Raw genomic sequence first — 226026 nt, forward strand, 5'->3', positions numbered from 1 at the left:
CATCGTGCTGACGCGCGACCCCAGCTGGAATGCACCGGGTGCCGAGGTGGCGCATGATCCGGAGGCGGCGCTGGCGCTGGCCGGCGATGGCGAGGTGGCGGTGATCGGCGGGGCCGAGGTGTTCGCGCTGTTCCTGCCGCAGGCGGACAGGATCGAGCTGACCGAGGTCCATGCCGCACCCGAGGGGGATGCGGTGGTGCCGACGTTCGAGGGCTGGCGGGAAGTGGCGCGGGAAGAATTTCCGGCCGAGGGCGAGCGGCCGGGTTGCAGCTTCGTAACACTGGTGCGGTAGCAAGGCCGCGAACGGTAGCACCCGGTGCCCTGGGTTCCTGCCTGCGCAGGAGCACGGTAGAGTTGGAGCGCGGCCGCCGTTGACGCGCACATGGTTTGCCTGCGCGTCGGCTTTCCCTATAGCGCGGGGCATGGAGCGGCTGGACGGCAGCTCGGCGGTCCCCGCAGGGTTGCGCGGCGGGATCGTCGCGCTTGGCAATTTCGATGGTTTCCACCTCGGGCACCAGGCGGTGGTGCGCCGGGCGGTGACGCGCGCGCATGCCGAGGGCCGGCCGGCGATCGTCGCCACCTTCGACCCGCACCCGATTCGCCACTTCCGGCCCGATGCCGCGCCGTTCCGCCTAACGACGCTCGACCAGCGCGAGCGGCTGTTCGCCGAAGCCGGCGCCGATGCGATGCTGGTGTTCCGGTTCGATGCCGCGCTCGCGAGCCTGTCGGCCGCGGCGTTCGTCGAAGAGCGGCTGCGCGGGCTGGCGGGGATCGGCGGGGTGGTTACGGGCGCCGACTTCACCTTTGGCAAGGGGCGTGACGGCGATGTCGCGGTGCTGGCGGCGCTGGGCGCGGTGCAGGGCTTCTCCGTCGACACGGTGGCACCGGTCGAGGACGGGGGCGAGCCGGTCTCGTCCAGCCGCATTCGCGCGCTGTTGGAAGCGGGCAAGCCGGCGGAGGCCGCAGCGCTGCTGACCCGGCCGTTCGCGATCCAGGGCGTGGTGGAGCCGGGCGCGCGCCTGGGGCGGGAACTGGGCTTCCCGACCGCCAACCTGACGCTCGGCAGCTATCTGCGCCCCGCCTATGGCATCTATGCGGTGCGCGGGCGGCTGGCGGACGGGCGCGTGCTCGACGGGGTCGCAAACCTGGGAATCCGGCCGATGATCGAGCCGCCGCTGGAGCTGCTCGAGCCGCACTTCTTCGACTTCTCCGGGGACCTGTATGGGCAGCGGATCGAGGTCGACCTGATCGAGTATCTGCGGCCGGAGTGGCGGTTCGACGGGCTGGATGCGCTGAAGGCGCAGATCGCGCGCGATTGCGAGGACGCGCGGGCGGTGCTTGCGGGGACGGCGCGCCCATAGCGCGCACCGTGCTCCTGCGGAGGCAGGAGCCTAGAGGTATCCGCCGTTGCGCTTTGCTGCCCTGGGCTCCTGCCTGCGCAGGAGCACGACCGGGGCACAAAGATCCCGCGAAGGCAGCTGGCCAGTATCGGTGATTCCGAAGCGGAGCGCGCCCTCTCGTAGCGCTCCCAACTGGGCCCCGGCCTTCGCCGGGGTACGAGCGCGGTGATGACGCCCTTAGGCGGCGCGGCGCATTTCCAGGCGACCCCAGATTTCGACCAGCGCGTCGGTGAGTTCGCGCATCATCGACTCGTCATGGGCGGGGCCGGGGGTGAAGCGGAGGCGCTCGGTGCCGCGGGGCACGGTCGGGAAGTTGATCGGCTGAACATAGACGCCGTACTCGGCGAGCAGGATGTCGCTGACGCGCTTGGCCTTGACCGGATCGCCGACCATCAGCGGCACGATGTGGGTGGTCGAATCCATCACCGGCAGGCCGGCGTCGCGGAACATCGCCTTGAGCTTGGCGGCAGCGACCTGCTGCCCCTCGCGCTCGGCCGAGGAGGCCTTCAGGTGGCGGACGCTGGCGAGGGCGCCGGCGACCAGCACCGGCGACAGCGAGGTCGTGAAGATGAAGCCGGGCGCATAGCTGCGGATCACGTCGATGATCGTGCGATCGGCCGCGATATAGCCGCCCATCACGCCGAACGCCTTGCCGAGCGTGCCCTCGATGATGTTGAGGCGGTCGGCGACGCCGTCACGCTCCGAAATGCCGCCGCCGCGTGCACCGTACATGCCGACGGCATGGACCTCGTCGAGATAGGTCAGGGCGTTGTACTTGTCGGCGAGGTCGCAGATCTCGGCGATCGGGGCGATGTCGGCGTCCATCGAATAGACGCTTTCGAACGCGATCAGCTTGGGCGCCTGCGGATCCGACTCGGCCAGCAGCTCCTCAAGGTGCTCCAGGTCGTTGTGGCGGAAGACTCGCTTCTCGCAGCCCGAGTTGCGGATGCCCGCGATCATCGAGGCGTGGTTGAGCTCGTCCGAAAAGATGATGCAGCCCGGCAGCACCTTGGCCAGCGTCGCCAGCGTCGCCTCGTTCGAGACATAGCCGCTGGTGAACAGCAGCGCGCCTTCCTTGCCGTGCAGGTCGGCCAGCTCGCTTTCGAGGTCGATGTGATAATGGGTGTTGCCACCGATGTTGCGGGTGCCGCCGGAGCCGGCGCCGACGTCGTGCAGCGCCTCTTCCATGGCGGCGATCACCTTGGGGTGCTGCCCCATCGCCAGATAGTCGTTGGAGCACCAGACCGTGATCGGCTTGGGCCCGTTATGCCCGGCGAAGCAGCGCGCGTTGGGGAACATGCCCTTGTTGCGCAAAATGTCGATGAAGACGCGGTAGCGCCCCTCGGCATGGAGCCTGTCGATCGCCTGGTTGAAGACGCGGCTGTAATCGACCGCGCGAACGGTTTCGTCGCTGGACATGCCGGTCTGCATAACGACAGGACCCTTGTTTTTCTACTCTCAAAGCCTCGTTTAGAGCGAGCGTCGCGTTCGATTACAGCAGTTTGATCTGGGTCAAGCCGAAGCGGGCGAGGGCAGGCCGGAGCAACTCGATCCCCGGATCGGCGCCGGTGAACACCGCCGTGCCTTCGCCCGGAGCGTCGGGCCAGTCGGCGCCATCGAGGAGATGCGCGACGCGACGGGCGATGCCCTCGCCGCCATCGACGAACTGCACCGGGCGCCCGGCGGCGGCCTCCAGCCGGTCCGCGACCAGCGGGAAATGGGTGCAGGCGTTGACGACCACGTCGATGCGGTCGCCGTCGGGCTGATCGAGCAGCCCTGCGAGCACGACGCGATAGGCGTCGTCCTCCGCCTCCTCGCCGCGCAGGCGTGCCTCGGCGAGGGCGACCAACGCGGCGGAGCCGTGGCGCAGGACGCGGCAATCGGCGGCGAATCGGGTGGCCAGGTCGTCGACATAGGGTTGGCGCACCGTCGCCTCGGTCCCGAGCACGCCGATGACGCGCGTGCGGCTCAACTCGGCCGCGGGCTTGATGGCGGGAACGGTGCCGACCACGGGCAGGTCGAGCGCGGCGCGCACCGCCGGCAGCGCGATGGTGGAGGCGGTGTTGCAGGCGATCACGATCAGCCGGGGATGAAAGCGCTCCGCCAGCCGCCCCAGCAGTGCCGGGACGCGTGCGGCGATCTCCGCCTCGCTGCGGGTGCCATAGGGGTAGCCTGCCGAGTCGGCTGCGTAGACGATCGGCGCCTGTGGCAGCAGCCGCTGGGTGGGGGCGAGCACCGACAGACCGCCGACGCCGGAGTCGAAGAACAGGATCGGGCGGGAGTCGGGCATGCGGGGCAGATCCTTGCGCGCGGAGAGACGTTCCCGCTTTGATCGAGGTTGTTGCGCCCCGATACCGAAACGCCTAGCGTCGGGGCAACAGGGGTACGAAATCAGTCTTGCCAACCGACTTCTCATCGGCGCCGGCGCTTTGCGCAATGTTGCTCGGCTATCTGCTGGGCGCGATCCCGTTCGGGCTGCTGCTCGCGCGGTGGTTCGGCGCGGGCGACCTGCGGGCGATCGGATCGGGCAACATCGGCGCGACCAACGTGCTGCGCACCGGGCGCAAGGGGCTGGCGGCGGCGACGCTGCTGCTCGACGCCGCCAAGGGCGCGCTCGCAGTGGTGTTGGCCGAATGGCTGTTCCCCGGCCATGGCCCGTTCGCCGCGGCGACGGCGTTTCTGGGCCATTGCTATCCCGTCTGGCTGCGGTTCCGCGGTGGCAAGGGCGTCGCGACGATGCTGGGCGTGGTGCTCGCGCTCCATTGGCCGAGCGCGCTGGTGTTCGCGGTCGTGTGGTTGGGGCTGCTCGCGCTGCTGCGCATCTCCTCGGTGGCGGGCATGACCGCCTGCATCTCCGCACCGGTGAGCGCCGCCTGGTTCGGGCAGTTCGACCTGGTCCTGCTGCTGCTGGGAATGGCCGCGGTGGCGCTGTGGAAGCATCGCGAGAATCTGGGCCGGTTGCTCGACGGCACCGAACCCCGCGTCGGCAGCCGCAAGGGTGGCTGACGCCGACCCGCGGATCGATCGGCTCCGGCTGATCCGTTCCGCGAACGTCGGCCCCATCACCTATCGCCAGCTGGTTGCGCGCTTCGGCAGCGCGACCGCCGCCTTGGAGGCCCTGCCGCACCTGGCCGCGCGCGGCGGCGGGCGCGCGCCGGTGATCGCGTCCGAGGACGCGGTGATGCGGGAGATCGCGCGGACCGAGCGGCTGGCCGCGCGCTATCTGTTCCTGGACGATGCCGACTATCCGCCGCTGCTGGCGGAGATCGAGAATGCGCCGCCTGCGCTGATCCTGCGCGGGAGGCTGGAGCTGGTTGCACGGCCGTGCGTGGCGATGGTCGGCGCGCGCAATGCGTCGGCTGCCGCCTGCCGATTCGCACGCCAGCTGGCCGAGGCGCTGGCAGGCGAGGGAATCACCGTCGTCTCCGGCCTGGCGCGCGGGATCGATACCGCGGCGCATGCGGGATCGCTTGCCGGCGGGACGGTGGGGGTGATCGCGAGCGGGATCGACATCGCGTTTCCGCCGGAGAATGCCGCGCTGCAGGAGTCGGTGGCGGAGCGGGGCCTGCTGGTGGCGGAGCAGCCGCCGGGAACGGAGCCGCGCGCGCGGCACTTTCCGTATCGCAACCGGATCATCGCTGGCCTGTCGCAGGGGACGGTGGTGGTGGAGGCGGCGCCGAAGTCCGGATCGCTGATCACCGCACGACTCGCGGCGGAAGCAGGGCGCGAGGTGATGGCGGTGCCCGGCAGCCCGCTAGACCCGCGGGCGCAGGGCTGCAACCTGCTGATCCGGGAAGGGGCGACGCTGATCCAGTCGGCAGCCGACGTGGCGGAGATGCTGCGCCCGATCGATCCACGCAGCGTCCGCTCACCGAGCAGCCGGTATGCGGCCGAGCCGGTCGCCGAGGATGCCGGCGAGGCAGAGCGGCGGCGGGTGACGGACTTGCTCAGCCCCGTGCCGGTGCCGGTGGACGAGCTGGTCCGCCAATCCGCGCTTCCCGCAGCCGTGGTGCAGATCGTGCTGCTGGAGCTGGAGCTTGCCGGGCGGCTGGAGCGGCATGCGGGCGGGCGGGCGAGCCTGGCGGGCTGAGGCAAGGTCAGCGACGCCGTCGCCGGGCGCGGGAGTGTCACATCAGGAGCGAGGACGGGGGGCGTCGTCCTCAAGGGCGGTGCCGCCGCCCATGCCCATGCCGCCCATGCCTCCTCCCATGCCGCCGCCGCCGCCACCACCACCACCACCGCTGCCGCCGCGCTCGCCTTCCTTTCCGCGCGCCCCGGAACTGGCCGGACGGCTGGGGCCCTGGAGCGGCATGGCGAGGTCGGCGGGGATCGGATCGAGGCCCAGCGCCTCCCGGATGAAGTCGCGCAACGCCACCACCAGCGCATGGGTGTGGACCGGGCGGCCGGCGACGAGTTCCTCCACCGCCTGCCGGGCCAGACGGACGTGCTGCTCGGTTCCGAGCAGGATGATGTCGGAAAGCGCCGCTTCGACGGCGTCGCGGATGCGGCGGGTGCGCTCGGAGCCGGCGGCGCGCTCTGCCGTGAGGTCGAGCGCCGCCATCGGTTCGGTAGCGGCGCCGGCATCGCTGCGGCGGCGCAGGTCGCGCAGGTGGGTGGGGTCGACGGTCAGGTCCCCGGTGAACGAGCCGCCGAGCGTCTTGTAGGCGGCGATCAACGTGCGGAGCCGCTCGTTGATCTGCCGGTTCATGCGCTCCCGGCGCTGCTGGATGGTCATCATCATCACCAGCCGGGTGCCGACGCCGATCAGGGTGAAGAGCGCGAGCCCGACCAGCGTCGTGAGCACGCTGTGCCAGTCGGTGAAATCCAGATTCCGCATATCCTGCCTCCCGCGGCGATCCCTGGGGTGGGGAACGCCCGGGCGGGAGGCTGGTGCCGGTCAGGCAGGCAGGACCGCGACGTTGTCGATCAGGCGGGTGTTGCCGATCCGTGCGGCGGCGAGCAGCCGCATCGGCTGGCCGGGAACAGGATCGCCCAAGGTCTCCGCATCGACCAGCGCGATATAGTCGGTCTCGAACCCGGCCTGGGCGAGCATGTCGCGGGCCTGGGAGAGCGCCTCGTCGGCAGCCCCGCCCTTTTCAAGCGTGCGCGCGGCGATGCCGAGCGCGCGGGGGAGGGCGACGGCACGCTGGCGCTCGTCGGGATCGAGGTAGAGGTTGCGGGACGACAGGGCGAGGCCGTCGTCGTCGCGCTGGGTCGGCACGCCCACCACCTCGATGCCCAGGTCGAGATCGGTCGCCATGCGGCGGATCACCGCGAGCTGCTGGAAATCCTTTTCGCCGAACAGGGCGACGTCGGGGCGGACCTGGCCGAAGAGCTTGGCGACGACGGTGGCGACGCCGTCGAAGTGGCCGGCACGATGCGCGCCCTCAAGGATGTCGCTGACGCCCGACACCGAGACGGTGGTGGCGAAGCCCTCGGGATAGATTTCCTCGACCGACGGCATCCACAGGACGTCGGCGCCTGCTTCCGTCAGCATGCGGGCATCCTGCATCTCGCGCCGGGGATAGCGGGCGAGATCCTCATTGGGGCCGAACTGCTTGGGATTGACGAAGATCGACACCACCACGCGGTTGGCGCGGCGGCGCGCGGCATCGACCAGGGCCATGTGGCCGGCATGCAGCGCGCCCATGGTGGGAACGAGGGCGACGCTGTCCCCTGCGGCGCGGTAAGAAGCCAGCGCGTCGCGAAGCGCGTCGAGCTGACGGATGGTTTGCACGGCCCCAATGCCTCCGGTAAGAATGAGAAGGCGGCCTTCTATGGGGGTGCCGCCACGGGATCAACACCATGGCACCAGCACCAGGGTACCAACAGGGGACAGCAGGCACCTTGAGCACGGCCTCAAACGGATTGCACGTCATCGTGTTCGCCAACGAGAAGGGCGGCACGGGCAAGTCGACGACCGCGGTTCACGTCGCGATCGCACTTGCCGCCAAGGGGGCGCGGGTGGCGGCGTTCGACCTGGACCATCGCCAGCGCACGCTGGGTCGTTATCTGGACAATCGCGCGGAGACGGCGCGGCGGCAAGGCGGCACCCTGCCGATGCCGATCCATGCGACGCACGACGGCGAGAGCATGGACTTCTTCACCGACACGCTGGAGCGTCTGTCGGAAGAGGCCGACTATCTGGTGATCGACACGCCGGGCCGCGACGATCCGTTCGCGCGCATGGCCGTCACCAACGCCGACACGCTGGTCACGCCGATGAACGACAGCTTCGTCGACTTCGACCTGATCGGCCAGGTGCATCCGGAAACGTTCAAGGTCACGCGGCCGAGCTTCTATTCGGAGCTGATCTGGGAAACGCGCAAGCATCGCGCCCGCGCCGACGGGTCGACGATCGACTGGGTGGTGCTGCGCAACCGCCTGCAGCACATCGAGGCGCGCAACATGCGGCGCGTGTCCGAGGCGATCGAGCAGCTGTCCAAGCGCGTCGGCTTCCGGGTGATCCCGGGGCTGTCGGAGCGCGTGATCTATCGCGAGCTGTTCCCCAAGGGTCTGACCATGCTCGACAGCCGCGAGTTCGGCGCGATGGGGCTGAGCCACGTCGCCGCGCGCCAGGAACTGCGCGAGATGATGGCCGGGCTGGCGCTGCCGGACCCGGTCGTGCCTTCTGCCGCAGCCTGATGCTGAAGGTCCTTCTGGTCGCGGCGGTGCTGGTGGGGCTGTGGCTGTACCTGCGCCCGCGCAAGCCTGTGCTGACGGGCGAGGCCGAGGCGCGGCAGGTGCTGGGCGTCGGCCCAGATGCGGACGAGGCGACGATCCGCGCCGCCCATCGGCGGCTGGTGGGCGCCGTCCATCCCGACCGCGGCGGCTCAGCCGACCTCACCCGTCGGGTGAATGCAGCCCGCGACGTGCTGCTCGGCCGGTTGCGACATTGAACTTTCCGCGGCGTCGCGCGATCTGACGCCACCGAATTCCAGGGAGAAAGCCATGAGCCACGTCTTCGACCCCACCTCGCTGCGCGAATATGACATCCGCGGGGTGGTCGGCAAAACCCTGGGCACGGCGGACGCGACCGCGATCGGCCGCGGCTTCGGCACGATCGTGCGCCGCGCCGGCGGCACCCGCGTGGCGGTGGGCCGCGACGGCCGCGTGTCCTCGCTCGAGCTCGAGGCGGCGCTGGTCCAGGGCCTGACGCAGAGCGGTGTCGACGTGGTGCGGGTCGGCCTGGGGCCGACGCCGATGCTCTATTACGCCGAGGCGACGCTGGAGGTCGACGGCGGCATCATGATCACCGGCAGCCACAACCCGGCCGACTACAACGGCTTCAAGATGGTGCTGCAGCACAAGCCGTTCTTCGGCGAGGACATCCAGAAGCTGGGCCGCATGGGCGCCGAGGGCGACTGGGAAGAGGGCGAAGGCACCGTCAGCGACTATGACATCGAGGACGCCTATGTCGGGCGCCTGATGGCAGGCTATGCCGGCGGCGCGTACCGGATCGGCTGGGACGCCGGCAACGGTTCGGCAGGCCGGGTGATCGAGAAGCTCACCGAGCTGCTGCCGGGCGAGCACCACCTGCTGTTCACCGACATCGACGGGCGCTTCCCCAACCACCATCCCGACCCCACCGAGGAAAAGAACCTGGCGGCGCTCAAGCAGCTGGTGGCGGACAAGAACCTCGACTTCGGCATCGCCTTTGACGGCGACGGCGATCGCATCGGCGCAATCGACGGCACCGGCCGGGTGATCTGGGGCGACCAGCTGCTGTCGATCCTGGCCGAGCCGGTGCTGAAGGAACTGCCGGGCGCGACGATCATCGCCGACGTGAAGGCGAGCCAGGCGCTGTACGACCGCATCGCCGAGCTGGGCGGCGAGCCGCTGATGTGGAAGACGGGCCACAGCCTCATCAAGACCAAGATGAAGGAAACCAACTCGCCGCTCGCCGGCGAGATGTCGGGCCACATCTTCTTCGCGCACGACTATTACGGGTTCGACGACGCCCCCTATGCGGCGGTGCGGCTGATCCGCGCGGTGCACATGATCGGCAAGTCGATGACCGAGATCCGGTCTGCGATGCCCGAGATGATCAACACCCCGGAAATGCGTTTCCAGGTGGACGAGAGCCGCAAGTTCGCGGTGGTCGACGAGATCCTGGAGCGGCTGGAAGCGGCCGGCGCGGACGTCAACCGCACCGACGGCGCGCGCGTCAACACGCCGGACGGCTGGTGGCTGCTGCGCGCGTCCAACACCCAGGACGTGCTGGTGGCGCGCGCCGAGGCCAAGAGCCAGGAAGGGCTGGACCGGCTGATGGCGCAGATCGACGAGCAGCTGGCGCTGAGCGGGCTGCAGCGCGGGCCGCAGGCGGCGCACTGATCGGGCGCGGGCCGGGCGAGGGTGCCTGGCCCGCCGCCTGCCGCGGCAAGCGGCAACCGGTCTGAAACGCGCGGGCTGGCAATTCGCGCCCGCCTGCCCCATTTCGGGGCCATGGCTTCCCCCCAGATCGTTCGCGTCATCGACCTCGAAACCACCGGCAACGCACCCCCCGCGCATGGGGTGTGCGAGATCGGCTGGCAGGATGTGGCGCTGGGCGAGGACGGGCGCTGGGAACTGGTGGGCGAGGGCGGATCGCAACTCGTCAATCCGGGCCGGATGATCCCGCCGGTCACCCAGGCCATCCACCATATCCTCGACGAGCAGGTCGCCGACGCGCCCTATTGGCACGACGTCGCGCGGCGGGTGCTGGACCCCTATCCGCGGCGGATCGCGCTGGCGGCGCACCGGGCGGATTTCGAGCAGAAGTTCTGCACGGCGCCCCTGACCCATGGCGCCGACTGGATCTGCACCTGGAAATGCGCGCTGCGGCTGTGGCCGGACTCGCCGGGCTTTTCCAACCAGATGCTGCGCTATTGGCGGCGGCCGCACGGCATCGAGCATGAGCGCGGCCTGCCGGCGCATCGCGCCTTCCCGGACGCCTATGTGACCGCATTCCACCTGCGCGACATGCTGAACGAGGCGAGCATCGCGCAGCTGATCGAATGGTCGAACCTGCCCGGGCTGCTGCCGCGCGTGCGCTATGGTCCGGACCGGGGGCGCGAGTGGACGGAGATCGACGACGATTCGCTCGACGGCTTCCTGTCGGACCGGGACGAGGACGTGCGGTACACCGCGGAGCAGGAGCTGGCGCGGCGGCAGAACGGCGGCGCGGTCGGCCGTACGCGCGAGGACTGGTTGCTGCTGTAGAGTACGCAAGGCAAGAAGGCTTGGCGGCTGGATCGTTAGAGCCGCTAGGTTCCCCAACTGGGCCCCGGCCTTCGCCGGGGTACGATGAAGGGTTGGGGGCGGGTGTGCCGCCCGGCGCTCAGCGGCGGCCGGCGATCAGGGTGCGGGTGCCTTCCAGTGCCATGCCGTAGACCAGGTGCGAGGCGAGGCCGTAGCCGTGGCTGGCGAGCGACGCCTGCCAGGGGCCGGGCGCCAGGCCCGCGGCCGGGACGGCGGCTTCGTCGACCAGCAGCGAGGTGACGAGGCCATAGGCGCCGCCGAAACCGCGGCGGGTGGCGGGCTGATATTCCGCGAGCACGCCGTAGATGCCGCCCAGGGCGGCGCCGACCAGATAATGGACCGCCTGCCCGGCGGCGGCGCGGTTCGGCTCGGCGACCGGGTGGCCGGTGGCAGCCCGGCTGACGCGGTCGGCGGCCTTCACCGTCGCGGGATCCTCGTCGCTGTCAGAGGGCATGAGGCGGGCAGCGGCGGCCTGGAAGCCGGCCATGGCGGCGGAGGCGACGACCCCGGCGGCGATGCCGGCAACGAGGCCGAGGAAGGGGCGGGGAGCGGTGTCGGCCATGCGGCGTCCTTTGCTGGAGGCTGTGGCGACAACGAGCGTCCGCGCGAACCGCTCCCTGGCCGGATCAATAGGGGACGCGTTCGGCCTTCAGGCGGTGGGCGGCGAGTTGCGCCTGGACGCTGTCCTTGCCCGCGAGATGGCCGGCGCCGACCGCGACGAAGACGGTGCCGGGCTTTGCCATGCGATCCGCGATCCAGTTGGCCCAGCGGACGTTGCGGTCCAGCAGCAGGATCTTGGCGACTTCCGGGGTCGCATCGAGCCCCTCGTTCATCGTCTCGGCCAGCGCATCCGGATCGCCCGCCGACCACTGGGCCACCATCTTGCCGACTTCCTTCTCGGCATCGGGCAACTGCTTGATGGTGTCGGTGAGGAAGGCGATCTGGGACTTTTCGGACAGGCTGTCGAAATAGCCGAACTGTTGTTCGAGGGTTTCCAGGCCCGTGACGCGCTTGCCCGCCTGTTTGGCGGCGGCGGTGAGCGCCTGTTCGGCGCCGCTGTTGGGATCATAGCCGGCCTTCACCAGCTTGAGCACCGTCAGGTTGGTGGCCGCAAACCACGGATCGAAGCGGTCGAAGCTCGCCGCCGGCACGCCGACATCGGCGAGCGCTGCCAGATAGGCCTTGCGGGTGTCGGCGGGCAGCCGCTCTTCGAGGCCGGGACCGGTGGGGTTGATGGCGGTGGCGATCAACGCCTTTTGCACCGTCTGCGGATCGGGGAGCACGACCTCCTGCACCAGCTCGTCGCTGCGGTCGAAGGCGGTCTTCACCGCCTCGTCGAACCAGCTGAGGCCGGGTTTCAGCAGATGGATGGTGCCGAAGAGATAGACGGTGGTGTCCGCGTCCTTCACCACCCAGAGCGCGGGATCGGCATCGACGGTCTGCGCCTGGGCGGCGGGTGCGGCCGCCTGATGCGCGGCGAGCGGTGTCGTCCAGGCGGCAAAGGCGAACAGGCCGGCGGCACGCAGCAGGGTCTTGATCATCCGGTTCTCATCCTTTGGCAGCAGCCGTGCGTTGCGCCCGAGCGGGCGGGCTGTGTCAAGCATCGGCGGGAAGATCCGCCTCGGCATAGCGCCGGGCGATGACGGCGCAGGCGAGCAGCTGGAGCTGGTGGAAGATCATCAGCGGCAGTATCAGCGCGCCGACCTGGGCTGCCGGGAACAGCACGCCCGCCATGGGCACGCCCGAGGCGAGGCTCTTCTTCGAACCGCAGAAGACAATCGCGATCTCGTCCGCGCGCGAGAAACCGAGGCGGCGCGCCAGCGTACGGGTGGCGAACAGCACCACCGCGAGCAGCAGGCAGCAGACGATCGTGACCAGCACCAGCTGCCAGGCGGGGACGCGGTGCCAGAGCCCCTCGATCACCGCGGCGCTGAAGGCAGTGTAGACGACGAGCAGGATCGAGCCGCGGTCGACCGTGGAGACCAGCGGCTTGTGCCGTTCGATGAAGCCGCCGACGAGCGGGCGGGCGAGATGGCCGACGATGAAGGGGAGCAGCAGCTGGAGCGCGATCTCCTCGATGGCGGCAAGCGAGTCGCCGCCGCTCGCGGATACGCCCATCAGCAGCGCGACGAGCACGGGCGTGATGAAGATGCCGGCGATGTTGGAGAGGGATGCGCTGCACACCGCCGCCGGGACGTTGCCGCGGGCTATGGCGGTGAAGGCGATCGAGGACTGGACCGTGGAGGGCAGGAGCGTGAGGAACAGCAACCCTTGCGCGAGTGCCGGGGAGAGGAACCAGGACGAGCTCCACTCGACGCCCAGCCCCAGCAGCGGGAACATCAGGAAGGTGGCGGCGAACACGACCAGGTGCAGCCGCCAGGCGGTGAGGCCGGCGACGATCGCGGCGCGCGACAGCTTGGCGCCGTGGAGGAAGAAGAGCAGCGCGATCGCCGCCTGCGTCAGCAGGGCAAAGCCCTCCGCCACGCGGCCGCGGCAGGGAAGCAGCGTCGCCACCACCACCGTCGCGATCAGCAGCATGCTGTAGCCGTCGATGCTGGCGGTGAGTCGGCGGAAGAGCGGCGGGCGGGGCAAGGACGTCATGCGGCCTCCCTACCGGAGAGCAGCGGAGGCGCCGAGTAGAATCCTGCGACGAACCAAACAGGTACAAAGCGCTTGACATCGTCACGCTGATGTGGAACAAGACAGGAACGCTGAGGAATTGCGGGCGGGGCTGAAGCCGAAGGGCTGCGGCCCCGTCTTGCGTTCGGGGGAGGGGCGATGGCGCGGCAGATCGGGACGGGATCGAAAGCAGCATCGGGAACGGGGCGCACCCGCTCGATCGGGGTAGGGGTGCAAAGCGCGTTCCTGGACCACCTGGCGGCGACCGGCAGCGTGGAGGCAGCCGCCGAGGCGGTCGCGATCGCGCCGCTGCAGGCCTATGCCGCGTGCCGGAGCGACGCCGGCTTTGCCGAGGGCTGGCGCGCCGCGCTGCGGGTCGGATACGACCGGCTGGAGGCGATGCTGATCGAGCGCACGGCCGCGGTGCTGACCGGCGCGTCGAACGATCCGCTGGAAACGCCGGACGTGCTGTTCGCGCTGCGGCTGATCGAGCGGCAGCGCGAGGCGGAAGCGCCGAGCGGCAAGCGCGCCAGGGCAGGCGCGGGCGCGGCGGACAAGACGGATGCGGCGATCCTCAAGCGGCTGGCGATGCTGAGCAAGCGCCATGCCGCCGAGGAGGCGCGGGCGCGCCGGACCCAGGAGGGGGGCGATGCGTGAGCCCCGCGGAAGAACGCGAGGCGGCGATGCGGGCGCTGGCCCGTGCCGACCCGGCCACGCAGGCGGCTACGCTGGCGATCCTGTCGCCGGAGCAGCGGCGTGAGCTGCTGCATCGCTGGGAGCGCTGGGCGCATCCCGGCCAGCTGCCGACCGCGGAAGGCTGGCGGATCTGGCTGATCCTGGCCGGCCGCGGCTTTGGCAAGACGCGGGCGGCGTCCGAGTGGGTGTCCGAGTTCGCGCGCAGCCACCCCCAGGCGCGGATCGCGCTGGTGGGGGCGACGCTGGACGACGTGCACCGGGTGATGGTGGGCGGCGAGGGCGGGTTGCAGGCGAGCGCGCACGACGACGAGCCGATGCTGTGGAAGGGAGGCGTGCTGCACTTCGCCTCGGGGGCAAAGGCGTTCGCCTATTCGGCGGAGGCGCCCGAGAAGCTGCGCGGACCCGAGCACCATGCCGGCTGGTGCGACGAGATCGCCAAGTGGCGCCTGGGCGACGCGGCCTGGGACAATCTGATGATGGGAATGCGGCTGGGAACGCATCCGCAGCTGGTGGTGACGACCACGCCCAAGCCGGGCGCGCTGCTGCGGCGGGTGCGGACGCTGCCGGGCGTGCACGAGACGCACGGCCGGACGGTGGACAACCCGCACCTGCCGGCAAGCTTCGTCGAGGCGATGGCCGCGCAATATGCGGGCACGCGGCTGGGGCGGCAGGAGCTCGACGGGGAGTTGCTGGAGGATGTGCAGGGAGCACTGTGGACGCGCGGGCTGATCGAGCGGTGCCGGGTAGCGGCCGCGCCCGAACTGGTGCGGGTGGTGGTGGGCGTCGACCCGCCCGCGAGTGCGGAAGGGGATGCGTGCGGGATCGTGGCGGCGGGCCTGGGCGGGGACGGGCGCGGATACGTGCTGGAGGATGCGAGTGCCTCCGGACTGACGCCCGACGGTTGGGCCCGAGCGGTGGCAGCGTGCGCCGCGCGCCACGATGCGGATCGGGTGGTGGCAGAGGCGAATCAGGGCGGCGCGATGGTGGAGACGGTGCTGCGCACGGCCGAGGCGGCGCTGCCGGTGCGGCTGGTGCATGCCTCGCGCGGCAAGTCGGCACGGGCCGAGCCGATCGCCGCCCTCTATGAACGCGGCCGGATCGCGCATGCCGGCAGCTACCCGGCGCTGGAGGACGAGCTGTGCGGGCTGGTGGCGGGCGGCGGCTATGAGGGTCCCGGCCGGTCCCCCGACCGTGCCGACGCGCTGGTGTGGGCAATGGACGAGCTGATGCTCGGCCGCCGCGGGGCTGCCTCGGTACGGGGGCTGTGAGCCTGGATCAGGTGAAGAGCGACAGGAACAGGAGCACGAAGGCGGCGGCGCAGACGCTGCCGCCGATGGTGAGGTGGCGGGTGGCGGAGCGGGCATAGGGCTCGCCCCCGGCGGGGCGGACCTGCTGGCGGCGGATGCGCCAGCCGGCCCAGACGAACATGCCGCCCAGCCAGAACAGCATCAGCGATGCGGGGAACAGGGCGAAGTGTGCGCTTTGCGGCATCCAGACTCTCCTTGGCGGAGGAAGCTAGCATGAAATGGTTCGGCAGGAAGAGCCTGGGCGCACAGGGCACACAGGGCACACAGGGCGCACAGGGTGCACAGGGCGCGGCGGGCGAGGGACGGCGGCCGGCGCTGTCGCCGGGCGGATCGGTCGCGGCGCTGGGCAGCTGGCCAACGAGCTACGAGGCGCAGGTGCGCGCGGGTTATCTGGAGAATGCGATCGCGCAGCGCGCGGTGCGGATGGTGGCCGAGGGCGTCGCGGCCGCGCCGGTCACGGGCGTGGACCCGGAGCTGGTGCGGCTGGTGTGCCGCCGCTCGGCGGGCCAGGTGCTGGTGGAGACGATCGCGGCGCAGCTGCTGCTGCACGGCAATGCCTTCGTGCAGTTGCTGGACGATGGGCGCGGCGGGGTGGGCGAGCTCTATGCGCTTCGGCCCGAGCGGGTGAGCGTGGAGCCGGACGCCAATGGCTGGCCGGTGGCGTTCCGGTACCGAGTGGGGGCGCAGGTGCAGCAGCTGGCGGCGGAGGATGCCCGGGGGCGGGCGGCGGTGGTGCACATCAAGGCGTTCCATCCGCTCGACGATCATTATGGGCTGGGGTGCCTGGGGGCGGCGGCGGGAGCGATCGCGGTCCACAATGCGGCGGCGCGCTGGAACAAGGCGCTGCTCGACAATGCGGCGCGGCCCTCGGGGGCGCTGGTCTATGACCCCGGCGACGGCGGCGTGCTGTCGCGCGACCAGTTCGATCGGTTGCGCGCGGAGATGGAAGCGGGCTTTGCGGGTGCCGCCAACGCGGGGCGGCCGATGCTGCTCGAAGGCGGGCTCAAGTGGCAGGCGATGAGCCTGACGCCGGCCGACATGGATTTCAACGGGCTGAAGGCACAGGCGGCGCGGGAGATCGCGCTCGCGTTCGGGGTGCCGCCGATGCTGCTCGGGCTGCCCGGCGACAACACCTACGCCAATTATCGCGAGGCCAATCGCGCGCTGTGGCGGCTGTCGATCCTGCCGCTTGCCGAGCGGATCCTGGCGGAGCTGAGCCAAGGATTGGCCGGGCATTTCGCGGAGCCGGCGCTGTCGGTGGACCTCGATCGGGTGCCGGCGCTGGCGGAGGACCGCGAGCGGCTGTGGGGCCAAGTGAGCGGGGCGGAGTTCCTGACGCGCGAGGAGAAGCGGGCGATGGTGGGGGTGGGGCCGGTGGTCGGCGCCGGCCTCTAACCTCGCAGGGGCAGGGTGCAGGTGAGGGTGGTCCGTTCGAAGCGGCCGCCCTGGGCCGCGCATTGCTTGCCGCGGACGAAGGGCAGCACGAACGCGATCGAGACCAGGGCCGCAAGTGCGGCGAACAGGACGATGCGGAGCCGGCGACGCATGGCCGGGACGTAACAGGCGGAGGCGGCGATGGACAATGCGCAGGTGCTGGCGCAGCTGATGGGCCAGGCGCGGCAGGATGGTGCCGACCTGGCGACGCTGCGCGCGATGGTGGAGGAAGCGGGCGAGGTCGGCGCGACGCGTGCGCTCACCCGGCTGGGGCTGGAGGACGCGGCCGCCCATGGCGACATGAAGGAGCTGCGCGAACTGCTGGCCGCCTGGCGCGACGCCAAGCGATCGGCGGCGCGCGCGGCGATCGGCTGGGTGGTGCGGATGCTGCTTGCGCTGGTGCTGGTGGGCGTGGCGGTGAAGACCGGTTTTGGCGCGTGGGTGCGATGAGCGTGCGCTTTGCCGGCTATGCCGCGATCTTCGACGTGCCGGATCGCGGCGGCGACGTGGTGCGTGCGGGTGCTTTTGCTGGCTCCGGGCCGGTGCCGCTGCTTTGGCAGCACCGGGGAGCGCCGGTCGGACGGATCGAGCAGCTGGCGGAGGACAGCCGGGGCCTGCGCGTCATCGGGCGAGTGGAGCTGCCGGAGCTTGCCCAACTGGTTCGGGACGGCGCGCTGGGTGGGCTGTCGTTCGGGTATCGCGTGCAGGCGGCGCGGCACGGGCGGTGGCGCGAGCTGGAGCGGCTGGACCTGATCGAGGTGAGCCTGGTGGCGGTGCCGATGCAGCCGCTGGCGTGGGTGCATGCGGTGGCGCCCGGGTGAAGGTGCAGAGTTTTGAAACGTGGTGAGGGCGTCCCGGGTGGGGCGCCCTTTTCTTTTGCGGGAGACGGTGATGATCGAGATCAAGGCAGATGCGCTGGAAGTGAGCTTCGCAGGCGTGGAGGGTGCGGGGACGCCGGCGGCGCGGCCGATGCTGACGGGGGCGGCGGCCCGGCCGGGTGGCGCCGCGTTCGAGGGCTTCGTGCGCAGTGGCGCAACCCTGGAGATGAAGGCGTTCACCGGCACGACCGGGGAGAGCGGCGGCTATGCCGTGCCGACCGAAATCGACCGGCAGATCGACACGCTGCTGAAGTCGGCGAGCCCGATCCGTGCCATCGCCAACGTCGTGAAGGTCGGGAGTGCCGGCTATCGCAAGCTGGTGACGAGCGGCGGCACGCCGTCGGGCTGGGCGTCGGAAACGGCGGCGCGGCCGGAGACGGCGACGCCGACCTTCCATGAGGTGTCGCCGCCGATGGGCGACCTCTATGCCAATCCGGCGGCGAGCCAGGCGATGCTGGACGATGCCGCCTTCGACGTGGAGGAATGGCTGGCGGGCGAGATCGCGGCCGAGTTCGCGGCGGCCGAGGGGCGGGCGTTCGTCGATGGCAGTGGCATCAACCAGCCCAAGGGCTTCCTGCGCGAGCCGGTCTCCACGGCGGGCGATGCGGCGCGGGCGTTCGGGACCTTGCAGTATCTGCCGAGCGGGGAGGCCGGCGATTTCGGCAGCGAGCCGCAGGACCGGCTGATCGACCTAGTGCAGAGCCTGCGCGCGCCGTACCGCCAGGGGGCGGTGTTCGTGATGAATGCGGCGACCTCGACCCGCATCCGCAAGCTCAAGACGGCGGACGGCGCCTTCCTGTGGCAGCCGGGACTCGTGTCCGGCCAGCCCGATACGCTGCTCGGCTATCCGGTGGTGGAAGCGGAGGAGATGCCGGACATCGCGCCGGGCAGCCTGTCGATCGCGTTCGGCAACTTCCGGCTGGGGTATCTGATCGCGGAGCGGCAGGAGACGCAGATCCTGCGCGATCCCTATTCGAACAAGCCGTTCGTGCACTTCTACGCGACCAAGCGCGTGGGCGGGCAGGTGAGCAATTCGGAGGCGATCAAGCTGATGAAGTTCGCCGCGGCCTGAGCGACCCTTCCGGCGCGGGGAGAGCCCGCGCCGGACCCTTCTGCCCAACAGTGACGGAGCTGCCCCATGGAGACGCCACCCATCCCGGAGGCGGCGATCGCTGCCGCCTGCGCGGCCGCGCTTGCGCACCTGCGCATGGCGGCGACCCACGAGCAGGCGGTGCTGGAGCAGGCCGCCGCGACCGCCTTTGCCGTGTGCGAGACGTTCACGGGCCATGCGCTGATCGCGCGCGAATGGCAGGCGGTGGTGCCGGCGACCGCGGGCTGGACGCCGCTGCCGGTGCAGCCGGTGACGGCGATCACCCGGGTCGACGGCCTGCCGGCGGAGGGCAGCGCCTTTCCCCTGCCGGCCGGGAGCTATGCGATCGACCTGACCGCCGATGGTGTCGGCTGGGTGAAGGCGATGCTCCCCGGCAGCGCGGGGCGGCTGCGCATCGGCTTTCGTGCGGGGCTGGCCGAGGGTTGGGAAACGCTGCCGGCGCCGATTGCGCAAGGCATGGTGCTGCTGATCGCGCATTTGTTTGCAAGCGGCAGCGCGGGCGGGGAGCCGCCCGCTGCGGTGGCGGCGCTGTGGCGGCCGTGGCGGCGACTGCGGCTGGCGCCGGAGGTGCGGCGATGAGGGCGCGGCTGCTGGCGCGGGGCGAGGCGGCGGGCGCGCATGCGGTCGCGGCGGCGGTGGCGCGGATCGGCGAGGCTGCGCGGGAAGGTGCCGCCGGGGTGCGGGGCATCCGGGTCGAGAGCGACGACCGATCGGTGACGATCGAAGGGCGTGGGCTGTGGCGGCGCCGGATCGAGGATGCGCGGGTGCGCTGGCTGGGGGCGGAGCGATGAGCGCGCAAACGGTGCTGGGCGAGGCGCTGGTGGCGGCCCTCAAGGCGCATGCGGGCGTCGCGCGGGTGGTGACGGCGGTGTTCGACGCGCCACCGGTGCGCGCGGCGCGACCCTATGCGGAGGTGGCGGAGGCGCTGCTCACCGACTGGAGCACCAAGGACATGGCGGGCCGGGAAGGCCGGATCACGATCGTGCTGCGCGACGCGGGCGAGCGGCCGGTGCGGCTGCGCGTGCTGGCGGGCGAGGTGGATGCGGCCGTCGAGGCGCTGCCGCGCGACTTGGGCGAGGGCTGGCGGATCGCGAGCCTGGTGCCGGTGCGCAGCCGCATCGTGCGCGAGGGCGAAGGGCTGTGGGCCGGCACCAACGAATATCGGGTGCGCATGCTGCGGATGCAGTGACGAAGGAGGCAAGACATGGCGGCGGAAAAGGGAAGCGCGTTCCTGCTGAAGGTAGGCGACGGCCAGGTGCCACCCGGCTTCACCACGGTGGCGGGGCTGCGCACGACGCAGCTGTCGATCAACGGCGAGGCGGTGGCGATCACGTCCAAGGATTCGGGCGGGTGGCGCGAGCTGCTGTCGGGTGCCGGTGTGCGATCGGTCAGTGTGTCGGGGGCGGGGGTGTTCACCGGATCGGCGGCGGAGGCTCGGCTGAAGGCGAACGCGCTGGCGGGCACGATCGACGATTATCGCCTGAGCTTCGAGAGCGGCGAGACGATGACCGGGCGCTTCCTGCTGACCCGGCTCGACTATGCCGGCGATTACAACGGCGAGCGCAGCTACACGCTGGCGCTGGAAAGCTCGGGCGCGGTGGTGTCGGCATGAGCGGGGACCCTGCCAATCCGGTGCGCGGCGAGGCGGAATTGCGGGTGGCGGGCGAGCGGCTGGTGCTGCGGCCGAGCTTTGCCGCGCTGGTAGCGGCGGAGGGCGAGCTGGGGCCGTTGTTCGCGCTGGTGGAGCGGGCGGCGGCGGGCAAGCTGGCGCTCGGCGAGCTGGTGGCGCTGTTCTGGCACTGCCTGCGCGAACGGCCCGAGGCGCTGACCCGCGAGGCGCTGGGCGAGGCGGTGGTTGCCGGAGGCTTGGCGGCGGCGACGCCGGCGTTGCGGCAGTTGCTGGCGCAGATCCTGGGCGGGCGATGAGCGAGCGCTTCGCCGACGCGACGGTGCGATTGGCGGGGATGGCGGGGCTGTGGTTCGGCTGGAGCCCTGACGCCTTCTGGCGGGCTACCCCGGCCGAGCTTGGCGCGCTGGTGAAGGCGGCGGGCGGCGAAGCGGGCACGGCGCCGCCCGATGCGGGCACGCTTGCCCGGCTGATGGAGGCATTCCCCGATGGATGAGGAAATCGAGCGGCTGGTGGTGTCGGTGCGCGCCGATACCGCCGGCTTCGCGCGCGACGTGGCGGCGATGCAGAACAGCCTGGAGGGGCCGTTCGCGAGCGGCGTCGACCGCGCTGGCCGTGCTTTGGAGACGACGCTCGTACGGGCGGTGCGCAGCGGATCAATGGGCTTCGAGGACCTGGGGCGGATCGCCAACCAGGTGCTGGGCGAGATCGCCGCGGGCGCGATGCGCAGCGGGCTCGACACGCTGCTGGGCGGAGCGGCGAGCGGGGGCGGGTTGCTGGGATCGTTGCTGGGGCTGGTGTCGGGCGCGCCGGGGCGGGCTACGGGCGGCCCGGTCAGCCCGCAGCGGCCTTATTGGGTCGGCGAGCGCGGGCCGGAGCTGTTCGTGCCCACCAGCAGCGGCAGCGTGGTGGCACCGCAAACCGGCGGCGGGCGAGACGTGCGGATCGCGATCTCGGTCCAGGCCGGGTCGGGAGACGCCCCGCGCGCGCTGGCCCAATCGAGCCGGCAGGTCGCGCGCGCGGTGAAGGCCGCGCTGGCGGACCTCGACTGAGCGGGAGGGCTTCATGGGATATTGGCTGGCGCGCACGCGGACCGTGCAGGCGGAGGATGTGCTCACCCGCTTCGACCCGCGCTTCTGGACGGTGAACTTTCCGCGGCCGATGATGGCCTCGGTCGTGTCGAGGGCGCCCGATGCGCTGCGGGTGGATGCCGTCTTCTACCGCAGGGACGATCTGGCGGGACTGATCTGGGAGTCGGAGGACCGGCACGACCACCCGTTGCTCGGCTATGCGACCGAGCGCGACTATCGCCGGTGTCGCCTGCGCTTCCGCTGGCGATCGGGCGGGGTGCGGCCGCTGGACGCGGTGCATGGGCCGGTGCTGACGATCGAGGGGCGCGACGCTGGGGGCACGCCGCGGGCCTGGTACGTGCGGCTGTGGAATTATGCCTCCGGCACGCCCGAGGACGCGGTGGTGGAGATCGACTTCGCCACCGCGATCGGCGGGTTCGAACTTCCTCCGGACGCGGACCCGGTCTGGGCCGGGGACGTCGACCGCATGTTCGTGTCGCTGGTGGCGCCGGACTATGATGGCGAGGACGCGCTGCTGCCGGGGCCGGCGAAAGGATGGGTCGAGCTGTCCGAGATCGCCTGCGACGGTCCGGATTCGGTGCTGGCGATCGGAGCGCCGATCCTGCCCGAGCATGGCCTGTCGATCGCGAGCGGCTATGACGACAGCTATCACCTGACGCCGGCCCGGCTGCTGCGCAACGCGCTGCACCTGGGGTATCGCGGCAGCATCGTCCATTATGTCGGGATGAGCCACTATTTCCGGCTCGAGGCGAACGGCGGGGGCCTGTACGCGAGCCTGGCAGGGGGCGTGCTCAACACACCGTGCGTGGCGTGGCACCGGCATTTCGCCGCGGAGGCCAAGGCGCTCGGCTATGGCGTGATCTGGTCGCTGTCGTACGAGCTGCTCGACCAGCATTGCTGGGGCGATTGGAAGCAGCGCGCAGGCGACGGATCCCCGGCGCTGACCGGGTGGGAGCCGCCGTCGGCGCTGCTCTCGCCGGCGCATGGCGGCGCGATGGCGTATCTTCAGCAGGTGGCGCAGGCGTTCGTGCGGCTGGCGATCGAAGCGGGGCTCCTGGTCCGGTTCCAGGTCGGCGAGCCGTGGTGGTGGGTGATGCCGGACGGGCGGCCGTGCCTGTACGACGCGGCCGCCCAGGCGCTGCTCGATCCGGTCGAGATCCCGAGCGTGCGAGGGCCGCTCGACGACGCGCAGACGGCGACGCTCGACCGGGCCGGTGCGGTGCTGGCGGCGTCGACGGCTGCGCTGACGGACGCGGTGCGGCAGGTGGCACCGGAGGCGGAGACGCTGCTGCTCGCCTATCTGCCGACAGTGCTCGATGCCGCCGCGCCCGAGCTCAAGCGCGCGAACCTGCCGATCGGCTGGGCCTCACCCGCGTTCGACGTGCTCCAGCTGGAGGATTACGACTGGGCGGCCGTCGGCAATGTCGCGGCGACCGCGCGCGGGATCGCGGCGGCCGAGGCGCGGCTGGGCTATCCGCCCGAGCGCCAGCAGTATTTCGCCGGCTTCGTGCTGCGTCCGGAAGATGCCGGACAGTGGCAGGCGATCGACTGGGCTGCGGAGACGGCGCGGGCACGTGGCGTAACGGGCACCTTCATCTGGGCACTGCCGCAGGTGATCCGCGACGGCTTCGTGCATTTCGACGAGGGAGAGGATGCGATGCAGGCGTTCGACGACGTGCGCTTTCCGCTGGCGCTGGGGCGAGAGGCCGAGGTGGCGCCGGAGCTGTCGACCGCGATCGTCACCAGCGCGGGTGGCGCCGAGAAGCGGAACGCGGACTGGGCGCAGCCGCGGACCCGCTACGATGTGGGGCCGGGTGTGCGATCGGAGGCGGACATCGCGACGCTGCTCGCCTTTTTCCGCGCGCGGATGGGGCCGGCGCGCGGGTTCCGGCTGACGGATCCCTTCGACAACAGTTCCGGCGAGGATGTCAGCCCCGAAGACCAGGTGATCGGGGTCGGAGACGGCATCACGACGCGCTTCCCGCTCCTCAAGCACTATGGCGAGGTGGCGCGGCGGATCACGCGGCCGGTGGCGGGCAGCGTCCGGGTGGCCGTGGACGGGATCGAAACGCACGGCTTCTCGCTCGATTCGGGCGGGATCGTCGCACTCGACCTTGCCCCGAACCGCGGAGCGGTGGTGACGGCCGGGTTCCGCTTCGACGTGCCGGTGCGCTTCGCCGAGGATCGGCTGGCGGTAAACCGGGCGACCTTCCTGGCCGGCGCCGCGCCTTCGGTGCCGCTGATCGAGGTGCGCGAGGCATGACGGGCTGGCTCGAGGGTGCCCTCACCACGACCACCTTGTGCTGGCGGCTGGAGCGCATCGACGGCGTCACGATCGGCCTGACGGCGCATGATCGCGACGTAACCGTGGAGGGCCTGCGTTATCGCGCCGCGCCGGGCATGACCCCGTCCGCCATCCGCCGCGGCGACCGGATGGATGCCGACGACATGGAGGCAAGCGGCCCCCTCAGCATGGACGCGATCGGCGAGACCGACCTGCTCGCCGGGCGGTGGGATGGCGCGCGGATCGCCGTGTTTGCGGTCGATTGGACGAGGCCCACGGAACCGTTGCTGCTGGGCGAGGGGCGATTGGGCGCTGTCGAGACGGCGGACGGTGCGTTCACCGCGGAGCTGCGTGGCGCCGCGTTCGCGCTGGAACAGGCGGTGGTGGAGGAAACCTCACCCGGGTGCCGGGCGCACCTGGGGGATCGGCGCTGCCGCGTCCCCATGGCCGGCAGGCGGCGGTTCGCGCGCGTGGTCGCATCGGAAGGGCGGCAGCTGACGCTCGACCGGGTGGAGCCGGCCGCGGATGCCTATGGCGCAGGCCGGTTGCGCTGGTTCGGCGGCGCCAATGCGGGGCTGGAGTCGGCGATCGCCGCGTCCGATGGCGCGACCCTGACGCTGGAGCGCGTGCCGCCGCTGCCCGTCACAGGAGGCGAGCTGCTGGAGCTGGTCGAAGGGTGCGACAAGAGGCTGGAGACCTGTGCCGGCCGCTTCGCCAACGCAGTCAACTTCCGCGGCGAACCCTATCTGCCGGGGATCGACCTGCTCACCCGCTATCCCGGCGCATGAGCGGCAACCTGCGGATCGTCGCCGGGGCGCGGCGGGCGGTGGGAAGCCGGTTTCGCCTGCATGGGCGCGACCCCGCGCTGGGGCTCGACTGCGTCGGCCTGGTGGCCGTGGCGCTGGCAGCGGACGGGCATCCAGGGAGCGTGCCTGCCGATTACGCGCTTCGATCGGGCGACGTCGCGAACGCCGAAGCCCTGCTGCGCGCAGCGGGGCTGGTGCTGATCGCGGAAGGCGAACCGGGCGATGTGGTGCTGCTCCGGCCGGGTGCGGGCCAGCTGCACCTGGCGATCCTGATCGAGGACGGCGTCATCCACGCCGACGCAATGCTGCGGCGCGTGGTCGAGCGTCCGGGGGCACTGCCCTTTCCCGTAGTGGGGACGTGGCGCTGGCAAGGAGGAGAGGGCTGATGGCGACGCTGGTGCTGACGGTGGTCGGCGGAGCGGTGGGCGGGCCGATCGGAGCGGCGCTGGGAGCGACGCTCGGCCGCGCCGTGGACGGCAGCCTGTGGGGCGCCAAGGGACGGCAAGGTCCGCGGCTCACCGAACTCGCGGTGCAGACCTCATCCTATGCAACCCAGATCCCGCGGGTGTTCGGGACCATGCGGGTGGCGGGATCCGTGATCTGGGCGACCGAACTGGTCGAGACGCGCAGCAGCGACAGCGCGAGCAAGGGGCAGGCGAGCGTCACGCGCTACAGCTATTCGGCGAATTTCGCGGTGCTGTTGTCGGGGCGCCCGATCCAGGGCGTGCGGCGGATCTGGGCGGACGGCAAGCTTTTGCGCGGCGCGGCGGGCGACTGGAAGGCGCAGACCGGCTTTCGCCTGCATTTGGGCGACGAGGCGCAGCAGCCGGATCCGCTGATCGCGGCGGTGGAGGGGCCCGGCCTGGCACCTGCGCATCGGGGCTGCGCCTATGCGGTGTTCGAGGGGCTGCAACTCGCCGACTTCGGCAATCGCATCCCGTCGTTGACCTTCGAAGTGGACGCCGACCCGGAGCCGGTGACTGCCGGCGCCGTGATCCAGGAACTGAGCGGCGGCAGGATCGGTGCCGGCGAGGGGGCACTGCCGCTGGTCGGCTATTCGGCACAGGGGGACAGCGTGCGCGCGGCGGTGGAAACGCTGCTGACGCCGGCGGGGTACTGGATCGGCGAGGACGGCGTGCGGGCCGACGCCGGCCGCGCGACCACCATCGGAGACCTGGCCGCACGCCTGGATGGGGCGAAGCCCGGCCGGGGCGTACGGACGATCGCGGCGAGCGACAAGGCGCCCGCCGAGGTGACGATCGGCTATTACGAGGCGGCGCGCGACTACCAGACCGGGGTTCAGCGTGCCGTTCGCTCCGGTGCGACCGGGCGGGGCGTCCGGATCGAGTTGCCGGCCGTGATCGCTCCCGAGCATGCGCGCGGGCTCGCCGCGCGTGCCGTCGACGCGCTGGACCTGGCGCGGGAAACGCGGCGGGTGTGCCTCGACTGGAGCCACGTCGCCATCGCTCCGGGAGACCGGGTGCAGATCGAGGGCGAAGCCGGCCAGTGGCGGGTGCAAGGCTGGACGCTCGAGCACATGGTGCTGACGCTCGACCTGAAGCGGATTGTGGGCGCAGCGATCCCCGCGCGTGCGGCCTCGGGCGGGCGGGGGACCCTCGCTCCCGATACGTTGCACGGGCCCACGCGCCTGATGGCGTTCGAACTGCCCCCGATCGAGGAGCGCACGACGGAGGTGGCGCAGGTGGCAGTGCTCGCTTCCGGGATGCTGCCGGGGTGGCGCCGCGCAGCCCTGCTGGTGAGCGAGGATGCGGGCCAAAGCTGGGCGCCCCTCGGGAGCACCGCGGCACCCGCCGTTCTGGGGACGCTCGTGACGGTCCCCGAAGCGGCTCCGGCGACGGTGGAGGATCGGCGTTCGATCCTGGAAGTGGATTTCCCGCACGACGAAATGGCGCTGGCGGGGGCCAGTGGTGCGGCGCTCGACCTGGGCGCGAACCTGGCGATGGTGGGTGACGAGTTGCTCCAGTTCGCGGAGGCCGTGCAGGTTGCGCCCAGGCGCTGGCGATTGCGACGGCTGTGGCGCGGTCGACGCGGCACCGAGGCGGTGATCGGCAGCCAGCGGGTGGGCGATGGCTTCGCCTTGATCCGTCCCGACGCGCTGCGCACCCTGGAGCCCCGCCGTAGCGGCAATGGCGCCCGGCTTCGGCTGCGTGCGATCGGGATCGACGATGGTGCGGAAGGTGTTTCGGCGGAGGTGGCCGTCACGGGCAAGTGGCGCCTTCCGCCGTCGCCCGTGCACCTGAGAGGCAATGCGCTTGCCGAGGGCGCCTTGCAGCTCGAGTGGGTTCGACGCAGCCGCTCCGGCTGGCAGTGGCGCGATGGCGTCGAGGTGCCGTTGGGCGAGGATGCGGAAGCTTATGCGGTGCGCGTGCTGCGCGCCGATGGCAGCGCGACCGCGATCGATTGCTCGGTGCCCCGGCTGACCCTGCCGCCCGAACGCGCGTCCGGTGCCTGCCGGATCGAGGTGCGGCAGATCGGCACCCACGGCCTCTCCGCTCCCGCCGTTCTGACCCTTTGCTGACGCGAGGTTCCCATGATCGATACGACCGCTCGCCTAGCGCTCCCGATGCTCCATGCCGGACAGGCGCAGAAGGAGATGACGCACAACGAGGCCCTGCTGGCACTCGACGTGCTGCTGCACCCGGCGGTGGAGGAGGTGGGGCGCAACCAGCCGCCCGATGCGCCGAGTGCCGGCCAATGCTGGATCCTCGGCGATGCACCGGTCGATGCCTGGGCCGGGCAGGCGAGCAGCATCGCGGCATGGACGGAGGGCGGCTGGCGTTTTCTTCGCGGTTGCGAAGGCATGCTGCTCTGGTGCCGCAGCGACGGGCTTCCGGTGCGGTGGCTGGGGGGTGGCTGGGTCACCGGCGAGGTGCACGGCACGCGCCTGATGGTGGGGGGGAACCAGGTGGTTGGTGGACGACGCCCCGCGATCGCCAGCCCAAGCGGCGGCATGATCGTGGACGTCGAAGCGCGCACCACGCTTTCGCTGGTGCTGGAGGCGCTTCGTGACCATGGATTGGTGGCCGGCAACGCCGAATAGCTGTTGCAGTTCCGCAACACTGCTGGTTTTTGTTCGCTTGCGCGGAAACGAAGGCCGAAGTAGGGAGTTTGCGCTGTCCGTAGGACAACCATGAAAGGGGAATAGAATGCGGAAGCTTGCCGTCACATTGGCGCTCGCGACCACTGCGCTTTCGACTCCCGCCCTTGCCCGCGACAACGCGTGGTACGTGGGCGTGGAAGGCGGCGCGATGATCGTCGAAGATATCGACTATGACCTCTCGACGCCGGCTGGTGGCACCTCCACCGTCGACCACGACTATGGTTATGACGTCGGTGGCTTTGTCGGTTACGACTTCGGCGCGTTCCGCGTTGAAGCCGAGGTCAGCTATCGCAGCGCGTCGCTCGACAGCTATCGTTCCACCACCGCAATCCCGGTCTACGCTGCTGGCGGCGGCCTCGGCTCGGTCGCTGCAGGCGACTATGACGCCGGCGGCAGCACCTCGGCCCTGTCGTTCATGGCGAACGCCATGCTCGACTTCGGCGAAGACGACGGCGTGTCGGGCTTCGTCGGCGGCGGCGCCGGTGTCGCACGCGTCAAGGCGAGCGACTATCGCCTCGACGAGCGTGGCTCGTTCCTCGACGACTCCGACACGGTCTTCGCATGGCAGGCGATCGCGGGTATCCGCGCGCCGCTGTCCGAGAACGTGGACGTGTCGCTGAAGTACCGCTTCTTCAACGCTGAGGACGTCAACCTCGTCGACGTGACGGGTCGTGGCTACGACGGTCGTTTCCGGTCGCACAGCATCCTGGGTGGCCTGACCTTCAACTTCGGTGAACCGGCTGCTCCGCCGCCGCCGCCGCCGCCGCCGCCGCCGCCGCCTCCGCCGCCGCCGCCGCCGCCGCCGCCGCCGCAGACGGTGTGCACCCCGGGGCCGTACATCGTGTTCTTCGAGTGGGACAAGTCGGACATCACGCCGGAAGCGGCTGGCATCCTCGACAACGCCATCTCGAACTACCAGTCGTGCGGCAACGCGCAGGTCATGCTGGCCGGTCACGCCGACCGTTCGGGCGCAGCCTCGTACAACGTCGGCCTCTCGCAGCGCCGTGCGGACTCGGTCCGTGCGTACCTCGAGGGTCGCGGTATCCCGGGTGGCGTGATCTCCTCGGAAGCGTTCGGCGAGAGCCGCCCGCGCGTCGAGACCGCCGACGGCGTGCGCGAACTCCAGAACCGTCGCGTGGAAATCACCTACGGTCCGGGTTCGGGCATGTAAGTTCGACCTTCTGGTCGAATGGAAATTGGGGGGGTCGGGCAACCGGCCTCCCTTTTTCTTTGCGCAAACGCGAACGGCAGCGTCCAGGCAAACACGCGTGGGGCATGTCACGACGTCCCGGTCGCTGCGTCCAGGCACGGCTCAGCCAATGCGGACGCCTGAGCGCTGACGATCCGTCGCTGGCGCGCAGTCGCGTCCCCGCCACGGTGGCATTCGCTTTTGAACTTGCCCTGGCGCTGAGCGCCAGCCAGCGCCCAGGATCGCCCGGCGGTCGCGTGCTACAGTGCGGCGGTCGCCTTGTCGGCAGCAAGGGCGTTGACGAGCCAAGCAGGCACGATCGCGTCGCCCAAGGCGTCAACGCGTCGATGCTCTACCATCAACGCCAATTCCGGATAGATCGCCCGCGTGCGATCGCCCGCCTCGCCGATGGGGGCAACCACCAGGCGACGGTTGACCTTGGACCGGTGGTGCATCCGCGCCGTGTTCTCCTGCCCGACGTAGCAGCCTTTGGTGAAGCTGACGCCCCCGAGCTCTCGTGCGTTGCACTCGAGCCACAGCGTCTTGTCTTGCCCCAGTTCGGCGACGCCCTCCGTCACGCCGAGTGCGAGCCGGTGCGCAAGCCAGCCTCCGGCCGGCGCGGCTACTGGCGCCAGCCAGCGGCGACCAAGCTCCGCAAGGCGCGGGTCCGCAACGCCCTGCTCCCCATCCGGGCTCCAATGCACGCCATTGGCGACCGGTTCGATCGTGACCGGCCGGCGCAGCCGGTACAGCATCAGCCGCCGGGCCAGCGTCTCTGCCTGCGCCGCCTCGCAGTCGATCAGCACGGCATTGCCATCATCCCACAGGATGAAGTCGAAGAGCGCCTTGCCCTGCGGCGTCAGCAGCCCGGACCAGCGTGGCGTCTCGGGAGCTACGGTGCCGACGTCCTGCGTCACCAGCCCCTGGAGGAAGGGACGCGCTTCCGCTCCGCCGACGCGGAGCAACGCACGGTCGGCAAGCCAAGTGCCAGGTCTGGTTTCCGTCATGCCGGCAAGGTAGGGAGGCGGTGCAGCAGACGAAAGGGCGACCGTGGCAAGCTTTGACCTCAAATTGGCAGGCGGCACCGTTCACCTGCCCGGCGGCCCTGCCGCGCAGGACCTTTGGGTCCGCGAGGGCCGTGTGGCGCAGATCGGCGGGTCAGGCGATGCGGGCACAGTGATCGACTGTACCGGCCTCGACGTCCTGCCGGGCGTGATCGACACCCAGGTGCATTTCCGCGAGCCCGGCCTGGTCCACAAGGAGGATCTGGAAAGCGGCAGCCGCGCGGCCGTGCTGGGTGGCGTGACCGCGGTGTTCGAGATGCCGAACACCAATCCCAACACCGACAGTGCCGAGGCGATCGCGGACAAGCTCGCGCGTGCCAAGGACCGCATGTGGTGCGACCACGCGTTCTACGTCGGGGCGACGGCAGCGAATGCCGAGCAGCTGGCGGAGCTGGAACGGCTCCCCGGCACGGCTGGGGTGAAGATCTTCATGGGATCTTCGACGGGCAACCTGCTGGTCGACGATGATTCGAACCTGCTCCGCGTCCTGCGCTCCGGCCACCGCCGCGTCGCAATCCATGCCGAGGACGAGGATCGCATGAACGCGCGTGCCGGCGAACGGGTGACGGGCGATCCGCGCTCCCATCCGGTGTGGCGGGACGACGAAAGCGCGATGATCGCGACGCGTCGCATTCTACGGCTGGCGCGGGAGGCGGGCCGGCGGATCCATGTGCTGCACGTCACCACCCCTGCAGAGCTCGAGCTGCTGGGGCAGAACAAGGATGTCGCCTCGTGCGAGGTCACGCCGCAGCACCTGACGCTGGCGGGTGAGGAGGCCTATCCGCGGCTGGGCACCCATGCCCAGATGAACCCGCCGATCCGATCCGGCGCACACCGCGACGGCCTGTGGTATTGGCTGAACCAGGGCGTCCCGGACGTGATCGGTTCCGATCACGCGCCGCATACGCTGGAGGAAAAGGCGAAGCCCTATCCGGCGAGCCCCAGCGGGATGCCGGGCGTGCAGACGTTGCTGCCGCTGATGCTGGACCATGTGGCGGCGGGCAGGCTCACGCTGCAGCGCCTGATCGACATGACGAGCGCAGGTCCGCAGCGCCTCTTCGGCCTAGTCCGCAAGGGGCGTATCGCGGTCGGCTATGACGCCGACTTCACGATCGTGGACCTGAAGAAGCGCTGGACGGTGGAGGAGCCCTGGCTGGCGTCGCGTGCGGGCTGGTCCCCGTTCACGGGCATGACGCTGACGGGCAAGCCCATCGGCACGATCATCCGCGGTGAGCAGGTGATGTGGGAGGGGCAACTTGCCTCGGAGGCAATCGGCGCGCCGCTGCACTTCGAGGCGGTGGACTTCGGCTGAGCGAGACGAGGCTGAACGGAGCGGCCGCGGGCGTGTCCCGCGGCCCTCAGGCCTCGGTGGCCCCGATCAGAAGGGCATCCACTTCGATTTCTCGGTGAACTTCATATAGCCGATGTTGGCGCCGAGCCGCCAACCCACGCCAAGGCGCACCGGGATCAGCACCACGTCCCCGCGGCGCAGGTAGCTCGCCGAGAACCCGCCGACGAAATAGGCGCGTCCTTCCGCCTGCGGGAAGCGATTGTAGAGTTCCTGCGAATCATAGAGGTTGTAGACCAGCACGAACACCTTGGTCGCGTCGCCGCCCACGTCGAACCCGACCGACGGGCCCGTCCAATAGACCGGCCGCTGGCCCTCCACCCGGTGGCTCATCACGCCGGAGCCGTAGCGCAGCCCGACGACGAACGCGCCGGCCGCCTCGCGGCCCGCGATATAGGCGTTGGGCTCGCCCTGATCCTTGAGGATGTTCTCGAGCAGGCCGGCGAGGCCCTCGGCGCCCTTGCCGAACACCCCCTCGGCGGCGTCGATCAGGTCGTCGCGCTTGTAGGTGTCCGCCGATGCCATGGTGGCGCCGGGAGCCGCCGGGGCGGGGGCGGCCGTGGACGCGGAGGGCGCCTGCTGGGCGGAATAGTCCGCCTGCGGCGCGACTGCGGGGTCCGGCTCGGCAGCCGGCGCGGCTTGTTGGGCCCGGGATGCCGAATCGAGATCGCTATCGATCGCCTCATTGGGATCGACAGTGCGCATCTGCGCGGCCGCGGGCGTGGTCACCGCCACCGCAACGCTTCCCAGCATCAGCCAAAACCTACGCATGCCACTCCCCCGGAGAATTCAGTTCCATCCTCTATCCGCGCCTGCCGCTTACGCTGCAATGAATGGCGCGACGACCCGAGTCCTACACGCGCTCGAAAAGCGACGCGACCCCAGTTGATCCCTGCTCGCATGCTGGCTATAGCCGCGCCCTCAAGGCCGGTTCCCGGAGACGTGGGTGAGTGGCTGAAACCAGCGGTTTGCTAAACCGCCGTACCGGGATTACTGGTACCGAGGGTTCGAATCCCTCCGTCTCCGCCAGAACCTCCTCACGGGGGGGGCTGTCCGGATCGTGAGCCGTCTGTTCCACTCCTGTGATCCGAGGCTTGGCCAAAATCTTGGCGTCCGGAGAGGCCTAGTGCCGAAAATTGCGCTGGCGCTGCGCTCAGCCCGCGAACCGGAGCCCTCACTGCATCAGGCGCTTTGGGTCAAGGCATCCAGAAGCGCAGAACCACGGCGTCAGCGGCAAGCTACCGGGGAACCCGGTGCCTTTGTTGCTCTGATGAGACACCTTCGAGAACCGTCTCTTCGCCAAGCTGCTCGCAAACCTCGCCAGCGGACCCGTATCGGTGATGCGAGCAATGCTGGACACGGAAAGTCCGGCCGGAGCGTGAGAGTTAGCTCCGCTCATGTCGGTGCTCACGCCTTAGGCCCATGTGGATCCCGTAGTTTCCCCTAACCGCAAAGCTTTCTGCTCCGATTGCGAGCGGCGAACGGGCGGCGTCAGCCTGAGAAAAACCCGCGCGCAAGACGATTTTTGGGGAGAGCACTACCGGCGCTGAAGGCATGCGCGCGCAGTGGGGGACAGAAGGATCGGCCGCGGTTCCGACAAACACGTGCCGGGGACGGCAACTTACGTCGCCATGCGCGTTTTCCTGATCATGGACGCGCGCGACCCTTCTCCCGATTTCGGACCCACGCAGGGGGACGAGCGCGAGCGTCTGGCGCAGATGTTCGAGCAGGCGCCGAGCCTGATGGCGCTGCTGCGGGAACCGAACCACCGCATCGTCCTCGCCAACCCGGCGTTCCGGCGGCTTTTCGGCGACGCGCCGATCGTCGGACGCATCGCGGCAGAGGTCCTTCCGCAAGCCTTTTCCGCGACGGGAGTGGACCGGCTGGACGAGGCCTTTCGAACCGGCGAGCCGATCCGGATCACGGATGCGCGGCTGCCGATCCAGTCCGATGTTCCCGGGGCGTCGGACGAGCGGATCCTGGACCTGCTGCTTCAGCCGGTCCGGGATCCCGGCGGCGACGTGATCGGCATCTTCGTGCAGGGGTCCGACGTCACCGATCGGGTTCTTGCCGAGCGCTGGCTGAAGAGCAGCTTCGAGATCAAGACCGTCGGCATCATCTATTGGGGTCCGGACTTCGGGCTCACCCGGGTGAACGATGCATTCCTGCGCATGACGGGCTTCACGCGCGAGGAAGCGCTGGGGCTCACATGGCAGCAGCTTACGCCAGCGGAGTTCTGGCCTGCGTCCGAACAGGCCGTCCACCAGGTGAACACCATCGGTGAGGCGATTCCGTACGAGAAGCAGTATTTTCGCAAGGACGGTACCCGCTGGTGGGGCTTGTTCGCGCCGCGCCGGGTCAGCGCGGAGGAGGTGGTCGAATTCGTCCTCGACGTGACCGAACGCCGCGAAGCGGAAGAAGCGGTCCGCGACCGCGAGCAGAGGCTGCGGCTGATCGTCGACTCGGCCACCGACTACGCCATCATGACGCTGAGCCCCGAGCGGCGGATCACCAGCTGGTCGCCGGGAGCGGCAAAGACCTTTGGCTATGACGCCGCCGAGGTCCTCGGCGAACTGGTCGACATCCTCTTCACCCCCGAAGACCGCGAAGCAGGAATTCCGGCGCAGGAGGCGGAGACGGCAAGGCGGGCGCAGTTCGCCCCGAACGTGCGCTGGCACCTGCGCAAGGACGGCAGCTGGGTGTTCATTAACGGCTCGTCGAACCTGCTGCGGGGCGCCGCTGGCGAGGAGATCGGCTTCCTGAAGATCGGCCGGGACGAATCCGATCGTCGCATGGCCGAAGACGTGCTCCGGGAAACCGAACAGCGCTATCGGCTCGCTGCTCAGGCGACGAACGACGTCATCTGGGACTGGAACCTCCAGACCGATCACCTCCGCTGGTCCGAGGCGATGGGCACGATGTTCGCCTATGGGCCCGACGACCTCGAGGAAACCGGGCGCTGGTGGAAGAGCAAGATCCACCCTGAGGATCGCGACCGGGTCGTCAGCAGCATCGAGCGCGCGATCGCCGGACGGGACAAGGGCTGGGCGGCGCAATATCGGTTCGAACGCAAGGACGGCAGCCACGCCGAGGTACTCGACCGGGGCACGGTGCTTCGCGACGAGACAGGGCAGGCGCGCCGGATGGTCGGCGCCATGCACGACCTCACGCCGCACAAGCAGGCCGAAGCGGTCCTGCGCCAGCTCAACGAGACGCTGGAGCACCGGGTGCTGGAGGAAGTCGCCGCCCGCATGAAGATCGAGGATACGCTGCGCCAGAGCCAGAAGCTGGAGGCGATCGGCCAGCTCACCGGCGGTGTCGCGCACGACTTCAACAACCTCCTGACCGTGATCCGCGGCGCGGCCGAGATGCTGCGTCGTCCCACGCTCCCGGAGGAGAAGAAGGCGCGGTACATCCAGGCCATCGCCGATACCGCCGATCGCGCGGCGAAACTCACCAGCCAGCTGCTGGCATTCTCCCGGCGCCAGGCGCTCAAGCCGGAAGTGTTCAACGTCGGGCACCGCATCGACGGCATCCGGGACATGCTCGCGACGGTGGTCGGGGCCGGGGTGACCCTCGCGGTCAACACGGATTGCGACGTCTGCTATGTCGAGGCGGATCCCAGCCAGTTCGAGACCGCGCTCGTCAACATGGCGGTGAACGCACGCGACGCCATGAACGACGTCGGCGAACTGAGGATCGAGATCGAGCCGACGAGCAGCATTCCGTCGGTACGGGGCCACCGTGCCAGCACCGGCGACTTCGTCGCCGTGCGCGTGTCCGACAGCGGCAGCGGCATCGACGCCGAGAAGCTGGCCCAGATCTTCGAACCGTTCTTCACGACCAAGGAGGTCGGCAAGGGCACCGGGCTGGGGCTCAGCCAGGTCTATGGTTTCGCCAAACAGTCGGGGGGCGAAGTGGCGGTGGAGAGCGCGGTCGGGGAGGGAAGCACCTTCACCATGTTCCTCCCGCGCGTTCCCGCGGAGGTGGGTGAGGCAACGGTGGCCCAGTTGCGCGAAGAGGCGCAGGGGAGGGGGCACATCCTGGTCGTCGAGGACAATGAGCAGGTCGGGGCGTTCTCGACCGATCTCCTGGCCGAACTCGGTTTCACGACGACCTGGGCGCCCAACGCCGACGCCGCCCTGCGGCACTTGGCCGAAAACCCGCGGCACTATGCCGCGGTGTTCTCGGACGTGGTGATGCCGGGGATGAACGGCGTCGAACTCGGGCTGGAGATCCGACGCCGCGAGCCGGGCCTCCCCGTGATCCTGACCAGCGGGTACAGCCATGTGCTGGCACAGGAGGGAAGCCACGGCTTCGAGCTGCTGCACAAGCCCTATTCGATCGAGGACCTGACGCGGGTGTTGCGCCGCGCCATCCTGGACCGATCCACGGCGCGGACGCGGTAAGCCGGCGCTTCGCGCGCGCCGTGCTTCAAAACCGCATCGTGACCGATCCGAGCACCGAGCGGGGAGCTCCCGGGTAGATCCAGAGCGCGCTGTAGCTGCTCTGCGCGTAGGTCTGGTCGAACAGATTGTCGACTTCGATGCGCGCGGTAATCCGGTCGGTGAGCGGGTAGGCCGCACTCGCCTTTGCCTTGAGATAGCCGTCGAGCCGCAGGTCGCCGCCGTCGAGCGCGGCCGCGCGCGGGCCGACATAGGTGCCGCCAGCGCTGAGATCGAGGTCGCGGCCCGCCACTGGCAGTGTCGCGAACAGCTGCAGCGTGCCCGAATGGCGCGGCACGTTGAGCACGTCGGCGCTGGCGAAGGCGGGGTCGCGCGCCTCGGCATCGGTATAGGCATAGTTGCCGATCAGCCGTACGCCGGGCGCCAGGTCGATCTCGCCGTCCAGCTCAATGCCGCGCGAACGGATGCGGCCGACGGTGGCGAGGAAGTTCACGTCGACCGGATCGGTGGCCAGGATGTTGCGCTTCGACACGCTGAACCAGCTCAGGCCCGCGCGGAAGGCGGGCAGCACCAGCTTGGCGCCCACTTCATATCCCTTGCCCGTTTCGGGCGCGAAGGCGTTGCCCTCGCGGCCGACGCTGGAATTGGGGCGGAAACCTTCACCCCAATTGGCGTGGAAGGCGAAGCGGGGATCGGGGCGGTAGCGGATGCCGGCGCGGAATTCGACGGGATCCCGCTTCAACCGGCTGAGCTGGCCGGTGCGCAGATTGTCGATGCGCTGATCGAGATGCTCGTAGCGGATGCCGCCGACGACGCTCAGCGTGTCCGTCGCCTCCCACATGTCCTGTGCGTAGAGCGCCACCGCCCGCCGCCGCTCGTTGGTGACGGTGAAGGGAACCAGCGGGCCGGCAGTGCCGCCGTAGACCGGATCGAACACGTTGATCGGGTAAGGATCGGCAGCGGTGGGGCGGAACCGCTCCTGATAGGTGTCGAAGTCGAGGTCGTAGAAGGTCGCGCCGACACTCGGCCGATGGGTGCCGAACGCCTCGACGGTGCCGCGCACCTCCACGCGCGCCGACCAGTCGGTGAGATTCCAGTCGCGAAGGCGCCGCTGGCGACGCACCGTTCCGTCCGGGAGCAACGTCGAGGCCTCGCTCGAATAGCCGTAGATGCTCGCGTTGCGATAGGCGCCACCGCCGACCAGCGACCAGCCGCCTCCCAGTGCCTGCTCGAGCGTCAGTTCATGTCGCCAGTTGGTGGAGGCGACGCGCCCGTCGCCGGGTTCGCCCACGAAGCGATCGCGCGGCACCGCCTCTGCATCGTCGCCGATCGCCGGGATGCCGCGGTCGAACGGCGAGCGGAACTCGATATACTCGCCCTGGTAGGTGAGGGTCGTGCCCTCGGCCGGACGCCAGCTCACGGACGGTGCGAACAGCCGGCGGCGCAGGTCGACATAGTCGCGAAAGCCGTCGCTGTTCTCGATCGCGCCGACCAGCCGGATCGCGAGGCTGGGGTCGAGCAGCGATTCGACGTCGCCCTCCAGCCGATAGGTGTCGAACGATCCGGCGCTGGCGGTGAAGCTGCCGCCGGTGCGGAACTGCGGTTTCTTGGTCACGACGTTGACCACGCCGGCGGGGTCGACGGAGCCGAACACCGCGCCGACCGGCCCCTTCAGCACCTCGATGCGCTCGACGTTGGCGGGATCGCGCGGCGGGCCGAAGCCGCGGTTGGCGAGGAAGCCGTCGACGAAATATTCCGCGCCGGTGTCCGGCGTGCCGAGGAAGCCGCGGATCGCGTAATTGTCACGCAGGCCGCCCAGGTTGTTCTGCTGCGAGATGCCGCTGACGAGTTCGAGGGCGTCGGCCAGCCGGCGCACGCCATAGTCGTCCAGGATCGCGCGATCGAGTGCGATGCTCGCCTGCGACATGCGCTCCGTCACCACATCGGAGCCGTTGACCCGATCGATCCGGCGGCGGCCGAGCACGACGATGTCGTCGACGCTGCTGTGTTCGTGCTCGCGCGCTTCCGCCGGTTCCTCGGCGGGCAGCTCCTGTGCGGCGGCCGGCATAAAGGTGGCGGAAAGCGCCATTGCCGATGCCGAGCCGCAGAAGGCGCCCAACCGCTTCACCGTCCGAAAGATGCGCATGCTATCCCCAATGTTGCTGATGCCGCCCGCCGCAGCGGGTTGCGTAATGTTACACCGTCTCATAGAGGCGGGATGCTGCAACGCAAGATCGAAAAGGCGAGGCCGAGAGTTGACCGACACGACCCCTGCATCCGACATGGCGATCACGCTTCGTGGCGTGCGCCACAGCTATGGCGACCGGCTGGTGCTGCGTGACCTGGACCTCATGGTCGCGCGCGGCGAGATCTACGCGCTGCTGGGCGGCAATGGTGCGGGCAAGTCGACCACGCTCAATGCGCTCTTGGGCTTTCTCGCGCCCTCGGCGGGGACGGTGCGGATCTGCGGCGTCGATCCGGTGGCGCAGCCGGCCGAGGCACGCGCGTTGCTCGCCTATGTGCCCGAGAGCGTCGCGCTCTACGAGCATCTGACCGCGCGCGAGAACGTCGACTATTTCCTTGCCCTGGCCGATGCGGAGCGGGGTCGCGAGGCGGTGATCGATCCGGCGCTGGACGCCGTCGGGCTGCCGCGCCACGCTTGGGACAAGCGCGTCGTTGGCTTTTCGAAAGGCATGCGGCAAAAGGTCGCGATCGCGCTGGCGCTCGCGCGTCATGTGCCGGTGCTGCTGCTCGACGAGCCGACCTCGGGGCTCGACCCGCAGGCGACGCTGGAGTTCAACCGGCTGCTCGCCACCGCGCGGGCGCGGGACGTCGCGATCCTGATGGTGACGCACGATCTGCTGAGCGCGGTCGATATCGCCGACCGTATCGGCTTCCTGAGCGACGGCCGGATCGAGGAGGAGCGGGTCGCCGCCGCCGGTGAGACCCGCTTCGATCTGAACGCGCTGCACGCCCGCTACGCGCATCCGCAGGTGCCGGCATGAGCGCGACGCTGCGGATCGCGCGCGAGGAGTGGCGCGCGCTGCTGCGCAACCGCGCCGGCGTGATCGCGACCGCGCTGCTGGTCGCCCTCGTGCTGGTGGCGAGCGTCGTCAGCCTGGAGCGTCGCGCGCGGATGGAGGCCGATCGCACGCGCTACCAGGCGAGCGCCGATGCGGAGTTCGACCGCCAGCCCGATCGCCATCCGCACCGAATGGTCCATTACGGCCAGTTCGTGTTCCGGCCGATCGCCCCGCTCGCCTTCTTCGACGCGGGCGTCGACAGCTACACGGGCAACACGCTCTTCCTGGAGGGGCATCGCCAGAACAGCGCCAATTTCGCGGAGGCGCGCCAGTCGTCGCTGCTGCTGCGCTTCGGACAGCTCACCCCGGCGTTCGTGCTCCAGACGCTGGCACCGCTGCTGCTGATCTTTCTCGCCTTCACCAGCGTCGCGCGCGAGCGCGAGCGCGGCACGCTGCGGCTGCTGCTGGCGCAGGGAATCGGCGGGCGCACCTTGCTGGCGGGCAAGCTGCTCGGCCATGCCGCGGTGGCGCTGGCGGTGGGGGCGCCGGCGTTTGCGGTGCTGATCGGCTTTGCGCTCACCGGCTCGGCAGGCTGGGGCGCGACGCTGCTGCTGGTGCTGGGCTATGCCGGCTGGCTGCTGCTGTGGGCGCTACTCGCGGTGGTGGTCTCCGCGCTGGCGTCGCGCTCGCGCGATGCGCTGGCGGTGCTGATCGGGCTTTGGATGGTGGGCGTGATCCTGCTGCCGCGGGCCTTGCCCGAGGTGGCGGCGAGCCGCGCCACGCTGCCGACGCGGATCGAGACCGAGGTGGCCCTGCACCGCGACCTCGCCGAGATCGGCGACAGCCACGATCCCGACGATCCCTATTTCGCCGAGTTCAAGGCGCGCACGCTCGCACGCTATGGCGTGTCGCGGGTCGAGGACCTGCCGGTGCAATATGCCGGGCTGGTGGGGATGGAGGGCGAGCGGCTGAGCACCGCCCTCTACGCGCGTGCCGCCGCCGACACCGCCGCGCGAGAGACGACGCAGAACCGCTTCGTTCACGCCTTTGCCGCCGTCAGTCCGCTGATCGCGATCCGGCAACTGTCCATGGCGCTGACGGCCAGCGACCTCGCCGCGCATCTCGATTTCCTCGAGCAGGCGGAGGGCTTTCGCTATCGCTTCGTTCAGACGCTCAACCGGATGCAGGCGGAGCTGATCCCGCACATCGGCGGCGAAGACCCGCGCGTCTCGGCCGAGAACTGGAAGCGCGTGCCGCGCTTCGCCTACCGGCCCTATGAACCGCTCACCGCCGAGCGTGGCACCATCGGCTGGAGCCTGGCGGTGCTGTTCGGCTGGCTGGCAGGGCTGGGGCTGCTCGCCGCCTTCGCCGCGCGCCGCATCGGGGGGATCGCACGATGAGCCGCCTGCACGCGGAACTCCGCCTGATCCTGCGCTCGCGACTGGGCGTGGTCTCGCTGACGCTGCTGGCGCTGCTCGCCGCGCTCGCTGTCTGCTCCGGCATCGCGCAGGTCGCACGGCAGCAAGCGACGATCGCCCGCGTCGCTGCCGAGCAACAGCGCGACTTCGCCGCGGTCGCTGCCACCCACGGCAAGCCCGATGGGGACGCGGGCTACGCCGCCTATTACAGCTTCCTGCTCACCCACGACGCGCCGCCGCCGCTGGCCTTCGCCGCGATCGGCCAGCGCGATATCCAGCCGTTCGTGCTGCGAGTCCGGTCGCTCGGGCTGCAGCAGCAGCTCTATGATGCGGAGGCGGTGAATGCGGAGTTGGCGCTGCCGGGCGTGTTGGATTGGGCGTTCGTGCTGGTCTATCTCGCGCCGCTGATCGTCATCGCGCTGACTCACGACCTCGTCACAGGCGAGCGGGAGGGCGGGCGGTTGCGACTGCTGCTGTCGATGCCCGGCCGTGGGCTGTGGCGGCGACGCGTGGGCCTGCGCTACGCCTTGGTGCTCGCCGCGGTGGCCTTGCCGTTTGTCGTCGGCGCGGCACTCACCGCAGCACCGGTCGGGCCTGCGGCGGCGATGCTGCTAGTCGCGGCGCTCTACCTCGCCTTCTGGTTCGGCGTCGCGCTGCTGGTCGGCAGCCTGGTGCGCGCCTCCGCCACGGCGGCGGCGTCGCTGATCGGCTGCTGGATCCTGCTGACCCTGGTGCTCCCCACGCTCGCCAATGCGGTGATCGCGCGGGCGATCCCGACCGCCAAGGGCATCGACCTGACGCTGGCGCAGCGCGAGATCGTTCATCACGGCTGGGACGCGCCCAAGGCAGAGACGTTCGAGCGCTTCTTCGTCCACCATCCCGAATGGCGCGGCCGCGAAGGGTTCGAAGGCCGCTTCCACTGGAAATGGTACTTCGCCATGCACCAGGTCGGCGACGAAGCGGTGGCCGGGGACGTTGCCGCCTACCGCGCGAGCCTGATCGCGCGCGAGCGCTGGAGCGAGCGCGCCGGCTACCTCCTGCCGGGGGTGGCTGCCCAGGAAGCACTGCACCGGATCGCCGACACCGACCAGTTCGGCCAGTTCGCGTACCAGGACAGCATCGCCGCCTTTCACCGGGAGCTGCGGCAGTTCTTCTATCCCTACCTGTTCGCCGACCGGCCGTTCACCCGCGCCGATTTCGACTGGATGCCGGCCTATGTGCCGCGTGCCCCCTCGGGCTCGATCCCGATCGCACCGCTGCTGGCGCTGCTCGCCGCGGCCGGGTTGCTGCTCGGCATCGGCGGCCGCCGGATTGCACAGATCAGCGGCGCCAGCCGCGCCTGAAAGGACCTTTCGTGACACTTCGTATCGCCGCCGGCCTGCTGGCCATCCTTGCCGCACCTTCCGTCCTGGCCCAGGAGCGCGCGCCCTTGCCACCGGCGCTCGCCTGGTCGGGCGCGAGCGAGCAATGGATCGCCAAGCCGGGGGACCCGTGGATCACCCCGGCCGAGCGTTCCGGCTTCGCCGAGACGCCGAGCTATGCCGAAACCCGCTCCTGGCTGGACCGGCTGGTCGCCGCCTCGCCGCTGCTGACGCTGGAAAGCTTCGGCACCACCCCCGAAGGGCGCGACCTCTACTACGTGCGGGCCAGCAAGGGGGGCGCGGACAAGCCGGTGGTGCTGATCCAGGCCGGGATCCACTCGGGCGAGATCGACGGCAAGGACGCCGGGCTGATGCTGCTGCGGGACATCGGCCTGCGCGGCAAGGCGGGTCTGCTCGACGCGGTCGACCTGGTGTTCGTGCCGATCTACAACGCCGACGGGCACGAGCAGACCAGCCCCTATACTCGCCCCAACCAGCGCGGGCCGAACAATCCCGGGCTCCGATCGACCGCGCAGAACATCAACCTGAACCGCGACTATGCCAAGGCCGATGCACCGGAAACGCAGGCGATGCTGCGGTTGTTGAACCGGCTCGACCCGGTCCTCTACATCGACATGCACGTGTCGGACGGGTTCGATCACGGCTATGACGTCACCTACACCTTCGCGGGCTGGGGACGGCACGTCCAGTCGCAGGCGATCACCCGCTGGCTGAACGGATCCTTCACGCAAGGCGTCGATGCGTTCGTGAAGCGTATGGGGCACAAGCCGCATTTCTATCCCAGCGCGATCGACGAGCGGGACCTGAGCAAGGGCCTGCGCGTCGCCGCAGAGGGACCGCGCTACTCGACCGGCTACGGCGACTTCGCCCGCATCCCGACGGTGCTGGTCGAGATGCACTGCCTCAAGCCCTATCGCCAGCGCGTGCTCGGCGCCTATGCGCTGATGGAGGGGGCGCTGCGTCATGCGGGCCGCGACGCCGCTGCGCTACGCGCCGCGATCGATGCCGACCGCGCCGCTCGCCCGAAGACGCTCGCGGTGCGCTGGGAGCGCGACGAGACTCCCCAGGCATGGGTGAAGTTCACCGGCATGGCGCTGGAACGCTATCGCTCGCCCGCCTCGGGCGAGGAGGAGGTACGCTATGTCGCACGCACCCAGCCGCTCACGCTTCCGATCATCGGCCAGAAGCCGGTGGTGAGCGTCACCCTGCCGCAGGCGTGGTGGGTGCCGGCAAGCGCCAGCGCGGTGATCGCCCGGCTCGACCTCCACGGCATCCGCTACGACCGCATCGACGCACCGCGGACGCTCGATCTCGACATGGTGCGACTGGGCGAGCCGAAGCTGGGTCCCGCGAGCGAACAGCGGGTGATGGTCGCCGGCAGCTTCACGCACGAGCGGCGGCGCGAAACGCTGGCCGCCGGATCGGTCCGCGTGCCCTATGACCAGCCCAAGGGGCTGCTCGCGGCCGCGCTGCTGGAGGCGGAGGCGCCGGACTCGTTCCCCGCCTGGGGGTTCTTCCCCGGCATGCTCCAGAAATCGGGCGGCATGGAGCGCTATGCCAGTGCACCGATGGCGGAGGCGATGCTGGCGCGCGACCCCGCATTGCGCAGTGCGTTCGACGCCCGGCTGGCGGCCGATCCGGACTTCGCCGCGGACGGCGCCGCCCGGCTCGCCTGGTTCATCGAGCGGTCGCCCTACCGCGACGACCGCTACCTCCTCTATCCGATCGGACGAGAGCTCCGCCCACTGCGCTAACCACAAGACAGGGGGGCGGGCGATGCACGGCGAGCCTTGGGCTCGCCGTGCATCGCGTCAGAAGCCCGTCAGGCTTCCTGGATCGCCGACAGGCGCCACTGGCCTTCGGCCCCGCGCTTGAAGGTCCACAGCTCGACCGCCTGGCTCGGCCGCTCCGGGTCCCCCTCCACCACGGCGCCGCTGCTCCGGTCGAGCATCACGTCGATGCTCTCATACCGCATCGCAATGGTGGCGTAGTCGGCGTCCTCCTCGCGCCAGGCCTCCGACACCTCCGCGTCGATCAATGCGGTCCCGAAGACGCTGTTGCGCCGACCGGCGGTGGCGTTCTGGCTGAGTTCCTCGGCGAAATAGGACATCACCTCCGGCGTGGTCCGCGCGCGCAGGCCCGCGAAATCCTCCTTGGAGAAGGCGTCCTGCACCTCGATCAGCAGCCGCTCGAAGTCGTGCCGGTCCGCGTCGACGATGTCGATGTCCGCGCTGCGCGGCGCCACGGCGGCGCTGCGAAAGCCCTGGGAGAAGGGCTGCTGCGGCGCCGGCTGCGGCTGGAAGCCGGCAAACGGGGACGCCATCGCGCCGCCATGCGCCCCGGCGAGCGCGGGCTTGCGACGGAACATGCGGAACAGGAACCAGACGAGGCCGCCGATCAGGGCGACCTGGAGCAGCGCCATGAGCATCCCTGCGCCGGCAAGCGAACCCAGGCCGCCGCCGAGCAGCGCCCCGATCAGTCCGCCCGCGATGAGGCCGCCAAGCAGGCCCCTTCCCATGCCGCCCCGCCTGGCAGGAGCGGCCCTGCCGGCCTGCGCCGCCGGGCTTGAAGCAGCCGGCTTCTCCGTCATCGAGCGCTGCACCGGAGCCGTGGACTTGGGGGCCACCGTGGTGGTGGCCGGTGCGTCATAGGTGCGGGCGCCGCGGCTGCCGAAGCTTCCTCTCCGGCGCGCGTCCGCATCATCGGGAACGACGAGCATCGCTGCCACGGCGAGACCGGCCGCGATGGCGCCCAGGTTGCCGATCTTGAAGGACTTCATTGCTTTTCCTCGCATTGGGATTGGGTCGATTGTGCGATGGGGACTGCTGGCTCAAGCCGCGCCATTCGTGGCTGGCGACGCGCCGCTGCGCCGGCTGCCCGTCGAAGCGGCACGCGGCGTAAGGGGCAGGTCGTTCCGGTCAGCGGCAGTCATCGCGAACTCCATGTTCGGGACTGGCCGGAGAATTGTGGAATCAGCCAGGCCCCTCATGCTCTGCGGTCCGACATCACACCACGTCGTGGGGTGTCAGAGGGGCCCGGCCCGCTCCCGCAAGCTAGGCGAGGGTGGCCGGCGCTTCAAGTGCGTCCAGCTCCAAACGGCGCCTGCGGCGACCGGAAACGGATGGCGAGCGATCCAGGAACGGCTAGGGTGATGGGCAAACAAGCAGAGAGGACTGCCATGAGCGGATCATCGAACCCCGAAACCGAAGCCGAGATCACCGGGGCCACGACCCGCCGCCGGCCACGGCCGGAGATATTGGAGGTGGGCGGCCGCCGCCTTTCCCCTTCCACGCTGATGATGGGTCACGCCTATGATCCGGCGCTGTCCGAAGGCTCGCTGAAGCCGCCGATCTTCCTGACCTCGACCTTCGTGTTCGAGAATGCCGCGGCCGGCAAGCGCCACTTCGAAGGGGTGACCGGCAAGCGGCCGGGCGGGGTCGACGGCCTCGTCTACTCGCGCTTCAACGGGCCGAACCAGGAGATCCTCGAGGATCGGCTGGGCATCTGGGAAGATGCGGAGGACGCGCTGGTCTTTTCCTCCGGCATGTCGGCGATCGCGACGCTGATGCTGGCGCTGGTGAAGCCGGGTGACGTGATCGTGCATTCCGCCCCGCTCTATGCCGCGACCGAAACCCTGATCGGCCGCATCCTCGGCCGCTTCGGCGTGACCTTCCTCGATTTCCCGGCGGGCGCCACCGAGGAAGAGATCGCCACCGTGATCGGGCGGGCAAAGGCGCAGGGCAACGTCTCGCTGATCTATCTCGAGAGTCCGGCCAATCCCACCAACGCGCTGGTCGACATTGAGGCGGTCTCCCGCGTGCGCGACCGGCTGCTGGGCGATACCGTGCCGCCGATCGCGATCGACAACACCTTCCTCGGCCCGCTTTGGCAGCAGCCGCTGCGGCATGGCGCGGACCTGGTGGTCTACAGCCTGACCAAATATGCGGGCGGCCATTCGGACCTGGTCGCGGGCGGCATTTCGGGCGCCAAGAAGTGGATCGATCCGGTTCGCATGATGCGCAACACCATCGGCACGATCTGCGATCCGAACACTGCCTGGATGCTGCTGCGCAGCCTGGAGACGCTGGAATTGCGGATGAGCCGCGCCGGCGAGAATGCGGCCAAGGTCTGCGCCTTTCTGCGCGATCATGCCAAGGTGGAAAGCGTCGGCTACCTTGGGTTCCTGAAGGAAGGGAGCCGTCAGGCGGACATCTACCAGCGCCATTGCAGCGGTGCCGGATCGACCTTCTCGCTGTACCTGAAGGGCGGCGAGCGCGAGAGCTTTGCCTTCCTCGACAACCTCAAGATCGCGAAGCTCGCGGTGAGCCTGGGCGGTACGGAGACGCTCGCTTCCTGTCCGGCGGCGATGACGCATCTGTCGGTTCCGGACCAGCGCAAGCAGGACCTGGGCATCACGGACAACCTCGTGCGCATCTCCATCGGCGTCGAGAATGCCGAGGACCTCATCGCCGACTTCGACCAGGCACTGAACGCGGTGTGATGGACACGCGTCCCGCCCCATGCACGTGGGGCGGGACGAGTGGACTAACGCGCTTCCTCCAGCGCCGCCGATCCGGCGTCGTTGGAGGGTCCGGCGGCCAGCCCGCGTGCTACTTCCGCCGCAACGAACGCGGGTTCAGGCGCTGCGCCCAAGCGCCGCATCTTCCCGCGGCTCGGTGCGCGGAAGCAGGGACAGCTGTGAAAGAAGGAACGGCAGATCGCCGGTGATCAGCGTATCGTGCGGAAGCGCGAAGGCGTCCTGCAGCAGAGTGCCCAGCACCGGCGCCCCTTTCCCGGCGGCGGGAGCCTTGGGCGCGTGGGACGGTTCGGTCTCGTGCATCATTCTCTCCTGAGCGGACGCTAGTCCGAAAGCGCGTGGCCGCAACGCCTTATGTTGCGCGACGCTTCCGGTCGGCGCTCGTACGCCTCGCTTGGGCTTTCCGTCACCGTCAGCGCCGGTATCCCGGCGTTTCGGGCAGGGTCTTCGCCGCCCGGGGGTGGCACCAACGCCCTTCAGGTACGTTCAGTGGCTTCCCGTTCCGTTGCGTTCCACTACACGCCAGAGAGGGCGCCCGGTTGATGACGAAGGGTGGAGCGGTGCTGCGGCGCCGTCGGAGAAGAAGGTGGGCGATCAAGGGCTGATGACTGGCACGAACGAAGAACTGCAGAGCCGTCTGGAAGCGCTGGAAGCCGAAGCCACGCACCTGCGAGCACAGCTCGGCCGCGCGCGTACGATCCTCGACAGCAGCGCCGACTTCGCCGTGGTCGCAGGGCGGGAGAAAGCGGACGTCGCCGCAGCACTGGAGGCTAGCGAACTCCAGTTCCGCACCTTTGCCCAGGCCATGCCCAACCAGATCTGGGCGGCGCGGCCGGACGGCGCGATCTATTGGTTCAACGATCAGGTCTACGCTTACTCGGGCTGGTCCGCGGACGAACTCCTCGGCGCGGACGGCTGGCAGCGCTTCGTCCACCCGGAGGATGTTCCTCCGACCGTCGAAGCCTGGCGCCAGGCGCGCGAGCGCGGTGACGTGTACGAGCATGAATATCGCCTGCGAAATCGCGAGGGGGAGTACCGCTGGTTCCTGACCCGCGGCGAGCCGGTCCGCGACGAAGAGGGCAACGTCACCGGCTGGGTCGGCACCAACACCGACATCGAGGATCAGAAGCAGAGCGAGGCCACCAGCGTCGCGGATCGCGACCGGCTTTGGTCGATGTCGCAGGAGCTGATGCTGGTCTGCACCTTCGAAGGGGTGATCACCGCGGTGAACCCCTCGGCAAAGCGCCTGCTGGGGTGGGATGAGGCCGAGATGGTCGGCGCGCGTCTCGCAGACTTCCTCCACCCCGACGATCTCGTCGCGACCGCCGCAGAGGTCGAGAAGCTCGGCGACGGCGTCACCACGCTGGCGTTCGAGAACCGCTATCGCACCAAGTCGGGCGACTATCGCCTGCTTGCCTGGACTGCGGTTCCGGAGGCCGGGCGCATCCATGCGGTCGCGCGGGACATCACCAATGAGCGCCAGCTGGCCCTGGAGCGCGAGCGCATCTGGAAGCTGTCCCCCGTGTTGAAGGTCGTGACCAACTCGGAAGGCTTTATCACCGACGTCAATCCGTCGTGGACGACGCTGCTGGGGTGGAGCCGCGAGGAATCGGTGGGCCAGCGCAGCACGGAGTTCGTGCTGGAGGAAGAGGCCAGCTGGCAGGCGCGGGTGGAAACGCTGGCATCCGGCAAGCCGCTGCGGAACTACCGCATGTCCCTGCGGACGAAGCAGGGCGAAAGCCGGCTGGTGGAATGGACCACCGTCCCGGAGAACGGCATGTTCTATGGCTTCGGCCGCGACATCACCGCAGAGGCGGCAGCGGCCGTGGCGCTGGAGGAAGCCGAGGCGGCGCTGCGCCAATCGCAGAAGATGGAGGCAGTCGGCCAGCTGACCGGCGGCATCGCGCACGACTTCAACAATCTGCTGACCGGCATCACCGGCAGCCTGGAGATCCTGGAGGTCCGGATCGCGCAGGGGCGGTTCGGCGAGGTGGAGCGCTATGTGGCTGCCGCGCGCGGCGCCGCCAAGCGTGCCGCCTCCCTGACGCACCGGCTGCTCGCCTTCTCCCGGCGCCAGACGCTCGATCCGAAGCCCACGGCCGTGAACCGGCTGATCGACGGCATGGAGGAGCTGATCCGTCGCACCGTAGGACCGGAAATCGAGGTGGAGGTGGTCGGTGCCGCCGGCCTCTGGGCAACGCTGGTCGATCCGAACCAGCTCGAGAACGCGCTGCTGAACCTGTGCATCAACGCGCGCGACGCGATGCCGGAGGGCGGGCGCCTGACGATCGAGACGTGCAACCGCTGGATCGATCGCCGTGCGGCACGGGAACGAGACCTGGAGCCGGGGCAATATGTCTCGCTGTGCGTGTCCGATACGGGTGTCGGCATGTCCCGGGAGGTGATCGACAAGGCGTTCGATCCCTTCTTTACGACAAAGCCGATCGGAGCGGGCACGGGGCTCGGCTTGTCGATGGTGTACGGCTTTGCGCGGCAGTCCGGCGGCCTCGCTCGCATCTATTCCGAAGTCGGCGAAGGCTCGATGGTCTGCCTCTACCTGCCGCGGCACCATGGCGAGGCGGAACCCGAGCCGGAGCTCGGCACGCTTGCCGATGCGGAGCAGGCCGGACAGGGCGAGACGGTGCTGGTGGTGGACGACGAACCGACCGTCCGGATGCTGGTGATCGAGGTGCTCGACGAACTCGGCTATTCGGCACTGGAGGCAGGCGACGGGGCAGCCGGGCTCAAGATCCTCCAGTCGGATGCGCGCATCGACCTGCTGGTGACCGACATCGGCCTGCCGGGCGGCATGAACGGGCGCCAGATGGTGGATGCCGCCCGCCAGAGCCGGGCTGATCTGGAGGTGCTCTTCATCACCGGCTATGCCGAAAACGCGCTGATCGGGAACGGCCAGCTGGAACCGGGCATGCATGTCATGACCAAGCCCTTTGCCATGGAATCGCTTGCCTCCCGCATCCGGGAACTCATCGCCAGGGGCGTGGAGCGGCGTCTGCAAGCCTAGCCGATGCGGGCGGGCACCGAGGGCCAGTAGCGGCGCGGGCCCGTCGTGCTCGGCGTTGGTGAGGCCTGGCGTCTCCGGAAGCGCGGAACCGGGCTGCGTCAGCGCGCGTGCAGCGCCGCCAATGCGATGCCGGCCAGGTTCTGGCTCCGCTTGACGTACCGGATGCGGGTCCGGCCCTCCGGCCTCGGCATCTGCTGGAATCGTTCGAAGTGGCGCAGGCAGGAAGGCGGGCATCGCACCAGGCCGTTCGCCTGCGCGATCACCGCTGCCGCGTCGCCCAGCAGAACGGCGTCCGTCACACCCATCGCATGGGCGCACTGCATCGCCTCGATCAGCGCGAGCCACTCGGCATCCATGCTGGTGCCGGGGCCGAGCCCGCGCTGGACGAGGCTCCGTCCGCCCACGACGACCGCCAGCTCCATGCCGATCGGCAGAGGCCGGCTGCCGCCGTCGAAGAACAGCTTCACGCGTCGCGCCACGCGCCGGACGAAAGATCGCCGAGCACCCAGTCGCCGATCCGCCAGCGGACCAGCCGCAAGGTCGGGTGGCCGACCGCCGCCGTCATCCGACGTACCTGCCGGTTGCGGCCCTCACGGATGGTGAGCTTCAGCCAGCAGTCGGGAATGCTTGCGCGAACGCGGATCGGCGGGTCCCGCGGCCAAAGCGCCGGATCCTCGATCCGCTCCACCTCCGCGGGACGGGTCGGGCCGTCGTTCAACAGCACTCCGGTCCGCAGCCGCTCGAGCGTTCCCTCCGAGGGAATCCCCTCGACCTGGACGAGATAGGTCTTCGGCAGCTTGAAGCGCGGATCGGCGATGCGCGCCTGCAACCGCCCGTCGTCGGTCAGGAGCAAGAGCCCCTCACTGTCCCGATCCAGCCGCCCGGCCGGGTAGATGCCGGGGATCTTCACGAAATCCGACAGCGTCGCACGGGTCGTCGGGCTGCCGCGGTCGGTGAACTGGCTCAGCACTCCATAGGGCTTGTTGAAGAGGACCAGCGTCATTGCGCGCCGAGGCTCTGCGCCACGGCTTCGGCGACCTTGATGCCGTCCACGGCCGCGGACAGGATTCCGCCGGCATAGCCCGCGCCCTCGCCGGCCGGGAACAGGCCCGCGGTGTTGAGGCTCTGGAAATCGTCGCCGCGCGTGAAGCGCACGGGCGAGGAGGTGCGCGTCTCGACGCCGGTCATCACCACGTCGGGATGGTCATAGCCCTGGATCTGGCGCCCGAACACCGGCAGCGCCTCGCGCATCGCCGCGATCACGAAGTCGGGGAGGCATTCGGCGAGGTCGGTGGGGTGCACGCCGGGGCGGTACGATGGAACGACCGAGCCGAGCGAGGTGGAGGGGCGGCCCGCCAGAAAGTCCCCCAGCCGCTGGGCGGGGGCCTTGTAGTTCGACCCGCCGGCGACGAAAGCGCGCTCTTCCCAATGGCGCTGGAGGGCGATGCCCGCGAGTGGGTTCCCTGGATAGTCGCGGGCAGGATCGATCGCGACGACAAAGCCGGAGTTGGCGTTGCGCTCGTTGCGCGAATATTGACTCATGCCGTTGGTGGCGACCCGGCCTTCTTCCGACGTCGCGGCGACCACCGTGCCGCCGGGGCACATGCAGAAGCTGTAGACCGTCCGCCCGTTCGAGCAGTGGTGCGAGATATGATATTCTGCCGCACCCAGGATGCGGTTGCCGGCGTCCTGCCCGAAGCGGGCGCGGTCGATCCAGGATTGCGGATGCTCGATGCGCACCCCGATCGAGAACGGCTTGGCTTCCGCATGGACGCCGGCCTCGTGCAGCATCGCAAAGGTGTCGCGGGCACTGTGCCCGATGGCCAGCACCACCCGCTCGGCCGGCAGGTATTCGCCGCCGTTCAGGTGGAGTCCGCGCAGGCGCCGTTCGCCGGAGCCATCTGTCGCCACGTCCAGTCCGTCGACCCGGGTGGAGAAGCGGTACTCACCGCCCAACGCCTCGATCGTCTCGCGGATGCTTTCCACCATCGTCACGAGGCGGAAGGTGCCGATATGCGGGTGCGCCTCCGTCAGGATCTCCGGGGGGGCACCCGCCTTCACGAACTCGGTCAGCACCTTGCGGTTGAGGTGGCGCGGGTCCTTGATGCGGCTGTAGAGCTTGCCGTCCGAGAAGGTGCCGGCTCCGCCCTCGCCATATTGCACGTTGGACTCCGGGTTGAGCACGCTGCGGCGCCACAGCCCCCAGGTGTCCTTGGTGCGTTCGCGCACCACCTTGCCGCGCTCCAGCACGATCGGGCGGAAGCCCATCTGCGCGAGGATCAGGGCGGCGAAGAGCCCGCACGGGCCGGCGCCGATGACGACGGGACGCGGGGTGTCGGCCGGCGCCGTGCCGACCGGGCGATAGCGCGTGTCCGGCGTCGGCTGCACATGCGGGTCGCGCCGGAACCGGGCGAGGACGGCGGATTCGTTCTTCAGCGAAACGTCGACCGAGTAGACGAGCTGGATGTCGGTCCGGTCGCGCGCATCATGGCCGCGCCGCGCGACCGAAAAACGGACGAGCTCGCGCGGGGTGATGCGCAGCCGCTTGGTGATCGCTGCCGACAGCGCCTCGTCGGCATGGTGGAGCGGCAGTTTCAACTCGGTGATGCGGATCATGGCCGCGCCTTACATCGAGATCCGCGCGCTTGCTAACCTTGCTCGTTCGCCGCAGCCTCGGGGGCCTCCGGCTTGAGGTTCCAGCCGCCGATCTGCGCATAAAGCGCGTCGCGCAGTTCCCGCACCCGGGCGTTGAGCGCCTTGAGTTCCTCCACCCGCTGGCCGGACGATGACAGTAACGCCTCGGCGAGGCAGCCGGTCCTGGTACGAAGCTCGCGGCCGTCCGGGGTCAGCGCGACCAGTACCTGCCGTTCGTCCTCGGGATTGCGGGTGCGCTGCACCAGGCCGGCGGCCTCCAGGCGCTTGAGGAGCGGCGTCAGCGTGCTCGATTCCAGCGCCAGTCGCTCCGCGATCCGGCCGACCGTCTGACCGTCCTCCCGCCACAGGATGTTGAGCACCAGATACTGCGGATAGGTGAGCCCGAGCTGGTCCAGCAACGGCTTGTACACGCGCTGGATCGCCATGCTCGCGGAGTAGAGGCCGTAGCAGAGCTGGTCATCCAGCGGCAGCAGCGTCTCTGCGACGTCCGTCATTCCTCACTCCTGGTGCAACCGCGCCGCGGCACACCGCACATATCGCGATAATCTTTCGATGGACAAGCCCGTGCGCGAGGAGGACGGAAGGCGCAAAAGGACGAGTCTCCCCGGAGCGCTGCTCCGGGGAGCCTTTTGGGATCAGCCGCGGAAGAAGGCGAGCAGATCGGGATTGATGACCTCCGGATGGGTCTGCGCCATGCCGTGGGGCAGGCCCTCATAGGCCTTGAACGTGGCGTTCTTCAGCAGGCCCGCCGCCTTGGGGCCATGATTGGCGAAGGGCACCACCTGGTCGTCGGTGCCGTGCATCACCAGCACCGGAACGTCGATCGCCTTCAGGTCCTCGGTGAAATCCGTTTCGGAGAATGCCTTGATGCAGTCGTACTGCGCCTTGGCGCCGCCGGCGAGGCCTTGGCGTGACCAGTTGTCGATCAGGCCCTGGCTGACCTTCGCGCCCTCCCGATTGAAGCCGTAGAAGGGTCCGGACGCGACCTCGCGGTAGAATTCGGGACGATTGGCGACGAGCGCGGCCCGGAAGCTGTCGAACAGCTCGATCGGCACGCCATCGGGATTGGTGTCGGACTTGACCATGACCGGCGGCACGGCACCGATCAGCACCGCCTTGGCGACGCGGCCCGGCTCGGCGCGGGCAACATAGTGCGCCACTTCGCCGCCACCGGTGGAGTGGCCGACGTGGATCGCGTCCTTCAGATCCAGCGCGTTGACCAGTTCCGCCACGTCGGCGGCATAGGTGTCCATTTCGTTTCCAGTATCCGTCTGCGTCGAACGACCATGGCCGCGGCGGTCGTGGGCGATCACACGATAGCCCTCGCCCAGGAAGAACAGCATCTGGTTGTCCCAATCGTCCGCCGACAGCGGCCAGCCGTGATGGAACACGACGGGCTGGGCATCCTTGCTGCCCAGGTCCTTGTAGAAGATTTCCGTGCCATCCTTCGTGGTGATCGTCGCCATCGCTTGTCTCCTCGGTGAAGGCGGCAGGAGCGCCGCTGTCGAAGATGATGTACAAGGGGCAGGGTGGCGGCACGCGTGGGGGAAGTGACACAGTGCGAGGCGAAACTGACAGGATGCACATCGTCGCGGAGGTCGGGCTCGTCCTCTATCCCGACTGCCAGCTGTCCGCGATCTATGGCCTGACGGACCTGTTCCGGATCGCGAGCGACATCGCGGCGCGTTCGGGCGCCTCGAACCCTCGGGCGATCCGGGTGAGCCACTGGAGCCAGGATGGCGATGCGATCGTCTGCACCTATGACAGCGCACCCCGTTCCCAGCATGCGCTCAGCCACCTCATCACGCCCCCCAGCATCGTCCTGCCGGACCGGATGCAGCCCATGCGCAGCCTCGCCGACTGGATGGCCACGCTTCATCGGGGCGGAGCGACCCTGTGCTCGGTCTGCGCGGGGGCGTTCGTGCTGGCCGAAACCGGCCTGCTGCAAGGGCGCGAGGCGACCACCCATTGGGCGTTCGCCGAAACGCTCGCGTCGCGTTTCCCCGCCGTCCGCGTCGATGCGGATCGCATGCTGATCGACGACGGCGACATCATCACCGCGGGCGGCATCCTTGCCTGGACGGATCTTGGCCTCACGCTGGTCGAGCGCCTGCTGGGTCCCAGCGTCATGCTCGACACCGCGCGCTTCCTGCTGGTCGATCCGCCGGGTCGTGCGCAGCGCCCCTATGGCCAGTTCGTCCCGCGGCTCGATCATGGGGATGCGGCGATCCTGGCCGTGCAGCATTGGCTGCAGGCGACGGGGGCGAAGGAGCATGGCGTGCCGATGCTCGCCGCCAGGGCAAGGCTCGAGGAGCGTACGTTTCTTCGGCGCTTCAAGAACGCAACGGGCTTGCGCCCGACCGAATATGCCCAGCAGATCCGCGTGGCCAAGGCGCGGGAGGCGCTGGAACGGACGCGCAAGCCCGTGGAGCAGATCGCCTGGCAGGTCGGCTACGGCGACCCTTCGACCTTCCGCAAGCTGTTCCAGCGCGTGACGGGCCTCGCCCCGAACGAATACCGGCGGCGGTTCGGCGTCGTGGGCGGGGCGGAAGGTCCCGGTCCGGCGCAGCGGCTGGACAGCGCCCTGCTGCCTGCCTAGGCGCCGGCACCGTGGCCAAGAAACACTATCTGACCGCGACCTTGCCCGATGGCTATGTGAAGACGATCGGGCCGACCTCGATCCCGTTCACCCATTATTGGCGCATCGTCGCCGAACTCGCCAACGGCAAGACCGAGGTGTTCTGGGGCCATGCCAAGTCGCTGGCCGAGGCGAAGGGCAAGCAGGCCGCCGCCGCCGATGCGGCCGCGACCCGCGGCTGGCGCTCCTACGCGTTTGAAGTCGTGGAGCTGGTCAAGACGCGCGGCTGACCCGCCTCACGCCGCCGCCCAGCGCTCCCGCACGACGCGTTCCAGCACTGCGAGCGGCATTGCGCCGTCCAGCAGCACGGCGTGGAACTGCTTGAGGTCGAACTTCGGGTTCCTCTGCGCCTCGGCGCGCAGGCGCGTCCACACGGTGTGGCCGATCTTGTAGCTGCACGCCTGGCCCGGCCAGACGGTGTACCGGTCGATCTCGCCCTGGCTGCGGCCGCGCGCAATGCCGGTGGTCGCGATCAGATAGTCGGTCGCCTTTTCGCGGCTCCACCGCTTGGCGTGCATGCCGCTGTCCACCACCAGCCTCGTGGCGCGGAACAGCAGCGACTGGAGATAGCCGACCTGGCCGAGCGGATCGCCTCCGTACATCCCCATTTCGTCCGCCAGCTGCTCGGAATAGAGCGCCCAGCCTTCCGAATAGCCGCTGAAGAACCCCCGCCTGCGGATAAGCGGGATCTGCGTGCTCTCCAGCGCGAGGCTGACCTGGAGGTGGTGACCGGGCACCGCCTCGTGATGCGTCAGGGTGGCGAGCCCGAACTTCGGCCGGTCAAAGGTGTCGCGCAGGTTGATGTAGTAGATCGCCGGGCGCGAGCCATCGAGCGAGGCGTTCTGGTAATAGCCGCCGGGCGCACCCGCCTGGATCGTCGGGGGGACACGCCGCACTTCGACGGGCGCCTTGGGCAGGGTCGCGAACGCCTCGGGCAGGCGCGCGTGCATCGCCTGGATCTGCGTGTTCAACTGGGCGAGCAGCGCTTCTCGGCCCGGATCGGTGTTGGGGAACAGCTGGTCCGGGCGCTTGTTGAGCGCCACCAGCCGCTCGCCCACGCTGCCCTGGGTCATGCCCTGCGTCTTCAGGATCGCGTCGATGCGTCCGCCGATCTCCGCCACCTGCTCAAGGCCGAGCCGGTGGATCTCGTCGCCCGTCATCGCAACCGTGGTCGCCGCCTCGGCCGCCGCGGCATAATAGGCGTCGCCGTCGGGCAGACGCCAGCAGCCGGCGTCGTGGACCGCCTTGGCGCGCAGCTCCGTCACCAGCGCGCGCTGGCGATCGAGCGCCGGGAACACCTTCTGCTCGACGATCGCCGTCGCACGGGCGACGCGGTCTGCTGGCAATCCTGCCGCCTTCAGCTTGGCGGCGAAGCTGGCCACCATCACCGTCTGGTCGGCCGGCTTTTCCCGCGCGCTCGCCAGCTGCTTGAGCGTGGTGTCGAGGATGTAGTCGGGGGCGAAGACGCCGCGCGCGGCATCGCGGCGCTGCCGCTCGCTGCTGTCGTCGATCGCCTTGGGAAAGGCCTCCAGCCGGGCGAGATAGGCGTCTGCCTCTGCCGCGTCGCGCACCCGCGCCTGCGACTCCAGGAAGTCCGGCACGTCGCGATAGGGGCCGCTCAGCTGGCTCAGCACATAGGGAGCGAACCGGCCCAGGCTGCTGCCATAGGTGAAGCGCTCCGCACCCGCGATCGCACGGGTCAGCTGATATTCCACGATCTCGTGGTCGAGCTTGGAAGCGGGGGACAGGTCGGCAGTCTTGACCCGCTGGAGCTCGGCAAGCTCGCGCCGGGTGCGGGCGAGCGCACGCGCCTGGCCCGCGGCGGATTCGTCGTCGAGCTGCGACTTCAGGCGTGCGCGCGCGCCGGTGTCGAGGCCGAGCCGGGTCGCTTGCTCCGGGGATTCATCCAGCCGGGCGTAGAAGAAGCGGTCGAGCATTGCGCGGAAGTCCGCGTCGGCGTTCCCCGCGGCAAAGGCTGCGCGTGCCGGAACGGCACCGGCGAGTGCGACGGCAGCTCCACCCACCATAAAATCACGACGCTGCACGGCCAATTCCCCCTGTTGCCCCTGGTTTGGGGAGCAGGTGTAAGCGAGGCCCGGCCGCACGTCACCCAGGGAGTGCCGCTCAGCGACGCGGCTCCAGCCACCAGTCCTGACGCCAGCCACGCATCTCCTCGATCGGCCGGCCGTTGGGGGCGCGGGCAGGGGCATAGCGGTAGCGAGCCTCGATCAGCCGGCAGGTGGTGGCGTCCAGCTCGGCCGAGCCGCTCGAACGGGTCACGGCACAGCCGGTGGCGCGGCCGGCGGCGTCGACCGTGAAGCCCACCGTGACGCTGCCCTCCACCCGCGCCCGCCGGGCAGCGCGCGGATAATCGGAATCGCGGATCGCGCCGCGCAGCAGCCGGGCAGGACTGCCGCCACCGCTCCCCGTTCCGTTGCCGGAGGTGCCGCTGCCGGTGCCCTGGCCCACGCCGCCTGCGCCGGTCCCCGGGCCAGCGAGCGGTGCCGCGCCCGCGGCGGGATCCGGGCCGGGGCCGGCGATCGGGGCGGCGACAATCGGCGGCGGCACCAGGAGCGGCACGGGTGGTGCCACCAGTTCGACGGGGCGCGCGTGCCGGTTCGCAGGCGCCGCCGTGCCGCTTTTCCGCTCAGGCTGGGGCACCGGCTGGACGGTGGGCGAGGGTGGCGGGGCAGGTGCGGGCAGGTCGAACGTCAGCAGCCCGTCGTCGAACTTCACTTCGGGCGTGACGCCGAGCGCCGTCACCAGCGCGATGCCCAGTCCCGCGTGCAGCAGCAGGACGGCAAGCGCGGAGGCGATCCGGTGCCGCCCTTCCTGATGATAGCCCTGCCGCATGCCCTCCTAGATCGGCAGGCCAGCAAGCCTATTTCAAGTGCGTCAGCGGCCTCCGCCGAGCGGCACCCGCAAGGTCACCTTCTTCCAGCCCCAGCGGATCATCGAATCCTCTTCGTCCTCGACCGGCTCGGCAAGCTCGCGCAATCGCCAGCGGCTATCCTCCGCAGCGGTGGCGGATTCGATCCGCTGCAGGTCGAACGAGCCGGCGTCGGAGAGCTTCGCTCGCGGCGCCTGGTTCTCCCGCGCTGTCGGCGTCGCTGTCGCAGCGGTGCCGCTGATGGCCAGCACGAGGATGGCTGCGGCAAGGCTTGTCATTGCGGCGTCGAAGTCCCTTGAAGTGGTGATGGCAGCTAGAAAGCCTGACGACCCGTCGATGTTCCCCTTGTCGGGAGGAAGCGCTCCGCCCATCCTGCTGCGCGGGGGGCGAAAATCATGCGAGACATGGGACGGAAGGTGTCGGAGCTTTGCGCGGAGGCGTTGGCGCTGGCCGCGGGCGGATGGTGGATCGCGGGAGGGGCGATCCTGCTCCTGTGTGGCGCCGGTATCGCCGCGGACCTGCTTGGGCCCGCCGGGAGGCTGGCTGGTGGGGCGGTCCAGCTGGGCGTGTCCTGGGGAATCCTGCGGTCTATGGCACAGCGGCAGGGCTGGATCCCACCGGGACGCAGCGCCGGTGGCGTCCTCGGCCTCCTCGGCCTCAACATCCTGCACACCGTTGGCGTGGGGCTCGCCTGCCTTCTGCTCCTGTTGCCGGGGCTTTACCTCGCTGCCCGTTGGTCCGCGGCGAGTGCCATCCTGGTTGCCGAGCGCGCGAGTCCGACGGAGGCGCTGGGCGAGAGCTGGGCGCGCACGCGGGATCGGGCCGGTGTCATCGCCCTCGTCCTGTGCGGCGTCTTCCTGCCGCTGGTCGCCGCGGGCGTTGCGCTGGCGCTGTGGACCGATCCCGATTCCACGAGCGTCGGCGCGGTGGCTGGAACGAACATTGCCATCGCCCTATCTTATGTTTGCGCCTGGTACGTCGGGATGGCCGTCTACGCCCGGACGCGCGCGTCACAGGAAGAACTGGAACAGGTCTTCGCCTGACGCCTCCGGCAGGATAGGGGGCGCTTGACGCGGGCTACCGGCGATCCCCACTCTCGCGCGTACACGTAAGGACCCCGCACACCTCCATGCAGCTTGTCATCGTAGAATCGCCGGCCAAGGCGAAGACCATCGAGAAGTATCTCGGCAAGGACTATCGCGTCCTCGCCTCCTACGGCCATGTCCGCGACCTGCCGGCCAAGGACGGATCGGTCGATCCGGACGAGGGCTTCGCGATGGAGTGGGAGACCTATGCCGACAAGTCGCGGCAGCTGAAGGCGATCGCGGACGAGGCCAAGAAGGCCGACCGCCTGATCCTCGCCACCGACCCTGATCGCGAGGGCGAGGCGATCTCGTGGCACGTGCAGGAGGTGCTGGCCAAGAAGAAGGCGCTGCCCAAGGAGGTCGAGCGGGTCACCTTCAACGCAATCACCAAGCCGGCGATCCTGGCGGCGATGAAGGCGCCGCGCGGGCTCGATACCGACCTGATCGACGCCTATCGTGCCCGCCGCGCGCTCGACTATCTGGTCGGCTTCACCCTGTCGCCGGTGCTGTGGCGCAAGCTGCCCGGCGCCAAGTCGGCCGGCCGTGTCCAGTCGGTGGCGCTGCGCCTGATCGTGGAGCGCGAGCGCGAGATCGAAGGCTTCACCGCCCAGGAATATTGGTCGGTCGTCGCGCAGATGGAGCAGGACGGCCAGCCGTTCGAGGCGCGGCTCGTCAAGTTCGACGGCAAGAAGCTCGACCGGCTGTCGCTGGGCGACCAGGGCTCCGCGTTCGCCGCCAAGGAAGCGGTCGAGGCGGCGCGCCTGTCGGTGGTCTCGGTCGAGACCAAGCCTGCCACCCGCAATCCGCCGCCACCGTTCACCACTTCCACGCTCCAGCAGGAGGCGGCGCGCAAGCTCGGCTTCTCCGCCAGCCACACGATGCGCATCGCCCAGTCGCTCTATGAGGACGGCGCGATCACCTATATGCGTACCGACGGCGTGCAGATGGACGGCTCCGCCATCGATGCCGCCCGCGGCGCGATCGCAAACCGCTACGACGCCAGCTACGTCCCCGACAAGCCGCGCCAGTATCAGACCAAGGCCAAGAACGCGCAGGAAGCGCACGAGGCGATCCGCCCGACCGACTTCTCCAAGGATCGCGCCGGTGCGGGCGACCACGGCCGCCTCTACGACCTGATCTGGAAGCGCGCGCTCGCCAGCCAGATGGCTTCCGCGCGCTTGGAGCGCACCGCGGTGGAGCTGGAGGACGGCACCGGCCGCCTCGGTCTACGCGCCACCGGCCAAGTCGTCCTCTTCCCCGGCTATCTCGCGCTCTATGAGGAAGGCCGCGACGATGCGGGCGACGAGGATTCGCGCCGCTTGCCGCTGCTGCGCGACGGCGATGCGCCCGCCAAGAAGGGCGTGACTGCCGAGCAGCACTTCACCCAGCCGCCGCCGCGCTTCTCCGAAGCCTCGCTGGTGAAGCGGCTGGAGGAACTCGGCATCGGGCGTCCGTCGACCTATGCGTCGATCATCCAGGTGCTCAAGGACCGCGCCTATGTGCGCGTGGAGAAGAACCGCTTCTTCGCCGAAGAGAGCGGGCGCCTGCTGACCGCGTTCCTGGAACGCTTCTTCGAGAAATATGTCGGCTACGACTTCACCGCCGGGCTGGAGGAGGAACTCGACGACGTCTCGGGCGGCCGTGCCGAATGGCAGGCGGTGCTGGAGGCCTTCTGGCGCGACTTCAAGCCGCGCACCGCCGAGGTGATGGAGCAGCAGCCCTCCGCAATCACCGCAGAGCTCGACAAGTTCCTGGAAGCCTATCTCTTCCCGGCCAAGGCCGACGGCAGCGATCCGCGCCTGTGTCCGAACTGCGGCGAGGGGCGGCTGGCGCTGCGCGGCGGCAAGTTCGGTGCGTTTGTCGCCTGCTCCAACTATCCCGAGTGCAAATACACCCGCCGCTTCGGCCAGCCGGGCGGCGAGGGCGCGGAGGAGACGGGTCCGGAAGGGCTGGGCAAGGATCCGGAGACGGGCCTGGAGGTCGAGCGCAAGTCCGGCCGCTTCGGGCCGTACATCCAGCTGGGCGAGGGCAAGGAGGCCAAGCGCGCCTCGATCCCCAAGGACCTGCCGGGCGGCGAGCTGACGCTGGAATGGGCGCTGAAGCTGCTGAGCCTGCCGCGCGTCATCGGCACTCATCCGGAAACGGGCGAGCCGATCGAGGCGGCGATCGGGCGCTATGGGCCGTATCTGAAGCACGCGGGCAAGTACGCGCGGCTGCAGACCACGGCGGACGTGTTCGAGACGGGCATGAACGCCGCAGTGGTGAAGCTTGCGGAAGCCGCTGCGGGTCGTCCGGCGCGCGGCGCTGCGCGCGAGCCGCTGCGGGTGTTGGGTGCGCATCCGCGTACCGAGGCGGAGATCAAGCTGATGGAGGGCCGCTACGGGCCCTATGTCACCGACGGCACTACCAACGCCACGCTCCCGAAGACGGTCGCGCCCGAGGCGCTGACGCTGGAGGAAGCCGCGCAGCTGATCGACGCCCGCGCCGCCGCGGCGCCGGCCAAGAAGGGCCGCAAGGCACCCGCCAAGAAGGCGGCGGCGAAGAAGCCCGCGGCCGAGAAGAAGCCGGCCGCAAAGAAGGCACCGGCCAAGAAGGCGCCCGCCAAGAAGGCGGCGAAGGCCGAAGGCTGACGCTTCCTTCACCCGCCATGCTGACCTTCGTCAGGATGGCGAGCGTGGAATAGGTCTCAGCCTGAACGACACCCGTACCCTGGCGAAGGCCGGGGCCCAGTTGCGGTGCCATTGGGGGAAGACACCGCACCTCGCTAAAGTCCCCCAGCTGGACCCCGGCCTCCGCCGGGGTACGGAACGCGGCATCTCATCCGTATCCCCGCGCAGGCGGGGATCCAGGGCCCAGTAGGACGACGGTTGCGCTCGATACCCTGGGCTCCTGCCTTCGCAGGAGCACGAGGATTGGCGGGTGAAGTCTCGCTGAAGCTTATCTCCCAGAACGCAGAACGGCGCGCGTACCGCGGGGTACGCGCGCCGTTTCTGTTTCGCTCAAGAAAACGCTTATTCCTCGAACGCACCCACTTCGCTGCGGCGGCCGATCAGGAACGCGTCGGCCACGTGGCGGAACGGCGACAGGTCGACGTCGCTCTCGCGGCGATCGAGCAGGTCGGCGAAGCGGCGATAGAGGCGGGCGTATTCGGGCTCGTCGCCCACGTCCTGCTCGACGCCGTCGACGAACATCTTGGACGCGCCCATCGACAGCTTCAGGTGACCGCCGTCGGTCTCCACGTCCACGTCCCAGGTCTGCGGCCCGCGCTGGTCGAAGTCGAAGAACACGTCGACCGGAACGCCCGCGGTGTCGGTGAACGACAGGTCGGCCGCGATCGGCGCCGGGCGGTTGGACGGGAAGCGCAATGCCGCATCCTGCAGCAGCAGGGGGCGCGGCAGGATCTGCGTGATCACCGACAGCGCGTTGATGCCCGGATCGAACACGCCGATGCCCGGCTCCCAGATCCAGGCCTGACCCGGATGCCAGACGCGCACGTCCTCCTTCCAGTTGACCTCGACGCGGCGGATCTCGCGCTCGGCGAGCCAGGCCCGCGCCGGCTCGACGCCCGCGGCCTCGCGCGAATGCCAGGTCGTGAAGAGCACGCGGCCGGCCTCGCGCGCCAGGCGCACGAAATCCTCGGCTTCCGACAGGGTGGCGGCCGGCGGCTTCTCGATCATCACGTCGAGGCCGTGTTCCAGCGCTTCCTCGATCAGCGCGAGGCGGCCGCGCGGGGGCGTGCAGATCGAGATCGCCTGCACGTCGGGCACCGCCTGCATCATCTCGGTGATGGTGCGGAAGCCCGGCACGCCTTCGGGCGGGGTGTGGCCGGTCACGGCTGCGACCACCGAGAAGCGCTTGTTGGCGGCGAGATGCGGGATATGCTGGTCGCGCGCGATCTTGCCGATGCCCGCCAGTGCGATGCGGATCGTGCCCGCGCCAGCCTCGGCAGCTTCACCGGTGATGTCGTGGGATTCCAAAGCCGTAGTCAATCCGCGTTCCTCCGCTCCGGGGGACGGCAGCGCACCGCCGGTCCTGGTCGATAACTCCGACATATCGGCGCAGCGGCGGCCGATCAATCGGCCGTGTTCCACCAACCCTGCTTTTCGGGCGGTGCATGCCCCTTGTTCCCGCCCCCTCCGGCCCGCTAGGTTGCGCCCGGGATCGTGCCCAGCCGCAGCGGCAAAGGGGCACACCCGGGTAAGGAGAAGGGCTTGCGCGAACAGGTGCAGGAGCTGGAACGGCGGCGTGCGGCCGCGCGTGCCGGCGGCGGCGAGAAGCGGGTGGCCGCGCAGCATGCCAAGGGCAAGCTGACCGCGCGGGAGCGGCTCGACGTGCTGCTCGACCCCGGCAGTTTCGAAGAGCTCGACATGTTCGTCGAGCACAATTGCGTCGATTTCGGCATGGCGGATCAGGTGATCCCCGGCGACGGCGTGGTGACCGGATCGGGCACCATCAACGGCCGACTGGTGTTCGTCTTCAGCCAAGATTTCACGGTGTTCGGCGGCTCATTATCCGAGCGCCATGCCGCCAAGATCTGCAAGGTCATGGACATGGCGATGAAGGTCGGCGCGCCCGTGATCGGCCTGAACGACTCCGGCGGTGCCCGCATCCAGGAGGGGGTGGCCTCGCTCGGCGGCTATGCCGAGGTGTTCCAGAGGAACGTGCTCGCGTCGGGCGTGGTGCCGCAGCTGAGCCTCATCATGGGCCCGTGCGCGGGCGGCGCAGTCTATTCGCCGGCGATGACCGACTTCATCTTCATGGTGAAGGATTCGAGCTACATGTTCGTGACCGGCCCCGACGTGGTGAAGACCGTCACCAACGAAGTGGTCACCCAAGAGGAACTGGGCGGCGCCGTCACCCACACGACGCGCTCGTCGGTGGCGGACGTGGCGTTCGAGAACGACATCGAGGCGCTGCTGGCGGCGCGCGACTTCATCGACCTCTTGCCCGCGTCCAACCGCGTCGAGGCGCCCGAGCGGCCCACGGAAGACCCGTGGGATCGCATCGAGGACAGCCTCGACACGCTGGTGCCGCCGTCGGCCAACCAGCCCTACGACATGCACGAACTGATCCGGAAGGTGGTCGACGAAGGCGACTTCTTCGAGGTGCAGCCCGCGCACGCCGCCAACATCCTGACCGGCTTCGGCCGGATCGAGGGGCGGACGGTGGGCTTCGTCGCCAACCAGCCGACCGTGCTGGCGGGGGTGCTCGACATCAACGCGTCCAAGAAGGCGGCGCGGTTCGTGCGCTTCTGCGACGCGTTCGAGATCCCGATCGTCACCTTCGTGGACGTGCCGGGTTTCCTTCCCGGTGTGGCGCAGGAGCACAACGGCATCATCAAGCACGGCGCCAAGCTCTTGTTCGCCTATGCCGAGGCGACCGTGCCCAAGATCACCGTCATCACCCGCAAGGCCTATGGCGGCGCCTATGACGTGATGGCGTCCAAGCACCTGCGCGGCGACCTCAACTATGCCTGGCCGACGGCCGAGATCGCGGTGATGGGGGCCAAGGGTGCGGTGGAGATCATCTTCCGCGGCCGAACGCCGGAGGAGATCGCCGAGCGCACCGCGGAGTATGAGGCGCGCTTCGCCAACCCGTTCGTGGCGGCGTCCAAGGGCTTCATCGACGAGGTGATCCAGCCCCACGCCACCCGCCGCCGCATTGCGCTCGGCCTGCGCAAGCTGCGGGGCAAGCAGCTGGAGAACCCCTGGAAGAAGCATGACAACATCCCGCTCTAGGCGTGCGGCACCGGCCAAGTCGGCCGGCGGCGGACGGTTCCTCGCTACGGCGATGGTGGCGGGGGTGACGCTCGGCATGGGGGCGCTGCTGCTGTGGCCGCGCGATGGCGAACGCAGCGAACCGGCACCGTCCGCGGTGGCGCCCAAGCCCGCACCTCCTGCCGCCGTTGCGTCGCCTACAGGGGTGCGCGCGTTGCCAGCCGCCGAGCAACTCGCGCGCGCTGCCCGGACGGTATTCGGGCCCACAGGCAAGGCAAGCAGCGCCGGGGAAGGCGGCCAGGTCGTCACCACGCCGGCACGGCTGGTGTGGCGCGGCGACACCGCGGTGCTGATCAGCACGGCCGAGATGGTGGACGGTTGCCACGGATGCACGGGCGGACTCGACATCGCCTATCTCAAACCGGCGGGGGATGGCTTCACCCTCGTCCAACGTTGGCCGGATGCGGTTTCGGGATCGAGCTGGGGGGCGCCGCCCGGCGAATGGTCGGTCTCCGACAAGTTCGGCGCCAATCCGGTGATCTATGCAAGCGGCGGCGGCACCTGGCAGGGCTATACGTGCAGCGTGTTCACCCTGACCGAGCTCGGGGCGGGTGGCCCCGTCGGCCTGGTATCCGTGCCCGAGGGCTATGACGACAGCGGCGCCGGCACCACGCCTGCCACCACCTTGGAGGGCAAGATCGCCAACATCGTGCCGGGCCGCGGGTTCGACGTGCACTACACGGGCACCCAGAGCTTCACCGATCATTATGTCCGCCAGGGCGACAAATATGCCGTGCGCGGCGAGACGCGGATGCCGACATGCTAGGACGTCTGAACCATGTCGGCGTCGCCACCCCCTCGATCGCGCAATCGGCGGAGCGCTATCGCCTGCTGTTCGGCGATGCCGCGGTCGGGGAAGCCTTCGACCTTCCCGCACAGGGCGTGCGCGTCTGCTTCGTGGATGTGCCGAATACCCAGGTCGAGCTGATCGAGCCGTTGGGTGCGGACTCGCCGATCCACGGCTTCCTCGCGAAGAACCCGGCCGGCGGCCAGCATCACCTCTGCTACGAGGTGCCCGATATCCACGCCGCCAAGGCGTGGTTCGAGGCGCGGGGCATGCGGGTGCTGGGCGAGCCGCGCATCGGCGCCCACGGGACGCCGATCTTCTTCGTCCACCCCAAGGACATGGGTGGCGTGCTGACCGAAATCATGGAGAGCCCCCGTGGCGAACATTGAGCCACCCCAGCCGGGCGAGGACTCCGGCGCCGCCCCTGCGCCGCGCGACCTGCCCGTGAGCGACGGCACCGGCAGCCGCAGCCTTGCGGACTGGCAGGCGCTCGCCGCCAAGGAAGTGAAGGGCCGTGACCTCGACTGGCACACGCCCGAGGGGATCACGGTCAAGCCGCTCTACACCGCCGAGGATGTCGTGGCCGATCCGGGGCTGCCCGGCTTCGCGCCCTTCACCCGCGGCGTGCGCGCGTCGATGTATGCCGGCCGCCCATGGACGATCCGCCAGTACGCCGGCTTTTCGACGGCCGAGGAATCCAACGCCTTCTATCGCCGCAACCTCGCCGCCGGGCAGAAGGGGCTGTCGGTCGCGTTCGATCTCGCCACCCACCGCGGCTATGACAGTGACCATCCGCGCGTCGTCGGCGACGTCGGCAAGGCGGGCGTCGCGATCGACACCATCGACGACATGAAGATCCTGTTCGACGGCATCCCGCTCGATCAGATGTCGGTCAGCATGACCATGAACGGCGCGGTGATCCCGGTGCTCGCCTTCTTCATCGTGGCGGCAGAAGAACAGGGGGTCGCTCAGGAAAAGCTGGAAGGCACGATCCAGAACGACATCCTCAAGGAGTTCATGGTCCGCAACACCTATATCTACCCGCCCGAGCCGAGCATGCGGATCATCTCGGATATCTTTGCCTACACCTCGGCGCACATGCCCAAGTTCAACAGCATCTCCATCTCCGGCTATCACATGCAGGAGGCGGGGGCGACGCAGGTGCAGGAGCTCGCCTTCACCATCGCCGATGGCATGGAATATGTCCGCTATGGTGTCGCCTCCGGGCTCGACATCGACAAGTTCGCCGGACGGCTGAGCTTTTTTTTCGCGATCGGCATGAACTTCTTCATGGAGGTGGCGAAGCTGCGCGCCGCGCGGGTGCTGTGGCACCGGGTGATGACGCAAGCGGGCGCCAAGGACGAGCGCTCCAAGATGCTGCGCACCCATTGCCAGACCTCGGGCGTGTCGCTGACCGAGCAGGACCCGTACAACAACGTCATCCGCACCACGATTGAGGCGATGGCGGCGATGCTGGGCGGCACCCAGAGCCTGCACACCAACGCGCTCGACGAAGCGATCGCGCTTCCCACCGACTTCTCCGCCCGCATCGCCCGCAACACCCAGATCGTGCTGCAGGAAGAGACGGGGATGACCAAGGTCGTCGATCCGCTCGGCGGCTCCTACTACGTCGAGAGCCTCACTCAGCAGCTGGTCGACCAAGCCTGGGCGATCATCGAGCGGGTCGAGGCCGAAGGCGGCATGGCCAAGGCGGTCGCCGCCGGCTGGCCCAAGGCGATGATCGAGGAGGCCGCCGCCGCCCGCCAGGCACGCGTCGACCGCGGCGAGGACGTGATCGTCGGCGTCAACAAATACCGCCTCGCCAGCGAAGACCCGCTCGAGACGCTGGAAGTCGACAACACCAAGGTGCGCGAGGCGCAGATCGCCCGCATCGCCTGTGTCCGCGCCGGCCGCGACGAGGATGCGTGCCAGGTGGCGCTCGACGCGCTTCGCCGGAGCGCGACCGGGGACGGCAACCTGCTGGCGCTCGCAGTCGAAGCGGCACGCGCCCGCGCGACGCTCGGCGAGATCTCGGCCGCGATGGAGGCGGGCTTCGGCCGCTACGGCACCACGCCGGTACCGGTGAAGGGCGTGTATGGCGCGCCTTATGCCGGGGACGACCGCTGGGCGCAGGTGGTGGCCGGCGTCGCCGCGGTCGAGCGCCGGCTGGGGCGCAAGCCGCGGCTGCTGGTCGCCAAGATGGGGCAGGACGGGCACGATCGCGGTGCCAACGTCATCGCCTCCGCGTTCGGCGACATGGGCTTCGACGTGGTCTCCGGGCCGCTGTTCCAGACGCCGGAAGAGACGGTGGTGCTGGCGATCGAGAGCGGCGTCGACGTGGTCGGCGCCTCCAGCCTGGCTGCCGGGCACAAGACGCTGATCCCGGAGCTGATCCGCGGCCTGCGCGAGGCAGGGCGGCACGACATCAAGGTGGTGGCCGGCGGCGTCATCCCGCCGCAGGACTATGACTATCTGCGCGACGCGGGCGTGCAGGGCATCTATGGACCCGGCACCAACGTGGTCGAATGCGCGGCGGACGTGCTGCGCCTGCTCGGCCACAACATGCCACCTGCCGGACTCGAGGACGCCGCCGAATGATCGACACCCTTCCCCAGCACGCCGCGGACGTGCGCAACGACTGGACGCGCGACGAGATCGCAGCGCTGTTCGACCTGCCGTTTCCCGAACTGCTGTTCCGCGCCGCGGAAGTGCATCGCACCAGCCATCGCGCCGACGAGGTCCAGCTCTCCACCCTGCTGTCGATCAAGACCGGCGGCTGCCCGGAAGACTGCGGCTATTGCAACCAGTCGGTCCACGCCGAGACGGGGCTGAAGGCGACCAAGCTGATGGACGTGCGCGCCGTGTTGCAGTCGGCGGCGCAGGCGAAGGACAATGGCTCGTCGCGCTTCTGCATGGGCGCTGCCTGGCGCAATCCCAAGGACCGCGACATGCCCGCCATCATCGAGATGGTGAAGGGCGTGCGGCAGATGGGCATGGAAACCTGCATGACGCTGGGCATGCTGACGCCCGACCAGGCCGCGCAACTCGCCGACGCTGGGCTCGACTATTACAATCACAACATCGACACTTCGCCGGAACGCTATGGCGAGGTCATCACCACCCGCAGCTTCCAGGAAAGGCTCGACACGCTCGACCACGTCCGCGGGGCCGGCATCAACGTGTGCTCGGGCGGCATCATCGGCATGGGCGAGACGCGCGAGGATCGCGTCGGCTTCATCCACGCCCTGGCGACCCTGCCGCACCATCCCGAGAGCGTGCCGGTGAACGCGCTGGTGCCGGTGAAGGGCACGGTGCTGGGCGACATGCTCGCCGATACGCCGCTCGCCAAGATCGACGACATCGAGTTCGTGCGCACCGTCGCGGTCGCGCGCATCACCATGCCGGCGAGCATGGTGCGGCTGTCGGCGGGCCGCGAGAGCATGAGCGATGCCACCCAGGCGCTGTGCTTCCTGGCCGGCGCCAATTCGATCTTCACCGGCGACAAGCTGCTCACCACCGGCAACGCGGGCGACGACAAGGACGCGGCGCTGTTCGCGCGCCTGGGCCTGCGCCCGATGCAGGCGGAGGCACCGCGGGTGAAGGAGGCGTGCGGATGCTGCTGATCGTGCTGGCACGGAGATAAGACGCGTGCGGAAGGTCCAGCAAGCAGCGGGCCTTCCGCAGCGGCAGGAACTGCCCTGGGATCGTTGAGGACGCGACACCGTTGGCCAGATCGGGAGTGAGCCCGGCGACGGCGGTGCGCGTGAAGGAGAGTGAATGCTGGTGACCCTGTTGGCCGCGGCGAATGCCGCGCGATGTGCAACCCTCCGGACGCAGGCGGCGGAACTCCGGTCCGCTGCCGCACGCACGTCGCTCGTCGGGCAGGAATAGGCCCATGTTCACCAAGATCCTGGTCGCCAATCGCGGCGAGATCGCCTGCCGCGTGATGCGAACCGCCAAGCGGATGGGGATCGCCACGGTGGCGGTCTATTCCGACGCCGATGCCGACGCGCCGCACGTGCGCATGGCGGACGAGTCGGTGCGGCTTGGCCCGGCCCCGGCGGCGGAGAGCTATCTTCGCGCAGACCTGATCCTGCTGGCGGCCAAGGAGACCGGCGCCGACTGCATCCACCCGGGCTACGGCTTCCTGTCCGAGCGCGCCGAGTTCGCGCGCGCCTGTGCCGAGGCCGGCATCGCCTTCGTCGGCCCGCCGCCGGAAGCGATCGCGGCGATGGGCGACAAGATCGAGTCGAAGAAGCTCGCCAAGGAAGCGGGCGTGAACGTCGTGCCGGGCTTCCTGGGCGAGATCGCGACGACCGAGGATGCGGTGCGGATCGCCGGCGATATCGGCTACCCGGTGATGATGAAGGCCTCGGCCGGCGGCGGCGGCAAGGGGATGCGGCTAGCCTGGAGCGAGGCCGATGTGCGCGAGGGGTTCGAGGCGACCAAGCGCGAGGGGCTGGCGAGCTTCGGCGACGACCGGGTCTTCATCGAAAAGTTCATCCAGAGCCCACGCCACATCGAGATCCAGGTGCTGGGCGACCAGCACGGCAACCTCGTCTACCTGGGCGAGCGCGAATGCTCGATCCAGCGCCGCCACCAGAAGGTGGTGGAGGAGGCGCCCTCGCCGTTCGTCACGCCCGAGATGCGCCGCCGCATGGGCGAGCAGGCGGTGGCACTGGCGCGTGCGGTTGGCTATTTTTCGGCCGGCACCGTCGAGCTGATCGTCTCGGGCGCGGACCCCACCGGCGAGAGCTTCTACTTCCTGGAGATGAACACCCGGCTTCAGGTCGAGCACCCGGTGACGGAGGCGATCACCGGGCTGGACCTGGTGGAGCAGATGATCCGCGTCGCCGCCGGTGAGCCGCTGGCGTTCGGTCAGGACGATGTCACGCTGACGGGCTGGGCGATCGAGAACCGGGTCTATGCCGAGGATCCCTATCGCGGCTTCCTGCCCTCGACCGGTCGCTTGGTCCGCTACCGGCCGCCGCCCGCCCGCGACGGCGTGCGCGTCGATGACGGCGTGCGCGAGGGCGGCGAAGTCAGCATCTATTACGACCCGATGATCGCCAAGCTGGTCACCCATGCCGATACGCGATCGGCCGCGATCGACGCGCAGGTGCATGCGCTCGATCGGTTCGAGATCGACGGCTTGGGCACCAACATCGACTTCCTCTCGGCGCTGATGCAGCATCCGCGCTTTCGCGAGGGCGCGCTGACCACCGGCTTCATCGCCGAGGAGTTCCCCGAAGGCTTCACCGGCGCCGCACCGTCACCGGAGCTCCAGCGCCGGCTCGCCGCCATCGCGAGCGTGCTCGACGCGACCTATGCCGCGCGCGCCGCGCGCATCGAGGGGCAGTTGGGCGGCCCCATCTCCCCCGCCACCGATCGGGTCGTGACGCTCGGCGACGCGCGCTTCGAAACGCGGGTGGAGCCGTTCGAAGGCGGGCAGTTGGTGCTGTTCGCCGACGGCGGCACGGTCGAGCTGGTGGGCCATTGGCGGCCGGGCGAGCCGCTGTTCGCGGCGATGCTGGACGACGAGCCCCTGGTGGTGCGGGTCGCCCGCATCCGGGGCGGCTGGCGCCTGATCGCGCGCGGCGCCGCACATTGCGTCGGCGTGCTGCCGCCGCACGTCGCGGCGCTCACCCGGCACATGATCGAGAAGGTCCCGCCGGACTTATCGCGGCTGCTGCTCTGCCCGATGCCGGGATTGCTCACGCGCCTGCACGTGGCGCCCGGCGACCGGGTGGAGGCTGGCCAGCCGCTCGCGGTCGTCGAGGCGATGAAGATGGAGAACATCCTGCGCAGCCAAAAGGCCGGCACGGTGAAATCGGTCAACGCCGCCGAGGGCGAGAGCCTGATGGTCGACGCCGTGATCCTGGAACTGGAGTAGCTCAGGCTTCTAGGAAGGGTGCCGCGACTTCCGGCGGCACCCGCAGGATGCGGCCCGTCTCCCGGTCGACGATGGCCCAGGTGGTCTTCGCCTCCACCCGCACGCGGCCGTCTTCGCCCACGAAGCGCATGTGGCGATCGAACCGAGCCCCGCGCGGGGGCTCTGCGATCCAGGTTTCGGCCGTGACGCTTTCGCCTTCGCGAACGTTGCCGCGATAGTCGATCTCGTGCCGGGTCACGACCCAGACATAGCGTTGCTGGTGTTCGGCCGGGGCCACCGCCTCCCAATGCGCCGTGGCCACGTCCTGGATCCAGCGCACCCAGACGGCATTGTTGACGTGCCCGAGCTCGTCGATGTCGGCCGGGCCGGCGGTGATGCGGGTCTTAAAGGGCGCCATGCGGCGTTCCTACCAGCAGCCCGCCGGCGAAGTCGATCCATGGGTGGGCGGCTGCCCTCCCGGGCAGCCGCCAGGCCTCAGGGCTTCATGGTGCTGGCGGCCAGGGTGGTGACTGCGGTCAGCTTGCGATCGGTCGCATCGTGGCCGATCGCCACGCGATAGCGGCCACCCGCGATCCGCCATCCCGGGAGCGCCGTGTCATAGTCTGCCACGATGCGCGGCTCGGCCGTGAGCGTGACGCGCCGGGTCTCCCCGGGTTTGAGCTCGATCCGCTGGAACGCGGCGAGCCGCATCGGCTCCTTCGCCCCTTCGCGCACGACGTAGAGCTGCGGCACGTCCGCGCCCGCACGCTTGCCGGTGTTGGTGACCTCGACGGTGACGCTCAGCGTGCGGCCGCCGGTGACCTTGGGCTTGCGATAGGCGAAGCTGGTGTAGCTGAGGCCATGGCCGAACGGGAACAGCGGCTTCAGCGCCTTCTTCTCGTACCAGCGATAGCCGACGTCCGCGCCCTCCGTGTAGTCCACGGGGAAGCTCTGGAACTGGAAGTTGCCGGCATTGGCGGGGTTCGCCGCTGCCTGTGCTTCCAGCGAGTTCATCGTCTCCAGGCCGACGGGGTTGGGACGCGGCGGCTGGCCGGCGCTGGCCGGGAAGGTGATCGGCAGGCGTCCCGAAGGATTGACCTTGCCGGTGAGGATGTTGGCGATCGCCTCGCCGCCGCGCTGGCCGGGATACCAGGCCTGTACCACCGCTGGCACCTTCTCGATCCACGGCATCAGCACCGGGCCGCCGGTCTCCATCACCGCCACCGTCTTCGGCTGGGCGGTGGCGATCGCGTCGATCAGCGCGTCCTGGTGATCGGGCAGGCGCAGGTCGGGCACGTCCTGCGCCTCGGTCGTCCATTGCGTCGCGAACACGATCGCCAGGTCGGCGGCCTTTGCAGCCTCTACGGTCGCGTTGAAGTTGCGCCCGTCGACATAGTCGACCTGCACGCCCGGCAATGCCTTGCGGAGTGCCTCGAGCGGGGAGGAGGCATGATAGGTGATGCGCGCGAACGAGGATGCCGCGCCATAGGCGAGCGGCACTTCGACTGGGGCGCCGCCGACCGAGCGCACCTGGCTCGATCCGCCGCCCGAAAGCACGCCCACGTCCGCGTTGCCGCCGATCACCACGATGCGCTTGGCGCTGGCGGCGAGCGGCAGCAGGTTGCGCTCGTTCTTCAGCAGCACGATGCCGGCCTCGGCCGCGCGCTGTGCCACTTCGGCATGCTGGTCGTAAGAGATGGCCTCTGCCGTCGCTGGCATCGGCGCATCATAGGCGCCGGTCTCGATCAGGCCGGTCAGGTAGCGGATGACCATGTCGTCCAGCCGCGCCACCGGTACCTCGCCGTTCTCGACCGCCTGCTTGAGCGGCTTGGCGAAGAACAGCGCCTTGTCGAGTTCCTGCCCCGACTGCTGGTCGAGCCCGGCATTGGCGGCCTTGGCGGTCGAATGCACCGCGCCCCAGTCGCTCATCACCCAGCCGCGATAGCCCCAGTCGCGCTTCAGCACGTCCGTCAGCAACCGCGGGTTCTCGCACGCCCAGTCGCCGTTCACCTTGTTGTAGGCGCACATGACGGAGCCGGGGCGGCCCTTCTCGATCGCGATTTGGAAGGCGAGGAGGTCGCTCATCCGCAGCGCCTTCTCGTCGATGCGCGCGTCGACGACCATGCGGCCGGTCTCCTGCGCGTTCAGTGCGAAGTGCTTGACGGTGGAGACGATGCGGTTCGACTGGACGCCGGCGATGTGCGCGCCGCCCAGCAGGCCGGCAAGCAGCGGATCTTCGCCCAGATATTCGAAGTTACGGCCGTTCCACGGATCGCGGGTCAGGTTGACGCCGCCCGCCAGCAGCACGTTGAACCGCTTGGCGCGTGCTTCGGCGCCGATCATCGCGCCGCCTGCGCGCGCGATCTCGGGATCGAAGCTAGCGGCGGTGGCGAGCCCGGAGGGGAGGGCGGTGGCAACATCGCCCTTGCGCTGCTCGACCTGGTTGGCGACGCCGAGCGACGCGTCGCTCTCGCGCACCAGCGGCACGCCCAGCCGCGGGATGCCGTCGATATGGCCGGCGGAGGGAATCAGCTCGTTCTTCGTCTTGCCGTTGGCCATGGGCGGGAACAGCCCGTGCACCAGCGCGATCTTCTCGTCCGTGGTCATACGCGCGACGACCGCCTCGGCCCGCGCACGCGCATCCCCTGCGGGAGCGGGCGAAGACGCCGCCTGCGGCTCCCGCGCGAGCACCGCCGGCGCGGCCAGGCCTGCCAGGAGCGATCCTCCGAGCAGCAGGCCATGAAACTTCAACATCCTCTTCCCCTTCTCGTGGTGTGGCGCGCTTCGGAGCAAATTCATCGTCCGCGCGCAATGGCTGTGCTTTTCAGAGCACAGGTTGGGAACGTTCTCAACAACGGTATCGCTCACACTTTCAGCGACACGGCATTGCTGCTTGACAACCGTTCGCCTGCTCAGTGAACGTTCTCAATAACGATGCGGGATTACAGCCCGCCGGCAAAAGGGGAGGTTCGGATGCGCGGCTTTACCGCTCGCTCACACACGCAGTTGGTCCTTGGCGTTTCGGCTTTGGCGTTGATGGCAACACCGGGGACGGCGCTGGCGCAGGATGCCGCAGCTACTCTCGGCAACCCGGGGCCATCCGAGATCGCGGATTCGTCGCGTGCCGAGCCGGGTGAGGCCGGCGACGACATCGTCGTTACCGGGATCCGTGCGTCGCTGCGCGAAGCGGTCGACATCAAGCGCGATGCCCAGGGCGTCGTCGATGCCATCTCGGCCGAGGATATCGGCAAGTTTCCTGACACCAACCTCGCCGAGTCGCTCCAGCGCATCACCGGCGTGTCGATCGACCGCTCCAACGGCGAGGGGCAGTTCGTCACCGTTCGCGGCTTCGGTCCCGAATACAACCTGGTGACGCTGAACGGCCGGCAGATGCCGACCTCGACACTCGGTGACGGCGCCAGCGCGCCCGCGTCGCGCTCGTTCGACTTCGCGAACCTGGCATCCGAGGGCATCGCGGCGGTGGAGGTCTACAAGACCGGACGCGCCGCGGTTCCCTCGGGCGGGATCGGCTCGACCATCAATATCCGGACGCCGCGCCCGCTCGACAAGCCGGGCATGCGCGGTTCGCTGGCGGTGAAGGGCGTGCTCGACAGTTCCCGTAACGAGGGCAACCCGATCACGCCGGAAGTGTCGGGCATCATCTCGACCACTTTCGCCGACGATCGCATCGGCGTGCTGCTGAGCGGCGCGTACCAGCGGCGCAAGGCAAGCGCCAACTCCGCAAGCGTCGGCTTCCGGGACGGCTTTTTGGGCTCGGACGAAGGCTGGGGTTCGCTGCCGCTGCCCGGGACTCCTGGCGCCGCCAATATCACCAACCGTCCTGGCCCGAACGACGTTTATGAAATTCCGCAGAGCGCGGCCTATGACCTCATCGACATCGATCGCGAGCGCATCAATGGACAGCTGGTGCTGCAGGCGAAGCCGACCGACGCGCTGACGGCGACCGTCGACTTCACCTATTCGAGCAACGAGGTCGAGGTACGCGACAGCAGCGTCGGCATCTGGTTCAACTTCGCCGACACGTCCAGCGCGTGGACGGATGGTCCCAACGCCGGCCCGCTTTTCTATTCGGAGCGGTTCGGACCGGGCAAGGACCTGTCGTACAGCGGCGCGCTGAGCGCCAACAAGTCCGAGAACAAGTCGCTCGGCGGCAACCTCACCTGGGAAGCTCCGGGCGGCGTCACGGTCTCGCTCGACGCGCACCATTCGACTGCGGAGTCGAAGCCGACCAACAAGTATGGCAGCAGCACGTCGATCGGCAACGCGATCTTCGGCTTGCAGAGCCAGACGATCGACTTCGAGCACGACATGCCGGTGCTCTCCTATACCATGTATCCGGGCGTCGACCCGCTCGACCGATCGCTGATCACGCCGACCGGCAACTCGTTCCGCAACGCCTATTTCAAGGACGAGATCAACCAGGTCCAGCTGAAGGGGCGCTACGATCACGAGGGCAGCTTCCTCGACAGCATCGATGCCGGCTTCTCGTTCGTCGATAACAAGGTCCGTTCGGCCTATGGCTTCATCCAGAACGACACCTGGGGCGGGATCGGCCCGGCTTCCGACATCCCGGACGACCTGTTCGAGCAGGTGAGCATCCCGGACAAGTTCGACGGGCTGTCTGGCGCGAATGCGTCGGGCATCATCCCGGCGCTCTACATGTTCAACTTCGAGCGCATGGCGGACCTGCTGGAGAACAACTACGGCATCTGCAGCGATCCGCAGACCGGAACCGCGCAGCCGGGTACCTGCCTGTCCGACTATACGGTCGATCGGCGGCTCAGCGAGAAGACCATCTCGCCCTTCATCCAGTTCAACACCAAGTTCGACCTGTTCGCGCGCCCTGCGCACCTGATCGCCGGCATCCGCTGGGACCACACCAACATCGACTCCTCGGCACTGGTGCCGGTTCCCGTCGGCACGCGCTGGGTGTCGGCGAACGAATTCAGCGTGATCTATTCGGGTGAGAGCACCTTCACCCGGCTGAAGGGGAGCTATCAGAACTGGCTGCCGGCCGTCGACTTCGACATCGAGCCAATCGAGAATGTGAAGCTGCGCGCCTCGTATAGCCACACGATCGCGCGCGCCGATTATGGCAGCCTGCAGGGTGGTCGTACGATCGACTCCAACCCGCGTATCGGCGGCGGTACCGGCAGCCAGGGCAACGCAGGCCTGCTGCCGTACAAGTCCAAGAACCTCGATTTCTCGGCCGAGTGGTACTACAATCGCGAAAGCTACGTCTCGGTCGGCTATTTCAACAAGGACGTCTCGAATTTCATCAGCACGACACAGGTGGACACGCCTGCGTTCGGGCTGCGCAATCCGGCGGCCGGTCCGCGCTATCAGGCGGCGGCCAATGCACTGGGCACCACCGATGCGGTCCGGATCCGCGACTATATCCTGCGCAACTTCCCGGACTCGTCGACCGTCACCGGCTCCACGGATGTGGGTGGCGTCACCTACCTGACCGGCGACATCTTCGCGACGGCCGAGGATCCCCTCTTCAACTTCCAGATCGCGCAGCCCTTCAACAGCGATCAGACGGCGAACATCCATGGCTGGGAGTTCGCAATCCAGCACCGCCTGTGGGAAACCGGGCTCGGCGTCATCCTGAACTACACGATCGTGGATGGCGACGCGAAGTTCGACAACACGCTCGATCCGAACGTGGGGCAGTTCGCGCTCACGGGCCTGAGCGACAGCGCCAATGCGGTGCTCTACTACGACAAGGGCGGCATCCAGGCGCGCGTGGCCTACAACTGGCGTGACGAGTTCTACAACGGCGGCTCGTTCGATCCCACCTATGTCGAGGCCTATGGCCAGGTGGACGCCAGCGCGAGTTGGGAGTTCGTGCCCGGCCTCACCGCCTTTGTGGAGGCCATCAACCTCACCGGAGAGAGCCGGCGCGGACATCGGCGCTCCGACAATTTCGTGACGTTCGCACAGCCGGGCTATGCTCGCTACTCGGGTGGCATCCGCTTCACCTTCTGATCCGGACGCCCCCCGCCGACACGAAGCTGCGAAAGGGGTCCGCTCGAAAGAGTGTGGCTTCTTTCGCGCTTCGGCGGCAGGTTCGCCGGCGGTGCATCCGCGCCGCCGTGCCAGGATTGAACCGTCGACATGCCCAACCATGCCATTCTGACTGCCGACGCCCACCGCAACCTCAAGGTCCGCAACGACCGCGCGGAGGACGCCGGGGACGCCGTGATGTGCGCCATGGTCGTGCCGGACGAGTTCCGGCAGGTGCAGAACGAATATCCCATTCTGTTCCGCCGCAACCTGGAGCAGGACAGCTTCGCGGCGTTCGCGATGTTCGGTTTCGAGGATGGCGAGAACCTGTTCCTCGAGGGCAGGCGCTGGGCGGCCCGCTACCTGCCGCTTTCGATCGCGATCCAGCCGTTCCTGATCGGACGACCGGCGGGCATCGATGCGCCCGAGCGGCAGGTACACATCGACCTCGACAGCCCCCGCCTGGGTTCCGACGGCGTCCGCATCTTCGAGGAGGATGGGAGCCCCACTCCTTATCTGGAGGCCGTGATCGAGAAGCTGCGCGTGCTGGATGCAGGCTATGCCGCTTCTGCCGGCTTCTTTGCGGCATTGCGTCGGTACGATCTGCTCGAACCGCTGTCGCTGGAGGTGCCGCTTCCCGACGGGACCACCCATCGCCTGGTCGGCTTTCACGTCATCGACGAGGCCAAGTTGCGGGCGCTTGATCCAGCCGAAATCGCCGAGCTGCATGGCGCCGGGCACCTGATGCCGCTCTACATGGCGCTCGCATCGCTTGCCAACATCGGCCTGCTGGTAGCGCGCAAGAGCCAGCGCCTGCGCCATGGCTGACGGCGGAGGCGGCATTTTCGCGGATCTGCCCTCGGTGCCGGAGGAGGCGGTGGCCGATGCGGCCGCACTCGACACGCTGCTGCGCACCGCGACCCGGCCGTTCGTGGTCCGGGGACTGGTGGCCGATTGGCCGCTGGTCGCCGCCGGCCGTCGATCGGCGCGCGACGCGCGTGCCTATCTGCTGGAGCGGCGGCGCGACCTGCCTTTCACCGTCTCGATCGGCCAGCCGGGATCGGACGGCCGGCTGTTCTACGATGATGCGATGGGGATGAACTTCCGTATCGCGCGTGCCAAGCTACCGGAGATCTTCGCCCAGATCGACCGCGCGGAGGAGGATCCGGCGGCGCCCCCGATCTATCTCGGCTCGATCGACGTCCACGGCTTCTTCGACGGCCTTCATGCCGAGAACCACGTCGACCTGGGCGAGCGCCAGGCCCTGGCGAGCATCTGGATCGGTACGCGCACGCGCATCGCGGCGCACAACGACCATCCCGACAATCTCGCCTGTGTAGCGGTGGGCCGACGACGCTTCACGCTGTTCCCGCGCGAGCAGTTTCGCAACCTCTACCTGGGACCGGTGGACAACACGCCTGCGGGGCGCGCGGTCAGCATGGTGGACTTCAACGCCCCCGACTTCGCCCGCCATCCCCGTTTTCGCGACGCGCTGGCGCATGCGCAAGTCGCCGAGCTGGAGCCGGGCGACGCCGTCTTCATCCCGTCGATGTGGTGGCACCATGTCGAGGGGCTCGCCCCGTTCAACATCCTGGTGAACTATTGGTGGCGCGACACGCCGCGCTGGCTTGGCCAACCCCAGGACGCCCTCAATCACGCCATGCTCACCATCCGCGACCTGCCCGACGACGAGAAGCGCCACTGGCGCGACATGTTCGACTACTACGTCTTCGAGAACGACGAGGAGGTGGTCGCGCACATCCCGCCGGACGCACGCAGCGTGCTCGATCCGCTGACGCCCGAAAGCGCCGGGCGCATCCGCTCCTTCCTCCTGCGGGCGCTCAGCCGATGATCGGCGGCAAGCGCATGCGGCGCATCGTGGTGGCAGGCGGCGGCACGGCGGGATGGATGGCAGCCGCGGCGATCGCGCGCACCATGGGTCGCGCCGTTGAGGTAACGCTGGTCGAATCGGACGCGATCGGCACGGTTGGCGTGGGGGAATCGACCATCCCGCCGCTCATCAACTTCAACCGGCTGCTCGGCATCGACGAGGCCGCGTTCATGGCCGCCACCCAGGCGACCTTCAAGCTCGGCATCCAGTTCGAGAACTGGATGCTGCCGGGGCACCGCTACTTCCACTCCTTCGGCTTCACGGGGAAGGATCATTGGTCGGCAGGGTTCCAGCATTTCTGGTTGTATGGCCGCACCCGCGGGCACGACGCACCTTATGATGCCTATTGCGTAGAGCTGATCGCTGCGCTGGAGGGCAAGTTCGGTCACCTGCCGGGGGATCGGGCGAACTATGCCTATCAGCTCGACGCCACCCTTTATGCTCGCTTCCTGCGCACGATGGCCGAGGGGGATGGTGCTCGGCGGGTCGAGGGCAAGATCGCGCAGGTCGAACTCGACGGCGAGTCCGGCGACATCGCCGCGCTGGTGCTGGAAAGCGGCACTCGGGTAGGGGGCGACCTCTTCCTCGACTGCACGGGCTTTCGCGCGCTGCTGATCGAGCAGACGCTGCATACCGGCTATGACGACTGGACCCATTGGCTGCCGTGCGATTCTGCCATCGCGGTGCAGACGGACAATGTGGGTCCGCCCGTCCCCTACACGCGGGCGATCGCGCACGATGCCGGCTGGCAATGGCGCATCCCGCTCCAGCACCGCACCGGCAACGGTCTGGTCTATTGCAGCCGCTATCTTGGCCGCGACGCGGCGCTGGAACGATTGCTCGGCAATCTTGAGGGGGCGGTGCGCACCGAACCCAATCACCTGCGGTTTACGACAGGCGTGCGCCGGCGGCAGTGGGTGCGCAACTGCGTGGCGATCGGCCTGGCCGGGGGCTTCGCCGAGCCGCTGGAGTCGACCAGCATTCACCTGATCCAGCGTGCGGTGCTCCGCCTGATCCGGATGCTGCCGCTGTCCGCGGTGAGCCCGCGCGACGTCGCCGAGTTCAACGAGCAGCAGCTGCAGGACATGACGCAGGTTCGTGACTTCCTGATCCTCCACTACAAGGCGACCGAGCGGCGGGACAGCGCCTTCTGGCGGCACTGCGCAGACATGGAAATCCCGGACAGCCTCACCCAAAAGATCGAGCTGTTCCGCGAAACCGGCCGCGTGTTCCGCAAGAACGAGGAGCTGTTCGCCGAGAACAGCTGGGTGCAGGTGATGATGGGGCAGGGGATCGAACCGCGCGCCTGGCACCCGATCGCCGAGAAGCTGCGCGACGAGGAGCTTGCGCGGCTGCTCACGACCCTGCGGGAGAATGTCGCACGGACGGTTGCTGCGATGCCGCGGCACGCCGACTATGTGGCGAGCTATTGCGGCGCCGCCCGCGAACAGGCGGCTTGAGGCGGATGGCGCGCCGCCGCCAGCGCGTGACGATCAAGCACGTCGCCGCCGACGCGGGCGTGTCGCTGCAGACGGTGAGCCGCGTCATCAACAAGGAGCCCAACGTCCGCGCGGAGATGGCCGAGCGGGTGCAGGCTTCGATCGACCGTTTGGGCTATGTTCCCTCTATCGCGGCGCAGCGCATGGGGGGATCGCGTTCCTATCTCATCGTGGCGCTGAACGATCGGCAGCGCACCATCGAGGATTGGCGCAACCGGCAGGGCACCGACTGGGTCGACCAGATGCTGCTGGGCGGCATGCTCACCTGTGCCGAGCACGGCTACCGCATGATCGTCGAACTGGTCGACACGCACAGCGACCATATCGAACGCGAGCTGTCCGCAGCGCTCGCCGCGCTCCAGCCGGACGGGGTGATCCTGACACCCCCACACTCGCACAATCCGCTGATTACCGGCCTGCTTGCCGAGCAGCATATCTGCTTTGCGCGCGTGGGTTCGCTGGTCGAGGGCCCAGGCTTCCGGCTGACCATGGACGACCAGCATGCCGCCGTGCTGGCGACGGAGCACCTCCTGCAGCTAGGGCACCGGCGCGTCGGCTTCATCGCAGGGCCCAACGACTATGAGCTGAGCGGCTGGCGCACCCAGGGCTGGCGCTCGACCATGGTGGCGAATGGGCTGGCGGCAGACCTGCTGGCGGTAGGCGACTTCGGCTACGACTCCGGCCTGGCGGCAGCGGAACGGCTTCTTGCCAGCGCCGCCCCCCCGACGGCGATCATCGCCAGCAGCGAGCAGATGGCGATCGCCACGCTCGACGCCATTCGCGCGCGCGGGCTGGAGGTGCCAGGTGACGTGTCGCTGGTGAGTTTCGACGACACGCCGATCATGCGCTTCACTCAGCCGCCGCTTAGCGCCGTGGTGCAGCCGATCGCGGAAGTGACTGCTCGTGCCGTCGAGTTGCTGATCGCGGCGCAGGGCGGCGGCGATCACGAAGACGCGCCGGTGGTTGTGCCGGCGAGGCTGACGATACGGGAGTCGACGGCAGCGCCGCGCAGGTGACGAAAGGGGGAGCGACGCGGCCGCTCCCCCTTTCGCGCGCTTACAGGTTCAGCAAGGCCGGGTCGCCGCCCTGGGCCGTGATGTTCACCGACACCGCACGCTCCGTGGCGTAACGCAGCAGCGCGTGCGGGCCGCCCGCCTTGGGGCCGGTGCCCGACAGGCCCTCGCCGCCGAACGGCTGCACGCCCACCACCGCGCCGATGATCGAGCGGTTCACATAGACGTTGCCCGCGGGCACCAGGTCCCTCACCTGCTCGGCGAAGCGCTCGATACGGCTGTGGATGCCCAGCGTCAGCGCATAGCCGGTGGCGGCGAGCTGCCGGCCGATGCTTTCCAGCTCGTCGGCGCGATAGCGGTAGATGTGCAGAATCGGCCCGAACACTTCCTTGCCCAGGAAGTCGGCGCGCGGCACTTCGGCGAGCACGGGACCGAAGAAGTTGCCGCGCGTGCCCCACACGCCCGGATCGACGCGCTTGAGGATCTTCGCTTCCCGTTGCAGCCGGGCGGCGTGTTCCTCCAGCATCGCCTGGGCGTCGGCGTCGATCACCGGGCCGACGTCGGTGGCGGCATCGGCAGGATCGCCCACCACCAGCGTGTCGACCGCACCGACCAGCGTCGCGATCAGCTCGTCTGCGGACTCCTCCGGTACGAACAACAGTCGCAGTGCCGAGCAGCGCTGCCCGGCCGAACCGAGCGCGGAGACGACCACGTCGTCGACTACCTGTTCCTTGAGCGCCGTGGTGTCGACGAACATCGCGTTCAGGCCGCCGGTCTCGGCGATGAAGGGCAGGATCGCGCCAGGACGGTTGGCGAGCTGGCGATTGATGGTCCAGGCGGTGTCGGTGCCGCCGGTGAAGGCGACGCCGTGGACGAGCGGGTGGCCAACCAGCGCCGCGCCGACCGTGGCGCCGTCCCCCGGCAGCAGTGCGAGCAGGTCCGCGTCGAGCCCGGCGCGGTGGAACAGCCGGATCGCCTCGGCCGCGACCAGCGGGGTCTGCTCGGCGGGCTTTGCCAGCACGGCGTTGCCTGCAGCGAGCGCGGCGGCGATCTGGCCGGTGAAGATCGCCAGCGGGAAATTCCACGGGCTGATGCACACGAAGGTGCCGCGGCCACGCAGTTCGAGGTGGTTGGTCTCCCCGACCGGGCCGGTAAGGGGCTGCAGACCCGAGAACTGCTTCTCGGCCAGATGCGCGTAGTAACGGCAGAAATCGACCGCCTCGCGCACCTCGGCGACACCGTCGTTCAGCGTCTTGCCCGCCTCTCGCGACAGCAGCGCCACGAAGCGGTCCATCTCGGCCTCGAGCGCATCGCCCATCGCGCGCAGCACGACGGCGCGGCCGGCGCCGCCCTTGCGGTCCCAGGCCGGCTGGGCGGCGCGGGCGACACGAGCGGCGAGGTCGATGTCCTCCGCGGTCGCTTCGCTCACCGCGCCGATCAGGCGGCTGCGATCGACCGGGCTGGTCATCGGCTGCGGCCCCTTGCCAGCCAGCAGGCGCCCGCCGACGATCGGGCCGGCGGAGATAGTGTCGGCAGCCCCGAGATCGGCGGCCAGGCGTGCGGTGGCTCGCTCGCTGTCGCGGCTATAGTCCCGACCGAGCGGATTGCGGCGGGTGGCGCCATAGAGATCGCCCGGCACCGGGATGCGCGGATGGCGGCCGGGCTGCGCCTGCACCGCCGCGATCGGATCGCCGACCACGGTCTCGGCTGGCACGCGCTCGTCGAGCAGGGCGTGGACGAAGCTGGTGTTGGCGCCGTTCTCCAGCAGGCGGCGGACCAAATAGGGCAGCAGCTCCTCGTGCCCACCGACCGGCGCATAGGCGCGCAGGGTGAAGCGGTCCCCGGCCGAGCGGTACAAGGCCTCGCCCATGCCGTGCAGGCGCTGGTGTTCGATGCGGACGCCGGCCCGATCCGCCATGCGCCGCACCGCTGCCAGCGTGTGGGCGTTATGCGTGGCGAACTGCGGGTAGAGGTTGGGCGCGGCGCGGATCAGCTGTTCGGCGCAGACGAGGTAGGAGAGGTCCGTCGCCGGCTTGGTGGTGAACACCGGATAGTCCGGGCGGCCGCCGACCTGAGAGCGCTTGATCTCGCTGTCCCAATAGGCGCCCTTCACCAGCCGGACCATCAGCCGGCGACCACTCGACTGCGCCAGCGCCTCCAGCCCGGCGATCACCGCGCGGCCGCGCTTCTGATAGGCCTGCACCACGACGCCGAGGCCGGTCCAGCTGCCGAGCTCCGGCTCCCGCACCAGCCGCTCGATCAGCTTGAGCGAGAGCACCAGCCGTTCCGACTCCTCGGCGTCGATCGCGAGGTTGAGGTCGTGCCTGGCGGCGATCTTCGCCAGCCGCACCATGCGCGGGTAGAGTTCTTCCCAGACGCGCCCTTCCTGCACCGCCTCGTAGCGGGGGCAGAGCGCCGACAGCTTGACCGACACGCCATGACCGTCCTCCGGCGAAAGTCCGGCGCCGCGTGCGCGGCCGACCGCCTCAATTGCGTCGGCATAGATGCGCTCGTAGCGGGCGGCGTCCTCGGCCGTGCGCGCGCCTTCGCCCAGCATGTCGAACGAGCAGAGATAGCCCTCGCGCTTCGCACGGCTGAGCGCGCCCTCGATGGTGCGGCCGAGCACGAACTGCTCCCCCATCATCTTGACCGCGGCGCCCACCGCCTGGCGGATCACCGGCTCGCCGACGCGCGCCGCCAGCCGCTTGGCCCAGCCGGAAAGGTCGGTGCGCGCTTCCTCGTCCACGTCGATCAGCTTGCCGGTCAGCATCAGCCCCCAGGTCGAGGCGTTGACAAACAGGCTGTCCGAGCCGCCCAGATGGCTCGCCCAGTCGGCCGAACCGATCTTTTCCGCGATCAGCCGGTCGCGCGTCTCGGCGTCGGGCGTGCGCAGAAGCGCCTCGGCCAGGCACATCAGCGCCAGGCCTTCCTTGGTGCCGAGCGAAAATTCCTGGAGGAAGCTCTCGACCACGCCCTGCTTGCGGGTAGAGGCGCGTGCTGCCTTCACCAGCCCCACCGCATCCTGGCCGATCAGGCTGCGCTCCTCCAGCGACAGCGGAACCGCGCGCAGCAGGTCTGCGACCGTGTCCTCTTCGTCCTGGTACTGCAGGGCGTCGAGGTGGTTCCAATCGAACGAACGAAGCATGCGGCTCTCCGGCGGGATTTCTTGCAAGTTGCTCCGGCAGCTATGCGAAAGCCTGCCGATTGTGCTTTGCATTTTGAGGGCTCGCGCCGAATCTGCGGGCTCCAATGGCAGTTGGGCCGAAGGATCTTCGATGGACGCAATGGACCGGAAGCTGCTGCGCGTGCTGCAGGAGGACGGGCGCATCACCAACCAGGCGCTCGCCGAACGCTGCGGGCTATCGCCAGCCGCCTGCTTCGACCGGGTGAAGCGGCTGCGCGCGAATGGCGTCATCACCGGCTACACGGCGCTGCTCGATCCCGGGCAGCTAGATCGCGCGCTGATGATCTTTGTCGAGGTGCTGCTCGATCGCACCACCGACGATGCGTTCGCTGCCTTTGCCGAGCATGTCCGCCGGGTGCCGGAGGTGCTGGAGTGCCACATGGTCGCCGGAGGCTTCGACTATCTGCTCAAGGTGCGGGTCGCCGACATGGCCGCGTACCGCGCCTTCCTGGGAGATACGCTGGTGGCGATGCCCGGCATCCGGGAGACGCGGACCTATGCGGTGCTGGAGGAAGTGAAGGCGACGACGCGGCTGCCGCTGTAGGGGAGGCGCCCGTCTTCATCCCACTACCGCCCCGTCACCGGCATGCCCGCGCGCGCCTCTTGGTCGGGCATCGCACGCACCCTAAGCCCAAGTATCCCACCCACGTTCATCCCGAGTAGCCGTCGAGTAGCGGCGCAACTGCGTACCGAGACGGCGTATCGAGGGAGGGTTGCTTGGGGCCGTACCTCGATACGAGCCCTCGATACGCCCCTGCGGGGCTACTCGGCCTCTACTCGGCACGAACGGCTGCGGAGGAAAGGAGCAGTGGGAGCAGGAGGTGGCGGTTACCCGAGCAGCCCCTTGTACAGCGCCGCATATTTCGCCCCGCTGTTCCCCCACGAAAAATCCGCCGCCATTCCCCGCCGCTGCATCTGCCGCCACCGTGTCCGGTCGCCATGCAGCGCGATCGTGCGCGCGATCGCGCCTCGCAGCGCCTGCGGCGTCACCCCGTCGAACTGCACGCCGGTCGCGACGCCTGCATCCAGCGCGGCGACATTGGCGTCGATCACCGTGTCGGCCAGCCCCCCGGTGCGCGCCACCACCGGCACGCAGCCATAGGCGAGACCGTAAAGCTGGGTCAGGCCGCACGGCTCGAACCGGGAGGGGATCAGGATCGCGTCGGCGCCGCCCTGCAACAGGTGGGACAAGGGCTCGTCATAGCCGATCTCCACGCCGATGCGGCCCGGGTGGCGGTCGGCTGCGGCGCGGAACGCATGTTCGAGCGCGGCGTCGCCGGAGCCGAGCATCGCCAGGCGGCCGCCCATCGCGACCAGATCGTCGAGCAGGCTGGCGAGGACGTCCATGCCCTTCTGCCAGGTCAGCCGGCTGACGACGGTGAAGATCGGGCCCTCGCCATTCAGGCCGAAGCGCTCTTCCACGGCGCGCGTGTTGGCGGAACGTGCCTCCAGCTTGTCGGCGCTGTAGCGGGCGGCGAGCAGCGGATCGGTCGCTGGGTTCCACACCGCCGGATCGATGCCGTTGAGGATGCCGGTGACCCGGGCACCGCGCGCGGCGATCAGCCCCTCCAGCCCCATGCCGAACTCCGGCCGGCGGATCTCCTCGGCACAAGTGGGGCTCACCGTGGTGATGGCATCGGCCGCCCACAGCCCCGCCTTCAGCAGGCCGACCGCGCCGTAATATTCGACCCCTTCGATGCCCCAGGCATGCGGCGGCAACTCGAGGGCCGGGAACACGCCCGCATCGAAGCTGCCCTGGAAAGCGATGTTGTGGATCGTGGCGACGCTCTTCGTGTCCTGTGCGTTGCCGCCGAACCGCAGATAGGCGGGGGCGAGCCCTGCCTGCCAGTCATGGGCGTGCAGCACGTCGAAGCGCTGGTTGCCGATCGCGCCAGATGCCAGGTCCGCAGCCGCCCGCGAGAGGCCCGCAAAGCGGCGCCAGTTATCGTCCCAGTCGCGCCCTGATGCATCGGCGTAGGGGCTGCCGTCGCGTGCGAACAGCGCCGGTGCGTCCAGCACCCACAGCGGATGCTCTCCGAGCGACCCGGCGAGCAACCGCGCCTCGACGCCCAGCAACGCGGGCCAGTGATGCACGACCTGCGCGTCGCCCATCTGCGCCAGGACCTTGGGATAGCCCGGCAGCAGCGTGGTCGTGGCCACGCCGTGCGGCGCCAAGGCATCCGGCAGTGCGCCGACCACGTCGGCAAGCCCGCCGGTCTTGACCAGCGGATAGGCTTCCGACGCGACCGACAGCGCGCGGATCATGCCAGGCGGTCGATCATCGGCTGGGTGATCAGGCACACGCCGCTTTCGGTCCGGCGGAAGCGGCGTGCGTCGAGCACCGGATCCTCGCCGACCACCAGTCCGTCCGGGATGCACACGCCCGCGTCGACCACCACCTTGGTGAGCCGGGCGTTACGGGAGATCTTGCAGCGCGGCAGGATCACCGCCTGCTCCAGCGTGGCGAAGCTGTGCGCCCGCACACCGGTGAATACCAGGCTGTTGCGGATCGACGCGCCCGAGATGATGCAGTCGCCCGAGATCAGCGAGCTGGTCGCCTCGCCCCGGCGGCCTTCCTCGTCGTGGACGAACTTGGCCGGAGGTGTCACCTCCGAATAGGTCCACAGCGGCCAGCTGTGGTCGTAGAGATCGAGCTTGGGGACCACGTCGGTCAGGTCGATATTGGCTTCCCAATAGGCGTCCACGGTGCCGACGTCGCGCCAATAGGCCTCGCGCTCCTCCGGCGCACGCACGCAGGAATCGGAGAAGCGATGCGCCACCGCATTCCCGTGGCGGACCAGATAGGGGATGATGTCCTTGCCGAAATCGCGCGCCGAATTCGGATCGGCAGCGTCGCGGTGCAGCTGCTCGATCAGCAGCGAGGTGTTGAAGACATAGATGCCCATCGAGGCAAGCGCCACGTCCGGGCGGCCGGGCATCGCCGGCGGATCGGCAGGCTTCTCCACGAAATCGGTGATCCGATCCTGGGCGTCGACGGCCATCACGCCAAAGCCGCTCGCCTCCAGCCGCGGCACTTCCATGCAGGCGACCGTCACGTCCGCGCCGGACTGGCAATGCTGCTGGAGCATCAGCTCATAGTCCATCTTGTAGATGTGGTCGCCCGCCAGGATGACCATGTATTCCGGCGCGTAGCTCTCGATGATGTCGATGTTCTGGTACACCGCGTCGGCGGTGCCCTCGTACCACTGGTACTCGCTGATGCGCTGCGAGGCGGGAAGGATGTCGAAACCCTCGTTGCGCTCGCGCCGCAGGAAGTTCCAGCCGCCCTGCAGGTGGCGGATCAGCGAATGCGCCTTGTACTGCGTCGCCACCCCGATGCGCCGGATGCCGGAGTTGATCGCATTCGAAAGCGCGAAGTCGATGATGCGCGACTTGCCGCCGAAATAGACCGCGGGCTTGGCGCGGACATCGGTCAGTTCCGCCAGCCGGCTACCGCGCCCGCCCGCCAGCACATAGGCCATGGCGTCGCGTGCCAGCGGCTGCCCGCGTCTCTCGATCATCGTCACTCTCCCGTTCGCGTTTGTTGTTATGGTTGCAGAACGCTTAATCTGGCGTCCGGGTTCTCTGGCGGGTGCTCTGGAGCAGGTCAGGCGACGTGCCAGATGTCGCGCGCATATTCGCGGATGGTCCGGTCCGACGAGAACCAGCCCATGCCGGCCACGTTGCGGATCGCCGCGGCACCCCAGCCGGCGGGATCACGCCAGCGCCGGTCGACCTCGCGCTGGGCGGCGGCATAGCTCTCGAAATCCGCCGCCAGGAAGAAGCGGTCATGGTCGTACAGCTCGCCGACTAGCCCCGCGTAGCGGCTAGGATCGTCCGGGGAGAAGACGCCGGAGGCGATCGCCGACAGTGCCTGGGCAAGTGCCGGGCAGCGCTCGATCATCTCGCGCGGATGATAGTTGCGGCCCCGTTCGGCGACCTGTTCGGCGGTGAGCCCGAAGATGACGATATTCTCGTCGCCGACGCGCTCCTTGATCTCAATGTTGGCGCCATCGAGGGTGCCGATGGTGAGGGCGCCGTTCAGCGCGAGCTTCATGTTGCCGGTGCCCGAGGCTTCCATGCCGGCGGTCGAGATCTGCTCGGAAAGATCCGCGGCCGGCATGATCCGCTCCGCCAGCGACACATTGTAGTTGGGCAGGAACGCGACCTTCAGCAGGCCCTGTACCGCCGGATCGCCGTTGATCCGCCGCGCGATGTCGTTGGCGAGCTTGATGATCAGCTTGGCGTTCCAGTAGCTCGGCGCCGCCTTGCCTGCGAACAGTTTGACCCGGGGGACCCACTCGCGCTCCGGATGGCTGCGGATCTGGTCGTAGAGCGCCACCGTCTCGATGAGGTTGAGCAGCTGGCGCTTGTATTCGTGGATGCGCTTCACCTGGACGTCGAACAGGGCGTCCGGGTCTAGGGACAGGCCCATCTCAGCTCGAATATAGTCGGCGAGAGCGACCTTGTTGGCCCGCTTCACCGCGGCGAAACGCTCGCGGAAGCTGGGATCGTCCGCGAGCGGGGCGAGGCGGGAAAGCTTGGCGGCATCGTCCTTGAACGCCGGGCCGATCCCGTCGGCGATCAGCGCCGTCAGCCCCGGATTGCATTCGTGCAGCCAACGCCGCGGCGTGATGCCGTTGGTCTTGTTGTTGATCCGCTCCGGATAGAGACAATGAAGGTCCGCGAACACGGTCTTCTTCATGAGCTCGGTGTGCAGCGCCGCCACGCCGTTGATGCTGTGTGCGCCGGCAAAGGCCAGGTTGGCCATGCGCACGCGCCGCTCACCGCCCTCGTCGATCAGGCTGATCGCGGCGATCGCGCGGTCGTCGATCCCCGGCGTCTCGCGCGCTTCCTTCAGCAGCCGGGCGTTGATCGCGTAGACGAGCTGCATGTGCCGCGGCAGCAGCCGCTCGAACAGCGGCAGCGGCCAGCTTTCCAGCGCCTCCGGCAACAAGGTGTGGTTGGTGTAGCCGAACGTCGCGCGTGCGATGTCCCAGGCTTCGTCGAAGGCCACGTCGTGATGGTCGATCAGCAGCCGCATCAACTCCGCCACCGCAACCGCCGGGTGCGTGTCGTTGAGCTGGATCGCCGCCTTTTCCGGCAACGTCGTGATGTCGCCGAAATACTGCATGTGCCGGCGCACGATGTCCTGGATGGACGCGGAGGAGAAGAAATACTCCTGCCGCAGCCGCAACTCCTGGCCCGCCGGGGTCGAATCCGCCGGATAGAGCACGCGCACCAGCGTTTCGGCCGCGACCTGGCCGGCAAGCGCACCCTGGTGGTCGCCGGCGTTGAAGCGGTCCAGCCGGATCGGGTCGAAGGCGCGCGTGGTCCACAGCCTGAGCGTGTTGACCCGCCGTCCGCGCCAGCCGACCACGGGGGTGTCCACCGCCATCGCCTCCAGCCCCTCGGCCGGCTTCCAGTGGACGCGCCCGTTGTCCCGGCTGACGACCTCGCCGCCGAAACCGACCAGATAGGCGCTTTCGCGCCGCTCGAACTCCCAGGGATTGCCGTGCGCGAGCCAGGTTTCGGGCAGCTCGACCTGCCAGCCGTCATCGATGCGCTGGCGGAACATGCCGTTCACATAGCGGATGCCATAGCCATAGGCGGGCAGGTCCAGGCTCGCCAGGCTCTCCATGAAGCACGCCGCCAGCCGCCCCAGACCGCCGTTGCCCAGCGCCGCATCGGGCTCGATCGCCTCGATCTCGGCAAGGTCGATCCCGAGCTCCTCCAGCGCATCGCGCACCTCGGAGTCCCGGCCGAGGTTGGCCAGTGCGTCGCGCAGCAGCCGGCCGATCAGGAACTCCAGGCTGAGATAGTAGACCCGCTTGGCCCCGGCGGCATGGGCGGCGCGCGTGGACTCCATCCACCGGTCGATGATGTCGTTGCGCAGCGTCAGGATCGTCGCGGCGAGCCAGTCGTGCGGGTGCGCCGCCCGCTCGTCCTTGCCGATGCGGTGCTTGAGGGTGTCGACGATCTGCGCGGCAAGCGGGGACTGGGTCATGGGTGCGCCGTATCAAAGGGCAGGGAAGGAGCTTGTACCGCGCGGTCTCCCGCTGTCATTACGGAATGATAAGGATCGCGGTCGGTTCGTCGCAGAGCAGGGCGCCGACGCGCGTTTCGACGCCTTCCGGAAGCCCGTCCAGGACGGTATCGGCCCACCAGTCGCGAGCGGGTGCCGGCGTCTCGGTGCCGGCGGTCGCCTCTGCGGTCCGCAGCGCCACGACGGCGAGCAGCCTCTCTTCGCCCGCCGTCCTCGTGAAGGCGAGGACATGGTCGGCCTGGGGACCCCGAACGTCGACCGGTCGATAATCGCCGCTGGCGAACAGTGCCGGGTGCTGGCGCCGCAATCCCAGGAGCCGTGCGATCAGCGCAAGCTTCTCCGCACCCTGCCGAGTGGAACCGGCGAGCAGCTGCGCGCGCAGGCCATAGTCCACGGGGCGACGATTGTCGGGATCGACCAGGCTATAGTCGGGCAGCTCGGTGCCCTGGTAGCAGTCGGGCACGCCCGGGACGGTATAGCGCAGCGCCACCTGCGCCAGCGAGTTGGCGCGCGCCGGAGCCGCGGTCCGGGCGAGGAATGCCTGAAGGTCGGCGAGGAAGTCGCCCGACTTGCCCGGATCGAGCAGCGCCCGGACCAGCCCTTCGGCCGCGCCCTCATAGGCTTCGTTGGGAGCCTCCCACGAGGATCGCAGCTTGGCCTCCCGAAGCGCCTTCTGCTGCCAGGCGACGACGCGGTCGGCAAAGGCGACCAGGCCGTCGGCATCGTCGATCGCCAGCCCGTCCGGCCAGGCGCCGAACAGGGTCTGGAACAGCATGTAGACGTCGCCGGGATCGACGCCATCCGCATGGGGAGCCGCAAGAGCGTGCCAGCGCAGCACCGTCTCCCGCCAGGTGTCGGGCAGCTCGCTCAGCACCGCGAGGCGGGCGCGCATGTCCTCGCCGCGTTTGTGGTCGTGGGTGGCGGTCGCGAGCATGCCGCGCGGGAAGCGCTCGGCGCGGCCGACCGCGTCTGCGTGGAACTCGGCGATGCTGGCGGAAAAGCGGGTCGCGTCGAAGCCGACGTCGTTGCGCGAGAGCAGCCGGCCGAAGCGATAAAAGGCCGTGTCCTCCACGGCCTTGGCCGCGATCGGCGCGGAGAGCTGCTGGAAGCGGCGCACCGCCTCCGCCGCGAGTTCGGTGTCCCCCGGCCCTGTGCCGGCGAGCCATTCCAACACGCGGTCGACCACCGCCTCCTCGCCGGGGGGCACGTGGGCGGCGACCCGGCTGCGCGCGATCTCGCGGATCTCGGCGTCGCCCTCGGGTGCGGCATCTCCGGTGCCGTAGGTGCGGTAGACGGGGAACACCCAGAGCAGGCGCTCGATCGCGCGACGCAGCATGCCGCGGGTGAGGCCCTCGGTCTCGGGCGTGGAAGCCGCGAGCGCCGTGAACGCCTGGACGCACCGCGTCAGCTGGCCTTCGAATGCCCAGGCAAGCATGTGGCGCCGCGCCTCGAGCTCCTCGGCCTCGAAGTCCGCCGGGCGGCCGCTGATCTCCTCCCAAAGCCGGTCGAGCGGGGCCTCGCCTTCCGGCGCGTGGAGGAGCGCGGCCACTTCCTCCATGAAGTCATAGCCGCTGGTCCCATCGACCCCCCAGTCGTCGGACAGGGGCTCGCCCGCGCCCAGGATCTTCTCGATCACCAGATAGGCGGGGCCCGGTGGGGCGTCCGCCGGCCGGGGCGTGGCATCCAAGCGCGCACGCAGGGTACGGCAATAGCCGGCGGGATCGGTCAGCCCATCGACATGGTCGACTCGAACGCCATCGATCAGCCCCTCGGCATAAAGGCGCAAGGGGAGGGCGTGGACGGCCTCGAACACCTCGGGGTCTTCGATACGCAGGCCGGCGAGTTCGCTCACCGTGAAGAAGCGCCGCCAGTTGAGCGCGTCGTTGGCGGTGCGCCACGACGCCAGCCGGTAATGCTGGCGCTCCAGCACCGCGCGGATCTCCTGCGGATCAGTCGTCGCGCTACCCGCCTGGTCTTCGTCGCGCAGCGGGAAGCGGTGCTCGCCATAGGCGGTGACGAAGCGCTTGCCGTCCTCCACCTCGATCGTGAGGGCGCCCTGATCGAGTGCTTCCGACAGCGGCGTGCCGAGCACCGGCAGCAGCACCGGCTCGAGCCAGTCGATGTCGAAGAAGCGGGCATAGGCGCTGCCCTGCCCGTGGGCGAGCACGTCCATCCACCAGCCATTCTCGCTGCCGGCGACGCCCATGTGGTTGGGCACGATGTCGATGATGACGCCCATGTCGCGCGCACGCAGCGCCTTCACCAGGCTGCGAAACGCCTCCTCGCCGCCCAATTCGGGATTGATCGTGGTCGGGTCGACCACGTCATAGCCGTGGGTCGAGCCCGAGCGTGCCGTCGTGATCGGCGACGCGTAGACGTGGCTCACTCCAAGCCGGTCGAGATAGGGAACCAGCGCCTCGGCATCGGCGAAGGTGAAGTCGCGGTGGAACTGGAAGCGGTAGGTGGCGCGCGGAGTCATCCGTTCCTCATGGCGTTGATGCGGGCGACGCGCCGGGCGACGTCGGGCCGGTCGAGCAGCTCGGGGGTGGGCGCCGGCATGCGCCGCCGCCAATTGGGGTGTTCGTTGATCGTGCCGGGCAGGTTCGGCTGTTCCTCGGCACCGATCAGGTCCTCGATCGGCAGGATCGCGAGTTCGCACGGCGTACCGGCGACGAACGCGAGGGCGGCTTCGACCGCAGGCGCCGGATCGTCGGCAGACGGCTCGGCCGCTTCGGTCACGCCGGCATCGGTGAACGCCTGCCACAGCAGCGTGCGCTCCTCGGCGCGGGTGGCGCGCTCATCCGCCTCGACGGCGTCGGGCCGGGTGCGGCCGAGCCGCCAATTCCAGTCGATGTCGCGCTCGACCCACCAGCCGGCAACGGTCGCCAGGTCATGGGTGCCGGTCATCGCGGCGGCCTCCTTCGACCAGAGGTCGGCGGGGATGAACCCGTCCTCGTCGCGTTCGAAGGGCAGCACGCGCATGCCCAGCATGCCGCGCTCGTCCATCTTGGGGCGGAATCCCTCGGGCACCGTGCCCAGGTCCTCGCCGATCACCACAGCGCGGGCGCGGTGCGATTCGATCGCGAGCACGCGCAGCATGTCGTCGAGGGGCATGGTCAGATAGGCGCCGTCGCGTGGCGACGCGCCCTCGGGCACCACCCACAGGCGGCGCAGGCCAAGCGCATGGTCGATGCGGATGCCGCCGGCATGGTCGAGCGCCGCGCGCAGCGTCGCGATGTACGGCTCGAAGCCGGTGCGCTGGAGCGCGCGCGGCGAAAAGCCGGTGATGCCCCAGCTCTGCCCCTCCGGCCCCAGCAGGTCGGGCGGGGCGCCGAGCGACAGGCCGGTGAGCAGGTCGTCGCGGCGACTCCAGGCATGGCTGCCGCCGCCGTCCATTCCCACCGCCAGGTCGGCGATCAGCCCCAGCGCCATGCCGCCATCGGTCGCGGCGCGCTGGGCGGCGTCCAGGCTGCGCTTGGCCAGCCACTGGCAGAAGAGGTAAAAGTCGACCTCCTCCGCATGCTCGGCCGCAAAGCGCGCGACGGCGTCTCCGGCAGGATCGTGGAAGGCATCCGGCCAACCCTGCCAGCCCGTCGCGCCGCTCTCCTGGAAGAAGTGTGCGTGCAGCGCGTCGAAGCGGGCATGGCGCAGCAGTTCGTCCCCGCCCTTGCGCGCATAGTCGGCTACCTCGGCGCGCACCGCGTCGCTGCGGGCGGCAAAGGCGGCACGCAACTGGCGCAGCCGAGCAGGAATCGCGGCGCTCCAGTCGATCAGCTCGGCGGAGGCAGGCTCTTCGACGTTCGCGCCTGCCAGCGCGGGATCACCGTAGAGGATGTTGAGGAACAGCCGGCTCGATGGCGCATAGGGGCTATAGCGGCTGGCGTCCGCGGGGAACAGCGCATGGACGGGGCTGATCGCCAGCGCGTCGGCACCCTTGCCGGCAAAGGCGCGCGCGGCTTCGGCCAGCGTGCCGAAGTCGCCAAAGGCACGGTGCGGATCGCGCAGGCCCGCGATCTGCACGGCAGTTCCCCACAGGCGCTTGCCGCCGGCCGCATCAGCCACGCCGAAGCAGCGGCGCGGGGCGATCGCCAGACGGATCGTGCGGTCGCCCTGCACCAGCTGGTAGTAGCCCGGCACGTCGATTGCCGGCAGGCTTAGGCCGGAGCGGTCCTTGGCCAGGGTAACGAGACGTCGATCGCCCCCCTCGGACAGCACCTCGGCCGCTCCCTCCCGCAGGCAACCGGTAGGCAACACCACCGGCTTGCCGACATCGGCCGAAACGAAGCTGCACGACGCCGTCTGGTCCTCGGCCAGGTGCTTGCGGCTTTCGGTGATCGCGGCGGGGCTGCTCGCGGGCAGCCCGAGCGCCGCGAGCACGGCGACGAGCGCGTCGTCCGACACCCGCTGCGGGTCGCCGGCGGCGTCCTCCCAGTCGATCAGCAGCCCCGCTTCGGTCGCGAGGCTGTGGAGCGGGCTCATGCCTCCACCCAGACGGCGACGCTTGCGGGCGCGCCGGGCTCGCCGTGTGCGAACAGCGGCTGTGCCAGCTCGGGGAAGGCAACCCCCGTGTCGCCCAGGTTGAGCGCGATGGTCAGCGTCGCACCGTCGCCCATTCGCCAACGGGCGACCACCGCCGCCTCGCCGATCGCTTCGGCACCCAGGCTGGTCGTGCCCTTCAGCCGCGGGACGATGTGAGTGTGGCGCAGTGCCAGCAGTTCGCGGTAGAGCGCGCGCCACTCGGCGGCGTCCGGGCCGGGCTCCGGGTGCGACTGGTCGAACGTGCTGCGCGCGTTGGGATCGGGGATGCGCGCGCGCGCTTCCGGATCGGCGAACGCCTCGAACTTCGCGAATTCCTTGCGCCGGCCCTCGCGCACGGCATCGGCGAGCTCGTCGTGGAAGTCGGTGAAGAACAGGAACGGCGCTGCGCTACCCTCGCTGTCGCCCATGAACAGCAGCGGGATCTGCGGGCCCAGCAGCAGCAGGGCGGTCGCGGCGCGCAGCTTGTCGGCGTCGGCAAGCTGCGTCAGCCGCTCGCCCATCGCGCGGTTGCCGACCTGGTCGTGGTTCTGGAGGAACGACACGAATGCCGTCGGCGGCAGGTGGCCGCTCTTGCTCCCGCGCGGCTTGCCGTCGTGGTTGGGTGAGCCCTCACCCTGGTAGATGAAGCCTTCCGCCAGGCAGCGCGCCAGCCGCTCGGCCGGCTTTTCCGCGAAATCCTGGTAATAGGCGCTGCTCTCGCCCGTCAGCAGGACGTGCAGCACATTGTGGAAGTCATCGTTCCACTGCGCATCGAAGCGACCGGCGCCCAAGCGGGCGGCGTCGTTCTCTTCATTCTCCAGCACGAGATGGACATGGCGATCGGGGCCGACCGCCTCGCGCAGCTCAGCCGCCATCGCATCGAGGAAGCCGGGGTTGCCGATCGCATGCACTGCGTCGAAGCGCAGGCCGTCGATGCGATACTCCTCCAGCCACATGCGCGCATTGTCGACGAAGAAGCGGTGCACGGGCTCGGCATCGACCGCGACGGCGCCGCCCCAGGGGGTGTGCACGTCGGTGTGGAAGAAGTCCTTTGCATAGGCGCCCAGGTAGTTCCCGTCCGGCCCGAAGTGGTTGTAGACCACATCCAGGAACACCATCAGCCCCAGCGCATGGGCGCGATCGACCAGCGCCTTCAGCTCCTCAGGGGACCCATAGGCCTCGGCCGGGGCATAGGGGAGCACCCCGTCATAGCCCCAGTTGCGGGTGCCGCCGAATGCGTTGACCGGCATCAGCTCGATCGCGGTGACGCCCAAGTCGGCGAGGGCCGGCAGTCGTTCGGCTACGCCCGCGAACCCGCCCAGCACGCCCGCATGGACTTCCTCGATGACGGCCTCTTCCCACGGCCGGCCGCCCCAGTCGGAGGTGGTCCAGCGATAGGCGTAGGGGTCGACCACCACGCTCCAGCCGTGCACGCCGCCCGCCTGCGCACGCGCGGCGGGATCGGGCACCGCCAAGTCCGCGTCGAGGCGGAAGCGATAGCGGGCACCGGCACCGACCGGCGCCTCGGCCGAGAACCACCCGTCCTCGTCGCGGGTCATGGCGACGGCCTGACCCCCGTCGATTTCCAGCGTCACCTCCGGCCGGTCGGGTGCCCAGAGGCGGAACCGGGTCCGGTCGGCGGCGACCGGCGTCGCGCCCCAGCTGCTCACGCGGGCTGCTCCTCCGGTGCCGCTTCCGGCTCGGCCGGTGCTTCCGGCTCGGCGATGTCGGCGACCCAGTGGATCAGCGCCGCGCTCTGCGGACCGAGCTCATACTCGTTGCCGATCTCGAACGCGTCCTCGTCCGGCCGGGCGCTGTCCACCAGCACGGTGCGCGACACGTCGGGGGCCGGCAGGGTGAAGGTGATCGCGTCGCCGGACGCGTTCAGCAGCAGCGTCATGCCCTCGATCCGACCGTCCTCCAGCTGGCGCGCACGGCGCATGACCAAGGCACGGCCTTCCGGATTGTTCCAGTCGTCCGAGCTCAGCGGCTGGCCCTGCTCGTCCCACCATTCCAGGTCGTTGATGTCGGTGCCGGGCAGCTTCTCGGCATGGAGGAAGCTCGGCGCGCGCAGCAACTCGTGCTGGTGACGCAGGGCGATCAGCCGCGACGTGAACGCAAGCAGCGCCTGCCCCTCGGGCGCGTCGCGCTTGCTCCAATCGACCCAGCCGATCTCATTGTCCTGGCAATAGGCGTTGTTGTTGCCGCCCTGGCTGCGCCCGAACTCGTCGCCCGAAAGCAGCAGCGGCGTCCCGAGCGAGGTGAATAGGGTCGTGAGCATCGAGCGCATGACCCGCTGGCGCGCGTCGTTGATCGCCGGATCGTCGGTCGGACCCTCCACGCCCCAGTTGCGCGAGTAGTTCTCGCTGTGGCCGTCGCGATTGTCCTCGCCGTTCGCCTCGTTGTGGCGCTGCTCGTAGGCCACCGTGTCGGCGAGCGTGAAGCCGTCGTGCACCGCCAGCGCGTTGACGCTCGCCCACGGGCGCCGCGCGCGACGGTCGAACAGGTCGCTCGATCCGGAGATGCGCGCCGCCAGTTCGCCGCGCATCGAAGGATCGCCGCGCCAGTATTTGCGCACGCCGTCGCGATACTTGTCGTTCCACTCGGCAAAGCTGGGCGGGAAATTGCCGAGCTGGTAACCGCCGGGCCCGATGTCCCAGGGCTCGGTCGACAGCTTCAGTCGGCCCAGGACCGGGTCCTGGCGGATCACGTCGAAGAAGGCGGCGCCCGGGTTGAAGCCGTGTTCCTCGCGCCCGAGCGTCAGCCCCAGGTCGAAGCGGAAGCCGTCGATCCCGAACGAGGTCGCCCAGTAGCGCAGCGAATCCGCCACCATCTGGATGACGCGCGCCTTTTCCAGGTTGAGCGTGTTGCCCGTGCCGGTGTCGTTGATCGTGTAGCGCGGATTGTCCTGGACGTGACGGTAATAGGTCGCGTTGTCGAGCCCGCGCCACGAGAGCGTCGGGCCGCGTTCCGATCCCTCGCAGGTGTGGTTGTAGACCACGTCCATGATCACCTCGAGCCCGGCGGCATGGAGGCGACGGACCGCCAGGCGCAGCTCGTTGTGGCTGTTGCCAGCGAAGTAGCTCTGCTCGGGCGCGAAATAGCTGAGGGTGTTGTAGCCCCAATAGTTGCGCAGGCCCTTTTCCTGCAGGAACCGGTCCTGCACGAACGCATGGATCGGCATCAGCTCAACGGCGGTGACGCCCAGCCGCTTGAGGTGATCGATCACGCGCGGATGGCTGAGCGCTGCAAAGGTGCCGCGTTCCTGGGGCGCGACCTCCTCGAACAGCTTGGTCAGCCCCTTGGCATGCGCCTCGTAGATCACCGTGTCCGACCACGGGGTGTTCGGACGGATGTCGCCCGACCAATCGAAGTGCGTATCGACCACGACGCCCTTGGGCATGGCGGGCGCGCTGTCGCGCCGATCGAAGCTCAGGTCCTCGCGCCGCGAGCGGACCTGATAGCCGTGCAGCGCGTCGGTCCAGCGGACTTCGCCGTGCAACTGCTTGGCATAGGGGTCCAGCAGCAGCTTGTTGGGGTTGAAGCGGTGGCCTTCCTCGGGCGCATAGCGGCCATAGGCGCGATAGCCGTAGAGGAGGCCGGGACGCGCTTCGGGCAGATAGCCGTGCCAGACCTCGTCGGTCCACTCGGTCAGCTCATAGCGCTTGATCTCGCGCCGGCCGGTCGGTTCGAAGACGCACAGTTCGATCTTCTCCGCATTGGCGGAGAAGACGGCGAAGTTGACGCCCAGACCGTCAAACGTGGCGCCGAGCGGATAGGGCGAACCGGCTTCGAGCCGGTCGGGTAGGCTGTTCAACGAGGACCCCCTTCGAATCGTAGCACCACCGCTGCGAGCGGGGGCAACACGACGTCCGCACTTGCCGGCTGGCCGTGCAGTGGCGTCGCGGAGGCGGTAACCATCCCACCGTTGCCGATGTTCCCGCCGCCGTAAATTTCCGCATCGCTATTAAGGACTTCGCGCCATTGGCCCGCGCGCGGCAGACCGATCCGATAGCCGTGGCGCGGCTCGGGCGTCATGTTGAGCAGCACCACGCAGGGCGCGGCACGCCCGTCGCCATAGCGGGCATAGGCAAAGACGCTGTTCTCCGCGTCGTCGCCCACGATCCAGTCGAAGCCGGACGGGTCTGCGTCGCGGGCATGGAGCGCCGGCTCGCTCGCGTAGAGCGTGTTGAGATCGCGCACCAACCGCTGGATGGCGGCATGCTCCGGGCGATCGAGCAGGTCCCAGCGCACCTGCGCGTCGTGGTTCCACTCGGTATCCTGGGCGAGCTCGCCGCCCATGAACAACAGCTTCTTGCCCGGATGTGTCCACATGAAGCCGAAGTACGCCCGCAGGTTCGCCAGCTGGCGCCAGCGATCGCCCGGCATCTTGCCCAGCAGCGATCCCTTGCCGTGCACCACCTCGTCATGGCTGAGCGGCAGCACGAACTTTTCGGAGAATGCGTACACCAGGCCGAAGGTCAGCTCGCCATGGTGCCAGCGCCGGTACATCGGGTCGCGCTCCACGTACTGGAGCGTGTCGTGCATCCAGCCCATGTTCCACTTGTAGGTGAAGCCCAGGCCCCCCTGGTGGACGGGGGCGGTGACGCCAGGCCAGGCGGTGGACTCCTCGGCCAGCGTGATCGCGCCGGGGCAGCGTTCCGCGACCAGGGTGTTCATGCGCTTGAGGAACTCGACCGATTCCAGATTCTCGCGCCCGCCGTGGATGTTGGGCACCCATTCGCCGGCGTTGCGGCTGTAGTCGCGGTAGAGCATCGAGGCGACCGCATCGACGCGTAGGCCGTCGATGTGGAACGTCTCCAGCCACCACAATGCCGAGGCGAGCAGGAAGCCCGCCACCTCGCGCCGGCCGAGATTGTAGATCAGCGTGTTCCAGTCCTGGTGGAACCCCTCGCGCGGGTCGGCATGCTCGTAGAGGTGCGTGCCGTCGAACTGGGCGAGGCCGTGCGCGTCGGTCGGGAAGTGCGCCGGCACCCAGTCGAGGATCACGCCGATGCCAGCGCGGTGGCACGCGTCGACGAAGCCCGCGAACTCTTCCGGCGAGCCGAAGCGCGCCGACGGCGCGAACTGCGACAGCGGCTGATAGCCCCAGGAGCCGCCGAACGGATGCTCCATGATCGGCAGCAGCTCGACATGGGTGAAGCCCATGTCGGCGACATAGGGGATCAGCCGCTCGGTCAGCCCCTGCCAGTCGAGCGTGCCAAGTGCGTCGCCGTCGGGCCGCAGCCAGGAGCCGGCATGCACTTCGTAGATCGACAGCGGTGCGTTCGGAGCCTGCCGGTGTCCGCGCTCCGCCATCCAGTCGGCATCGTGCCAGCGATAGTCCGGTGCCGGCGCGACGATCGAGCCGGTGGCCGGCGGCGCCTCCGTCTGGCGGGCGAGCGGATCGGCCTTTTGCACGATGCGCCCATCCGCGCCGAGGATCTCGTACTTATAGTGGGCACCCGGGCCGATGCCGGGGACGAACAGCTCCCACACGCCGGCACCATGATGGCGGCGCATCGGGTTGCGGCGGCCGTCCCAGCCGTTGAAGTCGCCGATGACCGACACGCGGCGCGCGTTCGGGGCCCAAACGACGAAGCTGACGCCCTCCACGCCCGCAACGGTGCGCGGCTGGGCGCCGAACACGCGCGCCAGATCCCAGTGGCGGCCCTCGTTGAACAGGTGGAGGTCGAGGTCGCCCAGCACCGGGCCGAAGCTATAGGTGTCCTCGATCTCCTGTACCCAGCCGCCCGGCCAGCGGATGGCCAGGCGATAAGGCACGTCCTCGGCCAGCGTGCCGGTCCAAAGGCCGCCGTCGCAGCTGAGTTCGCCGAGGGGGCGGCCGTCGTCGCGCGCGATCAGCGCGACGGCCTCCGCACCGGGCTGGAAGCTGCGGACGACGCGCCGGCCGTTCTCCTGGTGGACGCCCAGCAGCGCAAACGGGTCGTCCAGCGTTCCAGCGCGCAGCGCGCCTGCGAGTGCGCCAACATCGGTCATGCGAAATCCTCGTTGAGCAGGCGGGCCGCGGCGCGGGCGAGGCCCAGCGCCGGCACGGCGATCCAGTCGGGCCGGTTGGCCGCCTCGTAGGCGACCTCATAGGCCGCCTTTTCGAGCAGGAAGAGGTCGAGCAGCGGGTCGCCGGCACCGGAATGGGGAAGCACGCCGCTCTCCGCCGCCGCTTCGCCATAGCCGGCCAGGAACGCCTCGATCGCGGAGCTGCCGAAGCGCGCATAGCGGCGCGTGGCACGTGCCTCCTCGCGTTCGGCGCTGAACGGCAGGTTGCGCTCCGCCACCGCCGCCGCATAGTCGAACGAGCGCAGCACGCCGGCGACATCGCGCAGCGCCAGATCCTTGGCACGACGCTCGGCGAGCGGCTTGGCAGGCTCACCCTCGAAGTCGATCAGCATCACGTCGCTGCCGGTCACCAGCACCTGGCCCAGGTGCAGGTCGCCGTGGATGCGCGTGCGGGCGCGTCCTTCCGCGCTGCGGGCGACAGTGCCCACGCGTTCCATCAGCGCGGCACGCTGCTCGGCGAGCCGCGTGAGCGCCGCATCGCCTTCCTCGCTGCCGAGCGACACGCCCTCCAGCATCAGCAGCGCGCGGTCGAGCTGCCCCGCCACGCGGCCACCCAGCCGATCGGCTTCCGCCGCGCTCATCGGCTCCGGTGCAAAGGCAGTATCGTCGCTGTCCTGCGCGAGCACAGCGTGCATTTCCGCCAGGCGCCGACCGAAGTTCGTCGCGAAGTTGCGATAGTTGGCGAAGTTCGCATCCTCGTCGGTGGCGAGGCGCTCGAGCACGCCGAGCGTCCACTGCCAGCCGTCGCCCTGGTTGTAGACGAACGCCTGGGCCAGCATCACCAGCGTCTCGCGATCGCCCTCGACGCGGGTCACGGTGCCGAGCATCGGCGGCACGTTGGCAAAGCCGTGGCCGGAGAGATAGCGCACCATCTCCACGTCCGGATGGATGCCAGGTGCCACCTTGCGCAGCAGCTTCAGCACGGCGCGTTGTCCCAGCACCAGCGTGCTGTTGGACTGTTCGGCCGCCAGCCATTCGGGCGCGGCGTCCGGCTCCAGGTCGAAGCTTTCGAAGGCCTTGAAGCGCAGTTCGCCGCCGTCTGTAAGTGGCACGACGGTGTTGTCGTGGAGCGCCTGCACCACCGAGCGGCCGAAGCCTTCCAGTGCGAAGCCGTCGGTCAGCAGGCCGACCGTGCGGCCGCGGCGCACCCGCGCCAGCGCGAGGTTGGACGCGAACGGCCCGGTGTTCTCGCCCTCCCAGGCGATGCCGAGCGGCAGCATGTAGGTGGCGGTGCCGCTGTCGGTTGCGACGTCGATCTCGCCCAGCAGCAGGTCCTCGGCTGCCGGCATCGGCGTCGACCGGACCAGCTGGACCGATGCGATCGTCTCGTCCTTCGCCCCGAACCAGCGGCGCTGGGTCAGGTAGCTCGGCAGCAGGTCCTTTTCGAGGACGCCGCGGTTGGCGCCCAATGTGACGTCCGCCAGCTCCGGCCGCAGGACGAAGGTGTAGCGCTCGATCTCGCTCGCTGGAGCACCGCTTGCCCAGCTCGGCCCGCTCTCGTCGGAGGCGAGGCGGAACCAGAGGAAGCCATAGGGCGGCAGCGTCAGCAGATAGGGAAGCTGACCGACCTTGGGAAAGGGCGTGCTGCCGAGCAGTTCGACGGGCGTGCGGCCCTCGAACTCATGGAGGTCCAGCTCCACCGCCTGCGCGGTGCGGCCGAGGTTCGCCACGCACAGGATGGTGTCGCCCTCATGCTCGCGCAGATAGGCCAGGATCTTGCGATTGGCGGGGCGCAGGAAGCGCTGGGTACCGCGCCCGAACGCCTGATATTCGCGGCGCACCGCCAGCATCCGCTTGATCCAGTTGAGCAGCGAATGGCGGTCGCGCTCCTGCGCCTCCACGTTCACCGCCTGATAGCCGTAGAGCGGGTCCATGATCGCCGGCAGCGCGAGTGCGGGCGGATCGGCGCGGGAGAAGCCGCCGTTGCGGTCGGGCGACCATTGCATCGGCGTGCGCACGCCGTCGCGATCGCCCAGGTGTATGTTGTCGCCCATGCCGATCTCGTCGCCGTAATAGAGCACGGGCGTGCCCGGCATGGTCAGCAGCAGCGCGTTCATCAGCTCGACGCGGCGCCGGTCGCGCTCCATCAGCGGCGCGAGGCGCCGGCGGATGCCCAGATTGATGCGCGCGCGCCGGTCTGCGGCATAGGTGTTCCACAGGTAATCGCGCTCGGCATCGGTCACCATTTCGAGCGTCAGCTCGTCATGGTTGCGCAGGAAGATCGCCCATTGGCAGTTTTCGGGGATCTCCGGCGTCTGGCGCATGATGTCGGTGATCGGGAAGCGATCCTCCTGCGCCACCGCCATGTACATGCGCGGCATCAGCGGGAAGTGGAACGCCATGTGGCATTCGTCGCCCTGCTCGCCGAAATACTGCTGCGTGTCCTCCGGCCACATGTTCGCCTCGGCCAGCAGCATCCGGTCGGGATAATGCGCGTCGAGGTCGGCGCGGATCTTCTTCAGGACGTCGTGGGTTTCGGGCAGATTCTCGTTCGAGGTGCCGTCGCGCTCGATCAGATAGGGGATCGCGTCCAGCCGGAGCCCGTCCACCCCCAGGTCGAGCCAGAAGTGCATCACCGACAGCACTTCCTTCAGAACCTCGGGATTGTCGAAGTTCAGGTCGGGCTGGTGGCTGTAGAAGCGATGCCAGAAATATTGCCCGGCGACCTCGTCCCAGGTCCAGTTGGACTTTTCGGTATCGAGGAAGATGATCCGGGTGCCCGAATAGATCTTGTCGTCGTCCGACCAGACGTACCAGTCGCGCTCGGGCGATCCCTTGGGTGCGTTGCGGGCGCGCTGGAACCAGGGGTGCTGGTCCGACGTGTGGTTGATGACCAGCTCGGTGATGACGCGCATGCCGCGCTCGTGCGCCGCGGCGATGAAGTCGCGCGCGTCGTCCATCGTGCCGTAGTCGGGGCTGACGTCGCGGTATTCGGCGATGTCATAGCCGTCGTCGCGCCGGGGCGAGGGGTAGAAGGGCAGCAGCCACAGCGTGTTGACGCCCAGGTCCGCCAGATAGTCGAGCTTCGACATCAGCCCCTTGAAGTCGCCAATGCCGTCGTTGTTGGCATCGAAGAACGACTTCACGTGCAACTGATAGATGACCGCGTCCTTGTACCACAGCGGATCCTGGTCGTGGGCGGCTGCGGCGGTCATGCGAAGTCTCCGGGGGCGATGCGCCAGATGCGATAGGGCTGGTCGGGGTCGAGGCGGATGTGCTGGTGCTTGCCGTGCCAGCGGAAGCGATGGCCGGCGGCGAGGTCCTCCACCGCGACGCTGCCGTCGTCGGGGATGCCGAACTCCCACAGCGGGATCTCGAACGCGGCATCCTGTCCGTGGTGCGGATCGAGGCTCACCATCACCAGCAGCATCTCGCTGCCGTCCGGCGCGGGCTTGGCGTAGAAGATCACCCGATCGTTGTGCGCGGGCAGGAAGCGGGTGTTGAGGTGCGTCTGCAACGCGGGATGCGCGCGGCGCAGGCGGTTCAGCAGCGTGATGTCGCCGATGATGTTGCCCGGCGCCTGCCAGTCGCGCGGCTTGACGATGTACTTCTCGGAATCGTGATATTCTTCCTTGCCGGGCACCGGCGCCGCCTCGCACAGCTCGAAGCCCGAATAGACGCCGAACAGCCCCGACAGCGTCGCCGCCAGCACCGCACGGATGCGGAAGCCGGGCCGGCCCGAGGTCTGCAGAAAGATCGGGTTGATGTCCGGCGTGTTGACGAAGAAGTGCGGCCGATAGAACTCCTTGGGCGCGGTCGTCGTCAGCTCGGTGACATAGTCGATCAGCCCCTGCTTGTCGTCGCGCCAGGTGAAATAGGTGTAGCTCTGCGAGAAGCCGATCTTGCCGAGCCGGTACATCATCGACGGGCGCGTGAACGCCTCCGCCAGGAAGATGACGTCGGGGTGCTCTGCGCGCACCTCGCCGATCATCCACTCCCAGAAAGGCAGCGGCTTGGTGTGCGGATTGTCGACGCGGAAGGTTTTTACCCCGCGTTCGACCCACAAGAGGATCACGTCGCGCAGCGCGATCCAAAGACCCGGCACGGCATCGGGTCCGTAGAAGTCGACGTTGACGATGTCCTGATACTTCTTGGGCGGGTTCTCCGCATATTTCATCGAGCCGTCGGGCCGCCACGCGAACCAGCCGGGATGCTCCGTGAGCCAGGGGTGATCGGGCGAGGCCTGGATCGCGAAGTCGAGCGCGATCTCCAGCCCGTGCGCACGCGCCGCCTCGACCAGCCGGGCGAAGTCTTCAGCGGTGCCCAGCTGCGGGTGGATGGCGTCGTGCCCGCCCTCGGCGCTGCCGATCGCATAGGGACTGCCGGGATCGTCGGGCCCTGCGGTCAGCGTGTTGTTCGGGCCCTTGCGATGCGTGCGCCCGATCGGGTGGATCGGCGGAAAATAGAGCGTGTCGAAGCCCATGTCGCGCACCGCCGGCAGGCGCGCGATCACGTCGTCGAAGGTGCCGTGGCGGCTGGCATCCTCGGTCTGCGAGCGCGGGAACAGCTCGTACCAGCTGGAGAAGCGTGCCGCGAGCCGCTCGGCATCGACGATCTGCGGCTCCGAACGCAGCCGGTGCGGGCGGTCGTCTGCCGCATCCATCAATGCCGCGAGCTCAGGCGATAGCAGCAGCGCGGCGCTGTCGGCGCCTTCGCTCGCCGCTTCCAGCCGGGTGTGCCAGTCCGACAGGGTGGACCGTGCCTCGCCCTGCGACCGCGCCACCGCCTCGGCGACCAGCGCACGGCCCTCGGCATGGTCGACCGGTTGCGCGACGCCGGCGTCGAGCTTCTTCGTGAAGTCGCGCCGGAAGCCGCCGAACCGGTCCAGCCAGCCCTCGACCGCATATTCGTAGCGGCCGAGCCGTTCGAGGGCGAAGCTGCCGCGCCACAGATCGTTCGGCAACTGCGTCATGCGCGCGACGCGCCAGTTCGCCTCGTCCACCGCGCGCCAGTGCAGCTCGACCGCGAGTTGCTCGTGACCGTCGGTGAACACCGTCGCCTCGACCGGCACTTCCTCGCCGACCACCCGCTTGACCGGGAAGGCGCCGCCGTCGACGCGCGGGTGGAGGTCCTCGACCACCAGCCGTGGGGAGGCGGCAGCGGCGCTGGCCGCCTCGGGCGCCACCGCCATGCGGATCGGCGACGCACGCCGCGCGGCGACCAGCCGCACTTCGCCTCCGGCAAGCTGCGTGCCGACCTCACCCTCCGCGCCGAGGACGGAGAAGCCCTCGAACGCGGAGCCCATATATTCGCGCACCAGTGCCGGGGAGGGCAGCGACTGCGGCGTGTCGCTGCGATTCACGAATATCAGCAGCGCTTCGGACGCCTCGCCCACGTCGCTCGCATCCGCGCGCAGCAGCACGCCGACAGGGGCCTGCGGTCCGGTCAGCGCCCGCATCTCGCCATCGAAGCGTTCGGCGGCCTGCGCGACTTCCAGTGCATGGCGCACGGCCTGCGCCAGATCCGGGCTGCCTGCGAACAGGTCGGCCGGCACGATGATGCCGTTGGCGCTTGCGGCCGCCATTGCGAGCGTCCGTGCGAGGGCCGAGGGCGCGTCCGCATCTCCGCTGGTCGGAGCCGTTACCTCCGCCAGGAGCGGCGCCTGGCCGCGCAGCTCCTCATACTCCTCCACCAGCCACGGTGCACGAAGGTCCCACCACGCATAGGAGGAGGTGATCGCGGTGAGCCCTGCCGATGCGAGGGCGCGCACCTGCGGCCGCGACAGGTCCGGCGCGCCGCTGATGAAGCGCGCGTCGGGATGCCGTTCGCGTACGGCCGAGATCAGCCCGATCAGCGTTTCCGGCGGGATGCGATCCGCCCCAAGCAGCCGGAAGCCCGTAACCCCCGCATCGAGGAGGGCGGAGAGCCGCTCCGCCAGCACCGGACGCAGCAGCGCCGCAGCCTCGGGCGTACGTAACCGCGCGCGCGCCTCGCCGGTCGCCTGTGCAGGCTGGCGGGGATCCACGGGGCCGCCGCCAGCGCTGGCGCGCCGGATCGCAAATGCTTCCGGGTGGCTGGCGAGCAGCGGGTGATCAATGGGTGCGCGGTCGAGGGGCAGCGCGACCAGCAGCGCGAGCCCCGCCTCTGCGCAGGCTCCGGGGAGTGCGGGCGGCACCAGCTCCGCCTCCCCAAGCACCGGCGCCTCGGCGCGCCACAGCACGCCGTCGAAACCGGCGGCAGCGGCATCGGTCAGCAGGCGCTCAGGAAGAGGAAAGGCGGTGATCGAGAGGAGGCGGGAGACGAACTGCGGCAAAAGTGACCTCCATCACGGGAACCTGCACTCAACATCGGCGGGGGCGCATCGTTCCGCCCCCGCCGCAAGGATTTGCGGCAGGCCGGCGGGCGATCCCGTCGAGGGGTTTTGCGCGCGTGCCGCTTCCCAGGCGGCACGCCCGGCGATCAGGCTTTGGCGCTGCCCGATTTGCGCTTGGCGGGGGTGCTCGCCGCCTTCTTCGGGCCGGCCGCTCGCTTCGCCTTGGGCGCCTCCGCGACGGCTGCGACGCCCTCGCCCGCCGTCGCGGCCTGGGCGGCCGGCGTCGTCTTGGGAGCGGTGCTGCGCGACGTACGCGCCTTCTTTGGCGCCGGCGTCACTTCGCTATCCGTCGAGGCCGCGGCCTGGGCGTCGATCTCGCGGCAGGCGGCGTCCCAATGGCGTTCATGCTCGCCTTCAGGCTGGCCTTCCTCCAGCCACATCGCATGGGCGCGCTCGCGGATACGGTGCTCTCGATCGTTCAACTTCACTCTCCCAGGTCCGGCATGTGCCGGGATTGTTGCCGCAGTCGTTGCGCTTGCGAAAGGGGTTACAGGATCGGCTTGCCGCCCGTCACCGCCACCGTCGCACCGGACACGTAGCTGGCCTCTTCGCTGGCGAGCATCACGTAGACGGGGGCAAGCTCCGCGGGCTGGCCGGCGCGGCCCATCGGCACGTCCTTGCCGAAGTTCTCGACCTGCTCCGGCGGCATCGTGGACGGGATCAGCGGCGTCCAGATCGGACCGGGTGCGACGCAGTTCGCCCGGATGCCCTTCTCCGCCAGAAGCTGCGACAGCCCACCGGTGAAGTTCTGGATCGCGCCCTTGGTGGTGGCATAAGCGAGCAGCGTCGGCTTGGGCGTATCGGCGTTGACCGAGGTCGTGTTGATGATCGCGGACCCTGGCTGCATGTGAGGCACCGCGGCCTTGGTCAGATAGAACATCGCGTGGATGTTGGTGCGGAAGGTCTTGTCCCACTCCTCGTCCGGAATGTCGGTGATCGCCTCGAACGTCATCTGGTGGGCGGCGTTGTTGACCAGGATGTCGAGCCCGCCGAACGCTTCCACGGCCTTGTCCACGATCGCTCGGCAGTGCGCCGCGTCGCCGATGTCGCCCGGCACCAGCACCGCCTTGCGTCCGGCATCCTCCACCAGGCGTGCCGTCTCCCGCGCATCCTCGTCTTCGTTCAGGTAGGAGATCAGCACGTCGGCCCCTTCTCGGGCGAAGGCGATCGCCACCGCGCGGCCGATGCCGCTGTCGCTGCCGGTGATGATCGCGCGGCGACCCGCCAGGCGCCCGGAGCCGCGGTAGCTATGCTCGCCATGGTCCGGCCGCGGGTTCATTGCTGCCGTGGTGCCGGGGGGCGATTGCTGCTGTTCGGGCTGCGGCGGCATCGGGCGATCGGTCATGTGTGGCTCCTTCGCTCCGCGAACGGCCGACGGGGAGGCGGGTTCCGGCGTCATGCGTGCGGCGCAGGAGAATGCTCAGCCGACGGCTTTCTCCAGCTCGGCCTTGCTCATCTTGGAACGACCGGGGACGTCCTGCTTCTTCGCCTTCTCGTACAGCTCTGCCTTGGTGGGGCCATCGCGACCGCCTTTTCCGCCGCTGCTGCGCTCCCGTCGCTTGGTCTGAGCGAGCCGGCGCTTGTTCTCGGAGGGGCTCTGCTGATTGGACGCGCCCGCCTCGCTCAGTGCGATCGCGACCGCCTGCTTGCGGCTCTTCACCTTGCGTCCCGAGCCGGACTCCAGCTCGCCTTCCTTGAACTCGTGCAGGACTCGTTCCATCGTGTCCTTCTGGGCCTTGCTCTGTTTGGCCATGGTGCTCTCCTCGGGCGCATGGAACGCGCGGACCTGCGGCGCGCTCAGTCGCTCGGACAACGCGCGGAGGCGAGAAATGGCACAGCCGGAACGGGGAGCGGGCGGCGGAACGGTCGTCGGATGGAAGCTGGACGCGAGCGAACGCGCAGCACTGCTGGCGCGGTTCCCGCCGCGCTGGCCGAACACGGTCGCGGACCACGTCACCTTGCGTTCCGGAACCGGCCCAGGGACGCCCCTGCCGACCGAAGAGGCGGGCGAGGTGGTCGGCTGGGCCGACGACGGAGAAGGGCTGCAGGCGCTGGTCGTCGCGATCGGCGGCAGCACCGCCCGCAGCGACGGCAGCACCTATCACATCACCTGGTCGCTGGATCGCGACGCCGGACGCAAGCCGGTGGAGAGCAACCGGCTGTTGGCAGAACGCGGCTGGCAGCGGTTGGACGCGCCGATCCCGATCCGGCTGCGGCCTGCCCGCTTCTAACTCAGGGTGCGATCGGCCGCGGTTTCGACACGCCGACGCCTCGGCTGTTCGCGGTCGCGGTCGCACCGATCATGCCGCAGCCTTCGTAGGAGGCGGCAAGCCCGCAGGCGAGATGCGGCATCTTCACCAGCCGCTCGCGTTCTCCGATCGCGTCGATGATGCGCGGGTCTCCCGGCGTGGGTTCCAGGATCGGCACGCGGTACTCGTCGGCATCGCGCAGGGCGCACACGACGATTTCGCCCGATTCCGCATCTGCCTCGCACCGGTACTCGGCCCGTGTCGCTTCCCGATATTGCGCCATTGCGGCGTCCACGTTCGCCTGTTGCGCCATCACCACCAGCAGCAGATCGAACGGCATCGGCACCTCCCGGGGGCACGCGCGAATCGGAACCGGCCGAGTGTGCAGGATCCGACGCGAAACGCCAGCGCCTTCGCTCGACAAGCGGGCACGCCTTCCCTATCGCCGACCCATCATCATCCGGAGCAGAAGCACAGCCATGCAGACCGCCAGCCAGGTTCTCGATCGCGTCCTCGTGCTGGAGATGGTCCGCGTGACCGAAGCCGCCGCCATCGCCGCCTCCACCTTGGTGGGACGTGGCGACGAGAAGGCGGCGGATGCCGCCGCCGTCGAGGCGATGCGGGAAGCGCTCAACGGGCTCGACATGGACGGCACCGTCGTGATCGGCGAGGGCGAGCGCGACGAGGCGCCGATGCTGTTCATCGGCGAAAAGGTCGGCACCGGCCAGGGCCCTGCAATCGACATCGCGCTCGATCCGCTGGAAGGCACCACCATCTGCGCCAAGGCTGGGCCGAACAGCCTGGCGGTGCTGGCGATCGCCGAGGAAGGCGGGCTGCTGAACGCTCCGGACGTCTACATGGACAAGATCGCCGTCGGCCCAGGCTATCCCGCGGGCGTCATCGACCTGGACAAGACGCCGACCCAGAACGTCGAGGCGATCGCCGCGGCCAAGGGCGTGAAGCCGCACGAGATCATCGCCTGCGTGCTCGACCGCCCGCGCCACGAGGCGCTGATCGCGGAGCTGCGCGCGATCGGCTGCGGCGTGGTGCTGATCGGCGACGGCGACGTGGCCGGGGTGATCGCGACCACCGATCCCGACACCACGATCGACGTCTACATGGGCACCGGCGGTGCTCCGGAGGGCGTGCTCGCCTGTGCTGCGCTGCGCTGTGTCGGCGGCCAGTTCAAGGGCCGGCTGCTGTTCCGCAATGACGACGAGCGCGCGCGGGCGGCCAAATGGGGCGTGACCGACCTCGACAAGCAGTATGACCTGACCGAACTGGCGCGCGGCGACTGCATCTTCGCCGCGACGGGCGTCACGGACGGGTCGCTGCTCGCTGGCGTGAAGCGCATGCGCGGCAAGATGACCACCGAAAGCGTGGTGATGCGCGCCAGCTCCGGCACGGTGCGCTGGGTCAAGGGCGAGCACCGCATCGACGCATGATCCTGGCGCTGCTCGCGCTGGCACTCGCGAGCTACGTCTGGTTCCTGAAGGGTGAAGCGGTGCTGCGGCGCTGGCGCGGCCCAGGGGCAGGCCGCTCCCGCGTGCAGCGGCTGCGACGCTGGACCGCACGGGCGTGGCTGCTGTTCGGCGCGGTTCCGCTCTTGGTGCTGGCGCTTCTCGGGCAGCTCGACACCCTGCAGCGGCTCCCGGACGCGTTCGTGCCGCTCGCCCTCGTCGTCCGTGCCGCGCTGGTCGGGCAGGGGGTTCCGGCGGACGCCGGTTTGCTCGCCGCAGCAGTGGCGGGCGGGCTTGCAGGGGGCGCTGGCGTCGGCCTGCTGATCGCCGCCTGGCGCCGCCGGCGGGGCCGCGGCGACCTCCACATCGGCCACGTCGGCGGGTTGCTGCCGCGTTCCCGCACCGAGCTACGCTGGGGCGCTGCGGTCGCGATCACGGTCGGGATCGTGGAGGAGCTCTTCTTCCGGCTGCTGCTGCCTCTGCTCGTGGCCGAGGCGAGCGGCAGCGCCCTTGCCGGCTTCGGTGTCGCGACGCTGCTGTTCGGGTTGGCGCATGGCTATCAACGGCTTGCCGGCATGGCCGCCACGACGCTGGTCGGCGGGCTGTTCGCCGCCCTCTATCTCTACAGCGGCGCTCTGTGGCTGGCGATGCTCGCCCATGTGCTGCTCGACCTCAACAGCCTGGTCCTGCGCCCGGCCTTTGCCGGTGCATGGCGGAGGCATTGACGGCCTGGTGTGTTGCTTCAATACTACGCCGGAATGAAGGGGAAAGAACGATGATGCTGGGACGGGCGCTGACGGGAATGGCATTGCTGCTGGCGGGTGCCAGCGCGGGATCGCTGGCAGGCGCCCAGCCGCAGCAGGCGGCCCCTGCCGCTCCCCAGGCGCGCTACAGCTACAGCCAAGTGATGGTGCCGATGCGCGACGGCACCCGTCTGCAGACGGTGATCCGCCGGCCGCTCGACAAGCAGGGTCCGCTACCGATCCTGCTCCAGCGCTCGCCCTATGGCGTGCCGCCTGCCAGCGCGGTCGGCCGCGAGCGCAGCCTCGAGTTCATGGAGCCGGACGGCTACATCCTCGTCCACCAGAACATGCGCGGCCGCTTCGAAAGCGAAGGCACGTTCACCATGTCGATGGCGCTCCAGCCGCAGGGGGCACAGGGCGTGGACGAGGCGACCGACGCCTATGACACGATCGACTGGCTGGTGAAGAACGTGCCTGCCAACAACGGGCGCGTCGGCATGATGGGCGTGTCCTACCCCGGTTATGCGGCCGCCGTCGCGCTCGCCCGTCCGCATCCGGCGCTCAAGGCCGTCAGCCCCCAGGCGGCGTGGAACGACTGGTGGATCAACGACGACCTGCATCGCTACGGCGCGATGCGGCTCTCCTATGCGACCGACTGGCTCTACCCGCTCCAGAACAACAAGCAGGGCGAGAGCTTCGAAACCGGCGCCTACGACAGCTACGAATGGTTCCTGAAGCTCGGGCCGATCGAGAACCTCGACAAGCGCCACTTCAAGGGCAGCGTGCCGCAGCTGACGCAGATGATCGAGCACCCGGATTACGACAGCTTCTGGAAGGGCCAGCACTGGACCGACCGGCTGGGCCGCTCGACCGTGCCGACGCTGCATGTAGCCGGCTTCTGGGATCAGGAGGACCCGCTCGGCAGCTGGAAGATCTATGAAAAGATGGAGGCCGATGATCCGGCCAACAACAACATGATCGTGGGCGGCCCCTGGGCGCACGGCAGCTGGCGCCAGGCGGCAAGCGACATGGGCCATTTTCCGATCCCCGGCACCAGCGGTACCGATTTCCGCCGCGACATCGAGGCGCCGTTCTTCCGCTACTGGCTGCACGGCAAGGGACCGAAGCCGGGGTTCGAGGCGAAGATGTTCCAGTCGGGCAGCTGGACGTGGAAGAGCTATCGCAAATGGCCCGCGCCCGGCACAACCGCGACCGCACTCTACCTGCGCGCAGACGGCTCGCTGTCGTTCGAGGGCGCGGGAGACGCCGGCCAGTGCCGCGAGTTCGTGTCCGATCCTGCCAACCCGGTGCCGTTCCGCGAGCGGCCGATCTCGCCCACCTATCCGTCGTTGGAATGGCGGTGGTGGGAGGCAGCGGACCAGCGCTTCGTGGAGAACCGCCCGGACGTGCTCAGCTGGACGAGTGCGCCGCTCGAGAAGGATCTGACGGTGACGGGCGATGTGGCGGCGACGCTGATGGCCTCCACCTCCGGCACCGACAGCGACATGGTGGTCAAGCTGATCGACGTCTATCCCGACAACGTCGAGCCCACGCCGTCTCCGGCGCAGATGGGCAACTACGGCAAGTCGCTCAACGGCTATCGCCTGCCGATCGCGATGGAGGTGCGGCGCGGGCGCTGGCTCGACGACTGGTCGACGGCCAAGCCGCTGGTCCCGAACCAGGTGCGCGCCTGGGACGTTCCGCTGCGCGACCATGATCATGTGTTCAAGGCAGGCCACCGCATCATGGTGCAGGTGCAGTCGAGCTGGTTCCCGGTGATCGACCGGAACCCGCAGAAGTTCGTGCCCAACATCTACAAGGCGAAGTCGGAAGATTTTGTGAAGGCGACCCAGCGGGTGTGCACCGGCAGCAAGGTGACGTTGCCCGTCATTCGCTGAGGCGGCGATCGGGCGCTATTTCCTTGCGAGTGGATCGCAACAGGAAATAGCGCCGCGTCCCGGCGTTGCTCCTTTTCCAGGGAGGAGCGCCCGATGCAGTTCAGGATCAACGGCCAGACTTATACGGCGGAGGTGGACGTGCGCACCTCGCTGCTCGACCTTGCGCGCGAGCATCTGGGGCTGACCGGCAGCAAGAAGGGCTGCGACCACGGCCAGTGCGGCGCCTGCACGATGCTGGTCAACGGACGTCGCATCAACAGCTGCCTGACGCTGGCGGTGATGCACCAGGACGACGAGATCACGACGATCGAGGGTCTGGGTGCCCCCGGCGCCTTGAACCCCATGCAGGCGGCGTTCGTGAAGCACGACGGCTTCCAGTGCGGCTATTGCACGCCGGGCCAGATCTGCTCGGCGATGGGCATGCTGGACGAGATCGCAAAGGACTGGCCGAGCCATGTCACCGCGGACCTCGACTCGGTGGAGTTCACCGACGCGGAGATCCAGGAGCGGATGAGCGGCAATCTGTGCCGCTGCTCGGCTTATCCCAACATCGTCGAGGCGATCCGCGAGGCGGCCGAGAGCCAGCGGCTGGCGGAGGCGGCGGAATGAAGCCGTTCCAATATGCGCGGGCGACCACGCCCGAGGACGCCGCGCGGGCAGGTACGGTCGATGGTGCGAAGTTCATCGCGGGCGGCACCAACCTGCTCGATCTGATGAAGCTGCAGGTGGAGACGCCCGAGCAGATCGTCGACATCAGCCGCCTCGACCTGAACCAGGTGGAGGAGACGGAGGACGGCGGCCTGCGCATCGGTGCGCTCGTGCCCAACGCCGATCTCGCCGCCCACCCGCTGGTACGGCAGCGGTACGAGGCGCTGTCGCGGGCGCTGCTGGCGGGGGCGTCGGGGCAGCTGCGCAACAAGGCGTCGACCGGGGGTAATCTGCTCCAGCGGACGCGCTGCTACTACTTTTACGAGACCGGCGACGCCTGCAACAAGCGAACGCCAGGCAGCGGCTGCGCGGCCCGCGACGGCTTCAACCGCATCCATGCCGTGCTGGGCGCGTCCGAGGCGTGCATTGCGACGCATCCGTCGGACATGGCGGTCGCGATGCGCTTGCTGGACGCGACGGTCGCGACCCAGCTGCCGGATGGCGATCGCCGCCGCCTGCCGATCGCCGACTTCTACCGCCTGCCCGGCGACACCCCGCACATCGAGAACGTGCTCCGCCCGGGCGAGCTCATCACCCATATCGAGCTGCCAGCCCCGCCGCCGGGGCGGCAGCTTTACCGCAAGGTACGTGATCGTGCTTCCTATGCCTTTGCGCTGGTGTCGGTGGCGGCGGCGATCGCCGTCGAGGACGGACGCATCGCGTCGGCAAAGCTCGCCTTCGGTGGACTTGCGCACATGCCGTGGCGGGACGGCACCGTGGAGGAAGTGCTGGTGGGCCAGGCGCCTTCCGACGCGCTGTTTGCGACCGCGGCCGACACGCTGCTGCGCGACGCGCGCGGCTATGGTCACAACGACTTCAAGATCCCGCTCGCGCGCCGCGTCCTGATCGCGACCCTCAAGGAGCTCACCGCATGAGCGACAGCACCACGCTCAAGATGGACGTGCCCGTCCCCGCCAGCCTGCTCGATATCGGCACGCAGGGGCTGATCGGCCGGCCGCTCAACCGCATCGACGGGCCCCTGAAGGTCGCCGGACGGGCGACCTATTCGGCGGAATATGCGCTGCCGGACCTGGCGTACGGTTATCTGGTGCAGGCGAAAGCCGGACGTGCCCGCGTCACCGGCATCGACACGGCCGCGGCGCTGGCGATGCCGGGGGTGCTCGATGTGGTGGTCGACCTCGACACCTTCATCCGCAACCCGCAGCAGGGCGGCTCCAACAAGGCGCCGACGCAGGGCGTCGAGGAAATCCACTATTTCGGCCAGGTGGTCGCGATCGTCGTCGCCGAGACTTTCGAACAGGCGCGAGATGCCGCCGCTCGCGTGCACGTGGCCGTGGAGGACAAGCCGGGGCTGTTCGAATTCGACAGTCGCCTGCACGAGGCGCACAAGCCCAAGGGCGGATCGACCGAGCCGCATGTCGCGACCGGTGACCCGGACACGGCGCTGGCGCAGGCACCGGTGGTGCTCGACGCCGTCTGGACCACACCCAGCCAGAACAGCGCCGCGATGGAGCCGCATGCCTCGACGGCGGTGTGGGAAGGGGATGCGCTGACGGTCTATGGCTCCTACCAGATGCCCGCCTCCGACAAGCAGCAGCTTGCGCAGGCCTTGGGGATGAAGCCGAAGAAGGTCCGCATCATCTCGGCCTATGTGGGCGGCGGCTTCGGCTCCAAGCTCGGTATCGCGCCGGAGGTGGTCGCAGCGGCGCTTGCGGCCCGCAAGCTCGGCCGGCCGGTGAAGACGGTGATGAGCCGCCAGCAGGTGTTCGACGCTACCGTCCGCCGCTCCAACACGCACCAGCGGATACGGCTCGGCGCCGGCGCGGACGGGCGACTGACGACGGTCGTGCACGAGACCGTGTCGAGCAACATCGAGGGGGAGGAATATTTCGAGCCCGCCGGTGTCTCGACCCACTTCCTCTACGCCGGCGAAAACCGCCGCATCACCCACGACCTGTTGCCGATGGACTGGCTGCTGTCGGGCTCGATGCGCGCGCCCGGAGAGGCGGCGGGGATGCTCGCGCTCGAAGCCGCGATGGACGAGCTTGCGGAAAAGCTGGGCATCGACCCGGTCGAGCTGCGCAAGATCAACGATCCCGAGCAGGATCCGCTGAAGGGCGTTCCCTTCTCCACCCGCCAGCTGACGCGCTGTCTGGACGAGGGTGCCGCGGCGTTCGGCTGGAAGGATCGCGATCCGACACCGGGCGCTCGGCGCGAGGGTGAATGGCTGATCGGCCACGGCATGGCCGCGTCCGCGCGTTCCAACCAGCTGCAGGAATCGCAGGCGCGGGTTTCGATCGGGGCAGACGGTCGTGCGACGGTCGAAACCGACATGACCGACATCGGCACCGGTACCTACACGATCCTCGCGCAGATCACCGGCGAGCTGCTGGGGCTCCGGCCCGAGTGGATCGACGTGCGGCTGGGGGATACGGACACGCCGCCGGGTGCGGGTTCGGGCGGCTCCTGGGGCGCCAGCAGCAGCGGATCGTCCGTCTATCTCGCGTGCGAGGCGCTCCGCGCAAAGATCGCCGCGGCCATGGGCTGCACCGAGGAGGAACTCACGCTCAAGGACGGGCGGGCAATCGCGCAGAACCGCAGCGTTCCGCTTTCCTCGCTGGTGGGGGAAGGGCTCTCTGCCGAGGGCACCATCAAGCCGGGCAAGCTGGAGGAGGAGCGGCGCCAGGCCTCCTACGGCGCGCACTTCTGCGAGGTGCGGGTGAACGCCGTCACCGGCGAGGTGCGCGTGAAGCGCTTCGTCTCAACCTTTGCCGCCGGGCGGATCCTCAACGAAAAGACCGCGCGATCGCAGTGCATCGGCGGCATCGTGTTCGGCATCGGCGCGGCGCTGACGGAAGAAGTGGTGCACGATCCGCGCTCGGGACGGGTCGTGAACCACGACCTCGCCGAATATCACGTGCCGGTGAATGCCGACATCCCGCACATCGAGGTGCATTTCCTTCCCGAGCGCGACCAGTTCGCCAACCCGCTCCAGTCGAAGGGGTTGGGCGAGCTCGGCATCTCGGGCGCGGGCGCGGCCGTCGCCAATGCGATCTACAACGCGACCGGTGTGCGGATCCGTGACTATCCGCTGACGCTCGACAAGCTGCTGCCCGGACTGCCGGCCGTATGAGCCGCAACGGTTGCTGCGGCGCTGCGGATCTGCGAGCGGGTGCCGATGGCCGATAACGACAGCGTCCTTTCCGCCGCGCGCGCCTGGCAGGGCGAGCCGCTCGCCATCGCCACGGTGATCTCGACCTGGGGATCGGCGCCGCGCCCGCGCGGGAGCCATATGCTGGTCCACGCCGATGGCCGGTTCGAAGGCTCGGTGTCGGGCGGGTGCGTGGAGAGCGATATCCTCGCCACCGCCGCCGAGGTGATCGCCGGCGCGCCGTTCCAGCGCAAGCGCTACGGCGTGGCCGATGCGGCTGCCTGGGAAGTCGGGCTGCCCTGCGGCGGCGAGATCGAGGTGATCGTCCAGCCGGTCTCCGCCACGGGCTTCGATCCCGAACTGTTCGACCGCATCGCCGAGCTGCGTGCCGACGGCCAGGCGCTGACGGTCGAGACGGATCTGGAGACGGGCCATAGTACGCTCCGCGACGAAGGCTCGGCCGAAGTCTTCCGCAACCGCTATGATCCGCCGCGACGGCTGCTGATCGTCGGTGCGGTGCAGATCGCCCAATCGCTCGCGGCGCTCGCCACGACGCTGGGGATCGCCACGGTGGTGATCGACCCTCGGGCGCGCTTTCTTACCGAAGAGCGCTTCCCCGGGGTGGTGCTCGACGATCGCTGGCCCGACGAGGCGATCGAAGCGCTGCGCCCCGATCCCGCCACCGCGGTGGTCACGCTCAGCCATGACATCAAGATCGACGATCCCGCACTGATCGCCGCGCTTGCGAGCCCCGCGGCCTATGTCGGCGCGCTGGGATCGAAGCGCAGCCATGCCGCGCGGCTGGAGCGGCTGGCCGCGGCCGGCGTGTCCGCCGATGCGCTGGCGCGGATCGACGGCCCGGTCGGGCTCTCGATCGGCGCGATCGGGCCTGCGGAGATCGCGCTGTCGATCGCCGCGGCGATGGTCCAGGCCTTTCATGCTCCGCGCTGAAGACACTGCGCTGGTGCTGCTCGCGGCCGGCCGCTCGCGCCGGTTCGGCGACGTGGACAAGCTCACCGAGCCCTTCCTCGACCAGCCGCTCGCCTATCATGTGGTGACGGCGCTGGAGGCGGTGCCGTTCCGCTGCCGGATCGCGGTGGTCTGCCAGACCAGCCTGGACTTCGCATCGCGTGGCTACACCGTGGTCGAGAACCCGGAGGCCGCGGATGGCCAGGCCGGATCGCTACGGCTGGGCGTGCAGGCGGCGATCGACCAGGGAGCGTCCGCGGTGCTGATCGCGCTTGCCGACATGCCGCGGGTGACTGCCACGCACATCTATCGGCTCCTCGACTATGCAGAGGGGCCGGATGCCGTGATCGCGTCCAGCAACGGCGTTCACCCGACGCCCCCGGCGCTGTTCGGGGCCGCGCACTTCCCCGACCTGCTGCGTTGCTGCGGGGACGAGGGCGCCCGCGCCCTGGTGCGTGGCGGGCACCATGTGATCACGCGCGCGGACGAGTTGATCGACATCGACACGCCCGAAGACTTGGCGGCGCTGCGCGCTGCCTATGAGGTCAAGACGGTCATTCGTGCCGGAGCGCGTCGATCGGATTGAGCCCCGCGGCCCGCCGCGCCGGGAAATAGCCGAACACCACGCCGATCAGCGCTGCGATCGCAAAGGCGATGAGGTTGATCTGCGGTTCGAACAAATAGGGGACCTGCATCACCGGGGCGAGGGCGAGCACCGCCAGCTGCGCGATCACCAGCCCGACGACACCCCCCAGGCAGGACAGCGCGATCGCCTCCACCAGGAACTGCATCAGCACCTCGCGCGCGACCGCCCCAATCGCCAGGCGGATGCCGATCTCCCGCGTGCGCTCGGTTACGGAGACCAGCATGATGTTCATGATGCCGATCCCGCCCACGACCAGGCTGATCGCGGCGACGGCGGTGACGATGCCGGTAAGCAGGGTCGTCGTGCCGGTCAGCGTGGCGGAGATCTGCGCGGTGTCGAAGATGTTGAAGTCATCCTCCTTGCCGCCGCTGATGTTCCGGCGCTCACGCAGCAGGTCGCTGATCGACGCCTGCACCGTGCTGCTTTCATAGGCGGCATCGACGCCTACCAGTAGCAGCCGGATGTCGCGGCTGCCGGTGAAGCGGCGCTGCACCGTCTTGATCGGCATGATGACCACGTCGTCCTGGTCGCCGCCAAAGCCTGCCTGGCCGCGCGTCGAAAGCGTTCCGATCACGTCGCACGAGACATTGCCGATGCGGAACCGGTGGCCGACCGCTTCGCCGCCCCGGAACAGGTTCTGCCGAACCGTGTTGCCGATAATGCAGACCGCCTTGCCCGCCTGTTCCTCGGCCGGCTGGAAGGTCCGGCCGGAGGTAAGCGGCCAGGGCTGCACACGGAAATAGTCGTTGGTGGTGCCGTTGATCGTGGTCGACCAGTTGGCACCGTTGTAGATCGCCGTGGCGGTCGACTGGGCCTGGGGCGCAACCGCGTTGACGCCCGCGACCTGCTCGCGGATCGCCTCGACGTCCGCTTCCTTGAAGTCGGGCGGGCGAGGGCCGCCGCCGCCGCGTCCGAAGCCCTGGCCCGGGCGGATCTGAAGAATGTTGGTGCCGAGTGCAGCGATCTGGGACTGCACGGCCGAGGTGGTCGCCTTGCCCAGCGTCACCATGGTGACCACCGCAGCGACGCCGATGATGATGCCCAGTGTCGTCAGGAACGATCGCAGCTTGTGGCGCAGGATCGAACGAACGGCGAGCAGGATGGTGGTACCCAGCATCAGTCGACCGTCTCGCCCTGGTGATGATTATGGTCGACGCGCTCGACCAGCCCGTCCTTGAAGTGGATGACGGTGCGTGCGAACGCGGCCATGTCCGGTTCGTGCGTGACCATCAGGACGGTGATGCCGCTCTGTGCGTTCAGTTCGCTGAGCAGCTTCATGATCTCGACGGATCGTTCGGAATCGAGATTGCCGGTCGGCTCGTCGGCAAGCAGCACGTCGGGCTGCGTCACGATCGCCCGGGCGATGGCGACGCGCTGCTGCTGGCCGCCTGAAAGCTCGGCCGGGGTGTGGTCCCACCATTGCTCGAGCCCGACCTTGGCCAGCGCCGCCATCGCCGCCTCACGACGCTGGGCCTTGGCGTCGCCGCGGTAGAGCAAGGGCAGTTCGACGTTCTCCAGCGCGCTGGTGCGGGCGAGCAGGTTGAACCCCTGGAACACGAAGCCGAAATAGCGGCGCCGCAACAGCGCGCGCTCGTCGTTCCCGAGGGTCTCCACATGATGCCCGCGGAACTCGAACGTTCCACTCGAGGGGACGTCGAGGCAGCCGAGGATGTTCATGGTCGTCGATTTGCCCGAGCCGGAAGGCCCCATCACCGCCACGAAGTCGCCGGCAGCAATGTCCAGGTCGACGCCCTTCAGCGCCTGGAACTGGGTCGCCCCCTCACCATAGACCTTGGTGATGTTGCGCAGGCGGATGATCGGCGCGGCGGGGTCAGTGGCCACGCTGGCCTCCCCCGCCGCCGGTCCCGCGCTGCCCGCGCGACTGGCCGCCGTCTGCCGGCGCGGTCTGCCCGGCCGCGAGCTGGCCGGTGATGACCTTCATGCCCGGTCGCAGGCCGCCGCCCACCACTTCGGTAACCTGGCCGTTGGTGTTGCCCGTGGAGATCTGCACCGGCTGCGGCTTTCCGTCCTCGCCCAGGATGTAGACGGTCTGCTGACCGCTCTTGGGGCGCGTCGCGCTCTTTTCCGCGCCGCTGCTGCGCCGCCGCGGTCCCGGCAGGAGCGCGCCGGTGATGCCGCCGCTGCCGCCGCCGCTGCCTGCCGTGGCGGTATCGGCTGCCGGCGTGAAGCGGAGCGCGGCATTCGGCACCAGCAGCACCTGAGGGCGCTCGACCGTGACGATCTCGGCCGTCGCGGTCATGCCGGGGCGCAGTCGCAGCTCCGGGTTCTCGACACTCAGCGTCGCCGCATAGGACACGACCTGGCCGGTGGTGCTGGTCGTCGTGGTGGAGGAGGATGAGGTCGAGCTGGCCGTCAGGTTCGAACCCAGGTCGACCCGGGTGATGCGCGCCGGGAAGGTGGCGCCCGGGAAGGCGTCAACCGTAAAGTCCGCGCGCTGGCCCTCCTTCACCTGGCCCACGTCCGCCTCGTCGATCGCGACCTCGAGCTTCATCGAGGAGAGGTCCTCGGCAATCACGAACAGGGTGGGGGTATTGAACGACGAGGCGACCGTCTGCCCCGGCTCGATCTGGCGGGCGAGTACCACGCCGTTCACAGGCGAGCGGATGACGGCGCGAGTGCGCTCGGTCTGGTTCGAGTTGAGCTGCGCGCGAGCGGAGACGACATTGGCCTCGGCCGCACGCACGGCGGCGACCGCACGGGCCGCGGCGGCGCGTGCCGTTTCCAGCTCCGTCTTGGCCGGAACCCGTCCGCCCGAAAGGCGGCTTACCTCTTCCAACCGGGCCAGCTGCGCCCGCGACTCCTGCTGGGTCGCCTTGGCCGTGGCCACGTCTGCCAGCCGGGCATTCAGCGCCGCCTGGCTCTGTCGGATCGAGTCGTCGAGCCGTTCGGGGTCGATCAGGGCGAGCGGCTGGCCGGCGGTCACACGGTCGTTGACGTCCACCGCCACCTCCGTGATCAGGCCCGAGAGTTCGGAACCGACCTCCACCTGATTGGTGGGGGCGAGCTTGCCGGTGGCGGAGACGGTCACGGTCAACGCGCCCCGGTTCACCGGCTCGGTCGCATAGGACACGCCGTCTGCACCGCGGAAGCAGCGCGACAGTGCGAAGATCAGCAGCAGCAGGACGACCGCGACGACGACCCACTTCAATCGCTGCCGCCAGCGGGGCACCGGCTTGGCGCCCAGGAAGTCGTTGAGTTCGGTGGAGGTGGGGTCGGCCATCAGCGATCCTGCGGGGTCTGTTCGGGCGGGGCGACGGCGGGGAAGCTGCCGGTGATGCGGGGAGTGTCACGGGTGTCGCCGCTGGGAATGGCGGCGGCCTCCCAGCCGCCCCCCAGGGCGGTGAAGAGCTGGACAAGCGCGCTCGCCTGGTCGGCCTGCGCCTGGACGAGGCCGTTGCTCGCCGAAAGCAGCGAGGCTTCGGCCTGATTCAAGGTCGTGAAGTCGGTCAGGCCCGCACGATATTGGCTGCGCGAGAGGATCGCGCTGTTGCGCGAGGCGTCCAGCGCCACCGCGAGTTCCCGGGCGCGGCGCTGCGCCGCGTCGAGCGCGACAATGGCGTTCTCCACGTCCTCCAGCGCCGTCAGTACCGCCGAGCGATAGGTGAGCAGCGCGCCTTCGGCCGCCGCTTCCTGCGAACGGACCTGCGACCGCAGCCGCCCGCCGTTGAAGATCGTCTGGGTGAGTCCCGCAAACAGGCCGCCGCTGATCACGTCGGTAAGGTCGCTGAGGCTGGTGGCGTTGGTATCGATGCTGCCGCTGATCGCGAGCGCGGGATAGAGCTGTGCCCGCGCCACCCCGATCTGCGCCGTCGCGGCGGCCAGGTTGCGCTCCGCTGCCAACACGTCGGGGCGCTGCCGGAGCGTGTCGGCGGGGATGCCCACGCCGATCGGCGTCGCGGCGATCGGGATCGGGCGCGTGGCCGCCATCGCCTCCTTGAGCGCGCCGGGCGCGCGACCCGTCAGCACGGCAAGACGGGAAACCGCCGAATTGTAGTTCGCTTCGATCGTAGGGATGGTGGCCGCAGTCTGCGCCCGCTGGGCCCGCGCGGTCTCCTCGTCGAGCGAGGAGACGAGTCCTGCCTGTACGCGGAAGCCGGCGATCTCCAGATTGTCGTCCTGAAGCGCCAGCGAACTGCGGGCATTGGCAAGCTGCGCCTGAGCAAGCCGGGCGGTGACGTAGTTGCGGGCGATCTCCGCCTGCTGCGCGATCAGCACCGTCGCATAGTCGAAGCGGCTCGCCTCTTCGCTCGCGCGGCTGGCCTCGATCGTGCGGCCGACCCCACCGAACAGGTCGGCCTGATAGCTGGCGTCTGCGCCCAGCGTGAAGCTGCCGCCGGTGCCGCGACTGATGTTGGTGACGGTGCCGTCGGGAAGCGTGACCGCGGCATTTCCGCCGCGCACGTTGAAGTTGCGCGAATAGCCGGCAGATCCCGACAGGCTGGGCAGCAGGCTGGCGCGGGACTGCAGCAGGGATTCGCGTGCCTGTCGCAGGCGGATGACCGCCTGGGCTACGTCGAGGTTGGTGGCCGCCGTTTCCGCTACGAGTTGGTCCAGCAACGGGTCGTTGAAGCGTTCCCACCACCGCGCGAGATCCTCACCCCGGTTCTGGTCCGCTGCGACGGAGTAGCGATCGGGGACGCCGAGCTCCGCGGAGGAAGCGGGCCGGTAATCCGGCCCCATCGCGCAGGCGGACAGGACGGCGGGAGCGGCGAGGAGAACGGAAAGACGCCGGATCGACATGGGCGCGACAAGAGCCGCGTATGGCGGCTTCGTCCACTGTTTTCTTGTCGCGAATTGTAACGTCGATCCGGCCGTCTGCGTGTGGAAGGTCCCCTAGGGGTCGCCGGAGCGCTTGCTCGAAGCGCCCCGGCGGCCGCTCAGCGGGTTTCGTTGCTGGTGTTGAAGCCGGCTGCCTTGGGCTCGCCGATCTCCTGCTCGCCGGCGAGCGCATGGTCGACATCGTCCTCCAGCGTCTCGAGGTGCATCAGCCGCTTCACGAATGGCGACACCAGCAGCACGGCCACGCCGATGCCGATCGTCCACCAGCCGATGGTGTCGTAGACGGCGAGCGTGCCTTCCTTGGTCATCACGCCGCCTTCGCCCCCGGTCGCCTCGCCGATCTTGCCCGCGACGAACTGGCCGACGGCCGTCATGTAGAACCAGGCGCCCATGATCAGGCTAGCCAGCGTCTTGGGCGAAAGCCGGTTCATGGCCGACAGGCCGACCGGCGACAGGCAGAGCTCACCCGAAGTCTGGAACAGATAGACCAGGAACACGAACAGCACCGGCGTCGCGACGCCCGGGCCGACCGAATTGGCGCCCCAGACGAATACCAGGAAGGCGAAGCCCACCTGGAGCAGGGCCAGGCCGAACTTGGCCGGGGTCGACGGTTCGAGCCCGCGCTTGCCCAGCCACACCCACAGCCAGGCGAAGACCGGGCCCAGCAGCACGATGTAGAGCGGGTTGATCGACTGGAAGATCGACGCCGGCACGCCCTGACGGTCGACATAGCGGTCGGTGTAGAGGTTGAGCGAACCGCCCGCCTGCTCGAACAGGCCCCAGAACACCGGGTTGAGTGCGATCAGGAACAGGATCACCCACAGCCGGTGCCGTGCCTCGCGGTCCACGCGGAACGACTGGAACAGAACATAGCCGAGCAGCGCGAAGCCGCTGACGGCGAGCAGTACCTCGATCACGTCGCGGTACTGGATCAGCGCCCAGGCGACGGCGATCGAGGCGAGGCCGAGGCCATAGAGCACATGCTCGAAGCGGATACCGCCGACCTTGCGCGCCAGCGCCGCAGGATCGGGGGATTCGCCATGGCCCAGCAGCAGCGGTTTGAACCCGACGAAGACGATCAGGCCCAGCAGCATGCCGACACCCGCGGCACCGAAACCGTAGCTCCAGCCGTAGGTCTCGCCCAGCCAGCCGGCCAGGATCGTGCCCAGCGTCGCACCGGTGTTAATGCCGATGTAGAAGATCGTGTAGGCGCCGTCGCGGCGCACGTCGGTGCGCGGATAGAGCTGGCCGACGATCACTGAGATGTTGGCCTTCAGGAAGCCGGTGCCGACGATGATGAAGGCGAGCGCCAGCCAGAAGACGTTGATGGCGGCGCCGCTGTTGCCGCCGCCGTCGCCTTCGAAGCCCATCATCGTGTGGCCGATCGTCAGCAGGATCGCACCGAACAGCACGGCCTTGCGCTGGCCCAGATATCGGTCGGCGAGATAGCCGCCCAGCACCGGGGTGACGTACACCAGGCTGTTGTAGGCGCCGTAGATCAGATTGGCCTCGCCGTCGCTGAACAGCCAGTGCTTGGTGAGGTAGAACACCAACAGCGCGCGCATGCCGTAGTAGGAGAAGCGCTCCCACATCTCGGCGAAGAACAGGACGTACAAGCCCTTGGGATGGCCTGCGAACTCGGGCTTGCTGCTCATCGCGATGGACGCGCCACCGACGAGCAGTACCAACAGAAAGGCAACGGCGATTGCCGGGATGACAGCCACTAGATTCCCCTTTGAAGCCATGGCGGCGCCCTGGTTGCCCGGGCACCTGGCGTGCATGGCGCGCGAGACTAGCGGAGAATCGCGGCGTGCCAAGCAGTTGTTGCCTGCGCGCCATGCCGCTAGGTCCGCTGCATGATCTTCAACGACCGCACCACGCCGCTCTCGCTGCTCGCCACGCGCCGCTCGGGCAAGCCGCGCGAGATGGTCGCTCCCGGCCCCACGCCCGAGCAGATCGACGCGATGCTCGCGCTTGCCGCGCGCACGCCGGACCATGGCAAGTTGGCGCCGTGGCGCTTCGTCGTGGTGCCGGGCGACCGGCGCGCGGCGTTCAACGCGATGCTGGCCGATGCCTATCGCACGGAAAAGCCCGATGCCGGCCGGCTGGAGCTGGATGCGATGACGAGCTTCGGCGTGCCGGCCCCGACCCTGGTGGTGGTGCTGTCCTCGCCCCGACCCGATAGCCACATCCCGCTGTGGGAGCAGCAGATGTCGGCCGGGGCCGCTGCCATGAACCTGCTGCACGCCGCCCATGCCATGGGCTTCGTCGCAAGCTGGATCACGGGCTGGCCGAGCATGTCGCCGACGGTGCGCGACGCGTTCGGCGGCGATCCGGAACGGGTCGTCGGCTTCGTGTTCATCGGCACGGCAGGTAAGCCCCTGGAGGAGCGGCCGCGGCCGGATCTCTCCTCGGTGGTAAGCCGCTGGGACGGCTGAGGGGTGGACGCGCTGCACGGTTGCTGTATTAAGGCAGCATGGCAGTGATCGAGAACGACGACAGCCCCGTCTACCTGAAACTCCGCGCGATCGTGGCAGCCGCCATCCTGCGCGGCGAATATCGGGCAGGGGACCAGCTTCCGTCGGTCCGCGCTTTTGCCGCAGAGCAGGGGGCGAACCCGCTGACGGTCGCCAAGGCGTATCAGACCTTCCAGGACGACGGGTACGTCGAGGTGCGGCGCGGAGTCGGCATGTTCGTGCTGCCCGGTGCCGCCGAACGGCTGCGGCTCGCCGAGCGCGAACGTTTCCTGGCAGCCACCTGGCCGCGGGTGCGCGAGAACATCGCACTGCTCGGCCTGGATCTCCACGACCTGCTCGAGCACGCCTGACGCCTCGTCGGGAACCGCGCACGACTCGGCGACGTTCTCCCCTGTTGATAAAGGGGAAAGATCATGCGGCAGAGCAGCAGTTTCGTGCCCGGCGCGACCGGGTATCGGGTCGCGTACCGGCTATCAGAGACGAACCATTGCCCGGGATGCGGGCAGAGCCACTGGTTCGTCGGCCGCATGTCGGCCGAGTGCGCGTTCTGCCATACCGCCTTGCCGATCAGCGGCGTGCACAGCCTCGGCAACGGGGTGACCCGCACGTCTCCCCGACCGCCGCTCCTGGCGGCCTGACGACCGGCGCGATCGCCTCTTGTCCGCAGGGAGCCCGCAGGATAGCGGCGGTCCCGTGCCGTCGCCTGCCGCCCTGCCGATCCCACGCTGCCTGCCGTACGGCCCCGATGCGGTGGCCGAGGCAGCGCAGCGCATCGCCGATGGACAGTGCGTCGCCGTTCCCACGGAGACGGTGTACGGCCTCGCAGCGGACGCCACGAATGCCGAGGCCGTTGCGTCCATCTATGCCGCCAAGGGGCGCCCCAGCTTCAACCCGCTGATCGTTCACCTGCCCGATCGCACCGCGGCAGAGGCGTTGGCCCATTTCGATGCGTACGCCGGGCGGCTGGCGGACGCTTTCTGGCCGGGGCCACTGACCCTCGTCCTGCCGCTTCGGGAGGATTCGGGGATCGCCTCGCTGGTGACGGCCGGCCTTTCGAGCATCGCCATCCGGGTGCCGGCGCACCGCGCGATGCAGGCGTTGCTTGCCGCGACGGGCAGGCCGCTCGCGGCGCCGTCGGCCAACGCCAGCGGCGGCATCAGCCCAACCCGGGCGGAGCATGTGGTGGCGAGCCTGAACGGGCGTATCCCGCTGGTGCTCGATGACGGCCCGACTGAACGCGGCCTGGAGTCGACGATCCTCGCCTGCACCGATGGTACCATGCGTCTCCTGCGTCCGGGGCCGATCACGGCCGAGCAGGTGGCGGCCGTCACGGGAGCCCTGCCCGGGGCGGCGGGCAGCGGGATTGAGGCGCCGGGGCAACTCGCCAGCCACTATGCGCCCGGCAAGCCGGTGCGGCTCGATGCCACGGCTGCGCAAGCGGACGAGTGGCTGATCGGCTTCGGGCCGGTGGCGGGCGATGACACGCTGTCGGCCGCGGGCGATCTCACCGAGGCGGCAGCGCGGCTGTTCGATTGCCTGCACCGTGCGGATGCAGCGCCGAAGGCGCGGATCGCCGTCGCGCCGGTCACGCGCGAGGGGCTGGGCGTCGCGATCAACGACCGCCTAACGCGCGCAGCCGTCTAAGGCGGCGCGGGAGCTGCCCGCGCCGCCCATGAAGGTCAGGCTGCGGTCGGCGCCGCTGCCTTGGAACGTGCCGCGAAGCTCTTGCGTAGCTTCTGGAGCTTGGGCGGAATCACCGCCATGCAATAGGGGTTCCGCTGGCCTTCGCCTTCCCAATATTCCTGGTGATAGCCCTCGGCCGGGTACCATTCGCCCAGCGGCTCGATCGTGGTGACGATCTTGCCGCCGCTTTCGCCCGCGCGCTCGATACCGGCACGCGCGCGCGCTTCCTGATCGGCGTCGTGCGGGAAGATCGCCGACCGGTACTGCGTTCCGATGTCGTTGCCCTGACGGTTCAGCTGCGTCGGGTCATGCGTCGCAAAGAAGATGTCGAGCATCTCGTCATAGCTGATCTGGTCGGCGTCATAGGTGATGCGGATCGCTTCGGCATGGCCCGTGTCGCCGCCGCACACCTGCTTGTAGGTCGGGTTCGGCACGGTGCCGCCGATATAGCCGCTCTCGACCGACTCCACGCCGATCACGTCGCGGAACACCGCCTCGGTGCACCAGAAACAGCCGCCCGCAAAGGTCGCGACTTCGGTAGCCATCAAACATCTCCTGACAAATCCGCGAGCGCGCGCGGAGGGAATTGGATCGAAAGCGGTGCTTCCGACCGCAGCCCCGCGCGCGTTCGTCGCCTAGAGATAGGAAGGCGCTCGCCCGGCACAATCACCGCTGCTAGGCGTGCGCCCAAAGCAAAGGGGATTGAGCATGCGCGAAGGGTCGATCCTGGTAACGGGCGGGGCAGGGTACATCGGCAGTCATGCCGTGCTGGCCCTGCTGGACGCCGGCTGGCGCGTGGTGGTGGTGGACAATCTCGTGACCGGGTTCGCCTGGGCGGTAGATCCGCGCGCAACGCTGGTCCAGGCGGCGATCGAGGATGAGGATGCGGTGCGTGCCGCCATGCGCGCGCATGATGTCCTGGCGGTCATGCACTTTGCGGGATCGGTGGTGGTGCCGGAATCCGTCGCGGATCCGCTCAAATACTATCGCAACAACACCGCCGCGAGCCGCTCGCTGATCGAAAGCGCGGTTGCCTGCGGGGTGAAGCACTTCATCTTTTCGTCGACCGCCGCGACCTATGGCATTCCCGACCAGGTGCCGATCCGCGAGGACTCGCCCAAGGCGCCGATCAATCCCTATGGCATGTCCAAGCTGATGACCGAGATCATGCTGAAGGACGTCGCCGCCGCGCACCCGATCAACTATTGCGCGCTGCGCTATTTCAACGTCGCGGGCGCGGACCCGCAGGGGCGCTCGGGCCAGTCCACCGCAGGCGCGACGCACCTGATCAAGGTGGCGGTGGAGGCCGCGACCGGCAAGCGCAGCCACGTCTCCGTGTTCGGCACCGACTTCGCGACCGAGGACGGGACCGGGGTGCGCGACTATATCCACGTGTCGGACCTGGCGGCGGCGCACGTACATGCGCTCGACCTGCTGATCGCCGAACCGGGCGAAAGCCACACGCTCAACTGCGGCTATGGCCGGGGCTATTCGGTGAACCAGGTCCTCGATGCCGTCGACCGGGTGACCAACCTGAAGATCGAGCGCCGCATGGAAGGGCGTCGACCGGGAGACCCCGATGCGCTGGTAGCCGACAACCGCGCGATCCTCGCCGCGCTGCCGTGGCGACCGCAGCATGACGACCTGGACCGCATCGTCGCAGATGCGCTCGCCTGGGAACGCGCCCTAGCCGAGCGGGCTGAGGGCTGATCCGCGGCGGGCGGTGCGGGCGAGCAGCGCCAGCTCCACCCGCCACCAGCCGAGCGCCCACAGCGCGCCGAAGATCCAGCCGGCGAGCACGTCGCTCGGCCAATGCACGCCCAGGTACACTCGGCTGACACCGATCAGTGCCACGATCGTCATCGTGGCGCCGATCACGAACAGCCGTACGCGGGCCTGCCGGATCATCGGAAACAGCAGCGTCGCGACCGTCAGATAGACGATGGCGCTGTTCGCACTGTGGCCGGACGGAAAGCTGGCCGAGGTCTCGCGCATCAGATGCTCGACCAGGTCCGGCCGGGCGCGTTCGAACAGCTGCTTGAGCAGCGACACCATGATGCCCCCGCCGATCGTCGCCGCCAGCGTCAGCGCCGCAGTCCGCCAGAGGCGGCGGAGCAGCAGCAGGATCGTCGCAAGCGTCACCACCAGGGTAAGAACCGTTCCGCTTCCAAGCGCCGTGATGTCGCGAGCGATCGACGGCAGCTTGGCGGGGCCGATCGGCACGTCCGGATGGCCCGGCACGCGCATTGCCAGGATCAGCGTCTGATCGAACGCCAGCGCGTCGCCGCGTGCGATCACCGAAGCGAGGAACAGCAATCCAAGCAGGGCGACCGCAACGAGCACGCCCGCGATCAGCGGCCATGGCCGGCGTCCGGATGCACGCGTCTCGTGGCCCAGGGGCAGGAGAGAGGGAGCCATGGCCTGCGTGTCGCAGCCTACACGCGCCGAGGCAATCGGGGACGGAGGAGAAAGCCGGTTTCGGCGAGGGAGCGCAGCGGCGTTGCGGGGAAGTGGTGGGCTCGCCGGGATTCGAACCCGGGACCTACAGATTAAAAGTCCGTTGCTCTACCGACTGAGCTACGAGCCCTCACCATTCCGTCGTTGCAAACGCGATCCGCCTGGGAAACGCCCCACGACGCGGTACGTGCCGCGCGCCCTACGGAGCCGAAGCCGCCGGGTCAACCGCCCGGGCGCGTCGCAGTCTCTGCGCGAGCTGGCGAATACGGAGCCCGCTTACCGGGTCGCGCCAGTCGGGCACGAGTTGCGCGAGGGGGGTGAGCACGAAATCACGGGTTCGGAATGCCGGATGCGGAACGACGAGGCCGCGGCTCGCCCAGGGCCCCCCCGACCAGAGCACCAGGTCGAGGTCGAGCACCCGCGTTCCCCAGCGCCGCCCGCGCCGCCTCCCGAAGCTGCGCTCGATCGCCTTGCACCGCGCCAGCATCTCGGGCGGAGAGAGCGGGCTTTCCACCAGCGCGACCGTGTTGGCGTAGCGCCGCAGCGAGGGGCCGAGCGGCGCGCTGCGGATCACCGGCGCGACGGCGACCACGCCGCCCAGCGCCTCCAGCGCGGCCCCTACCTCACGCTCCGGGCTGCCGTGACGGCCACGGCGATTGGACCCGATCGCGATCGCATAGCTTGCCCTTGCCATGCCCTCGCGCCTACCGCAGCCCCATGTCTGCTGCCAGTCCGCTTCGCGCCACCGAACCCCCTCATGATTGCCCGCTCTGCCCCCGCCTAGTGGCTTTTCGCGAATCGCTGCGGCAGGAGTATCCGGACTGGTGGAACGCGCCGGTGCCTGCGTTCGGCGATCCGGATGCCTGGCTCGGAGTCATTGGCCTCGCACCGGGCAAGCATGGCGCCAACCGCACCGGGCGGCCCTTCACCGGAGATTATGCTGGGGCGCTGCTCTACGACACGCTCGCCAAGTTCGGCCTGTCCGAGGGGGTGTTCGACGCCCGGCCCGACGACGGGCTGGAGTTGAAGGGCGTGATGCTCGTCAACGCGGTGCGCTGCCTGCCGCCGGAGAACAAGCCGACGCCGGAGGAGATCCGTACCTGCCGCCCCTTCCTGGAGGCGCCGATCGCCGCGCTGCCGCGCGTGCGCGTGTTCGTGGCGCTCGGCCAGATCGCCCACCAGTCAGCGGTGAAGGCGCTCGGCGGAAAGCTGCCTAAGGCCAAGTTCGGCCACCTCGCCGAGCACCGCATGCCCGACGGCCGGATCCTGATCGATAGCTACCACTGCTCGCGCTACAACCAGAACACCGGCCGGTTGACCCAGCCGATGTTCGAGGCGGTGTTCGAGCGGGCGCTGCAGCTGCGCGACGCGGTCGCCGCCTGACGCTGCGGCGTCAGATGTCCTGGGTCAGCCGGCCGTAGAGTTCCGGCCGGCGATCGCGGAAGAAGCCGAAGGCGGCACGGTGGCGCGCCACGCGATCCAGGTCGAGCGTGGCGGTGATGACGCCCTCTTCCTCGCGGTCCAGCTCGGCCAGGATGTCACCGCGCTCGTCGCAGATGAAGCTGGTGCCGTAGAAGGTCTGGTCATGCTCGGTGCCGACGCGGTTGGCGGCGATCACGGGCACGACGTTGGACACGGCATGGCCCACCATCGCGCGGCGCCACAGCCGGGCGGTGTCGAGGCTGGTGTCGTGCGGCTCGCTGCCGATCGCGGTGGGGTAGAAGAGCAGCTGCGCGCCCATCAGCATCATCGCGCGCGCGGTCTCGGGATACCATTGGTCCCAGCAGACGCCGACGCCGATCTTCGCGGCGGGGCCGTCCCACACCTTGAACCCGGTGTTGCCGGGCCGGAAGTAGAACTTCTCTTCGTATCCCGGGCCGTCGGGAATGTGGCTCTTGCGATAGACGCCCTGGACCTTGCCCTCGGGGCCGATCATCGCGAGCGAGTTGTAATAGTGGGGGCCGTCCGCCTCGAAGAAGCTGGTCGGGATGTGGACCTTGAGCTCGGCGGCGAGCGCCTGCATCGCCAGCACCGCCTTGTGCTCGCCGACGGGCTTCGCGTTGGCGAACAGCCCCTCGTCCTCGACGCGGCAGAAATACTCGCCCTCGAACAGTTCCGGGGGCAGGATCACCTGCGCACCCTTCGCATGCGCCTCCCGCACCAGGCGAGTGACGTTGGCGATGTTCGCATCGATGTCGTTGGAAAAGGCGAGCTGCAGCGCGGCGACGGTGATTTCGGTCATGCCGCGCTATGTAGTCGAACTGGCCCGCGTTGCCAGAGGCGGATACGGGCGCGGCGACGGACCGCCGCGCCCGAACGCAATCAGCGGCTGGGGATCTGCTGGCTGATGCAGTGGAAGCTGCCGCCGCCCGTCAGGATGTGGTCGGCGCGCAGGCCCACCACCTTGCGATCGGGGAAGATCCCGGAGAGAGCCGCCACCGCCGCGTCGTCGCTCGGCTGACCATAGACCGGCACCACCACGGCGGCGTTGCCGATATAGAAATTCATGTAGCTCGCCGGGATCACCTCGTCCTCGGACTCGACTCGGCCGGGGGAGGGGATGCGGACGAGCTCGACGCCCGCCGCCCGCGCGCGCTCGGCCGCGTCCCGGTACACGTCGGCATTGGGATCGTCCTCGGCCGGTTCCGGGATCGCGAGGCGGTTCGGGCCGACGAAGCGGGCCAGGTTGTCGACATGGCCGTCGGTATGGTCGTTGAGCAGCCCGTCGCCCAGCCACAGGAAGCGGGTGTAGCCCAGGTCGGCGCGCAGCAGCGCCTCCGCCTTGTCGCGGGTGAAGCCCTCGCCGTTCCGGTTCGGGTTCAGCAGGCACTGCTCGGTGGTGACGACCAGGCCCGTGCCGTCGCCGTCGATGGCCCCGCCCTCGATGATCCAGTCGTGGGTCTCGGCCGCGATCCCGCGCTGGCGCGCGAGCCCCGCGCCGACGCTGTTGTCGCCCGGCAGGTCGTACTTGCCGCCCCAGCCGTTGAAGGCGAAGTCGTGGGCCTTGCCGTCGCCGTCCAGGATCGCGCCGGTGTCGCGCAGCCAGATGTCGCCGAACGGCTCCACCACCACCTCGGCGGCATCGCCCACCATCGCGCGCGCGGCGGCGGCGGCTTCCTCATCCGCTGCGACCAGCAGCACGCGCTCGCCGGCGCCATCCGCATGGACGGCCCGCGCGAAGGCGGCGACTTCCTCACGCGCAGGTTCGAGGTCTTCGAGCCAGAGTTCGGGATGGCTGGGGAAGCCGATCCAGACGGCATCGTGGCGGGCCCATTCGGCGGGAGGAGGCGTAGTCATGGTCGCGTCCTTAGCGGGGGGTGCAGGAGCGGAAAAGGGCTGGCGGCGGTGTTCGGCGAGTCCGCGGCCAAGATCGCTTGCGCCGCTCTCGGCTGCCCGACATCTTGATGTCAGAACGAGGGGGGATGTTCAGATGAGGCTTGTGGATTGGCTGGCCGGTGCATCGTTGTTGTGCGCCGGTGTTTCGGTGTCGGCACAGGAAGCCGCGACCGACGCGGAGGGGCAGCGGCTTGCCGCAGCGTTCGGGTCGCGTGAACAGGTGCAGCAGATCAGCATCTCGCCGGATGGGAGCAAGGTGGCGATGCTGATGCCCGCGGGCAAACGGGGCACTCGCCTGGTGATCGGCGACCGCCGGACCGATGAGGCGCCCAAGTCGATCTTGGCGTCGAGCGGCGAACCCGAGCAGCTGACGCACTGCTTCTGGTCCACCAACCAGCGCATCGTCTGCGGCATCTATTCGGTGGCATCCGGTTCCGAATTGCTCGGGTTCACGCGCCTGGTCTCGCTGAACAGCGACGGCGGCGGCATGAAGGTGTTGAGCGCTCGTACATCCAGCCGCGCCCTTGCCGCCATGTACGACGGCGGACGGCTGATCGACCGTCTTGCCGAAGCGGAAGGCGGTACCGTGCTGATGACGCGCTCGTTCGTGCCGGAGAGCACGGCCGGGACGCTGCTGGCAAACCGAACGCAGGGATTGGGGGTCGAGCTGGTCAACACGACGACCCTGGCGCGCAAGGTCGTGGAGCAGCCGCGCGCGAATGCCGTCGATTATGTCAGCGACGGGCATGGCTCCGTGCGGATCATGGGTATTCAGTCGACCCGTGCCTCGGGCTACGACGGCAACCAGATCAGTTACTCCTATCGGCTACCCGCAAGTCGCGCCTGGCAACCGCTGAGTACGCTGGACCTGAACAGCAGGGCCGGATTCAACCCGTCCGCCGTCGATCCCGATCTGAACGTCGCCTATGGCTTTGACCTGAACGACGGCCGCAAGGCCCTCTACCGGGTTGCGCTGGATGGCAGCGGAAGCCGCGAGTTGGTGGTCGCCCGGCCGGACGTCGACGTGGACGGGCTGTTGACGATCGGGCGGCACTCGCGCGTGGTCGGGGCGAGCTTCGCCACCGATCGTCGAGAGGCGGTGTTCTTCGACCCGCAGCTGAAGGCGCTGCAGGGTGCCTTGAAGAAGGCGCTGCCGCACCAGCCGCTGGTGACGTTTCTGGACGCGAGCGCAGACGAGAACCAGCTCCTCCTACTGGCCGGCGGCGACGTCGAACCAGGCACCTATTATGTCTATGACAAGCGGACGCGCGCGCTGGAGCAGGTCCTGCCGGCGCGCCCGGAGCTTGCGAACACCGTGCTCGCGCCGGTGAAGGCGATTACCTTCCCCGCAACGGATGGCACGCCGATCCCGGCCTATCTCACGCTGCCCGTAGGCGGAGCGGCGAAGACCGTGGGCGCCATCGTGCTTCCGCACGGAGGCCCGGGAAGCCGGGACGAATGGGGCTTCGACTGGCTGTCCCAGTTCCTTGCCGCACGCGGCTTTGCGGTGCTGCAGCCGAACTTCCGCGGGTCGGCGGGCTATGGTGATGCCTGGTTCCAGAAGAACGGCTTCCAGTCGTGGCGAACGGCGGTGGGAGACGTCAACGATGGCGGCCGCTGGTTGGTGCAGCAGGGCATCGCCAAAGCCGACAAGCTTGCCGTGCTGGGATGGTCCTATGGCGGCTATGCCGCGCTTCAATCCGCAGCGCTGGATCCCGCCTTGTTCAAGGCGATCGTCGCGATTGCGCCGGTGACGGACCTCGATCGGCTCCGTGAGGAATCGCGCTTGTTCACCAATTTCATGTTGGTGGACGCCTTTATCGGCCATGGCCCGCATGTGCGTGAAGGGTCGCCCGCACAGAACGCCGCCCGCATCCAGGCGCCGGTGCTGCTGTTCCATGGCGATCTCGATCGCAACGTGGCCGTTGGCGAGTCACGTTTCATGGCGGACCAGCTTCGGGGCGCCGGGCGCAAGGTCGACTATGTCGAGTTCAAGGGGCTCGATCATTATCTGAACGACAGCGAGGCGCGTACGCGCATGCTCGCGCAGACGGACGGCTTTCTGCGCACCAGCCTGAAGATCGACCAATAGAAAAAGGGCGGCCCCCAGGGCCGCCCTCTTCTTTGTCTTGCCGGTGGGCCGCGGCGGGTGCCGCGGTCCGGAACCGATCAGCGCGAGTAGAACTCGACGACCAGGTTCGGCTCCATCTTCACCGGGTACGGCACCTCGTCGAGGGTCGGCACGCGGGTGAAGGTGATCTTTGCGGCGCCGTCGGGTGCGACATAGTCGGGGATGTCACGCTCGGCCAGGCTCTGCGCCTCGAGCACCAGCGCCATCTCCTGCGCCTTGCTGCCCAGCGTGATCTCGTCGCCCGGACGGACGCGGCGCGACGCGATGTTGCACTTCACGCCGTTGACGCGGATGTGGCCGTGGCTGACGATCTGGCGAGCCGCCCAGATGGTCGGTGCGAACTTGGCGCGATAGACGATCATGTCCAGGCGCTGCTCGAGCAGGCCGATCAGGTTCTGACCGGTGTCGCCCTTCATGCGCGACGCTTCTTCATAGGTGCGCTTGAACTGCTTCTCGGTCACGTCGCCGTAATAGCCCTTGAGCTTCTGCTTGGCGCGCAGCTGGATGCCGAAGTCGGACATCTTGCCCTTGCGGCGCTGGCCGTGCTGGCCCGGGCCATACTCACGCTTGTTGACCGGGCTCTTCGGGCGGCCCCAGATGTTCTCGCCGAGACGACGGTCGAGCTTGTACTTGGCGCTGTGGCGCTTCGACATTTGGTATTCCTTGCAACTGCAACAACGGTGATCCGCCCCGAAGGAGTGGATCGCGAATCCCGGTTTCTCGCGCTGCTGGGATCGAGACGATCGGCAGGGCTGCCGCTTCACCGGGGTGCGGAGCCGATTGCGAAGGCGCGCGCCTAGCCGCAGCAGGGGGCATGAGTCAAGCTGGACAGGCCGTCTGGACACGTCGGGGGCCGCCCGCCTAGGCACGCGGCATGACGATCCTTTCCGGCCCCGATTGCACCACCATGCGCGAAGTTCGCGCCGGCGTCGACCAGCTCGATCGCGAGCTGGTGGCGCTCCTCGCCCGCCGCTTCGCCTATATGGATGCCGCCGCCCGTATCAAGCCGGAGCGCGGCCATGTCCGCGACGAAGCGCGCAAGGCGGAGGTCATCGCCAACGCCCGTGCCGAGGCGGCTCGGCTGGGCGTGCCCGAGGACGTGATCGGCGCGCTGTGGGAGCAGCTGGTCGAGGCGTCGATCGCCTATGAACTGGCGGCCTTCGACCGGTGCTAGGTTACCGCTGGCGCGGCCGTGCGAGGGTCGACAGCACGCCGCGCAGCGTACGCACTTCCTGCGAATTCCAGCCCGGCTTGGTCAGCAGCGTGCGCAGTGTCCGGCGCGTGGCGGGCGCACGATCGGGCGGAAAGAAATAGCCGCCAGCCTCCAGCATCCCGTCGAGCTGCGTGATCATGCCCTCCAGCTCTTCCTGCGGGGCCGGGGGATCGAGCTCGGTCTCGGGCGGGCTCGCAAGGTCGGCGCCCTTGGACCACTCATATGCAACCAGGATCACCGCCTGGGCGAGGTTGAGCGAGCCGAACTCCGGGTTGATCGGCACGGTGACGATGGTGCGGGCCAGTGCCACGTCGTCGGTTTCCAGCCCCGAGCGTTCCGGCCCGAACAGGATCGCGGCGCGGCCGGCATCGCTGCGGATCGCGCGGGCGGCCTCTTCCGGCGTGACGACCGGCTTGGTGACACCGCGCTTGCGGACCGTGGTTGCGAAGACGTGGCTGCAATCGGCCACCGCATCGGCAACGGTTTCAAACACCTGCGCTTTTTCCAGCACCACGTCGGCGCCGCTCGCGGCCGGCCCCGCCTGCGGATTGGGCCAGCCGTCGCGCGGGGAAACGAGGCGCATCTCCACCAGCCCGAAATTGAGCATCGCGCGCGCGGCCTTGCCGATGTTCTCGCCCAGCTGCGGGCGCACCAGCACGATGACGGGGGGTGGGGTGATCAAGGTGGGTTTCTCCGTTTGGTTCGAGCGAGCGTCGAGCGAAGCCGAGACGCGCTGTCGAGAACCGGCTGCCGCAGACACGCCGTCCCAGTCGGTCCGGAACAGCGCCTCCTTCTTTTTGCGCGACCAGTCCTTGATCTGCTGCTCGCGGTCGAGTGCGTCGATCCGCGTTGGGAAGCTCTCGCTCCACATCAGTTCGACCGGCCGGCGGTCGTGGGTATAGCCGGGGAAGCTGCCTGCCTGATGCTGGGCGAGCCGTGTTTCCAGACTGTCGGTTTGGCCGGTGTAATAGGTGCCGTCGGCGCATCGTAGGATGTAGACGTGGAACATCGACGGCTTCCTCTGCTGGCCCGGGTTCTCGACTTCGCATCTCGACAGGCTCGATGCGGCTCGAACCAAACGGAGGTATAAACGTCAACGGGGCGACGGGAGAGCGCTACTCCCGCCCCACCTCGGCCACGTTCCCCGCGAACTCCTCGAAGTCCCGCGCCTCGCGGAAGTCCTTGTAGACGCTCGCGAACCGGATGTACGCGACCGAGTCGAGGCCCTTGAGCGCCTCCATCACCATCTCGCCGATGCGCTGGGCGGGCACTTCGCCGTCGCCGGTGGTTTCCAGCTGGCGTTGGATGCCTGAGACCAGCCGTTCGATCTGCGCCTGTTCGACCGGGCGCTTGCGGGTCGCGATCGCGACTGAACGAAGCAGCTTCTCGCGATCGAAGGGTTCGCGACGGCTCTCGCTTTTCAGCACCCACAGCTCGCGCAATTGGATGCGCTCGAAGGTGGTGAAGCGTGCGGCACAGGCCTCGCACTGGCGGCGCCGCCGGATAGCCGCCCCATCTTCGGTGGGGCGGCTATCCTTTACCTGGCTCGCATCATTTCCACAAAAGGGGCAGCGCATTCAGATCCGCTTCTTGCCCTTGAGATAGGCGTAGCCGGCGCCGGCCGCGGCGCCGATCACCGGGCCGATGAAGGGCAGGGGGATTGCGACGACGGCGCCGAGTGCGCCCCACTTCGCCATGCTCTTGCCGAGCGCCTTCTTCTGCGTGTCGGTCGAATAGTCGGTCATGATCAGCCTCCGTAGATCGGGAACCGAGCACACAACGCGCGAACCCGCTCGCGGACCCCCGCTTCGACCGCGGGATCGCCCGCCTCGCCCTTGGCGGCCAGGCCGTCGAGCACGTCGGCGACCATGTTGCCGATCTCGCGGAACTCGGCGGTGCCGAAGCCGCGGGTGGTCCCCGCCGGCGAACCGACGCGGATGCCGCTGGTCTTGACCGGGGGCAGCGGGTCGAAAGGGATGCCGTTCTTGTTGCAGGTGATGCCCGAACGCTCCAGCGCCTCGTCCGCATCGCGGCCGGTCACGCCCAGCGGGGTGAGGTCGATCAGCGCCAGATGGGTGTCGGTGCCGCCCGACACGACGTCGCTGCCGCGCTCCTTGAGGGTCGCGGCCAGCACCTTGGCGTTTTCCACCACCGCGGCGATGTAGCTCTTGTACTCCGGCCGCAGCGCCTCACCGAAGGCTACCGCCTTGGCGGCGATCACGTGCATCAGCGGCCCGCCCTGGAGCCCCGGGAACACCGCCGAGTTGATCTTCTTCGCGATCGCCTCGTCGTCGGTCATCACCATGCCGCCGCGCGGGCCGCGCAGCGTCTTGTGGGTGGTGGTGGTGACGACATGGGCGTGGCCGAACGGGGTCGGGTGCAGCCCGGCCGCGACGATGCCCGCGAAGTGCGCCATGTCGACCATGAACTTCGCGCCCACCTCGTCCGCAATCGCGCGGAAGCGGGCGAAGTCGATGTGGCGCGGATAGGCGGAGCCGCCCGCGATGATCAGCGTCGGCTTGTGTTCCTTGGCGAGCCGCTCGACCTGGTCATAATCGATGAGGTGGTCTTCCTGGCGCACGCCGTACTGGACCGCGTTGAACCACTTGCCCGACATCGCTGCCTTGGCGCCGTGGGTCAGGTGGCCGCCGGCATCCAGGCTCATGCCCAGGATGGTGTCGCCGGGCTTGGTCAGCGCCAGCATCACCGCGCCGTTCGCCTGCGCGCCCGAATGCGGCTGGACGTTGGCGAAGCCGCAGCCGAAGATCTGCTTTGCGCGCTCGATCGCCAGCGTCTCGACCTCGTCGGACGGCGCGCAGCCCTGGTAGTAGCGCTTGCCGGGATAGCCCTCGGCGTACTTGTTGGTAAATACCGAGCCCTGCGCCTCGAGCACCGCCTTCGAGACGATGTTCTCGCTGGCGATCAGCTCGATCTGGGTCTGCTCGCGGTTGAGCTCATGCTCGACGCCGGCGAACACGGCCGGGTCGACCTCGGCCAGGCTGCGGGTGAAGAAACCGTCGGGCTGGACCTGGTGGGTCTGCGGATTGCTGCTCATGAATGCGCCTCCTGGGGCTCGGGCTGGCCGGTCGCGCGAGCCTTTAGGATGCCGCGCGCGCGAAGGCTACCCGTTGTTGCCCCAAATAGGCGCGCGTCAGCCCAGGGTAGGCTTGCTCAGCTTGTCGACGCGACGCTGGTGGCGCTCGCCGCCGAAGGGTGTGGCCAGGAACGCCTCGATGCACGCCTTGGCCATCTCGACGCCGACCAGCCGTGCGCCCATCGCCAGCACGTTGGCGTTGTTGTGTTCGCGTGCGAGCCGCGCCGACAGCGGCTCGTTCACCAGCGCGCAGCGGCAGCCCACATGCCGGTTCACCGCGATCGAGATGCCGATGCCGGATCCGCACAGTGCGATCCCGAAGTCCGCTTCCCCGCCGCTCACCGTGCGGGCCAGCGCAAAGCCGTAATCGGGATAATCGACGCTGGCCTCGCCCTCCGGTCCCAGGTCCACGACCGCATGGCCGGCATCGCGCAGCCAGGCGACGAGCGACGCCTTCAACGCCACGGCAGCGTGATCGGAGGCGAGGGCGATGCGGTACGTCATGGGACAGGCCTTGAAGATCGGTGGTCGCTGCTGCCTAGCCGTGCGGCCGCGTGAAGGCTAGACAGGCCGCCCAACGCGGGAGGAACGCGATGCGCCGAACGATCTGCTTGTCGATGCTGGTGTTGCTGGCCGGATGCGAACAGCGCGCGGAGCGCCGCGCCGAAGGGGAAGCCGTCGAACGCGCGGTCCACAACAGCGGCCATGTCGCGCCGCAGGAAGCGCCCTCGGAAACGCCGACGCCTACACCCACGCCCACGCCGGCCCCGACGGTGGCGGATGCCGCGGCGACAGACGCATGGATCGGGCGCTGGCGTGGCGTCGAGGGGCTGAACCTGGTGATTTCCGCCGACAGCCAAGCAGGCCCCGGCCACTACACGCTGGAGATGCAATATTCGCTGGACGACAAGGGTGTGTTCCAGGGAGTGGCCGCCGGGGACACGATCCGCTTCACCCGGCCGGACGGGCCGCAGACGCTACGCGCCAGCGACGGCGAGGCGACCGGACTCAAGTGGCTGGCCGACAAGAAGGACTGCCTGACGGTGAAGACGGGCGAGGGCTATTGCCGCGACTGACGCCGCTCTGAGCGCCGTCCACCACTTCGCGCTTCACCCCCGGCCCCGCATCCTCTAATCGGCGCGGTTCCATGACCGACGAACCGAACGCGAAGCGCGACTGGCGCGACACCGTCTTCCTGCCGAAGACCGACTTCCCGATGAAGGCGGGGCTTGCCGCCAAGGAGCCGGCGATCCTCGATCGCTGGGCGCGCATCGGGCTGTACGATCGCCTGCGCCGCGAGCGTGCCGGCCGCGAGCGGTTCATCCTCCACGACGGCCCGCCCTACGCCAACGGCGACATCCACATGGGCCATGCGATGAACAAGGTCCTGAAGGACATCATCGTCCGATCGCAGACGCTGATGGGCAAGGACGCGCCCTATGTGCCGGGCTGGGACTGCCACGGTCTTCCGATCGAGTGGAAGATAGAGGAGCAGTATCGTGCCAAGAAGCGGTCGAAGGACGAGGTCCCGCCGGCCGAGTTCCGGGCGGAATGCCGCGCCTATGCCGCGCATTGGGTCGACGTGCAGAAGGGCCAGTTCCAGCGGCTGGGCGTGCTCGGCGACTGGGAAGACCCGTACCTCACCATGAAGTTCGAGGCCGAGGCGACGATCGCGGGCGAGCTGCTGAAGTTCGCCGAATCGGGCCAGCTCTATCGCGGCGCCAAGCCGGTGATGTGGAGCCCGGTGGAAAAGACCGCGCTCGCCGAGGCCGAGGTCGAGTATGAGGACATCACCTCGACCCAGATCGATGTTGCGTTCGAGATCGTCGAGGCGCCGAACGCGCCCGAGCTGGTCGGCGCGCATGCGGTGATCTGGACGACGACGCCGTGGACGATCCCGGTGAACCAGGCTTTGGCGTACGGGCCGGAGATTGAGTACGGCGCATACTGGATGGCTGGCGAGGAGCGCACCATTCTAGTGCTCATCGCGACGGCGCTGAAAGACGACTTCGAACGTCGTACAGGCCTGCGCAATGAAGACCGCGACGATAAGCCGCACTGGACCTTCAAAGGCTCCCAGCTCGCCGACGCCATCGTCCGCCACCCGATGCACGCGCTTGGCGGCTTCTTCGCAAAGCCCCGCCCGATGCTGCCGGGCGATTTCGTCACCACCGACGCAGGTACCGGCCTCGTCCACATGGCGCCGGACCATGGCGAGGACGACTTCGCGCTGTGCAAGGCCTATGGCATCGACCCCGTGTTCGCGGTCACCGGCGACGGCAAGTATCGCGACGACTGGGCCTGGCTCGGCGGCCAGGGCAGCGTCATCAACCCCAAGTTCACCGCCTCGGGCAACGGCGCCAAGCTGGAGGAAGGCCCGATCTGCCGCGGCCTGCGCGAAGCGGGCGCGCTGCTCGCCGCGTCGGACGACTTCCGCCACAGCTATCCGCATAGCTGGCGCTCCAAGGCCAAGGTGATCTTCCGCGCGACGCCGCAGTGGTTCATCCCAATGGACGCGGCGGCAGGCGACGCGGTGGAACAGGGCGCGGAAACCGCGTCCGGCAACGGCGCAACCCTGCGTGAACTCGCCCTCGACGCGATCGAACAGACCCGCTTCGTGCCGGAAAAGGGCCGCAACCGCATCGCCTCCATGGTGTCGGGCCGCCCGGACTGGGTCATCAGCCGTCAGCGCGCCTGGGGCGTGCCGATCGCGCTCTACGTCCACCGCCAGACCGGCGCCTATCTGCGCGATCCGGCGGTGAACGCGCGCATCCTTGATGCCTTCCGTGCAGGGGGCGCCGATGCCTGGTTCCAGGCCGACCACCAGGCGCTGCTCGGCGCGGACTATCGCCTCGAGGACTATGAAGTCGTCACCGACATCCTCGACGTGTGGTTCGACTCGGGCTCGACCCACGCCTTCGTGGTCGAGGCGCGCTATGGCGCCGGCACCCGCGCGAACCTCTATCTCGAAGGGTCGGACCAGCATCGCGGCTGGTTCCAGTCGTCGCTGCTGGAAAGCTGCGGCACCCGCGGCCGCGCGCCCTATGAGGCGGTGCTGACCCACGGCTTCGCGCTCGACGGCAACGGCCGCAAGATGTCGAAGAGCCTGGGCAACGTCGTCGATCCGCTGAAGGTGATCGGCGAGTCGGGTGCGGACATCCTGCGCCTGTGGATCGCGCAGACCGACTATTTCGAGGACGTCCGCATCGGCAAGGAGGTGCTGGCGGGCACCGGCGACACCTATCGCAAGCTACGCAACACCTTCCGCTACCTGCTGGGCGCGCTCGATGGCTTCACCGACGAAGAGCGAGTCGCGGTGGCCGACATGCCCGAGCTGGAGCGCTACGTGCTCCACCTGCTCGGCAAGCTCGACGTCGAGCTGCGTGCCGCGGCCGAAGCGTACGAGTTCAACCGCTACGCGCGTGCGCTGACCGACTTCGCCAACGAGGATCTGTCGGCGTTCTTCTTCGATATCCGCAAGGATTCGCTCTACTGCGACGCCGCGGACGATCCCAAGCGTCGCGCCTATCGCACCGTGCTCGACCTGCTGTTCCACGCGCTGGTCCGCTACGCGGCGCCGATCCTGGCCTTCACCGCCGAGGAAGTGTGGCAGGCGCGCTTCCCCAGCGAGGACGGCTCGGTCCACCTGCTCGAATGGCCCGAACTGCCGCCGCTGCCTGCCGACGACGCGGTCTCGACCAACTGGGACGACGTCCGGCGCCTGCGCGAGCGGGTGACCGAGGCGATCGAGCCGCTTCGGCGCGAGAAAATCGTGCGCTCCAGCCTGGAGGCCGAAGTCACCGTTCCCGAACTGCCGCTTCCCGAGGACGCGCTCGCCGAGGCGTTCATCGTCGCTTCAGTGGCGAAGGGGGAGGGTGACAATGACGGCGTGGGCGTGGTCCGCACCCATCGCCACAAATGCGGTCGCTGCTGGCGCCACCTGCCGGAAGTTGCAGTGGACGATGCGCTGTGCCACCGCTGTACCGAGGTAGTATCCTGATGCAACGCACCCGCCTTCACGGCTTCCTGCTCGCAGGGCTGATCTTCATCGTCGACCAGGCGGTGAAGTTCGTCGTCACCGGTCCCTTGGGCGTGTCCCGGCCGGGCGACGAACGCATCCTGCTGCCGATCTTCGACCTGCGCTTCGTGCCCAACGTCGGCGTCTCCCTGGGCCTGTTGCCCGCCGACAGCAGCGTGATGCGCTGGCTGCTGGTGCTGCTCACCGCCGCGATCGCGAGCGGCGTCGCCTGGTGGATGCTGCGCGAAAAGAGCCGGCCGGACCTGTTCGCGCTCGGCCTGGTGCTGGGTGGAGCGCTCGGCAACATTCTGGACCGGGTGCGCTTCGGCTATGTGGTCGACTTCCTCGACCTGCACTTCGGGACGTGGCGCCCGTTCCTGATCTTCAACGTCGCCGATGCCGCCATCACCATCGGCGTGCTGATCCTGCTTGTCCGCGCGGTGCTGGTGCGCGACAAGCCCGCCGAAACGCCCGCTGGGGAGAAGGTAAATGCGTAAACTTCATGCCGCCGCGAGCGTCGCGCTCGCCCTTGTTCTCGCGGGCTGCGGCTCGTCGGGGCTCAACCGCGCGCGTCCGGACGAGTTCGCGGTGGCGCGCCAGGCGCCGCTGGTGATCCCGCCCGACTATGCGCTGGTGCCGCCGCAGCCCGGCGCGCCGCGTCCGCAGGAAGTCGGTGCTTCGACTCAGGCGCTGCAGGCGATGTTCGGCGGCCAGGCGCAGCGTAGCGCGAGCGAGCGCGCGGCCCTAACCCAGGCGGGCGGCAACGACGCGGCCGATGCCGGCATCCGCTCCGGCCTGGCCGATCCGGACACCGCCGTGGTGGACAAGGGCTCGACGACCCAGGACATCATCGCGGCACCGGAAGGTGACGGTCAGGCAGCGCGCACCACGCCCTGATCCGGTAGCCACCGTTGGTGACATAAAAGGGCCGCGACGTGAGTCGCGGCCCTTCTTTTTTGACCCGTCCTGGTGAGAGCTGAGCGATCAGAAAGCAGCGGTCAGCGAAACCACCACGGTGCTCGCCGCGATCGGGCTGCCGTCCTTGGTCTTGGAAAAGCCGGAGCCCAGATACGCCGACTCGCGACGGGTGATGTCGGTGTCGACATAGGCCACGCCCAGCGTCAGCTGGTTCCAGGTGGCGTCCACCCCCAGCAGCCAGTCGAAATACTCACCCGTCGGCGACAGGCTGGTGCCGTTCGGGCCCAGGCCCGGGTTGCCGTTCGAATAGCCGATGTGCGCCTTGGCCGTCAGCGGCGTGTTGGGAATGCCGACGGTCCCGTCGCCAGACAGGTAGAGGTTGTCGTCGCGATCGCCATCGGGATGCGCCATGAAGTTGCCGAGCGAGGTCTGCTTGGGTGCGTAGAAGACGCCCGCCGTCAGGTTCGCCGGGCCGGCGGTGCCGGAGACCTTGCCATAGAGCTCGACTACGTCGGTCTCGTCCGCCCCACCGGGGTAGGTGTACCAGGTGACGCCCACGTCATAGGCCGCGTTGCCGACCTCTCCCTTATAGCCGGCGACCAGGTCCAGCTCGATATTGGCCCCGCCAAAGGTGCCCCAGCCCGCAAGGTTGGAGCCCCAGGTGGCGATGTAGAACCCGCTCTCATGCGCGATGGTGATGCCACCCTGGAGCGCGACTTCCTTGTCGCTCTGCGAGACACCGCGGAAGCGATAGTCGGACGCGACGCTGGCGCTGCCGCTGACCGTGATCGGCTGGGGAGGGTCGGTTTCCTGCGCCCAGGCAGGCGCGATGCTGCCGACAGCGGCGAAGATCGAAACAAGTATGTTGGAGAAGCGCATCGTGACCCCCTTGAGGTGATGGTTCTCCTCCTGCTTGCGCCCTGGGGTGTCGTCCGCACCCCCTGTGACGCGACACGAAGGTGCCGATCAGAGGGTGCGGACACAACGCTTGTTTCGTCAATGTCGCGTTTTGGGACCGGAATGTTGCGTTGCAGCAACAGGCAGTGATCAGCGTAGTTCCAGGATCGCGTCCACTTCCACGACTGCACCGAGCGGAAGCACCGGGACACCGACCGCACTGCGCGCGTGCTTGCCGGCCTCGCCGAATACCGCGACCATCAACTCGGAGGCGCCGTTGGCGACCTTCGGCTGGTCCGTGAAGCTGCCCGCGCTGTTCACGAACACGCCGAGCTTCACCACCCGCGAAACGCGATCGAGGCTGCCCAGCGCCTTTTCAGCCTGGGCCAGCAGCATCAGGGCGCAGCGCCGCGCCGCTTCGACGCCATAGTCCAAATCCCGGTCCTCACCGAGCCGGCCGGTCATCAGCGCGCCGTCCAGGAACGGCAGCTGCCCGGAGATGTGGAGCAGCCCGCCGGCCTCGACCGCCGGCACATAGGCGGCGACGGGCGCGGCCGCTTCAGGGAGGGTGAGGCCGAGTTCGGCCAGCTTCGCGGGGATGTCGGTTGCCATGGCGTGGGTCATCCCGCGGGGCCGGGCGGGGGTCAAGCCTCCGCCGGCGATCCCGCGTCGAAGCGTGCCGTGATCCACGCCGCGGCGTCCCGCCAGTCGTCGATCCGGGCGTGCGCAGCCGGGGCAGGGGGCACGTGCGGGGCAAGGCTGGGCTCCGACACCATGTGCAGCCGGTGGACGCCCGGGGCATGCTGCGCGACCGAATCATGGTGTGTCGGCAGGTCGTCGACGAAGACCGTGACCGGGCTGCCGTGCTCCGCCACCAGTCGCGCCACCGGCTCGCCCTTCGGCCCCTGGTTGCATTCGACACGGTGGACGATGCCATGGGTGGAGAGCTGGGTGATCCGCGACTCGCGGCAATGATCGCGCAGGTTGGTGAGGATGACGATCTCCGCGCGCTGCCCGAGCGCCTCCAGCGCCTCCGCAGCGTGCGGCACCAGGGTCTGGCGGTCCATCTCGGCGGGGAAGAAGCCGTCGATCAGCGACCACATCCGCTCCCGCGTGACGAGTTCGCCGTCCGCGCGGTGGCGCATCGCCTTTTCGAAGCTGCCCTCCGCCAGCTGCAGGTCAATGTCGTGGTCGGTGTCGAGCCAGTCCCGGAAGTGACGCACCATGTGGAGCAGCACTTCGTCGCAGTCGCAGATCAGCAATCGCTTCATGGTCGCTCCAGCACGCGCCTCGCGCGGGTCAGTTCCTCGGGCCCCACCTGCAAGCTCTCGGCACAGGCGATCAGGTCGGGTTCGTGATTCTCGAGATAGCCGATCACCGCCGCCAGAAAGGCAGGGGTGTCGGCCCGCGCCCGCAGGACGTCCGGCGTGATCCCCGTCACGTCCAGGAAGCGACGCGCCCGCTCCGGATCGGCCAGCACCCAGCTCAGCGCGCCGAGCGACAGCGTCGCCGCCGCTTCGGCGTTTGTCTCATGGGGCGCCATGCCGTAGTACCTCGGGGATCAACAATCGGGTCTTGGACGTGACAAAAAGGGTACTCGTTGTCGAGGACAACGAACTCAATCTGAAGCTGTTTTGCGACCTGCTGCGGGCGCACGGGTTCGTGACCGAGCCGGTGCGCGACGGACGTGAAGCGGTGGCGCGCGCGCGCGTCTTCGCGCCGGACCTGATCATCACCGACATCCAGCTGCCGCACATGACGGGCCTGGAGCTGATCGGGCGCCTGAAGCTGGACGCGAAGCTGCGCAACATCCCGATCATGGCGGTGACCGCCTATGTGGGGCGCGAGGACGAAGAGCGTATCCGCGCGGCGGGCGCGAACGCGTATGTCACCAAGCCGATTTCGGTGGTGCGCTTCGTCGGGGAGGTGCGGGCACTGCTGCCGCGTCAGGCCGACGAATCGGCGGACGCGGCGCTGGCCGGCTGAGACCGCTCCGCTGGCGCGGAGCGGCAACCGATTACTTGATCTTGGCTTCCTTGAACTCGACGTGCTTGCGCACGATCGGGTCGTACTTGCGGAAGCTGAACTTCTCGGTCTGCGTGCGCGGGTTCTTCTTGGTGACATAGAAGAAGCCGGTGTCGGCCGTGCTGACGAGCTTGATCTTGACGGTGGTCGGCTTTGCCATGACCCTGAAATCCTTCGGTTCGCGGTACCGGACAGCGTTGAAAAACAAAAAGCGGCGCGCGCAAATCGCGGCCGCCCACAGGCTGGGCCGCATGCGTCACCTGCCCGCGGTTGTCAAGGCAAACACGCTGCTTGCCTGCTCCACCCTTGCTGTTTCATCGTTCCTTCACGTGAGGATGGCACCATCCCGCGGCAAGCCAAGGAGAGGGCCCAAGCGATGATCGAGGCAGTTGTAGGCGCCCCCGTGGAGTTCGAAAGCGGTCTTGCCGCGCTGCGCCGCGCCAGCGGCCGCGGGCCGGTGCGGCACCTGGCGGCAGAGGTCGAGGGGATTCGCCGCCTGGCGGCGGCGCAGGGGCTCGTCGCGGCGGCGCCGGTGATCCGGGCGATCGACTCGGCGCTGGCGCGCGGCGAGCGCGGTGCGTTGTTGCAGGGGCTCGTCGTCATCCTCGAGGACGCACTGGCGCAGCGGGAACCGGGCGACTCAAGCTCGGTCTACGCCGCCGCCTGTTCGGTGCGCCTCGCCGGCTGAGCGCCGGGCTGCGGATGGAGACACTGGTTCCTGCCTTTGTCGCGGTGCTGCTCGCGCAGCTCTTCGATCCGCCCGCACGCCTTGCGGCCGTCCTCGCGGACCGCTTTGGGAGGGCGGGCGTAACGGCCGGACTGATCCTCGCCCATGTGGCCGGTTTCCTCGCGGCAGCGGCCGGAGGCGCGCTGATCGCGCCGGGAATGAGCCCCAACGCCCGGGTGCTGCTCCTCGCCCTCGCCCTGATATTCGCGGGTGCGGGCGGTCTGGCCCGGACGAAGCTCGCCGATCGACTGACGAACTGGCGCATCGGAAGTTTCGCAACCGCATTCCTGGGGATCTTCATCCTCGCGTTCGGGGACCGCAGCCAGTTTCTGGCCCTTGCCCTTGCCGCCTGGAGCGGGAGTCCCGTGCTGGCGGCGATCGGGAGCACGGTCGCGGGGGTTGCGGTCGGCGCGATCGCGGCGACGGTCGGAGAGCGCGCCTGGTGCCGCTGGCCGGGGCGGCGGGCGGCCGGCCTTGGGGTATCGGCGCTGCTGGTGGTGGCCGGCGCGGTGCTCGCCGTGCGGGCTTTGCGCCTCGGCTAGAGAAGCTCTTTCGCCTTTCCCCTTGAACGGGAGCGATTCAGGGCAAAGTTCGTTTCCCTCGCGAATCATCATCCGGAGAACCCCATGGCCGACACCAACCCGGCGCTCGACACGCCGACCGACCTGAACAGCAACAAGGTCCGCTCCGTTGCGGACGCGCTGAACGGTACGCTTGCGGACTGTTTCGCGCTGTATCTGAAGACGAAGAACTTCCACTGGCACGTCTCGGGCCCGCACTTCCGCGACTATCACCTGATGCTCGACGATCAGGCCACCCAGATCCTCGCCATCACCGACGTCATCGCCGAGCGGGTGCGCAAGACGGGCGGCACCACCCTGCGCTCGATCGGTGACATCGCGCGTCGCCAGCAACTCACCGACGACGACCGCGACTTCGTGGCGCCGGGCGAGATGCTGACGATCCTGCGCGACGACAATCTGAAGCTGGTCGAATCGATGCGTGCCGCGCGCGAAGCGGCCGAGACCGCGGGCGACACCGCCACCAGCAGCCTGGCCGACGAGTGGATCGATCAGGCCGAAGAGCGCGCCTGGTTCCTGTTCGAGGCTGGCCGCAGGAGCTGAGCCGTTCGGGGCGGCCGATGGAACGATCGGCTGCCCCGCTCGGTTGACCCGCGAAGCTAATGGAGGAACTGCCATGCTGCGTTGGGCCATCATCTTTCTGATCGCGGGACTGGTGCTCGGGGTGCTGGGCTTTGGTGGAATCGGCGGGGCGTTCGTCGACATCGCCAAGATCCTGTTCTTCATCGCCGTGGCGATCTTCGTCGTGCTGCTCGTGCTGGGCCTGCTCGCAGGTCGCGGCATCAAGAATGCGATAGACTAGTCACCTGGAACTGAAGTAAGTCGCATTGTATGCTGGCTCCGCTGATGAGGAGCTTGGCATGGCGAACGCGGGCGGCCGACCGACGATGCCTCTGGTGTTGGAGGCGGAGGAGCGGGACTATCTGGAGCGGCAGGTTCGCCGGCGGCGGGTGTCTCGCTCGATGTCGGAGCGGTGCCGTATTATCCTTCGCTGTGCGGACGGTATTCAGAGCAAGGTTGTCGCTGCTGAGTTGGGCGTGCACGAGCACACAGTCGGTAAGTGGCGACGGCGCTTCCTGAAGGACCGAGTTGAGGGACTGATGGACGAGGCTCGGCCCGGACGACCGAGAACGATCGACGATGATCAGGTTGCTGCCGTGATCGAGCGCACACTCCGCTCCACGCCAACTGACGCGACCCACTGGTCGATACGCTCGATGGCGGGTGCGACCGGCTTCTCCCACACGACGATCCGGCGCATCTGGTCGGCCTTTGGGCTGCAACCGCATCGGTCGGAGACGTTCAAGCTGTCGAGCGATCCCCTGTTCGTGGAAAAGGTCCGCGACATTGTCGGGCTCTATCTCTCCCCGCCTAACCGCGCGTTGGTGCTCAGCGTCGACGAGAAGAGCCAGATCCAGGCGCTCGATCGAGAGCAGCCGGTCCTGCCGATGATGCCAGGAGTACCCGAGCGGCGCACTCACAGTTACGTCCGTCACGGCACGACCTCGCTGTTCGCAGCGCTCGACATCGCTTCGGGGTTCGTGATCGGCAAATGCTACAAGCGTCATCGCGCCGCCGAGTTTCTGGACTTCCTTAAGCAGATCGACGCCCAGGTGCCGCCCGATCTCGATGTCCACATCATCATGGACAATTACGCGACCCACAAAACCGCGCTCGTCCGGGCCTGGCTCGCCCGCAGGCCGCACTATCATGTGCATTTCACGCCGACTTCGGCTTCGTGGATCAACCAGGTCGAGCGCTGGTTTGCCGAACTTACCCGCAAGCAACTGCGCCGCGGCGTCCATACCTCCACCAATCAGCTCGAGCAGGACATCCGTGCCTTCATCGAGCGCCACAACGAGAACCCGAAGCCCTACCGATGGACCAAGTCCGCCGACGAGATACTCGCCTCCGTAAAGCGCTTCTGCCAAGCCGCAGACCGTACGTTATGCGGCGAACTTTAGATTCAGGTGACTAGCGGTTCGGCGCGACTATCCTCCCTGTCGGCTGGGCTGGCGGGGAGAGTCGCTGTGGCGCTGACGAGCATGGTTGCGGGGCTGCTGCTGGCCCTCGCCGGCGAGGCGCAGACGCGGACCGCGACTCCTGGCGCTCCGCCGCCGCAGGCGCAGATCACAGACCTGTCCTGGCTGACCGGGCAATGGCACGGCGAGGGCTATGGAGGACCGGCGACTGAGGTCTACTCGGCGCCGCAGGCAGGCGGCATCGCCGGTCACTTCCTGCAGGAAGACGGAAAGGGCGGGGTGCTCTTCTATGAGCTGCTGCAGATCGTGCCGCGTGGCCGATCGCTGATCTATCGACTCCGCCACTTCAATGCCGATCTGACCGGGTGGGAAGATGCCAAGGGCGGCAAGGCGGTGGAGTTCCCGCTGATCGCGGTGGAGGGCAGTCGCTTCTTCTTCGACGGGCTGACGCTGGTACGCGAAGGGCCGGACGCACTTACCGTGTGGGTGCGGATCGCCGAGGACGGCGCACCGGCGCGCGATGTACCGTTCCGCTATCGGCGGGTCCGCTGAGGCCCACGCAACCAAGCGTGCCGCCGGCGGGTTGATCGGGCATGCGTGCGTTCGCCGACCTGCTCGACCGGTTGATCTATACCCGGTCGCGCAATGCCAAGCTCCGCCTGATCGGCGATTATCTGCGGACCACGCCGGACCCCGACCGCGGCTGGGCGATCGCGGCGCTGACCGGCGACCTCGATCTTCCGGCGGTGAAGCCCGCCATCATCCGGCAGATGATCGAGACCCGGGTGGACCCGGTGCTGTTCGGGATGAGCCGCGACTTCGTCGGCGACACGGCCGAGACGGTCGCGCTGCTGTGGCCGGAGCCACCTGCCGGCTCACCCGCGGCGCGTGAGGCGGAGCCACTGTCGCTGGCGCAGGTGGTGGATACGCTCGCCGCCCTGTCGCGAAGCGATGCGCCTGCCGTCCTCGCTGCGATGCTCGACCAACTCGATTCGGACGAGCGCTTCGCCCTGCTCAAGCTGGCCACCGGCGGGCTCCGTGCAGGCGTGTCGGCGCGGCTCGCGAAGACGGCGCTCGCGCAAGCCTTCGGCCTCGACGTCGAGGCGGTGGAGGAGGTGTGGCACGGCCTCGCGCCGCCCTACGCGCCGCTGTTCGCCTGGGCCGAGGGGCAGGCGCCGCAGCCTGACAGCGCGAACCTACCGGTGTTCCGCCCCTTCATGCTCGCCCACCCACTGGAGGACGGTCGCGTCGATCTCGCGGACTATGCCGCGGAGTGGAAGTGGGACGGGATCCGGGTGCAGCTGGTCCACGCCGGTGGGGAGACCCGCCTCTACAGTCGCGCCGGGGACGACATCACCGCCAGCTTCCCGGAGGTCGCGGCCGCCTATGCAACCCCCGGGGTGCTCGACGGCGAACTGCTGGTGAAGGGGGAGGCGCAGGGCCATGCGCTGGGCGAGGCGGAGGGCGCGGCCAGCTTCAATGCGCTCCAGCAGCGACTGGGGCGCAAGACGGTGTCGAAGCGGATGCTGGCCGAGTTTCCCGCCTTTGTCCGCCTCTATGACATCCTGTTCGACGGCTCCCGCGACCTGCGGGCGCTTTCCTGGAGCGAGCGCCGCGCAGCTCTGGAGCGGTTCGCCAAGGACCTGGACCCGGAACGGTTCGACGTTTCCCGCCTGATCGAAGCGCCGGACTTCTCGGCACTGGAGGCGATCCGCGAGGGTGCGCGGGACGCGGCGATCGAGGGCGTGATGCTCAAGCGGCGGGACAGCCCCTATGTCGCCGGGCGCCGGGTTGGCCTTTGGTACAAGTGGAAGCGCGATCCCCTCACCGCGGACTGCGTGATGATGTATGCCCAGCGGGGCAACGGAAAGCGCTCGTCCTTCTATTCGGATTACACCTTCGGCTGCTGGACCGGTGACCCGGCCGAGGGCGGTGAGCTGCTGCCGGTCGGCAAGGCCTATTCGGGGTTCACCGACGAGGAGCTGAAGTGGCTCGACCGGTTCGTGCGCACCAACACCGTCCAGCGCTTCGGCCCGGTCCGCGAGGTCGAGAAGACGCTGGTGCTGGAGGTGGCGTTCGATTCGATCCACGCGTCGCGCCGCCACAAGTCGGGGCTCGCGATGCGGTTCCCGCGCATCGCCCGGATCCGGCGCGACAAGCCGGCTGCGGAAGCGGACCGGATCGAGACCCTGCTCCGTATGGCGACCTAAGGAGGCCCCGCTAAGGCGCCGGATCGAGCGCGATTTCGAACAGGGTCGGCCAGAGCTTGCCGGTCACGAACAGCCGGCGCTTCGCCGGGTCCCAGGCGATGCCGTTCGGAACCGCCTCCGGATCGGTTGCGGCGACCTCCGTCGCGAGGGCCGACAAGTCCATCAGGCCGGTCACCGCGCCGTTGGCCGGATCGATGCGGACTAGATAGTTGCGATGCCACACATTGGCAAAGATCGCGCCGTCGATCACCTCGAGCTCGTTGAGGTTGCGCACAGGGCGGCCGTTTGCGGTGACCGTCAGCTCGCGCTGGACCGCGAAACTCTTCGGGTCCCGAAAACGCAGGGTCGCCGAGCCGTCCGACTGGATCAGCGCCTTTCCGTCGCTTGCCAGCCCCCAGCCTTCGCCGGTGTAGCGGAAACTGCCGGTGCGCTTGAGCGTCTTCGCGTCCCAGCGATGCGCGAGGCCCGTCTTCCAGGTAAGGCTGACGAGGCTATTCTCCCACAACGCCAGGCCTTCGCCGAACTGATCGGCAGGCAGCACCGCGCGGGCGAGCACCTGCCCATCCTCCAGCCGCACGTGCCGGACTTCCGAGCGGCCTTCCAGCCCGATGCTCTCGAACAGGGCGCCATCGTGCCACAGCAGGCCTTCGGTAAAGGCGCCGGGATCATGGGGATAGCGCGCGACGATGCGCGCGGTGATCGGATAAACGGGTGCCGGAGACGGTGCAGTCGCCGGAGGGGCGACCTGCCCGGTCGCGGCAACGGGGGCAGGGGCGCCCGAAACCAGCGTCGCCGCGACGGCAAGGACCATCGCGGCGACATGGTTGCGGAACCGCCTGGCCGACGTGCGGCCGGACGGCATCCGGAATCAGCCCTTGGGCTGGAGGTTCACCGCGGCGTACTTGCCGCGCCGATCCACCTCAAGCTCGAACTCGAGCTTGTCGCCCTCGTTCAGCGTGGGCATGCCCGCGCGCTCGACGGCCGAGATGTGCACGAATGCGTCCGGCTGGCCGTCGTCGCGCTGGATGAAGCCGAAGCCCTTCATTGCGTTGAAGAACTTGACCGTGCCCGACGCACGCTCGCCGGTCAGCTGACGCTGCGGGCCGCCCATGCCGCCGCCACGCGGAGCGGCATCACGGTCGCGCGGTGCACCGCCGCCACCTTCGGTGACCGGCATCGGCTCGCCGTCGATCTTCAGCTCGGTGGCCGAGACGCGGCCGCCGCGATCCACCAGGGTGAAGCCGAGCGGCTGACCCTCGGCCAGACCGGCGAGGCCCGCCTGCTCGACTGCGGAGATATGCACGAACACGTCCTCGCCGCCATCGTCACGGACGATGAAGCCGAAGCCCTTCTGTCCGTTGAAGAACTTCACGACGCCCGTGGCTTCGCCGACGACCTGCGGGGGCATGCCGCGGCCACCGCCACCGCCGCCACCACGGAAGCCGCCGCCGCCGCCACCGCCGAAGCGATCGCCGCCGCCGCCGAAGCCGCCGCCACCGCCGAAGCGATCGCCGCCGCCGCCGCCGTAGCCGCCGCCACCGCCGAAGCGATCACCACCGCCGAAGCCGCCGCCACCGCCGAAACCGCGGTCGCTGTAGCCACCGTAGCTCTCGTCACCGAAACTGTCGCGCTTGTCCTTGCCGCGCCCGCCGCGATCCCCGCGGCGCCCTCGATCGAAACTCATTGCCCTGTTCGTCTTCCCGGCTCGCCCAAATCACCATCAGAACCCAAGCGCCGGACGAATGACGCAAGTCTCTGGGCGCACAGGCAGATGCGCCACGACGCCACCATAGCCGAAACGCCTCCAGCCGGAAATGTTTTCGACAATTTTGCGGCAGGTAACGCGCGATCGTGCCACAACCGTGGCGGAGACGGCACAGCTTCGGCATTTTTTTGCAGCATCCGGAGCCGATGGAGGGGCGTGCATGGCGACCCTGTCCTGCAAGCGTGCCGGTCTCAGGTGATTCGCGGCGCCACAGCGCCGACTCGGAAGAGCGCGATGCCCCAGGGAGTTCGGCCGGGCCATTGAGCCCGATCCCCGAAGCGTCTAGGCGTTCGGCATGGCTGTTTACCTGCACGAAGAAGATCTGCCCGCCGACCTGTTCGCGCCGGGCGCCGACCTCGCCGTCGATACCGAGACCATGGGCTTGCACACCCACCGAGACCGGCTGTGCGTCGTGCAGATTTCGGATGGGGGCGGCAACGAGCACCTCGTCCGCTTTTCGCCCGGTAGCGACTATGCCGCGCCGAACCTGCGTGCCGTCCTGGGCGATCCGGATCGCGTCAAGCTCTACCACTTCGCCCGCTTCGATCTCGCGGCGATCCGCCACTATCTCGAGACCGTGGCCGCGCCGGTCTATTGCACCAAGACCGCCTCGCGCCTGGTGCGGACCTACACCGATCGCCATGGCCTGAAGGAACTGGTGCGCGAGCTGCTCGGCCAGGAAATCTCCAAGGCGCAGCAGTCGTCGGACTGGGGCGCTCCGGTGCTGAGCGACGCGCAGAAGGAATATGCCGCGTCCGACGTGCGCTATCTCCACGCGATGCGCGAGGAGCTCGACCGCCGCCTCGCCCGGGAGGGGCGTAGCGCCCTTGCCAAGGCCTGTTTCGATTTCCTGCCGCACCGGGCCGATCTGGACCTGGCCGGGTGGCCGGAAGTCGACATCTTCGCGCACATGTAAGCGACACGATGTCGGAGATCGCCCGCCGCGAACGAACGCAGCGCCAGCATTGGGCGCTCCCCGGAAGTCGCCACGACCGGCTGATCCGCCTGTCGCTGGTCGCGCTGCCGGTCGCGATCGGCGTGCTGGCGGCATTCCTGGTGCTCGCCCCGCTGTTCATGCGCGGCGACGTCAGCTTCGTGCTCGACAAGAACAAGGTGGAGGTCGCCAAGGAGCGGCTGCGCATCCAGGCGGCCCGCTACACGGGGGCCGACGCCAAGGGGCAGCCGTTCGCGCTGACCGCGGGGTCGGCTGTGCAGAAGAGCTCGTCCGAACCGATCGTCCAGCTCGACAAGCTTGCCGCCGAGATCCAGCTGAAGGACGGCCCGGCAAGGTTGAACGCCAACCACGGGCGCTACGATCTGGATACCGAGCAGGTCGCGATCGACGGGCCGATCGCCTTTCGCGCAGCCGACGGATACCGGCTCGACACCCGCGATGCGACCGTGGACCTGAAGACGCGCAAGCTGCGCAGCGGCGGTGCGGCGGACGGTACCACGCCGCTCGGTACCTTCAGCGGCGATCGGCTTTCGGCCGACCTGGAGGCGCGCACCGTGCGCCTCGACGGCAATGCCCGCTTGCGCATCCAGCCCGGGCGAACGAAGTAGGCGCTATGATACGTGTCCCGCACCTTCTGCTCGTCGCCGCGCCCCTCGGACTGCTCGCCGCGCACGCTGCCTTCGGGCAGGTACGCCACGACTCGAACGCGCCGATCGATTTCAGCGCCCAGTCGATCGAGCTGCAGGATCGCGCCAATCGCGCGATCCTGACCGGTGGCGTGACGATCCGGCAGGCGACGATGACGCTGACCGCGGACCGCGTGACGGTGAACTACACCGGCCAGGTGGCTTCGGGGTCGCCGCAGGCCTCGCGGCTCGACGCGGCCGGCGGGGTCACGGTGACGCGCCCGGACCAGACCGCCAAGTCGAACTACGCCGTTTATGACGTCAACCGGCGCGTGGTGACGATGATCGGCAACGTCTCGCTGACGCAGGGCACCAACCGGCTCAACGGCGGGCGGCTCTCGATCGATCTCGACACCGGGCGTGCCACCATCGACGGCTCGGGCGTGGCGAGCACCACGGCACCGGGAGGCGGCGTGACGCAGCAAGGCGGACGGGTGAGCGGACGCTTCTCGGTACCCAAGCGCAACTGACGCACCGTCCGGCGGACCAGGGGGCGCCGATCGACGGTACCCCCTTTCCCTCCGGGCGCGAATCATGCACGAATCTTGCCAGCTGCATGCGCGTTTCGAGGCGATGACCTTCGACGCGCCAGCACGGAGCCCCAGATGGACGATGTGACCACCCTAGCCAGCCCGACCACGGCACCCCATGCGGAGCCGACGATGGCGCACGGCCTGTCGGTGGTGTCGATCGCCAAGTCCTACGACAAGCGGGTGGTGCTGTCCGACGTCTCCATGTCGGTCGGCCGCGGGGAGGTCGTCGGGCTGCTCGGTCCCAATGGCGCGGGCAAGACGACCAGCTTCTACTCGGTCATGGGCCTGGTGAAGCCGGACGCCGGGCGCATCATGCTCGACGGCGACGACATCACCAGCCTGCCGATGTACCGCCGCGCGATCCTGGGGCTCGGCTACCTGCCGCAGGAAACCTCCATCTTCCGCGGCCTGACCGTCGAGAAGAACATTCTCGCGGTGCTCGAGCTTGCCGAGCCGGATCCCAAGGCGCGCGGCCAACGGCTCGACCAGTTGCTCGACGAGTTCGGCCTCACGCGCCTGCGGGACGCACCGGCGATGGCACTGTCGGGCGGCGAGCGGCGGCGGGCGGAGATCGCGCGGGCGCTGGCGGCCGACCCCTCGATCATGCTGCTCGACGAGCCGTTCGCGGGTATCGACCCGATCTCGATCGCCGACATCCGCGATCTGGTCGGCCAGCTCAAGCAGCGGGGGATCGGGGTGCTGATCACCGACCACAATGTCCGCGAAACGCTCGACATCGTCGACCGTGCGTACATCATCTACGATGGCCGGGTGCTGTTCACCGGCTCGCCCGAGGAACTGGTGGCCGACGCCAACGTCCGCCGCCTGTACCTGGGCGAGAGCTTCTCGCTCTGACCCATGGCACGCGCCGGTCGCCTCCCGCAACGCGAAGGGCACCGGCACGCTGAGGGCGTCTGCGGGAGGCGCGGCTGATGTCGCTCGGCCCGCGCCTCGATCTCCGCCAGTCGCAGTCGCTGGTGATGACGCCGCAGCTCCAGCAGGCGATCCGCCTGCTCGCGCTGTCGAACCTGGAGGTTGAAGGCGTCATCGCCGAGGAGATCGAGCGCAACCCCTTGCTCGAATCGGGCGGCAGCGACGATCCGGGTGGCGAGGATATGTCGCCGGGCGACACGCCTCTCGTGCGCGACGAGCCCGCGGGTGCCGACGAACTGGTGCTGATGGGAGAGGCAAGCGGAGAGGCGCTCGACATCGACTTGGCGGCCGATGCATTCATCGACGACGGCCCTGGCGACGCCATCGGGGGGCTGGACGGAGGCCTGAGTTCCAGCGGGGGCGGCGCGGCCACCCTGCCCGAAGACGGCCTGGACTTCGATGGGTTGGAGGCGGACGGGCCCTCGCTCGCCGACCACCTTCTCGCGCAGGCGGGTGCGGTGCTTTCCGGGCCGGCCCTGTTCGTGGCGCAGCAACTGATCGACCGGATCGACGAGTGCGGCTATCTCACCGGCTCGCTGCTCGACGTCGCCAACCGGCTGGGCGTGCCGCTGGCGGAGGTCGAGGCGGTGCTCGCCACGATCCAGACCTTCGATCCCACCGGCGTGGGCGCGCGCAACCTGGCCGAGTGCCTCGCGCTCCAGGCGAAGGAGGCGGATCGCTACGATCCCTGCATGGCCCGGTTGATCGACAATCTGGATCTGGTCGCCCGCGGCGCGCTGCCGCAACTGCGCCGGCTCTGCGAGGTCGACGACGAGGATCTGGCCGACATGATCCGCGAACTGCGCGGCTATGATCCCAAGCCCGGCTGCCGGTTCGGCGGAGAACGTGCGCCCGCGGTGGTGCCCGATCTGTTCGTGGCGCCGCGGGGCGCGGGCTGGGCCGTGGAGATCAACGGGGCCACGCTGCCACGGCTGCTCGTCAATCGCGCCTATTATGTCGAGCTTTCGGGCGGGCGACAGGACAAGACCTCCCGCGCCTGGCTCTCCGAATGCCTCGCCAGCGCCAACTGGCTGGTCAAGGCGCTCGACCAGCGGCAGCGCACCATCATCAAGGTCGCGGCCGAGATCGTGAAGCAGCAGGAGGGCTTCTTCCGCAAGGGCGTGGCCCACCTGCGGCCGCTCACCTTGCGGCAGGTGGCCGAGGCGATCGAGATGCACGAATCGACGGTCAGCCGGGTCACCTCCAACAAATACCTCAGTTGCGCACGCGGGCTGTTTGAGCTGAAGTACTTCTTCACCTCCGCGATCCAGGCCGCCGACGGCGGCGAAGCGGTGTCGGCCGCAGCGGTCAAGAACGCGATCAAGACGCTCATCACCGCCGAGGATCCGCGCAAGATCCTGTCCGACGACACGCTGGTCGAGCTGTTGAATGCCAAGGGCTTCGACATCGCCCGGCGCACCGTCGCCAAATACCGCGAGGCGATGGGGATCGGCTCCTCGGTGCAGCGGCGTCGGCAAAAAGCGTTGCAGGGGACCTGATATCGGCTTCGGCCCGGGTTCGTGGTTCCCGCCGCGCCCGATTCGGCCCAAAGAGCGCGGCATGCCCTTTTTCTCAGACCGTGCGCGGCATCTGCTGCGCCTGCACGCGCAGCGGAATGCCTCCGATCAGTGGCCGATCCTGAAGCGGCGGGTCGCGACTGCTGCGGGCGCGGTCCTGCTCGGGCTGGTGGCGCTTGCCTTTGCCCGCGCGAGCGATCTCGCGCAGGAACTGTTCGGGCATGCGGTGGCGCGCTGGCCCTATGCCCCGCTGGTGGCGACGCCGCTCGCCTTTGCCGCGGTTGTGTGGGCTACGCGGCGCTGGGCCAGGGACGCGCGCGGCTCCGGCATCCCCCAGGTGATCGCGGCCGGCAGGTCGGGGGACGAGCAGGTCGCGACGCGCCTCCTTTCGCTCGGCACCGCCGCCAAGAAGCTGGTGCTGACGGTCACCATGCTGTTGTTCGGGGCCTCGGTCGGTCGTGAGGGGCCGAGCGTCCAGGTGAGTGCGGCGATCATGGTCGCGCTGCACCGCCTGCTGCGCGTGCCGATCACTGCCGGCGTGCTGATCGCCGGTGGCGCCGCGGGCGTCGCCGCGGCGTTCAACACGCCGCTGGCCGGGGTCGCCTTCGCGATCGAGGAACTCGCCGCCGCCTATGAGCAGCGGGTTGCCGTCCTGGTGATGGGGGCGGTGATGATCGCCGGCATGGTCAGCCTGGGGATCGCCGGCGACTATGTCTATTTTGGCGCGGTGCACCAGACGCTGAAGCTGCATCGCGTGCTGCTACTGGCGCCGCTCGCCGGTCTGCTGGGTGGTGTCGCGGGCGGGCTGTTCACCCGCGTCGTGCTGGGGTTCAGTGACGGGCGCACCGGATGGGCCCGGGCGCTGAAGGCCCGGCCCGTGCTGTTCGCCGGCCTGTGCGGACTGGTCGTCGCGGTGCTGGGCGTCGGGACGGGCGGTGCCACCTGGGGAACCGGCTATGGCGCCACGCGCGCGCTGGTCGAGGGCGGCGAGGTGTCGGGCTGGTTCGGTCCCGCCAAGCTGATGGCGACACTCGCGACGACCTTGACCGGGGCGCCCGGCGGGATCTTCGCGCCCTCGCTTGCCATCGGCGCGGGCTTCGGGAACCTGCTGACGGCCCTCTTCCCCTATTCGCCGCCGGGCGCGGTGGTGGTGATCGGCATGGTCGCCTATTTCGTCGGCGTCGTGCGCGCGCCCTTCACCGCGGTTATCATCGTCAGCGAAACGACGGCGGCGCGCGGGCTGATCCTGCCGATGTTCGCGGCGGCGCTGATCGCCGACTGGATCAGCGCGCGAGTCTGCCAGGAACGGCTGTACCACGGGCTCGCGCGCCCGTTCGTCGCCGAGACAGAGGGGGCGCCCCGGCCCGCCGGGGCTCAGTCGTCCTCGTCCTCATAGCCGACCAGGTCGAGCGCCCGCGCGCGGATCTGGCGCATGCTGCACCAGTGAACCAGCGCGTCTTCGCGCCCGTGCGTCACCCACACTTCCTGCGGGGCGATCTCCTCGATCGTACGGGTCAGCTCGTCCCAGTCGGCGTGATCGGAAAGGATCAGCGGCAGCTCGACGTTGCGCTGACGGGCGCGTTGCCGCACGCGCATCCAGCCCGAGGCCATGGCCGAGATCGGGTCCGGAAGCCGCCGCGACCAGCGGTCGTTGAGCGCCGAGGGCGGGGCCAGGATGATCCGCCCGGCGAGTTCCGCCTTGCTGGCGCCGGTAGCGGGGCGCAGCTCGCCCAATTCGACGCCGTGCGCGACATAAAGATCGCATAATCGCTGAAGCGCGCCGTGAACGTAGATCGGATCGTCGAAGCCCATCGCGCGTGCCTCGGCGATCACGCGCTGCGCCTTGCCGAGCGCATAGGCGCCCACCAGCACGCACCGCTCCGGCTCCGCGCGCAGCGCCGCAAGCAGCTTGTCGATCTCGTCACGAGTCTCGGGGTGGCGGAAAACCGGCAGTCCGAACGTCGCCTCCGTCACGAACACGTCGCAGGCGACCGGCTCGAACGGCGCGCAGGTCGGGTCCGGGCGGCGCTTATAGTCGCCCGACACCACCACCCGCTCGCCGCGATGCTCCAGCAGGATCTGCGCCGACCCCAGCACATGGCCTGCGGGGACATAGGACACCTGGATGTCGCCCAGCCGGACGGTCTCGCCATAGGCGACCGGGCGGCCGTTCTGGGTGCCATAGCGCGCGTCCATGATCGCCAGCGTCTCGGGGGTCGCCCACACCGTCTCGTGCTCGCCGCGGGCATGGTCGGCGTGCCCATGAGTCACCAGCGCGCGCGGCACCGGCACCGACGGGTCGATCCAGGCATCGGCGTGGGGCAGGTAGATGCCTTGCGGCTTGGGTTCGATCCAGTCGGCGAGACGCGGCATGGGGAGGCTAACGCACGAACTCCCTTTCGGGCCGCATCGTAGGCGATGGATCGAACCGCAGGCTCCTGTCGTTGATGGCTGGTTCTTCGGGAGAGGAGGTCGAGCGATGGCGGACGAAGTCAGTCTGTGGGGCCTGTTGACGATCATCGGGCCGATCGTGCTGCTGGCCGTGATCATCTGGGCGGTGCTCAACAACCGCGTCTCGCGTCGCCGGCACCAGGAGAGCGAGCGCGCGACCGCCGATCTCTATGACGAGCAGGACCGGATCGACCGCGAAAAGCGCATGCGCTGAGCCGATCCCTTCCGTTGGGGCTGCCGGATCGCCACATCGGCGATGTGCCCGCTGCCATCCCCGAACTTCCCGACTCAATCTCCCGTTGGTTTGCCGATCGTGGATGGTCGCCCCGCCGGCACCAGGCGGAGATGCTCGCGGCGGCAAGGGCCGGGCGCCACGCATTGCTGGTCGCGCCCACCGGCGCGGGCAAGACGCTCGCGGGTTTCCTGCCCACGCTTGCCGAGCTCGCCGATGCCCCGCGCGAGGGGCTGCACACGCTTTACATCTCGCCGCTGAAGGCGCTGGCCGTCGACGTACAGCGCAACCTGCTCAATCCCATCTCGGAGATGGGGCTCGACATTCGTGTCGAGACGCGGACCGGCGACACCCCCTCCGACCGCAAGGCGCGGCAGCGGGTGAAGCCGCCGCATATCCTGCTGACGACGCCCGAATCGCTCAGCCTGCTCCTGTCCTATCCAGACGCAGATCGGCTGCTGGGCGGTCTCAAGACGATCGTCATCGATGAGGTGCACGCCTTTGCCGCGGGCAAGCGCGGCGACCTGCTGGCGCTTTGCTTGGCGCGCCTCCAGCGGTTGAGCCCCGGCCTTCGGCGTGTGGCGCTCTCCGCCACCGTCGCCGACCCGGACGATTATCGCGCCTGGCTCGCTCCCGATGGCGACATCGACGCCGTCACGCTCGTGCAAGGCGATCCCGGTGCCGATCCCCGCATCGAAATCCTGCTGCCGGAGGGGCGCATTCCCTGGTCCGGCCACTCCGGGCGCTATGCCGCGCCGCAGGTGATGGCGCAGATCGAGGCGCATGCCACCACGATCGTCTTCTGCAACACCCGCAGCCTTGCCGAGCTGATCTTCCAGGACCTGTGGAAGTCCAACGAGCGGAGCCTGCCGATCGGTGTCCATCACGGCAGCCTCGCGGTGGAGGCGCGGCGCAAGGTCGAGCAGGCGATGGCGGACGGGCGGCTGCGCGCGCTGGTGGCGACCGCCAGCCTCGACCTGGGCGTGGACTGGGGCAACGTCGACTGCGTGATCCAGATGGGAGCGCCCAAGGGCTCGTCGCGCCTGCTCCAGCGCATCGGCCGCGCGAACCACCGCCTCGACGAGCCTTCCGAGGCCATTGTCGTGCCGGGCAACCGATTCGAATATCTGGAGGCGCGCGCGGCACTGGATGCGGTGGAGGCGGGCGAACTCGACACCGAGTTGTTCCGCCCGGGTGCACTCGATGTGCTCGCCCAGCATCTGATGGCCTGCGCCTGTGCCGAACCCTTCGATGCTGCGGATATGCTGCAGGAGGTTCGCGCAGCATTGCCCTATTCCGCGCTCGATGCGGAGACGTTCGATCGCGTGCTCCACTATATTGCCGAGGGCGGCTACGCGCTGCGTGCCTACGACCGGTTCAAGCGGCTGACCCAGGGGACGGACGGGCTCTGGCGCGTCAGCCATCCGCGCTTCGTGCAGCAGCATCGGCTGAACGCCGGCATCATCGTCGATGCGCCGACACTCGACGTGCGCTTCCGAAATGGCCGCAAGCTTGGGACGGTGGAGGAGTATTTCGCCTCCACCCTCTCGACTGGCGACACTTTCTTCTTCGCCGGGCTCAGCCTCGAGGTGGAGCGGATCGAACTGACCGATCTGATCGTGCGCGCCTCCAGCCGGCCTGCGCGCATCCCCACCTATGTGGGCACCCGCATGGCGCTCTCCACCAACCTCGCGCAGCGCGTACGGACCTTTCTGCACGACCGCGCGCAATGGCCCCGGTTCCCGGCGGACGTGCGCGAATGGCTGGAGATCCAGGGCCGGCGCTCGCGCCTGCCGGAGCCGGGGCAATTGCTGATCGAGACCTTCCCGCACGAGGGAAGGCACTACATGGTCGCCTACAGCTTCGAAGGCTGGAACGCGCACCAGTCGCTCGGCATGCTCATCACTCGCCGGATGGAAGCGCTGGGGCTGAAACCCATCGGCTTCGTCTCCAACGACTATGCGCTCGCCTGCTATGGCCTGGAGCCGATCACCGATCCGGCAGCGCTCTTCTCGCCCGACATCCTGGAGCATGAGTTCGTCGAGTGGGTGCAGGGCTCGAACCTGCTCAAGCGCGCCTTCCGGGAAGTGGCAGTGATTGGCGGGTTGGTCGAGCGCCAGCATCCCGGCAAGCGTAAGTCCGGCAAGCAGGTGACCTTCTCCACCGACCTCATCTACGACGTGCTGCGCAAGTACGAGCCCACCCACTTGCTGCTTCAGGCCGCGTGGGAGGATGCGCGCGCGCGAATGACAGACGTCGGCCGCCTGGCGACGCTGCTGGAGACCGCACAGGCGCGCATGCTGCATGTGACGCTGGAGCGGATCAGCCCGCTTGCCGTGCCCGTCATGGTGCTGATCGGCCGCGAGCATGTGCCGCAGGGAAGTGCGGACGACGCGCTGCTGACGGAGGCGGAGGCGATGGCCGCCGAGGCGATGCGGCTTGATTGAAGGGGCGTGCTTTCCGACCCGTCCTCCTTCCTCTCCGTTTGTTTCGAGTAGCCGTCGAGCTTGCCGAGACGGCGTATCGAGAAACGGGCAGCGGCTCTCTCGATACGGGCTTTCGACAGGCTCGATCCCTACTCAAGACAAACGGTATGGGGACGACAACCAGCCCTTGGAAGGGCTTGCCGTGCCCCTCCCCGCACGGCATAGCGGCGCCATGGTTCGCTTTTCGTTCGCGGGGCACGACCTGGTCGCGCTGGCCGCGGGCGCGCTCTACTGGCCTTCGCGCGAGGCCCTGCTGGTCGCCGATCTCCACTTCGAGAAGGCGAGCTGGTTCGCACAGTTCGGCCAGATGCTGCCGCCCTATGACAGCCTTGCGACGCTGGACGCGCTGGAGGCGGTGGTCGCGCGGGTGAAGCCCGCCGAGCTCTGGTGCCTGGGCGACAGCTTCCACGATCCAAAGGGCTGTGCGCGCCTGCCGAAAGCGGCGCAGGAACGGCTCAAGGCGCTGACGTCCGGCTGCCGCTGGACCTGGATCACCGGCAACCATGACGCCGGCTTCGCGACCTCCTGCGGCGGCGCGGTGCTGGAGGAGGCGGTGGTCGACGGGCTGGTGCTGCGGCACGAGGCCGATCCTCGCGAAGCGCGGCCCGAGCTTTCGGGCCACTTCCACCCCAAGCTGCGGGTGACGGTGCGGGGCCGGACGATCGCGCGCCGCTGCTTCGTCGCGACGCCAAGCAAGCTGGTGCTGCCCGCGTTCGGCTCATTGACCGGTGGGCTGGAGCCGCATCACCCTGAGATCGTGCGGGCCGTAGGCCGGGGTGCGGAAGCGCTGGTGGCGCTGGAGGATCGGCTTTTGCGGTTTCCGGTCGCCGCCTGAGGGTCAGGGGCGGGCGCCACACTGCACGGACGATGTGCCGCGCACCTGACACTTGGCGCTGCCCGCTACTTCAATGGTGCCGACGCCATTTGCCGTGACGACGGCGGTGAGGGCAGCGCGGAACCGGGCGGTACCCGCGCCGTCGCTGCGCACCACCAGCTCGCGGGTATCGAGCGAAGCCGCGTCGAGACTGCCCGAGCCCGAGGCTACGAACCGCGCCTGTCGTGCTGCGCCGGCCAGGGAGAGCGTCCCGTTCCCGGTCAGGGTGCCCAGCAGTTGGTCGGCCGCCACGCTCGCGATCGACAGCGTGCCGGTCCCGTTCAACACCACTTCCGATCGGGTGCCGGCGAGGCGGTCGACCGTCATGCGTCCGCCGCCAGTGAGCGTCACCGCTTGCAACGGCGCCGTCGTCCGCACCCGGATGGTGACGGGGCGCTGCGGCACGGCGAAACCGTCCTGCGTGGTGCCGATGGGGCGGATGGTCAGGACGCCGGCTTCCACCTGCACGGCCACGCGCTCCGCCGAGGCGCGATCGCCGAGCAGTTCGGCGCCCGTGCGCCCGCCGGTGACCACTTCCACGACATAGGAGCCGCTGACGCGCAACCGGCCGAAGCGCGTGAGCATCACCGTGCGGACAGGCGGCTCCGGGCTCTCCGACGCCGCCGTTAGCGCCAGAAGGATCGGCAGCAACAGCATAAGGCGAGCATCGCACCGCGGCTGCCGCAATGGCAAGCCGCCGTCGGTGTCAGGACGCGCAGCGGATCGAGCCGGAGCCCGCCAGCGTGCTGGTGCACAGCGCCATGTCGCCGAGATCCACGGTGCCCGACCCGTCGAGGGCCACGCGGGCGGGACCTGCGACGCTCGCCTGGGCCGCGCCCGATCCCTGCAGGATGACCGAGGCTTCTTCGGCACGAAGCTGCGGCGCGGCGATGTCACCCGAACCCTTCAGTTCGGCCGAAAGCATGTCGACGGCGCCGGCGGCCGCGATCGTGCCGGAGCCGGTGTTCGCAAGCCGGACGGTGCGGCCGCCGAGCATGCCGATGGTGAGGTCGGCCGATCCGGAGACGCTGCCCGAGAAGTCGTCGGCCCGGTCCAGCGTCACTGCGCCCGATCCGGTGGCGGAGGCGGCGCGGATCTCCGGCATCTGCACGGTGATGCTGCCCGTGCTGCGCAGCGGCCACTCCCAGCTCTGCCGGGCCTTGCGCCCGATCCGGAGCGTGCCGCCCTCGCTCTTCACGAGGAGCTGGTCGAGCACCGCGGGCTCCCCGCTAGCCTCGACCGCGAAGTCGCCGCCGGTGCGGATCTCGACGGTGTCGGGACCTTCCAGGGAGATGGCGGTGAAGTCGCGGGCAGCGAAGCTGCGCTGCGCCGTGTTGGCGAGTTGGGGATCGGACTCACCGCTGCCGGAGCAGGCGGCGAGGGAAAGGCAGGCCAAAGTGCCTAGCGTACGCATAACAACCCTTTTCGTGGCTCACGCCGAAGACCCCGCCGCCAGCGCAAAGCCGTAAAGAAAAAGGGCGGCCGTGGGGCCGCCCTCGTTCGGGTGCTTGAGGAAAGCCCGCAGCCTCAGGCGGCGGTCTTCTCCTTGTTGTAGATCGCGGCCGACGCCCGCAGGATGTCGAGGATCTTGTCGAGCGCCTTGGGCTCCTCGACCTCTTCCATCGCTGCCAGTTCGCGCGCGAGGCGGCTGGCTGCGGCTTCGAAGATCTGGCGCTCGGAATAGCTCTGCTCGGGCTGGTCGTCGGCGCGGAACAGGTCCCGGACCACCTCGGCGATCGACACCAGGTCGCCCGAGTTGATCTTCGCCTCATACTCCTGGGCACGGCGCGACCACATGGTGCGCTTGACCTTGGGCTTGCCCTTCAGCGTGTCGAGCGCCTCGCGCAGCGTCTTGTCCGACGACAGCTTGCGCATGCCGACGCTCTCGGCCTTGTTGGTCGGCACGCGGAGCGTCATGCGCTCCTTTTCGAAGCGGAGCACATACAGCTCGAGCTGCATGCCCGCGATTTCCTGCTTCTGAAGCTCGATGACACGGCCAACGCCATGCTTGGGGTAAACGACATAATCGCCGACATCAAAGGACAGCGCCTTGGCAGCCATTGGTAGCCTTTCGTGACCGGTTCGCCCCAGAGTCGCGCCTGGACGGGGAGGGGCTCAGGCCGATCCGCGTCGGGCTGGGGCTTTTCTTTAGGGTGCGTCTCCACGCGGCGGGCAACGAAATGCCGCCGTCGCGCAACTATATAGCGCGTCCGGAGCAAAAATGCCAGCGGCGAGTTGCAGTTCCCGCGAAAACGGGCCGGAAATCCGCGCTTTTTTCCGCGTACGGGGCCGCGTACGGGCCCTGCCGGGTCAGTCGCCCTTGCCGGGTTCGGGGGAGAAGAACTGCTCGTACTTGTTCTCGACGCCCTTCATCGCGTCCGCGTCCGGCGGCGTCTGGTCGAGCTTGCGCGTGACGTTGGGCCACTGGGCCGAGAAGGTGTTGTTGAGCTCCAGCCACTGTTCCAGCCCGGACTCGGTGTCGGGCAGGATCGCCTCGGCCGGGCATTCCGGCTCGCACACGCCGCAGTCGATGCATTCCGAGGGATTGATGACGAGCATGTTCTCGCCCTCGTAGAAGCAATCCACCGGACAGACCTCGACGCAGTCCATGTACTTGCAGCGGATGCAGGCGTCGGTGACGACGTAGGTCATTGGGGAAAAGGCTCCAGGGGTTCGAACGGGGACGCGTTATGCGGGCTGTCCCGCCCCGTCAACGGGCTCGGTCCGGGCGGGTTCCAGCAACTCGTAGGTTGCGAGCGCCTCGGCGGGCGGTCCGCGGCGCCTGGGAAGGGCGAGCACGCGCAGCACCCGCACCTGTCCGTTGCGGGGGAAGGCGACCACGACCCCCGGCCGCACGGGACAGTGCGCGCGGTCGATGCGGCGGCCGTCGATGCGCAGCAACCCGCCCTCGGCGAGGCTCTGGGCGGCGCTGCGGGTCTTCACCAGCCGGGCGAACCACAGGAAGCGGTCGAGCCGCATCGATTCGGCGCCGTGCGGGGTCGGATCAGCCACGTGAAAGGTCCAGGCCAGCCAGCGCGGCAAAGGCATTGCCCGGACGCGGTGCCGCCGGCGTGCGCGGCGCCGGCGCGCGCGGACGGCCGCGCCAGGCCCAGCGGGGCTGCTCGCCCTCGGGCTTGGCGCTGCGGAAGCCCAGGCGCGCCATCAGCTTGGCGATCGTCTCGGCCTGGAGCCCGATCGAGGTCGCGAGCGCCGGGTCCGGGGCGAACGGCTTGTGCCCCTCCCGCGCGTCGTGCGCGGCGCGAGCGATGCGTTCGACCAGGTCGACGCGTACCGCCTGGCCGCCCAGCCGGCGGAAGCCCCAGGCGCGGGTGTCGCCGGGCAGTACGGTGGCGCCGGCGGGGGGCAGCGGCTCGATCGGGCGGCCGTCGCGTGCCGCCAGCAGCGCCGCCCGCCAGCGCGCGGGGGCGGGACGGAACAGGCGCGCGTCGAACAGGTCGAGCGTGCCGACCGTCACGCCGGCCTGGCGCAGCCGGCGGCGATCCTCGGGCGCGAGCACGTCCAAGGCGGGATCGGCGGTTTCGCGCGGGCTGATGCCGCCGACCTCTGTGAGGGCCGCGGCGACCGCACGCAGGGGTGCGCTGGCGTTCGGGTCGCGCGACAGTGCGGCGAGCCGGGCGAGGACCGGCGCGCGGCGGGCGATCTCCGCCCCCACCCATGCGACGATCCGCTCGCGCACCGCCGTATGGCCGGGGCGGTCGAGGCAGTCGAGGCTGCGGTCGAGCTTCACCGCCGGGCGATCAAGCGTGGGCCCGCTCGCAAGCGTGGCGACAGGGATGCCGTTCCAGCGGATACCGGGTCGTTCGCCGGGTTCGGCATCGAGCACGAAGGCCTCGTCCGTCGCACCGGCGAGCGCGGCACCGCGGCGGCGCAGCTCGCCCGCGAGGCCCTTTTCGGCGGCGGAGATCAGCAGCCGCTTGTCGGCGACGCGCGCGTCGGGCGCGACATGGAAGCGGAAGCCTTCGAGGCGGCCGAGCACATGCGCGTCGACGCTGACTTCGCCGTCCTCGGAGACCTCAACCGGCAGGTTGCTCGCGTCCGCACCGATGCGGCGGAGCAGCACGGTGGTGCGCTGATCGACGAAGCGCTGGCGCAGGCGGTCGTGGAGCGCGTCCGACAGCCGCTCCTCGATCGCGCGGGTGCGATCGGCCCAGTGCGCGGGTTCGGCGAGCCAGTCGGCACGATGGGCGATATAGGCCCAGCTGCGCGCGGCAGCGATGCGCCCGGCGATGGTCTCGACATCGCCGCCGACATTGTCGAGCCGCGCGATCTCGTCGGCGAACCACTGGTGGGGCAGGTGGCCCTTGCCCTCGCTCAGATGCTGGAAGATGCGGCCGACGAAGCGCGCATGCGGATCGGCGCCCAGCTTGCGGAAATCGGGCAGGCCGCAGGCCGACCACAGCCGCGCGACCATGGCGGGGCTGCGCGCGCGGGCGCGCACCCAATCTTCCTCGGCCAGCCGCTTAAGCACGGCCAGGTCGATCGCCTGGGGTGCGGCGCGCAGCGCGGGGTGGCTTGGCTTGCGCTCCAAGCTCTCGATCAGCGCGTCGATGCTGGCGTAGCTGGGGCTGCCCTCGCGCCAGTAGAGCTGTTCGAGCGGCGGGATGACGTGCCCCTCGATCGCCAGCACTTCCTCGGGCGTGAAGGCGCTCGGGCCTTCCTCGACCAGTCCGCCGAAGGTGCCATCGCGCTGGTGGCGCCCGGCGCGCCCGGCGATCTGCGCCATTTCCGAGATGGTGAGGCGGCGCTGGCGGCGGCCGTCGAACTTGCGCAGCGAGGCGAAGGCGACGTGGGCCACGTCCATGTTCAAGCCCATGCCGATCGCGTCGGTGGCGACGAGATAGTCAACCTCGCCCGACTGGAACATCTGCACCTGGGCGTTGCGGGTGCGGGGGGAAAGCGCGCCCATCACCACTGCGGCGCCGCCGCGCATGCGGCGGATCGTCTCGGCGACGGCGTAGACCTCCTCGGCCGAGAAGGCGACGATCGCGCAACGGCGCGGCAGGCGGGAGAGCTTGCGCGCGCCGGCGTAGGAGAGGGTGGAAAAGCGCGGGCGGTTGATGATCTCCGCATCGGGCACCAGCGCGCGCACCATCGGGCGTAGCGCTTCGGAGCCGAGGATCATCGTCTCCTCACGCCCGCGGGCGCGCAGCAGCCGGTCGGTGAAGACATGGCCGCGCTCGGGATCGGCGCCCAATTGCGCCTCGTCGAGCGCCACGAAGGCGACCTCGCGGTCGAGCGGCATGCTTTCGGCGGTGCACAGGAACCAGCGCGCGCCGGGGGGCACGATGCGCTCCTCGCCGGTGATGAGCGCCACCTGGTGCGCGCCCTTGATCGCCACCACGCGGTCATAGACCTCGCGCGCGAGCAGGCGCAGCGGGAAGCCGATCATGCCCGAGGCATGGCCGCACATCCGCTCGATCGCGAGGTGGGTCTTGCCGGTGTTGGTGGGGCCCAGCACGGCGGTGAGCGGGCTACGCGCGAACTGGCTCATATCACCGCGAAACATCGGGCGTGGCGCCGCGAAGTGCAAGGGCGCAGAAGGACTTGGCGGCTTCTGCTGCGCAGCATGGCGCGTTCGCGGGTGCGGAAGGTTAGTCGAAAGTTAGTCCAAGAACGGCGCTGGTGCGGTCTTTCGGAAGCGAGCGGCAGGAGGATGTGGGGAGCAGGGGTGACCATCGTTGCATCCTTTCGCGCGCGCCGGGTCCGGGTTGTGGCAGGTGGGCGGACGGTAGGACAGCCTGGTTGCGGTGACCGCGAGGTGTTTCGGCATATGAGGGAGGTCGGCCCTTGACCTGCGCGTCCGCCTTCGCCTTCGCCTAGATGCGAAGAGCGCGTCCGCCTTTGGCCACCCGTATTCCTGCGCAGGCAGGAATACAGGGCCAAGCCGACCAACGCCTTGCGGTGCTTGGGACCCTGAGCTCCTGCCTTCGCAGGAGCACGGTCGGGGGCTACCAGAGGTTTTCCCTTTTGTGGGATCAGGGCGCCGTTAGCGGCTGGCGCGCATCTCACCGCCGCCTTCCCGACTGGGCCCCGGCCTTCGCCGGGGTGCGGGTCGGTTATAGGGCGATGGTTCCCTTCTGCTGGCCGGTTCTTCTGCTGCTGGCCGTTTCCTCGCAACGGTTGGCCGCGCGTATCGGCAGCCGAGTCGGCCGTTAGTTTGACTTTAAGGGTCTGGTTGCACAGGGGAATGGCTCGACCGGGTCGGGCGGTCGACACAAGGGGCGCGCCTTTCTTGTTCTTGCGCAGCGATCACGAACTGCAATTCGCCGGCGGCGCCAGCGCGCGCTCGTTCGGTCGCATGGAGGCGCCGGCGCGCGCCGCGACGCTGGGCGACCGGCTGCAACTGCGCTTCCCCCATTTCGAACTGGCGCCGGACCTGGGATCCCAGATCGGCTCGCGCGAATGGTGGCGGGGCGCTGCCACCTGCGCCGCGCTGCTGGCGGTCGGCTGGATGCTGTCGCCGGGGATCGGGCGGCCGATCCGGGCGGCGGTTCCCGCAGCACTCGACGGCCGCGACTGGGAAGAAGCGCGGGCGCAGGCCTTCGGCGCGCGGGCGCTGGGCGCGACCAGCGGCATGCGGATGGCGGCCACCGCAGGCGTGCGGCCACTCGCCGATACGCCGGAGCGGCCGATCCTGGAACTGACCGCGACGCTCGGCAACGGCGGCGGGCTTGCGGGCGTGCTCAAGCGATCGGGCGTCGGGGCCGAGGATGCGGCGCGCGCGGTAGCGCTGATCGGCAGCCGGGTGAGCCCGGGCGAGCTCAACCCGGGCACGCGCCTCGACATCACGCTCGGCCGGCGCGAGACCAAGGCGCAGCCGCGGCCGCTGGAGAAACTGGCGTTCCGGGCGCGCTTCGACCTGGCGCTGGAGCTGGCGCGGGCCGAGGGCGGGCTTGCGCTCAAGCCCATTCCGATCGCGATCGACCACACGCCGCTGCGCGTCCAGGGGCGGGTGGGGAGCAGCCTCTACCACGCCGCCCGTGCCGCCGGCGCGCCGGCCAAGGCGGTCGAGGCCTATATCAAGTCGCTGTCCACGCGCGTGCCGATGGGCCGGGTGGGGGGCAACGACCGGTTCGACATCATCATCGAGCGCCAGCGCGCGGAGACCGGCGAGGTCCAGCTGGGCAAGCTGCTCTACGCCGGGCTGGACCAGGGCAAGCGATCGGTGCGGCTGCTGCGCTGGGAAGAGGGCAGCAAGGTCCAGTGGTACGACCCCAAGGGGATCGGCCAGCGCCGCGGCGGCATGACCATGCCGATCAACGGCCGGCTGACCTCCAACTTCGGCTGGCGCGTGCACCCGCTGCTGCGCTTCCGCCGGCTGCACAAGGGGCTCGACATCGCCGCACCGACCGGCACGCCGATCCGGGCGGCCGCGGACGGCGTGGTGGCGCGCGCCGGACGGGCCGGCGGCTACGGCAATTTCGTGAAGCTCAACCACAATGGCGGGCTGGCGACCGGCTATGGCCACATGAGCCGGATCGCGGTGCGCGCGGGCCAGCGCGTGCGGCAGGGCTCGGTGATCGGCTATGTCGGATCGACCGGCATCTCGACGGGGCCGCACCTTCATTACGAGCTGTGGAAGAACGGCGCGGCGGTGAACCCGCGCTCCGTGTCGCTGGCGAGCGTGCAGCAGCTGAGCGGCGAGGACCTGCGGCGGTTCAAGGCGACCTATGCGCGGCTGATGGCGGTGCCGACGGGGGCCGCGAAGGCGGACTGACGCCGCCGCCGGTGAGTGCCGTGCTCCTGCGTAGGCAGGAGCCCAGAGCCGAACACGCCATCACTTGGAACCCTGGGCTCCTGCCTGCGCAGGAGCACGAGGAGGAGAGCGGTGCGGGTTAGCTGCCGTTACCTCCCCGCGCGCCAGCGGCGGATGGTGCGTTCCAGGATCGCCTCCTCGCCACCCGTTTCGCGCCAGAGCTGGGAGAAGAGCGGGTCACCCGAGGCGGGGCGCTGGGCCTCGTCGAGCGAGTCGAAGCGGACGCGCACGGGGGTGGTGACGCCCTCGCCCGAGATGATGCACTCGCGGTTGCGCAGCGCCGGGATGGTGTCGAGGAAGCCGCGGGCCCCCTCCGGCATCGCGGCACGGACGAACGCCTGGTCGCGATCGTTGTTGAGGCGCATCGAGAGGATGGTGCCGCATTGCGACAGCACGCCTTCGGCCAAGTCCGATGGCCGCTGGGTGATGAGGCCGAGCGACACGCCGTACTTGCGGCCTTCCTTGGCAATACGGCTGAGGATGCGGCCGACCGAGGAGGCGTCGGCGTTGCGCTCGTTGGGGACGTAGCGGTGCGCTTCCTCGCAGACGAGTAGGATCGGGCGCTGCGGTTCGTTGCGCGACCAGATGGCAAAGTCGAACACCATGCGGCTGAGGACCGCGACCACCACCGAGGTGATCTCGCTCGGCACGCCCGAGACGTCGATGATCGAGATCGGCTTGCCGCCCGAGGGAAGGCGGAACACGCGCGACAGGAACGACGCCATCGTGTCCGCCACCAGCATGCCGGAGAACATGAAGGCGTAGCGGGGATCGGCCTTGATCTCGTCGATCTTGCCCTTGAGCCGCAGATAGGGCGCGGTGTCGCCCGCGCGGTCCATCTTGCCCATTTCCTGGGCGAGGATGTTGGTGAGGTCCGACAAGAGGTACGGGATCGGCGCGTCGACGGTGAGCTTGCCGATCTCCTGCGCCAGCCGGTTCTTGGAACGGGCGGCGAGCAGGCATTTGGCGAGGATGTCGGCATCCACCTGCCGCTCGGAGCCGGAGGTGGTGAGCAGCACCTCGCAATGCTCCTCGAAGTTCATCAGCCAATAGGGCATCTGCAGGTTGGACACGTCGTAGAGCGCCCCGATCCCCTCGAACGCGGCGGAATATTCGCCGTGGGGGTCGATCATCACGATGTGCCCTTCCGGGCTGAGATCGCAGATGCGGTGGAGGATCAGCGCGGCGGCGGTCGACTTGCCGGTGCCGGTGGAGCCCAGCAGCGCGAAATGCTTGCCGAGCATGGCGTCGACCTGGAGCGCGGCGCGGATGTTGTCGGTGGGATAGACGGTGCCGATCTCGATGTGCGCGCGCTCGTCGGCGGCGTACATCTGGTGGAGGTCGGCGGTGGCGAGCGGATAGACGGGCGTGCCCGGCATCGGATAGCGGGTGACGCCGCGGCGAAAGCCGTGGAGGCCGCCGGTGGCGCGGTCCTCGTCCGCTTCGCCCAGGAAGTCGATGGTGGCGAGCGCCTGGCGCTCCTCTTCGGGTGCGGCGCGGATCGCGCGGACGTTGGCGATCAGCCAGTTGCCGCCCGCGCGGATCTTCACCTGGCTGCCGATCTGGCCCGCGGCGGCGATCGCGGGATCGGGATCGTTGGTGAGGGTGTTCACCGTTTCCAGGTTGAGCAGGATCTGGCTGGCCGATCCGGCGATCTCCGTCACCGCACCGATCGCGCGCAGCGGCGCCGCCCGTGCGGCGGCATCATGGAAGGATCGCGCGCCCGTCGCTTCTGTCACCTGCAACTCCTCGGTCTTTGGGTCGAGCGATGCGCGGGCGATGGTAAAGAATGCGTTCCCTTGGGCGCGCAGTGCGCCGTCAGAAGCGCCGCCACAAGGAGCCGGCGGCCCAGCCGAACAACACCGACAGCGCGACCGCGACCAGGCCGTAGGCGAGCGAGTCGTGCTCGGCGGCCTGCTCGACGAAGCGTTCGAAGCCGGACTTGCGGATGTCGATCTCCCGCACCGCGGCTGCCAGCACGCGGCCGTCGCGGATCAGGAAGGTCTCGGCGGTGAAGCGGCCGACCGGCACGCGCGCAGGGATGTCGACCGCGGCGCGATAGAGGACGCCGTCGGTGATCTCCACCGCACCCGGCGCCTCGTAATAGAGGCCCTGGCGGCGCTGGAGGTCGACCAGGCCGGCGGCGAAGCGCGCCTGTTCCTCCGCCGTGGCGCCCGAGGCGGGGGAAAGCTGGAGGCTGTCGAGGCCGAGTTCGTAGATGGCGCGGGTGCGGTCGTCGACCAGCTGGCTAATCGGCTTGGACGAGGCGATCGCATAGAAGGAGGGGGCCGAGCGGAAGCGGGTGCGCGCGGCGTTGACCCAGATACCGGCGACCTTTTCCTTTTCCCGCATGACGATCGACTGGGCGGGGCCCTTCACCACCACCACGACATCGGCAGGGTGATCGGCGTCGGGCTCGCGGCCGCCGGGATAGAGGATCGCTCCGAACAGCAGCAGTTCGGCACCGGTGAAGCTGTAGGCGATCTGGATGTCGCGGCGCGACACGTCGGGGACGAGCACGGGCTTCGCCGCGGTGGCGCCCAGCAGCAGCGGGACCAGCAGCAGGGCGAGCGCGCGCCTCACGACAGTTCGATCGTGTAGATCTCGTCGGGCCGCCAGCCGAGCCCGAGCGCCATGCGGAAGGCGACCGCCAGCACCATCAGCGCCAGGATCAGGCGCAGATATTCGGGCTTCATCACCTGGGCGAACCGGGCGCCGATCTGGGCACCGGTGACGGAGCCGATCAGCAGCAGCACGGCGAGCACGATGTCGACCGCCTTGGTGGTCATCGCATGGACCAGCGTTGCGGCGGCGGTGACGAACAGGATCTGGAACAGCGAGGTGCCGACCACCACCCGCGTGCCCATGCCGAGCAGGTAGAGCATGGCGGGCACCAGCACGAAGCCGCCGCCGACGCCCAGCAGCACCGTCAGGATGCCGACGGCGAAGCCCAGCAGCAGCGGCGCGAGCGGCGAGATGTAGAGGCCCGAGGCATAGAAGCGCCAGCGCAAGGGGAGCGCGGCCACGAACGGGTGGTGGCGGCGACGGGCGGCGGGCGGAGCCTTTGCACCGCGCAGCACGCGGATGCTGCCGACCGCCTCCTTCAGCATCAGCCCGCCGATCGAGCCCAAGAGCAGCACATAGATGAGCGCGATCACCGTATCGATCTGGCCGCTCGCCTGGAGCAGCCGGAAGATGCCGGCGCCCGCGATCGAGCCCATGACGCCGCCGACCGTCAGCACCGCGCCCATGCGCACGTCGACGCCGCCGCGGCGGAAGTGCGCGAAGACGCCCGACACGCTGGCGCCCGTCACCTGGCTGGCGGCCGAGGCGGCGGCGACCGTGGGCGGGATGCCGTAGAAGATCAGCAGCGGCGTGGTCAGAAACCCGCCGCCGACCCCGAACATGCCGGAGAGGAACCCCACGCCGCCGCCGAGCAGCACGATCACGAGCGCGTTGACCGACAGGTTCGCGACGGGGAGGTAGAGGTCCATTGTCCTGTCGATAGCCGTTTGGCCGGGCGGGACAAAGCCTTCAGAAATCGGTGCCGAGGGTGAGCGCCGGGCCGGAGCCGGGGGCGGCGTTGCCGGCGACCCGCTGGCGCCATTCGGCGGCGAGCCGCAGCTTCGGCCCGCCGGTGGGCACGGTGGCGACGAGCGAGGGGCCGATGTCGAGCCGGCTCGCGCCGCGCTGGGCGCCGCCCCAGGCGCCGGCGCCGAGCGCCAGCTGGAGGCGCTTGCCGCTTGAAACCGGGTGAAGCAGCCGGACGGCACCGTCGGCATAAGGCTCCCGCCGCGCGCGCAGGACGACGCCGGCCTGGCCATAGCCCTCCACCTGCAGCCTGCCGACGACCGGGGTGGGGTTGATGCCCGCGATCGCGCCGAGGCCGGTTCCGTCCGGGCCGGAGTCGAGCGCGATCCGCCGTTCGAGCAGGATCGAGACCGGGAGCGGAAGCTTGAGCGGTTGCCACTCGACGCCGAGCCCGGCCTCCTTGCCGACGCCGCGCAACGGGCTGGAGAGGCGGCCGGAAAGCGCGAGCGTGCGGCTGAGCGCATAGCGGATGCGCGCGCCGGCCTGGCTGCCGCCGAGCTGGGCCGGGCCGAACGCGCCGTCGCCGGCCATGCTGCCGCCGCGCGCGACCAGCCAGGCGCTCGCCGACCAGCGGCGCGGCGCCTGGGGCTGGGTAACCAGGGCCAGGGCGGGTTCGGGCGAGGTGGCGACCTGCGGCGTGCGCGTCCCGCCCGGAGCCGACTCGGGGATGGACGAGATCGTGGCCGCAGCCGAGTGGAAGACGGGCGAGACGCCGGGTTCGCGCAGACCGGGAAGCACGCGCTCCGGCGACATCGCGTCGACGAAGCGCGGGTGCGCGGCCGGCTGGGGAAAGGCGAACAGCGGCGCTGCGGGCATGGGGCTGAGCCCGGCCGGCGTCTCGGACGCTTCCGCGACCGCGGCGAGTTCGGCGCCCGGCCACAGCAGTGTCGCACGCGCGCCGGTCCAGCCGACCAGCACGAGCAGCAGGAACTTGATCGGCCTTCCCGCGCCCGTCATGCCGCGGCTTCGCCGGCAAAGGTGGGGAAATGATGCGCGGTCTTGTCCCAGCGCAGCTCGGCGCCGCGCAGCATGGCGAGATAGCGAAAGATCGCGCGGCGGGCGGCGAGCAGCGCCACCAGATTGGCGATGATGGCGCGCGGGACGGAGCGGGCCCCCTCCTTCCAGCCGCAGCGCCTGCCGACGAAATGGGCGCGCATCGCGATCCGCCAGAGCAGCAGCGCGCTGTTGAGCATCAGCAGCAGCCGCATCGCGGGCGTGGCGTCGGCGCGGCTGGTGCCGATCAGCCAGTGGATGCTCTCCGAGATGCCCCAGCAGACCAGTGCCACATAGGCGGCGGCGAGCACGGGCACGGCCAGGATGGTGCGCCGGTCGCGCATCCGCATCCAGTGATCGGTCGCGCGGCCGCGCGCCGCCCAGCCGATCCGGTCCCAGCCGGCGAGCGCGATGCCGATCATCCACCGCGCTTTCTGCCGGACGGCGGCGTCGAGCGTGGCGGGGAAATAGGCGCGCACCCCCACCGGCTGGTCGCCGCCGGTTTCCCGCACGTTCAGGAACAGCCCGCGCCCGCCGAGCATGGCGATGGTGAGGCCGAGCTCATAATCCTCGGTGAGGCTCGCCTCGTCGAACGGCACGCCGCCGCGGGCGATGGCGATGCGCGCCAGCATCGGCACGGCGATCGCGCACCCGGTGCCGGCAAGCGGCAGCCCGGCGCCGAGTGCCTGGCGCACCGGCATCAGCTTGCCATGCGCCTCCGCGAATTCGTCGATGTAGTGGCCCGAGATCCAGCGCGAGCGGGGATCGGCGAGCGGCAGCACCGGCAGCTGCACGGTGGTGGCATGGTCTAATCCCTGGTCGAGCAGCCGAAGCTCCTCGGGGTGGACGAGATCCTCGGCATCGTGGAGCACCACGCCCTTGAACGGATGGCCTTCCGCCCGCTGGTCCGCGAGCAGCGCATGCCACAGGGCGTTCAGGCAATCGGCCTTGGTGGTCGGGCCGGCACGCGGGCAGACGACCAGGCGGACGCGCGGGTCCTCCTGCGCGACGGCCTGCACGGCGGAGACGGTCGCCGGGTCGTTGGAATAGGTGCCGGCGTAGATGCGATAGTCGGGATGGTCGAAGCGGGCGAGCGCGCTGCGCAGCATCAGCCCGATGACGGCTGCCTCGTCCCAGGCCGGGACGAACACCGCCAGGCGTCCGGGAGTGTAGGCACCTGGAGGCGTGGGCTCGGCAGCCTTGCGCCTAGGGCGCAGGCGACGCCCGAAATGGACCAGATCGGTCGCCAGATCGTCGGCACCGCCGATGAGAAAGCCGAACGCCGCGAACAGCACGACTTCGTGCAGCACGCCATCGAGCACTCCGATTGCCGTCGCCAGGCCCCCCACAGCGAACTCCCCCGATTCGGATGCGGTGACTATGTAGTAAACACGACGTTAGGCAAGTTGGTACGTAGTAGTAGGTGTTTGGGTACTTCGTATCTGTGGAAAACTACGTGCTGCATTCGACGTGCGACTTGGAGGGACGTGGTAAAAACAGGTCGCGCATCTTTGGAGTTCGCCCGCACCTGGACCCCGGCCTCGGCCCGGGTACGGGGAGCGCGCCGTCTCTTGGGGGCGGTGTTCGGCGGGGCGCAGGGGGGCGTCCAGGCTGCGCGTCGGGCGCCCGCAAAGGCGCGGACGCCGGGCCGGGGCAGGCGGCGCGGCCTGCCCCGAGGACGGTGCGCCTTACCAGTAGAAGTTGCGGATCACGTCCACCACGCGGCCGCGGCGGTAATCGACCAGCAGCACGTCGTCATAGTGGCGGACCCAGCGCAGGCCCGGACGGGCCGGCGGCAGGCGGTAGCGCCACGGATCGGCGATCACATAGCGGCCGCCGTAATAGGGCGGGGCGATGCGGCCGCCGACGCGGAAGCTGGAATAGCGGAACGGCGCCTGCCAGGGGCCGCGGGCGTAGAGCCGCCGGTTGCCGTTGCGGTACGCGCGCCAGTCGTCGCGGCCCCAGCGATGATCGCGGGCATAGCGGGGCGGCGCCGGCCGCACGCCCGGACGAACGTCGTGGCGGTCGTAGCGGCCGCGGGTCTCGTGGCGGCGATCGTCGCGATGATCCCGGCGATCCCAGTGCTCGCTGCGGGGCTGGGCGCTCGCGGCAGCCGGGGCGACCACGCCGGACAGGACGGTCGTGGCGGCAAGGGCTGCAAGGATAAGGCTACGCATGGGGGCTCCTCTACACTGCGGGCATTGCCCGATGTGGAGGGGATAGCGCCCCGTCGCTGAACGGCCCGCAAACCGGTTCGTCAGGGAAACGAAAGCTGCGCGTCCGCCGCGCAGCCCCCGAAAGCTTACTGGTTCGGGTTGCCGCCGCCCGGGCCGCCGCCCATGCCGGCCGCGCCCACGCTGCCGATGTTGCCGAACAGATCCTGGAAGAAGCTCTGATGGCGGCCGAGCGTCGGCGTCTTCTTGCCCGACGGGCTGATCGAGGCGACCTGTTCGATGCCGGTGCGGTCGATCGACTGGACGGTGCCGTTCTGGTCGAAGCGGACGCGGATCGTGGTCTGCTCCTTCGGGTTCGGGCGATTGAAGGCCAGGTTGCGGCTGTCGCGCGACAGATAATACCATTCGGTGTTGCCGCTGCCGAACTGGCCGGTGAAGGTCGGGTGGCCGAGCGTGCTGGTCACCGACTCGCGATTGTCGACGCCCGGCTGGACGGCGTTCACGAGATCGGCGTCGATCACATAGCCCTGGTGCGTGCGCACGCGCGTGCAGCCCCCCAGGCCCAGCGCGGCCAGCGCCACGGCGGCAACGGCAATGCCGTGGTGCGCAAACAGCTTCATCGACTTCCTCCAGCAAACCCGGCGGGCGATTGCATCACGCGCCGATCGCCTCAATATGCGGGCCGGCGGTGCGCGACAAGGCCGCCCTCCGTTTCCGTCTTTCGAAAGCCGTCATGCGCCTGCTCGACCTGTTCCGTTCCCCGCCGCCCGATCCGCTCGCCCCCCTGTACGACGCCGTGATCGCGCGGGCGCGCCAACCGCACTGGTATGTCGAGGGCGCGGTGCCCGATACCACCGATGGCCGGTTCGACATGCTGGCGGCGGTGCTGTCGATGGTGCTGCTGCGGCTGGAGGACACGCCCGAGGGGGCGATGCCGGCGGTGCGGCTGGCCGAGCGGTTCGTCGACGACATGGACGGGCAGCTGCGCCAGTCCGGCATCGGCGACATCGTGGTCGGCAAGCACATCGGGAAGATGATGGCGATGCTGGGCGGAAGGCTGGGCGCCTATCGCGAGGGGCTGGCGACGGGTGCGCTCGCGCCGGCAGTGCTGCGCAACCTCTATCGCGGCGAAGACCCGGGTGCTGCCCCGCTCGCGCATGTGGCGGGCGGGCTGGAGGCGCTGCACCGCGCGCTCGGAGAGACGGCGATCGACACATTGCTTGCTGGAAGGCTTCCCGAATGACCCCGACCCCTGAATTCAGCCGGCCGCACCGGCTCGACCGCATCGGCACGGGCGACAGCGACGTGCGGGTCGAGGCGAGCCCGGAGGAGCGGGCGGCGCTGGCCAAGCGCTTCCGCCTCGTGTCGATCGACGTGCTGGCGGCGGACTTCACGCTGCGCCGGGATGCGGCAGGCGTGGTGGCGCGCGGCACGCTCAAGGGCGCGGTGGTGCAGAGCTGCGTCGCGACCGCCGAGCCGGTGCCGGCGACGATCGACGAGAGTTTCGCGCTGCGCTTTCTTCCGGAACGCACGCCCGAGGGCGACGAGATCGAGCTGTCGTCCGAGGAATGCGACACCATGTTCTTCGAGGGCGGCGCGATCGACCTGGGCGAGGCGGCGGCGGAGACGCTGGCGCTGGCGCTCGATCCGTTCCCGCGCGCGCCCAACGCCGACGCGATCCTGCGCGAGGCGGGCGTGGTTGGCGAGGACGAGGTGCAGCCGTTCACGGCCTTTTCGGTGCTCAAGGACAAGCTGAAATAAGGTGCCCGTGACCGCCGGTTCGTCGCCCCGCCGCCCGGGCGTGGTGCTGGCGATGCTGCTGCTCGTCTACAGCTTCAACTTCCTGGACCGGCAGATCCTGAGCATCCTGGCGATGCCGGTGAAGGCAGACCTGAAGCTTTCCGATTCGCAGCTGGGGATGCTGGGCGGGCTGGCGTTCGCCACGCTCTACTGCACGCTCGCCATTCCGCTGGCGATGCTGGCAGACCGGACGAGCCGCAGCTGGGTCATCACCGTCAGCCTGGCGGTGTGGAGCGGGTTCACGGCGCTGTGCGGGACGGCGCAGGGCTTTGCGCAGATGTTCCTGTTCCGGGTCGGCCTGGGGGTCGGCGAGGCGGGGGGCGTCGCCCCCTCCTACGCGCTGATCGCCGACACCTTTCCGCCCGGCAGGCGGGCGCGGGCACTGGCGATCTATGGGCTGGGCATCCCGATCGGATCGGCGGTCGGCGTGCTGCTGGGCGGGGCGATCGCGGCGGCGGTCGAATGGCGCACGGCGTTCGTGGTGATGGGGGTGGCGGGGCTGCTCACCGCGCCCGTGTTCCGGTTGCTGGTGCGCGATCCGCCGCGTACGCGGACCGGGCAGGCGCCGCTGCTGCCGGTGTTCGGGATGCTGGCACGCAAGCCGAGCTTCTGGCTGCTGTCGCTGGGCGGCGCCGCCGGATCGACCGCGGGGTACGGCATCGCCTTCTGGCTGCCGAGCCTGATGATGCGCAGCTTCGGGCTGGACTTGGCGCAGACGGGGCGGTTCGTGGGCGCCTTGCTGCTCACCGGCGGGGTTGCGGGCATCCTGCTGGGCGGGGTGATCGCCGATCGCTGGGGGCGGCGGACCAGGCGCGCCTATGCCCTGGTGCCGGCGATCGCCTATGCGGCGGGGGTGCCGTTGCTGGCGGCGGGGCTGCTGGCGGGGTCCTGGGTCGCGGCGTTCGCGCTGTTCCTGGTGCCGCAGGCGCTGGTCTATGCCTGGCCCGGGCCGCTGCTGACGGCGGTGCAGCAGCTGGTGCCGGCGGCGATGCGCAGCACCGCGAGCGCATGCTTCCTGCTCATCAACAACCTGATCGGGCTGGGGCTCGGATCATGGCTGGTGGGGGCGCTGTCGAAGGCGCTGACGCCGCAGCTGGGCGACGAGGCGCTGCGCTATGCGCTGGTGGCGGCGCTGGTGTTCTACCTGGTCGCGGGCGCGCTGATGGCGGCGGCGGCGCGGGTGCTGCCGCGCGACTGGGTCGACGAGTAGCGACAGCGGGGGCGGGGCGCCCTATATCGGCCGGGCCGGCGCAACGACGCCGTGCACGCAGGAGAGATATATGACCGCCGCCGACCCGACCGTGATCCTGTCCTATGCCCGCACGCCGATGGGCGGGTTCCAGGGGGCGCTCGCGGCGGTGCCCGCTACCCGCCTGGGCGCTACCGCGATCCGCGCGGCCGTGGAGCGCGCAGGCGTCGCCCCGGAGGATATCGAGCGCGCCTATATGGGTTGCGTGCTGTCGGCGGGACTCGGCCAGGCGCCGGCGCGGCAGGCGGCGCTCCATGCCGGGCTGCCGCAGTCGGTCGAGGCGACCACGGTCAACAAGATGTGCGGATCGGGGATGAAGGCGGCGATGATGGCCGCCGATGCGCTGGCGGCGGGATCCTGCGACCTGATCGTGGCGGGCGGCATGGAGAGCATGTCCAACGCGCCGTACCTGATGACCAAGCACCGCGCCGGCGCGCGCATCGGCCACGACACGATCTACGACCACATGATGCTCGATGGGCTGGAAGACGCCTATGAGCCCGGCCGCGCGATGGGTACCTTTGCCGAGGACAGTGCCCGCGAATACCAGTTCACGCGGGAAGCGCAGGACGCGTTCGCGATCGAATCGCTGACCCGCGCGCAGGCGGCGCAGGCCTCGGGCGCGTTCGACCGGGAGATCGTCCCCGTCGAGGTGGTGGGCCGCAAGGGCAGCGTTACCGTCGCCGCCGACGAGCAGCCGGCGAAGGGCGACGTCGCGCGCATCCCCACGCTGAAGGCCGCGTTCGCCAAGGAGGGCACGATCACCGCCGCCAATGCCTCCTCGATCTCGGACGGGGCGGCGGCGCTGGTGCTGGCGCGCCAGTCGGTGGCGGAGGCGCGCGGGCTCAAGCCGATCGCGCGGATCGTCGCCCATGCCGCGCATGCCCGCGCGCCTGCGCAGTTCACCACTGCGCCGGTGGGGGCGGTGCAGCGCGTGCTCGACAAGGCGGGCTGGTCGGTCGGCGACGTCGACCTGTTCGAGATCAACGAGGCGTTCGCCTGCGTGGCGATGATCGCGATGCAGGACCTGGGGATCGCGCATGACCGGGTGAACGTCCACGGCGGCGCCACCGCACTGGGGCACCCGATCGGCGCCTCGGGCGCGCGGGTGCTGGCGACGCTGTTGTCGGCGATGGAAGCGCGCGGCGCCCGGCGCGGCGTCGCCACGCTGTGCATCGGTGGGGGCGAGGCGACCGCCATGGCGGTCGAGCGGATCGATTCATGATTATTGGGGGGAGGAACTGCCGATGCGTCGTCGTGACCTGTTGGGGGCCGGCATGGCCCTGCCGCTAGCTTCCAGCGCGCTTGCCGCGCCTGCACCGGCGCTCCCCAGGGGCATCCGGCGGCTGTCGCCGAAACTCGACGCGATCCTGGATGCCAACGCGCCGGTGGAGATACTGGGCGGCGGCTATCAGTGGTCGGAGGGGCCGGTGTGGGTGCCGCGCGGCGGCGGCATGCTGCTGTTCTCCGACGTGCCGGCCAACCGCATGTGGCGCTGGCGGCGGGACAAGGGCTTCGACCTGTTCCTGGAGCCGTCTGGCCTCGTAGGACCGATCCCCAAGTCGATTCGGGAGGCGGGATCGAACGGGCTGGCGCTCGACGGGCGCGGGCGGCTGCTGATCGCAGACAGCGGCAGCCGCGTGGTGGCGCGCCTCGACTTCGCCACCAAGCGCAAGACGACGGTGGTGGACCGGTTCGAGGGCAAGCGCTTCAACAGCCCCAACGACGTGATCTGCGCCAGCGACGGCGCGCTCTATTTCACCGATCCGCCCTATGGACTGGCGGACGAGGGCGAGTCGCCATTGCGCGAGCTCGACTTCTGCGGCGTGTATCGGCTGGCGCCGGACGGGCGGCTGGAGGTGGTGGACCGCAGCCTCACCCGGCCGAACGGCATCGCCCTCTCGCCCGATGAGGGCACGCTCTACGTCGCGGTGTCGGACCCCAAGGGGCCGGTGCTGGTCGCCTATACGCTCGACGCGCGCGGCATGCCGACGGGCAAGCGCGTGCTGGTGGACTTCGCCGCCGACGTGGCGGCGGGCCTGCCGGGGCTGCCGGATGGCATGAAGGTCGCGGCGGAGGGGCATCTGTTCGCGAGCGGCCCCGGCGGCATGCACGTGCTGAGCCCCGAGGGCGAGCGGCTGGGCCTGATCCAGAGCGGCGACGTCATCTCCAACTGCACGATCGGCGAGGGCGGGGCGGCGCTGTACATGTCGTCGAACCATGCGATCGCGCGGGTTTCGTTGAAGCCGCAGGGGTAGGCTGCGTTACCACCCGTACCCCGGCGGAGGCCGGGGCCCAGTTGGCGTGGTCTCCGAGGTTCGGCGCTCCCCTCTGCCGCTATCCCACCTGGGCCCCGGCCTTCGCCGGGGTACGCAAGAAGGGGGGATGGGAAGGCGTCATTCCCTATCCGTGCTCCCGCGCAGGCGGGAGCCCAGGGTTTTTATCGCTGACGGTGGTTTGCTTGGCCCTGGATCCCCGCCTTCGCGGGGATACGGTGGGAGCGCGTCGTCCGCCCAAAGGCGGGGAGGGGGACCGGGCCCTCGCCGCGAGTCAGAGAATGCCCGGGAAGGTGCCGCCGTCGATCAACAGGCTCTGCCCGGTGATGTAGCCGGCGTGGGCCGAGCAGAGAAAGGCGCAGGTAGCGCCGAATTCGGCCGGGGTGCCGAGCCGCCTGGCGGGGATCGAGGCTTCGCGCTTGGCGCGCTCCTCGGCCTCGCTCGCGCCGGACTTCGCCGCCGCTTGCGCGACGATGCTGGCGATGCGGTCGGTGTCGAAGGCGCCCGGCAGCAGGTTGTTGATCGTCACATTGGCGTGGGCGACCGAGCGGGCGACGCCGGCGACCAGGCCGGTGAGCCCGGCACGCGCGCCGCTCGACAGGTCCAGGCCGGGGAGCGGCATCTTCACCGATCCCGAAGTGATGTTGACGATCCGCCCGAAGCGCCGCTCGACCATGCCCGGCAGCAGCGCGTGGATCAGCAGCGTCGGGGTGACGAGGTTGTTCTCCAGTCCGGCGCGGATCTTGTCGGCGTCGAGGTCCTCGAACGGGCGGAGCGGCGGCCCGGCGTTGTTGTTGACCAGGATGTCGGCATCCGGCGCGGCGGCGAGCAGCGCCTGGCGTCCCGCCTCGGTGCCGACGTCGGCAGCCACTGCGATCACCTCCGCGCCGGTCGATTGCCGGATCGCCGCGGCCGTCGCCTCGAGCTTTTCGGCGTTGCGGCCGTTGAGGATGATGCGTGCGCCCGCCTCAGCCAGCGCCTCTGCACAGCCGCGGCCGAGCCCGGCGCTGGAGGCACAAAGGATGGCGGTGCGGCCGGCGATGCCCAGGTCCATGGTCTTGCTCCTTTTTTTGCGCGCCTGTCCGTTCCCGTTGGCGGCGGATTTGCGTTGAAACCGCGCATGGTCCATTTTGGGGCCCGGACAAAGAGTTGAGTGGCGCGTGACGACGGTAGAGCAACTGCAGGAAAGCGCGCCGGTCGGCCATGACCTTTCGGCCTGCGATCGGGAAGCCATCCACCTCTCCGGGGCGATCCAGCCGCACGGGCTGCTGCTGATCGTCGATGCGGCGACGCTCAGGACCGTCGCCGGTGCGGGCGACCTGGAGGCGCGGCTTGCGCCCGACTGGCTCGACCGCCCGATCGCGGAGCTGATCGGCCAGGACATCGCCGCGCTGCTGCGATCGGCCGACATGGGACCTGGCGGCACGCTGCGCCTGGCGCCGGTGGCCGGCACCGAGGGACCGCTGGAGGCGAGCCTCCACCGTTCGGGCGACATGCTGATCGTCGAGCTGGAGCCGCAGCCGGAGCCGGTGCGACCGGCGATCGAGGTGCTGGTCGGCCTGGAGCGCGCGGCCGCGACCTTCGAGCGGGCGGCCGACCTGGTCCAGCTGTGCGAGCGGGCGGCGGTGGCCTTTCGCCAGCTCACCGGCTTCGACCGGGTGATGCTCTATCGCTTCCTGGACGATGGCGCGGGTGTCGTGCTGGCGGAGGACCGGGCGCCGGGGCTCGACAGCTTCCTCAACCATCATTTTCCCGCCTCCGACATCCCGCGCCAGGCGCGCGCGCTCTATGTGCGCAACCGCGTCCGCGTGATCCCGGACGCGCACTATACGCCCGCGCCGATCCGGCCGGAATCGGCGAACCAGGGCGGGATCGACCTGTCGGACGTGGCGCTGCGCAGCGTCTCGCCGATCCACCTCCAGTATCTGCGCAACATGGGGGTGGAGGCGTCGGCGTCGATCTCGATCGTGCGCGACGGCGTGCTGTGGGGGCTGGTCGCCTGCCATCACGACAGCCCGCGCCGGATGGATCCGGAACTGCGCGCCGCCGCCCGCGCGCTGGCGAGCGGCCTCGCCCGCCAGATCCGCGCGCAGGAGGAAGCCGAAAGCTATCGCGAGCGGCTGCGGCTGCATGCGGGCGAGGACCTGGTCACCGCGCGGCTGGGCGGCGAGCAGCCGATCCGGGTGCAGCTGGCCCAGTGCGGCAAGGAGCTGGCGGAGCTGCTGGATGCCGACGGCTTTGCGCTGGTGTGCGGCGATAGCGTGTCGCGCGAGGGGCATTGCCCCGAGGACGCGGACCTGCTGCGGCTGGCCGAGTGGGTCGACGGGCAGGGCGGCGGGCTGGTGGTCAGCCGGGAGCTTTCGACGCTGTTCCCGCCGGCCGAGGGCTATGCCGGCGTCGGCAGCGGGCTGCTGGGCATGCCGATCGACGGCACCGAGTGCATGGCGCTGTGGTTCCGGATGGAGGAGGTCGAGCGCGTCAACTGGGCCGGCAATCCGCACAAGGCGGTGGAGGTGGAGCCCGGCGCGGTGCTGACGCCGCGCGCCTCGTTCGAAAGCTGGTCGCAGATCGTGCGCGGACGCGCGCGCCGCTGGACGCTGGAGGAGGTCAAGGCCGCCCACCGGCTGCGCGGCGTGCTGCACGACCTGCGCCAGCGGGTGCGGCTGCGCGAGCTCAACGGCCAGCTGTCGGCGGCGAACCGCGAGCAGGAGCTGCTGCTGCGCCAGAAGGACGTGCTGATGCACGAGGTGAACCACCGCGTGCAGAACAGCCTGCAGCTGGTTTCCGCCTTTTTGGGCATGCAGGCGCGCGCGGTTGGCGATGCCGACCTGACGAGCCACCTGACCGAGGCGCAGGCGCGGCTGTCCGCGGTCGCGCTGGTCCATCGCCGCCTCTATCGCGACGACCAGGTCGAGGCGGTGGAGCTCAGCCGATACCTGGACGAGCTGATGACCGACATGCGGGCGTCGCTTGGGGCGGACTGGGGATCGGCGCTGCGCGTCTATCTCGCGCCGGTGCTGGTGCCGACGGGCCGCGCGGTGGACATCGGGCTGATCACGACCGAGCTGGTCATCAACGCGACCAAATACGCTTATCCGGGCACCACCGGCCCGATCACGGTGATGCTGGAGCAGCACCGCGCCAACCTGCGGCTGATCGTCGAGGATCAGGGACGCGGCAAGAGCGGCGCCGGCGAGGGCTTCGGCAGCCGGATGATGAAGGCGCTCGTCGGCCGGCTGGGCGGCGAACTGGCGTTTGAGGACAATGCGCCCGGACTGCGCGTGATCCTGACCGCGCCGATCGAGGAAAGCGGTCGCTAGGCGGCTTCGGCCGCCTGCTGGTAGAGCGCGAAGCTGGCGGCGGCGCCGGCAAGCGCGGCCTCGATCCAGCCAGGGCCACCGGCCTCGCCCGCCTGGTCGAGCCAGGCGAGAAAGGCGCGCCATTCGCCCTTCTCATGCGCGGCGGAGAGGTAGCGCGCGGGGAGCCCCGCGCCGACCTGCCGCGCGAGATAGACGCCGCCCAGGCGCGATCCCTCGACCACATAGGCGAGGCCGGCGATCGCCGCGCCACCTTCCGGCAGCGCGAGCGGCAGTTCGGGCGGAAGCGGCCGGCCGAGGTCTGCGAGGTCCTGGACCAGCAGCGGGGTGCGCGGGCGCCAGCGGGGAAGCGCCGGGGCCGCTGCCATCGCCGCCTCCGCCACCGGCAGCGCGCGCGCGTGCGCGACCAGCATCGCGGCATAGCTGTCGCGATCGGCGAGATCGAAGCGTGCGAAGGCGGCGTCGACGCGCTCGTGCGCGGCGCGGGTGGTCTCGCGGAGAAGGGCGCTGGCGTGCATCGCGGCGGCTGTAGCGCCGGGGCCGTGCGGGGTCGAGCCTGCGGGTCGCGTGGCCCAGTGCGTGCGCTTGCGGCCTACGGCTTCGTGCTCCCGCGTAGGCGGGAGCCCAGGGTAGCGGGAGCAGGCGGGGGTTGTTTTGCTTGGCCCTGGGTCCTCGCCTGCGCGGGGACACGGGGTGCGCTTTGCTTCTGGGGACGTTCCAACTGGGCCCCGGCCTTCGCCGGGGTACGGAGGAGAAGGGGCTCCGGCCCTAGCCCAGGCGGGCGGCGGCGGTGCGGAGGTCTTCGACGAAGCGGGCGTATTCGTCTTCGGCCTTGGCCCGGTCGGGGATGCGCAGCAGGTAGCTGGGGTGGACGGTGATCCAGCCCTCGCCGCCGCTGGGAAGCGCGATCGCCTGGCCGCGCTCGCGGCTGATGGTGACAGTGCGGCCCAACAGCGAGCGCGCGGCGGTGGCGCCGAGGGCTACCGTCACCTGCGGCTTCACCAGCGCGGTTTCCTGTTCGATCCACCAGCGACAGGCGTCGATCTCGCCCGCATCCGGCTTGCTGTGGATGCGGCGCTTGCCGCGCGGCTCGAACTTGAAGTGCTTGACCGAATTGGTGACGTAGACCGTCGAGCGATCGACGCCGGCTTGGGCGAGCGCGCGGTCGAACATCTGGCCGGCGGGGCCGACGAAGGGCTTGCCGGCCAAGTCCTCCTGGTCGCCGGGCTGCTCGCCGACGAACATCAGCCGCGCGTCGACCGGGCCTTCGCCGAACACCGTCTGGGTGGCGGGCTTCCACAGGTGGCAGCGCTTGCAGCCCATCGCCTCTTCGCGCAGCGCCTCCCATGCGGCCTGGATGTTGCCGCCGATCTGGGTGCGGGCCTTGTCGATCATGCCTGCCTCTCGTGCCTGGGCGCCCGCGATCAGCTGTCCCACCAGCGCGGTCTCGGGCATGTTCTTCCAATATTTGCGCGGCATTTCCTTGAGCATCGCGCCCTTCTTGAGCCGCGCCGGGTTGAAGATGGAGGCATAGTAGGTCTTCCACACCTCCTCGACCGGATCGCCCTCGGGCGCGTCGGCGCGGGTGGCGCCCGGGCCTTCGGTGAGCAACTCGCCGTCCCAGTGTAGCGACACCTCCGGCGTCAGGATCGACCAGCGCATGCTGGCGAAGCGGTTGACGAAGAAGGCGGCGTTGGCGCGCACGATGTGATGCTCGGGCTCGAACCAAGCGACATAGCGGCTGGTGCCGTCGTCCTCCGCCACTTCGCGGAAGCGCAGGAAGGCGCGCATCTTGTGGATGTCGCGGCGGACTTCCTTGGCGAGCCCTTCCAGCTTGCGAATGAGCGGGTCGGCGCGATCCTCGATCAGCCGGGGCTGGGTGCGGAGGCGACACAGCAGCGTGTAGAGCAGCGCGAACCGGTCGGGCGCCGCGGACATGACGACGTCGCGGGCGAGGTCGAGAAAGGCGCGCGGGACCGAGAAGCCAGGACCTGCGGGAGAGGCTGTCGGCGGAGCTTCGGGCGCACCTTGCGCGAACAGGTCCGCGACCGCGTCGCCGGTGCGCCACACCACCTGGTCGGGCGCCACCCCCTCGGCCGCGAGCCCGCGCGCGGCGTCGCGCCACGCGTCGAAGTCGTCGGGGGCCGGGAGGGTGACGCCGCGCACGTTACTCGCGCTCGTCACTGCCGGGCGGGTTGTCGCGGGCTTCCTCCAGCTCCTTGGGCTTGCGGTCTTCGTAGATGTCGGCGAGCTTTTCCTCGGTGGCGTCGTCGAGCTCCTCGGCGGCGGCGGGGAACATCTCTTCCTCCTCCTCGTCGATGTGGTGCTCGTAGCGGCGGCGCATGTGGAAGAACTTCTCCTTCCATTCGTCGGAGTCGAACTCGAGGTTCATGAGCTCGCCGAGCACATCGTCGACTTCCTTGTGCTCGGAGACGGAGTGGCGGGCGTCGTCGCGAAGCTCGGGGTCGCCGAGCATGGTTGCGTAGAGCGACTCCTCCTCGGCCGCGGCGTGGCTCTGCAGTTCGAGACGGAACTCCTCGAACAGCTGCTGGCGCTCCTCGGCAGGCGTGGAGAAATCGGCGAGCCGCGCGAGCATGCCGCGCTGCTTGTCGTGGTCGCGCTTCAGGTCCTGGTAGATGCGGGCGTCCGCCATGATGTTCCTCCCTGGGTTCGAGGGGACAACCGGCGGCGGGGCGCGGCGTTTCACCCGCGAATCACTCTCAGGCGGCGAACAGCTCGAGCTGCTGCTTCTTGGGCGCGACCAGTGGCTTCAGCTCGGCGCGGTCGGCGAGCGCGAGCGGGCGCCAGTCGTCGGCGATCAGGAAGGGGCGGAGCTTCTTGATCGAGACGGTGAGGCGAGCAACGTCGTCAAGGCGCAGGCGGCGCCAGCGGCGGGCGGAGAGGATGGCGTTCACCGCCTTCACCCCCAGCCCAGGCACGCGCAGCAGCGCCTCACGCGGCGCGCGGTTGACGTCGACGGGGAAGTTGTCGCGGAACTTCAATGCCCAGGCGAGCTTGGGATCGATGTCGAGCGGCAGCATGCCGGTGGCGTCGTCGGCGGCGGCGCGGACTTCGTCGGGCTTGTAGTCGTAGAAGCGCATCAGCCAGTCTGACTGGTAGAGCCGGTGCTCGCGCATCAGCGGCGGGCGCTGGAGCGGCAACACCGCCGACGCCTCCGGGATGGGGCTGAAGGCCGAGTAATAGACCCGGCGCAGCTCGAACCGGTCGTAGAGGGTGGCGGCGCGGCCGACGATGTCGCGATCGGTCGCGGCATCGGCGCCGACGATCATCTGGGTGGACTGGCCGGCGGGCGCGAAGCGGGGGGCGCTGCGGTAGCGCTTGCGCGCATCGGTGCCGTCGGTGATCGCGGTGCGCATCCCGTCCATCGCGCCCTCGATCTGGGTCTCCGACTTTTCGGGGGCGAGGCGCTTGAGGCCGCTGGTGGTCGGCAACTCGACGTTGATCGAGACGCGATCGGCGTGGAGCCCGGCCTGGTGGATCAGCTCGGGGTCCGCGTCGGGGATGGTCTTGAGGTGGATATAGCCGCGGAAGTCGTGGTCTTCGCGCAAGCTGCGGGCGACCTCGACCATCTGCTCCATGGTGTAGTTGGACGAGCGGATGATGCCGGAGGAGAGAAACAGCCCCTCGATATAGTTGCGGCGGTAGAAGCTGAGGGTCAGGCGCACGACTTCCTCGGCGGTGAAGCGCGCGCGCCGCACGTTCGAGCTCTTGCGGTTGATGCAATAATGGCAGTCGAAGATGCAGCTGTTGGTCAGCAGGATCTTGAGCAGCGAGATGCAGCGACCATCGGGCGCATAGGCGTGGCAGATGCCCATCCCCTCCGTCGAGCCCAGCCCCTTGCCGTCGCGCGAATTGCGCTTGGCCGTGCCGGACGAGGCGCAGGAGGCGTCGTACTTCGCAGCGTCCGCGAGGATCGCCAGCTTTTCGCGGGTGTCGAGCTGCGCCATCTGTTCTATCTATGTTCGAACGGGCGGCGGTGCAAGGCTGGAAGATCAGCGGGTTACGGCACAATTTTTCCGAGCCGTTCGCCCTGAGTAGCCATTGAGCGAAGTCGAAAGGGCGTATCGAAGGGCGGGTGCTTCGATACGGGTCTTCGACAAGCTCAGCCCCTACTCAGCACGAACGGGGGTGGGGGCACGGTGCTGTGCGACAGAACCGTCGTCCGCCCGCCATGCCAGCCACGCCACAACCCCCAGCAGCGGCAGTGCGACCAGTGCCCAGATGCCCAGCCCCTCCCAGGGGGTGAAGCCGAGCCATTCGTCGGCGACGGTGCGCAGATAGCCGGGTGCGAACCGCTCCAGCAGGACTGCGCGCCAGACCGCGTAGTCGAAGAAATCGGGGGCGGCGATTTCGGCCGAGGCGATCATCAGGTTGATGGCCATGGAGATCGCCAGCAGCTGCGCGGCAAGGAGCTTGCCGACCGGCGTGCGCAGCAAGGTCCAGAAGCCGGCGAGGCCGAGCCCCAGGAAGCCCAGGGCGGGAACGGCATGGCGGGGGCCGGTCGAGTGGCCGCCGTCCCAATAGTAATAGGCGGCGTTGTAGAGGAAGGGCAGGATGCTCAGCACGATCGCGAGCACGGCGAGGTCGCGGTGGCGGCGATCCCAGAGCAGCCAGGCGAGGCCGATCGGCGCCAGCACCAGCACCGGCGAGACCCACAGGATCCCCCGCCGCGGGCCGAACACGATCTCCCACAGCACGTGCGGCTTGGGATAGGTGAGGCCGAAGAAGCCCTGCTGCATGCCGGCGAAGTCGGTGACGCCGGCATAGCCCGACTGGAACGGCGATCCGAACGCAAAGGCATTGTAGGCGAACAGCGGCAGCACCGCGACGAGCGCGACGCCAGCGGCGGCGAGCATCACCGGGAGCCGCTGCGCCCAGGCCCAGCGCCGCATTCGCCACAGCGCCCACAGGCCGATCGGCAGCGCCTCCAGCACCGAAGGCGGCTCGATCACCGCGCCCCAGCCGAGTGCCAGGCCGGCGATCGCGGCATAGCCGATGCTGGCGCGGGTGCCGCCGGGCGTGCGGGTGCCCCGCCACACCGCCCAGACGGCGATCACCAGCATCGCGCCCGAGGCGGCATGGCCGAAGATGGTGGTGGCCCAGCCCCAGGCGATCGAGCCCAGCGCATAGCCGAGCGCCCCGAACAGGCCGGCCGCAGGGCTGCCGGTCACGCCGCGGCCAAGGTCGAACAGCAGCATCGCAGCGATGGCGACGAACAGCGCCGAGGTGAAGACGGCGGTGAGGCGGACCCGGATCTTGATGAAGCGGTTGAAGCCGGGGTCCTCGTTGCGGATGCGGTGGAACTCGGCATCGTCGCCGGTGACGGCGTCGGCGAGCGCGACGAAGGGCACCGCCATCAGCGTCATGCCCGGTGCCTTGTCGGTGTAGAAATGGTCGCCGAACTGCGCGCGATCGATCGTCAGCGCGGCATATTCATCGATGGTGGCATTACCCTGCTCGACCAGCGAGACGGCGGCGTACATGCGGGTCGCGTTGTTGGGGTTGAACTCCCAGGAGCCGAACCAGCCGCAGGAGAACCAGACGAGCGCGAACAGCAACCAGGCGATCGGATCGCGTCTCAGTCCCGTCTGTGCCGTCATGCCGCCGCCGCCGTTCCCCGTTCAAAGAGGCGTGCGGCTACGACGGCAGGGACTTGGACGCAACGTCCGGCGCGATCAGGGAACGCTGCGTTCGGCCTCTGCCTTGGCGGCGCGGCGTTCCGCCTTCCAGCGGTTGGCGTTCTGGACGAAGCAGCCCGACTGGCCGCTGGCACCCACGGTGCTGCAGCTGCCGACGCCGGTGGCGCCTGCCTCCAGCCCGGACTGCTGGCGCACGGCCCAGCTCTGCTGGTCGGGCGACGCCTCGGTGGTGCGCAGCTCCTTGGGGATGCGGAAGCGCTCTTCCTCGCCCCGACGCACGCACACCACGATTTCCTCGCCATTGGCGTTGGTGGGGCATTTGTCGTTGCCGTAGATCACCAGCACGCCGTTCTGTGCGGCATTCTGGGCGACCGCGGGGGCGGAGAGGCCCAGCACCGGTGCAGCCAGCCCGATCGCTGCCATCAGCATCCACTTTGCCATCGGTCGTCCTCCTGTTGCCGCCATCCTAACGCGGCAAGCCTCATATGCGTTTCGATGCGGCGATTGCCACCCGGCAGCCGAGCCGGATCACGGCGGACAGCACCGGATAGCCGATCGCCTGTTCGGCGCCGTGGGCGATCGCGGCTTCCTTGTGCTCCAGCTCCTCGGCCTGGAACTCCAGCACCGCGGCCGAAAGCTCCGGCTCCTCGTCGCGAAGCTCGGCGAGCTGCTGGTCGTAATGCTTGTCGATCTCGGTCTCGACGGCCGCGGTGCAGGCCATCGCCGCCTCCGGTCCGATCGCGGCGGTGACGGCGCCGAGCGCGAAACCGGCGACGCTCCAGAAGGGCTGGAGCAGGGTCGGGCGGACGCCGCGTTCGGCGATCATGGCGTCGAACCAGGCGCGGTGGCGTTCCTCCTGCTTGGCCATGCCGACGATCTCGCGCGCGAGCGGGACGCGATCGCCCATCACCGCAAGCTGCCCCGCATAGATGCGGGTCGCGCCATATTCGCCCGCCTGATCCACCCGGATCATCTGGGAGACCGGTTCCCGCCGATCGCCGGGTCGCCACCGCTTCATGCGCGTTTTCCTGCCAGCACAAAGATCCCCAACGCGCCGGCGAGCGAAAAGATCGCATTGAAGCCGGCGAGCGAAATGCCGGCCAGCGTCCATTGCGGCACGTCGCAGCGGATCACCGGCGCCTTCATGATCGCGTCGAGCATGTTGCCGCCGCCGCCCGAGAAGGGCGTCGCGCAGCCGGTGATGCCCTGCCACCAGCCATATTCGACGCCCGCGTGGAACACGCCGATCGCCCCGCTGGCGGCGATCGCGACGCCGGCGAGCAGCACCAGCGCGACGCGGGCGGAGGTGCGCGCCACCAGGAAGCTGAGCATCGCGAGCACGATGGCGGCGTAATGCGGCCAGCGCTGCCAATGGCACATCTCGCACGGGTAGAGCCCGCCCAGATATTGCGATCCGAGCGCGCCGAGCATCAGCACTGCGGGGACGAGCAGCGCGAGCCAGCGCGCCGCCTGGAGATTGCCGCCGCGCATGTCAGCGCTTCTTTGCCGGGGCCGCCGTCGCCACCGCGCGCGGCGCAGGACCCAGGCGGCCGAGCGTCTGCAGCGCATAGTGGAGCTGGAAATCCTCGATGCCGCGCTTCTTGAGCGCCTCGGCACTCTCGGTGAAGCGCGGATCTGGCTTGCCGTCGTCCTCCAGGACCGAATTGTCGACCTTGGCCTCGTTGATCAGGTGGCGGCGCAGGTCCGCCTCGCGGAACACCGGGCGATCCTTATAGTCGGGATCGGAGATCTGCGGCACCTTGAGGTCGGGCTCGATGCCGCCTTCCTGCACCGAGCGGCCCGAGGGCGTGTAGTAGCGCGCGGTGGTGAGGCGCAGCGCCGTCTCCGGCCCGAGCGGCAGCAGCGTCTGCACCGATCCCTTGCCGAAGGTCCGCTCGCCCATGACGATCGCGCGGTGATGGTCCTGGAGCGCGCCGGCGACGATTTCCGAGGCGGAGGCGGTGCCGGCGTCGACCAGCACGATGATGGGCAGGCCCTGGGTCAGGTCGCCGGCCTCGGCATAATAGCGTTCGATGTCGGTCTTCTCGCGGCCGCGCTGGGAGACGATCTCGCCGTGGTCGAGGAAGACGTCCGACACTTCGATCGCTTCGTTCAGCAGGCCGCCGCCGTTCTCGCGCAGGTCGACGATGTAGCCGAGCGGCTTGTGGCCGAGCGCCTTTTCGATCGCGGCGACCGCGGCGCGGGTGTCGGCGCCGGTCTGGGCGGAGAAGGTGTTGATGTTGATGATGCCGATGCCGTCCTTCACCTCCCACTTCACAGGCTTCTGGACGATGATCTCGCGCGTCATGGTGGCGGTGATCGGCTTTTCCTGGCCCGGGCGGACCAGCGTCAGCGTGACCTTGGTGTTGGCGGGCCCGCGCATTTGCGAGATCGCCTCGTCCAGCGAGCCGCCGTAGATCAGCTTGCCGTCGATGTGGGTGATGTAGTCGCCCGCCTTGATGCCGGCGCGTGCCGCCGGCGTGTCCTCGGTCGGGGCGATGACCTTGATCGCGCCGTCGATCATGGTGACGGTGAGGCCGAGGCCGCCGTAATTGCCCTCGGTCGCGATGCGCATGTTGTCGAAATCGAGCGCGTCGACGTACGAGCTGTGCGGGTCGAGCGCCGCCAGCATGCCCTGGATCGCGCCCTTCACCAGCACCTTGTCATCGACCTTGTCGACGTAGGAGGCGCGGACGCGGTTGTAGACGTCCATGAAGGTGTCGAGCTCGCGATAGCTGTCGCTATCGACCTGCGCCATCGCGCCGTTGGCGATCGGGACCAGCGCCAGCGCGCCCACGATCGCAGTGGCCTGGAGGAGCGGGCGAACCATGCGGGGAACCTTATGAACGGACATGCCGCACCGGAATAGCGCCAAAGCGTGGCCGCGTAAAAGGAACTCTGGCGGACCGCCTCAGCCGAGCATCGTCGCGAGGTCGATGGCGGCGCCGTGACGGCGCAGCTCGACGGTGACCTGGGGCGCGTCGCCGCCGGGGGCGAGGCCGAGCGGCGTGCCGGCGGCCACCTCGGTCCCGCGGCGCACCGTGGCGCGGCCGAGCCCCGTGACGAGCGTCGTCCAGCCGTTGCCGTGATCGAGCAGGATGATGGTGCCGTAGCTGCGGAAGGGGCGGGCGAGCAGGACTCTGCCGGCAAGCGGCGCGACCACGCGCGTGCCGGGCGCCACCGCGAGCGTCAGGCCGCGCGACCGTACGCCCGCGTCCGAAATCTCGCCGAAGCCGGTCACCACCGCGCCGGTGACCGGCAGGCGATAGGGCGAGCGGTGGACGGGCGTGCCGTCCGAGCCTGGGCGCAGCAGCGGCCCGGACAGGGTGGTGAGCTCGCCCAGCGTCACCGCGGCGAGCTGCGTCTCCTGCATCTGGTCGACGATGTCGCGCGCCCGTTCGCCGAGCGCGATCGCGCGGTCCGATTCGACCAGTGCGGTGCGGCCGAGATCCTGCGAGCGCAGCCGCTGTGCCGCCTCCAGCCGCACCAGCTGGAGGCGCTCGTCCTCCAGTCGCCGGCGGCTGCTGCCGAGCGCCTGCACCGCGAGTGCCGCCTGGCGCCGCGTGCGCTGCACCTCTGCGACTTCCGCGCGGACGGCGCTGGTGCGCTGGCGGACGGCGGGAAGCACGGTGGCGAGCACGGCGCGGACGTGGACGGCATCGGCGGTGGAGCCGGGCTGGGCGACGGCCGCCACCGCCGGCCGGCGCGCGAGCGACTGGAGCGCGGCCATCAGCCGCACGATCGGGTCGCGGCGGCGGGCAAGCTCGTCGCGGCGTTCGGCGAGCAGGCGGCCGACGACCGCCACGCGCGTTTCGGCGGCGCGGTGCTCCGCCTCGGCCGCGGCGATGCGGGCGGCCATGCTGCGCTGCCGGGCGGCGGCGCGATCGGCGGCGGTCTGGGCGGCGGCGGCCTGTCGCTCCAGCGCCTGGGCGCGCGCCTGGGCACGATCCGCCTCGATCCGGGCGGTGCGCAGCCGCTCGCGCTGCTGGTCGAGGGGGGAGGGGGCGGCGGTGCCGATGGTGACGGCGCCGAGTGCGGCGCTACCGGCGGCCAGCACCAGCAGGGCGGCCGCGACTTTCCCGCCGCGGCGCATCAGCCCTCGCGATGGTAGGGGTGGTTGGAAAGGATGCTGGCGGCGCGCCACAGCTGCTCGGCAAGCATCGCGCGGGCCATCATGTGCGGCCAGGTGAGGCGGCCGAACGAGATCAGCAGGTCCGCCTCCCGCCGGTCGGCATCGTCGAAGCCGTCGGCGGCGCCGATCAGGAACCGCGCCTCGCGCACCCCGTCGTCGCGCCAGTTCCCCAGGATCTGTGCGAACTGGCGGGACGGCATGTCGCGGCCGGTTTCGTCGAGCATCACGATGCGGGTGCCGGGTTCGCGCGGCGGCACCTTGCCGCCCTTGTCGGGCAGCTCGGTGACGCGGGTCGGCCAGGTGACGCGCTTGAGATAGCGATCGACCAGCTCGGCCTCGGGACTGCGCCCGATGCGCCCGCGCGCGACGATATGCAGCAGCACGGGCGCGAAGGGTCAGGCGGAGGCGGGCGGGTTGCCGGTCGACCCCATCGTCGGCGTGTCGCCGAACGCCCACATCCGCTCCAGGTTGTAGAAGGTGCGGACCTCCGGGCGGAACAGGTGGACGATCACGTCGCCCGCGTCGATCAGCACCCAGTCGGCGGTCGGCAGACCCTCGACCCGGGGGCTGCGGCCGAACTCGGCCTTCACCTTCTCGGCGATCTTGGTGGCCATGGAGGCGACCTGGCGGCTCGAACGGCCGGAGGCGACGACCATATAGTCGGCGATGCTGGACTTGCCGGCGAGCGGGATCGAGACGGTTTCGACCGCCTGATCGTCATCCAGCGAGGTGAGGACGAGGCGGTGCAGCGCCTCGACGTCGTCGGTACCGCCTTCGCGTGCGGAAGAGGGGTTGGGCAACTTGTCTCCTAGCCTTTCATGGCCGTGCGCGTGGGGATTTGGTTCGGCCTGCTGTGCCGGTGCCAGGCGGGATCGGCGGCTCGAATGCCGGTCGCCGAGGTCGGATCGGGGCGGAAGCGCAGCAACACGAGTGCCGGCAAACTCCAATTCGTCCATCGTTTCGCCTGGCCTGCGGGCCGCGCATGGCGCCGCAGCCAGCCCATCGCGACACTTGCGCGGGCCCGTCGATCATACCCCGGACGCGCGATAACCGCAATCGGCATGGTGCGCGCGATTTCGCGCCACCCGCGCCAGCGGTGGAACTGCGCGAGATTGTCGGCGCCCATCACCCAGATGAAGTCGTGATCGGGGAAGCGCGCGACGAGCTTTCGCAGCGTGTCGAGGGTGTAGCGGGTGCCCAGCCGCCGCTCGATGTCGGTGGCGCGGATGCGCGAGTGGCGCGCCATGCGGGTGGCGGAGGCGAGGCGCGCGGCGAAGGGCGCCATGTCGGATGCGTGGTCCTTGAGCGGATTGCCGGGCGAAACCAGCCACCAGAGCTCGTCGAGCTCCAATGCGCGGATCGCCTGGAGCGAAATGCCGCGGTGGCCGCGGTGCGCCGGATTGAAGGAGCCGCCGAGGAGGCCGATGCGGGACATGGGGGCGCGATGCCAGTGTTGCGCGGCGGGTGCAACGGCGTGGGGGGCTCCCGACGCCAGCCGTGCTCCTGCGCAGGCAGGAGCCCAGGGTTCCGCGCGATACCGGTCGTTGCTCTGCTTGGCCCTGGATCCCTGCCTGCGCAGGGATACGGTTTTGCTTGGGGCGGAGGTTAGCGCTTGCGGACCGCAGCGAGCGCCGGGGCGCGGTATTCGGATTGGCGTTCGATCATCCAGCCGGGGTATTCGGGGGCAAGCTTGCTGGCGGCATCGAGGGACGCGAGCTGCTCCGCGGTCAGCTCCACGTCGACCGCAGCGAGATTGTCCTCCAGCTGGTCGACCCGCTTGGCGCCGACGATGACGCTGGTCACCACCTTCTGGTGAAGCAGCCAGGCGAGCGCGACGCGGGCGACCGACACGCCATGCGCCTCGGCGATCGGATCCATGGCCGAGAGCACCGCTTCGCCGCGGGTCTGGTCGACAGGCGGGAAGTTGAAGTTGGTGCGGCGCCCGTCGCTGTCACCCGCCCGGTACTTGCCCGACAGATAGCCGCCGGCAAGCGGGCTCCACACCATCAGGCCGAGCCCCTCGGATTCCATCATCGGCGCCAGCTCGCGCTCCAGGTCGCGGCCGGCCAGGGTGTAGTAGGACTGCACCGTCTCGAACCGGGCGAAGCCGCGGCGTTCGGAGATGCCGAGCGCCTTGGCGATCTGCCACGCCGCCCAGTTGGACACGCCCACGTAGCGGACATGGCCCTGGGTCACGAGATCGTCGAGCGCGCGCAGCGTTTCCTCGATCGGCGTCACCGAGTCCCAGCCATGGATCTGGTAGAGGTCGATATGGTCGGTGCCGAGCCGCGTGAGGCTGGCCTTGACCTGATCGAGCAGGTGCCCGCGCGAGGCGCCACGATCATTGCGGCCCGGCCCCATCGGCCCGAATGCCTTGGTGGCGAGCACCACCTCCTCACGCCGCAGCCCCAGGTTGCGGATCGCCTGGCCGGTGATCTCCTCCGACAGGCCGTTGGAATAGACGTTGGCGGTGTCGATGAAGTTGACCCCGGCATCGACCGCGGTGCGCAGCAGCGCGTCGGCATCCGCCTGCTGCACCTGGCCCACCGCCTTGAACATGCCCTCTCCGCCGAAGGTCATGGTGCCGAGGCAGAGTTCGGACACGAACAGGCCGGTTCGGCCAAGCTGGTTGTAGTGCATGGGGGATGCGCCTCCTGAGCGATGGGCGGCCCGGCAGATGGGGAGGCATTTTGCTCGTGCAACCGATCGGTGCGAAAAAGCTCCGCGTCAGGGGCGGGTCTGGCCGGTGCCGGTGACGGTCCATTTGTACGTGGTGAGGCCTTCGAGCGCGACGGGGCCGCGGGCGTGGAGGCGGCCGGTGGAGATGCCGATCTCCCCGCCCAGCCCGAACTCGCCGCCGTCGGCGAACTGGGTGGAGGCGTTCCACATCACGATCGCCGAATCGACCCCGTTGAGGAAGCGCTCGGCGATAGCCGCGTCTTCCGTCACGATCGCGTCGGTGTGACCGGAGCTGTGACGGGCGATATGGGCCAGTGCGCCTTCCACGCCGTCGACCCGCTTCACCGACAGGATCGCGTCGAGATATTCGGTGTCCCAGTCCTCTGCCGCGGCGGGGCGCACGCGCGGATCGATCGCCTGCACGTCCGCGTCGCCGCGCAACTCGCAGCCGCCGTCGATCAGGGCGGCGAGCAGCGGCGCGGGATCGGCAAAGGCGCGGTCGATCAGCAGCGTCTCGGTCGCGCCGCAGATGCCGGTGCGGCGGAGCTTGGCGTTGACCACCAGGGTGCGGGCCATGTCCGGGTAGGCGGCGCCATCGACATAGCTGTGGTTGATGCCGTCGAGATGCGCGAGCACGGGCACGCGCGCCTCCGCCTGGACGCGGGCGACCAGGCTCTTGCCGCCGCGCGGCACGACCATGTCGATCAGGCCCTCGGCCGCGAGCATGGCGCCCACGGCGGCGCGATCGGTGGTGGGGACCAGCTGGATCGCATCGGCGGGTACGCCCCCGGCGACGAACCCGCGCTGCATGGCGGCGTGGAGCGCGCGGTTGCTCTCGATCGCTTCCGACCCGCCGCGCAGGATGGCGGCGTTGCCGGCCATGACGCAGAGCGCGCCGGCGTCCGCGGTGACGTTGGGGCGGCTCTCGTAGATGATGCCGATGACGCCGATCGGCACGCGAACGCGGCGCAGCACCAGCCCGTTGGGGCGGCGATCCTCCGATACCAGCGCGCCGACCGGATCGGGCAGGCCGGCGATCGCCTCCACACCGGCAGCGGCGCCTTCCAGGCGGGCGGGATCGAGGCGGAGGCGGTCGAGCAGCGCCGCGCTCAGGCCGCGCGCCTCGCCGGCGGCGACGTCGCGCGCGTTGGCGGCGAGGATCGCGGACGCATCGGCGCGGATCGCGGCGGCGGCGGCGCGCAGGGCTGCAGCCTTGGTGGCGGTCGGAAGCGCAGCCAAGGCGCGGGCAGCAGTGCGGGCGCGAGTACCCATCGCGCGCACGAGGGCGACGGGATCTTCGGGCAGGGCGGCGAAGGCGAGATCGGCGGGCATAGGGTGCCACGCTAGCATGGCCGCGCTCGCCTCCCAAAGCCCCTCGACAGCTTGCAGGGACGTGATAGCTTTCGGCCATGGGGGAAGTGGAAACAGGGGGCGACATCGTCGCCGGGGGGCTGTTCGCGCGCGCGATCGAGCCGAGCGCAGGTGAGGGCCGGGGGCACCGGTCCGGGCATGGGGCGGGCCACGCGCATGGCCTGTGCCTCAACTGCGGGACCGCGCTGATCGGGGCGCATTGCCACCGCTGCGGGCAGGCGGGGCACATCCACCGCACGCTCCATTCGGTCGGCCACGACCTGCTGCACGGGGTGTTCCATTTCGAGGGCAAGATCTGGGACACGCTGCCGATGCTGGCGATGCGGCCCGGCACTCTCACCCGCCGCTATGTCGAGGGGGAGCGGGCACGCTTCGTATCGCCGCTGGCGCTGTTCCTCTTCACGATGTTCCTGATGTTCGCGGTGTTCGGCTGGGCCGGGGTCGGCAGCTGGATGCAGGAGGAGACGTTTCCGGAGCACATCGTCAAGGTGGATGCCGGGGATGCCGAGCGCCTGCAGGCCCGCATTGCGGCGCTCGATCGCGAGATCGCCCGCGGCGATACCAAGGGGCAGGCGGCGCGTGGGCTGCAGATCGAACGCTATGCGGTGGAGCAGGAGCTTGCGGTCGTGCAGGGGCACAGCGGCATCCCCGCGATGCTGCGCCGGCTGGGCGTGCAACTGGAGGGCAACGGCTACAAGAAGCTCGGCCACAAGCTCCAGAACCCGGAGCTGCTGCTCTACAAGATCAAGTCGAGCAGCTACAAATACAGCTGGGCGCTGATCCCCCTGTCGCTGCCGTTCATGTGGATGCTGTTCGCCTGGCGGCGGCAGTATCGCATGTACGACCACGCGATCTTCGTGATCTACTCGATCAGCTTCATGAACCTGCTGTTCGTGGTCATGGCGCTGTTCAGTCTCTCGCCCTTGCTGTCGTGGCTCGACGCATGGCTGCTGCTGGTGCCGCCGATCCACATGTTCGCGCAGCTGAAGGGCGCGTACCGGCTGCGGACGTTCAGCGCCGCCTGGCGGACGCTGGCGCTGCTGTTCGTGACGGCGGTGGTGCTGTCGATCTTCGTGTCGCTGCTGGTGGTGCTGGGGGTGATGGGGTGAGCGGTGCCGCCGCGAGGGTGGCAGGGGGTGGGGAGTACGACAAAGCTAGCGGTCGAGGCCTTGGGCTCCTGCCTGCGCAGGAGCACAGCTAAATCCTAGACGTTAAAGCTACTGTCGGAAACGCCTGACGGCGGAGGTTTAACTTGATTTGGGCCGTGATTAAGAGGCGGCATTCGCTAGGCCTGGGGCGATTGGCGCCGGTGACTGAGTAGACGTCTTCGGAATGTGGAGGATCCTTTGGCAGCTGATGCTTTCACCAAGCGCTGGATAATCGCTCTTTCCTGCCTAGTAGCGCTCGGGTTTGCGTTCCCGTTCATCATAGGCCCAATCACCTATGCTACTGGTTGCCAGAGCGTTGGGGGGGCGTGCGGGGCCGTGGCGCTAATGTTGGGCGTGTTCTTGCGCCTTCCAGCCGTCTTCGGTGTCGGCCTGTATCTTTCTCGTCTAGCGTGGGAAAGATCAGTCACTTTGCAAATCAGGCCGTGGGGCTTCCCTTTTGTAGTGATGTCCTACCTTGCTTCGATCAGCGTTCTATTTGGCTTCGGCAACTTCTGGGCAGCAAACTTCACTCTAGGGGTGCGAACGCCAGGCGGGTTGTTGGCGCTTGGTTTTCTGATAGCTGCTTTGACTGGACTCAGCTTGTTGCCGAATCCTGTAGTCGTAGCGCCGCAAGCTAAACCACGGTAAACAACCTTTGCAGTCGGTGGTTTATCGATGCTTCTTCTTTTACCGGGTGCGCTCGGGGGATTGACCGTCGTACCGTTCTTGAACAGATTGGTTTTTCCGGTCCGTCTAGCCCTGGTAGAATTGACTGCACCGTTTCTGCGGTACGTTGATCCATATCTCACCTTCCCGATGTTGCTAGCGTTCGTTGCTTCATTGGCCTGGTGGATCGAAAGCAGCAAAGCTAGTCGCGAAGACATCATCTGAACTGTGAGCATCGCAACCGGGCCCGGGTGCGAACCCCTCTTGGCGCGACGATGTGGTCAGTTCCACAGTACCGCAGGCAAAGAAAAACCCCTCCGCGAGGTCGTCGCGGAGGGGTTTTCTGTTCGTACCGGACCGGATCAGGCGCCGGCGGGGCTGGGGTTGCCGAAGGGACCCTGGGGGCGCCGCGTGCGCGGGATCGAGGTGCCGGCGGCGGCGACCGGGCGGGTCGGGCCGTCGGTCGGGCGGCCGAGGTCCTCGCCGGCGATCAGGCGCTTGATCTCGTCGCCGCTCAGCGTCTCATACTCGAGCAGGGCGCCGGCCAGCGTGTGGAGCTGGTCGACATGCTCGGTCAGCACGTCGCGCGCGCGGGTGAGGCCGCCTTCGACGATGCGCTTGATCTCGCTGTCGATCAGTTCCGCCGTCTTGTTCGACATACGCGCCGGGGCCGACTGCGAATAGCCGAGGAAGCTCTCGCCCTGCGGCTCGGCGTATTCGACCGGGCCGACGGCATCGGACATGCCCCAGCGAGTAACCATGTCGCGCGCGAGGCTCGTCGCCTGCTGGATGTCGCCCGAGGCGCCCGAAGACACCTTGTCGTAGCCGAAGATGATCTCCTCGGCGACGCGACCGCCCATCGCCACCGCCAGGTTCGCGTACATCTTGTCGCGATGATAGCTGTAGCTGTCGCGCTCCGGCAGGCGCATCACCATGCCAAGTGCCCGGCCGCGCGGGATGATCGTCGCCTTGTGGATCGGGTCCGACGCGGGCTCGTGGATCGAGACGATGGCGTGGCCGGCCTCGTGATAGGCGGTCATCCGCTTTTCGTCGTCGGTCATCACCATCGAGCGCCGCTCGGCGCCCATCATGACCTTGTCCTTGGCCTCTTCGAACTCGAGGTTCGCGACCAGCCGCTTGCCCTTGCGCGCCGCCATCAGCGCCGCCTCGTTGACGAGGTTGGCGAGGTCCGCGCCCGAGAAGCCGGGCGTGCCGCGCGCGATGGTGCGGGCATCGACGTCGGGTGCCAGCGGCACCTTCTTCATGTGGACCTGCAGGATCTTGATGCGGCCCTCGATGTCGGGGCGGGGCACCACGACCTGGCGATCGAAGCGGCCCGGACGCAGCAGCGCCGGATCGAGCACGTCGGGGCGGTTGGTCGCCGCGATGATGATGATGCCCTCGTTCGCCTCGAAGCCGTCCATCTCGACCAGCAGCTGGTTGAGCGTCTGCTCGCGCTCGTCGTTGCCGTTGCCGAGACCCGCGCCGCGATGGCGGCCGACCGCGTCGATCTCGTCGATGAAGACGATGCACGGCGCCGACTTCTTAGCCTGTTCGAACATGTCGCGCACGCGGCTGGCGCCGACGCCCACGAACATCTCGACGAAGTCCGAGCCGGAGATGGTGAAGAAGGGCACGCCCGCCTCACCCGCGATCGCGCGGGCGAGCAGCGTCTTGCCGGTGCCGGGCGAGCCGACCAGCAGTGCGCCCTTGGGGATCTTGCCGCCCAGGCGCGCGAACTTGGTTGGGTCCTTCAGGAACTCGACGATCTCCTGCAGTTCCTCGCGCGCCTCGTCGATGCCGGCGACGTCGTCGAAGGTGACCTTGCCTTCCTTCTGGGTCAGCATGCGGGCGCGCGACTTGCCGAAGCCCATCGCGCCGTTCGCGCCGCCGCCCTTCTGCATCTGGCGCACCACGAAGAAGGCGATGCCGAGGAACAGCAGGAACGGAAGCGCCTGGACCAGCATATACTGCCAGATCGACGGGCCTTCCTCCGGACGCGCGGTGATGCTGACGCCGGCCTTGCGCAGGCGCTCGGTCAGCTGCGGGTCGTCCATCGCATAGGTGCGGAACTTCTCGCCGTTCGACTGGGTGCCGGTGATGACGTTCTTGGTGACGTTGACGTCCTTGACCGACCCTTCCTCGACCCGGTCGAGGAACGCGGAATAGGGGATCGACGTACCGGCGTTCTGCGCCCCGCCGCTGGGGAACAGCGACACGAACAGCGCCAGGGCCATGAGGATGCCCACCCAGATGAGCAGGCTCTTCATCCAGGGGTTGCCGTTGCCGCCGTTCTCGGGGCCGGGCTGCTTGTCGTTGTCGTTCATGAAAGCGCGTACCTCTTCGTCCCTGCAAGATAGGCTGCGGGGGATGAATGGCAATGGAACAACATCGATCAGGCTGATCGACGCGGCGGTGCGGGCCGGAAATGCCACCGGTCCCCGTGCGCCGAGGCAGCGACGCCTGCCTGAGTGGCGCCGTTGCCGGCTTCGAGCGCGTCCAGCAGCGGCTCGACGTTGGCGGAGTCGGACCAGCTTCCCTCGGCCGCGGGCGCGTGCTGGCGGACATGGTGGATGGCGCGGCGGACGAGGCGGCGACGCAGTTCGCGGGGCAGGCCGGCCATGTCCAGCGCGCGTTCCCCGGCGGGCGCCGGGCACAGCCGCTCGCGCTCGATCCAGGTGACGGTCTCCGCAATTGCTGCATCCGTTTCGGCGCAATGCTGCGCAGCACGGGCGAGCCCCTCGACATCAAGCGGGGGCGAGCCGGCCAGCAACGCGCGGACCCCGGTGCGGTCGTGGCGGGGATCGGTGTTGGAGGGATCGTCGACGAAGGGGAGGGCGGCTGCCTCCGCCAGCGCGCGCAGGGTCGCGCGCCGCCAGCCGAGCAGCGGGCGGACGACCGGGAGGCCGCTCGCCTCGCCGGCGCCGGTGCCGTCCCAGCGTTCGGGGTGCCAGGTCCAATAGCGGCGGATGCCGGCAAGCCCGGCGGGGCCCGAGCCGCGTACGGCGCGCATCAGGAAGGTCTCGGCCTGGTCGTCGGCGTGATGGGCCGTGAGCAGCGCGGCCGCTCCCGCGCCGAGCGCCCATCGGCCGAGCAGCTGGTAGCGAAGCTGCCGCGCCTGTGCCTGGATGCTGGCGCCCTGGGGCGGCCGTTCGGGGGCGAGCGTGGCGTGCGGGATGCCGGCGTCACGGCACCAGCGGGCGACGATTGCGGCTTCGTCGGCGGCATCGGGGCGGAGGCGGTGGTCGACGGTGGCGGCGATCACCCGGCCGGGGTGCGCGGCATGCGCCAGCGCCAGCATCGCCATGGAATCGGGGCCGCCCGAGACGGCGAGCGCGATCGGGCCCGCGGGTGGGGCGCCGATCGCGGCGGCGAGGTCGTGCGCGAACCGCGCGACCGCCGCCGGATCGGGGATCACCGGATCAGCTGCACTTGGCGGCGGTGCGTCCACGCTGGATATCCGCCTTCATCGTCGCCGAGATGCGATCGGCATAGACGTCGGACAGCTCGGCATAGACCTCGCACGCGTCCTTCGGCTTCTTCAGCTGCACCAGCGCGTCGGCGAGGTAGAAGAGGCTGTCGGGCGCACGCTCGCCGTCCGGCATCTTCTTGTAATTGTCGTAAAAGGCGATCGAGGCGAGGCTGGGCTTGCCGTCGTCGAGATAGGACCGGCCGATCAGGTTCTGGGCCCAGCTGGCGCGGCGGTGCTTGGGGTATTTGTCGACCACGGTCTTGAGCTGGGCCGCGGCCTCCGAATAACGCTTCGCTGACCACAGGCGATAACCGTAGACATAGGCGTCCTCGGCCGGATCGCCGCTGGGCGCGGGCTTTTCCACGGCAGCGCCGGCCCCCGCAGGAGCGGCAGCAGCGGGGGCGGCCGGCTTGGTCCCGGCATTGCCCGGAAGAGTCAGCACGCCGCCGCCGTTGCCGGGGCCGCGGGCCGGGGCAGGGGAAGCGGCCGGGGCGCTGTCCGGCTCGCCACCCTGCGCGGCCGGAGCGGCAGCCCCGCCGCCTTCCAGCGCGGTGAGCCGGCCATCGTTGGCGCGGCGATAGGCCTCGAACGCCTCCTCCATCTGGCGCAGCTTGTACTGCGCCTGCTCGACCTGGCCGGTCAGCGTCATCTGCTGCGATTCGAGCGCGGCGACGCGCGCTTCCAGATTGGCGATCGGGCTGCCCGCGGGCGTGCCCGGCGCCTCGATCGGCGCCTGGGGTGCGGTGATCTCCGGCTCGACCTGGGCCTGGGCGCCGCCCGGGAACACCTTGCGCTGCACGGCGCGCATCTCGCGCTCAAGCTTGTTCACCCGGCCTTCGATCGCGGTCTGCGCGGTCGCGGGGACGGAAACTGCAAGGCCGGCCGCCAGAAGCGGAAGCGTCATGAGGATACGCATGTCGTGACACCCCCCGGTGGGATTTGGGAAAACTAGGGGGACCCTAATGGTCCGGCGATGCTGTCGCCAGCCTTAAGCGCGCGCGGAAAAGCCCGGGCGCGCCCAAGGCGAGCGGATCAGCCCTGGGGCGCGGCCGGCGCGGGGGCGGCCCCGGTGTCGGCGGCGACAGGCGCCGGGGTGGCGCCGCCGTCGCGGGCACGCAGCGCCTGGGCGCTGACGCCGATGTCCTTGATCGGGCGGGCGCCGCTGCCGAGCGGGGCCACCGACGATCCGTTGATGGTGACCGTCAGCTTGTCCGGGCGGCCGACGTTGATCATCGGGCCGTTGGCATCGACGGGCACGTCATAGCGCTCGCCCGCGGTCATCGTCTTCTGCATCAGCGTCTTGCCGGCGGCGTCATAGACGCGGACCCACACTTCGTCGGTGGCGGTGAGCGTCACCTGACTGCCGGTCACGGGCGCGGCCGGTGCGGCAACGGCCGGGGAGGCGGCGGGCACCGGCATCACGCCGAGCTCGCTCTCCGCCGTCGCCTGCTGCGCGGGCGGCGCGTCCCCGCCGCTGAGCAGGGTGGTGCCGAACCAGATGGCGAGCAGAAGCAGGATCAGGCCACCCGCGATCAACCCGCCGGTGGCGAGCCCGCGCGAGGGAAGCCGCGGGGGCGCATGGGGCTGAAGGTCGGGCTTGGGCTCGCGCCGCTGGTAGCTGGTGTCGAGCTCGCGGCGCAGATCGCGGGCGAGCGCCACTTCGTCCACGCCCACCGCCCGCGCGTAGGAGCGGCCGAAGCCCATCGCATAGGTGGTGGACGGCAGCTGGGAGAAGTTCGACGTCTCGATCGCCTCCAGATGCCGCTGCGGGATCCGAGTACGCGCCGCTACCTCGGCCAGGTCGAGGCCCTGGGCCTCGCGCGCCTGCCGCAACCGTTCGCCTGCCGTCATCGCTGCCGGGCTCCGTTCCACGGCGCCCTCGCCCTCACCCATTCCAGTCTCCACGCGGGGAATATTCACCAAGGTCGCGCCCCCGTCTTCGGGGCAGGTTTCGGACACGCATAAACCTGTGTCAACGTCGGGAGGCGCGTATCCGCCGCCGTTTCACGCCAGTTCAACCCCATTGTCAGTCGCCCAGGCGGTCAGCGCGGCCCGCATGTCGGGCGGTGGGGCTGCCAGCAGCCGCTCCATGGTCGCGGTGATGGCGGCGCGATCGAGCGAATGGATCATCGCCTTGATCGGGCCGACCGCGGCCGGCGTGATCGAAAGCCGGTCGATGCCGAGGCCGAGCAGCGCCATTGCTTCGAGCGAGCGCCCGCCCATCTCGCCGCACACGGTGACCGGGACGCCGGCATCGCGGGTGGCACGCACCACCCGGCGCAGGAAGCGCAGGATCGCCGGGCTCAGCCAGTCGTAGCGCAACGCCAGCTGCGGGTGCGCGCGATCGGCCGCGAACAGGAACTGGGTGAGGTCGTTGGTGCCGATCGACAGGAAATCGAGGCGCGGGAACAGCAGGTCGAGCGTCTCGGCAAGCGCCGGCACCTCCAGCATCGCGCCATAGAGGATCTCCAGCGGCAGCTTGCGCCCGCGCGAGGCGACCCAGTCGCGCTGGCGCTCGAACAGCTCTCGCGCCTGCTCGAACTCCCAGGGTTCGGACACCATCGGGAACATGACGCGCAGCGTGCGGCCGGCCGCCGCCTCGATCAGCGCGCGCGCCTGCGCCTTCATCAGCCCCTCGCGGGTCAGCGCCAGGCGCAGCGCCCGCCAGCCCATCGCCGGGTTCTCTTCCTCATGGTCGCCGGTCGCGAGATAGGGCAGCGCCTTGTCGCCGCCGATGTCGACGGTGCGGAACACGACCGGGCGGTCGCCGGCCACGTCGAGCACCTCGCGATAGAGCCGCTGCTGGCGCTCGCGCGAGGGAAGGGTGGAGGAGACCAGGAACTGGAATTCGGTGCGGAACAGGCCGATGCCGTCCGCGCCGGTGAGGTCCAGCGCGGCGGCGTCGTCGCGCAGACCGGCGTTGACCAGCAGGGTGATGCGGTCGCCGTCTCGGGTGACGGGCGGCTCGCTGCGAAGGGCAGCAAAGGCCGCGCGGCGGCGCTGCGAATAGAGCAGCTTGGCGTCGAACGCCTCCTCCAGGTCGGCGGTGGGGCGGATGACGCAATAGTCTTCGGACGCGTTGAGCAGCAGCCGGTCGCCTTCCGAGATCAGCCGGCGCACGTCGCGCACGCGGCCGAGCACCGGCACGCCCATGGCGCGCGCGACGATGGTCACGTGCGCGGTGAGAGAGCCTTCCTCCAGCACCACGCCCTTGAGGCGCCGGCGGTCGTATTCGAGCAACTCGGCCGGACCCAGGTTGCGGGCGATCAGGATCGTGTCCTGGCGAAGGCCCAGCTGCGCCGCGGTGCCGAGCTGGCCCGAGACGATGCGGAGCAGCCGGTTGGAGAGATCCTCCAGGTCGTGCATGCGATCGGCGAGCAGCGGGTCGGAAATCTCGCGCATGCGCATGCGGGTGCGCTGCTGGACGCGCTCGATCGCGGCCTCTGCGGTGAGGCCGGAATCGATCGCCTCGTTGATGCGGCGCGACCAGCCCTCGTCATAGGCGAACATCTTGTAGGTCGCGATGACCTCTTCATGCTCGCCGCCGACGCCGAATTCGGCCTGGCTGGTGATGCGATCGATCTGCTCGCGCATCTTGTCGAACGCGGCATAGACGCGGTGGCGCTCGGCCTCGGTATCCTCCGCGACCGTGTGTTCGACGGTGATGCGCGGCTGGTGGAAGACGGCGACGCCCGCGCCCATGCCTTCGACCAGCTTGAAGCCGTTGATGCGGGCGGTGCCGGTCGCCTGGGGGCGGCTGGCGGCGGCGGGGCCGGCCGCGTCGATCAGGTCGGCGTTGGCGATCAGTTCGGACAGCACCATGGCGACGGTCTGCAGCGCCTCGATCTCGACGTCGTCGTAGCGGCGCGGCTCGGTATGCTGGACCGCGAGCACGCCCACCGCCCGCTCGCGCCGGATGATCGGCACACCGGCAAAGCTGTGGAAACGCTCTTCGCCCGTTTCGGGGCGATAGGCGAAATCCGGGTGGCTCGCGGCCTCGGCCAGGTTCAGCGTCTCGACATTGGCGGCGATGGTGCCGACCAGGCCCTCGCCGGGGGCGAGCTTGGTGACGTGCACCGCCTCTTCGGCGAGGCCGACGGTGGCGAAGAGTTCGAACACGCCCTCCCGCAGCAAATAGATCGAGCAGACCTCGCTATCGAGCGTTTCCCCGATGATGTTGACCACGCTGTTGAGCTTGGCCTGTGCGGGGCTGCGCGACGCCATCACGTCGTGGAGGCGGGTGAGGATCTCTCGGGCGGAAGCGGCGGCCGATGCGGGCATGGGGCTGGCTACCATGCCGTTGCGGCCGACGCCATCGGGCCACCGGAAACTTCGGTAACGAAGTGTGCAAGGCAAGCGTGCGGCATCACAGCGTCCGCACCAGGCGCACGGCCATGGCGAGCCAGGCGGGTTCGGGAACCACCTGCTGGCGGGCGCCGGCACCGGGCGGCAGCAGGTGGAGCTTCCCGTCGCTGCGGGCGAGCAGCCGGCCGAACACGAAGCGGCCGGCAGGGCGGGGGACCAGCACGTCGCGGTTCATGGCGCTTCCGAACGCGTCGGGGGCCAGGCGGGCGCACCAGATCTCGTCGCCCGCCCGATAATCCCCGACGCCGCCGGAGACGGTGACGGCGACCAGGCTGGGATCGATCCTGGGGGCTGCGACCGTGGCGGCACGGCGGGGCGCGGTGGCGCCGCCGGCATCCAGGATCGCGGCCACGGACACGTCGGGGCGGTCGGGCAGCTTCACCAGATCGGCGGAATCGACGCCCAGCGCCTCTGCGATGCGGTTGAGCCAGCCGATCGAGACGGTGCGCGTGCCCGTCTCCAGCCGGCCGATCGTCTGGGCGGTGGTGCCGGGGCGGCAGCGCAGCGCCACCTCCTCCAGCGTCAGCCCCTTCGCACGGCGCACTTCGCGAATGGCGGTGATCATCTCCGGCTCCCGCAACAAACCATATCGGTTTGTCACTGTCCTACAAACAAGCCGCTGTGGCAAGGACGAGTCGCAACGATGGAGAGGCACGATGCGCGAAATGGCCGAACGCGGACTGGAGGGCGAACGGGTGGCGAGCACCCCGCCGGCGCGGGGGCGTCGCGGGGTCACGGTGAACCTGGCCGAATCGCCGCTGTCTTGGCTGCGGGCGCGCGGGTTGGTCAGCCCCCGCCAGTTCGATGCGGGCGAGCAGCTGCGCGAGGATTATGAGCGGGCGTCGCTGGGGCCGCGGGTGACGATGCGCTGGGATGCCGGGCCGCGGGGAAGCGGCAGTCGGGGTGCGCCCTCCGCAGGCACGCCGGGCGGGCCGCAGCTGTCGGCCAAGCGGCGTTTCGACGCGGCGATCGCGGCGGCGGGGCCGGGGCTGGCCGACGTGCTGTGGCGGGTGGTGTGTGCAGGGGAGGGCCTGCCGGCCGCGGAAAAGGCGCTCGGCTGGCCGGCGCGGGCCGGGCGGCTGGTGCTTACGCTGGCGCTCGATCGGCTGGCGGAGCACTACCGGCTTCCGTGAGGAACCGCCGATAGGCCCAGCCGATGCCGATCAACGCGAAGCCGAGGCCCAGGAAGGAGAGGATGCGCAGCACGCCCTCCAGCGCCGCGGCATCGACCAGGAACACCTTGAAGGTGGTGGCGGTGAGCAACAGCAGGCCGAGCAGGCGCAGGTCGGACGCCTTGGCGGTGATGCCGCGCCACAGCCAGAACAGCGACAGGCCCAGCATCGCGGCGGAATAGCCCCAGTTCTCGCCCGTGCCGAGCGGGCCGGTGAGGATGCTTCCGTGCGTCGCCTGGCGGACGGTGGCGACGAGTGCCAGCAGGGTGAGCGCGGCGGCGATCGGGCGGGTGCCGCGGCGGGGCGGCAGCGTCCAGAGCAGCGCGGCGGCGAGCGCGAAGTGCAGCGTGGCGGCGTTTAGCAGCGGGATCGCGCCCACCGCCTGGGGCACGCCGGCGGGGTTGAACACCATCAGGTCGAACCAGACGATGCGGGCGACGCCGAGCGCGAGCAGCAGGCTTGCGACGCGCGGGAGGCGGCGGTTGCGCACCAGCGCCCAGCCGGCGAGGAGCAGCGCCTGGGTGATGACCGCGCGTTCGACAAAGCCAACGGCGGCAAAGGCCGGGGGCTCGGCGATGGCAAGGGGCTGCTTGAGCAGGAGATAGGCGAGCAGCGGCACCGCGCCGCCGCCGACGGCAAGGGCGATGCGGCGGGCGCGGCCGAAGCTTTGCCGGTCGGCGAACAGGATCGAGACCAGCACGGCGGTGGGGAGGCCAAGGAAGCGCAGGATGTCGCGCAGCGGCGGCAGCAGGCGATAGGGCAGCATCTCGCCGAACAGCGAGCGGCCGAACGCTTCCGCCACCTGGGCGAGCGGGATCAGCGCCAGCACCAGCAGCCCGAGCAGCGGCAGGAGGGTCAGACGGCGCACCGAAGCGTCGCCGGTGGTACGGCCCCAGCCGGCGAGCGCGGCCATCGCGGCGGCGAGCGGCAGGGCGACCAGCGCGCCGGGCACGATCTGCTGGAGGCCGGCCGAGAGCAACACCGCGGCGGCGAGCCCACCGCCGACGAGGCCGGTGTCCTGCGCGTCGGCGCGGTCGCGGTGGCGCCAGCTCAGCCACGCGCAAGCGCCGGCGAGCAACAGGTCGAGCAGGCACCAGAAGCCGGGTTCGAGCAGCCGGGTGGCGGCGAGCTGGACGACGAGCACCGGTCCCGCGGTGCCGACGACGCCAAGCAGCGCCCAGCCGCGCCCCGTGCGCGACAGCAGCTGGCCGGGGATGGCGAAGAGCAGCGTGGCGAGGATGGCGGCGGTGGCGGTCACGCCGGGCGCGGGGCGCATCAGGCCGACGCCGAGCAGCACCAGCACCAAGCCGAGCGCGGCGACGGGCGCGGGCATCAGCTTGGGATCGCGCCACGCCAGGAACAGCGCGGCGGCCGACAGGACCAGGTAGAAGCCCCAGGCGAGCGGGCCGAAGTCGAGCAGGGGGGCGGCAAGCAGCAGCTGCGCGAGGCCTGCCACCATCGGCGCGGCACGCAGCCACGGGCGCCGGATGCCGGCGGAGGGGAGCGCGAGGGTGACGCCGAGCGCGAGCGCGACGATGAAGGCGGCAACGCCACCGACCTCGTCGGCGCGAACCGCGGCGAGCAGGAAGCCGGCCCAGCCGAACGCCGAGGCGCCGGCTGCGAGCGCCAGCCACATCCAGCCGCGGGCGACCGCCAGCCACAGCAGCGCCGCCACGAACAGGCCGAGATAGACGAGCAGCGGGCCGATGCCGGCGGCGTCGAAGCCGGCCACCAAGGGCGCGGCGAATCCGCCGGCCAGCGCCATGACCGCGGTGGGTGGGCCGTGGCGAAGCGCCAGCCCCAGCGCGATCCCGGTGATCGCGAGCATGATCGCGAAGCCGGCGATCGGGCTCACCAGGTCGTAGGCGGCGGCCGCGAGATAGAGGGTCGCATAGGCGCTGGCGATGCCGGCGCCGGCGAGCACCTGGGCGATGCGCGGGTCGTCGCGGGTGGCGGGCAGGCGGCGCGCGACTTCGCCGCCCGCAAGCAGCAGCAGTGCGAACAGCCCCGCGAGCGCGGTGCGGATGCCGGGGGTGAGCAGGCCGCTCTCGATCGACAGGCGCACCAGGAAGACGCCGGCGAGCACCAGCGCGGCGCCGCCGACCCAGACCGGCAGGCGGCCGCCGACCAGCGCCTCGAAGCTCGGCATCTCGAAGCGCGGCTTGGGCGGGGCCTCGCGTTCGGGCGGGACTGAGAGGGGCGCGGCGGGCGCAGCGGGGCGGCGGACGACGGCCGGCTCATCGCGGCGTTCGACCGCTGGCGGGGTGGTGGCTATCGGCTGGGCCGGTGCCTCGAACCGCGCCTCGACCAGCGCCTCGCGAAGGTACTCCACCTCGCGCTCGACCGCCGTCAGCCGGCGCCACATCAGGACGAGCGCGGCGACGATGCCGGCGAACAGAAGCGTCATGAACAGGTCCACGCCCGTGTTGTGGCACAGCTGTGGCCCCAAGTCCGCACGCAATCGCGTGGACGCGGGCAGCGGCTCGCCTATATGCGCGGGCGTCCTTCAGGAGTGCCCACCCATGCAGATCGCGTTCGTCAAATGCCACGGGTCGGGCAACGACTTCCCGCTGGTGGATGCGCGCGAGCTGGATCTGCCCGAAGACGCCTGGGTGCGGCTGGCGCGCGCGCTCGCCGATCGTGGCGGACCGGTCGGCGGCGACGGGCTGCTGCTGCTCACCCGCGGCGATGCCACCCATGCGTTCGGGATGCGGATGTTCAACTCCGACGGCAGCGAGGCGGAGACGTGCCTCAATGGCGTGCGCTGCACCGCGCGGCTGGGGTTCGAGCGGCTGGGGATCGCGGACGCGCGGGTGCTGCTCAAGACCAGCGACGCCGAGGCGCGGCTGCAGCCGGAACTGGCACCGGGCGTCACCACCATCCGCACGCGGGTGGGGCCGGTGTCGACGCGCGCCGCCGACGTCGGCCTGCGGATTGCGGAAGCCGAGGTGATCGATGCGCCGATCGCGGGGCTGCCGAGTGCGCGTGCGTTCACTGCCGTGGCGATGCCGAACCCGCATCTGGTGACGTTCGTGGAGCAGGTCGACGAGGCGGAGCTGGTCGCGCTGGGCGACTGGTGCGAGGCGGCACCCGCGCTGCTCCCTGCGCGCGGCAACGTCAGCTTCGTGGAGGTGCGGGGAAGCGACGACGCGCCGGCCTTGTTCGTGCGCACCTATGAGCGCGGCGTGGGCCTCACCAACAGCTGCGGCAGCGCGATGGCGGCCTCCACCTATGCGGCGGCGCGGACGGGACGCATCCCGTTCGACCGCGAGACGCGCGTGTTCAACCGCGGCGGCATGGTGCGGGCGAGCGCGACCGAGGCTGCCGAGGTGACGATTGCCGGCAACGCGACGTTCGAGTGGGAGGGGCGGATCGCGTTCGATCCTGCGACCGGCACCTTGGGTGAACTGGAAGTGGTTGCGCGGCGGCCGGACGAGGTTGCGGCTTGGGAGGCCATGCTCGCGGGGCTCTGAACCCGCCCTACCGCCGCCGGGCACCGTGTTCCTGCGCAGGCAGGAACCCAGGGCCAGGCAGAGCAACGCCTGTCCGCGTTCGGAACCCTGGGCTCCTGCCTTCGCAGGAGCACTGGAGGAGGCCGGCGTCGGGGCTCACCCTGGGGGCAAGTAGCACCATCAGGGTAGTCGCTCATTCCTGAAATTTCTCTCAGACAGCAAAACGCGCAATAAAATGTTGCAGACCGCGGCGCTGCTGGCGTAGGGGCGGCGCGATTTCGTTGGAAAGAGTGTCATGCCCGCATATCGTTCGCGTACCACCACCCACGGCCGCAACATGGCCGGCGCTCGCGGCCTGTGGCGCGCGACGGGGATGAAGGATTCGGACTTCGGCAAGCCGATCATCGCGGTGGTGAACAGCTTCACCCAGTTCGTGCCGGGGCACGTCCACCTCAAGGACCTGGGCCAGCTGGTCGCGCGCGAGATCGAGGCGGCGGGGGGCGTCGCCAAGGAGTTCAACACCATCGCGGTCGACGACGGCATCGCCATGGGCCACGGCGGCATGCTCTATTCGCTGCCGAGCCGCGAGCTGATCGCCGACAGCGTGGAATATATGGTCAACGCCCATTGCGCCGACGCGATGGTGTGCATCTCCAACTGCGACAAGATCACGCCCGGCATGCTGATGGCGGCGCTGCGCATCAACGTGCCCGCGGTGTTCGTCTCCGGCGGGCCGATGGAGGCCGGCAAGGTCGTGGTGAAGGGCAAGAAGCGCGCGCTCGACCTGGTCGACGCGATGGTGGTGGCCGCCGACGAGAGCTACAGCGACGAGGAAGTGGCCGCGGTCGAGCGTTCGGCGTGTCCGACCTGCGGCAGCTGCTCGGGCATGTTCACCGCGAACTCGATGAACTGCCTGACAGAAGCGCTGGGCCTGTCGCTGCCGGGCAACGGATCGACGCTGGCGACCCATGCCGACCGCGAGAAGCTGTTCCGCGAGGCCGGGCACCTGATCGTCGACCTCGCCAAGCGCTGGTACGAGCAGGACGACGTCACCGCGACGCCGCGCGGCATCGCCACCCTGGGCGCATTCGAGAATGCGATGAGCCTGGACATCGCCATGGGGGGCTCGACCAACACGGTGCTCCACCTGCTGGCGGCCGCGCATGAGGCGGGGGTCGACTTCACCATGGCCGACATCGACCGGCTGTCGCGGCGGGTGCCGTGCCTGTGCAAGGTCGCCCCCGCCAAGTCCGACGTGCACATGGAGGACGTCCACCGCGCCGGCGGCATCATGTCGATCCTGGGCGAGCTGGAGCGCGGCGGGCTGATCGATGCGGGCCTGCCGACGGTGCACGCGCCGACCATGGCGGACGCGCTGGCGCGCTGGGACATCGGCCGCACCAACAGCGAGGAGGTGCGGGACTTCTTCCGCGCGGCGCCTGGCGGCGTGCCGACCCAGACCGCGTTCAGCCAGTCCGAGCGCTGGGAAGATCTCGACACCGATCGGCAGAACGGTGTGATCCGTTCGACCGAGCATCCCTTCTCCAAGGACGGGGGCCTGGCGGTGCTGTTCGGCAACCTCGCGCCCGAGGGCTGCATCGTGAAGACGGCCGGCGTCGACGATTCGATCCTGACCTTCCGCGGACGTGCGCGCGTCTATGAGAGCCAGGATGCGGCGGTGGCGGGGATCCTGGGCAACCAGGTCGAGGCCGGCGACGTGGTGGTGATCCGCTACGAGGGCCCCAAGGGCGGGCCGGGGATGCAGGAAATGCTCTATCCGACCAGCTATCTGAAGTCGAAGGGGCTGGGCGCGGCCTGTGCGCTCATCACCGACGGGCGCTTCTCCGGCGGAACGTCGGGCCTGTCGATCGGCCATGTCTCGCCGGAAGCGGCCGAGGGTGGGCTGATCGCGCTGGTGGAGACGGGCGACCCGATCCTGATCGACATCCCGAACCGCGGCATCCGGCTGGACCTGGACGACGCGGTGCTCGCCGAGCGGCGCGCGGCAATGGAGGCGCGCGGGGCCAAGGCGTGGAAGCCGTTCGGCCGCAAGCGCGAGGTTTCGCCGGCATTGCGGGCGTACGCGGCGCTTACGACGAACGCTGCGCGCGGCGCGGTGCGCGATGTGAGCCAGGTGGAGGGGTAGGCGGATCGCTTTTTCCCGTATCCCCGCGCAGGCGGGGATCCAGGGTCCGGCAGAGCAACGCCTGGTAGCGCCCGGTACTCTGGGCTCCCGCCTGCGCGGGAGCACGGAAGGAGGGAGCGAGCGGGTACCGCTGCGCTTTGGGAGGGCGGTACGAACACGGCTTCTCGCACACCCTTCCCCGGCTGGACCGCCTCGGCTAGACCCGCGCGGATGACGCCACCCCTGGACTGCCCCAGCGAAGGCCGCTTCGACGGCGCCGAACACCGGTTCGCCCTGCGCGTCTATTTCGAGGACACGGACCTGTCCGGCGTGGTCTATCACGCCAACTACCTGCGCTACATGGAGCGGGCGCGCTCGGACATGCTGCGGCTGACCGGCTGCGACCAGCGTGCCGCGTTCGAGGCAGGCGAGGGGGCCTATGCGATCCGCGACCTGCACATCCGCTATGCGAGCCCTGCGCGCCTCAACGACGCGCTGGTGGTGGTCAGCCGCATGACGCAGTTGCGCGCGGCATCGGTCGTCATTCATCAACGAGTAATGCAGGGTTCGGTGTTGGTAGCCGAAGCGGAGGTCGAGGTGGCGTTCGTGGCACCATCGGGCACCCCGCGTCGGCATCCGCCGGCCTGGCGGCGCACGTTCGAGACCCTGATCTGGAAGGAAAGCTGAGAGCCTGATGGACGTTCTGGTAAATACCGACGCGGCCTCCATGTCGCCGATTGGCTTGTTCATGCAGGCGGACTGGGTCGTGAAGTTCGTGATGCTGGGGCTGTTGGCCGCCAGCATCTGGACCTGGGCGATCATCCTGACCTTCCTGGGCCGACTGCGCCGCGTGCGCCGCGACACCGAGGCGTTCGTCGAGGAGTTCGAGCGGACCGAGGACATCGACGCGTTCCACAAGAAGCACGTGACCGGCAAGAGCGCCGTCGCGCAGGTCTTTGCCGCGGGCGTGCGTGAATGGCGCCGCTCGACCGCGAGCACCACCATCGACCGCGACGGCACGCGCGAGCGGCTGGCCACCAGCATGGGATCGGCAGTGGCCGAGGAGGTCGACAAGCTGTCGGACCGGCTGAACGTGCTGGCGACGATCGGCTCGGTTGCGCCGTTCGTGGGCCTGTTCGGCACGGTGTGGGGCATCATGCGGAGCTTCACCGGCATCGCCCAGGCGCAGAACACCAGCCTGGCGGTGGTGGCGCCGGGCATCGCGGAGGCGCTGTTCGCCACCGCGATCGGCCTGTTCGCCGCCATCCCGGCGGTGATCGCGTACAACCGCTACAGCCACCGCATCAACCAGGTGGAGGCGCGGCTGAACCGCTTTGCCGACGCGTTCCACGCGACGCTGAGCCGCCAGCTGGAAGGCGTGGACTAAGCCCATGGCGATGCAGCTTCCGTCCAGCCGCGGCAAGGGCCGGCGCACGCCGATGGCGGAGATCAACGTGACCCCGTTGGTCGACGTGATGCTGGTGCTGCTGATCATCTTCATGGTGACGGCGCCGCTGCTCACCACCGGCGTGCCGGTGAACCTGCCCGACAGCCGCGCCAAGGGGCTGGAGCAGGAGCAGGAGCCGGTGCAGCTGTCGCTCGCCGCCGACGGCAGCATCTATCTGGGCGACACGCCCGTCAGCGAGCAGGCGTTGCCCGAGCAGCTGGCGCGCATCGTGGGCAGTCAGCCGGCCGGTGCCGAGCCGCGGCAGGTGATGCTGCGTGCCGACACCGCGCTCGATTATGGTCGGGTGATGCGGGTGATGGGCGAGCTCAACCGCGCGGGGCTGAACCGCGTGGCGCTGGTGTCGACGCAGGGGGACGCGCCCTGATCGTGCGCTTGCCAACGGAGGTGCGGCGATGAGCCGTACGGAAAAATGGGCGCTGGGCGGGGCTGCGATCGGGCACGCGCTGCTGTTCGTCGGCCTGTCGCTCGTCTGGAAGGGCGAGCAGCCCAAAGAGCTCAAGATGTCGCCGCCGATCGACGTCAGCCTGGTGGACGAGGTCGCGCTGGAATCGACCGCGCCGGCCGAGACCGAGGCGCCCGACCAGTCCGTGGCACCCGAGCAAGGCGCGCCGGAAGACGCGGCACCGCCGGAGGAGACCGCGCCCGAGCCGGAGCCCCAGCCCGCGCCTGCGCCCCCCGTGCCGCAGCCCAAGCCCGAGCCCCGGCCCGAGCCGAAGCCGGTGCCCAAGCCGCAGCCCGCTCCGAAGCCCGTTCCCAGGCCGCAGCCGCCCAAGCCCAAGCCGGCCCCGGCACCCAAGCCTGCGCCCAAGGCACCGGCAAAGCCCGCGCCCAAGGCGGAGCCGAAGCCGGCGGCAAAGCCGGCCGCAAAGCCCGCCCCGGCGAAGCCCGCAGCGGCCGCCGCCAAGCCCAAGGCGGCACCCGCGAAGGGCAGCGGCACCGACGCGGCGGCGAAGGCAGCCAAGCCGCGCGGGTCGCGCCTGGGCGCCGATTTCGCCAAGAGCCTGGCCGATACGGCAGCCGAGAAGGGCAAGGGCCAGACCGCGCGTGCGGCACAGGTGGGTGCGCAGTCGCTCGCCGGGCTCGCCGCGGCGATCAGCCGCCAGGTCCAGCCGTGCGCCAACCGGATCACCAATCCGGGGCCGGGCGCCAACCGTATCCGCTCGCGCATCAACCTGCAGATGGCGAAGGACGGTAGTCTGACCGCGCGTCCCAAGCTGATGGGCCAATCCGGCGTCGACGACGAGAACGGCCGCTATGCGCAGCGCGTGGGCGAACTCGCGGCGGCGGCAATCATCCAGTGCGCCCCCTTCGAACTGCCCGACGAGCTGTACGAAGGCGGGTGGAAGAACATCACCATCAACTACAAGCTGCCCGGCTGACGGAGAGAGCCATGCGTATCCCCTTGTCCCGCCTTGCCACGCTTGCGTTGGCATCCCTCAGCTGCGGCCTTGCCGCGGCGCCCGCCCATGCTCAGGTCGAAGTCGACATCGAAGGCGGCATCTCCGATCCGATGCCGATCGCGGTGCCGGTGATGCCGACCCCCAGCGATGTCGGCACCGCCGCCGGCCAGACCAGCGCGCTCGGCCGCCAGCTGGCCGAGGTGGTCGCGAACGACCTCAAGAACTCCGGCCTGTTCACCCCGCGCGGGCCGCAGGGCATCGCCGCGGTGCCGTTCGCCCAGGCCGCCGCACCCGACTTCGGCTATTGGGCCGGCACCCAGGCACAGGCGCTGGTGCAGGGCTTCGTACGCGCCAATGGCGACGGCACGCTGACGGTGGGCTGCTACCTCTATGACGTGTTCGCGCGCACCGAGCTGACCCGCCAGGGCTTCGTGGTGACGCCGGCCGAGTGGCGCCGCGCGGCCCACAAGTGCGCCGACACCGTCTACACCCGCCTTTCGGGCGAGGGGCCCTATTTCGACAGCCGCATCGTCTACGTCTCGGAGACGGGGCCCAAGGGCAAGCGCATCAAGCGCCTGGCGATCATGGACCAGGATGGTGCCAACCACCGCTTCCTGACCAACGGCCAGTCGATCGTGCTGACGCCGCGCTTTGCGCCCAACCAGCAGTCGATCGTCTACATGAGCTACCAGAACGAGCGGCCGGCGATCTATGTCTATGACATTGCATCGGGCCAGCAGCGGCTGCTGGTGCGCAATGCCAGCCTGACCTTTGCGCCGCGCTTCTCTCCGGACGGGCGCTGGGTGATCTTCTCCATGGCGCAGGCGTCGAACACCGACATCTATCGCGTGTCGGCGTCGGGCGGCACGCCGCAGCGGCTGACCAACTCGCCCGGCATCGACACCGGCGGCAGCTATTCGCCCGACGGCAGCAAGATCGTGTTCGAGAGCGATCGCTCGGGCACGCAGCAGCTCTACGTCATGAACGCGGACGGCTCCAACCAGCAGCGCATCAGCTTCGGGTCGGGCCGCTATGCGACCCCGTCGTGGAGCCCGCGCGGCGACCTGATCGCGTTCACGCGCCAGGGCGGCGGCAGCTTCCGCATCGGCGTGATGAGCCCATCGGGCGGCGGCGAAAAGCTGCTCTCGGACGCATGGGGCGACGAGGGGCCGAGCTGGTCGCCCAACGGCCGCGTCCTCACCTTCTTCCGCGCGTCGCAGGGCGGGGCAGGCAAGGCAGACGTGTGGTCGGTCGATCTGACCGGCCAGAACGTCCGCCGCATTCCGACGCCGCTCGACGGGTCGGATCCGAGCTGGGGGCCGCTGCGCCCCTAAACGGGCGCCGGCACCCGCAGGGCGGCGTCCCAGAACCAGGCTTTAGCACTTGCCGCCGCATCGGGTTGTGGCGGAATATACATCTGTAATCGAGGAGACAGCTGATGGCGAAACTGACGAGCAAGTTGATCGTGGCGGCGGCCCTGGTGGCGACGGCCGGCTGCGCCAAGAAGCGCCCCGAAGTGCTGCCGCCCGCCCCGGGCGAGACCGCTGCGCCGGTCGACGGCACCGGCACCGGCGGCCAGACGGGCACCGGCGTGGTCCCGGGCAGCCGCGAGGACTTCCAGCAGTCAGTCGCGAGCGACACCGTCAACTTCGCGCTCGACAGCTATGACATCGATCCGCAGGCGCGCTCGATCCTGGACAGCCAGGCATCGTGGCTGCAGCGCTACCCGAACGTGCGCATCACCATCGAGGGCCATGCCGACGAGCGCGGCACCCGCGAATACAACTTGGCGCTGGGCGATCGCCGTGCGAACGCCGCCTCCAACTATCTGGCGGCACGCGGCGTCGCGGCGGCGCGGATCACCACGATCAGCTATGGCAAGGAGCGTCCGCTGGCGCTCGGCTCGGACGAGAGCTCCTACGCGAAGAACCGCCGCGCGGTGACCGTCGTCCTCCAGTAACCACCAGCCGCCGCCGGAACCGGGCTGGTTTCGGCGGCGTTCCCCTTGGGCATGAAGCCCGTCCAGCCGCCTGCGATCCGCGACCCGGTCGACCTCGTCACCGCCAAGCTGCACGCCTGGGTCAACGGCTTCTTCCTCCAGCTCCCCAACATCGTCGCCGCGATCGTGCTGCTGCTGGTGGCATGGGGCGTCGGCAAGGCGATCGCCTGGGGTATCCGCCGGGTCGGGCGACGGCGCCACCGCCTGGACTTGAGCGCGGTGCTCGGGTCGCTCGCCTTCGGCGCCGTCATGGTGGCCGCGCTGCTGCTGGCGGCGACCATCGTCTTCCCCAGCGTCAAGCCGGCGGACGTGCTCGCGACGCTCGGCATCGGTTCGGTCGCGATCGGCTTTGCCTTCAAGGAAATCCTGCAGAACCTGTTTGCGGGCCTCTTGCTGCTGATGCGGCGGCCGTTCCGGCGCGGCGACCAGATCGTCATCAAGGACTATGAGGGCACGGTCGAGCACATCCAGAGCCGCGCGACCCTGATCAAGACCTATGACGGCAGGCGCGTCATCATCCCCAATGCGGACCTCTATATCTCGCCGGTGATGGTCAACACGGCCTTCCCGGTGCGGCGCGAGCAGTTCGACGTCGGCATCGGCTATGGCGACAAGCCGTCCCATGCCGCCGAGCTGTTCCTGGAAGCGATCCGCAAGGTGGAGGGCGTGGTCGCGGACCCGGCGCCCGAGGTGCTGCCCTGGGGCCTGGACGACAATTACATCACCCTGCGCGCGCGCTGGTGGACGGAATCGAAGCGCACCAGCGTGGTCCACATCCGGTCGCGCGTGGTGCTGGCGCTGTACGAGACGGCGATCGCGCATGGCATCGACCTGCCGTTCCCGACCCAGATGGTGCTGTTCCACGACCAGACCGAAGAGGCCGACGGCGACCGCGCCCGGCAGCGCGAGGGCTGGCCCGCGGGCGGGCGGCCGCCGCGCGCGCGACGGCTTCGGCGGGAAGGCGCTATCGAAGAGGGCGCGCAGGAAGAGCGCGTCGTCACAGAGGGGGCGCGAGAGGAGCGCTGAGCGCTGCGTCTCTGCGTACCCCGGCGGAGGCCGGGGCCCAGTTGGGAAGGCGGCTGTGGGTGCGCGAAATCGAGACGGCGGCGCAACTGGGCCCCGGCCTTCGCCGGGGTACGGTGTCGTGCGGGGCGGCGCGTTCCTTTGTATCTCGTGGGTGGGACTGGGCTGAGCAACGCAGGAGCCTAGGGTTGCTCGCGCCCCCCCTTGTTGTCCCGCTCCGATCCCGCTTGCGTTTCTGCCGACCTGATATAAAAGTGATATTACATTTAACAGGGAGGCGGAGATGGCATCGGATCGGGTGTTGCGGCAGAGCCTGGAGCGGCCGGCGACGACGTACAACGGCTTCGTGATGCTGCTGGCGGGGCTCGGATTGATCGTGCTCGGCGCCGTGGGCGCGCTCAACGCGCCGGTACATCCCTGGGGGATCGTGCTCCTGATCGTGGCCGGGGTTGCGCTGCTGCTGGTGGCCTGCGGCTTCTACCTGCTCCAGCCCAACCAGGCGGCGGCGATCCTGCTGTTCGGCGACTATCGCGGCACCGATCGCACGACGGGCCTGCGCTGGAATTGGCCGTGGCTCACCAAGTCCAAGATTTCGGTGCGCATCCACAACATCACGTCCGAGCGGCTGAAGGTGAACGACCTGCGCGGCAACCCGATCGAGATCGCGTCCAA

Annotated in this window: 208 protein-coding genes and 2 tRNA genes (2 of these 210 running past the window's edge); 109 read left to right on the top strand and 101 right to left on the bottom strand. The window is 69.3% G+C overall.

Annotated elements, in window-relative coordinates; translation table 11 throughout:
- Both EDF69_RS04570 and EDF69_RS04575 read left to right on the top strand, forming a co-directional pair.
- Positions 1-292, top strand: partial view of a dihydrofolate reductase gene (locus EDF69_RS04570; RefSeq protein WP_132882367.1) — the 3' portion only. It extends 176 nt beyond the left edge of the window; the window shows 292 of its 468 coding nt (coding positions 177-468); its start codon lies beyond the left edge, outside the window; it ends in the stop codon at positions 290-292.
- 130 nt (positions 293-422) lie between these two features.
- Positions 423-1361, top strand: coding sequence for a bifunctional riboflavin kinase/FAD synthetase (locus EDF69_RS04575; protein WP_132882368.1), 939 nt, complete (start codon positions 423-425; stop codon positions 1359-1361).
- Positions 1362-1577: 216 nt separating this feature from the next.
- On the opposite strand, the gene hemA is transcribed toward EDF69_RS04575, so the two are convergent.
- Both hemA and murI read right to left on the bottom strand, forming a co-directional pair.
- Positions 1578-2819 (bottom strand): 5-aminolevulinate synthase, encoded by a 1242-nt coding sequence (gene hemA / locus EDF69_RS04580; RefSeq protein ID WP_132882369.1) that lies wholly within the window; start codon positions 2817-2819, stop codon positions 1578-1580.
- A 73-nt stretch (positions 2820-2892) separates the two neighbouring features.
- Positions 2893-3690 (bottom strand): glutamate racemase, encoded by a 798-nt coding sequence (gene murI, locus EDF69_RS04585; protein ID WP_132882370.1) that lies wholly within the window; start codon positions 3688-3690, stop codon positions 2893-2895.
- A gap of 146 nt (positions 3691-3836) precedes the next feature.
- Here murI and plsY point away from each other — a divergent pair, with 146 nt between their 5' ends.
- Both plsY and dprA read left to right on the top strand, forming a co-directional pair.
- Complete coding sequence (gene plsY, locus EDF69_RS04590; protein ID WP_132882371.1) at positions 3837-4406, top strand: glycerol-3-phosphate 1-O-acyltransferase PlsY; 570 nt, start codon at positions 3837-3839, stop codon at positions 4404-4406.
- Complete coding sequence (gene dprA / locus EDF69_RS04595; RefSeq protein ID WP_132882372.1) at positions 4399-5490, top strand: DNA-processing protein DprA; 1092 nt, start codon at positions 4399-4401, stop codon at positions 5488-5490. Before plsY ends, dprA begins: the two co-directional genes overlap by 8 nt.
- A gap of 42 nt (positions 5491-5532) precedes the next feature.
- Here dprA and EDF69_RS04600 read toward each other — a convergent pair whose 3' ends face one another.
- Complete coding sequence (locus EDF69_RS04600; RefSeq protein WP_204991314.1) at positions 5533-6237, bottom strand: hypothetical protein; 705 nt, start codon at positions 6235-6237, stop codon at positions 5533-5535.
- A gap of 60 nt (positions 6238-6297) precedes the next feature.
- Positions 6298-7137 carry a pantoate--beta-alanine ligase gene (panC, locus tag EDF69_RS04605; RefSeq protein WP_132882373.1) on the bottom strand — a complete coding sequence of 280 codons (840 nt, stop codon included), beginning with the start codon at positions 7135-7137 and terminating at the stop codon, positions 6298-6300.
- A gap of 68 nt (positions 7138-7205) precedes the next feature.
- Between panC and EDF69_RS04610 the strand changes: the two genes are divergently transcribed.
- From EDF69_RS04610 to EDF69_RS04625, 4 genes are all read left to right on the top strand, one after another.
- Positions 7206-8045 carry a division plane positioning ATPase MipZ gene (locus EDF69_RS04610; RefSeq protein ID WP_125961750.1) on the top strand — a complete coding sequence of 280 codons (840 nt, stop codon included), beginning with the start codon at positions 7206-7208 and terminating at the stop codon, positions 8043-8045.
- Positions 8045-8299: a J domain-containing protein gene (locus EDF69_RS04615; protein ID WP_125961749.1), complete on the top strand. Its 255-nt coding sequence runs from the start codon at positions 8045-8047 to the stop codon at positions 8297-8299. The genes EDF69_RS04610 and EDF69_RS04615 overlap by 1 nt, the downstream gene beginning before the upstream one ends.
- 52 nt (positions 8300-8351) lie before the next feature.
- On the top strand, positions 8352-9734 hold the full coding sequence (gene pgmG / locus EDF69_RS04620; RefSeq protein WP_132882374.1) for a phosphoglucomutase/phosphomannomutase PgmG: 1383 nt from the start codon (positions 8352-8354) through the stop codon (positions 9732-9734).
- A gap of 111 nt (positions 9735-9845) precedes the next feature.
- Positions 9846-10601 carry a 3'-5' exonuclease gene (locus EDF69_RS04625; RefSeq protein WP_125961747.1) on the top strand — a complete coding sequence of 252 codons (756 nt, stop codon included), beginning with the start codon at positions 9846-9848 and terminating at the stop codon, positions 10599-10601.
- Between the two features lie 118 nt (positions 10602-10719).
- On the opposite strand, the gene EDF69_RS04630 is transcribed toward EDF69_RS04625, so the two are convergent.
- From EDF69_RS04630 to EDF69_RS04640, 3 genes are all read right to left on the bottom strand, one after another.
- Positions 10720-11202 (bottom strand): DUF1440 domain-containing protein, encoded by a 483-nt coding sequence (locus EDF69_RS04630; RefSeq protein ID WP_132882375.1) that lies wholly within the window; start codon positions 11200-11202, stop codon positions 10720-10722.
- Positions 11203-11266: 64 nt separating this feature from the next.
- Positions 11267-12181, bottom strand: coding sequence for a TraB/GumN family protein (locus tag EDF69_RS04635; protein WP_132882376.1), 915 nt, complete (start codon positions 12179-12181; stop codon positions 11267-11269).
- 55 nt (positions 12182-12236) lie between these two features.
- Positions 12237-13241, bottom strand: coding sequence for a bile acid:sodium symporter family protein (locus tag EDF69_RS04640; protein WP_132882377.1), 1005 nt, complete (start codon positions 13239-13241; stop codon positions 12237-12239).
- Positions 13242-13418: 177 nt separating this feature from the next.
- On the opposite strand from EDF69_RS04640, the gene EDF69_RS04645 reads away from it, so the two are divergent.
- Positions 13419-13916: a hypothetical protein gene (locus tag EDF69_RS04645; RefSeq protein ID WP_132882378.1), complete on the top strand. Its 498-nt coding sequence runs from the start codon at positions 13419-13421 to the stop codon at positions 13914-13916.
- A gap of 26 nt (positions 13917-13942) precedes the next feature.
- Positions 13943-15223 (top strand): DNA-packaging protein, encoded by a 1281-nt coding sequence (locus tag EDF69_RS04650; RefSeq protein WP_132882486.1) that lies wholly within the window; start codon positions 13943-13945, stop codon positions 15221-15223.
- Positions 15224-15230: 7 nt separating this feature from the next.
- Here EDF69_RS04650 and EDF69_RS04655 read toward each other — a convergent pair whose 3' ends face one another.
- Positions 15231-15446 (bottom strand): hypothetical protein, encoded by a 216-nt coding sequence (locus EDF69_RS04655; RefSeq protein WP_125961742.1) that lies wholly within the window; start codon positions 15444-15446, stop codon positions 15231-15233.
- Between the two features lie 29 nt (positions 15447-15475).
- Between EDF69_RS04655 and EDF69_RS04660 the strand changes: the two genes are divergently transcribed.
- On the top strand, positions 15476-16657 hold the full coding sequence (locus tag EDF69_RS04660; RefSeq protein WP_132882379.1) for a phage portal protein: 1182 nt from the start codon (positions 15476-15478) through the stop codon (positions 16655-16657).
- On the opposite strand, the gene EDF69_RS04665 is transcribed toward EDF69_RS04660, so the two are convergent.
- Positions 16654-16809, bottom strand: a complete 156-nt coding sequence (locus tag EDF69_RS04665) for a hypothetical protein (protein ID WP_165889972.1) — start codon at positions 16807-16809, stop codon at positions 16654-16656. The two genes, EDF69_RS04660 and EDF69_RS04665, sit on opposite strands and share 4 nt — an antisense overlap.
- Before the next feature lie 28 nt (positions 16810-16837).
- Between EDF69_RS04665 and EDF69_RS04670 the strand changes: the two genes are divergently transcribed.
- From EDF69_RS04670 to EDF69_RS04745, 16 genes are all read left to right on the top strand, one after another.
- Positions 16838-17146 carry a DUF6127 family protein gene (locus EDF69_RS04670; protein WP_129341646.1) on the top strand — a complete coding sequence of 103 codons (309 nt, stop codon included), beginning with the start codon at positions 16838-16840 and terminating at the stop codon, positions 17144-17146.
- Positions 17143-17517: an HK97 family phage prohead protease gene (locus EDF69_RS04675; RefSeq protein WP_204991315.1), complete on the top strand. Its 375-nt coding sequence runs from the start codon at positions 17143-17145 to the stop codon at positions 17515-17517. The genes EDF69_RS04670 and EDF69_RS04675 overlap by 4 nt, the downstream gene beginning before the upstream one ends.
- A 70-nt stretch (positions 17518-17587) precedes the next feature.
- The gene (locus tag EDF69_RS04680; protein ID WP_132882380.1) at positions 17588-18646 is read left to right on the top strand and encodes a phage major capsid protein; all 1059 of its coding nucleotides are present in this window, start codon (positions 17588-17590) and stop codon (positions 18644-18646) included.
- A gap of 66 nt (positions 18647-18712) precedes the next feature.
- Positions 18713-19264 carry a head-tail connector protein gene (locus EDF69_RS04685; protein ID WP_132882381.1) on the top strand — a complete coding sequence of 184 codons (552 nt, stop codon included), beginning with the start codon at positions 18713-18715 and terminating at the stop codon, positions 19262-19264.
- Positions 19261-19476 carry a hypothetical protein gene (locus tag EDF69_RS04690; protein WP_132882382.1) on the top strand — a complete coding sequence of 72 codons (216 nt, stop codon included), beginning with the start codon at positions 19261-19263 and terminating at the stop codon, positions 19474-19476. Before EDF69_RS04685 ends, EDF69_RS04690 begins: the two co-directional genes overlap by 4 nt.
- The gene (gene gp17 / locus EDF69_RS04695; protein ID WP_132882383.1) at positions 19473-19874 is read left to right on the top strand and encodes a tail completion protein gp17; all 402 of its coding nucleotides are present in this window, start codon (positions 19473-19475) and stop codon (positions 19872-19874) included. Before EDF69_RS04690 ends, gp17 begins: the two co-directional genes overlap by 4 nt.
- A gap of 15 nt (positions 19875-19889) precedes the next feature.
- Entirely contained in the window at positions 19890-20297 is a 408-nt protein-coding gene (locus tag EDF69_RS04700; protein WP_132882384.1) for a phage major tail protein, TP901-1 family, read from the top strand.
- Positions 20294-20611: a gene transfer agent family protein gene (locus EDF69_RS04705; RefSeq protein WP_132882385.1), complete on the top strand. Its 318-nt coding sequence runs from the start codon at positions 20294-20296 to the stop codon at positions 20609-20611. The genes EDF69_RS04700 and EDF69_RS04705 overlap by 4 nt, the downstream gene beginning before the upstream one ends.
- A complete protein-coding gene (locus EDF69_RS04710) occupies positions 20608-20808 on the top strand; it encodes a phage tail assembly chaperone (RefSeq protein ID WP_132882386.1) in 201 nt (66 codons plus the stop codon). Before EDF69_RS04705 ends, EDF69_RS04710 begins: the two co-directional genes overlap by 4 nt.
- Positions 20801-21364, top strand: a complete 564-nt coding sequence (locus EDF69_RS04715; RefSeq protein WP_132882387.1) for a tail tape measure protein — start codon at positions 20801-20803, stop codon at positions 21362-21364. Before EDF69_RS04710 ends, EDF69_RS04715 begins: the two co-directional genes overlap by 8 nt.
- 13 nt (positions 21365-21377) lie before the next feature.
- Positions 21378-23666 (top strand): phage distal tail protein, Rcc01695 family, encoded by a 2289-nt coding sequence (locus tag EDF69_RS04720; protein ID WP_132882388.1) that lies wholly within the window; start codon positions 21378-21380, stop codon positions 23664-23666.
- A complete protein-coding gene (locus EDF69_RS04725; protein WP_132882389.1) occupies positions 23663-24475 on the top strand; it encodes a DUF2163 domain-containing protein in 813 nt (270 codons plus the stop codon). Before EDF69_RS04720 ends, EDF69_RS04725 begins: the two co-directional genes overlap by 4 nt.
- Positions 24472-24879 carry a peptidoglycan endopeptidase gene (locus tag EDF69_RS04730; protein ID WP_132882390.1) on the top strand — a complete coding sequence of 136 codons (408 nt, stop codon included), beginning with the start codon at positions 24472-24474 and terminating at the stop codon, positions 24877-24879. Before EDF69_RS04725 ends, EDF69_RS04730 begins: the two co-directional genes overlap by 4 nt.
- Positions 24879-27032, top strand: a complete 2154-nt coding sequence (locus EDF69_RS04735) for a phage tail protein (RefSeq protein ID WP_132882391.1) — start codon at positions 24879-24881, stop codon at positions 27030-27032. The genes EDF69_RS04730 and EDF69_RS04735 overlap by 1 nt, the downstream gene beginning before the upstream one ends.
- Before the next feature lie 12 nt (positions 27033-27044).
- Positions 27045-27554 (top strand): DUF2793 domain-containing protein, encoded by a 510-nt coding sequence (locus EDF69_RS04740; RefSeq protein WP_132882392.1) that lies wholly within the window; start codon positions 27045-27047, stop codon positions 27552-27554.
- 106 nt (positions 27555-27660) lie between these two features.
- Positions 27661-28785, top strand: a complete 1125-nt coding sequence (locus tag EDF69_RS04745; RefSeq protein ID WP_132882393.1) for an OmpA family protein — start codon at positions 27661-27663, stop codon at positions 28783-28785.
- Positions 28786-29063: 278 nt separating this feature from the next.
- Here the strand turns inward: EDF69_RS04745 and ygfZ are convergent, their stop codons facing one another.
- The gene (ygfZ, locus tag EDF69_RS04750) at positions 29064-29810 is read right to left on the bottom strand and encodes a CAF17-like 4Fe-4S cluster assembly/insertion protein YgfZ (RefSeq protein ID WP_132882394.1); all 747 of its coding nucleotides are present in this window, start codon (positions 29808-29810) and stop codon (positions 29064-29066) included.
- Positions 29811-29853: 43 nt separating this feature from the next.
- On the opposite strand from ygfZ, the gene EDF69_RS04755 reads away from it, so the two are divergent.
- A complete protein-coding gene (locus EDF69_RS04755) occupies positions 29854-31179 on the top strand; it encodes a dihydroorotase (RefSeq protein WP_132882395.1) in 1326 nt (441 codons plus the stop codon).
- Positions 31180-31245: 66 nt separating this feature from the next.
- Here EDF69_RS04755 and EDF69_RS04760 read toward each other — a convergent pair whose 3' ends face one another.
- A complete protein-coding gene (locus tag EDF69_RS04760) occupies positions 31246-31986 on the bottom strand; it encodes a DUF1134 domain-containing protein (RefSeq protein ID WP_132882396.1) in 741 nt (246 codons plus the stop codon).
- A gap of 165 nt (positions 31987-32151) precedes the next feature.
- On the opposite strand from EDF69_RS04760, the gene EDF69_RS04765 reads away from it, so the two are divergent.
- A tRNA-Ser gene (locus EDF69_RS04765) sits at positions 32152-32244 on the top strand.
- 602 nt (positions 32245-32846) lie between these two features.
- Positions 32847-35624, top strand: coding sequence for a PAS domain-containing hybrid sensor histidine kinase/response regulator (locus tag EDF69_RS04770; RefSeq protein ID WP_132882397.1), 2778 nt, complete (start codon positions 32847-32849; stop codon positions 35622-35624).
- Between the two features lie 25 nt (positions 35625-35649).
- Here EDF69_RS04770 and EDF69_RS04775 read toward each other — a convergent pair whose 3' ends face one another.
- On the bottom strand, positions 35650-37767 hold the full coding sequence (locus EDF69_RS04775) for a TonB-dependent siderophore receptor (RefSeq protein WP_165889973.1): 2118 nt from the start codon (positions 37765-37767) through the stop codon (positions 35650-35652).
- Positions 37768-37903: 136 nt separating this feature from the next.
- Here EDF69_RS04775 and EDF69_RS04780 point away from each other — a divergent pair, with 136 nt between their 5' ends.
- The 4 genes from EDF69_RS04780 to EDF69_RS04795 are packed head-to-tail and all read left to right on the top strand — an operon-like array spanning position 37904 to position 43198.
- On the top strand, positions 37904-38626 hold the full coding sequence (locus EDF69_RS04780; RefSeq protein WP_132882488.1) for an ABC transporter ATP-binding protein: 723 nt from the start codon (positions 37904-37906) through the stop codon (positions 38624-38626).
- Positions 38623-40044 (top strand): ABC transporter permease, encoded by a 1422-nt coding sequence (locus tag EDF69_RS04785; RefSeq protein ID WP_132882399.1) that lies wholly within the window; start codon positions 38623-38625, stop codon positions 40042-40044. The genes EDF69_RS04780 and EDF69_RS04785 overlap by 4 nt, the downstream gene beginning before the upstream one ends.
- Complete coding sequence (locus tag EDF69_RS04790; RefSeq protein ID WP_132882400.1) at positions 40041-41405, top strand: ABC transporter permease; 1365 nt, start codon at positions 40041-40043, stop codon at positions 41403-41405. The genes EDF69_RS04785 and EDF69_RS04790 overlap by 4 nt, the downstream gene beginning before the upstream one ends.
- Positions 41406-41416: 11 nt before the next feature.
- On the top strand, positions 41417-43198 hold the full coding sequence (locus EDF69_RS04795) for a M14 family metallopeptidase (RefSeq protein ID WP_339538005.1): 1782 nt from the start codon (positions 41417-41419) through the stop codon (positions 43196-43198).
- A 68-nt stretch (positions 43199-43266) separates the two neighbouring features.
- Here EDF69_RS04795 and EDF69_RS04800 read toward each other — a convergent pair whose 3' ends face one another.
- A complete protein-coding gene (locus EDF69_RS04800) occupies positions 43267-44223 on the bottom strand; it encodes a TIM44-like domain-containing protein (protein WP_132882401.1) in 957 nt (318 codons plus the stop codon).
- A 399-nt stretch (positions 44224-44622) separates the two neighbouring features.
- Here EDF69_RS04800 and EDF69_RS04805 point away from each other — a divergent pair, with 399 nt between their 5' ends.
- Positions 44623-45945 carry a cystathionine gamma-synthase family protein gene (locus EDF69_RS04805; RefSeq protein WP_132882402.1) on the top strand — a complete coding sequence of 441 codons (1323 nt, stop codon included), beginning with the start codon at positions 44623-44625 and terminating at the stop codon, positions 45943-45945.
- 135 nt (positions 45946-46080) lie between these two features.
- Here the strand turns inward: EDF69_RS04805 and EDF69_RS04810 are convergent, their stop codons facing one another.
- Positions 46081-46287 (bottom strand): hypothetical protein, encoded by a 207-nt coding sequence (locus tag EDF69_RS04810; RefSeq protein ID WP_132882403.1) that lies wholly within the window; start codon positions 46285-46287, stop codon positions 46081-46083.
- Between the two features lie 298 nt (positions 46288-46585).
- Between EDF69_RS04810 and EDF69_RS04815 the strand changes: the two genes are divergently transcribed.
- A complete protein-coding gene (locus tag EDF69_RS04815; protein WP_132882404.1) occupies positions 46586-49003 on the top strand; it encodes a PAS domain S-box protein in 2418 nt (805 codons plus the stop codon).
- 98 nt (positions 49004-49101) lie between these two features.
- On the opposite strand, the gene EDF69_RS04820 is transcribed toward EDF69_RS04815, so the two are convergent.
- The 5 genes from EDF69_RS04820 to EDF69_RS04840 form a co-directional block, all read right to left on the bottom strand.
- Entirely contained in the window at positions 49102-49470 is a 369-nt protein-coding gene (locus EDF69_RS04820) for a reverse transcriptase-like protein (RefSeq protein WP_339538006.1), read from the bottom strand.
- Positions 49467-50006: a pseudouridine synthase gene (locus tag EDF69_RS04825; RefSeq protein ID WP_132882406.1), complete on the bottom strand. Its 540-nt coding sequence runs from the start codon at positions 50004-50006 to the stop codon at positions 49467-49469. The genes EDF69_RS04820 and EDF69_RS04825 overlap by 4 nt, the downstream gene beginning before the upstream one ends.
- The gene (locus EDF69_RS04830) at positions 50003-51619 is read right to left on the bottom strand and encodes an NAD(P)/FAD-dependent oxidoreductase (protein ID WP_132882407.1); all 1617 of its coding nucleotides are present in this window, start codon (positions 51617-51619) and stop codon (positions 50003-50005) included. Before EDF69_RS04830 ends, EDF69_RS04825 begins: the two co-directional genes overlap by 4 nt.
- Positions 51620-51651: 32 nt before the next feature.
- On the bottom strand, positions 51652-52152 hold the full coding sequence (locus tag EDF69_RS04835; RefSeq protein WP_132882408.1) for a MarR family winged helix-turn-helix transcriptional regulator: 501 nt from the start codon (positions 52150-52152) through the stop codon (positions 51652-51654).
- A gap of 141 nt (positions 52153-52293) precedes the next feature.
- Complete coding sequence (locus tag EDF69_RS04840; protein ID WP_132882409.1) at positions 52294-53124, bottom strand: alpha/beta fold hydrolase; 831 nt, start codon at positions 53122-53124, stop codon at positions 52294-52296.
- A 113-nt stretch (positions 53125-53237) separates the two neighbouring features.
- Here EDF69_RS04840 and EDF69_RS04845 point away from each other — a divergent pair, with 113 nt between their 5' ends.
- Positions 53238-54257 carry a GlxA family transcriptional regulator gene (locus EDF69_RS04845; protein WP_132882410.1) on the top strand — a complete coding sequence of 340 codons (1020 nt, stop codon included), beginning with the start codon at positions 53238-53240 and terminating at the stop codon, positions 54255-54257.
- Positions 54258-54268: 11 nt separating this feature from the next.
- The gene (locus tag EDF69_RS04850; protein WP_125959179.1) at positions 54269-54526 is read left to right on the top strand and encodes a hypothetical protein; all 258 of its coding nucleotides are present in this window, start codon (positions 54269-54271) and stop codon (positions 54524-54526) included.
- A gap of 6 nt (positions 54527-54532) precedes the next feature.
- Here the strand turns inward: EDF69_RS04850 and EDF69_RS04855 are convergent, their stop codons facing one another.
- The 3 genes from EDF69_RS04855 to EDF69_RS04865 form a co-directional block, all read right to left on the bottom strand.
- Positions 54533-56341, bottom strand: a complete 1809-nt coding sequence (locus EDF69_RS04855) for a DUF885 domain-containing protein (protein ID WP_425336588.1) — start codon at positions 56339-56341, stop codon at positions 54533-54535.
- 79 nt (positions 56342-56420) lie between these two features.
- Positions 56421-57149 carry an energy transducer TonB gene (locus EDF69_RS04860; RefSeq protein ID WP_132882411.1) on the bottom strand — a complete coding sequence of 243 codons (729 nt, stop codon included), beginning with the start codon at positions 57147-57149 and terminating at the stop codon, positions 56421-56423.
- A gap of 42 nt (positions 57150-57191) precedes the next feature.
- The gene (locus EDF69_RS04865) at positions 57192-57464 is read right to left on the bottom strand and encodes a hypothetical protein (protein ID WP_125959177.1); all 273 of its coding nucleotides are present in this window, start codon (positions 57462-57464) and stop codon (positions 57192-57194) included.
- 126 nt (positions 57465-57590) lie between these two features.
- Here EDF69_RS04865 and EDF69_RS04870 point away from each other — a divergent pair, with 126 nt between their 5' ends.
- Together EDF69_RS04870 and topA are read left to right on the top strand one after the other, a co-directional pair.
- On the top strand, positions 57591-58229 hold the full coding sequence (locus EDF69_RS04870) for a hypothetical protein (protein ID WP_165889975.1): 639 nt from the start codon (positions 57591-57593) through the stop codon (positions 58227-58229).
- Between the two features lie 86 nt (positions 58230-58315).
- Positions 58316-60901 (top strand): type I DNA topoisomerase, encoded by a 2586-nt coding sequence (gene topA, locus EDF69_RS04875; RefSeq protein ID WP_132882413.1) that lies wholly within the window; start codon positions 58316-58318, stop codon positions 60899-60901.
- A 381-nt stretch (positions 60902-61282) separates the two neighbouring features.
- Here the strand turns inward: topA and EDF69_RS04880 are convergent, their stop codons facing one another.
- Positions 61283-62260 carry a Gfo/Idh/MocA family protein gene (locus tag EDF69_RS04880; protein WP_425336589.1) on the bottom strand — a complete coding sequence of 326 codons (978 nt, stop codon included), beginning with the start codon at positions 62258-62260 and terminating at the stop codon, positions 61283-61285.
- Between the two features lie 222 nt (positions 62261-62482).
- Between EDF69_RS04880 and EDF69_RS04885 the strand changes: the two genes are divergently transcribed.
- From EDF69_RS04885 to EDF69_RS04910, 6 genes are all read left to right on the top strand, one after another.
- The gene (locus EDF69_RS04885) at positions 62483-64009 is read left to right on the top strand and encodes an acyl-CoA carboxylase subunit beta (protein ID WP_132882415.1); all 1527 of its coding nucleotides are present in this window, start codon (positions 62483-62485) and stop codon (positions 64007-64009) included.
- Positions 63990-64814: a hypothetical protein gene (locus EDF69_RS04890; protein ID WP_132882416.1), complete on the top strand. Its 825-nt coding sequence runs from the start codon at positions 63990-63992 to the stop codon at positions 64812-64814. The genes EDF69_RS04885 and EDF69_RS04890 overlap by 20 nt, the downstream gene beginning before the upstream one ends.
- Positions 64808-65224, top strand: coding sequence for a methylmalonyl-CoA epimerase (mce, locus tag EDF69_RS04895; protein WP_132882417.1), 417 nt, complete (start codon positions 64808-64810; stop codon positions 65222-65224). The genes EDF69_RS04890 and mce overlap by 7 nt, the downstream gene beginning before the upstream one ends.
- A 55-nt stretch (positions 65225-65279) precedes the next feature.
- On the top strand, positions 65280-67433 hold the full coding sequence (gene scpA, locus EDF69_RS04900; protein ID WP_132882491.1) for a methylmalonyl-CoA mutase: 2154 nt from the start codon (positions 65280-65282) through the stop codon (positions 67431-67433).
- The gene (gene bioB / locus EDF69_RS04905) at positions 67430-68458 is read left to right on the top strand and encodes a biotin synthase BioB (RefSeq protein ID WP_132882418.1); all 1029 of its coding nucleotides are present in this window, start codon (positions 67430-67432) and stop codon (positions 68456-68458) included. The genes scpA and bioB overlap by 4 nt, the downstream gene beginning before the upstream one ends.
- 272 nt (positions 68459-68730) lie before the next feature.
- Complete coding sequence (locus EDF69_RS04910) at positions 68731-70728, top strand: acetyl-CoA carboxylase biotin carboxylase subunit (protein ID WP_204991316.1); 1998 nt, start codon at positions 68731-68733, stop codon at positions 70726-70728.
- 1 nt (position 70729) lies between these two features.
- On the opposite strand, the gene EDF69_RS04915 is transcribed toward EDF69_RS04910, so the two are convergent.
- Positions 70730-71125, bottom strand: a complete 396-nt coding sequence (locus EDF69_RS04915) for an acyl-CoA thioesterase (RefSeq protein WP_132882420.1) — start codon at positions 71123-71125, stop codon at positions 70730-70732.
- A gap of 77 nt (positions 71126-71202) precedes the next feature.
- A complete protein-coding gene (locus EDF69_RS04920; protein WP_132882421.1) occupies positions 71203-73461 on the bottom strand; it encodes a beta-glucosidase family protein in 2259 nt (752 codons plus the stop codon).
- A gap of 219 nt (positions 73462-73680) precedes the next feature.
- On the opposite strand from EDF69_RS04920, the gene EDF69_RS04925 reads away from it, so the two are divergent.
- From EDF69_RS04925 to EDF69_RS04945, 5 genes are all read left to right on the top strand, one after another.
- Complete coding sequence (locus EDF69_RS04925; protein WP_132882422.1) at positions 73681-76719, top strand: TonB-dependent receptor; 3039 nt, start codon at positions 73681-73683, stop codon at positions 76717-76719.
- Positions 76720-76848: 129 nt separating this feature from the next.
- Positions 76849-77565 (top strand): SapC family protein, encoded by a 717-nt coding sequence (locus EDF69_RS04930; RefSeq protein WP_132882423.1) that lies wholly within the window; start codon positions 76849-76851, stop codon positions 77563-77565.
- Entirely contained in the window at positions 77558-78589 is a 1032-nt protein-coding gene (locus EDF69_RS04935; RefSeq protein ID WP_132882424.1) for a cupin-like domain-containing protein, read from the top strand. The genes EDF69_RS04930 and EDF69_RS04935 overlap by 8 nt, the downstream gene beginning before the upstream one ends.
- The gene (locus EDF69_RS04940) at positions 78586-80088 is read left to right on the top strand and encodes a tryptophan halogenase family protein (protein ID WP_132882425.1); all 1503 of its coding nucleotides are present in this window, start codon (positions 78586-78588) and stop codon (positions 80086-80088) included. Before EDF69_RS04935 ends, EDF69_RS04940 begins: the two co-directional genes overlap by 4 nt.
- Positions 80089-80093: 5 nt before the next feature.
- Positions 80094-81143: a LacI family DNA-binding transcriptional regulator gene (locus EDF69_RS04945; RefSeq protein WP_132882426.1), complete on the top strand. Its 1050-nt coding sequence runs from the start codon at positions 80094-80096 to the stop codon at positions 81141-81143.
- 40 nt (positions 81144-81183) lie between these two features.
- Here the strand turns inward: EDF69_RS04945 and putA are convergent, their stop codons facing one another.
- Complete coding sequence (putA, locus tag EDF69_RS04950) at positions 81184-84285, bottom strand: bifunctional proline dehydrogenase/L-glutamate gamma-semialdehyde dehydrogenase PutA (protein ID WP_132882427.1); 3102 nt, start codon at positions 84283-84285, stop codon at positions 81184-81186.
- A gap of 130 nt (positions 84286-84415) precedes the next feature.
- Between putA and EDF69_RS04955 the strand changes: the two genes are divergently transcribed.
- Positions 84416-84868, top strand: coding sequence for an Lrp/AsnC ligand binding domain-containing protein (locus tag EDF69_RS04955; RefSeq protein WP_129341750.1), 453 nt, complete (start codon positions 84416-84418; stop codon positions 84866-84868).
- Between the two features lie 284 nt (positions 84869-85152).
- Here EDF69_RS04955 and glgA read toward each other — a convergent pair whose 3' ends face one another.
- The 13 genes from glgA to EDF69_RS05020 form a co-directional block, all read right to left on the bottom strand.
- Entirely contained in the window at positions 85153-86589 is a 1437-nt protein-coding gene (gene glgA, locus EDF69_RS04960) for a glycogen synthase GlgA (RefSeq protein ID WP_132882428.1), read from the bottom strand.
- Positions 86586-87842 (bottom strand): glucose-1-phosphate adenylyltransferase, encoded by a 1257-nt coding sequence (gene glgC / locus EDF69_RS04965; protein ID WP_425336667.1) that lies wholly within the window; start codon positions 87840-87842, stop codon positions 86586-86588. The genes glgA and glgC overlap by 4 nt, the downstream gene beginning before the upstream one ends.
- 89 nt (positions 87843-87931) lie before the next feature.
- On the bottom strand, positions 87932-90331 hold the full coding sequence (locus EDF69_RS04970) for a glycogen/starch/alpha-glucan phosphorylase (RefSeq protein ID WP_132882430.1): 2400 nt from the start codon (positions 90329-90331) through the stop codon (positions 87932-87934).
- Between the two features lie 58 nt (positions 90332-90389).
- The gene (gene treY / locus EDF69_RS04975) at positions 90390-92849 is read right to left on the bottom strand and encodes a malto-oligosyltrehalose synthase (RefSeq protein ID WP_132882431.1); all 2460 of its coding nucleotides are present in this window, start codon (positions 92847-92849) and stop codon (positions 90390-90392) included.
- Positions 92846-94849, bottom strand: a complete 2004-nt coding sequence (gene malQ / locus EDF69_RS04980) for a 4-alpha-glucanotransferase (RefSeq protein WP_132882432.1) — start codon at positions 94847-94849, stop codon at positions 92846-92848. Before malQ ends, treY begins: the two co-directional genes overlap by 4 nt.
- Complete coding sequence (treZ, locus tag EDF69_RS04985; protein WP_132882433.1) at positions 94846-96558, bottom strand: malto-oligosyltrehalose trehalohydrolase; 1713 nt, start codon at positions 96556-96558, stop codon at positions 94846-94848. Before treZ ends, malQ begins: the two co-directional genes overlap by 4 nt.
- On the bottom strand, positions 96555-98705 hold the full coding sequence (gene glgX / locus EDF69_RS04990; protein ID WP_132882434.1) for a glycogen debranching protein GlgX: 2151 nt from the start codon (positions 98703-98705) through the stop codon (positions 96555-96557). Before glgX ends, treZ begins: the two co-directional genes overlap by 4 nt.
- Entirely contained in the window at positions 98702-100888 is a 2187-nt protein-coding gene (gene glgB / locus EDF69_RS04995) for a 1,4-alpha-glucan branching protein GlgB (protein ID WP_132882435.1), read from the bottom strand. Before glgB ends, glgX begins: the two co-directional genes overlap by 4 nt.
- Entirely contained in the window at positions 100885-104121 is a 3237-nt protein-coding gene (gene treS, locus EDF69_RS05000) for a maltose alpha-D-glucosyltransferase (RefSeq protein ID WP_132882436.1), read from the bottom strand. The genes glgB and treS overlap by 4 nt, the downstream gene beginning before the upstream one ends.
- On the bottom strand, positions 104118-107219 hold the full coding sequence (locus tag EDF69_RS05005) for an alpha-1,4-glucan--maltose-1-phosphate maltosyltransferase (protein ID WP_204991317.1): 3102 nt from the start codon (positions 107217-107219) through the stop codon (positions 104118-104120). The genes treS and EDF69_RS05005 overlap by 4 nt, the downstream gene beginning before the upstream one ends.
- 146 nt (positions 107220-107365) lie before the next feature.
- The gene (locus tag EDF69_RS05010; protein WP_204991318.1) at positions 107366-107701 is read right to left on the bottom strand and encodes a DUF2934 domain-containing protein; all 336 of its coding nucleotides are present in this window, start codon (positions 107699-107701) and stop codon (positions 107366-107368) included.
- A 65-nt stretch (positions 107702-107766) separates the two neighbouring features.
- Entirely contained in the window at positions 107767-108624 is an 858-nt protein-coding gene (locus EDF69_RS05015; protein ID WP_132882437.1) for an SDR family oxidoreductase, read from the bottom strand.
- 75 nt (positions 108625-108699) lie between these two features.
- Entirely contained in the window at positions 108700-109032 is a 333-nt protein-coding gene (locus EDF69_RS05020) for a DUF6496 domain-containing protein (protein WP_132882438.1), read from the bottom strand.
- A gap of 76 nt (positions 109033-109108) precedes the next feature.
- Between EDF69_RS05020 and EDF69_RS05025 the strand changes: the two genes are divergently transcribed.
- Positions 109109-109510 (top strand): hypothetical protein, encoded by a 402-nt coding sequence (locus tag EDF69_RS05025; RefSeq protein WP_132882439.1) that lies wholly within the window; start codon positions 109109-109111, stop codon positions 109508-109510.
- Between the two features lies 1 nt (position 109511).
- Here the strand turns inward: EDF69_RS05025 and EDF69_RS05030 are convergent, their stop codons facing one another.
- Entirely contained in the window at positions 109512-109868 is a 357-nt protein-coding gene (locus EDF69_RS05030) for a hypothetical protein (protein WP_125959147.1), read from the bottom strand.
- A gap of 139 nt (positions 109869-110007) precedes the next feature.
- On the opposite strand from EDF69_RS05030, the gene glpX reads away from it, so the two are divergent.
- The 8 genes from glpX (at position 110008) to EDF69_RS05070 (ending at position 119004) form a co-directional block, all read left to right on the top strand.
- On the top strand, positions 110008-110973 hold the full coding sequence (gene glpX, locus EDF69_RS05035) for a class II fructose-bisphosphatase (protein ID WP_132882440.1): 966 nt from the start codon (positions 110008-110010) through the stop codon (positions 110971-110973).
- On the top strand, positions 110970-111713 hold the full coding sequence (locus EDF69_RS05040; protein WP_132882441.1) for a CPBP family intramembrane glutamic endopeptidase: 744 nt from the start codon (positions 110970-110972) through the stop codon (positions 111711-111713). Before glpX ends, EDF69_RS05040 begins: the two co-directional genes overlap by 4 nt.
- 50 nt (positions 111714-111763) lie before the next feature.
- A complete protein-coding gene (locus EDF69_RS05045) occupies positions 111764-113629 on the top strand; it encodes a CocE/NonD family hydrolase (RefSeq protein ID WP_239555300.1) in 1866 nt (621 codons plus the stop codon).
- A gap of 93 nt (positions 113630-113722) precedes the next feature.
- Complete coding sequence (locus EDF69_RS05050) at positions 113723-114238, top strand: 2Fe-2S iron-sulfur cluster-binding protein (protein ID WP_132882442.1); 516 nt, start codon at positions 113723-113725, stop codon at positions 114236-114238.
- Positions 114235-115212 carry an FAD binding domain-containing protein gene (locus tag EDF69_RS05055; protein ID WP_132882443.1) on the top strand — a complete coding sequence of 326 codons (978 nt, stop codon included), beginning with the start codon at positions 114235-114237 and terminating at the stop codon, positions 115210-115212. The genes EDF69_RS05050 and EDF69_RS05055 overlap by 4 nt, the downstream gene beginning before the upstream one ends.
- Positions 115209-117431, top strand: a complete 2223-nt coding sequence (locus EDF69_RS05060; RefSeq protein WP_132882444.1) for a molybdopterin cofactor-binding domain-containing protein — start codon at positions 115209-115211, stop codon at positions 117429-117431. Before EDF69_RS05055 ends, EDF69_RS05060 begins: the two co-directional genes overlap by 4 nt.
- A gap of 45 nt (positions 117432-117476) precedes the next feature.
- The gene (locus EDF69_RS05065) at positions 117477-118400 is read left to right on the top strand and encodes an XdhC family protein (protein ID WP_132882445.1); all 924 of its coding nucleotides are present in this window, start codon (positions 117477-117479) and stop codon (positions 118398-118400) included.
- The gene (locus EDF69_RS05070) at positions 118387-119004 is read left to right on the top strand and encodes a nucleotidyltransferase family protein (protein ID WP_132882446.1); all 618 of its coding nucleotides are present in this window, start codon (positions 118387-118389) and stop codon (positions 119002-119004) included. Before EDF69_RS05065 ends, EDF69_RS05070 begins: the two co-directional genes overlap by 14 nt.
- Here the strand turns inward: EDF69_RS05070 and EDF69_RS05075 are convergent.
- The 5 genes from EDF69_RS05075 to EDF69_RS05095 all read right to left on the bottom strand — a co-directional run bounded on the left by EDF69_RS05075 (position 118973) and on the right by EDF69_RS05095 (position 125609).
- A complete protein-coding gene (locus tag EDF69_RS05075) occupies positions 118973-120181 on the bottom strand; it encodes an ABC transporter permease (protein WP_132882447.1) in 1209 nt (402 codons plus the stop codon). The two genes, EDF69_RS05070 and EDF69_RS05075, sit on opposite strands and share 32 nt — an antisense overlap.
- A complete protein-coding gene (locus EDF69_RS05080) occupies positions 120181-120906 on the bottom strand; it encodes an ATP-binding cassette domain-containing protein (RefSeq protein WP_132882448.1) in 726 nt (241 codons plus the stop codon). The genes EDF69_RS05075 and EDF69_RS05080 overlap by 1 nt, the downstream gene beginning before the upstream one ends.
- The gene (locus EDF69_RS05085; RefSeq protein WP_132882449.1) at positions 120896-122305 is read right to left on the bottom strand and encodes an efflux RND transporter periplasmic adaptor subunit; all 1410 of its coding nucleotides are present in this window, start codon (positions 122303-122305) and stop codon (positions 120896-120898) included. Before EDF69_RS05085 ends, EDF69_RS05080 begins: the two co-directional genes overlap by 11 nt.
- Positions 122305-123825, bottom strand: coding sequence for an efflux transporter outer membrane subunit (locus tag EDF69_RS05090; protein WP_132882450.1), 1521 nt, complete (start codon positions 123823-123825; stop codon positions 122305-122307). Before EDF69_RS05090 ends, EDF69_RS05085 begins: the two co-directional genes overlap by 1 nt.
- A gap of 137 nt (positions 123826-123962) precedes the next feature.
- On the bottom strand, positions 123963-125609 hold the full coding sequence (locus EDF69_RS05095) for a peptide MFS transporter (protein WP_132882451.1): 1647 nt from the start codon (positions 125607-125609) through the stop codon (positions 123963-123965).
- Between the two features lie 114 nt (positions 125610-125723).
- Here EDF69_RS05095 and EDF69_RS05100 point away from each other — a divergent pair, with 114 nt between their 5' ends.
- From EDF69_RS05100 to EDF69_RS05115, 4 genes are all read left to right on the top strand, one after another.
- Positions 125724-126302: a nitroreductase family protein gene (locus EDF69_RS05100; protein WP_132882495.1), complete on the top strand. Its 579-nt coding sequence runs from the start codon at positions 125724-125726 to the stop codon at positions 126300-126302.
- Between the two features lie 38 nt (positions 126303-126340).
- On the top strand, positions 126341-126691 hold the full coding sequence (locus EDF69_RS05105; RefSeq protein ID WP_132882452.1) for a GntR family transcriptional regulator: 351 nt from the start codon (positions 126341-126343) through the stop codon (positions 126689-126691).
- A 63-nt stretch (positions 126692-126754) separates the two neighbouring features.
- Positions 126755-126979, top strand: a complete 225-nt coding sequence (locus EDF69_RS05110) for a hypothetical protein (RefSeq protein WP_125959132.1) — start codon at positions 126755-126757, stop codon at positions 126977-126979.
- Positions 126980-127034: 55 nt separating this feature from the next.
- Positions 127035-127985, top strand: coding sequence for an L-threonylcarbamoyladenylate synthase (locus tag EDF69_RS05115; RefSeq protein WP_165889976.1), 951 nt, complete (start codon positions 127035-127037; stop codon positions 127983-127985).
- A gap of 35 nt (positions 127986-128020) precedes the next feature.
- Here the strand turns inward: EDF69_RS05115 and msrA are convergent, their stop codons facing one another.
- A complete protein-coding gene (msrA, locus tag EDF69_RS05120) occupies positions 128021-128569 on the bottom strand; it encodes a peptide-methionine (S)-S-oxide reductase MsrA (protein WP_132882453.1) in 549 nt (182 codons plus the stop codon).
- A gap of 163 nt (positions 128570-128732) precedes the next feature.
- Between msrA and galE the strand changes: the two genes are divergently transcribed.
- Positions 128733-129734, top strand: a complete 1002-nt coding sequence (gene galE, locus EDF69_RS05125) for a UDP-glucose 4-epimerase GalE (protein ID WP_132882454.1) — start codon at positions 128733-128735, stop codon at positions 129732-129734.
- On the opposite strand, the gene EDF69_RS05130 is transcribed toward galE, so the two are convergent.
- The 3 genes from EDF69_RS05130 to folK form a co-directional block, all read right to left on the bottom strand.
- Positions 129711-130442, bottom strand: coding sequence for a phosphatase PAP2 family protein (locus tag EDF69_RS05130; protein ID WP_132882455.1), 732 nt, complete (start codon positions 130440-130442; stop codon positions 129711-129713). The two genes, galE and EDF69_RS05130, sit on opposite strands and share 24 nt — an antisense overlap.
- A 93-nt stretch (positions 130443-130535) precedes the next feature.
- Positions 130536-130611, bottom strand: a tRNA-Lys gene (locus EDF69_RS05135).
- Between the two features lie 69 nt (positions 130612-130680).
- A complete protein-coding gene (gene folK / locus EDF69_RS05140; protein WP_132882456.1) occupies positions 130681-131175 on the bottom strand; it encodes a 2-amino-4-hydroxy-6-hydroxymethyldihydropteridine diphosphokinase in 495 nt (164 codons plus the stop codon).
- A gap of 23 nt (positions 131176-131198) precedes the next feature.
- On the opposite strand from folK, the gene EDF69_RS05145 reads away from it, so the two are divergent.
- Positions 131199-131864: a uracil-DNA glycosylase gene (locus EDF69_RS05145; RefSeq protein ID WP_132882457.1), complete on the top strand. Its 666-nt coding sequence runs from the start codon at positions 131199-131201 to the stop codon at positions 131862-131864.
- Positions 131865-131874: 10 nt separating this feature from the next.
- Here EDF69_RS05145 and aguB read toward each other — a convergent pair whose 3' ends face one another.
- Together aguB and EDF69_RS05155 are read right to left on the bottom strand one after the other, a co-directional pair.
- The gene (aguB, locus tag EDF69_RS05150) at positions 131875-132723 is read right to left on the bottom strand and encodes an N-carbamoylputrescine amidase (protein WP_132882458.1); all 849 of its coding nucleotides are present in this window, start codon (positions 132721-132723) and stop codon (positions 131875-131877) included.
- Between the two features lie 80 nt (positions 132724-132803).
- On the bottom strand, positions 132804-133778 hold the full coding sequence (locus EDF69_RS05155) for an agmatine deiminase family protein (protein WP_132882459.1): 975 nt from the start codon (positions 133776-133778) through the stop codon (positions 132804-132806).
- 133 nt (positions 133779-133911) lie between these two features.
- On the opposite strand from EDF69_RS05155, the gene EDF69_RS05160 reads away from it, so the two are divergent.
- Positions 133912-135909, top strand: coding sequence for an alpha/beta hydrolase family protein (locus tag EDF69_RS05160; RefSeq protein ID WP_132882460.1), 1998 nt, complete (start codon positions 133912-133914; stop codon positions 135907-135909).
- Between the two features lie 77 nt (positions 135910-135986).
- Here the strand turns inward: EDF69_RS05160 and rpsD are convergent, their stop codons facing one another.
- The gene (gene rpsD, locus EDF69_RS05165) at positions 135987-136601 is read right to left on the bottom strand and encodes a 30S ribosomal protein S4 (protein WP_125959123.1); all 615 of its coding nucleotides are present in this window, start codon (positions 136599-136601) and stop codon (positions 135987-135989) included.
- 221 nt (positions 136602-136822) lie between these two features.
- Here rpsD and EDF69_RS05170 point away from each other — a divergent pair, with 221 nt between their 5' ends.
- Positions 136823-137122, top strand: a complete 300-nt coding sequence (locus EDF69_RS05170) for a chorismate mutase (protein ID WP_132882461.1) — start codon at positions 136823-136825, stop codon at positions 137120-137122.
- 1 nt (position 137123) lies between these two features.
- Here the strand turns inward: EDF69_RS05170 and EDF69_RS05175 are convergent, their stop codons facing one another.
- From EDF69_RS05175 to rpiB, 5 genes are all read right to left on the bottom strand, one after another.
- The gene (locus tag EDF69_RS05175; RefSeq protein ID WP_132882462.1) at positions 137124-138170 is read right to left on the bottom strand and encodes a TrmH family RNA methyltransferase; all 1047 of its coding nucleotides are present in this window, start codon (positions 138168-138170) and stop codon (positions 137124-137126) included.
- A 106-nt stretch (positions 138171-138276) separates the two neighbouring features.
- Positions 138277-138738, bottom strand: a complete 462-nt coding sequence (gene nrdR, locus EDF69_RS05180) for a transcriptional regulator NrdR (protein WP_132882463.1) — start codon at positions 138736-138738, stop codon at positions 138277-138279.
- A complete protein-coding gene (locus EDF69_RS05185) occupies positions 138739-138906 on the bottom strand; it encodes a hypothetical protein (protein ID WP_165889977.1) in 168 nt (55 codons plus the stop codon).
- A gap of 2 nt (positions 138907-138908) precedes the next feature.
- Positions 138909-140216 (bottom strand): serine hydroxymethyltransferase, encoded by a 1308-nt coding sequence (glyA, locus tag EDF69_RS05190; RefSeq protein ID WP_132882464.1) that lies wholly within the window; start codon positions 140214-140216, stop codon positions 138909-138911.
- A gap of 96 nt (positions 140217-140312) precedes the next feature.
- On the bottom strand, positions 140313-140759 hold the full coding sequence (gene rpiB / locus EDF69_RS05195) for a ribose 5-phosphate isomerase B (RefSeq protein WP_132882465.1): 447 nt from the start codon (positions 140757-140759) through the stop codon (positions 140313-140315).
- 89 nt (positions 140760-140848) lie between these two features.
- On the opposite strand from rpiB, the gene EDF69_RS05200 reads away from it, so the two are divergent.
- The 4 genes from EDF69_RS05200 (at position 140849) to EDF69_RS05215 (ending at position 145170) form a co-directional block, all read left to right on the top strand.
- Positions 140849-141331, top strand: a complete 483-nt coding sequence (locus tag EDF69_RS05200; protein ID WP_132882466.1) for a hypothetical protein — start codon at positions 140849-140851, stop codon at positions 141329-141331.
- 71 nt (positions 141332-141402) lie between these two features.
- Positions 141403-144255 carry an isoleucine--tRNA ligase gene (ileS, locus tag EDF69_RS05205; RefSeq protein ID WP_132882467.1) on the top strand — a complete coding sequence of 951 codons (2853 nt, stop codon included), beginning with the start codon at positions 141403-141405 and terminating at the stop codon, positions 144253-144255.
- The gene (gene lspA, locus EDF69_RS05210) at positions 144255-144770 is read left to right on the top strand and encodes a signal peptidase II (protein WP_125959116.1); all 516 of its coding nucleotides are present in this window, start codon (positions 144255-144257) and stop codon (positions 144768-144770) included. The genes ileS and lspA overlap by 1 nt, the downstream gene beginning before the upstream one ends.
- The gene (locus EDF69_RS05215) at positions 144763-145170 is read left to right on the top strand and encodes a DUF3035 domain-containing protein (protein WP_132882468.1); all 408 of its coding nucleotides are present in this window, start codon (positions 144763-144765) and stop codon (positions 145168-145170) included. Before lspA ends, EDF69_RS05215 begins: the two co-directional genes overlap by 8 nt.
- An 87-nt stretch (positions 145171-145257) precedes the next feature.
- Here EDF69_RS05215 and EDF69_RS05220 read toward each other — a convergent pair whose 3' ends face one another.
- From EDF69_RS05220 to EDF69_RS05235, 4 genes are all read right to left on the bottom strand, one after another.
- A complete protein-coding gene (locus EDF69_RS05220; RefSeq protein WP_132882469.1) occupies positions 145258-146070 on the bottom strand; it encodes a TorF family putative porin in 813 nt (270 codons plus the stop codon).
- A gap of 168 nt (positions 146071-146238) precedes the next feature.
- Positions 146239-146700 carry a RidA family protein gene (locus tag EDF69_RS05225; RefSeq protein ID WP_132882470.1) on the bottom strand — a complete coding sequence of 154 codons (462 nt, stop codon included), beginning with the start codon at positions 146698-146700 and terminating at the stop codon, positions 146239-146241.
- A 32-nt stretch (positions 146701-146732) separates the two neighbouring features.
- Entirely contained in the window at positions 146733-147359 is a 627-nt protein-coding gene (locus EDF69_RS05230; RefSeq protein WP_132882471.1) for an HAD family hydrolase, read from the bottom strand.
- A complete protein-coding gene (locus EDF69_RS05235) occupies positions 147356-147631 on the bottom strand; it encodes a DUF3572 domain-containing protein (protein WP_132882472.1) in 276 nt (91 codons plus the stop codon). Before EDF69_RS05235 ends, EDF69_RS05230 begins: the two co-directional genes overlap by 4 nt.
- A gap of 38 nt (positions 147632-147669) precedes the next feature.
- Between EDF69_RS05235 and EDF69_RS05240 the strand changes: the two genes are divergently transcribed.
- Positions 147670-148074 carry a response regulator gene (locus EDF69_RS05240; protein ID WP_132882473.1) on the top strand — a complete coding sequence of 135 codons (405 nt, stop codon included), beginning with the start codon at positions 147670-147672 and terminating at the stop codon, positions 148072-148074.
- Positions 148075-148105: 31 nt separating this feature from the next.
- On the opposite strand, the gene rpmG is transcribed toward EDF69_RS05240, so the two are convergent.
- Positions 148106-148273: a 50S ribosomal protein L33 gene (gene rpmG, locus EDF69_RS05245; RefSeq protein WP_125959110.1), complete on the bottom strand. Its 168-nt coding sequence runs from the start codon at positions 148271-148273 to the stop codon at positions 148106-148108.
- A gap of 216 nt (positions 148274-148489) precedes the next feature.
- Here rpmG and EDF69_RS05250 point away from each other — a divergent pair, with 216 nt between their 5' ends.
- From EDF69_RS05250 to EDF69_RS05280, 7 genes are all read left to right on the top strand, one after another.
- The gene (locus EDF69_RS05250; protein ID WP_132882474.1) at positions 148490-148801 is read left to right on the top strand and encodes a hypothetical protein; all 312 of its coding nucleotides are present in this window, start codon (positions 148490-148492) and stop codon (positions 148799-148801) included.
- A gap of 14 nt (positions 148802-148815) precedes the next feature.
- On the top strand, positions 148816-149382 hold the full coding sequence (locus EDF69_RS05255) for a TMEM165/GDT1 family protein (RefSeq protein WP_132882475.1): 567 nt from the start codon (positions 148816-148818) through the stop codon (positions 149380-149382).
- An 84-nt stretch (positions 149383-149466) separates the two neighbouring features.
- A complete protein-coding gene (locus EDF69_RS05260; protein WP_132882476.1) occupies positions 149467-149964 on the top strand; it encodes a Dps family protein in 498 nt (165 codons plus the stop codon).
- A 73-nt stretch (positions 149965-150037) separates the two neighbouring features.
- Entirely contained in the window at positions 150038-150223 is a 186-nt protein-coding gene (locus EDF69_RS05265) for a DUF1328 family protein (RefSeq protein WP_132882477.1), read from the top strand.
- A gap of 58 nt (positions 150224-150281) precedes the next feature.
- Positions 150282-151385, top strand: a complete 1104-nt coding sequence (locus tag EDF69_RS05270) for an IS630 family transposase (RefSeq protein ID WP_132884640.1) — start codon at positions 150282-150284, stop codon at positions 151383-151385.
- Between the two features lie 66 nt (positions 151386-151451).
- On the top strand, positions 151452-151955 hold the full coding sequence (locus EDF69_RS05275) for a DUF6265 family protein (protein WP_132882650.1): 504 nt from the start codon (positions 151452-151454) through the stop codon (positions 151953-151955).
- A gap of 41 nt (positions 151956-151996) precedes the next feature.
- On the top strand, positions 151997-153613 hold the full coding sequence (locus EDF69_RS05280; RefSeq protein WP_132882649.1) for a cisplatin damage response ATP-dependent DNA ligase: 1617 nt from the start codon (positions 151997-151999) through the stop codon (positions 153611-153613).
- Positions 153614-153623: 10 nt separating this feature from the next.
- Here EDF69_RS05280 and EDF69_RS05285 read toward each other — a convergent pair whose 3' ends face one another.
- Together EDF69_RS05285 and EDF69_RS19775 are read right to left on the bottom strand one after the other, a co-directional pair.
- A complete protein-coding gene (locus EDF69_RS05285; protein WP_239555307.1) occupies positions 153624-154475 on the bottom strand; it encodes a glutaminyl-peptide cyclotransferase in 852 nt (283 codons plus the stop codon).
- A gap of 6 nt (positions 154476-154481) precedes the next feature.
- Positions 154482-155297: a cold-shock protein gene (locus EDF69_RS19775; protein ID WP_132882648.1), complete on the bottom strand. Its 816-nt coding sequence runs from the start codon at positions 155295-155297 to the stop codon at positions 154482-154484.
- Positions 155298-155673: 376 nt separating this feature from the next.
- Here EDF69_RS19775 and EDF69_RS05295 point away from each other — a divergent pair, with 376 nt between their 5' ends.
- From EDF69_RS05295 to EDF69_RS05320, 6 genes are all read left to right on the top strand, one after another.
- Positions 155674-156294, top strand: coding sequence for a ribonuclease D (locus EDF69_RS05295; RefSeq protein ID WP_132882647.1), 621 nt, complete (start codon positions 155674-155676; stop codon positions 156292-156294).
- An 8-nt stretch (positions 156295-156302) separates the two neighbouring features.
- Positions 156303-156941 carry an LPS export ABC transporter periplasmic protein LptC gene (gene lptC / locus EDF69_RS05300; RefSeq protein WP_125959101.1) on the top strand — a complete coding sequence of 213 codons (639 nt, stop codon included), beginning with the start codon at positions 156303-156305 and terminating at the stop codon, positions 156939-156941.
- Positions 156942-156946: 5 nt separating this feature from the next.
- Positions 156947-157489, top strand: coding sequence for an LptA/OstA family protein (locus tag EDF69_RS05305; RefSeq protein WP_125959100.1), 543 nt, complete (start codon positions 156947-156949; stop codon positions 157487-157489).
- A 135-nt stretch (positions 157490-157624) separates the two neighbouring features.
- On the top strand, positions 157625-158407 hold the full coding sequence (lptB, locus tag EDF69_RS05310; protein ID WP_125959099.1) for an LPS export ABC transporter ATP-binding protein: 783 nt from the start codon (positions 157625-157627) through the stop codon (positions 158405-158407).
- A 77-nt stretch (positions 158408-158484) separates the two neighbouring features.
- The gene (gene rpoN, locus EDF69_RS05315) at positions 158485-159984 is read left to right on the top strand and encodes an RNA polymerase factor sigma-54 (protein ID WP_132882646.1); all 1500 of its coding nucleotides are present in this window, start codon (positions 158485-158487) and stop codon (positions 159982-159984) included.
- A gap of 61 nt (positions 159985-160045) precedes the next feature.
- Positions 160046-161398, top strand: a complete 1353-nt coding sequence (locus EDF69_RS05320; protein ID WP_132882645.1) for a chloride channel protein — start codon at positions 160046-160048, stop codon at positions 161396-161398.
- On the opposite strand, the gene EDF69_RS05325 is transcribed toward EDF69_RS05320, so the two are convergent.
- A complete protein-coding gene (locus tag EDF69_RS05325; RefSeq protein WP_132882644.1) occupies positions 161377-162375 on the bottom strand; it encodes a ligase-associated DNA damage response exonuclease in 999 nt (332 codons plus the stop codon). The genes EDF69_RS05320 and EDF69_RS05325 overlap by 22 nt on opposite strands.
- A gap of 106 nt (positions 162376-162481) precedes the next feature.
- On the opposite strand from EDF69_RS05325, the gene EDF69_RS05330 reads away from it, so the two are divergent.
- From EDF69_RS05330 to pdeM, 3 genes are all read left to right on the top strand, one after another.
- Positions 162482-162667, top strand: coding sequence for a hypothetical protein (locus EDF69_RS05330; protein ID WP_132882643.1), 186 nt, complete (start codon positions 162482-162484; stop codon positions 162665-162667).
- 77 nt (positions 162668-162744) lie between these two features.
- The gene (locus tag EDF69_RS05335) at positions 162745-165132 is read left to right on the top strand and encodes a ligase-associated DNA damage response DEXH box helicase (RefSeq protein ID WP_425336668.1); all 2388 of its coding nucleotides are present in this window, start codon (positions 162745-162747) and stop codon (positions 165130-165132) included.
- A gap of 211 nt (positions 165133-165343) precedes the next feature.
- Positions 165344-166006, top strand: a complete 663-nt coding sequence (gene pdeM / locus EDF69_RS05340; protein WP_132882642.1) for a ligase-associated DNA damage response endonuclease PdeM — start codon at positions 165344-165346, stop codon at positions 166004-166006.
- Between the two features lie 3 nt (positions 166007-166009).
- Here the strand turns inward: pdeM and EDF69_RS05345 are convergent, their stop codons facing one another.
- The 6 genes from EDF69_RS05345 to EDF69_RS05370 all read right to left on the bottom strand — a co-directional run bounded on the left by EDF69_RS05345 (position 166010) and on the right by EDF69_RS05370 (position 171557).
- Complete coding sequence (locus EDF69_RS05345) at positions 166010-166702, bottom strand: GIN domain-containing protein (protein WP_132882641.1); 693 nt, start codon at positions 166700-166702, stop codon at positions 166010-166012.
- 49 nt (positions 166703-166751) lie between these two features.
- Positions 166752-167441, bottom strand: a complete 690-nt coding sequence (locus tag EDF69_RS05350; protein WP_204991319.1) for a head GIN domain-containing protein — start codon at positions 167439-167441, stop codon at positions 166752-166754.
- Between the two features lie 131 nt (positions 167442-167572).
- The gene (locus EDF69_RS05355) at positions 167573-168106 is read right to left on the bottom strand and encodes a CarD family transcriptional regulator (RefSeq protein ID WP_125959091.1); all 534 of its coding nucleotides are present in this window, start codon (positions 168104-168106) and stop codon (positions 167573-167575) included.
- A 249-nt stretch (positions 168107-168355) separates the two neighbouring features.
- Positions 168356-168697: a ferredoxin FdxA gene (gene fdxA, locus EDF69_RS05360; RefSeq protein WP_125959090.1), complete on the bottom strand. Its 342-nt coding sequence runs from the start codon at positions 168695-168697 to the stop codon at positions 168356-168358.
- Positions 168698-168733: 36 nt separating this feature from the next.
- Positions 168734-169024, bottom strand: a complete 291-nt coding sequence (locus tag EDF69_RS05365; RefSeq protein ID WP_132882672.1) for an RNA-binding S4 domain-containing protein — start codon at positions 169022-169024, stop codon at positions 168734-168736.
- 25 nt (positions 169025-169049) lie between these two features.
- Positions 169050-171557 (bottom strand): helicase-related protein, encoded by a 2508-nt coding sequence (locus EDF69_RS05370; RefSeq protein WP_132882671.1) that lies wholly within the window; start codon positions 171555-171557, stop codon positions 169050-169052.
- A 741-nt stretch (positions 171558-172298) separates the two neighbouring features.
- Here EDF69_RS05370 and EDF69_RS05375 point away from each other — a divergent pair.
- Positions 172299-173783, top strand: a complete 1485-nt coding sequence (locus EDF69_RS05375) for a M23 family metallopeptidase (RefSeq protein WP_132882639.1) — start codon at positions 172299-172301, stop codon at positions 173781-173783.
- Between the two features lie 128 nt (positions 173784-173911).
- On the opposite strand, the gene EDF69_RS05380 is transcribed toward EDF69_RS05375, so the two are convergent.
- The 7 genes from EDF69_RS05380 to EDF69_RS05410 form a co-directional block, all read right to left on the bottom strand.
- The gene (locus EDF69_RS05380) at positions 173912-175561 is read right to left on the bottom strand and encodes an ATP-binding protein (RefSeq protein ID WP_204991320.1); all 1650 of its coding nucleotides are present in this window, start codon (positions 175559-175561) and stop codon (positions 173912-173914) included.
- A gap of 79 nt (positions 175562-175640) precedes the next feature.
- Entirely contained in the window at positions 175641-176405 is a 765-nt protein-coding gene (locus tag EDF69_RS05385; RefSeq protein ID WP_132882637.1) for a TIGR02186 family protein, read from the bottom strand.
- A complete protein-coding gene (locus EDF69_RS05390; protein WP_132882636.1) occupies positions 176402-177316 on the bottom strand; it encodes a sulfite exporter TauE/SafE family protein in 915 nt (304 codons plus the stop codon). The genes EDF69_RS05385 and EDF69_RS05390 overlap by 4 nt, the downstream gene beginning before the upstream one ends.
- 40 nt (positions 177317-177356) lie before the next feature.
- Complete coding sequence (locus tag EDF69_RS05395) at positions 177357-178370, bottom strand: hypothetical protein (RefSeq protein WP_239555309.1); 1014 nt, start codon at positions 178368-178370, stop codon at positions 177357-177359.
- Positions 178367-179755: a glycosyl transferase family protein gene (locus tag EDF69_RS05400; protein WP_339538007.1), complete on the bottom strand. Its 1389-nt coding sequence runs from the start codon at positions 179753-179755 to the stop codon at positions 178367-178369. The genes EDF69_RS05395 and EDF69_RS05400 overlap by 4 nt, the downstream gene beginning before the upstream one ends.
- Before the next feature lie 339 nt (positions 179756-180094).
- Positions 180095-180583 carry an RcnB family protein gene (locus tag EDF69_RS05405; RefSeq protein ID WP_132882635.1) on the bottom strand — a complete coding sequence of 163 codons (489 nt, stop codon included), beginning with the start codon at positions 180581-180583 and terminating at the stop codon, positions 180095-180097.
- Positions 180584-180708: 125 nt separating this feature from the next.
- Positions 180709-181200, bottom strand: coding sequence for an outer membrane protein assembly factor BamE (locus EDF69_RS05410; protein ID WP_125959084.1), 492 nt, complete (start codon positions 181198-181200; stop codon positions 180709-180711).
- Positions 181201-181313: 113 nt separating this feature from the next.
- Between EDF69_RS05410 and EDF69_RS05415 the strand changes: the two genes are divergently transcribed.
- The 5 genes from EDF69_RS05415 (at position 181314) to EDF69_RS05435 (ending at position 185887) form a co-directional block, all read left to right on the top strand.
- Positions 181314-181823: a ubiquinol-cytochrome C chaperone family protein gene (locus EDF69_RS05415; protein ID WP_125959083.1), complete on the top strand. Its 510-nt coding sequence runs from the start codon at positions 181314-181316 to the stop codon at positions 181821-181823.
- Positions 181820-182341 carry a YceD family protein gene (locus EDF69_RS05420; protein ID WP_132882634.1) on the top strand — a complete coding sequence of 174 codons (522 nt, stop codon included), beginning with the start codon at positions 181820-181822 and terminating at the stop codon, positions 182339-182341. Before EDF69_RS05415 ends, EDF69_RS05420 begins: the two co-directional genes overlap by 4 nt.
- A gap of 52 nt (positions 182342-182393) precedes the next feature.
- Entirely contained in the window at positions 182394-183590 is a 1197-nt protein-coding gene (locus tag EDF69_RS05425) for a spinster family MFS transporter (RefSeq protein WP_132882668.1), read from the top strand.
- 70 nt (positions 183591-183660) lie between these two features.
- On the top strand, positions 183661-184854 hold the full coding sequence (locus EDF69_RS05430; protein WP_132882633.1) for an acetyl-CoA C-acyltransferase: 1194 nt from the start codon (positions 183661-183663) through the stop codon (positions 184852-184854).
- 22 nt (positions 184855-184876) lie between these two features.
- Positions 184877-185887 carry an SMP-30/gluconolactonase/LRE family protein gene (locus EDF69_RS05435; RefSeq protein ID WP_132882632.1) on the top strand — a complete coding sequence of 337 codons (1011 nt, stop codon included), beginning with the start codon at positions 184877-184879 and terminating at the stop codon, positions 185885-185887.
- A 292-nt stretch (positions 185888-186179) separates the two neighbouring features.
- On the opposite strand, the gene EDF69_RS05440 is transcribed toward EDF69_RS05435, so the two are convergent.
- Positions 186180-186959, bottom strand: coding sequence for an SDR family oxidoreductase (locus EDF69_RS05440; RefSeq protein ID WP_132882631.1), 780 nt, complete (start codon positions 186957-186959; stop codon positions 186180-186182).
- 106 nt (positions 186960-187065) lie between these two features.
- Here EDF69_RS05440 and EDF69_RS05445 point away from each other — a divergent pair, with 106 nt between their 5' ends.
- On the top strand, positions 187066-189225 hold the full coding sequence (locus EDF69_RS05445) for a histidine kinase dimerization/phosphoacceptor domain -containing protein (RefSeq protein ID WP_132882630.1): 2160 nt from the start codon (positions 187066-187068) through the stop codon (positions 189223-189225).
- Here the strand turns inward: EDF69_RS05445 and EDF69_RS05450 are convergent.
- The 15 genes from EDF69_RS05450 to EDF69_RS05520 form a co-directional block, all read right to left on the bottom strand.
- A complete protein-coding gene (locus EDF69_RS05450) occupies positions 189222-189740 on the bottom strand; it encodes a biliverdin-producing heme oxygenase (protein ID WP_132882629.1) in 519 nt (172 codons plus the stop codon). The genes EDF69_RS05445 and EDF69_RS05450 overlap by 4 nt on opposite strands.
- A gap of 250 nt (positions 189741-189990) precedes the next feature.
- On the bottom strand, positions 189991-191388 hold the full coding sequence (locus EDF69_RS05455; protein WP_132882667.1) for a UdgX family uracil-DNA binding protein: 1398 nt from the start codon (positions 191386-191388) through the stop codon (positions 189991-189993).
- A 1-nt stretch (position 191389) separates the two neighbouring features.
- Positions 191390-191875, bottom strand: coding sequence for a hemerythrin domain-containing protein (locus EDF69_RS05460; protein ID WP_125959072.1), 486 nt, complete (start codon positions 191873-191875; stop codon positions 191390-191392).
- 67 nt (positions 191876-191942) lie between these two features.
- On the bottom strand, positions 191943-193190 hold the full coding sequence (locus EDF69_RS05465; protein WP_132882628.1) for a putative DNA modification/repair radical SAM protein: 1248 nt from the start codon (positions 193188-193190) through the stop codon (positions 191943-191945).
- A 162-nt stretch (positions 193191-193352) separates the two neighbouring features.
- A complete protein-coding gene (locus tag EDF69_RS05470) occupies positions 193353-194843 on the bottom strand; it encodes a hypothetical protein (RefSeq protein ID WP_132882627.1) in 1491 nt (496 codons plus the stop codon).
- 75 nt (positions 194844-194918) lie between these two features.
- Entirely contained in the window at positions 194919-195323 is a 405-nt protein-coding gene (locus EDF69_RS05475) for a hypothetical protein (RefSeq protein WP_125959068.1), read from the bottom strand.
- 40 nt (positions 195324-195363) lie between these two features.
- The gene (locus EDF69_RS05480) at positions 195364-195900 is read right to left on the bottom strand and encodes a demethoxyubiquinone hydroxylase family protein (RefSeq protein WP_132882626.1); all 537 of its coding nucleotides are present in this window, start codon (positions 195898-195900) and stop codon (positions 195364-195366) included.
- Positions 195897-196373, bottom strand: a complete 477-nt coding sequence (locus tag EDF69_RS05485; protein ID WP_125959066.1) for a disulfide bond formation protein B — start codon at positions 196371-196373, stop codon at positions 195897-195899. The genes EDF69_RS05480 and EDF69_RS05485 overlap by 4 nt, the downstream gene beginning before the upstream one ends.
- 1 nt (position 196374) lies before the next feature.
- Positions 196375-197712, bottom strand: a complete 1338-nt coding sequence (locus tag EDF69_RS05490) for a S41 family peptidase (RefSeq protein ID WP_132882625.1) — start codon at positions 197710-197712, stop codon at positions 196375-196377.
- An 81-nt stretch (positions 197713-197793) separates the two neighbouring features.
- The gene (locus tag EDF69_RS05495; RefSeq protein WP_132882624.1) at positions 197794-198975 is read right to left on the bottom strand and encodes a murein hydrolase activator EnvC family protein; all 1182 of its coding nucleotides are present in this window, start codon (positions 198973-198975) and stop codon (positions 197794-197796) included.
- Positions 198975-199397 (bottom strand): 23S rRNA (pseudouridine(1915)-N(3))-methyltransferase RlmH, encoded by a 423-nt coding sequence (locus EDF69_RS05500; protein WP_125959063.1) that lies wholly within the window; start codon positions 199395-199397, stop codon positions 198975-198977. Before EDF69_RS05500 ends, EDF69_RS05495 begins: the two co-directional genes overlap by 1 nt.
- A gap of 12 nt (positions 199398-199409) precedes the next feature.
- On the bottom strand, positions 199410-199814 hold the full coding sequence (gene rsfS, locus EDF69_RS05505; RefSeq protein ID WP_125959062.1) for a ribosome silencing factor: 405 nt from the start codon (positions 199812-199814) through the stop codon (positions 199410-199412).
- 8 nt (positions 199815-199822) lie between these two features.
- Positions 199823-200509, bottom strand: a complete 687-nt coding sequence (locus EDF69_RS05510) for a nicotinate-nucleotide adenylyltransferase (RefSeq protein ID WP_274611233.1) — start codon at positions 200507-200509, stop codon at positions 199823-199825.
- A 110-nt stretch (positions 200510-200619) separates the two neighbouring features.
- Positions 200620-201654 carry an aldo/keto reductase gene (locus EDF69_RS05515; protein ID WP_132882622.1) on the bottom strand — a complete coding sequence of 345 codons (1035 nt, stop codon included), beginning with the start codon at positions 201652-201654 and terminating at the stop codon, positions 200620-200622.
- An 87-nt stretch (positions 201655-201741) separates the two neighbouring features.
- Complete coding sequence (locus tag EDF69_RS05520; RefSeq protein ID WP_132882621.1) at positions 201742-203025, bottom strand: glutamate-5-semialdehyde dehydrogenase; 1284 nt, start codon at positions 203023-203025, stop codon at positions 201742-201744.
- Between the two features lie 77 nt (positions 203026-203102).
- Between EDF69_RS05520 and EDF69_RS05525 the strand changes: the two genes are divergently transcribed.
- Positions 203103-204173: a DUF3667 domain-containing protein gene (locus tag EDF69_RS05525; protein WP_132882620.1), complete on the top strand. Its 1071-nt coding sequence runs from the start codon at positions 203103-203105 to the stop codon at positions 204171-204173.
- A 1067-nt stretch (positions 204174-205240) separates the two neighbouring features.
- Here EDF69_RS05525 and ftsH read toward each other — a convergent pair.
- The 6 genes from ftsH to EDF69_RS05555 form a co-directional block, all read right to left on the bottom strand.
- On the bottom strand, positions 205241-207205 hold the full coding sequence (gene ftsH / locus EDF69_RS05530; protein ID WP_132882619.1) for an ATP-dependent zinc metalloprotease FtsH: 1965 nt from the start codon (positions 207203-207205) through the stop codon (positions 205241-205243).
- A gap of 68 nt (positions 207206-207273) precedes the next feature.
- Positions 207274-208329, bottom strand: a complete 1056-nt coding sequence (gene tilS, locus EDF69_RS05535; protein ID WP_339538008.1) for a tRNA lysidine(34) synthetase TilS — start codon at positions 208327-208329, stop codon at positions 207274-207276.
- Positions 208301-209266 (bottom strand): tetratricopeptide repeat protein, encoded by a 966-nt coding sequence (locus EDF69_RS05540; protein ID WP_132882617.1) that lies wholly within the window; start codon positions 209264-209266, stop codon positions 208301-208303. The genes tilS and EDF69_RS05540 overlap by 29 nt, the downstream gene beginning before the upstream one ends.
- A gap of 116 nt (positions 209267-209382) precedes the next feature.
- A complete protein-coding gene (locus EDF69_RS05545) occupies positions 209383-210243 on the bottom strand; it encodes a helix-turn-helix domain-containing protein (protein ID WP_132882616.1) in 861 nt (286 codons plus the stop codon).
- Positions 210244-210354: 111 nt separating this feature from the next.
- Positions 210355-212631, bottom strand: coding sequence for a phosphoenolpyruvate--protein phosphotransferase (gene ptsP, locus EDF69_RS05550; protein ID WP_132882615.1), 2277 nt, complete (start codon positions 212629-212631; stop codon positions 210355-210357).
- Between the two features lie 85 nt (positions 212632-212716).
- On the bottom strand, positions 212717-213280 hold the full coding sequence (locus EDF69_RS05555) for a helix-turn-helix domain-containing protein (RefSeq protein ID WP_132882614.1): 564 nt from the start codon (positions 213278-213280) through the stop codon (positions 212717-212719).
- Between the two features lie 91 nt (positions 213281-213371).
- Here EDF69_RS05555 and EDF69_RS05560 point away from each other — a divergent pair, with 91 nt between their 5' ends.
- Positions 213372-213848 (top strand): DUF6456 domain-containing protein, encoded by a 477-nt coding sequence (locus EDF69_RS05560; protein ID WP_132882613.1) that lies wholly within the window; start codon positions 213372-213374, stop codon positions 213846-213848.
- Here EDF69_RS05560 and EDF69_RS05565 read toward each other — a convergent pair.
- A complete protein-coding gene (locus tag EDF69_RS05565) occupies positions 213802-216336 on the bottom strand; it encodes a DUF2339 domain-containing protein (RefSeq protein ID WP_239555321.1) in 2535 nt (844 codons plus the stop codon). The two genes, EDF69_RS05560 and EDF69_RS05565, sit on opposite strands and share 47 nt — an antisense overlap.
- Positions 216337-216409: 73 nt before the next feature.
- Between EDF69_RS05565 and dapF the strand changes: the two genes are divergently transcribed.
- From dapF to EDF69_RS05615, 10 genes are all read left to right on the top strand, one after another.
- Positions 216410-217360, top strand: a complete 951-nt coding sequence (dapF, locus tag EDF69_RS05570) for a diaminopimelate epimerase (RefSeq protein ID WP_132882612.1) — start codon at positions 216410-216412, stop codon at positions 217358-217360.
- Between the two features lie 274 nt (positions 217361-217634).
- Positions 217635-219485 carry a dihydroxy-acid dehydratase gene (ilvD, locus tag EDF69_RS05575; protein ID WP_132882611.1) on the top strand — a complete coding sequence of 617 codons (1851 nt, stop codon included), beginning with the start codon at positions 217635-217637 and terminating at the stop codon, positions 219483-219485.
- A 210-nt stretch (positions 219486-219695) separates the two neighbouring features.
- Complete coding sequence (locus EDF69_RS05580) at positions 219696-220151, top strand: YbgC/FadM family acyl-CoA thioesterase (RefSeq protein WP_132882610.1); 456 nt, start codon at positions 219696-219698, stop codon at positions 220149-220151.
- A gap of 7 nt (positions 220152-220158) precedes the next feature.
- A complete protein-coding gene (gene tolQ, locus EDF69_RS05585; protein WP_132882609.1) occupies positions 220159-220851 on the top strand; it encodes a protein TolQ in 693 nt (230 codons plus the stop codon).
- 4 nt (positions 220852-220855) lie between these two features.
- Positions 220856-221296 (top strand): protein TolR, encoded by a 441-nt coding sequence (gene tolR / locus EDF69_RS05590; protein WP_125959043.1) that lies wholly within the window; start codon positions 220856-220858, stop codon positions 221294-221296.
- A gap of 28 nt (positions 221297-221324) precedes the next feature.
- Complete coding sequence (locus EDF69_RS05595) at positions 221325-222311, top strand: cell envelope biogenesis protein TolA (RefSeq protein WP_132882608.1); 987 nt, start codon at positions 221325-221327, stop codon at positions 222309-222311.
- 11 nt (positions 222312-222322) lie between these two features.
- Positions 222323-223666 carry a Tol-Pal system beta propeller repeat protein TolB gene (tolB, locus tag EDF69_RS05600; protein ID WP_132882607.1) on the top strand — a complete coding sequence of 448 codons (1344 nt, stop codon included), beginning with the start codon at positions 222323-222325 and terminating at the stop codon, positions 223664-223666.
- A gap of 104 nt (positions 223667-223770) precedes the next feature.
- Positions 223771-224292 (top strand): peptidoglycan-associated lipoprotein Pal, encoded by a 522-nt coding sequence (gene pal, locus EDF69_RS05605; protein ID WP_132882606.1) that lies wholly within the window; start codon positions 223771-223773, stop codon positions 224290-224292.
- Positions 224293-224343: 51 nt separating this feature from the next.
- Positions 224344-225357: a mechanosensitive ion channel family protein gene (locus EDF69_RS05610; protein WP_132882605.1), complete on the top strand. Its 1014-nt coding sequence runs from the start codon at positions 224344-224346 to the stop codon at positions 225355-225357.
- A 280-nt stretch (positions 225358-225637) separates the two neighbouring features.
- Positions 225638-226026 carry the start of an SPFH domain-containing protein gene (locus EDF69_RS05615; protein WP_132882604.1) on the top strand. It continues 499 nt past the right edge of the window, so only the first 389 of its 888 coding nucleotides appear in the window; it begins with the start codon at positions 225638-225640; the stop codon falls past the right edge of the window.

The sequence above is a fragment of the Sphingomonas sp. JUb134 genome (assembly GCF_004341505.2).
In the GTDB taxonomy this organism is placed as follows: Bacteria; Pseudomonadota; Alphaproteobacteria; order Sphingomonadales; family Sphingomonadaceae; genus Sphingomonas.

Coding starts and splice junctions, on each gene's coding strand:
- EDF69_RS19775 (WP_132882648.1), bottom strand. CDS start 155,297: ATGAGTTTCGATCGAGGGCGCCGCGGGGATCGCGGCGGGCGCGGCAAG.
- EDF69_RS04640 (WP_132882377.1), bottom strand. CDS start 13,241: ATGACGTCCTTGCCCCGCCCGCCGCTCTTCCGCCGACTCACCGCCAGC.
- EDF69_RS05105 (WP_132882452.1), top strand. CDS start 126,341: ATGGCAGTGATCGAGAACGACGACAGCCCCGTCTACCTGAAACTCCGC.
- EDF69_RS04785 (WP_132882399.1), top strand. CDS start 38,623: ATGAGCGCGACGCTGCGGATCGCGCGCGAGGAGTGGCGCGCGCTGCTG.
- EDF69_RS04775 (WP_165889973.1), bottom strand. CDS start 37,767: ATGCGCATCTTTCGGACGGTGAAGCGGTTGGGCGCCTTCTGCGGCTCG.
- EDF69_RS05450 (WP_132882629.1), bottom strand. CDS start 189,740: ATGCACGCCAGCGCCCTTCTCCGCGAGACCACCCGCGCCGCGCACGAG.
- EDF69_RS04600 (WP_204991314.1), bottom strand. CDS start 6,237: ATGCGGAATCTGGATTTCACCGACTGGCACAGCGTGCTCACGACGCTG.
- EDF69_RS04655 (WP_125961742.1), bottom strand. CDS start 15,446: ATGCCGCAAAGCGCACACTTCGCCCTGTTCCCCGCATCGCTGATGCTG.
- glyA (WP_132882464.1), bottom strand. CDS start 140,216: ATGAGCAGCAATCCGCAGACCCACCAGGTCCAGCCCGACGGTTTCTTC.
- EDF69_RS05490 (WP_132882625.1), bottom strand. CDS start 197,712: ATGGTTCGCCCGCTCCTCCAGGCCACTGCGATCGTGGGCGCGCTGGCG.
- rpmG (WP_125959110.1), bottom strand. CDS start 148,273: ATGGCAAAGCCGACCACCGTCAAGATCAAGCTCGTCAGCACGGCCGAC.
- EDF69_RS04805 (WP_132882402.1), top strand. CDS start 44,623: ATGAGCGGATCATCGAACCCCGAAACCGAAGCCGAGATCACCGGGGCC.
- EDF69_RS04815 (WP_132882404.1), top strand. CDS start 46,586: ATGACTGGCACGAACGAAGAACTGCAGAGCCGTCTGGAAGCGCTGGAA.
- EDF69_RS05230 (WP_132882471.1), bottom strand. CDS start 147,359: ATGAAGCGATTGCTGATCTGCGACTGCGACGAAGTGCTGCTCCACATG.
- folK (WP_132882456.1), bottom strand. CDS start 131,175: ATGGCAAGGGCAAGCTATGCGATCGCGATCGGGTCCAATCGCCGTGGC.
- EDF69_RS05095 (WP_132882451.1), bottom strand. CDS start 125,609: ATGGCTTCAAAGGGGAATCTAGTGGCTGTCATCCCGGCAATCGCCGTT.
- EDF69_RS05050 (WP_132882442.1), top strand. CDS start 113,723: ATGCAGTTCAGGATCAACGGCCAGACTTATACGGCGGAGGTGGACGTG.
- EDF69_RS05160 (WP_132882460.1), top strand. CDS start 133,912: ATGAGGCTTGTGGATTGGCTGGCCGGTGCATCGTTGTTGTGCGCCGGT.
- EDF69_RS05020 (WP_132882438.1), bottom strand. CDS start 109,032: ATGGCCAAACAGAGCAAGGCCCAGAAGGACACGATGGAACGAGTCCTG.
- aguB (WP_132882458.1), bottom strand. CDS start 132,723: ATGACCGAAATCACCGTCGCCGCGCTGCAGCTCGCCTTTTCCAACGAC.
- EDF69_RS05145 (WP_132882457.1), top strand. CDS start 131,199: ATGTCTGCTGCCAGTCCGCTTCGCGCCACCGAACCCCCTCATGATTGC.
- EDF69_RS04680 (WP_132882380.1), top strand. CDS start 17,588: ATGATCGAGATCAAGGCAGATGCGCTGGAAGTGAGCTTCGCAGGCGTG.
- fdxA (WP_125959090.1), bottom strand. CDS start 168,697: ATGACCTACGTCGTCACCGACGCCTGCATCCGCTGCAAGTACATGGAC.
- EDF69_RS05560 (WP_132882613.1), top strand. CDS start 213,372: ATGCGCGAAATGGCCGAACGCGGACTGGAGGGCGAACGGGTGGCGAGC.
- EDF69_RS05545 (WP_132882616.1), bottom strand. CDS start 210,243: ATGGGTGAGGGCGAGGGCGCCGTGGAACGGAGCCCGGCAGCGATGACG.
- EDF69_RS05520 (WP_132882621.1), bottom strand. CDS start 203,025: ATGCCCGCCGATCTCGCCTTCGCCGCCCTGCCCGAAGATCCCGTCGCC.
- EDF69_RS04650 (WP_132882486.1), top strand. CDS start 13,943: ATGCGGGCGCTGGCCCGTGCCGACCCGGCCACGCAGGCGGCTACGCTG.
- EDF69_RS05460 (WP_125959072.1), bottom strand. CDS start 191,875: ATGGCGGACGCCCGCATCTACCAGGACCTGAAGCGCGACCACGACAAG.
- EDF69_RS04800 (WP_132882401.1), bottom strand. CDS start 44,223: ATGAAGTCCTTCAAGATCGGCAACCTGGGCGCCATCGCGGCCGGTCTC.
- EDF69_RS05555 (WP_132882614.1), bottom strand. CDS start 213,280: ATGATCACCGCCATTCGCGAAGTGCGCCGTGCGAAGGGGCTGACGCTG.
- treS (WP_132882436.1), bottom strand. CDS start 104,121: ATGACCGCCGCAGCCGCCCACGACCAGGATCCGCTGTGGTACAAGGAC.
- EDF69_RS05030 (WP_125959147.1), bottom strand. CDS start 109,868: ATGCCGTTCGATCTGCTGCTGGTGGTGATGGCGCAACAGGCGAACGTG.
- EDF69_RS05110 (WP_125959132.1), top strand. CDS start 126,755: ATGCGGCAGAGCAGCAGTTTCGTGCCCGGCGCGACCGGGTATCGGGTC.
- EDF69_RS04865 (WP_125959177.1), bottom strand. CDS start 57,464: ATGACAAGCCTTGCCGCAGCCATCCTCGTGCTGGCCATCAGCGGCACC.
- lptB (WP_125959099.1), top strand. CDS start 157,625: ATGGACGATGTGACCACCCTAGCCAGCCCGACCACGGCACCCCATGCG.
- EDF69_RS05065 (WP_132882445.1), top strand. CDS start 117,477: ATGGCCGATAACGACAGCGTCCTTTCCGCCGCGCGCGCCTGGCAGGGC.
- EDF69_RS05170 (WP_132882461.1), top strand. CDS start 136,823: ATGACGATCCTTTCCGGCCCCGATTGCACCACCATGCGCGAAGTTCGC.
- EDF69_RS04740 (WP_132882392.1), top strand. CDS start 27,045: ATGATCGATACGACCGCTCGCCTAGCGCTCCCGATGCTCCATGCCGGA.
- EDF69_RS05525 (WP_132882620.1), top strand. CDS start 203,103: ATGGGGGAAGTGGAAACAGGGGGCGACATCGTCGCCGGGGGGCTGTTC.
- EDF69_RS04665 (WP_165889972.1), bottom strand. CDS start 16,809: ATGCGTCGCCGGCTCCGCATCGTCCTGTTCGCCGCACTTGCGGCCCTG.
- msrA (WP_132882453.1), bottom strand. CDS start 128,569: ATGGCTACCGAAGTCGCGACCTTTGCGGGCGGCTGTTTCTGGTGCACC.
- EDF69_RS04830 (WP_132882407.1), bottom strand. CDS start 51,619: ATGATCCGCATCACCGAGTTGAAACTGCCGCTCCACCATGCCGACGAG.
- plsY (WP_132882371.1), top strand. CDS start 3,837: ATGTTGCTCGGCTATCTGCTGGGCGCGATCCCGTTCGGGCTGCTGCTC.
- murI (WP_132882370.1), bottom strand. CDS start 3,690: ATGCCCGACTCCCGCCCGATCCTGTTCTTCGACTCCGGCGTCGGCGGT.
- glgB (WP_132882435.1), bottom strand. CDS start 100,888: ATGACCGATGTTGGCGCACTCGCAGGCGCGCTGCGCGCTGGAACGCTG.
- malQ (WP_132882432.1), bottom strand. CDS start 94,849: ATGAGCCCGCTCCACAGCCTCGCGACCGAAGCGGGGCTGCTGATCGAC.
- rpiB (WP_132882465.1), bottom strand. CDS start 140,759: ATGACGTACCGCATCGCCCTCGCCTCCGATCACGCTGCCGTGGCGTTG.
- EDF69_RS05495 (WP_132882624.1), bottom strand. CDS start 198,975: ATGCGCCGCGGCGGGAAAGTCGCGGCCGCCCTGCTGGTGCTGGCCGCC.
- rpsD (WP_125959123.1), bottom strand. CDS start 136,601: ATGTCGAAGCGCCACAGCGCCAAGTACAAGCTCGACCGTCGTCTCGGC.
- EDF69_RS04780 (WP_132882488.1), top strand. CDS start 37,904: ATGGCGATCACGCTTCGTGGCGTGCGCCACAGCTATGGCGACCGGCTG.
- EDF69_RS04575 (WP_132882368.1), top strand. CDS start 423: ATGGAGCGGCTGGACGGCAGCTCGGCGGTCCCCGCAGGGTTGCGCGGC.
- EDF69_RS05415 (WP_125959083.1), top strand. CDS start 181,314: ATGCGCCTGCTCGACCTGTTCCGTTCCCCGCCGCCCGATCCGCTCGCC.
- EDF69_RS05200 (WP_132882466.1), top strand. CDS start 140,849: ATGCGCCGAACGATCTGCTTGTCGATGCTGGTGTTGCTGGCCGGATGC.
- EDF69_RS04770 (WP_132882397.1), top strand. CDS start 32,847: ATGCGCGTTTTCCTGATCATGGACGCGCGCGACCCTTCTCCCGATTTC.
- EDF69_RS05425 (WP_132882668.1), top strand. CDS start 182,394: ATGCTGCTGCTCGTCTACAGCTTCAACTTCCTGGACCGGCAGATCCTG.
- EDF69_RS05045 (WP_239555300.1), top strand. CDS start 111,764: ATGATGCTGGGACGGGCGCTGACGGGAATGGCATTGCTGCTGGCGGGT.
- EDF69_RS04825 (WP_132882406.1), bottom strand. CDS start 50,006: ATGACGCTGGTCCTCTTCAACAAGCCCTATGGAGTGCTGAGCCAGTTC.
- EDF69_RS05405 (WP_132882635.1), bottom strand. CDS start 180,583: ATGCGTAGCCTTATCCTTGCAGCCCTTGCCGCCACGACCGTCCTGTCC.
- ptsP (WP_132882615.1), bottom strand. CDS start 212,631: ATGCCCGCATCGGCCGCCGCTTCCGCCCGAGAGATCCTCACCCGCCTC.
- pal (WP_132882606.1), top strand. CDS start 223,771: ATGGCGAAACTGACGAGCAAGTTGATCGTGGCGGCGGCCCTGGTGGCG.
- EDF69_RS04685 (WP_132882381.1), top strand. CDS start 18,713: ATGGAGACGCCACCCATCCCGGAGGCGGCGATCGCTGCCGCCTGCGCG.
- gp17 (WP_132882383.1), top strand. CDS start 19,473: ATGAGCGCGCAAACGGTGCTGGGCGAGGCGCTGGTGGCGGCCCTCAAG.
- EDF69_RS05015 (WP_132882437.1), bottom strand. CDS start 108,624: ATGACCGATCGCCCGATGCCGCCGCAGCCCGAACAGCAGCAATCGCCC.
- galE (WP_132882454.1), top strand. CDS start 128,733: ATGCGCGAAGGGTCGATCCTGGTAACGGGCGGGGCAGGGTACATCGGC.
- EDF69_RS05085 (WP_132882449.1), bottom strand. CDS start 122,305: ATGGCCGACCCCACCTCCACCGAACTCAACGACTTCCTGGGCGCCAAG.
- EDF69_RS05420 (WP_132882634.1), top strand. CDS start 181,820: ATGACCCCGACCCCTGAATTCAGCCGGCCGCACCGGCTCGACCGCATC.
- EDF69_RS04970 (WP_132882430.1), bottom strand. CDS start 90,331: ATGACCCAGTCCCCGCTTGCCGCGCAGATCGTCGACACCCTCAAGCAC.
- pdeM (WP_132882642.1), top strand. CDS start 165,344: ATGGTTCGCTTTTCGTTCGCGGGGCACGACCTGGTCGCGCTGGCCGCG.
- EDF69_RS05540 (WP_132882617.1), bottom strand. CDS start 209,266: ATGCGTATCCTCATGACGCTTCCGCTTCTGGCGGCCGGCCTTGCAGTT.
- EDF69_RS05390 (WP_132882636.1), bottom strand. CDS start 177,316: ATGGACCTCTACCTCCCCGTCGCGAACCTGTCGGTCAACGCGCTCGTG.
- EDF69_RS05320 (WP_132882645.1), top strand. CDS start 160,046: ATGCCCTTTTTCTCAGACCGTGCGCGGCATCTGCTGCGCCTGCACGCG.
- EDF69_RS04940 (WP_132882425.1), top strand. CDS start 78,586: ATGATCGGCGGCAAGCGCATGCGGCGCATCGTGGTGGCAGGCGGCGGC.
- EDF69_RS05255 (WP_132882475.1), top strand. CDS start 148,816: ATGGAGACACTGGTTCCTGCCTTTGTCGCGGTGCTGCTCGCGCAGCTC.
- EDF69_RS04890 (WP_132882416.1), top strand. CDS start 63,990: ATGACAACATCCCGCTCTAGGCGTGCGGCACCGGCCAAGTCGGCCGGC.
- EDF69_RS04860 (WP_132882411.1), bottom strand. CDS start 57,149: ATGCGGCAGGGCTATCATCAGGAAGGGCGGCACCGGATCGCCTCCGCG.
- EDF69_RS04715 (WP_132882387.1), top strand. CDS start 20,801: ATGGATGAGGAAATCGAGCGGCTGGTGGTGTCGGTGCGCGCCGATACC.
- EDF69_RS04935 (WP_132882424.1), top strand. CDS start 77,558: ATGGCTGACGGCGGAGGCGGCATTTTCGCGGATCTGCCCTCGGTGCCG.
- rpoN (WP_132882646.1), top strand. CDS start 158,485: ATGTCGCTCGGCCCGCGCCTCGATCTCCGCCAGTCGCAGTCGCTGGTG.
- EDF69_RS04720 (WP_132882388.1), top strand. CDS start 21,378: ATGGGATATTGGCTGGCGCGCACGCGGACCGTGCAGGCGGAGGATGTG.
- EDF69_RS04790 (WP_132882400.1), top strand. CDS start 40,041: ATGAGCCGCCTGCACGCGGAACTCCGCCTGATCCTGCGCTCGCGACTG.
- EDF69_RS04725 (WP_132882389.1), top strand. CDS start 23,663: ATGACGGGCTGGCTCGAGGGTGCCCTCACCACGACCACCTTGTGCTGG.
- EDF69_RS05330 (WP_132882643.1), top strand. CDS start 162,482: ATGGCGGACGAAGTCAGTCTGTGGGGCCTGTTGACGATCATCGGGCCG.
- EDF69_RS04920 (WP_132882421.1), bottom strand. CDS start 73,461: ATGTTGAAGTTTCATGGCCTGCTGCTCGGAGGATCGCTCCTGGCAGGC.
- glgA (WP_132882428.1), bottom strand. CDS start 86,589: ATGATCCGCGCGCTGTCGGTCGCGTCGGAAGCCTATCCGCTGGTCAAG.
- EDF69_RS04705 (WP_132882385.1), top strand. CDS start 20,294: ATGAGCGGGGACCCTGCCAATCCGGTGCGCGGCGAGGCGGAATTGCGG.
- EDF69_RS04670 (WP_129341646.1), top strand. CDS start 16,838: ATGGACAATGCGCAGGTGCTGGCGCAGCTGATGGGCCAGGCGCGGCAG.
- EDF69_RS04840 (WP_132882409.1), bottom strand. CDS start 53,124: ATGGCGACGATCACCACGAAGGATGGCACGGAAATCTTCTACAAGGAC.
- EDF69_RS05465 (WP_132882628.1), bottom strand. CDS start 193,190: ATGGCGCAGCTCGACACCCGCGAAAAGCTGGCGATCCTCGCGGACGCT.
- EDF69_RS05580 (WP_132882610.1), top strand. CDS start 219,696: ATGACGCCACCCCTGGACTGCCCCAGCGAAGGCCGCTTCGACGGCGCC.
- EDF69_RS05225 (WP_132882470.1), bottom strand. CDS start 146,700: ATGGCAACCGACATCCCCGCGAAGCTGGCCGAACTCGGCCTCACCCTC.
- EDF69_RS05260 (WP_132882476.1), top strand. CDS start 149,467: ATGGCCGACACCAACCCGGCGCTCGACACGCCGACCGACCTGAACAGC.
- EDF69_RS04630 (WP_132882375.1), bottom strand. CDS start 11,202: ATGGCCGACACCGCTCCCCGCCCCTTCCTCGGCCTCGTTGCCGGCATC.
- EDF69_RS04955 (WP_129341750.1), top strand. CDS start 84,416: ATGGACGCAATGGACCGGAAGCTGCTGCGCGTGCTGCAGGAGGACGGG.
- EDF69_RS04660 (WP_132882379.1), top strand. CDS start 15,476: ATGAAATGGTTCGGCAGGAAGAGCCTGGGCGCACAGGGCACACAGGGC.
- EDF69_RS04910 (WP_204991316.1), top strand. CDS start 68,731: ATGTTCACCAAGATCCTGGTCGCCAATCGCGGCGAGATCGCCTGCCGC.
- EDF69_RS05410 (WP_125959084.1), bottom strand. CDS start 181,200: ATGAAGCTGTTTGCGCACCACGGCATTGCCGTTGCCGCCGTGGCGCTG.
- EDF69_RS04690 (WP_132882382.1), top strand. CDS start 19,261: ATGAGGGCGCGGCTGCTGGCGCGGGGCGAGGCGGCGGGCGCGCATGCG.
- glpX (WP_132882440.1), top strand. CDS start 110,008: ATGCAGACCGCCAGCCAGGTTCTCGATCGCGTCCTCGTGCTGGAGATG.
- ftsH (WP_132882619.1), bottom strand. CDS start 207,205: ATGAACGACAACGACAAGCAGCCCGGCCCCGAGAACGGCGGCAACGGC.
- EDF69_RS05610 (WP_132882605.1), top strand. CDS start 224,344: ATGAAGCCCGTCCAGCCGCCTGCGATCCGCGACCCGGTCGACCTCGTC.
- treY (WP_132882431.1), bottom strand. CDS start 92,849: ATGACTCCGCGCGCCACCTACCGCTTCCAGTTCCACCGCGACTTCACC.
- EDF69_RS05215 (WP_132882468.1), top strand. CDS start 144,763: ATGCGTAAACTTCATGCCGCCGCGAGCGTCGCGCTCGCCCTTGTTCTC.
- EDF69_RS04610 (WP_125961750.1), top strand. CDS start 7,206: ATGGCACCAGCACCAGGGTACCAACAGGGGACAGCAGGCACCTTGAGC.
- EDF69_RS05220 (WP_132882469.1), bottom strand. CDS start 146,070: ATGCGCTTCTCCAACATACTTGTTTCGATCTTCGCCGCTGTCGGCAGC.
- EDF69_RS04835 (WP_132882408.1), bottom strand. CDS start 52,152: ATGACGGACGTCGCAGAGACGCTGCTGCCGCTGGATGACCAGCTCTGC.
- topA (WP_132882413.1), top strand. CDS start 58,316: ATGCAGCTTGTCATCGTAGAATCGCCGGCCAAGGCGAAGACCATCGAG.
- EDF69_RS05365 (WP_132882672.1), bottom strand. CDS start 169,024: ATGCGGCTCGACCGCTTCCTGTGGTTCGCCCGGCTGGTGAAGACCCGC.
- EDF69_RS04635 (WP_132882376.1), bottom strand. CDS start 12,181: ATGATCAAGACCCTGCTGCGTGCCGCCGGCCTGTTCGCCTTTGCCGCC.
- EDF69_RS05090 (WP_132882450.1), bottom strand. CDS start 123,825: ATGTCGATCCGGCGTCTTTCCGTTCTCCTCGCCGCTCCCGCCGTCCTG.
- putA (WP_132882427.1), bottom strand. CDS start 84,285: ATGCTTCGTTCGTTCGATTGGAACCACCTCGACGCCCTGCAGTACCAG.
- ilvD (WP_132882611.1), top strand. CDS start 217,635: ATGCCCGCATATCGTTCGCGTACCACCACCCACGGCCGCAACATGGCC.
- tolB (WP_132882607.1), top strand. CDS start 222,323: ATGCGTATCCCCTTGTCCCGCCTTGCCACGCTTGCGTTGGCATCCCTC.
- EDF69_RS04730 (WP_132882390.1), top strand. CDS start 24,472: ATGAGCGGCAACCTGCGGATCGTCGCCGGGGCGCGGCGGGCGGTGGGA.
- EDF69_RS04925 (WP_132882422.1), top strand. CDS start 73,681: ATGCGCGGCTTTACCGCTCGCTCACACACGCAGTTGGTCCTTGGCGTT.
- EDF69_RS05345 (WP_132882641.1), bottom strand. CDS start 166,702: ATGCTGTTGCTGCCGATCCTTCTGGCGCTAACGGCGGCGTCGGAGAGC.
- EDF69_RS05280 (WP_132882649.1), top strand. CDS start 151,997: ATGCGTGCGTTCGCCGACCTGCTCGACCGGTTGATCTATACCCGGTCG.
- EDF69_RS05485 (WP_125959066.1), bottom strand. CDS start 196,373: ATGCGCGGCGGCAATCTCCAGGCGGCGCGCTGGCTCGCGCTGCTCGTC.
- EDF69_RS05285 (WP_239555307.1), bottom strand. CDS start 154,475: ATGCCGTCCGGCCGCACGTCGGCCAGGCGGTTCCGCAACCATGTCGCC.
- EDF69_RS05515 (WP_132882622.1), bottom strand. CDS start 201,654: ATGCACTACAACCAGCTTGGCCGAACCGGCCTGTTCGTGTCCGAACTC.
- nrdR (WP_132882463.1), bottom strand. CDS start 138,738: ATGCGCTGCCCCTTTTGTGGAAATGATGCGAGCCAGGTAAAGGATAGC.
- tolR (WP_125959043.1), top strand. CDS start 220,856: ATGGCGATGCAGCTTCCGTCCAGCCGCGGCAAGGGCCGGCGCACGCCG.
- EDF69_RS05055 (WP_132882443.1), top strand. CDS start 114,235: ATGAAGCCGTTCCAATATGCGCGGGCGACCACGCCCGAGGACGCCGCG.
- EDF69_RS04930 (WP_132882423.1), top strand. CDS start 76,849: ATGCCCAACCATGCCATTCTGACTGCCGACGCCCACCGCAACCTCAAG.
- EDF69_RS05370 (WP_132882671.1), bottom strand. CDS start 171,557: ATGAGCCAGTTCGCGCGTAGCCCGCTCACCGCCGTGCTGGGCCCCACC.
- EDF69_RS04615 (WP_125961749.1), top strand. CDS start 8,045: ATGCTGAAGGTCCTTCTGGTCGCGGCGGTGCTGGTGGGGCTGTGGCTG.
- lspA (WP_125959116.1), top strand. CDS start 144,255: ATGCAACGCACCCGCCTTCACGGCTTCCTGCTCGCAGGGCTGATCTTC.
- EDF69_RS05070 (WP_132882446.1), top strand. CDS start 118,387: ATGCTCCGCGCTGAAGACACTGCGCTGGTGCTGCTCGCGGCCGGCCGC.
- dapF (WP_132882612.1), top strand. CDS start 216,410: ATGCAGATCGCGTTCGTCAAATGCCACGGGTCGGGCAACGACTTCCCG.
- EDF69_RS05595 (WP_132882608.1), top strand. CDS start 221,325: ATGAGCCGTACGGAAAAATGGGCGCTGGGCGGGGCTGCGATCGGGCAC.
- EDF69_RS05355 (WP_125959091.1), bottom strand. CDS start 168,106: ATGGCTGCCAAGGCGCTGTCCTTTGATGTCGGCGATTATGTCGTTTAC.
- mce (WP_132882417.1), top strand. CDS start 64,808: ATGCTAGGACGTCTGAACCATGTCGGCGTCGCCACCCCCTCGATCGCG.
- tolQ (WP_132882609.1), top strand. CDS start 220,159: ATGGACGTTCTGGTAAATACCGACGCGGCCTCCATGTCGCCGATTGGC.
- EDF69_RS05250 (WP_132882474.1), top strand. CDS start 148,490: ATGATCGAGGCAGTTGTAGGCGCCCCCGTGGAGTTCGAAAGCGGTCTT.
- EDF69_RS05025 (WP_132882439.1), top strand. CDS start 109,109: ATGGCACAGCCGGAACGGGGAGCGGGCGGCGGAACGGTCGTCGGATGG.
- ileS (WP_132882467.1), top strand. CDS start 141,403: ATGACCGACGAACCGAACGCGAAGCGCGACTGGCGCGACACCGTCTTC.
- EDF69_RS04870 (WP_165889975.1), top strand. CDS start 57,591: ATGGGACGGAAGGTGTCGGAGCTTTGCGCGGAGGCGTTGGCGCTGGCC.
- lptC (WP_125959101.1), top strand. CDS start 156,303: ATGTCGGAGATCGCCCGCCGCGAACGAACGCAGCGCCAGCATTGGGCG.
- EDF69_RS05435 (WP_132882632.1), top strand. CDS start 184,877: ATGCGTCGTCGTGACCTGTTGGGGGCCGGCATGGCCCTGCCGCTAGCT.
- pgmG (WP_132882374.1), top strand. CDS start 8,352: ATGAGCCACGTCTTCGACCCCACCTCGCTGCGCGAATATGACATCCGC.
- EDF69_RS04700 (WP_132882384.1), top strand. CDS start 19,890: ATGGCGGCGGAAAAGGGAAGCGCGTTCCTGCTGAAGGTAGGCGACGGC.
- EDF69_RS05185 (WP_165889977.1), bottom strand. CDS start 138,906: ATGACCGACTATTCGACCGACACGCAGAAGAAGGCGCTCGGCAAGAGC.
- EDF69_RS05175 (WP_132882462.1), bottom strand. CDS start 138,170: ATGTTCCACGTCTACATCCTACGATGCGCCGACGGCACCTATTACACC.
- EDF69_RS04735 (WP_132882391.1), top strand. CDS start 24,879: ATGGCGACGCTGGTGCTGACGGTGGTCGGCGGAGCGGTGGGCGGGCCG.
- bioB (WP_132882418.1), top strand. CDS start 67,430: ATGATCGACACCCTTCCCCAGCACGCCGCGGACGTGCGCAACGACTGG.
- EDF69_RS04745 (WP_132882393.1), top strand. CDS start 27,661: ATGCGGAAGCTTGCCGTCACATTGGCGCTCGCGACCACTGCGCTTTCG.
- EDF69_RS05235 (WP_132882472.1), bottom strand. CDS start 147,631: ATGGCGCCCCATGAGACAAACGCCGAAGCGGCGGCGACGCTGTCGCTC.
- EDF69_RS05440 (WP_132882631.1), bottom strand. CDS start 186,959: ATGGACCTGGGCATCGCCGGCCGCACCGCCATCCTTTGTGCCTCCAGC.
- EDF69_RS05265 (WP_132882477.1), top strand. CDS start 150,038: ATGCTGCGTTGGGCCATCATCTTTCTGATCGCGGGACTGGTGCTCGGG.
- ygfZ (WP_132882394.1), bottom strand. CDS start 29,810: ATGACGGAAACCAGACCTGGCACTTGGCTTGCCGACCGTGCGTTGCTC.
- EDF69_RS04915 (WP_132882420.1), bottom strand. CDS start 71,125: ATGGCGCCCTTTAAGACCCGCATCACCGCCGGCCCGGCCGACATCGAC.
- EDF69_RS05325 (WP_132882644.1), bottom strand. CDS start 162,375: ATGCCGCGTCTCGCCGACTGGATCGAACCCAAGCCGCAAGGCATCTAC.
- EDF69_RS04810 (WP_132882403.1), bottom strand. CDS start 46,287: ATGATGCACGAGACCGAACCGTCCCACGCGCCCAAGGCTCCCGCCGCC.
- hemA (WP_132882369.1), bottom strand. CDS start 2,819: ATGTCCAGCGACGAAACCGTTCGCGCGGTCGATTACAGCCGCGTCTTC.
- EDF69_RS05305 (WP_125959100.1), top strand. CDS start 156,947: ATGATACGTGTCCCGCACCTTCTGCTCGTCGCCGCGCCCCTCGGACTG.
- EDF69_RS04645 (WP_132882378.1), top strand. CDS start 13,419: ATGGCGCGGCAGATCGGGACGGGATCGAAAGCAGCATCGGGAACGGGG.
- EDF69_RS05130 (WP_132882455.1), bottom strand. CDS start 130,442: ATGGCTCCCTCTCTCCTGCCCCTGGGCCACGAGACGCGTGCATCCGGA.
- EDF69_RS04845 (WP_132882410.1), top strand. CDS start 53,238: ATGCACATCGTCGCGGAGGTCGGGCTCGTCCTCTATCCCGACTGCCAG.
- EDF69_RS05295 (WP_132882647.1), top strand. CDS start 155,674: ATGGCTGTTTACCTGCACGAAGAAGATCTGCCCGCCGACCTGTTCGCG.
- EDF69_RS05475 (WP_125959068.1), bottom strand. CDS start 195,323: ATGGCAAAGTGGATGCTGATGGCAGCGATCGGGCTGGCTGCACCGGTG.
- EDF69_RS05155 (WP_132882459.1), bottom strand. CDS start 133,778: ATGACTACGCCTCCTCCCGCCGAATGGGCCCGCCACGATGCCGTCTGG.
- EDF69_RS05040 (WP_132882441.1), top strand. CDS start 110,970: ATGATCCTGGCGCTGCTCGCGCTGGCACTCGCGAGCTACGTCTGGTTC.
- EDF69_RS04710 (WP_132882386.1), top strand. CDS start 20,608: ATGAGCGAGCGCTTCGCCGACGCGACGGTGCGATTGGCGGGGATGGCG.
- EDF69_RS04675 (WP_204991315.1), top strand. CDS start 17,143: ATGAGCGTGCGCTTTGCCGGCTATGCCGCGATCTTCGACGTGCCGGAT.
- EDF69_RS05395 (WP_239555309.1), bottom strand. CDS start 178,370: ATGACGGGCGCGGGAAGGCCGATCAAGTTCCTGCTGCTCGTGCTGGTC.
- EDF69_RS05075 (WP_132882447.1), bottom strand. CDS start 120,181: ATGCTGGGTACCACCATCCTGCTCGCCGTTCGTTCGATCCTGCGCCAC.
- EDF69_RS05480 (WP_132882626.1), bottom strand. CDS start 195,900: ATGAAGCGGTGGCGACCCGGCGATCGGCGGGAACCGGTCTCCCAGATG.
- EDF69_RS04760 (WP_132882396.1), bottom strand. CDS start 31,986: ATGCGTAGGTTTTGGCTGATGCTGGGAAGCGTTGCGGTGGCGGTGACC.
- EDF69_RS04625 (WP_125961747.1), top strand. CDS start 9,846: ATGGCTTCCCCCCAGATCGTTCGCGTCATCGACCTCGAAACCACCGGC.
- EDF69_RS04945 (WP_132882426.1), top strand. CDS start 80,094: ATGGCGCGCCGCCGCCAGCGCGTGACGATCAAGCACGTCGCCGCCGAC.
- EDF69_RS05470 (WP_132882627.1), bottom strand. CDS start 194,843: ATGACGGCACAGACGGGACTGAGACGCGATCCGATCGCCTGGTTGCTG.
- EDF69_RS05270 (WP_132884640.1), top strand. CDS start 150,282: ATGGCGAACGCGGGCGGCCGACCGACGATGCCTCTGGTGTTGGAGGCG.
- EDF69_RS05430 (WP_132882633.1), top strand. CDS start 183,661: ATGACCGCCGCCGACCCGACCGTGATCCTGTCCTATGCCCGCACGCCG.
- EDF69_RS05060 (WP_132882444.1), top strand. CDS start 115,209: ATGAGCGACAGCACCACGCTCAAGATGGACGTGCCCGTCCCCGCCAGC.